Genomic DNA, 230,686 nt, shown 5'->3' on the forward strand with positions numbered 1-230,686 from the left:
ACAAGTAATGAGCAACTGTATACCACAAGAAACAGTAATAGAAAATGTTAGATTAGCTGCTGCGTATGTTCCATACCAAGTCCTTTGTGCTCTTTTTACACCAGTTGAAGCACTAAGAAGCGGAACTACTTTCCCCGAACTCTACAGTCCCTACAAAGGTGAGGACAAAAAAAGTAGACCATGTCAATTGGAAACAATGCAAAAGGAGCGAATCTAATGAGAAATGAATTGAATAAAATGGAAATGTTAAAACAGATTAGTGCTACACGATTCATGATGATAGACTTAGCTTTGTACCTTAATACCCATCCATTGGATAGAGAGGCTGTTGCAGAGTATAATAATTATATTATGCAATGGAGAGGACTCAAAGAAAACTATGATATGAATTACGGCATGTTAACTCAACTTGACTCCTTAAGCCCTTCCCCATGGCAATGGATAAATGAACCATGGCCTTGGGAAAATGAAGCTAATTTTATGTTTGAAAAGGAGGAAGTGTAATTTATGTGGACATACGATAAGTTCTTAGAATATCCAGTAAAAATTAAAACTCCTAACCCAGAAATGGCAAAAATTATTATTACTCAATATGGTGGTCCAGACGGTGAGCTAGGGGCATCATTAAGATACTTAAGTCAGCGATTTTCTATGATAACTGCACAAGCTATAGCAACATGTAATGATATAGGTACTGAAGAATTAGCTCATTTGGAAATGGTTGGAAGTATGGTTCGTCAATTAATGAAATGCGCAACTCTAGAAGAAATTCAAAAGGGCGGCATGAGTGGATACTATGCAGATCATGGTAGAGGAGTATATCCTGTAAGTGCTTCAGGTGTTCCTTTTAATGCCTCATATATTCAATCAAAAGGTGATCCAATTGTAGATCTTACTGAAAATTTAGCCGCAGAGCAGAAGGCAAGGGCTACCTATGAATATTTAATTAATATGGCTGATGATCCAGATGTAATCGAGCCTTTGAAGTTCCTGCGTGAAAGAGAAGTTGTTCATTATCAGAGATTCGGTGAAGCTCTTAGAATTGTTCAGGATCATCTACAACAACCACATTTGTTTATAATGCCTAAAACAGTTTAAAGTGTAAATATATATAGTTGTTGAATTTTATTTAACAGCTATATATATTTTTTATTTTATAATCTGCAATCATAGGCTTAACCATTTTCCACCAGGTTAAATTATCATTATATGAATACATGAAAAGTTAAATTTAGTACTTATTTTCCTTTTTAACTGACTTATATTTAGATTTATTCTTATCTTCAGGGTCAATATATTCATAATCATTTTGCTCATTTTTCTTGATTCCTAATTTAGCCATTTTATTCTTGGTTACATTTAACTTATTGCTCATATTATCTCACCTTTCTTGTTAATATTTATTTTTAGGATACATAAACTAATCTAAAATTAAAAGCTTACCAAAACATATATTTATTTTAATGATCTTTAAATATTATAATGACCAAAAGTTCATTATATATGCCCATTTATTTAATAGATTCTATTTTAGAAAATAATAAAACTAAAATACATAAAAAGATAACTTTTGTGAAAAAATAGTATCGAAGGAGTGATTAAAATGGAAATGAACACCAGAGACACTATTATGAAAAAATTATTAGACGCACAAGAAAATGTTAGGGACTATCAATCATTTGCAAGAGAAGTATCAGAAGAAGCAGTGAGTAATACATTCAGGGAATTTGCAGAACAATCTGCAATGCAAGCTAAGAAATTACAAGAATTATTAAACACACATGACGGAGGTCAATATTAGCTAGGTATCCTTGTTCAATTATTATAAGGTATATATTTATTAAGATAATACCCACTTGTCACATAATCTGCATCCTTTATGGACAATTTGAAAAAACTCTAAGTTGATTAAAAAGATGATTTCTGTTCATTGAACAAGAGTCATCTTTTTTAATATAAAAAAATACAAATTAAAATGCAGCTTATAGCTTATCAAGAATATTATATTTTAAATAAATGAATTATATCTATGTATATTAGTTAAACTATCTTAGAAATTAATTTATTTTTAAAAGGAGGTTTCCATGTGACTGTTATCTCTAAAGTGAAACAAACATTAGCATCTCTAAAGGGCTCTGAAGCTACTTTAAGATTATATTCATTGCAGGAACGGGATGAAGAAGCTAGGGCTATTTATACTGAGGCTTTCCAAGAAATAAATAAAATCAAAATAGATTTAGAAAAAAGAGTAGGTTCTATGGAGTTTCAAGAGCCCCAATATAAAGGTGACTAAGAGGTGAAATGATGAATACTTGGTTAATAATATTATTAAACTCAATAATTTTATTTTTTTTAACATTAATTTTAACAAGATTTATGAAGAAAAGAAACTTATCTAGATTTACCCCCTTTGATTTTATTTCTTATGTAGTCATTGCGCTTATAGTTACTTTAATTTCATTAGGTATCATTACTAACATTTACTTTGGATTAATTACACTAGCCATTTGGGCACTTATGCCTATTATTTTAGATTATGCGGGCATGAAAAGTAAATGGATTTATAACATACTAAATGGTAAGGAAAGAGTCTTAATTAAAAATGGTAAAGTTATGGAAGATAATTTAGCAAAAGAAAGAATGACTGGGCAAAAGTTTCTACAAGAATTACGCTTCCAAAAGGCATTTAATTTAGCGGATGTTGAATTTGCTGTTATGGAAACAAGTGGCGATATCAATGTTAGTTTAAAGGCTGATAAAAAACCTGTTACCCCCTATGATTTAGGAAAAAAAGTTGCATCTAAGACAGAATCACAGACAGTTATTTTAGATGGAAATATGTTAAATGAAGGTCTTACCAATATTGGATTAAATCAAGGTTGGCTTAAAACAGAGCTGAAAAACAAAGGAGTATCACTTGAAAATGTTTTTATAGGTCAAGTAGATTCTTCTGGAGATTTATATTTGGATCTTTTTGATGATTTGATACAAGTCCCAAAAACACAGATTAAAGAAATGTTATATGCCAGTATTCAAAAATGCCAAGCAGACCTTATGTCCTTTTCTTTAGAAACAAAAAATGAAGCAGCAAAATCCATGTACTTAAAAAATACTGATAATTTAAAAAAAGTCCTGGAAAAATTGGAACCCTATTTATTACGTTAGAAGGTGTAAAAAATGTCCAATATAAAAAAGAAAAAACTAACCCCAACTCAGCTGAAATATGATAAATTGGTAAAAAAAATAGAACCTAAAAGACCTATTTTTAAAAATTGTATTAAAGCTTTCCTTGTAGGTGGTATCATATGCACCATTGGTCAATGCCTACAAGTGTTTTTTATCACCTACTTTAACTTTAATGAAAAAACAGCAGTTAGTCCAACTTTAACAGTATTAATCTTTGTTTCAGCTTTGCTTACGGGACTTGGAGTTTACGATCACATTGGTCAATGGGGTGGATCTGGATCTGGTGTTCCAATTACCGGTTTTGCTAATTCCATAGCTTCTGCTGCAATTGAGCATAGAAGCGAAGGATATGTACTTGGGGTAGCTGGAAATATGTTTAGGCTTGCTGGAGCAATCATTGTTTATGGGGTTTTTTCTGCCTTTGTGGTTGCTACCATAAAAATCACAATAAAATGGTTGGGAGGGATGTAGATGCTTAAAGGACATCAATCATGGATTTTCAATTCTAAACCTACAATACTAGCTTCTGCAGCAGTTGGTGGTCCTTTTGAAGCTAATGGTGCGTTAGCTGAAGACTTTGATATACTTCACGAGGATTTATGGCTTGGACAGGATAGCTATGAAAAGGCGGAAAAGGTTCTTCTCGAGCATGCTTGCGCGCGAGCAATAAAAAAATCAAGTATAAAAAAAGAAGATATCAATTTTTTTATAAGTGGAGACTTGATGGATCAGATTATTTCTAGTAGTTTTACTGCGCGAACTTTGGGGATACCTTTTTTAGGAATCTTTGGTGCTTGTTCGAGCTCCATGGAAAGTTTAGCCCTAGCAGCTCAATTAATAGAAAGTAAGTCAGCCAAATATGTTATAGCATCTGCAAGTAGCCATAATGCTGCTGCAGAAAAACAATTTAGATATCCTACAGAGTACGGTGGACAAAAACCTCCTACTGCTCAATGGACAGTAACGGGAGCTGGAGCAGTGGTACTTGGCGAAGAAGGAGTCGGTCCTAAAATCACTTCTGCAACCATAGGAAGAGTAATAGATATGGGAATTTCAGATCCATTTAATATGGGTGCTGCTATGGCCCCAGCGGCTGTAGATACCATTGAAGCACATTTTAGAGATTTAAATATTGATGCCTCATATTATGACCTTATTGCTACTGGCGACTTAGGCAAGGTAGGGCATGAACTTGCTATTAGTTTATTAAAAACCCATGGTATAGAAATGCCACCAGATATATTTACAGACTGTGGACTTTTAATATATAAAAAGGATCAACCAGTTTTTTCTGGCGGTAGTGGCTGTGGCTGTTCTGCTACTGTAACTTATGGACATTTTCTTAACCGTATGCGGAAAGGAGAATTAAAGAGAATATTAATTGTTGCAACAGGCGCTTTAATGTCCCCAATATCTTATCAACAAAAGGAAAGCATACCTTGTATTGCTCATGCAGTTTCAATAGAAATGTAAAAAAGAGGTGTGAGTCTAATGGAAAAGTTTATTTATGCATTTATAATAGGTGGTCTAATTTGTGTTGTTGGGCAACTTATAATGGATATTTTAAAGATTACCCCTGCACATACTACCTGCACATTAGTTGTAATTGGAGTAATTTTAGGAGGATTAGGTTTATATGACCCTTTGGTAAAATTTGCAGGTGCAGGTGCATTTGTGCCTATAAGTAGCTTTGGTAATACTCTTGTAACAGGTGCCTTAATTGATGCTGAAAAAACAGGATTTATAGGCATATTTACTGGTATGTTTAAAACCGTAAGTTCTGGGATTTCTGCAGCAATAGTATTTGGGTTTATTGCAGCTATAATATTTAAACCTAAAGGCTAAATATATTTGAAGGGAGGTGAAAAAAATGACTGTAGGAACTCAAATGCAACAAGCAATTGCTGGAATGCAAAGTGCTTCTGCTACAATGAAGACATTTTCTCTAGAAACAGATGATCAACAAGCGAAAAATGATTTTAAACAAATCGGAGAGCAACTTGATTCTGCACTGGAGGTTTTAAAAGGAAGACAGGAATATATTAAGAAACAAGAACCTCAATATAATTAGATTTAAATGACTAATGAAATATGTAGATAAAATTATATTATTAAAAGGCATGGGTACTCCCTGCCTTTTATTTATTATGAAGATAATAGTTTTTTAATTCTGAACTACACCATTCATAAATATTTAATAAAAGATGAGGATAGCAAAATGAAAAAAGTAGCAAACTGTATATATAACACATCATTGTGATAGTTTATTTTAGAAGAAATAATTACAGTATATGAAGCTGTAATTTAATAAAAGGAGGCGTGAAATGTCCAGTAAAATAATATTTGAAAATATAATAATGTTTCTTTTACCATTTCTGGAGGTAATATTTTTAGCGTCTGTGATAATAGGAATAAGAATGGATAAGAAGGTATTAAAGATTATTTCTTTTGTAGTTATTACATTTATGTACCTTAGTATATGCATTTTGTTCTGGGTAAATAAAACTGTTTAGCAGTCTCAAACGTACTTTATTGAACGGATTTAATATTTACATTAAGGTCAAGGTTTCACCTGAAACTAAAAGTATAATATGATAGAATATATTTATGAGGAGTGATTTGTGGTGAAACTTACCAGAGAATTTTATGCTAAAGAAACTTTACAGGTTGCTAAGGAACTTTTAGGGAAAGTAATTGTACATGAAGTTAATGGAGTAAAGTTAAGAGGAAAGATAGTTGAAACAGAAGCATATATTGGTTCAATAGATAAGGCTTCTCATGCTTACGGGGGAAAAAAAACACCTAGATTAGAAGCGTTATATGGTAAACCAGGAATTGCATATGTATATTTTATTTATGGCATGTATCATTGCTTCAATGTAATAACAAAAGAAGAAGGCTCTCCAGAAGGAGTCTTAATTAGAGCAATTGAACCAATAGAAGGATTAGAAGAAATGTCAAAGTTTAGATTTAATAAAGCCTATAATGAATTAACAAAAGCACAATTTAAAAACTTGTCCTCAGGTCCATCTAAACTGTGCATTGCAATGAATATAAATAAAGAAAATAACAAACAAGATTTATGTGAAAGTAACCTATATATAGAAGAATCAACGGATAAAGAAAAAATTAAGATTATAGAAGCTAAAAGAATTGGAATTGATTATGCAGAAGAAGCAAAGGACTTTAAATGGCGATTTTATATTAAAAGTAATATTTGGGTATCTGTAAAATAAACAATATTAATAGGCGGTAATAGACAAATAGACGTAATGGAGGATATATTAAGTATTAACCAATCAAACCAGAAATGGACACGGCACAATAAACTAATAATAACCCCATGACTATATTAAATTGTTTATTATATTTGGTTAAAAAATTCTGAAATAGTGCACCAAATAATGCCCAACAAAGAGTAGATACAAATCCTATAAATGCCAGTAAGAGTGAAAAAAGTATTAATGTAAAGCCTGATTTGTAATATGGAGTTATAAATGTGGATATGACAGTAATACCGTATAAGATTACTTTTGGATTAACGAACTGCATAGTTAGTCCTGCTATGTAAGTATTTGTTTCTTTATTAGTTAGTTCTGTTGTTTTCTTTGTACCAAATGTAACTTTATAAGCAAGATATAGCATATAAGCTGCACCAAATATACCTACATAGTGTTCGATTTTAGGCATCAGATCAAAAAGAAATAAATTAAAATAACTACAAGCAATCATGAGTATAATAAATCCAGTTAAAATACCCAAATTAAAACGAAAAGAATTCTTAAAACCATACCTTTTTGCATTCACCATTGATAATATATTGTTGGGACCAGGTGTAAAGGTGGCAACAAACACATAAGATAAAAAAGGAATTAGATTATTCATAATGGCTTACCTCCTTTAAAAATTTCTTTTACTGACCGCATGGATTCTCATCAATCTGATATAATTATTATTGTTAATAAACAATATGTTATAATTTCTACCAAGCATATAGAAATTATAGCATATAATGGATATCCACAGCACTAATACTTAATAAAGTTAATTCTTAGTCCAAAGAAAATCAGTTGTAATATAAAACAAGGAGATATAATAATGAAGTTAAAAAGAACTGGCTAATAAAAACGTAGTTACTGAGCATATTAGAATTGATGAGATTACGGGGAAAAAATTTATTTTTTTAGTGATCCAAACGATTTACCTATAGAGTTATATAAAAAATAGAATTGAACGTTAAAATTATAACAAGTAATAGAGCATGTGGTGGAAATAAGAATTTAAGGTGCAGGTTATATCTCCAATACAGATTTAATTTGATTAAGTACCAAAATAATTTTTGAGCATTTCCGGATTATTATAAAAGGCTAAATAAAATGGAAAAAGAGGCAGAAGAATATTGGGGTGATTAAATTTATAACCTTTTATGGAATAAAAATTAATAATAGAGTTTTAAGTTAAAAGAGGTTCATTGATTAATAAAAATAAAGGAGGCAAACACAATGTCAGAATGTATATTTTGTGACTACAACCAATCAGAAGTAATAGTAGAGAATAAATTGACATTTGCAATATTAGATCATTTCCCAGTAAATAATGGTCATTGTTTAATTATACCTAAGAGGCATTTTGCTGATTTTTTTGAGGCAACTGAAGAAGAGGTTAAAGCTATATATAGCTTAATGCACGAGGTAAAAGAAATGTTTGATATTCAATATGAACCCGCGGGATATAATATAGGAATAAATGTAGGAACTTATGCTGGACAAACTATAAACCATTTGCATGTGCACCTGATTCCTAGATATATAGGTGATGTGGAAGACGCAAGGGGTGGAGTGAGGAATTTAAAAGAGGCAATGGTTGAGTATGATGGATAGGTATATGATTTATTTTTTAGAGGCTGCTATATATGCAACATTGTAGAATATCTTAATTACTAAAGATTATGAGCATAATTAAAATGTAAATATATTATTAATCGTAGAAACTGAAGAAGGAAACATAATAGGGTTTGTTTACTGGTTGAGGTGGTGTAGAGTCACTTTGACTAGTTTTTTTTGCTTTAATTAAGATATTATATTTACTTTGTCGAAAAAAAAGTTATTTTGTAAATGAGTTTGTTAATAAAAATACAAATAAATATTGAAATATACCATAAATACAGTTAAAATTATAAATTGGTACAATATTGTAAACAATCCAAATTTCTATACTGGATTCGAAGAATATATTATGAAAAAAGAAGGGAAGCGGTAAAATGAATTTTTTTGTAAATTTAAGTGTAAAGAAAAAACTTATATCAGTTTTTTCAGTAGTGTGTATTTTTATACTCTTAATAGGAGCAGAGGGTATGTTAAGTTCAGCGAAGATAAATGAGGGTTCTAAAGAGATATATAGTAATTATTTAACATCTATTAAGGATTTAGAAGAAATGAAAGGAAATCTAAATGGAACTAACGCAGAGATGCTTAAAATTATTTTTGAAAAAGATAGATCAAAATTAGATGCGCAAATAAAGAATATAATTGATTTAGCTAATAAAGATATAAAATATGAAAAGGAATATGGCAGTCTAGATACTACATCCAAAGAAGAGGATAAAATTTATGCTGATTTCAATATTGACTTTGTAAAATATAAAGAAGGAAGCACTAAAATCATTAAGCTTGTGAAATCTAATAACTATGAGGACGCAGTTGTGATTTTTAATTCGGAACTTGATCCAGTAAGAATCTCTATGTTAGAAAAATTAGAAAAATGTATTGTTATAGATAATCAATCAGCACAGCAGGCGAATTCAAATAACATAGCTCAATTTAACAAAACTAGAAATGCAATTTTAATTTATACAGCCATAGCATTTTTCATTATAATTTTTATGGCTTACATACTAACTAAAAATATAATGTATCCATTAAATAAAATAAAAGACTTAGCAGGGCGATTTTCTCGTTATGATTTTTCTGGGACAATGACTATCAAAACAAAAGATGAATTTGGACAAACAGGCATTGCACTAAATATTGCGCAGGGAAATATTAAAGAACTAATAAGAGAAATCATGGACAATTCTTCTGATATGAGTGCATCTTCTGAAGAACTTTCAGCTACAGTTGAGGAAATAACATCTAAAATAGAAATTATAGACCGTTCAACAGTGGAAATAAATAAAGCTGTTCAAGAAGCCAGTGCTACATCAGAGGAAATAACTGCATCCGTTGAAGAGGTTAACTCAAGTATGGAAGAACTATCTTCAAAGGCTATGGAAGGTAGCGGTAATGCTGCACAAATTAAAGAAAAAGCTAAACAAGTTAGGATAGAAGCTGAAAAGGCATTGGAAGAAAGTAATAGTATTTATGAAGAAAAAGAAAAAAGAATATTAAATGCTATAGAAGAGGGAAAAGTTGTAGATGAAATAAAGGTTATGGCGGATGGAATTGCAGCCATTGCAGCACAAACTAATTTACTTGCACTAAATGCGGCTATTGAAGCAGCAAGAGCAGGAGAGCAAGGAAGAGGATTTGCAGTGGTTGCAGATGAAGTAAGAAAGCTTGCAGAACAGTCCTCAGAAACAGTAAATACTATTCAAAGTACAATAGCAAAGGTTCAAGATGCATTTAAGAATTTATCTGGAAATAGCAATGATATACTTAAATTCATTATAGAAAATATTAAACCTGTTTTAGAACAATACGCTGCATCAGGAAAACAATATGGTGAGGATGGGGAATTTGTAAGCTCCATGTCAGAAGAAATTGCATCAATGTCTGAGGAGGTGGAAGCAACAGTAAATGAAGTTAGCTCTGCAGCTCAAATTTTGGCACAAAATTCACAACTTTCTGCAGAACATACAGGAGATATTCAAATTAGTATTGATGAAACTTCAAAAGCTATGGAGCAAGTAGCACAAACCTCACAAATTCAAGCAGAGCTTGCACAAAAGCTTAATGAATTAGTACAGAAGTTTATAATTTAAGGGGCGAAGGCCTCTTTTTTTTTACTGCTTATCCGTTATACTTTTATTGCTAACTGGGTGTAACACAAAAGAATAATTTTGATAAACATACAAATTTATACTATAATCAATATAAAAGATAAAAAGATAAATGGAAAGGAAAGAGTTATGAGAAAACAACATCCACTAATTCATACTTTAATGCATTTAAAGGGAAACCCTAGAGCTTGCGTTTACACTGAACCACTATGGGGCATTCCTTTTAATTTATTTGCTCCCTATGTTTCTATATATATGTACACTTTGGGACTTACAGATAGCCAAATTGGTTTTACAGCCAGTATAGGAATGTTTTTTCAAATTATTTTTTCACTTCTTGGAGGAGTAATTACAGACAAGCTAGGAAGGAAGAGAACTACTTTTATTTTTGATATTTTATCCTGGAGCATTCCCTGTTTGATATGGGCTTTTTCTAGGAACTTCTCTCATTTTGTGCTTGCGGCTATAATAAATAGCATTTCCCGTGTCACAATGAATTCATGGAATTGTCTATTAGTTGAGGATTGTGATAAAGAGCAAATTGTAAATATATACACCTGGGTTTATATTTTAGGATTGGGTGCTGCATTCTTTGCACCAATATCAGGAATTTTTATAGGTAAATTTGAATTGGTACCAACGGTTAGAGTCCTTTATATAATTTCTTTTGTTATAATGACCTCTAAATTCTTAATACTTAATAAGTATTCTACAGAAACAGCCCAAGGGAAGATTAGAATGGAAGAAACCAAACACACAAATATTACTACTTTACTTAGGGGATATTCTACAGTTTTTATTCAAATAATTAAAACCCCAGAAACCTTACTTACTTTAGGAATTATGCTTATTATGAGTATAATAGGGGTAGTTAATAATACCTTCTGGGCGATTATAGTAACTGAAAGAATTCATATACCAGCTAGTCTTATAGGGATATTTCCTTTTATACGTGCCTCAGTTATGATTGTATTCTTCTTTACCTTAGTACATAAAATTGGAGCCTTAAGATTTAAGAAGCCTTTGATTATTGGGTTCTCCTTGTTCATAATTAGTCAAATCCTCTTAATTATAACTCCAGATAGTGGATATTTCATACTAATAATAAGCATAATTTTAGAGGCCTGCAGTATATCCCTTATAAGCCCACTTCTTGATTCTATGCAAGTACTTCTAGTAGATCCACAGGAAAGAGCTAGAATAATGGCTATATTGTATGTAATCGTCGTTGCGTTTACATCTCCCTTTGGATGGATTGCGGGAATTTTATCTGGCATAGATCGTAGGCTTCCCTTCCTTTTAAACATTTTTCTTTTGCTCATTGGAATTTTACTTACCTATTTCCAATCTGTTATGTCAAGCCACAAATCCTCTATAAAGAATTTATAAGAAAGGTTATGAAGTAAAAGAGGCTGGTGTATAGAAATGAACTTTCTATACACCAGCCTACTCATCTATGAATCAATCTTTTACCTATTACAAATTTATCTTTGTAATACCCGGTTAATTCAGATATCTTTATAACATCCCTTGCGTTAGGAGAATGTATGAATTTGTGATTCCCAATATATATTCCAACATGGGATACTTCATAGGGACGGGCTGGGTTTGTCATAAAAAAGACTAAATCACCTTTTTCAAGATTATTTATTTTAACAGATACACCCTTATTTACCTGATCCATAGTTGTTCTAGGCAAATCTATACCAAAGTTTTTATAAATGTACTGCACAAACCCTGAACAATCGAATCCACCACTTATATATTTTCCAGTAGTGTCAAGTATCGCTGGTGTTGTCCCACCCCATAAGTACAACATCCCTAAAAACGTATTTGAATAGGATACTAAATCATTTCCACTTATTAATGCATCGTATTGTTGACCATTTGCAATATATTGGGGCTTGTTTAAGGTGGTTTCAAAATTCGAGAAAACAGCAAAAATCATATATATAAGTGCTGCAATTACAAGAATAAAGGGTATCAACCAAAGCGCTATTGGATTTCTTTTCTTAAACGATGTCCTCGTAATTTCCACCCCCTTTGGTGATTTAAAATACCTTATATTAAACTACTGTAAATACTCAAATAATATTCTAAAATATAGAAAAAATCATTAATAAAAGCAATAACTAAGGCTAGATAAAAAGGTGGCTTTTAATTTATTGAGGTTTTAAAATTTAAATTAGCTGGATTTGTATAAACAAACCTAGCTATATTTTTTTGTATACATAACATCTACCAGCTTTTTCATCCATTCTATTTATAGTTATGACAACAATAATATTAATAATGACAATTATTATTATAAAAATGACAAATATAATTCTCCTTCCATATTGCTGGCTTTAAAAATATCGAAAGTATTGAAAGTTAGTGTTGAAGAAATATTTTATTTAGAGGGGGTAAATGAAATTGAAGATGGTAATAAAAAAGTATAGAAATTTTATAATAGTAATGATAATATCCATGATAGTTGGTGGAATATTAGGCGGGCTTTCCAATAAAATATCAAGAGTAGACATATCTTTTGGTGGAAATATAAACAATTTCCTTTTTAAAGCGTTGTTTGTGTTGAGTTTAATTATTATAATTTATCTTTTGGCAACTTTAATTCATATAAGATCAAATTATATAAAAGTTGATTTAGACAATATACCTAATGCTCTTAATAGAAAGGTTTCGAATACTATACTAATATGTACAATACAACTAATAATAGCGTTAACATGGGCTGCAGTAGTTATAAATAATAGCTTTGATAAGGGGAAATTATATTTGATTTTTGTTCCTACACTTTTTATATTTATTGTAGGATTTCTACTATCCACCACCATGAAATATTTCAATTATTTAAACCCCAATAGAAAAATGAACCTATATGAAAATGGAGCAGAAAAGAAGTATTTTGATAAATTAGATGATGGAGAGAAATGGGTGACTTATATTTGCAGCTATGCAACCTTTAATAGAATGCAAATTGTATATGCGGCCGCTCTTACAATGAGTATGATAGTATCTATGTTTATAAATGTACCAATGGTAGTCCCTATAGTCATTGGAACAATATGGATAATTCAAAATTTAATATATTCTTTTGAAGCAAGAAAATATCAGGAGGCGTAATTGACATTGATGTTATGGGTAAAAAGGATATTCTTCCATAACATTCAATAAACTCAAATATTAAAAAGGTCCGAGTATTATAAAAAATATAATCTCGGACCTTTTATTCCATTTATTTTATAATCAAGCAAGTAAATATTTATATATTATATCAAATTTAAAATTTAAATAAGCTACTATGATAAAATAAAGTTAAAGAATTTCTAAATACGAGGAGGAGATATACATATGAATATAGGTAATTTGGTTGTAGAAGGAGAAAATATCAGAAGAATAAGTGATGTTTTATATAATCAAAAGGACGAAACAAACATAGGTAAGCCACATATTTATAGCCATGGAGATATAATAATACTAATGAGAGAAAGCTATTATGAAAGAATTTCATCAACCCTTATGTCAGTTATTATTATGAAATTTATTGATGACAATAAGGTAGAAATAGAACTGGTTGTTAGTGGTGGGAAGGATGGACTACTTATGCTCAGCTGGGGGGCTGAAAAGAGTGAAAATAGAGATGTAGTAAATGAAATTATGAGAGCATGTAAAATTAATTCATGGAAGATAACAAGTATGGAACCTAAAGATATCGCGGAGACACTAACTGAATCTACTATTAATAAAATCAAAGAAAAAATAGGGAACTATTTTAAAAAATAATTCTACTTTAGTTATTTATTATCTGGAACAATTTTGACTTCAAAGTAGCTTATATAAATCTAATTAGAATCTTGTTAAATTTAATTAAAATTTATTTAACACTTAACTGCAGTATCTAGCAATATGAGGATACGATTGCCTTTGCAGAGTTAAGCATGGTAAATAACGTTGTCAAATTTAATTAGATTTAAAATTGGACCTATAAAATAGGCAGTACCTATAAATATTAAATATAATTCAAAAATATGGTGAATAGGCATTTAGTGTCTATCCATTATTTTTTTTCCCACTTTCCACTTGCCACTTGCCACTTGCCACGTGGGTGGCACCAAATTTATGAATAAGAGCGTAGTTACAAAATTTGTGCGGAAAGCCCACTGCTTCAGGTGTGGGATGGATAGCACTTGAAGATATTCAAGACAATGATTATAAATAGCAATAAGTGTATAAAAACATTTATAACATATGAAAATAACTTTATTATTTTGTATATTGTCCAAGGTATATGAGAAAAATATTATTAATACCTAGTGTATTAGTGAAAGCATTAAAAAATATGTAAGAACAAAAACAAGATGTTAATAGAATGCGAGGTGGATATTAGTGGCAAAAAAAGAAGCTAAGCAACGATTCATATTAAATCTAAATCTTAAAACAGAAAAATTTGAAGAAAAGATATTGGATAAAAGGTTTGAAATTGGCAGGAAGATTTATAATTCAATTTTAGGTAAAGCCTTAAATAGGTATAATGAGATGAGTAAAACTATAAAATGGAGAAATAATCAATCTGAATTATCAAATATTTATAAAAGTAAATGCGATAAGAAAGAGCTTAATAAGCTTTGCGCTCCATGTTTTTATATTAAAAATGAAATGCTTAAAGAATTTAGGCTAACTGAATATTCACTTCATGAAGATGTAAAATCAATGCAACATACATTTAAAGACAATATGGATAGTTTCACTGCTCAGAAGGTTGCATCAAGAGTATGGAAAGCTTTAGAAACAAATCTATTTAGTAAAGGTGAACAAGTTCATTTCAAAGGCCAGAATAACCCGGTAAATTCATTAGAAGGCAAATCTAATGGTACTGGGATAAGATATGATATGGTCACAAATACTTTTAAATGGATTGGGTTAGAGATTGAAACAATGCTTAATATAAATAACCAATATGAGATAGATGCTTTGAAAAATAGAATATGTTTCTGTAGGGTTAAAAGAAAATTTGTACGTGGGAAATATAAATATATACTTCAAATAGTTTTAGATGGAGTAGTTCCTGTTAAGCTTAACAAAGAGACGGGAGAAATTAAAAATTATATAGGAAGTGGAAATTGCGGAATTGACATAGGCACACAAACAGTAGCGTATGTTTCTAATTATCATGTTAAGTTATACGAATTGGCTCCACGTGTACAGAATATTGAAAATAAAAAACGAAGAATACAAAGATTCTTGGATAGAAGTAAACGAAGCACTAATCCTAATAATTTTAATGAAGATGGTATGATTAAAAAAGGCGCTAAATTAGAATGGAAATATTCAAAGAAATACGTTAAAGCTAAGTATAGGCTTAAGGACATATATAGGAAACAAAAGGACATAAGAGAGCAAGATCATAATGTAATGACCAATGAAATAGTAAAAAAATGCAATGTAGTCTATGTTGAACAAATGAATTTTAAAGGACTACAAAAACGTGTTAAAAATACAACTATTAATGAGAAAACAGGAAAAATCAACAAGAAAAAGAGATATGGCAAATCATTAGCAAATAAATCACCTAGTAAATTCTTAGAAATATTATATAATAAGTTAAAAGTTAAAGGTGGAAAATACATTGAAATTAATACAAGGCAAGTGAAAGCTTCACAGTACAATCACTTAGACCAAGAATATAAGAAAAAGAAGTTATCTCAAAGGTGGAATTATTTTGAGTATAATGGCAAACAAATCAAAGTCCAAAGAGATATATATTCAGCATACTTAATTAAAAATGTAAGTGAAGATTTATGTAGCATACATCTTGATAATTGTAGCAAAGGTTTTGATAAGTTTTTAGAACTACATAATAGAGAAATTGTAAGATTGCAAGGATTAGAAAATTTAAGTAGTGTAGGAGTTTAGGATATAATAAAACGTCTTGAAACGGGCGGCATACTACCGCTAATGTGGTCAATGGATTGCTTGATAGTAAAATTCTTAGGGAAAATAATTAGTGGTAATGTCACTCGTGATATTAAAGAAAGTTATTTAGTACCTAAGAACCCCATGCCTTTAGGCGTGAGAGTTTCAGATGCTCAAACTATATTGTATTTACTAAAAATTAGGAAGTGGTAGCTATGTTTAAAGATAACATACTAAAAAAGTTATTAATTATTAATCTATTTTTTTTGAGCATAATTCTTTTCAGTAAGATGTTTTTTGTTCATAGGATTATAAGAATACTTTTCAAATCCTTTTTAATCCCTTTTATATTTTCTGTGTTTTTGTTTTATATTATAAAACCAATAAATACAATTTTCATGAAAAATGGATTAAAGCCAAGCGTCTCAGCTCTATTAACCTTAATACTGGGGCTATTCATTGCTACAGGCTGTATAACTTTTTTTAGTAATTATATTGCAACACAGTTTGATGGAACAATAGAAGAACTAATCAGTATTGTTAAAAATCAAACCTCTTATAATCAATTAATGAATAACATATATAAATATATACCTGCCAGAGAAGTTAATAAAGCATTTGCTAATATAGCTAATATTTATACCAAGGATTTGGTTTATAATCTTATGTTTGTAATAAAGTATGTACTACATACTTTTTCAACACTATTACTTATGTTGATAATAGTATTTTATTTGCTTAAAGATGGCTCTAAATTTAAAGATAGAATTATGTGCATAATTCCTGAAAATATAAAAAAATCGTATCAAAAAGTCTATCTGATAGCGATGAGGTCTTGGGTGCTTATGTTACAGGTCAATCGAAAGTGGCTCTCGCTTTATCCATTATGATATTTGTTGGCTATAAAATCATAGGTATTCCTAATGCTCTACTTTTCTCCTCGATAACTTTTATTTTGGCGTTTATTCCTTTTATAGGTTTTTTTATTTCAATGATTATTCCTTTTATTATAGCTTTGAGTATGGGATTTGTTATGATAGGAAAACTTGTAATTGTGTTCATGATTGTGCAGACCTTAAAAGGGAGAGTTGTTGTTCCTGCAATTATGTCTCACGCAATGGAAATTCACCCTTTAACGGACATTTCCTTAGTAATAGGTGCAGTTGCAGTAGGAGGCCCTTTAGCAGCCTTTGCTGTTGTCCCTATTTACGCCATTATTAAAGTATTATTATCTAACTTGCATGAATGCCACATAATTAAAAAATAATCTGATATTTGGATAGGTATTTAATCCTATCCATTATTTTCTGTCGCTTATTAATGTTCTAAATTGTATACTGAAACTCCCGCACCTAAAGGAATGGGGTTCTTGCGTACTAAATAACTTCTATATTAACTCGAAAGTTAATATCACTGATTATTTTCCCCAAGAATTTCACTATCAAGCATCACAATTGACACATTAACGATAGTATATGGCTCATTTCAAAACCTAAGTATATTATATCGTACTAAAATAACCATGTCTAATGGTATATTTTAGTAGTGCTATCCATCCCACACCTAAAGAGAGTGGGCTTTCCGCACAAATTCTGTAATAATTGCATTCGATTTGTACAAATTGTAAAAATTACATTAGGTGTCGACTTCACTACGTATTTTGTGATTAAGATCATATTTATTATATGTAAAGTGTGATAGACTATATTAAACACTGAGAATCATTTTCAATTGAATTTATAAATTAACTACTTGAAAATTCAATATTGAAAGGAGTATTTTGTATGAAAAAAAATATTATATATATTACTATTGATGGAAGAGGAGAACATGAGACATTTAGGGATTGTATCACAAAAGCTATTGAAAATTTAAAGCCCGATGAAGGCATACATGTTATTAAAGATTTTGAACCATTTCCTATGTATAAAATGATGGAAAGCAAGGGCTTTGACAAATATGTTGAGAAGATTAGTGACGAAGAGTATCATGTTTACTTTTTCCCTTTTACAGAATTAAATAGTATTGAAATGAACAAGCATCTTATTGTTGATAATGCGAGAATCAAAAAGATGATTGATATCAAGTTAGATTTTCTTAATAACAAGATTTCATTAGACGAGGCTAAAAAGAGAATGAGAGATTCTTTTGATAAAATCACTGCGCAGGAGTTTGCAATCGCTGAACAACAACTACAATTTCACGGTATTGACGACGATATGTTAGCTGAAAGAATAGAAGATATTTTGAAAATCTTTGAAGGTATTCTTGTTTCCAATAAGCTAGATCTTCCCAAAGGACATCCAATAAGAACATATATAGATGAAACCGTAGAGATAGGTAAAATTCTTTCATCTATGGAAACCTTACTAACTAAAAAGTTCATTAAAAATCAATGGCTTGAATTATATGGTAAGTTAAGTCAAATAAGTATCCATCTTAGTAGAAAACAAAATCAACTATTCACTGCACTTGAGAAAAATGGATTTGATAAGCCCTCGAAAATAATGTGGACACTAGACAATAACATAAAAGATATCATAAGAAAATCCAAACTTCTATTAAAAGAGGATAATGATAAGGAATTCTTAGCACTGCAGCCTGAAGTAATTGAGATGACAAGGGATATGATGGTTAAAGAAACTGAAATTCTCTTCCCTACTTCAATTGAATTATTGACTAATGAGGACTTTTCTGAAATGAGAATTGGTGATGATGAAATTGGATATTGCTTAGTTGATAATCCACCATCTTTTAAAACTCATAACATACCAGAGAGCAGTACTTCTTTTAATAATAGTTCAAATATAGACCTTCTTAAAGATCTTACAGCTGTGCTTGAGAGGCATGGAGTTTCTTCTTCCATGAAAGAGGACGAAGTTCTAAATGTGAGTCAAGGACTCCTTACACTAAAGCAAATAAACTTAATATTTAAGCATCTACCTGTTGATTTATCCTATGTAGATGAAAATGAGTTAGTTAAATTCTATAGTGATACAAAACATAGAGTTTTCCCAAGAAGTGCAGGAGTAATTGGAAGGGCAGTTCAGAACTGTCACCCAAGAGAAAGTGTTCATACAGTAGAAGAAATTATTAAAGCATTCAAAAACGGTGAACAAGATGAAGCTGAATTCTGGCTTGAAATTGGAGGAAAGTTTATATATATAATTTATAATGCTGTAAGAGATGAAGAAGGTAATTTTAAAGGTGTCCTCGAAATGATGCAGGACGTTACTCATATTAGAAGTTTAACTGGTAGTCAAAGGGTTGTAACTTGGGAAAATAATGATGAAAAAGATTCAACTAACTTAGAAAATTCTTCTGAAAAGCATGATACTTTAGAAATTGAAAAGAATAAATATAATATTAACAAAGAAACAAAAATTGGAAGTTTAGTTAAGGAATATCCATTTTTAAAGGATTTTTTAATATCGTTAAGTCCAAAATTTGAAAAATTAAAGTCCCCGATACTTTTTAAAACTATGGCTAGTCTTGCTACCATTGAAATGATTAGTGAAAGAGGTGGCTTTAAGATTTCTGACTTTATAGACAAATTAATTGCTGAGATTAATAGAGTAAAATAACTATGCAATCACATAAATTAATGAATTTATTCAGATATGCTTATCAAATTAAAAGTTGGGGAAAATACCATTAGCTAACAAAAGAACAGATGAATATAAAAAAATATAAAAGTAGCCAATCTCTTGAGGAGAATGGCTACTAACTATCGCTTAATTCATTTGTACGCTATACGATGACTGGGCTCATTTCATCATATTATCAGCCGTTAATCCTAATATCCGTGATGGGATTCATGATCGAATCCATGATGGAATTCATGATCGAACATTCTTCTACGTCTTCTTCTTCTTCTTCCAAGTAAATCTCTGATAAACAGTACTCTGGTTAAATCCTCAATTGGACCTCTTCTGCCTATTCCGAGTATTTGTCTCATATCATTATTATCATTGCGATCATCGTCATCTTTATGCTTCTCTTCGTACTTGTCACATACTTCTTTACACATATGATCCATTTCTTCCTTACTAGGGCAATACATTGTGCCATGCATGGACTCCATCATATCACAATGATGCTTTACCATGGGATGTATCCTCATATAAATCTTAGGATACATGCCTTTTAAATCTTTATCATCTTCATCATATTCATCATCTTCATCATACATAGGCATATTCATCATAGGCATACACATCATAGGCATACACATCATAGGCATATTCATCATAGGCATATTCATCATAGGCATATTCATCATAGGCATATTCGTCATAGGCATATTCGCCATAGGCATATTCGTCATAGGCATATCCTTCATGGGCATATCCGTCATGGGAATATTCTGTCCGAGATTTTCATAGTCTTTACTACGGTAGTTGTACATAAGTACCTCCAAAATAATATTCACCCTTTATATTATGCTGGTTTAATTGTATTGTTACAATGGGTTGTCTTATTCCTTGCGCTATCGATAACTATCCTCAGTATTTGCGAAAGGAGTGTCATTTTCAAATAAGCTACATATTATATACTGTCGAAGGACAAGGGGCGATGTCAATGTCAAAGAATGAAAAAAATAAAGATTGGTGTGATTGTGAAAAGAAACAGGATGATATGGATCATTGTAAAAAAGAAAAACAACTTCACGACCACGAATTTGAAGGTAGCACTAGATTAGCTGAATTAGAGGATGATCCTCATAATCATAGATTTGCTGGAGTATCAAGTCCTGCAATACCAGTTAAATGTGGACATGTTCATAAAGTTAAAGGAAGAACAGACTTTTTTGATCACTTTCATGAATTTGAAGCAACTTCTGGCCTACAGATACCTGTTGGTGATGGCAAGCATGTCCATTTTGTAGAAGCTGAAACTTCTGTTAATGATGGCCATTTCCATGAATTAATATTTGCTACACTTATTGATGCTCCAATTTTTGAAGAAGCCTAGTATGAATGAAGGAGTTAAGGTATTGTTGTAAAGGCAGTGCCTTCTTCTTCTTCCGAGTAAATCTCTGATTGCATATTAGAAATTCTTGTGAACTACTCTCCACCTAAATCTATACCAAAGTTTTTAACTATGATTAAGAATGTTATTGAAATTTGTATACTATACTAAATTATATATTTAAAAAGCAGATAATGAGGCACGTGAAATATTTAAGCTAGAATTACTATTTTGATATTGAAGGGAAGGTATAGGGATGAGTTATATATTTAAAAACATAAATAACAATGATAGAGTAGAAAAAATCGAATTTGCGGAAATTATTAATGTGGATAGACTTATTAGAAGAGAAGCAACCTTTAAAATACTAAATACAGCAATTATATATAATGAAGAAGAAGAATACTATTATACATTGGCTACATGTGTTAATGAAAAAAATGTAATAGAAACAATAAGTATAGAAGGATTTGATATACACGAAAACGTTTTAGAGCTTAGAGGTGCATGTATTGACTATGTAGAGTATGAAGAAGACTCAGAAGTAAACTATACTGGAACTATATATTATTTATAAATTTTCATTAAGACCCATACTGAAAGTAATCACTGATTGAAAATGGAACTTAAATTATAATTTTTAAACTATGAATAGATGATTTAGTAATACTACTAAAAGACTGCCAACTAAAGTGCCCTAAAAATGCAGCTTACTTTGAAAATGGACCATTAAAGGATTTAACCTCTGCTTGTAAGGATAAGAGTGGAAAAATATTTGTAGCCTACACAATGGTTGCAAGTGAAGTAGGTATTGGCGGCAGTGGAGTACTTGCAACAGTGAGGTTAAGATCAAAGACAGATGGAATTGTTAATTTAAAATTAGAAAGTTCAACTATAATAGGTACAAACTTAGATGTAGTGAATGCAATATCTTCAGAGCCATCCAATGTAAATGAATTAGCCTTTGAACTTAAAATACCACAATCACAAATGGAAGCCACTGCTACCGCTGAAGAAACTCAATCAGAAGATTGTAGTGCCTCAAACGTACTAGATGGTAATGTGGAAACATATTGGAACATACCATGGGACAAAAGTGGGATATTGCCTCAAAGTTTAGTAATAGACCTAGGTGATACCTTTGAGGTTAGTAAGATAGTTTTCTTATATACTTAATCTATTTTATAAAAATTTACTGACCAAAAGTGCAAATAATAAGACCACCAAGATAAAGATAAAACCCTTCATTAAATGTAAAATAAGATTAAAGTAAAACACAAAAATTAACTTAAGCATTATAATGTATATGCAATTTTTAATACTTAAAGGGCCTTGTTTTTAAACCGAAAATAAAAAATATCTAGGCTAGGAGATGAATTAATGATGAAAAAAATTACAGCAGTACTTATAGGTGCGGGAAATAGAGGGACAGGCTATGGAGAGTATGCACTAGATAATCCAAATGAAATTCAATTTATTGCAGTAGCAGAACCACTAACGGATAGAAGAGATAAATTTAAAAATGAACATGGAATTTTGGAGGAAGCTTGTTTTGTTGGGTGGAAGGAACTATTAGAGCAACCTAAAATGGCGGATGCAGTGCTTATATGTACACAGGACCAGATGCATTTTGAGCCAACAATGAAAGCTTTAGAACTAGGGTATCACGTTTTACTTGAAAAGCCTATGTCCATAGAACCTGGTGAATGTATAAAAATGGGTGAAGCTGCAGAAAAAAATGGAAGAGTCTTTTCAATCTGTCATGTGCTTAGATATACCAACTTCTTTTTTACATTAAAAAAAATATTAGAAGAAGGAAAAATTGGAAGACTTGTTTCTGTTCAACATAATGAAAATGTAGCCCATTGGCATCAAGCACATAGTTTTGTTAGAGGAAACTGGAGAAATTCAAAGGAATCTAGTCCTATGATTTTACAAAAATGTTGTCATGATATGGATATTTTGAGATGGCTCATTGATGCGGAATGTAAATCTGTTTCTTCCTTCGGATCTCTTACTTACTTTAAATCTGAAAATGCACCAGTAGGAGCGCCAAAAAGATGTCTAGATGGTTGCCTCGTGGCAAAGGAATGTCCTTACTATGGACCGAAAACCTATCTTACATCTAATATCGGCTGGCCTTCATCTGTAATTAGTACAGATACAAGCTTAGAAGCCCGAACACAAGCCTTAAAAGAAGGCCCTTATGGAAGATGTGTATATCATTGTGATAATGATGTTGTAGATCATCAAGTGGTAAATATGGAATTTGAAAATGAAGTTACTGTTGCTTTTACAATGTGTGCTTTTACAGCAGAATGCAGCAGAACAATGAAATTCATGGGTACTAAAGGAGAAATTAGAGGTTCAATGGAGAGAAACGAAATTGAAATCATTGATTTTATTACAGGGAACAAAAATGTTATAAAGTTAAGCAATAGTGCAAGTGGTCACGGCGGCGGAGATTATGGAATAATGCAAGATTTTGTTAAACTTGTACAATCAGATGGAAAAGTGGAAGGCCGTACTTCGGCAATTACTTCTGTTCAAAGTCATTTACTTGCTTTTGCAGCAGAAAAAGCCAGAGTTGAGAATAGAGTGATTAATATGAGGGACTTTATTAATGAATTAAAAAAATAAAATGTATAGAGCAAAATAAAAAGATTGATACACATCCTCAATTGATGGGATGTGTATCAATCTTTTTTTATCATTTTTATAAGATGATTTAATTGGTAGACTATTTCGGTCCTTTTTATAAGTAAGGGTTAGCCTTCCTTTATGTTATAATAATTATATGATTTACCACAATATTTAGATTTAGAGGTATGGTCACATTTTTTGTATTTTTGGTAAATAAAAAGGTAACAGAGAGGGTGAAATTGTGGATGCTATATTTTTTAAAACAACAATAGAAACAGTGATTCTTATAGAAAGAATTATTACAATACATTATTTTGAATTTGCTAGTGATTATGTTTTTAAAGGAGAAAAACATGATTTTTGGGAATTGCTGTATGTAGATAAAGGTGAGGTTGAAATAATGGCAGATACAAAAGGATATAAATTGGAACAAGGAGATATTGTATTTCATAAACCTAATGAATTCCATAGTGTGTGGGCAAATGGAACAGTAGCACCTAACATTGTGGTAGTAAGCTTTGAATGTATGTCCCAATCTATGAAATTTTTTGAAAATAAAATTTTAAAACTTTCATATATGAAAAAAAATAGACTGGCAGAGCTTGTTAAAGAAGCAAAAGCAGCATATACCAATAATTTAGGTAGGATTTACACCAAACTGATTAAACGAGAGTCCAGTACTATAAATGAAAACTTTGGAGCCGAACAGCTAATTAAAAATTACCTTGAAATATTTTTAATAGAACTTGTTCGTGAAGATGTTTCCATAATGAATAGAGAGAGACTTTCCTTTGCAACAAAAGAACGAATGGAAGATGATATTGTACACAATATTATAGAATATCTAAAAGAAAATGTAGATAAAAATTTTGGCTTTAATGATATTTGTGATACTTTTGCAATGGGAAGAACTCATTTAAAAACTGCTTTTAAGAAGGGTACAAATCAGGGGGTAATGGCTTATTTTAAGAATCTTAAAATTGAAGAATCAAAAAAGATGATTCGAGAAGGGAAAAACAATTTTACAGAGATTTCTCAAAAACTTGGGTATGATTCTTTACACTATTTTTCAAGATCTTTTAAAAAATCCACCAATATGACGCCGTCAGAGTATGCAGTATCAGTAAAAGCAATTGCGCAAATTTAAGGAAAGTATGAACCTCTATTATGAATTTATGCGTATTAATAGCTACAGCCTACCTATTCTATAAACAACCTGCAAACTAATATAATAAAAACTAGACGTCAATTAAGCTTTATTTCAAAGTGAAACTGACGTCTAATATTTTATATAGGGTGTAATTTAATCTTCTTTAAATAAAGGTATAATTTTTAATGTGAATTCAAATTCCTTTTCATTTAATCTATATTTATCTAGAAGCTGTGGACCACAGGAATTAGAGCCTACTCCACTGATTTTGTAATCGATATTTATCACAGTTTCTTTTCTCTTTTGAAGTTCATGAGGATGCTTTGCAGCTGTTAAATCCTCTGGTGTATAATGGGAAGCATTAAAGGAAAAATTCTCTGAGCTAGTAAATTTTAATCCCATTCCAAGTTCATTAGTAATTGTACACCACTCAGTGTCATATCTCGAGCCGTTTTCCTGAGGAACTAAGTAATTTTCAAACATATTATCAACAGTAGTTAAGTATCTTCCTTTCTTTACACTTTGACATTTATCTACATAGCTTTCATGTGGGCCATTACCAAAATACTCTACTTCTTCATTACTTTTAGGTAGCTGTAGCTGCAAGCCAAACCTTGGAAGGAATAAGAGCTCTTCTCTGACTTTAACTTTAGTACTAAGAGAAATTTCACCTGTTCCGGTTATACTCCAGATTGCGTTTCCATGAAGAATAGGAAGTTTGCTATATCCACCAAGAGAAAAATCAAGGACTATGTCCACAGAAGTTTCTGTTAGGTTATAAATCTTAGAATTATAAACATGCATAACTGCTCTATCATAACCTTCCTCTATCCACTTTGATTTTATATTTCTATCATTGTCTATAGGTGCACGCCAGATATTGAACTTAGGCATAGCGCTTATAAAGTTCATATTATTTTTTGTTATTCTAACGAATCCTCCGGAATATAAGTCAAAAGTATGACAAAAATCAAAGCCTTCAATAGTTACTAAATGTTCTTTCTGAACTACCTTAATATCAGATACATCTTCATTTTTTGTCTCTCTTATTTTCTCTACAGGTAGCTGAAATTGTTCAAAGGTTACTTCGTAGCCTCTTTCTTGCCATAGAGTGTTCTTATTTTGTATAAAGGATACCGTAAGAAAGTAATTACTATCAGAAGTTTGGGGCAATTTATAACCTAAATAGAGTATTTCAGATTTTCCAGCTGGAATTGTAAGGTCACAAATTTCTCCTTGTTCCACTACAATTCCATCCCTCTCTATGTTCCATACAAGAGAAAGATGAGATAAGTCAATAAAATCATATAAATTTGTAATTTTAATTTCGCCTTTTGATAAATCCACTGCCAGAGCCTTAACTGGTGCTATTATCTTTTTTAATTCAAGAAGTCCGGTGTGAGGTTGTCTATTAGGATATACTAAACCATCTAAACAGAAGTTTCCGTCATTAGGGTTATCACCGAAATCCCCACCATAGGCATAAAACTCTTTTCCAACTGTTGTTGTAGTTTTAATCCCATGATCACACCATTCCCATACACAAGCACCCATAAGCTTAGGAGATTTATAAATAATATCCCAATAATCTTTCAAGTCTCCAGGGCCATTACCCATAGCATGACAGTACTCACACAAAAAGAGCGGCTTTTTATTTTCATTCTTATTAGAGTATTCTTCAATAAATTGGACTGAAGGATACATTCTGCTTTCCATATCCAAGCAACCAACCTCTGTACTTCCTTTGTAGATTTCTGCAGCGCCTTCATAGTGTAATAACCTTGAATCATCCCTATGCTTTGTCCATTTAGCCATGGTGATATGGTTGATACCATAACCAGACTCATTTCCCAATGACCATATGATTACTGAGGGGTGGTTTTTATCTCTTTCTACCAGACGTATTGCTCTGTCTAGGAAAGCTTTCTCCCAATGCTGATTTTTAGTAAGCATGTGGAAATCACCTGTATTATCAACTCCATGGCATTCGAGGTCTGCTTCATCTACAATATAAAAACCATACTCATCACACAAATCTAAGAAACGTGGGTCATTTGGATAGTGAGAGGTCCGTATGGTATTAATATTATGACTCTTCATAAGCATTAGGTCCTTTTTCATATGATTTATTGGTATAGTTTGACCAAGCTCAGGATGAGAATCATGACGATTAACACCTTTTAATTTAATAGCTTTTCCATTAACCGTGAAGATACCTGCTTTTATTTCAACCCGTCTAAATCCTGTATTAAAATGTAGGACTTCATTGCCAATGTAGATAAATAAATTATAGAGGTAGGGATTCTCAGCATTCCAAAGAATAGGTTCCTTAACCTGAAGGATTATATTACCCTTGCCACTAATATTTGATTTTTCATTTGCAATAATATTCCCATTTGTATCTTTTAATATTGTTAATATTTCCGTACTTCCAATTGTATCTATTTCACAATTTAAAATGCCTGACTTAAAATCTTCTGAGAGAGTTTGTTTTAAGAAAACATCCTTTATGTGGCTTAAGTCTCTTGCAAGTAGATACACATCTCTAAATATACCTGAAAAACGCCATATGTCTTGGTCTTCTAAGTAGGACCCATCACACCATTTAAGTACCATAACTGCTATTCTATTTTTACCTCTTTGCACAAAGGTAGAAATGTCGAATTCAGAAGGCATTCTGCTTCCTTGACTATAGCCAACAAACTTCCCATTAATCCATAGATAAAAGCAGGAGTTAACTCCCTCAAAAACTATATATTTTGATTTATTATCCCACTTTTCTGACACATTAAATTCAGTGACATAGGTTCCTGCTGGATTTTCATTTGGTACAAAAGGCGGGTCGCAGGGAAAAGGATAATTAGCGTTAGTATAATGATTTTTATCATAGCCATTTACCTGCCAACAGGAAGGAACTGTTAAGTCATCCCAACTGCTAACATCTGTAGCTTCTTCATAAAAACCATCTACTACATTATTTACACTTGAATAATATTGAAATTTCCATGTACCGTTTAAATTTTGATAAAAGGGAGAGTGGCCTCTTTTCTTAGAGAAGGCTGTGCCCTCAGAACTATAAGGTATATAATATGCCCTTGGACCCTCCCTATTAAGCTGCATGACCGTCAAATCTTCATAATATTTAGTTACATTTACCATTTTAATCACCCCAAAATAAAATATTTTTTTTGTAATATAAATTGTCATGTTGAACAGAGTAGTTTTTAAATATATAATTATATTAAGTTTATAAAACAATTATAAATGTTAATTTAAGAGGTGTAAATCATAGAATATTGATAAAAATATGACGATATTGCACAGGGGGAAAAAATGAAAAATCTGATCTTATTCCCAATATTACATAAAAATATTACGGATTTGCCCTTTTTTATAACTGGAATGGGCATAGAATACATAGAGAAAGGTGTGGTAAGAAATAATGGATATCATGATTATCAGTGGAGTTATTGTGTTGAAGGAAGAGGGAAATTTATTATTGATGAAAAAAGCTACGAAATAGGGCCTAATACTGCTTTTTTCTTTAGAAGGGATATACCTCATCAGTACTTTCCTATACAAGAACCTTGGATTACAAAATGGATGACCTTCAATGGAGTAGCAGTTAATGGCTTACTAAACTACATGAACATAAACAATTGGGAGATTATTAACTTAAGTCAAAAAAAAGATATTGACTACATTATAGAAGATATATATAAGATTTTGTCATTATCAGATAAGGAAAAACATGTAAGTGCATCAAGCTTATTATATAAATTCTTGATTAAAATGAGTGAGTTGAAAGAGAATTCCTTTAAGGAAGGTAATTTAAACCTTTATAAAAAATTACAGCCAGTAATAACATTAATGGAAAACAACTATAGTGGAATTATTACTTTAGAGGAAATGGCAGAAAAGGTCAATGTAAATAAGTATTATCTTTGTAGAATATTTAAAGAAGCATACTTAATTACTCCTTTCGAATATTTAAATCAATTGAGAATTCAAAAGTCAAAGGAGGTTATAATTAATAACAAATACCTGAAAATAAATCAGATAGCTTTTAATGTAGGTTTTAATGATACAAGCTATTTTTGCTCTATGTTTAGAAAGATAGAAGGGTGTACACCAATTGAGTTCAAAAAGAGGCATTAAAGCTGAATAAGCTATAGTACCTTATTATTGGGTTGTATAACCATCAGCAACGAATTTAAGAGACTTACAAGGAAATTCTTTAAACTTATTAAAAGCCATACGCATAGTTAAAATACAAGGCCCGGCATCATGGATATAAGACGCTTGGTATCCTAAAGTTGATTTCTTGATGGCCTCCAATATTATCAGCCTTGGCAAATGACCAAACATACTTCAAGTAATATGTTCATAAGCTATGGTATAATGTATAAATTACTATGCATCAAGGAGGACAAAAATATATGATAGGAACATTACTTTTAAATAGATATGAATTATTAGAGAAAATTGGCGAAGGTGGAATGGGAACTGTATATAAAGCAAAGTGCCACTTATTAAATAGATTTGTTACTGTAAAGATATTAAAAGCAGAGTTAAGTAATGATGAAGATTTTGTTGCTAGGTTTAAAAGGGAAGCTACTTCAGTTGCGAGATTGTCACATCCCAATATTGTAAATGTCCATGATGTTGGTGCAGAAAAGCAGATTAATTTTATAGTTATGGAATATATTGATGGGAAAACATTAAAGCAAATAATAAAGGAAAATGGTAGACTTGACTCTCAGAAGACTTTAGACATTGTTTTTCAAGTAGCTAAAGCACTTGAGTGTGCTCATAAAAACAATATAATTCATCGAGATATAAAACCAGATAATATTATGATAATGGAAGACAATATGGTTAAGGTTATGGATTTTGGAATAGCTAAGGTTGCCGATTCAAGAACCGTAACCAACTCCCAAAATGTTATGGGAACCGTACGCTATTTTTCTCCAGAACAAGCTAAAGGAAATTTTGTAGATTGTAGAACAGATATATATTCCTTAGGTATTGTTATGTATGAAATGGTGACAGGGCAAGTACCTTATAATGCAGAAAGCTCTATTTCCATAGCTATGATGCATATCCAAGGGCCTGTTATTCCGCCCAAAGAAATCTTTACAGATATACCTGAAAATATAAACCAAATAATTCTAAAGTCCATGCAAAAAGAACCTATTAAAAGATACCAAACGGCTAGGGAAATGGCAGACATTTTAAAGACAATTAAGGAATATCCTAATTTTAAAATTAACATAAACAAGGGTCCAGACGATGCTACAAGGATTATGAGCAAAGCTGCAGTTTCTGATATAGGAAATGACTTCACAGTAGTTATGAGTCAAGCTTCAGAAGATGAAAAAACAATGATGATGAAATCAGATAAAGCAGTAGTGCCTGCAAAAAAGAAAGTAAGTAAGAATAAAAAGGCAATGATAATTATTGCATCAATTATTTTAATTATGTTTGCTTCCGTTTTAGGGAAACTTCTATCCAGTAAGACGCCTACTAATATGCAAGCTCCCATTGTGAAGGCTACCGCTCCAAAAGCTACCGTGCCAAAAGCACTACCAGTAGTTGAAAAGAAATTTGTACCATCACTTATTGGGAATACTCAAGATATTGCAGGGCAGACCATTGCTAATAATGGATTTTTGCTTGGTAATATAACAAATAATTATAGTGATAGTATTGATAAGGGATTAGTTATTAGTCAAACACCTGGGGTAAATACACCCTATGAAAAGGGTGGTAAAATAGACTTAGTTATCAGCCAAGGTAAAAAGATTGTTCATGTTACTAAACCAGTAAAGGGGAAAGATAGAAAAAAAGGTAAACACTAATATAATGGGGTGTAATGAATAGGAAAAAGAAAAAAGATTTTTCATGCACATGACTGCAGTTTTGAATTATAATGATTAAAGAAATAAAAGCTGTGAATTTTAAATTCACAGCTTTTAATATGGGTTATATTTATCAGCATATTCTTCTTTTGCTTTTTCTGTATATTTCAAAATGAAATCAGATTTAGCATCTGTATATCCATCTCGGTCATGCTCATATTTCTCTATTAGTCTTAATTTAAGTTTACCATATTCGTTAGCAACTTCTTCATGGTCCATAAGGTAGTCTCTAAAATATAATTCATTCCAGTTATCATAGTAGTGAACATGCAAGTGATATACTTTTTCTGCAAAGCCTTCTTTTGTATATCCTTTATTAAATGCCATGTGCATACATGGATTTTTTTGCGATGACATCAATATCCAACCATCATCTAGTAGGGTATTTGTTAATTGTTCAAGATTGCTTTCATTATTTATTTCCAATAAAATATCGACTGTTGGCTTAGAAATCAAGCCTTCAATGGCACTACTTCCTATATGATTAATGCGTAGGATATCTTTTTTATCAATACAATTTAAAAGTCTTTGTTTTTCAATTTCATACCAATTTGTATAATCTGTATTATGTTCTTTTAAGATGATAGGGAATAGCTCCCACAATTCTTCTAGCGTCATTTCTGATAATTCTTTTCCCATATATATATACCTCCACTTAATAACATATAAATAATCTTTACTTCGCCATAATTTACAAGCGTTTACTAATTTATAGTTTATTTATATACTAATTATAACATAAATTCCAAGTATAAGGGATTTGATTATAAAAAATGTATAGCATGGAATGAGTCAAAAACTTGTTTGAATATAATTATATTGGTTAGAACATAATAAATTAAGTGTTAAAATATAAAATTTGTAAAGTGGTGTAATAAAATATGAATGAACATCTTACTAATAGACAAATTGCTTTTATGGTTTTTGGGGGAATAATAGGATACGGTATTATGAGTCTTCCTAAGGATATTGCAGAAGTAAGTGGAACTGGTGGATGGATCCCTCTACTTATTACAACCGTTATAGTAGTTATTGCTGGATATATGTTTACATACCTTGGATACGTCCACAAGGAAAAAACAATTTATGATTATAGTGTCCTTCTAACTGGAAAATTCATAGGAAATATATTGATACTTATCTATATAATATACTTTTTTTCTTTATTTACCATGGTAAGCAGAGCTTCAAGTGAAGTAATTAACTTAAGCGTCTTAATAAAAACCCCAACAAGTGTTTTAGCATTAATAATATTATTAATTTCTTATTATGCAATTACTAAAAAATTAAAGGGCATTGGAAGGATTTGCGAGCTATATGGAATGATAATTATTTTTTTAGCTTTAATTATACATACTCTTATTTCTACACAAGGTAACCTTAATAATCTAAGACCCTTTGTACCACCTGTAGGAATAGTAGCCTATCTAAAAGCAATTCCTACATCAATATTCGCTTTATTAGTAGGCGTAGAGGCAATTGCTCTTATTCCATTTAATAAAAATATAAATGATAAAAAGGTATTTAAGTATGTGACTTTTATGATAATTTTTATAGGGCTTTTTTACATATTTATTGTTGAATCCTGTATTTCAGTTTTAGGAGTAGATAGTATTATATATTATAACGATGCACTTTTGGCAACAATACGAAGAATTAACATCGAATTTCTAGAATTTTTAAGCAGACTTGATGGGTTTTTTATAGCTGCATGGATAATGGCTATTTTCAATTCAATACTAATCAATGCATATGCCACTGTTTTTCTCCTTAGTAAATGGTTTAAAAAAATCTCATTTAACAAATTAGCCTTTATCGTTATAGTAATAGGATTTTTTACATCACTGCTTCCAAAAACTCTGGAGGATGTACAAAAAATAATAAAATTTACTGGGTATCTTAGTATTTTTACTGTATTAGTTATCCCATTGATACTCGTAATAATAACGAAGGTGAAGAAATATGATAAAAAAGTTTAGTATATTATTGATAATATTAATGACTATTATTACACTTGCAGGTTGTTGGGACTTTGAGGATGCTAACAAGAAAAGCTTTATACTTTCAGTTGGGGTTGATAAAATTGATGAAAATGTTGAAATTACAGGGGAAGCTACAGCGTTTGTAGCTCTTAGAGGGGGGGGAGAAGCACAAGCACAGCGATCACCGCAAAGTTTTTTTCAATACTCAGGTATTGGTAATGATATTGAAAGCGCGAGAGCAAACATAGAACAAGAAGTTACGCAAACCTTTTTTCTAGGGGAAACAAGAGTGGTAGTCTTTGGAAAGTCATATGCTGAAAATGGAATAGCTAGCTATTTAAGCAGAATTGATAGTACTTATGATTACAGAAAAAACCTTATAGTTGTTATAAGTAGGGAGCCCGCAAAAAAAATACTAAGCTACCCAGGAAATAGAAAGCTGGGAACAGGTTTTTATATTGAGGATAATATCAAAATTTTAACTAAAAACAGTGCTGCCATATATACAAAAATTATGGATATGATTTCTTATAAAAATATTGAAGGAGTAGGTTTTTTTATACCATATATAGGAATAGAGAAGGAAGGTATAAGATACCTAGGCCTTGGAGTTATGAAAAATTTTAAATTGGTTGATTTTATAAAAGTTAAAGATACCACTGGAATATTATATTTACTGAACGAAAAACCAATATTAACAGAGAGTATATCTTTAAATGATAATAAAAATAAGTCCATTTTTAAAGTATTTGCTAAAAAAAGAAATATAAAAACAGATTACAAAAATGATAAGGTTATTATTAATATTGATTTAAATTTAGATGCGTCACTACAATACCAATATGATATGAAGCCTATTAGTGATGAAAATAAAAAGGAACTGCAGAATAAAATATCTGAAAATGTCAAAAAGGATATTCTTGAAAATATAGATAGGTCTCAAAATGATTATGCCTGTGATACCTTTGGATTTATGAATTATTTTAGAGCTCAGAATCCTAAAATTTATAAAACAATAAATTGGAAACATAAATATACCAGTGCAGAAGTAAATGTAAATATTAACACAAAAATTATAAATACAAATTTGAAAGATACCAAAGCTAAAAGTAAATGATAAAGGTCGGATAGCATGAAATGTAACAATGGATTTTTTGATAAATTAGATGAACTAAAGAAAAATGACATAGGTATATCAATTAGGAAGCTGTGTGTTTCAAAAACAGAGGTATACACATTATATTTAAAAGATATTACAGATAGAGAAGGTGTCTCGAGTAGCATTATTAAACCAATTTTACAAAATAAAGTTGATGGGGAGCTAACTATTGATTTAATATTTGATTCAATTATTTTTATTGATGAAATTACTTTGGATTATGATGAAAATAAAATAGTTGATTATATTTTAAAAGGTAATACAGTTATTCTTATACCTAATGATGAAAAATATATAATAGCAAATACAAAGAAAATTGAAAAAAGAAATATATCCTCACCTGAACTCGAAAGTCCACTTAAGGCGCCCAAGGATTCCTTTAATGAAAACTTTGATTCTAATTTATCATTAATACGTTATAGAATAAAAGATGAGTCACTGAAGGTTGATAAGCTTTCAATAGGAGAAAGAACTAAAACTGCTGTAGCAGTTGTTTATATCAATGATATTGCAAATCCTAAATATGTTAATGAGGTAAAAAATAAATTAAAGGAAATCCATATAGATGGAATAATTGAATCAGGGTCTATTCAAAAATTTTTACGAAATAAGCCCTCTGAGTTATTTCCTCAAATTGGAATTACCGAGAGGTCTGATAAGGCATGTGCTTGTCTCTTGGAGGGGAAGATCTGTATTATTGTTGAGGGAAGTAATTTAGTATTAATTATTCCAAGAGGTTTTCTAGAATTTTTAGATTCAGGGGATGATCATTATGACAATACCTATTTGGGTATATTTTCAAAAATAATAAGACTAACAGCACTGTTTATGTTTTTAACCTTATCTGCGTTATATGTTACCGCGGTTAGTTTTCATTCAGATATTCTTCCAGCTGAATACATTTTAATTTTAGCCCAATCAAGAACTTCGGTTCCTTTTAATTCAATGGTGGAAGCCTTATTAATGGAATTCGTAGCTGAAATACTTAGAGAATCAAGTATACGACTTCCAAAACAAATAGGTCCCGCCATTGGCATTGTTGGAACAATTGTTATTGGGCAAGCAGCAGTTTCAGCAGGCCTCGTTAGTTCCCTTTTAGTTATTTTAGTATCTTTAACTACAATGTGCTCTTTCATCTCTCCAGACTATACCATAATAGCTCCACTAAGAATATTTAAATTTGTACTTATTATCCTCTCGGGAATTTTGGGGTTATTTGGATTTATAATGGGATTTACTATTATCTTCATTACCATGCTTTCAACTGAAAGCTATGGAGTACCATATCTTTCACCTATTTCTCCTTTTAACTTTAGTGATTTAAAAAATTATATTTTAAGTGATGCTCCTCTTGCAAAAAAAAGATCTAAATATTCCGATAAGAACGATAAGGCTAGGCAGTAAGGAAGGGGAAACTTGACATAAATTCAACTTCACTATAGTATATGTATATACATATATTGTACTGGAGTTGAATTTATGTGCTACTTAATTTCGTCTACTAATAAAAATACACAGAGTTGTGCTTGTGGTAACTTAAGAAAAACCACCCGTGCAATTACTCAATTTTATGACAAAATGCTTAAACCAACTGGACTTAAGAGTACTCAATGTTTGTTATTGCTGGATATTTCTAGGAATGAGAATATTTCTGTTTCGAGTCTTGGCAACATATTACTCATGGATCAAAGTACTGTAACAAGAAATGTTAAGTTACTTATAAAGAGTGGTTATATTGATATTAAGAAAGAAGAACAGGACTCTAGGAAAAAGTGCATAACTATAACTAATAAGGGATTAAAGACTCTTGAAGTGGCTATACCTTTATTAAAGAAAGCACAAAGTAAGATTGAGGATGGTATTGGCAAAGAAAGAATTGAGGAATTATTAAAAACATTAAAGGATATTGAAAAATTAGTAGAGTAAATTTTTTAGCATAATGTATGTATATACATATGAAATATGAGGAACTGGATAACTAATAATTATGATAGTCTATTTTAGGTTATACAGCTAAAACTTAATTTTAATAAGGGGATGAACGGAATGGATCTTATAACTGTAAATGAAGAAAAATGTATTAAATGCGAACAATGCATTAAGGAATGTCCAGCATATGTTCTAAAGATGGGAGAAAAGGGACCAGAAGAAATAGCAAATACCACTTGTATTGCCTGTGGACATTGTGTTGCTATATGCCCCAGTGAGGCTATAGATAATAAAAAAACACCATTAGAGAAGCAAGTTGATGCGAAAAATTTTCCTAAACTAAATGCAGAGCAGGCGGAGCATTTTCTAAGGGCACGTCGTTCTATAAGAAATTATAAGGATAAATCTGTATCACGAGAAAAATTAACAAAATTAGTTGATATTGCAAGGCTAGCGCCTACTGGAAGCAATAGTCAAGGTATATCATTTGTGGTAGTTGAGGACAAGGAATTAGTTAAAAAAGCTGCTGAACTTACTATTAGGATGATAGAAAAATCTCCACTAAAGGATGCATTAAAGGGATTAATCAGTATCTACAGGGAAGATGGAGTTGATTCAATTTTACGTGGTGCTCCAAACTTAATTATAACTACTGCGGACAAAGGCTTTTCAAACGGTAGGGCTAACTCTATTTCTTGTTTGACTTATCTAGAATTATTTGCTCCATCAATAGGACTTGGAACTTGTTGGGCTGGATTTTTTGAGTATTGTGCATCCATTAAGGGTTCTCCACTGCTTAAATTATTTAATATTCCAGAAGGAAAAACCATAACAGCTGCTGTTATGGTTGGATATCCTAAGTATAGCTACAAGCAGTTAGTTGATAGAAATGCATTAGAGGTTACTTATATATAATAGAAAAATAGTAAGACGAAAGTCACTAATGAATGGTTATTTCATTAGTGACTTTTTTTTCTTATAAAACGTTGTGTAATATTTTTAATCTGAATTTCATGATGAGGGAAAGATTTTAGGCATATTACTATTAATAATATTCTAAAATATTTAGAAAAATTAGAAAGCAGGTTAATTTATTTTGTTAAAACAAGGGTTAATGGGGAAGCATAAATTTATTGTAGAAAATGGTGCTTGTGATTATATAAAATAAGCAGAGCTGTTTGCTTAAGGGATATTATAAAAAGGGAGGTACTTAAGATGAAAACTAAAATATATTACGTTATGGATACTATGTGTGGATGGTGTTATGGTTCTAGCGATGTGATAACAATGCTACAAGAAAAGTATAAGGATGTTTATGATTTCAACCTTTTGCCAGGAGGAATGTGGGCTGGTGATAATGTTAAAAAAATGAGCACAGGCTTACGTGATTATATAAAAGATCACAATGTAGAAGTGGAGAAATTAACTGGTAAGAGTTTTGGAGAAGGTTATAATAAAAATGTATTAGAAGATAATTCTATAGTTCTAGATAGTTTTCCTGGCGCAAAAGCAGTGGTTATAATCCAAAAATTAAAAAAGGAAGTTGCTTTCAGTTATCTTAAGAGAATTCAAGAAGCCTTTTTCGTTTTTGGAAAAGATATGAATAGTGTAGAAATATACAGTAAAATAGCTGAAAGTTTTAGTATATCTAGAGAGGAATTCGAAAAGGAATTTTACTCTGAAGACATAAGACAAGAGACTTTTAAGTGTTTTGATATGGCGAATGTAATGGGAGCAGAAGTTTTCCCAACTGTTATTGCACAAGAGGGCAGCAAAGTAACCATAATGGCACATGGATATAATAGCTATGATGATTTAGATAGAATTTTTTCTTCTTCAAATTTTGCTGATAAATCTGTTGTTAAATAGGAATAATTAACAAAATTATCTCCAACAGAATAGTATATTAATGTAAGATTATTATTTATGGAGGTATTTGAGTGGGATATTATATTAAAGTAGATGGAAATGTAAAGATTTATGTAGAGGATGTGAACCCCAAGGGTGACAAAACAATATTGTTTCTTCATGGTTGGCCTGGAAATCATAAATTGTTTGAATATCAGTTTAATCAACTTCCCAAGATGGGATACAGGTGTATTGGTATAGATCAGAGGGGATTCGGTGAATCAGATAAGCCCTTTGAAGGCTATGATTACGATAGATTATCAGACGATGTCCGAGGTGTTGTAGATGCACTTAAATTACAGAATTTTACATTGGCAGGACACTCCACAGGAGGAGCCATTGCTATTAGATACATGGCAAGGCACAATGAATACGGAGTATCTAAACTAGCTCTTTTTGCAGCGGCAGCACCTAGTCTTATCCAGCGACCATATTTCCCTTATGGCTTGCCAGAGCAAGCTGTCAAAGATATTATAAAGGAAACATACAATGATCGTCCTAAAATGCTTAGAGGGTTTGGTGACATGTTCTTCTTTCAGCATATAACTGAGGCGTTCTCAGATTGGATCTTTCAATTAGGGCTACAAGCAGCAGGTTGGGCCACTGCGGCAACTTCCACCTCCTGGTTAGATGAAGAGGCCTTATTTTCTGATCTTGGTAAAATAAGCGTTCCAACATTAATTATTCACGGTATTCATGACAAAGTCTGTCTCTTCCAATTAGGTCAGGCGCAAAATCAAGGCATTAAAAATTCTAAACTTGTACCTTTTGAATTCAGCGGGCACGCATCATTCTATGATGAGAAAGACAGATTTAACAAAGAACTCGCTTTATTTATTGAAGGGTAAATGATGGGTTGGGTAATTTATGTTTTATAATATGAAAGTCATTTAAATATTTCTATATTTAATTTTATTCATAGATCATTGATACACTTATTAAGTGAGCGGATTGCGGGACTGTTCAATTTGCTTATGATATTAGAAATAATTGTGTTTAGATGCAATAGGAAGCTGGTTAGAGCTACTTATTGCTTTCTTTTTTGTCAATACTTAATGTGGTTTCAGCGGAAAGCTCATTATTTTTTATAGTTGTTTTTGATTGGAACAAAGCTTTCATTATCTCTTGTTTGTAGCAGAAACCAAGCAGCATAGCAACAATTCCCACCATTGTAAGACATAGTATAGTAATAATAAAATCTAGATTCACAAGACCACACTCCTTTTAATTTTATTTTAGGTGCAATCCGCTCACTTTTTGAATAGAGTTTGAAAAGATATAAGGTTGTACTAAGTATATCATATATATTTCAGATTATATTGAATATTGCATAAAACCCCTAATTCTTGTCACTAATTTTTAAGGATTATTTAATATGATTAACTAAAATATTTAAATTACTAGGAGGTATTTTCAAACTAATATAGAATATGTAATTAAAGATAAATCAATACAAAGGGGGATCATAACGATATGTACAATATATTAGTTTTAGAAGACGATTGTATTCAGTTGAAAACCCTGTCAGATATTATAAAACAATTAGGGGACATGTATCAAGTATATGAAACCACCAATACTGCAGAGGCTCTTAAAATAGCCCAGCAGGAGATGATTGATCTTTTCTATATAGATATTAATTTAAAAGATGAATCAGGTCTTAAGTTTGCTCTGGAAATAAGAAAAATAGAAAGATATAGATTAAACTGGATAATATTTGTGACAATTTACAAGGAGTATATGCTTTCAGCCTTTAAGAAAATTCACTGTTATGATTATATATTAAAGCCTTATAATAAGGAAAACATCCAAATGATAACAAAACTTTTGCTATCAGAAAGCAGTGCACAGGTTGCTGTTACAGAAATTAGGGAAAAATTCATAATCGTTCCCGTAAAGAACATTCAGGTAAAAATATTTATTAATGAAATAATATTCGTGGAAGTTTTCATTAGGACTTCAATAATTCATACTATAAACGGTTCCTTCACCATAGATTATTTATCCCTTAAGAAACTAAATTCAGTTATGGAGCATAAGAATATCCTTCAGAGCCATAGATCCTATTTAGTTAATGTAAAATATATCAATAAAATTGAAAAAACTAATGATAAAACTTCTTACAAGATTTATTTTTATAATACTGACAAAACTGCATTACTCGGAAACAACTATAAGAAATCTATAATGGACAGGTTTAATAATGTTGTGGGTGGGGAGACAAATGAATGATTATAAGATATTTATTTTGATATTCCTGGAAGTAGGAAGCTTTATGCTATTGTGGACTATGTTTAATAAAAAATATGAAAGGAGATTTTATAAAAGTGCTGTCATTGTACTTTTTACTTCATTAGTAGTTCTAATTACAAATTATATTTATCCGCCCTTGCAGTTTTTTGTTAATTATCTGTTTTTACTCCTAGCTATTAAGCTGGTATTTAAGAAAAATATAAAGTATTTATTATTAGAGTTCTGTTTGGTTCTGGCCATTTTTGGTATAATGCAGCTGGTTATAATAATTATGCTTAGATTGGCTACTCCAGCTTTTATGGCAAAGGAGGATTTTTTATATTTACTTAGTGCAAACCTGATCTGCATGGTTTTTTGTTTTTGTTTGTATAGATATGTATCTGATGGAAAGCTAATAATTTTTTTCAAGCAAAAGAGTTCTAAAATATACTTTTTTTCTGTGAACCTTCTAATATATATAGTTACTGCAAAGTGGGTATGGAATTTTAAAAGACATGAGTTTATGGATGAGATAGCGCTGTATCTTGCCATTCCTATAGTATACATCCTGGCAAATTTGTTTTTTCTTGAGTATCAAATGAAAAATAATGAAATAAAAAAGTCACTGGAGGAATATCAGAAATACGCTCCTGTAATATCCAAGTTATTAGAGGACGTAAGAAGGAGACAGCATGATTTTAAAAATCATTTGAATACAGTTTACAGTCTTCTTCTAGTATCTGACGAAAAGAACTTAAAGGAAACTATAACACAATATATAGAGTCTCTTAATATTTCCTTAGAAAATATGGAGAAGGTACTTCAAATAGACAATACAGTGGTAACGGCCATTATCTACAATAAAATTAATGAGGCTGCAAAAAATAATATTGAGTTTAAGTTTATTATTCAAGGGGGCTCTAAGTTTCCTTTTAAGGATTATGAACTTTCAGAGGTTTTAAATAATCTTGTAGATAATGCTTTTGACGCTGTTATAAATTCACAAAGTGATTTGAAAAAAGTATTCTTAAATATAGGTTACCTTGAAGATAACTGTATTATAGAAATCGGAAATACAGGTGAAAGAATAGACTATAATGAAATTGGAAAGATCTTTAATGCAGGTTATACTACAAAAGAAGGAGAAAATCGCGGATACGGTTTGTATAATGTAAAAAAAATAGTTGAATCCTATGGAGCTAGAATTCAACTATCCTTTGAAAACAATTATACAATTTTCAGCATTAAATTGTCATAGCTATGTGCCTATTCTTCTTTTAAGCATTCTGGAATTTCTGGCTCTCCAAGAAATAGGAAGGAGCCATACCATGGAAATACAAATGAAGTTACAGTGAGGCAAAGTGCGCATAACATGGATTTTCCTTTGAAACTGTTAATTAATTTTCTCATAATGTCCTCCTTTTTTCATAGATTTTACAAATGGGTTATAACGTCGGCTTTTTAACCAGCACAAGCTGTATATTTTGTATTAATATAGTGCTAAAGCCGCAGTTTATATAGGGAGTGCTTTGCAAAAATAATAAAATAATGGTCCATAAAGCTACAGACAGAGCTGCCGTATACTTATATTGCAGCTTTTTTTTATTATCTTTTATTGGTCTACGAGCGCTACATATTGGAGCACGGGTTAAAACTATCACAAAACTAGCTATGCCCACAAACAGATAATATACTGCTGGAAGTCTAATCATTAAGGGCGCCAGCACACTGGTGAAGATAAAGAGCAGAGTTGTTAGAATTAAACAATTCAAGGCTCCTTTAACGTGTACGCCTCCAGAAAATACCCTTGTTGATAATAGTATCAGTATGGAAAAATAGAAATACTTCTGAGCATGTATTATATTAAAGAATAATACTAGAAAAACAATTTTGAATCCTTCACTTAAAAGTATGCTTAAGCCATACTGTATCCTTGCTCTATCTTTATCATTGTTGTAGGCTTGAGTACAAATGAAGGAGGTAAGCTGCAGGGCCAATTTATCTATGATTCTTAATGCACCTCCTATAAAGTGGAAAACAATATAATTTTAAAATACATTAATTTAAAGTGGCTTGTCCTTGTTTATAAATAATATGATTTAAAATACGAGTTTAGAACAATATGGAGTTAAATTTATTTATAAGGTAATTTATAACGAATAAAGGAATTTTAAGTTAATTGTGAATAATGTAAATAAGCTTGTAGGAGATTTTATCAGAAAATTAGAAGACGTTCATATAACCTTTAAATATGAAGGAACCTTTAAATTGAAAATATTAGGTATATTTGTAAAGTATTAGAGGTAATAGAATTATTATGAAATTGACTATAAAATACATGATATATTTTACCAATTGATAATATAATCAAAATAAAAAAAGTATTGACAATATTGGACTTGATGCATACTATAGAATTATAAGAATAATATTAATTGAGAATTATAATTTAATATTCTTGTTAGGTGAGGTTACTGTATAAGACACACGCTACTGCCCAGAAATGTCGAGAGACGCCAACGGGTCAGCAGGTATTACCGGATTAAGGTTTTACTTAATGTAGCTGAGTATTAAAACTCTAAGCTGTACAGTGCTAAAACTCAACGAGTGGAGATGGGCTAATTTTTTTACGCTTAATTTTTTACGCATTTTAATCTCTTCACTTCGTTGTGGGGAGATTTTTTTATTTTAATTTTAAGGAGTGTGATTATTTAATGGACAGTGGTCCCGAGCAGAAAAACAATTTAATATATTGGAAGGGAGTCACACCATTAGACTAATTTATAGGTGGTACTGCATCCCTTCCTAAAAGGAGGAATGTAATATGAAAAATAATTTTTATTTAAGCAGAATTTTAGGAAATAAAGTGTATACACAAGATATGAAAGTTATTGGAAGGCTAAGTGATCTTGGTGTCATAAATGAATTAAAAAGCCCTCATGTCACTACTGCAAAAGTTAAAACTAATAGTGGAATTAAAGATTATGACTTTAAAAATTTTTCCATCACAAAACAAAAGGGACAATATGTTTTAGTATGTAACAAAATAGAGGAAAGTACCTCAACCAATACATTGTTTTTAAAAAAGCATATTTTGGATCAACAGATTATAGATGTTAATGGGAGAAAAGTAGTTCGCGTAAATGATGTTTCGCTATCATATTTAGAAAAAGGAGCTTATGTAGTTGCTGTAGACATCGGCATGGGTGGACTTCTAAGAAGAATTGGAATTGCTAAACCACTTAAGGTGCTAGGTCTTAAGGTTTCTACTAAGCTAATGCTATGGAATGATGTAGAGGCTATTATAACTTCTAATGAAAATATTGTTCTTTCAAAAACCTATGATTCACTCTCCATTCTTCACCCATCTGATCTCGCTGATATTATTGAAGATTTTGATGCTAAAACAGGACTTACCATTTTTTCCTCACTTGATAACGCAAAAGCTGCGGATGTTTTAGAAGAAATGGAAGAAGATGCACAAGTTAGTTTTATTGAAAGTTTGTCTTCAGATAAGGCTGCAGATGTTTTAGAAGAAATGCCTGCGGATGAAGCTGCAGATATTCTTGATGGTATGAATGCAGAAAAAGTAGAAGAGCTATTAAATAACATGGAAAAAGAGGCTTCTGACGAAATTAGAGAATTGTTAGGATATAATTCTAAAGAAGTTGGAAGTCTTATGAGCACGGATTTTGTATCTTTTAAAAACAACGAAAGTATAAATGAAGCAATTGAAAGGCTAAGGATATTAAAACCTGAGGAAGATGAATTGTTCAGCCTTTACGTAGTTGATGAAAATGATAAATTAATAGGAACTCTTTCCCTTCGAGACCTAATCATTTCTGATCCAACCAGTAAAATAGGTGATATTATGAACAAAAAATTCAAATCAATGTTTGATACAGATAATATTAAGGATTTGATAAAAAATGTTTCAAAATACAATCTTCTAGCTATTCCTGTTACGGATCATAAAATGAAGTTAATGGGCAATGTTATAATAAATGATATTATTTATGAATTGCTTAAAAATAAAAGAAAGGTTAGTTAAGGTGGTAAACCATGAGTGAAAAAACAAATTCAAATAAAAAACCTTGGCTTGTAGGCTTCATGGTATTTCTATCTGTGCTGGGTCCCGGCTTAATAACTGGAAGCGTAGATAATGATGCCGGTGGTATTTCAGCCTACTCTGTGGCCGGGGCTCACTATGGATATCTTCTACTTTGGACATTGATTCCATGCTTCATCGCCTTGCTTGTAGTACAGGAAATGAATGCAAGAATGGGTATCGTAACTCAAAAGGGTTTGGCTGATCTAATTCGGGAAAACTTTGGTGTAAAGATTACCTTCTTTATATTTCTAGGTCTATTGGTTGCAGATATAGGTAATACTGCCACAGAATTTGCTGGTATTGCAGGCAGTTTGCAGGTATTTAATCTTTCAAAATATATAACAGTTCCAATTGCAGCAATTTTAGTATGGCTACTGGTTGTAAAAGGAACCTATAAATCCGTTGAAAAAATATTTTTAGTGTTTAGTCTATTTTTACTTTCTTATGTTTTTTCAGCGCTTCTTGCACACCCAGATTGGCACCAAATTGGAAATTCCTTAATTAATCCTATACCTTCCTTTAAAGGTGCTAATGGAGAAGGTATAGATGCTGCTTGGATTGGTACTGTAATTGGTTTAATTGGTACTACTATTGCTCCTTGGATGCAATTTTATATGCAGTCTTCTGTAATAGAAAAAGGTATTAAAATCTCTGAGTATAAATATGAACTTATGGATGTTATCCTTGGATGTACCGTAACGGTGGTAGTAGCTTTCTTTATTATTGTAGCTTGTGCTGCAACTTTACATAAAGATGGTATTACTATATATGAAGCTAAGGATGCAGCAATGGCATTAAAGCCCTTGGCTGGAGATTTAGCATCAAGTATCTTTGCCTTCGGTCTCTTAGTTGCTTCTGTATTCTCAGCAACAATTCTTCCACTGGCAACTGCATTTTACATCTGCGAAGCCTTTGGTTTTGAAGCTGGTATTAGTAAAACAATGAAGGAAGCTCCTGAATTTTACGGACTATTTACAGCAATAATAATTATTGGTGCCGCAATTATTCTTATTCCAGGAGCACCATTACTTCAAATTTCTCTTGGATCTCAAGTAATTAATGGCATGCTTCTACCAGTGGTTTTAATTTGTATGATGCTAATGGTAAATAAAAAGGACCTTATGGGTGAATATATAAATAGTAAATTTAAAAACTGGGTTGGTTGGATTACTATTGTTATTTTAATAGCATTAACTATGGTGTTGTTATTCCAGGCTATAATTCAAATTTTAGGGTTTTAAGTAAATGGACAGCACTATTAATAGGAATCTATCAATTAGTTAGAATTCCTTAGAAAATGTCCAGAATAGGGAGAGCAATCCTTATTCTCGTTATAAAAATATGCGAGGTTATAAAAGATGAAGAAAATAAATTAGGGGAGGAATATAAACTATGGGAAAAGAAACTTTGAATAAATGCTGTTGTGAGAATACAACAAAATCTTCTTGCGAGGTAGAAAAAGACAATTTGTGTCCTATATGTGAAAAGCAGGGGACCCTTGTAAAAAATATTACAGTAAAGCATATGGTGATTAACGAGCTATTGGAACTGGTTGGTGATGACGATTGTTTTTTATGTATGAGTGAGGATTGCGATATTACATACTACAATCCAAAATCGAGTGTCAAATTTAATAGGCAACAGGTAAAAGTACCAATATGGTTTAAAAAAGAAGCAAATCCTAAATTTGCCTGCTATTGTAGTGAAGTAACAGAGGAACAAGTTATAAATGCGGTATTAAAACATGGTGCTACTAATATGAAAGAGGTTTTAAAAATTACTGGAGCAATGAGTAACTCACAATGTCAAAAGAAAAATCCATTAGGAAAGTGTTGTCATCAAATAATTCAAGCTTCAATAGACAAAGCATTATCCATGAAGTAACCAGAATTTTATTATGTCACAATGTTCTTTAAATGCCGATTAAGTGAAACTCTATATTTGGGATTTAACTTAAAAGTTTGAAGTTATAAAAGATAAGCAGAAGGTTGTGTTAAACCTTCTGCTTTTTCTATTGTTAAAATACATGCTATTTGATGTATTAATTACTATATAAGCACCTCAAAAACGAACCCGTTGGTTATTATATCGGGACTCTTTATATATATTTATCATTTAAAGTAACTTGTATAATTTAGTTTTTCACAATTTTGTAAAACCATTTTTTTGCAACCTCAGCTGTAAAAATATAAGAGGCTATAATGATTGCAATTATTAGCAATACCCAAATGGAAATAGGGGCCAATCCAAGTAACCCTGCTATAGGAGTAAATGGTATAATTAATGCTACAAATGCAACGGATATTGTGGCAATTGAAAGATATTTTCCAGGAACACTTTTGAAGAAGGGCTGTCTACTTCTTATAACTAAAACGATTAAGGAAGCAGAAATAACTGACTCAATAAACCAACCTGTTCTAAATTGAACATCTGTTGCATGAACAATAAATATTAATACTGCAAAAGTAATATAATCAAAAATTGAACTAATTAAACCAAAGGTTAACATGAATTTACGAATGAAGCTGATATTCCATTTTCTCGGCTTCATAATCATTTCAGCATCCACAGAATCAGTAGCTATAGTCATCTCAGGGAAATCCGTTAATAAATTTGTTAGTAGTATTTGCTTTGGAAGTAGTGGTAAAAATGGTAAGAATAGTGATGCTCCAGCCATACTAAACATATTCCCAAAGTTTGCACTGGTTGCCATGAATACATATTTAAGTGTGTTAGCAAAGGTTATTCGCCCAGCTTTAACTCCATTTATAAGTACATCTAGATTTTTTTCTAGCAGTACGATATCTGCCGCCTCTTTTGCAACATCAACTGCACTATCAACAGAAATACTGACATCAGCAGCATGAAGCGCCGAAGCATCATTTATTCCATCACCCATGTATCCAACAACATAGCCAGCTTTCTTAAGTGCAATTATTATACGTTCCTTTTGGTTTGGTTCAACTTCAGCAAAAACTGATACTTCGCCAACCTTTTTTAAAAGAGCACCATCGCTTATCTTATAGATTTCTGGACCAGTTAGTATTTTTACATCTTTTAAACCCATCTGTGAAACTATATTACCTGCAATGAGTTTATTATCACCTGTAATTATTTTTAAAGAAATACCTAATGTTCTAAGCTCTTCAACGGTGCTAACAATATTTTCTTTTAGTGGATCAAATAGTGTAATAAATCCTAAAAATATCATGTCAGTTTCAAGTTCATTTTCTGTTGTTGGTTTAGATTCAATATTCTTATAAGCCACTCCAAGAGTTCTGTAGCCCTTTCCGCTATATTCCTCGTATTGTTTTTCTATAGATTCAGAGACCTCTTTTATGTCTACTACTTTTCCATCTGCTATTTCAGCCTTGGTGCATAATTCTAAAATATTTGTAAGTGCACCCTTTGTAATCATAATATGTGTTTGCTTTTCTCCAGGATTTTTAACAGGCTCAGTTAAAATTATACTTAGCCTTTTCCTTATAAAATCATATGGATGCTCACCTAGTTTCACATAATCTTTTACATCAATAGATTTATAGGTCCTTATTGCTTCATCAATTGGGTTAATAAAGCCTGATTCAAAGGATGCATTAAGATAAGCATATAGAAATACTTTATCACTCTGTTTCCCATTTACATCTATAGTTGATTGGAGTTTAACAGTACCGTCAGTTAAAGTACCTGTCTTATCAGAACAAAGTACATCCATACTTCCAAAATTTTCAATAGAAGCAAGACGTTTTACTATGACTTTTACCTTGGCCATCATCTTTGCACCACTGGCAAGATTAATACTAATAATTGCAGGTAGTAGCTGAGGGGTTAAACCAACAGCAAGTGCCAGTGAAAAAAGAAATGAATCAAGAGCTGGGCGCTTTAAAAGTACATTAATTGAAAATATTGCCAAAACTAATATTAAGGTTATTTCCATTAGGAAGTAGCCAAACTGCCTTACACCTCTTTCAAACTCTGTTTCCATGGGCCTTAATTTAAGTCTTTCGGAAATCTTTCCAAACTCGGTATCCTTTCCAGTACTGATTATAAGCGCTTTGCCTGTTCCGCTTATAACATGTGTCCCCATCCATAGTGAATTTTTCCTCTCTTTTAAAGGAGTTTCAAGCGGCAAAACACCTACTTGCTTTTCCACGGGATATGTTTCACCGGTTAAAGTAGCCTCATCTATATTTAATGAATCTGATTCAAGTATTAGACTATCTGCTGGTATAACTGCACCAGCTTTTAAGATGACTACATCACCAGGAACAATATCTTCTACGCTAATATTTATGGGTTTACCATCCCTTAGAGCATTTGTTTTTATTTTAACTACTTCTAGTAGCTTAGCAACTGCATCATTGGCACCATGCTCTTGCCAAAATCCTAAAAGCCCACTAATAAGAACAATTGCTAAAATTATAATAGCATCCACTGTATCGTGAAGAAAAAAGGAGAGACCAATAGCAAAAAACAAAATTATTATTATTGGACTTTTAAATTGAGATAATAGAAGATTAAGTGTGCTATTATTTTTGGGGGGCTTGATTGAATTGGGACCATAGGTGGATAGCTTTTCCTTTGCCTGATTACTTGTTAAACCATCTTTTGAAGCTTTATAACTTTTTAAAATATCTTCTGATGATATTGACCAGAAACTTTTTTTAAAATCTTCCATATTAAATACCAACTCCTTTGTAATTACTAATTTACCCAATCATTTATACCAGTATACATCTTTTGCTATTACAAAATATACTTTAATATAAATAGTTTATAACAAAATATATAATATAAAAGTGTAAAAAACATTTTGATTATTTTGATTTATGTTTATTGGATGAAATTAATTGGTATAATGTTTTTATAAGGTTTCTATTAAAGCCTACGAGAAGCTTGTGAAATTATGATTTAGAAAGGAGATAAATATGCAAAAAATAGTTCCACATTTATGGTATGACAAAGAAGCTAAAGAAGCGGCTACGTTTTATATCAGTTTATTTGAGAACTCTAAGATTTTAAACGAGGCAGTTATCGGAGATACCCCTTCAGGAAATACGGAAATTATAAGTTTTGAATTATCTGGGCAACAATTCACTGCAATAAGTGCAGGTCCTTATTTTAAATTTAACCCATCGATTTCCCTTATGGTAGCTTGTAACTCTTTTGAGGAAGTGAATACTAAATGGAAAGCATTATCAGAAGGTGGGACGGAATTGATGCCACTCGGTGAATATCCATTTAGCAAGTGGTATGGCTGGATTCAAGATCGCTATGGGCTGTCCTGGCAATTGATGCTTGTTGATAGTGGGCAAGTGGCTCAAAAGATTACACCAAATTTTCTATTCTCAAATTCTGCATGTGGAAAAACCGAAGAAGCAGTAAAGTACTATGCGGAAGTTTTTGAAAACTCAGAAATAGGCATAATTAGCAGATATGGAAAGGATGAAGCAAAGTCATCAAAAGCTCAGGTGAATTACGCTGCTTTTAAGCTTTGTGGTATTGATTTTTCAGCCATGGATAATGCATTTGATGTAGATTTCAATTTCAATGAGGCATTTTCACTCATTGTAAATTGCGAGGACCAAAAGGAAATTGATTACTATTGGGATAAACTTTCCGCTGTTCCTGGGGCAGAGCAATGTGGATGGGTAAAGGATCAATTTGGTGTATCGTGGCAGATTGTGCCATCAAATATGGACGAAGTCTTATTAAATGGCACAAAAGATGAAATTAAAAGAGTAACAGAGGCTTTTCTAAAAATGAAAAAGTTTGATTTAAATGCCTTGGACAAAGCACGGTTAGGACGTTAATTGATATGTGACTATTTCCCTTGTTTAGCAATGAAGATGGATAGAGTGGTGTCAATAGAATTTTTAAATATTCGTTTTTCTGTTAATTGGCTATTGACAGTTACCTTAGAGGATAGCTTAAACTCAATTTTAGGAGGCGATGATAATGAAACTTAATGAAGTGATGAAAGAAACAGGACTAACAAAAAAAGCAATTTATTATTATGAAGAGGTAAATTTGATTAAACCAGAAAAAGATGAAGGTAGTAACTACAGAAGTTACACTTTGGATGATGTAAATAGGTTAATTACCACTCATGCTCTAAGAAAACTAGATTTTTCTATTAAGGATATTAAACTTATTTTGTTAGAGGAACATGACATTACACAAGTTATAAATAAACAATTAGACGTTATTAAAGACAAAATTAAGCTGCTGAACAAAAGTAAAGGAGTACTAGAGAATTTAATTGAGCAAGGAATAGATTCAAATATTAATAATCTAAGGTTCTCAATTCAATTTTTAGATGAAGAATCTAAAAATATTGCTGGATATATGCAAAAAGAACTTAATAGGATACTACCAGGTAATATGGGTAAGATGTTTGCTATTCACTATGGACAATTTTTAAATGAACCGCTTGATACTAAAGAAAAACAGAAGGCTTGGTTGGACCTTATAAATTTATTGGATTCTCAGGAAGAGGTTCAATATGGAGAAAATATAAAAGAGCTTATTAATGAATTGTATGGGAAGTATAGTGAAAAAGATTTGATTGAATTAAATGAAAAATCAAAAGACATAACATATAAAATATTAGAACGAAAAGTAGAAGTTAGTAAGGTAGAAAAAAACGAAATGAAAGCAAAAATTGAAGAATATGAAAAAACGCCTCAATATCAAAAAGATTTAAAAATTCAGCGCTTTATGATTGATAATATAGCTCCGATTTTGAATGAAATTGAGGTATTTATGTGTATTTTAAGCACTAGATTCGAAAGGTTCAACAAGATATTACGTACCGCATACTAGAGCTTGAATTTATTAAGAAGATAGTTGAAAAAGCTGTGAATTTTAAATTCACAGCTTTTAGTATTGAAGTAAAGGGGGAGACTTCGCTTTAATGGTTATTCATATCATTTATTAATATGTTCTATTTAAAGTGGATAACAGGACTGTTGATTGATAAGGTCTTAAACACATATCCTTGTTCTTTTAAGTTTTTAATTATTATAGGCAAAGCCTCGGCGGTAGTTGTCTTTGGTTTTGAATCGTGAAGTAAGATTACAATAAACTTCATACCCTTAACCCCTCTCATAACATTATCTATAATAACATCTTTACTTTCTGTTGTTTTGTCTGAATCTCCCGAACAAACATTCCAATCAATATATTGGTAGCCTTTTCGTATTGCTTCCTTTATTAATTGGTTCATTATATCTTTGCCACCATAGTTATTACTTATTGTATTGTTTGATCCACCAGGAAATCTCATAAGAGTAGGCTTTGGGATCCCAATACCTTCTAAATAAGAATTTAATTTATCTACGTCTTGATTATAGCTAAGGATAGATGAATATTCTGTTTTGTAATCATGTGAATAAGTATGATTTCCTATAACATTTCCTTGACTTATAATTTGTTTGTATACATCTTCATATCCAGGGTGTCCATTAACGAAAAATGTTGCATTAATATCAATATCTTTTAAAATTTTTAACACTTTAGAAGTATTCTGGGAAGGACCATCATCGAATGTAAGATATACTTCCTTTTCGCCTGGCTTGATTAGGTTATTAGTTATAGTCTTAGTACTCACTACCAATATATCAATAGAATTATTCAAAGCATTTACTTTTGAGTCTGACTTAATTATTGATGACTTAGGACCTTTGATGGCAACCTCTAATTGTTTATTTATATTAATCTCATAATTATGAGAAGTTTTAAGAGTTTTTATTTCTACTTTTGAACTATATAATATTAAGATTAATATGATTAGAGAAGGAATTAATATAATTATAAGTCTTTTTATAATGACCGCCTCCGTAAGTAATAATATACTATATCCTATGCACTTTTAAAGATTGATAAAGTCAATATATTCACTAATACCTAGTTATGTTCCTAATGCTTTTGTAAAAAAAGCTAATGTGATAAAATGAGTTTAAGAAGAATTTAAATAGTAAAATGAAAATTTATCAAGCAAAATAAATATGATTGTGAATAACAACATGCCACTTGCCACGTGGGTGGCACCATTAGGGGGAATCAACTTTGGGGTATTTTAAAGTATATGCTCGTAAGTATAGTATGGGATTTTTTACTGCAGTGTTCTTTGTAACACTAGAAGCATTTTGTGATTTGTTGCAACCAACAATAATGTCTAAAATTGTGGATGTGGGAGTTGCAAATAATGACTTAAATTATGTAATTAAAATGGGCATTATTATGCTCATTATTGCTGGATTTGGAGCAATAGCTGCATCTATTCGTAATGTTGTGGCCAGCAATGTTTCACAAAAATTTGGCACAGAAATGAGATCTGATTTGTTTAAGAAAATTCAAGGGTTTTCTTTTGAAAATGTTGATAAATTTGAAGGGGCTACTCTAGTAACAAGGCTTACAAATGATGTAACACAGGTCCAAAATTTTGTAAATGGACTTATGAGGATATTAGTTAAAGCACCTATTGTAGGGATTGGAAGTATTATAATGGCTGTGAGACTTAACTTACGGCTATCTATAATTTTGTTTGCTATTGTACCAGTTGTAGCTATTCTTATATTTGGCAATATGAAGCTTGGATATCCTTATTTTATTAAGGTACAGAAATCACTGGATAGTGTAAATAGAGTTATGCGAGAGTATTTATCAGGAGTAACAGTAGTTAAAGCTTTTAATCGATTTGATTATGAAATAGATAGGTTCCAAAAGAAGAATATACAACTTACTCAGTCTTCAACAGCAGCTATGAAAGTAACAGCTGCTTTTACCCCAATTATTGGACTAGTAGTAAATATTGGAATAGTACTCGTGATTTGGATAGGCGGCATAAATGTAAACAAAGGTAATATGCATGTGGGACAAATAATTGCATTTACAAATTATATGACACAAATATTATTTTCACTTATGATGGTAACTAATGTTTTTACAATGTTTGTACGCGCTAAAGCATCTTCTCAACGTATTAGTGAAGTGTTTTCAGAAGAGGATAGCATGATTAATGGAAAGGAAATTATGGAAAATTCTAAGTGCAAAGGAAGAGTTGACTTTGAACATGTGTTTTTTTCATATAATAAAGATAAGGAGCCCATATTAAAGGATATATCATTTACCTGCCTTCAGGGAGAAACTGTTGGAATAATAGGATCAACAGGTTCAGGTAAAAGTACTCTTGTGAATTTAATTCCAAGATTCTATGATACTTTAAGTGGAGAAATAAAAGTTAATGGTGTTAATATTAAAGAGTTAGATATAAAGTCATTAAGGGAGAAGATTGCAGTAGTACCACAAAAGGCAATGCTGTTTTCAGGCACAATACTAGGGAATATAAAATGGGGGAGTGAAAAGGCAAGTTTTGAAGAAATTAAAGCGGCGTCTATAGTGGCTGATGCACATGAATTTATTGATAGACATCCAGAAGGTTATAATGCCAAAATTGGACAGGGCGGTGTTAATTTTTCCGGGGGGCAAAAGCAGCGTATAGCTATAGCAAGAGCATTAGTGAAAAAGGCTGAAATTCTAATACTTGACGATGCAACCAGCGCTGTGGATACAGATACAGAGGTGAAAATAAGGAAGAGCTTAAAAAAATATGCTAAGGATTTAACTTGCATTATAATAGCACATAGAATAACTTCTGTAATGGGAGCTGACAAAATAATAGTATTAGATAACGGGGAAATTAAAGGTATTGGAAGCCACGCGCAGCTTTTAAAGAGTTGTGCTATTTACAATGATATCTTCCTTTCTCAAATTGGAAAGGAGATGCTGTAGATGACTGATAATAAATATAAGGATAAAAATAATAGTGTTAATATGCCAACTACAGGTGGTGGCTTTGGAAGAAGAAATATGGCACCTGTAGTAAAACCTAAAACTTTCGTAAAAACTGTTAGAAGACTGTGGAGCTATTTTGGAGCTGAAAGAAAAACATTAATAATAATATTTATTTTTATAATAATAGATTCTGCAATAGTACTTATGGGACCATATCTAATAGGGCGCGCAGTGAATACCATGACAATTAAAAGTGGAAAAGTAGATTTTAATCTTTTGAGCATAATTGTAATTGCACTATTAATATCCTATTTAGCGGATGCAGCTATAAATCTATTCCAAGGATTTGCCATGGCAAGTTCCAGTCAAAGAATAGTTAAGACTATGAGAAATAATTTGTTTTTAAAGCTCCAAAAGCTCCCAATGGCATTTTTTGATACAAACAGTCATGGAGATATTATGAGTAGATTGTCAAATGATATTGATAATGTTAGTTCTACTATTTCTCAATCTGTTATTGCGCTTATGTCAGGAGTTATAACTATAGTAGGGTCATTTATTATGATGATAATTTTAAGTCCTATATTAACTGTGGCAAGTTTAATTACAGTACCACTGGTATTTTTGTTAACTGGCTCCATTGCAAAAAAGACAGGTAGGCTTTTTAAAGCTCAGCAAATGGAACTTGGAAAGCTTAATGGACTGATTGAAGAAACTATCTCTGGAAATTATATAATAAAAGCTTTTAACCATGAAGCTAAAACAGTAAGTGAATTTGATGAAATAAATGAAAGATTATGCGCGGTGGGACTCAAAGCTCAAATATATTCTGGATTTCTAATGCCGATTATGAATGTCATAAATAACATTGGGTTTGCAGCAGTAGCTGGAGTAGGTGGAATTCTAGCAGTAGAAAGTATGATTACAGTAGGTGTAATTGCCAGCTTTTTAAGTTATTCAAGGCAATTCGTAAGACCACTTAATAACTTGGCAAATATATTTAATACACTGCAATCCGCTGTGGCAGGAGCTGAAAGAGTATTTGAAATACTGGACGCGGAGGAAGAAACAGAAGATGTAAAAGAGCCAAAAGAAATTGTTGAATCCGAAGGGCATGTTCAATTTAATAATGTGTATTTTGGATATAGAAAAGATGTAAACATTCTTAAAGATATTAATTTTGAAGTCCAGATTGGCGAAAGTGTAGCACTTGTAGGACCAACAGGAGCAGGGAAGACTACAATTGTAAATTTACTTACAAGATTTTATGATGTTTCAAGTGGAATAATATATATTGATGGGGTAGACATAAGGGAATATACAAGAGACAGCCTTAGAAGGTGTTTTGGTATAGTTCTTCAAGATACATATCTTTTTACAGGAACTATAAAAGAAAATATAAAATATGGAAACCTAGATGCAACAGATATAGAAGTACAAAATGCAGCTAAAATGGCAAATGCACATGAATTTATAAAAAGGCTTCCTAAGGGTTACGAAACACTACTTTCTGAGAGTGGAAGTAATCTCAGTCAAGGACAAAGACAACTTTTGGCCATTGCCAGGGCAATTTTAACAAATCCATCTATATTGATATTGGATGAGGCTACCAGTAGTGTTGATACTAGAACCGAACTTAGAATACAAGAAGCTATGCTTAAATTAATGCATGGAAGAACTAGTTTTATTATAGCTCACAGACTAAGTACTATAAGAGATGCAAATAAAATAATGGTTATAGATGATGGACAAATTATAGAGATGGGAAACCACGCGGAGCTTATAAATAAAAAAGGGAAATACTATAATATGTATTTTAACCAATATAATAATAGTGACGATGAATAAGGTTAACTTGTCAGCTTTTTTATCAAGTTTATTATTTATTTCATCAAACCTTGAATTTATTTCACCAAACTTTGTATTCATTTCGGTATACATTCGTATAGCATTATAAACATTATTTCTACAGCTATGATATAATACAATTAGAAATAAAGTAAAAACTTCCAATAAAAGTCTATTTCCTATAGGAGATAGTTCGAATTAACTATACTTTAGTAAACACTTATAAGATTTTACAAAATAAATTTTAAGGAGATGTTACTATGTCATGGTGTCCGAAATGTAAATGTGAGTATCGTGAGGGATTTACAAGTTGTAGCGACTGTGGATGTGAATTAGTGGAAGTGCTTGAACCTGAAAAAGATGAAGAAATAATAGAAGATGATACTCCGGTTTTCCTTATATCAGTTAGTGATGATTTTGAAGCAAGAATAATTGAATCAAAACTAAATGCTTTTGGTATACCCTCATTTAAAAAAACCGATGGCCTTAACGGTATTTATGGTTTTACAGGTACTTCAGGTATAGATATATACGTACCTTCTATGTTATTGGAGGATGCAAGAGACTTAATTGATATTCAAATCAAATAAAACTATGTACAGTAAAAACCATCTGAATTCCAGATGGTTTTTTTAAAATCCGTTGCCCTTTTCAAGTAAATGTAATATTCTGTTATTATATAATTATACAATTGTCTAATTATCTAATAACTAAATAAAGGAGAGATTGTATGTCTGCTTTGAATTTACCTTTTAAAGCTTTAGCCGATCGAGTATTAGTCCTTATTGACCTTCATAGTTATGTGGTATTCACAACAATCATCACCTTGCATGAATGTTTTATTATGATTACATGAAATATTTGGGTTAATACCTTTCACTAAATAAGGATCTCCATAACAGTGAAGGTAGTACATAATGTTTTCAACACCCAGTTCTCTTGCGACCTTTGATACTAAACACCCTTCACGCCTTAGAATTGCTTCAGATTCACTTTTACAAACAAGATTTCCTTTTCCAAAGATTTCTAAAAAATCATCTAAAGTATCGCCTCTATTTGCAGAAATATCCTGACCACGCTTTAATGCATCATTTGCGGTATATTCTTTAATAATTTCTATTACTTTATCCCCATACACTTCTTTGAGTTTTTCAATAATCGCAACTGTATTTTTCATATACATTTTAAGCGGTTCTTGCCAATTCACATTGATTTCCTGAATTGATTTAACAACATCTTCGCCAAAAGCAGTTATCAAGTGTTCAACTATTTTTGTTGCTCATTCCACCTGGAAATTGTACAGTTCATGGCAAAAAAGTTGTTTGACTTCATTCTCAATAATATGATTATCCATAACTAAACCTCCTATAAGCGGTATTTATTAGAGTGTAACATAATAAAAAATTAAATCACAGACTGGTAATACTTGGATTTTTATGGTATAATGTATATATAGAAAAGAAGCTATGAAAATGTAAAAATACATTTTCATAGCTTTTTTTTTGAAAGTTTTACTATAGAGATTTTCATATTTTCAGAAAGATAAGAAAAATTATTATCATAACACATAATATTTTTAATGTAAAACATTAAAAATATATTGCAATTCACAAATTTATATGTTATTGTTAAATTATTCAATTAATTACATGAAAAGGGGGCTATTACCATGAACACACAAAAAGATATTTTGTCTAAAGTAAATACTTACAAAAAAGTTATAAGAACCATATGGTATTTTACTTTTGTAATGGGTGTACTTATAATAATTTGTGTTTTTACTTTTATTTGTTTAAATTTATTAGGCACACTTCCATTGGGGAACTTAGTACTTGAATTTACAGCACCAGCACTAAAAATGAATATAGAAAGTAAAATGATTGAGCAAGCTGTAACACCCGCACTTATATCTATAGGAATTAATGGAATTACAATTTGGGCTCTTTTGATTTATTCGCTACACCAGTTTTTTAAAATTTTCGAATCATTTGCAGAAAATAATACTCCTTTTATCATTGATAATGTTTATAGAATAAAGCGGATTTCTTATGGCTTCTTCATTTATTCCATAATAATATTTGCTACAGGCATGGTTTTAAAACTTTTGTTTCTTCAAAACTTTTCAATTTCCGGTTTAAATGGTATTAAGATAAATATTAATGCATCAATACCTTTCTGGCCAGTAGTATGTGGTATTTTTGTTTTAGGAATTTCAGAAATATTTAGTTATGGATTAAAATTGCGACAGGATAATAATTCAATAGTATAAGGTGAGGCAAAGGCAAATTATTGTCAGAGGGGATATAGTCATGATTGAAATAAAAATGTCTTGAATATAAAAATTAATACAGGAGGTAACTATTGTGAACGGAAATGAACAAATATTTTTTGTTATTTGTATGATATTGTTTTTTTTAGTTAGCGTTCTTTTGATGCTAATACCAAATAGGATTTTCGAAATTTATATAAAGTTGATCAAGTTATTTGGTTTCAAAATTACCTATTCAACAAAAGCCCTTATATTTGGAAGAATCCTTGGTGTTTTGCTGTTCCTTTGGGGTATATTTCTTATCTATATTTCCCAAAAGTGATGTTATTAAGCAAGGTCATGTGTAGCAGTTTAGGAAACTGCTACACAAAAGATATGGAAATTAATATATTTAAAATTAAAACTGAAACAGGATAACAAATCAAAAGTATGAGGTGATTGAAATGGCGATTATTATAAGATTGGATAGGGTCATGGTTGATAGAAAAATATCTTTAAATGAACTTGCAGATAAAGTTGGAATATCAACAGTTAATTTATCTTTGCTTAAAACCGGAAAAGTAAAAGGAGTCCGTTTTAATACTCTTGAAGCCATATGCAAAGTGCTAAATTGTCAGCCCGGAGATATATTAGAATATAAAGAAGAGTAAAAACATATTTTATATTTAAAGGAGAAAAACATGGATTATAATATTATTGCTAAAGAAATTCTTTCAGTATATCCTATTTCAGAGCCGGAAATTCAATTTATTAGGCATAATGAAAATATAACTTTCAAAGTAATTGATAGGATATACAATAAACATTATTTATTACGCATACATAAACCTAGCATTGAAGGTTTATTTGGGCTACAGCATACACTAGAAGGCATAAAATCTGAAATTAAGTTATGCCACGGTTTTAGAATGGATAGACGGGTCGACTCTTACTCTTGAAGAGGATAATATTGAGAAAATAACCTTTGCATTAGGACAAAATCTTGCACTATTTCATAAATGTTTAAAGGAGTAGATTCTTAGTGAAATATAAAGATGGGAGGACTAAGGGCATGTGGATGATGTGGGTTAACGCAGAATCAAAATCTAAAATTCCTTAGATAATTCGCTAAATTGTATCAAAATCTAGGTCTATAGACATACATATACACAACCGCCTGTAAGAGGACTTGCAGGCGGTTGTGTTTTTTGATTAATGGGTATCGCTTCTACAGTTATGTCAGTTAATAAAATATCTAATTTGGGCGTAACTACATTGAGGTTATTAATTTTTAAGTATATTTATTTATCATAATCCTTTAACATAATTGAAGGATACCCATACTATAAATTGATGAAACTTTAATTGGAGGATAGTTATGAAAAATTATGAAATGGAAGACTTAGACTTTATACCTTTTCAGTATCCTATAATGTACCCAATGATGACATATAAAACGGGATATAGGATGGAGGATCCAGAGATAGAAAGAAATATACCGAAACAACAACAGCCAATTCCACAGCCTATTCCACAACCTATACAAGAACTAAAAATACAACCTAAAATTCAACCGCAAAATATGGAATTAAATATACAACCTAATATAGCACCGCAAAATATGGAATTAAATATACAACCTAATATAGCACCACAAAATATGGAATTAAATATACAACCTAAAATGGCACCGCAAAATATGGAATTAAATATACAGCCTAAAATGGCACCGCAAAATATAGAATTAAGTATACAACCAAAGATGGAATCAGGCAATATGGAACTTAATATTGATCCTAAAATGGGATTATTAAAAATTGAACCGATAAAAGTGCAATTAATAATAGAACCAAAAATGGAACCAGTAAAATTACAATTTAATGTAGAACCAATTCAGCAACCTGTAATGACGCAGCAGCCAATGATGAAGCAGCCAATGATGAAGCATATGGTACAATGTCCAATGCCATATAACATGATGATGAATCCGATGGCAATGAAGTATCAATACCATATGATGATGATGATGATGATTATGATGAATTCGATGTCAATGAAACATCCATACTATATGATGATGAATCCGATGAAGCCTCCATGTCATATGATGAAGAATCCAAAGAGAATGGAGTAGATACCTACTTATAATTAATTCTATCTTAGGGAAGTTTTTTGATTTTATAAATATATATAAATAAATCATAAATAATGATATTTTATGTGAATACATTAATTAGAGTACAGCCACGCCAGCATTGTTTGCAAGGCGTGGCTATTTTCTATGTTAAAGTATCGAACAAACAATAGGGGTATTAAAGCAGTAATGTATTACTATTTAAGTTAAGAATTTAAAATAGTGCTTCGTAATACAGTAAGTGCTAATCTTACTGGCTTTTTATTTATAAGGAATTTACAAGAAATAAAAGGGATTATAAGTTAATTGTTGAATAATGTAAATAAGCTTAATGAAAGGGGAGAGAAAATGGAAAACCTTATATTAAATAGTATAATGGGAGCATGTGTTGCGGACGCTTTAGGTGTGCCAGTTGAATTTGTAAACAGAGAAACCCTTAGAGAAAACCCGGTAATTGATATGCGCTCCTATGGTACTTATAACCAGAAAGCGGGGACATGGTCTGATGATACAAGCATGACATTATGCCTTATAGATAGCCTTTCTAAGGGGCTTGATTACAATGAAATAATGACAAATTTTATGAATTGGATTAACATTGGAGACTACACTCCTTATGGAGAGGTTTTTGATATAGGAAATGCAACAAGAAAAGCATTGATGCGGTTTGAAAGAGGGGTAGCCCCTTTAGATTGTGGTGGCTTGGAGGATAATGATAACGGCAATGGATCACTTATGAGAATTCTGCCTATTTTATTTTATCTTAGGTCTATTTATGGAACAGAAATCACTGATAATGATGAAGCCATGAACATAATTCACAATGTTTCAGCGCTCACGCATGCACATAAACGAAGCTTAATTGCCTGTGGCATTTATATATCTGTTGCCAATATGCTAATAGCAGATATGGATATTTCTATAGCGGTGGAAATGGGTATTGATAGTGCACTAGAATATTACAAGAAACATGATGAGTTTGCAGATGAAGTACGATATTATAAAAGGCTCAATAATAAGACCTTTGCCCAAACTCCTGTTAAAAATATCAAAAGCAGCGGATATGTGGTTGATACACTTGAAGCGGCTATTTGGTGCTTGTTGAATACAAAAGATTACAAGGACTGCGTTCTTTTGGCTGTAAATCTTGGTGAGGATACGGATACTGTTGCAGCAGTTGCGGGAGGGCTAGCTGGGATATATTACGGTTATGATAATATTCCTAAAGAATGGCTTTCTGTTATAGCCAAGAGTGATTACATAGGAAGTCTTTCAAATCAGCTCTATGTAGCTCTGCGTGATGGTTTTAATATAAGGTAGATTTACATGGAAATGGGGAATTCTAATGGAGGTTGTAATAATAAAATCCCTGACTAATAAAAAATTTATAAGCAAAAGGAATGAAAATTAATATGCGCTATCATGGCGAGGATGGACAATGTGACCCATATTTTTATAAAAAAGATTATAAACAAAAAGTTAAAAATTAATAAGTTGATGGGAGAGTAATAAAAATGAGTTTTTTATTTAAAAACAAAAATAATAATAATAATGGAGTAGAAAAAATTGGATTTGAGGAAGTTTCAAATGATGATAAATTGGTTAGAAGGGCAACGAGATTTAGAATATTAAATACAATAATTATATATAATTCAGAAGATGATTTTTACGAGACATTGGCTACCTGCGTTAATGAATATAACGCAATAGAAACAATAAGTATAGAAGCATTCGATATAAGCGAAAATGTTATAGAGCTTAAAGGTGCATACATTGACTATCAAGAGTATGAAGAAGATTCAGAGGTAAACTGTACTGGGAGAATATATTATATATAAATTAGTGCTTAATGGGTCGTTGTAGTCCGAGGTGTTGTAGATGCACTTAAATTAAAGAATTTTACACTAGCAGGACACTCCACAGGAGGATACCTTTTGAATTCAGTGGGCACGCGTCATTCTATGATGAGAAAGAAAGATTTAACAGATAACTTGCTTTATTTATTAAAGGGTAAATGATGGTAATTAAGTAAGAAAAAAAAGGGTAAACACTAGTTATTATAACTAGAGGAGACCACAACTAGATAAGAATGTAAAATAAAAGCTGCGAATTTTAAATTCACAGCTTTTAGTATTAACCTTTTCATATCAATGCTACATATACTGCCATTGCTCACTATTGGGCTTTAAAGCAAAATATAAATGTTCAAAGGCTCTTACTCCCGCACAAAGGCTTGGAATAACAAACAAGAAATTTAAAATTGAGGATATAATTTATTTTGTTTAATCCGAATGGTATCTTTAAGATTAGTAAAGCAATATATATATAATTATACTAAATATTGTAAATTGTATTAATATTGTATATAATTTAATAAGGACACAGTAGTATTTTATTATGAGTTAATTGTTAAGTTGTTTATTATTAAAAATTAGGGGGAAACAACATATGAATGATAATATTATATGGATAATTATAGGAGCATTGTTACTTTCGAGTATATTAACTGGCATTAATCAATTGCGAAATGATATCAAACGCACAAATAAGGTTTTAGAAAAAATTGCTAAACAAATTGGAGTCCCTGAAACATCTGTTGATGATGAAATTAAAAGTCTTGTTATAGATGGTAAAAAAATTAAAGCAATTAAAATGTACAGACAAACTACAGGATTAGGATTAAAAGAAGCTAAGGAACAGATTGATTTATTGAGTGAAAAATTAAAGAATTAGGAAATAAACAATTTTCATTAAGTTTGTAATAAACATGGATTTATGATTATTTCAACCTTGTTAAAAATAACTTATAAATAGAAATGAATTCTTATATGGAACGTATATTTTATTTTCAGCAGATTTTGCTTTGTAACATTCAAAGTTCGTCATAAACAACTGTAAGGCTCCCTACCTACTCGACTAACAATAATTTATAGATATAACGATAAATTAACAAATAAAAAGTGAGGTGTAATATGAAAAACACAAAAACATGTTCTAAATGTAATTCAAAGAATATTATAAGGATACCAGGTAACTTTGGACCATTTGGCTCTGGTAACAATATTACGTGGGGAATTTTAGGCTTTAATGGAGTAAAGGTAACAAGATATCTGTGCTGTGAATGTGGATATTCTGAAGAATGGATTGATAATAAAGAAGATATAGAGAACCTTCAGAAAAAATTTAAATAGAATAAATTATTTCACCATTTTCTTATAGTTTGAATTAATCTGTAAGCAAGGATGTATCTTACAAGAAAAAAATTCTTATTAATCAAATAAAAAATATCCTACATCATAGGAATAGATGTAGGATATTTTTTGCTTTAATTTTCGCTCAAATTAAGTTGATAATATTTGTGTGATTTACTATGGGAAAATTGATTTTGCACCTCAAAAGTGAACCCATTGAGAAAAATGGTTAATTTTTTATTTATTTTTGCTATGTGACAATATTAGCCTAATTTAGCAAAGTTAACATGATAGAATAGGTCAAATGAGGCTTTAAATAATAAAATGCATGATTTTATAGTGAGGTAAATATGGGTAAAAATAAGAACTTGCCATTTGCCACGTGGATGGCACTGGATTTGGATTTGGATTTGGTTTTGGTTTTCCAAGAAAATCCCAAGTATCTGATGTTAAAAATTCTATAAGATTATCAATGACATCTTTAAATGCATGCATAAATGCTCAAATATTAGGTATTTTTACTGAACAATAATTAATTAGAATCTTCTGAAACTCCCACACCTAAAGGAATGGGGTTCTTGCGTACTAAATAACTTCTATATTAACTCGAAAGTTAATATCACTGATTATTTTCCCCAAGAATTTCACTATCAAGCATCACAATTGACGCATTAACGATAGTATATGGCTCATTTCAAAACCTAAGTATATTATATCGTACTAAAATAACCATGTCTAATGGTATATTTTAGTAGGGCTATACATCCCACACCTAAAGAGAGTGGGCTTTCCGCACAAATTCTGTAAAAGTTAATTAGAATTTAATTAACACTTTACTGAAGTATCTAATAATAGGCTGAACTCAGTGTCTTTGCGGAGTTGAGCCTTAGCTAATAACCTTGTTAAATTTAACTAGAATTAGCAAAATCTAAAGCTGATTTACTGATTTATCATAAGCTACTATTTCGCTAACATTTTGAGGTTTGGAACAAGTTAAAAATTATATACGAAGTTTACAAGCACAAATAAAAATACGAAATGAAAGAAAAAAGATAGGATTATTAGTTGATGCTTCTCAAAGTCTACATATGATTTTCAAAGGAAATCCTGGAACAGGAAAACTACTATGGCAAGAATTGTTGCTGATGTATTATATAATTTAGAAATTTTAAGAAGCAGAAAATTAGTAGAAACTGATAGAAGTGGACTTGTAGCGGGTTATGTTGGACAAACAGCCCTAATAACTAAAACTAAGATTGACGAGGCATTAGGTCTATTTATTGATGAAGCATATGCATTAGCTTCTAGAGGAATATATCAAAAAATATATAATACCATAGCCAATGGAAGTATAGTATATGGTAAATTAGAAAGGCTAACAAAACAAGGTGATATAAATGGTTAAATATGACCGTAAACAGCATTTGGAACGGCTTCATGCTGAAAGAAAAGCTAATACTCATAAGAAGTTCGATGAAGCTATACAAAAGCTAATAAAAATCAATAAGACTATAAATTTTAACAGTGTATCACTGGAAGCAGGATTAACAAAAGCAACCTTGTACAATAATGCCGATATTAGAGAAAGAGTTGAAACATTAAGACATCAACAAGCACAAGTACAAGTACATACTCCCGCACAGATTAAAAGAGCAATGGATGAAAATAATAAAGACGCTATAATTGCAAGTCTAAAAAGGAAGATGAAAAAAATGGAAGAAGAAAATAAACAATTAAAAAAACAGGTTAAAATCAGTTATGGAGATATTTATAAAAGTATAGGCTATGTTTAATAAAGATGTTGAAAATGGTTGTATTTTGTAATAAGATACAACTCACTCGGATACAAAATTAAAGGATTTTAAAATTAGGGAAGCAATTTATATATAATTATGTTAAATATTTGAATAATTATATTAATAGGCTCTATAATTGGATAAGGACACTAATAACAAGAGATTAAAATATAAGGAAGTTATAAATTTTATATGGGGGTGTTAATAACGAAAAAGTTATTTTTAATATTAGGAGTTACCTTAGTGTTGATAATGATGTTTGTTGCATGTAAAAAAATTAATGACACAGTTACAATATCTACCGACAAAAATTCATATACTCCTATGATGTCTTATGGAAGTGGAGGAATTAAAATGACACCCAATTTTAATTCTAAGAAAAAATACACTAAGTTGGAGTATCATTGGATTACTGATGAAGGGGAATTCATTAGCGAATTTGCTCATTTGGGTAAAGAGGTGAAAAATCAAGGTGAAACAGTATTATGGAGTGCTATTGTAAATGATAAAGTTGTAGATATAAAAAGTTCTTTTGATATACGATTAGAAGTCATAGATAGTGCGAGTAAAGAAATATTAGCAAATACAAAACTAACTATTACCCCTAATAAAGGCTTTTATGAAGTAAAAAAATAGAATTAGTTAATCTAAATCAATGATAATATTAATTCACATCTTTCTTAAAATATGGATTAAAGGAAGCCATTTTTGGGCTTCCCTTAAAAATTGTCATTTTATCAATATCATTCTTAAACATAGCCAAAGTATATAGTTTCATGTAAAATAATGGTACAATATTTATAATAGTTGCTTCACAATTGTAAGAAAAATTTAACTAAGTAGAAACAACACATTTCATAATGGGGGGGATAACTGCTTATGAAAATAAAAATGTCATCAAATATTTTAATTGTTGCTTTCATATGGATAATAGTTGCAGTAATGTGTATTGTTCAAATTATGATATTGTCTAAAAATCCATCTTTTTTAATAATTGTTGCACCAATAATTATACTAACATTTGCTGGTGCAATAGTTAACAGTATTAACTTCTACATGTTATATAAGGATTTTTTAACCCTTAAAAAGGATAGTATAATTGAAAACTGTGGTTTAATATTTAAGAAAAAAGCATTAAATTTATCTGATATTAAAAATGTAAAATACAATAAAAATAGTATGATTTTTTATATGATGAACGGACGCAAAAAACGTATATCATTATTATTTATAAGTAAAAGTGACGAAATAGTCTTTTATAATTTTCTTACCACCAATTCAATAAACATCGTTACATAAACTCCATATATTTCTACTTAAAAGTTAAAAATAATTTAATTATAAGTTACCGTCAGTAAATAATGAAAGAAAGAATATACTATACATATATAATATATTCTTTCTTTTATTTTTTTTTGGCTATCCATTATCGTTTTTAACTATTAATAATTCACCAATCCATAAAACACTATTTTCGACAGAGGGTTTAGATATATTAACGCTTATAATAGATATACTGATAGTTTATCTTGTACTCCTTTTTTTTAATGTGTATTTGAGTAAGGTGAAGTTGAACAAATACAAGAATAAAACTAAAGACTTTAAATAATATTTGTTTTTATAAAATATAGGAAAATTATAAAAACGTAAATTAAGGGAAGAAATTTGTCTCCCCTTAATTTACGTAATTTTTTCAACACCACTTTTAAACATAGCATAAAAGTAAAGGAAATATGACAGGTAAAATATAGATATAATGATAAAATTTATAGTATAATGAATTGTGAAATAGAGCTAGTTTTATGGTTTTCAAATAAAAATTAACTCATAATTTAAAAAAGATCAAACAAGGAAGAGGATAATATGATAAAAATATTGTTTTTGGAGGATGAGCCCACAATATCTGAGGTAACAACAGAATATATGAAGATGCAGAATTACGAAGTAGTTTGTGCAAGTGATGGAGAAGAGGCATTAAAATTTTTAAAGTGCAATTATTTTGATTTAGCAATACTCGACATAATGGTGCCCAAGATAAGTGGACTAGTTGTTCTTGAGCATATAAAGAAAACAAATCCCAAAATGGCTACAATAATGTTAACAGCTCTTGGAGACGAACAAACGCAGCTAAAAGCATTTAATCTTTATGCTGATGATTATGTACTAAAGCCATTTTCACCCTTGTTACTACTTAAACGTATAGAAACAATATTGCGTAGGACCATGGGTAGCAGCACAAAAATTACCGAAGTAAAAGGCTTATATATAAATGATGAAGCCTATCAAGGCTACTACGACAATGAATCTTTGGAGTTAACATTAAGTGAATTTTTACTTTTACAAACGCTGCACAAAGAACCAAACCGAGTATTTACTCGTGAACAATTAATAATGAAAATTTTTAATGAGGAGTATTTCGGAAGCGATAGAATCATAGATGCACATGTGAAAAATCTGAGAAAAAAGTTACCTAAAAAATATATAAAAACAGTAACCGGTGTAGGTTATAAGTTTGATAAGGAGGGAGATTTTTGAACTTATCAAAGAAGACCTTCGTGTATAGTGCAATTATATCAGGGACTATAGTAACCTTAATGATAGCATATTTTCTATTAATGTTGCCTTCATTATATGTGGATCATATGAAAAAGAGTAATTTTAAAACAATAAAATCCATACAAGAAAACTATATAAATGACGGGAATTATAAAAATATATCCTCAAGTAACCCTGCAGGAACAGCAACCATTAAAATACCGGCTACTGGTAATGCGGTTTTTATCTCAAATAAGTTAATCTCTGTAAAAATAAATATTAATGATAAGGAAATACTAAAGGTTATTGAAAAAGTAAGATACTACGCAGCGCACAGGGAGGAAATAAAAAATATAGATAAAAAGGATTTTGATTTTACAAGTAATACAGTGATTGTTTTTAAAGATAAGTTATTTAAGGATAATTTCCCCCTAACCTTTGAGTTTTTAGAAAATGATTATAAGAATATTTACACGGAAACATCATCGAAGTTTAATGTAGTAAATGATGATACGGTTATTTTTGAATCCAATGTATCTGATGGAAGTAACTATTACACGAACTATATTGCTATAAGTATCCACAAGGACGATACTATCCTATCGGTATTTACAGCAATGACTCCTAAAATAGGCGAGATAAGACCAATAATCATTCAAAGTCTACCGATGATTATTGCCACTGCTCTTTTATTAATATTGGTATCAACTATTTTATTTTCAAGAAAAATAGTGCTTCCAATAGAAAAGCTGGTAAATCATGCTGTGTTTATGAAAGAAAATAGCAATATGGAAATTGAATTAATGAAAATAGAAGGTCAGGATGAAATTGCGGTTTTAGGTGATACCCTAAATGAACTATACCTAAAATTAAATGATAATTTTAAGGAGCTTGAAAAAAAGAATAACTATCTGGCAGAGCAAAATAAAAGGCAAGAGGTATTTCTAAGAGCTTCTTCCCACCAACTAAAAACCCCAGTTGCAGCAGCACTACTTCTGGTGGAGGGTATGATAGATGAAATAGGGAAATACAAAGACGTCAAGGCGCATTTGCCAAAGGTTAAGCTTCAATTAAAGTCTATGAGAAAAATAATAGATGATATTTTGAATCTTAACAATAGCATTGAAGCCATCTATAAGGAAACTATAAATATTAATGAAATAATTGATGAAAGTCTCACCTACCATGAGGTGCAAGTGAAATTAAAGGGGCTAACGGTTAATGTAGAAAAGGAAATTAACTTCACAAATATAAATACAGATAGGAAGCTTATTTTTAAAATAATAGATAACCTAATAAATAACGCTATAACCTATACACCAAAAGAAGGGAATATAAAAATTACATTAACGCAGGGTGCATTAACTATTATTAATTATGGGGCATTTATAGATAGTGAACTATTACCACACATATTTGATCCCTTTGTTTCAAGTAATAATGAAAATAGGGGACATGGATTGGGGCTTTATATTGTAGCTTATTATGCAAGCCTATTAAACTATCAAGTAGAGGTTAAAAATATTGATGCTGGGGTAGAAGTTAGCGTGTTTTTTACAAATACTAAGATTTTAAGAGGATAAATAAGAGGCAGTATTCTTCATATTAATTTATATAATTACCACACCATTCACATACAATCTTCACATGAAATTCATGAGGAGTTGGTATAATTTAACCATAATAAATCTTTAGATGGGGAGAGTAATTATGGTAACTATACAAAATTTAGAAGTGAAATATGGCAAGCAAATTGCATTATCAATAAAATCACCAATAACATTTGAGGCTGGGGATCGCATAGGGATAATTGGCTCCAATGGAGCAGGAAAGTCTACACTAGTTAAATCAATATTAGGACTTACAAATTATAACGGCACCATTCACACGAGTTTAAAGCCAGAAGAAATGTCTGCACACATGCAGGAAAATAATTATGTGGATACCATGGCGGTTAAATATATAATTGAGGCTATTTTGAATACAAAGATAAAAAGCAATAAAGTTTTGCAGGAGCTAATTAGCTTCTTGAATTTTGAGGAATGTCTTAATAAAAAATTTAGTGCATTATCAGGGGGGCAAAAGCAACGTTTAACAATAATATTAGTTTTAATTCAAGATGCACCTTTGGTATTCTTTGATGAAGTTACATCTGGACTAGACTTTGAAACTCGCCAACAATTAATGAATAAAATAACTCAGTGGTATGAGAATAAAGGAGCCACCATTTGCATTGTTTCTCATTATTATGAAGAGCTAGAGAACCTGGCGAGTAAAATACTGATTTTAGACAATGGGAAAGTAGTTGACTTTGGCAGTAAAGAGCAACTCTTTAAGAAATACTGTGGTAAATCAACAATAACCATTGAAAATACTAAAAGAAACGAAGAATTAACGTGGAGCTTCCCTAAAATAATAGCACCTGACCATTTAATAGCTATCTCTTGTACAAGTGATAATAAGGAATTAGAAATAATAAAGGTATTAATAGATGAGGATATAAACTTTAAAAGAAGCAATAGTGATATTGAAATAATGTCTATTAATGCTAAAGCAAGGTACAAGGTCGAACTTGCGGGAGGGGCTAGTGATGAATACAAAGCTATTTAATTTGGGACTCGTAAAATATGAATTTAGAAATTTAATGGGGAATATATTTACAATGATTTTTGGAGTGTTTTTTCCAATAGGGATTACAATATTCTTTGGAAAAGCAATGGTAGGTAAAGTGCCAGGAGATATGAAAGATATTTTTATAACAGGTATATATATCACTAATAGCGTAATTATTCCATTAGCATCTATTCTTATAGGGTATTCTGCTGTATTTTCACAGGAGCTGGAAAAAAATATACCATTACGTTTACGTTTGTTTGGCTATAGTCAGAAAACTGTATTGATTTCTAAAATATGTGCTAATTTGATTTTTATAACCCTATCATTGGTTGTTTACACTGTAGTAGTTTGTTCTGTGTTAAAAGTGCAGGTGCCATCTTTAAGCTCAGCACTTATTTTAATAGTTTCTTTATATTTATTAGCTACCTTTTTGTTTATATTAGCGCATGGAATATCACTATTTTTCAAAAAGTTTGGGCCAACCTTTGCCATAACTATGATGTTATATTTTGCAATAATGGTTTTAAGTGGAATGTTTGGTGTGCAGACAAAAGATCTTCCTGAATCAATAAAGGCTGTGGCATATGCATTTCCAACCACCTATATTAGTGGAGAATTCATAGATTTTTGGCAAGGTGGTAGCTATAACTTTGTGCCATATATTCAGTCCTTTATATTCTTTGCAGCAGTTTCATGTATTATATTATTTATGGCAATACACCATGATAGCAGAAGAATAAATTAGCACAGGCATTTAGTGTTTATCCATTATATTTTTTGCCTCGTGCCACGTGGTTGAACCCTAAAGGATCATTATAAAAGCTATTAAAATGTAAAAACATTTTGATAGCTTTTTTCATTTAAAAAATTTTACAAGGCGAGGTTTATTCTTGAAAGCTTTGAGAAGGAGGGCTTCTGTTTTGATATGAGACTTATGGGCATACCTTCGAAAATATCTTAAGAACGACAATGAAGTTTATTTCAAAAATATAATAATTTAATTGTCTCTTGCAATGAAAAGAATAGTTGTGGCAGCGTAAAACAAAATAAATATTCTGAGGAATTTATTAATCCAGTAATTGAAAATCCAAAAGATTTTCTTACCTATAACCTAGCCAGTGGAGAAATTATTCCAATACATAAAGATATAGAGGATATAAGAAACAAGAGAGCATCATGCACTATTGAACTTCTAAATCTTAATAATTATGTTCTAAAAGATGCAAGGAAGAACTTGATACAGATTTTAGAGGTGTACAGAGAGAATTTTGAAGAAATTACAACTTATCTACAATACTTTTTAGATGATGGTCATAACTTTCCAAGTTTAATAAGGTTCTACATGGAAGGATAAGGTTAAAGAGGAATTTATAAAAAAATTAGAAGATGTTCATAAAAGCTATTAAAATGTAAAAACATTTTGATGGCTTTTTATTTAAAAATTTTTACAAGGCAAATTTTTATCTTTGGCGCCCTATTCATTATTTTTATTGCTACTTTTATTTCTTTGATGGTTGTAAATTATTGAGGTATAATAATATTAATTATGATGAACTCGTAAATAAAATTAACGGAGGAACAAATTGTGAGAATAGCGGAAACGCAGATAAGAGAATGGGCAGATGATATTACTTTTAAAAGAGCAATGCAATATTATGAGGGCGGTTATGTTGAACCGCTAGAAATAAAAGAAAGTACAATGCAAGGCAAAAAAGATATTAAACAATTGAGTATTTCCACCAATGTAATTTCCTTCAACGGGTTTAATAGCAACTCCGTTCATATTAACTGGGATAATAAGTCCAATCAGGTACAGATAAGGTGCAATTGCGAGGAATATCAAGAAGCAGTAGATAATGGAGGTCAGGTTCTTTGTAAACATATAGCAGCGGTGCTTTTAAAATATAGTAAAGATTATCAAGATGATTTAAGTGCAGCTTCAAAAAAATCTGATATTGACTTATTACTTGAAGAGCTTAAAGAAGTTGCGCAGATTAGTGATGATTATAAAAGAGAACTTAATTTAGAGATTAAGTTTTTTGATGATTCATTATCTCCAAAGCCTTATGTCGAACTTAAACTAGGACTTGAAAAGAATTATGTTATAAAAAATATGAGAAATTTTCTAAGTTCATTAATGGAAGAGGAAGTTGTTGAGTTTGGAAAGGGTTTTACATATGATCCAAATTTACATAAATTTAATGCAGTTGACGCGCAAATAATGGAAATGTTCATGGAAATAAGAGATATAGAGGGAGACCGTACTAGTTCCTATGACTATTATAACTCATATAATAATTCAATGTTTACAGGGAAAAAGCTTTTCTTAACAGATAAGGTATTATATAAATTCTTTAGATTAGCAAAAGAAAGAACAATTGATGCGGTGGTTAATAATAAGGAATACAGGGCTACCGATATAATAGAAGGTACCATGCCTCTAAAGTTTAAAATGGGTATGAAAAATGAAGCTATAGAACTAGAGCAATTAGGTGATCTACCAAAACCCTTAGATAAGTCTTATAAAGTATTTTGGTATAAGGACAACGTATACCTTCCTCCAAGGGATCAGTGCTCTAAGTATGTTCCTATCTACAAATTAATTTTAAGCAAAAAAGGCCAAAAGGTAGTTTTCAGTAAGAAGGAAGGGGAAAAGATAGCCTCTTATCTTTTACCTAAGCTTAAAAGCGTGGCAGAGGAGGTTGCTTTTGACAAAAATATTAATGAGAATTTTTACGAAGCACCACTTGTTATTAAGGTTTACCTAGATAAAAAAGATGAGATTATAACGGCTTCAATAAAGTTTAACTATGGCGAAATAGATATAAGTCCACTAGAAAAAAAGGAGAGTCAAAAGACTGAAAAAATACTGATTCGAGATATCAAAAAAGAAGAAAACTGCCAGCGCATACTGAAAAGTTTTGGGTTTGAAGAAGAGCAGAGCTTTTATGTGATGAAAAATGAAAAGAATATGGTGAGCTTTCTTACGGATGGAATGAATAAGCTGCAGGAATTTTCCGAAGTATATTATTCAGAAAGCTTTAAAAATATTAAGGTTTATGGAAAGTCAAACTTAAAAGGTGGAATAAAGCTCAATGAGGATAATTTATTAGAATTTTCTTTTGAACTTGAAGGGGTGAGTAGAGAGGAACTTAAAGATATCTTCAGTGCTTTGAGAGAGAAGAAAAAATATCACAGACTTAAAGAAGGGGGCTTTGTATCTCTTGAAGATAAGGCTATAGAAGACCTTGGTGAGATGATTGACTTCTTAGGCATAAAAGATAAGGATTTAAGCAAAGAAAAGATACTAATTTCCAAATATAATGCCCTATATCTTGATCAAAAGATAAGGGATAAAGAAATGGATTATTTAAAGAGGAGTAAGAATTTTAGAGAACTTACCAATAATGTACGTGATGTAAAAGATATGGATTATGTAGTTCCAGAATCACTGGATAGCATTATGCGTAACTATCAGAAAATAGGTTTTAAATGGTTTAAAACCTTAGCTGAGTACGGATTTGGCGGTATACTTGCAGACGAAATGGGACTTGGTAAAACACTAGAGGCTATAGCCTTTCTACTTTCAGAAAAAGGGGGTAAGCCCTCAGTAGTTATAGCCCCTACTTCACTGGTATATAATTGGCAGAGTGAGATAGAAAAATTTGCCCCGGAACTTAATGCAGTGGTAATATCCGGTTCTAAGAAACAACGAGAAGAACTGATGAATGAGATAAAAAATTGTGATGTGGTGATTACTTCCTATCCCCTTATAAGGCGAGATATAGAAGAATATAAGGAGATCAGTTTTAATTACTGCATTTTAGATGAAGCACAACAAATAAAAAATCCCCTTTCTATAAATGCTACTTCTGTAAAAGAGATTAAGGCAAAGGGGTATTTTGCACTTACGGGTACACCAATTGAAAACTCTTTAACGGAACTTTGGTCCATTTTTGATTTTATTATGCCAGGTTATTTGCTTACCCATGCTAAATTTACAAAATTATATGAATCGCCAATTATAAAAAATAACGATAAAACTGCATTAATGGAATTAAACAGGCACATAAAGCCCTTTATTTTAAGAAGATTTAAAAAAGATGTTATTAAAGAATTGCCTCCTAAAATAGAACATAAGCTGGTGGTGGATATGACAGAGCAGCAAAAAAAGCTTTATGCTTCATATCTTGATAAAGCTAAGAATGACATTGATGAAGAAATAAGAGAGAATGGTTTTAGTAAGAGTAAGATAAAAATACTCTCTATTTTAACAAGACTCAGACAAATATGCTGTGATCCATCTGTATTCATAGAAGATTATGTAGGTGATAATGGCAAAATGGAAGCCTTAGATGAGATTTTAGAAGATAGCGTAGGGCAAGGGCATAGGATACTATTATTTTCACAATTTACTTCTGTGCTTAAAAATATAAGAACTAGATTTGATAAAAAGAATATAAAATATATGTATTTGGATGGAAACACTAAAAGTGAACATAGAATGGAACTGGTTAAGGAATTTAATGAGGGGGATGCAGATGTATTCTTAATCTCTTTAAAAGCTGGAGGAACGGGACTTAATTTAACCGGAGCAGACATTGTAATACACTTTGACCCATGGTGGAACCCAGCTGTGCAAGATCAAGCCACGGATAGAGCACACAGAATTGGGCAGCACAAAACCGTAGAAGTGATAAAGCTTCTTGCAAAAGGTACCATTGAAGAAAAAATATATAATCTACAGCAAAAGAAGAGAGAAATGATTAAAAATGTAATGGACGAGAATACCAATGAGGAAAACATCATAACACAAATGACACAAGAGGATTTGGAGAGTTTGTTTGTATAGTGCTGAGGAGTATTTTGATAGCTTTTTATTTAAAATCTTCCACTAGCAAAAGGCAGCACCAATGAGAACTTTTTAGGTTTACTAATATGAATTTGAAAGGATGATAATTATGATATTTTATTTTTCAGGAACGGGAAACTCTCTTTATGTAGCTAAAAGTATAGCTCAGAATAATAGTGAAAAATTAGTTTCAATATCCGCTACCTTAAACAGAGGTAATGAGTATTATGAATACCTCTTGAAAGCAGATGAAATAATCGGCTTTGTATTTCCGGTATATGCATGGGGGCCTCCCAAAATGGTGGTTGAATTTATTGAAAAACTTAAGATTAGTAATTACCACAGTAACTACATCTTCTCTGTTGTAACTTGTGGAGATAATATCGGGAATACCATGAAAGTTATGGGTGATTGCTTGAAGAAAAAGGGTATAAGTTTTAACAGTGGATTTTCTATAAAAATGCCAAATAACTATATAATAATGGGTAATGTAGACACCAAAGAGATAGAAAAAGAAAAACTATCCAGGGCAGATGAAACCCTAAAAGATATCAATATTACTATTAAGCAAAGAACAACAAATATATTTAAGTTGGAAAAAGGCATTCTTCCCTGGTTATTAACCGGGGTTATAAACCCTTTGTTTAATAAAAATGCCGTTAATACTACAAAGTTTTATGCTAATGATAATTGTACTGGCTGTGGTATTTGTGAAAAAGTTTGTAACTGTAATAATATTAAAGTGAGTGAGAAGGTACAGTGGGGTAAAAAATGTACCCAGTGCTTGGCGTGTATCCATTATTGTCCCGTAAAAGCAATTCAATATGGAAGTGGCACTGAAAAAAAGGGGAGATACACCAATCCAAATATAAGTATTGATGAGATTTCTAAAGAAAGATAAAGATCGCAGTGACAATAAGCTTTGTTTTAGACTATGCGAATCTTAGAAATGGGGAGAAAATATGGAAAGTGAAAACAATAGAATATATGATATTTTTTTAAATTGTTCTTATAGTCAATTAAAGACTTTATTTAAGAAGGCAAAGAGCAAAGAAGAGCAGGATTTTTATATTATGTTATCTAATATGGTTCTACAAAGAGAACAAGAAAAGGTATTAGGTAGATAATTATGCCAACGTACACTATATTTGCAAGCGTTATGGATTATTTTGATGGGTGTAAGTAATTGAGGTATAATGATATAAGGTAAAACGAGTTATGTTCTTGCGGTAGTGGTAAAATATACAAAAAATGCTGTAGGAAGTGAAAAAAGCAAATGAAAATCACAAATATAGAGATTTTATTAAATATAAAGGATTGAAATGACAATAATAAAGAATAGTTTTGAAAAAAGTCTTTTAAGTAGAATTACTAAAGAAATATATATAAAAATTATAAAAAGGTAGTGAATATGGTGAATGGATTAATTATACAAATAAGTGTTGTTTTTGTAGCATTAATTGTATATAAAACAGCTAAGACTAAGAAAACAAAATATCTCTTGACTGCCTCAATTAGTATTTTATATGGAGTAATGCTATTTTTTATTGGTATAAGTATATCAACTGTTTTATTTTATGTGCTTGCTACAATACCGATTATTGTTTTTGTAGTTAACGTAGCAAAGCAGAAATATAGATAGAAGGGTATAATTTAAGTAAACAATTGTAGATTACTGGTCTGATACTCTCACGCCTTAAGGCATGGGAGTATCAGAAGTATGAAAATTCTCTAAATCTTAAATTTTATAACTTAGTTTATAATGATTTCGGATTTATATGACTAATGCGTAAAACCTCTATCCATTTAGGAGGGGGGCACCAAATATTACTAGTGACTTTTTTGATGGTACAATCTTTCGGTAATTTATCGTCCCTTAAGCCTTTAATTCAGCAAAACTAAAGTTCTAGAATTAAATTGCATTTTAAATAATGAAATATAAAAATTTTCCTAAGCGAAGATGCATATAATTATAGTTTTGTTATTTTTTATATCAAAAGGCAAATTTTCACCTTTCGTGAATGATACCATATAAATATAATCACAAAAAATAAAAACTTGCCACTTGCCACGTGGGTGGCACCAGTATATCTTGAAAGTTATTTTTAAAAATAAAATAACCAAGGATTCACCCTGGTTATTTAACGGATTTCAATTTTGCTATGTCATTCCAATTACTACTTGTTATAATTTCAACGTTGCTTATATCTTTCCTAATTGCCTCAACATTGCCCTTGATATGAGAAATATCATTGGTCATATTGTCGTGTTCTGCCTTATTTATCTCTGCTGAGTGCTCAAGAGCTTTAACTATTTGATATGTTTCATTTTGCCTAATTTCTAACCTCTTTAATATTTCTAATATTTCTTTATCCATTTATTTCACCGCCTGTTATTAGTATAATATTATATATCAGAAGTATAACTCATTATATTTATATATATATATTTTATTTTTTCAATTATTTTATCACTCCTCAAGTATATCAAATTTTTGACTGAAATCATATGATATAATAATATTATTTCCAATATAAGAACATATATTCGCATATCCAATAGATATTGTGAATTGGGATTTAATTTTCCTAAGTTTAAATGATTGTAGATACATTTGTGGAAATTATAAATATTAGTGCTGTATTAATATCTTAAAGGTATTTTGGCCAATATGTCTAATATAGAAATTCAATGGTATTTTGAAAAAATATAAAAAAATATCGATTTGAAATTTTGTGTTATGAACCCAAATCATGCGGATTTGATAAAATGGGTAAATCACATTACATTTCTTATAAGAATCGGGAGCCCGCAATTGATGATGGAAATCTAGATGGGATTTATACTGAAGGTAGAGAGGAAGATGATTAAGAATAAGAACTTGCCACTTGCCACGTGGGTGGCACCAAAATAATACATGGAGTTGAAATTATGAACTATACGCAGGCCTACAATGAATTGGAAGAAAATAAATTCGCTCAGAAATGTATCTTAGTTAAAGGAAATTCTGCAAGTGGTAAAACAACCCTTGCAACCACTAAATACAGGGAGCTGATAGAAAATAAAAACATTAAAAGTTCAAATATATTGTGTTTATTTATGAATAGGTATCAAAATATTACATGGTCAAAAGATATGATTTTTAATACTGCTTCTGAAATTAGAAAAAGTTCCTATTATGGATTTATAAGGAGGGAGCTATCTCTCTATTGGCCTTATGTAGTAGAAAATTGCACGGAAATAAAAATTAATATATTAAAGCCTGAGTTCGCATCTTTTGATGCTACAAATTATGCTATGAAAGCTCTAGTTACACATTTCAAAAATTCTAAGGGATACTTTCAAGATATAACGTCAACGTCTTCAAAAATAGCATCAGATTTAATTTCTAATATTAATAATGCTGCACTATCATTAGTGCCTTTTGAGGAAATAGGAACTAGGCTTTATAATTCATTAGAGGTGAATGATTTTTTAGTTAAAGAAACATATAATCAATTGGACGAGGTAACTGGGTATTATATCTCAAAATTATTACGTAATGGTGTTGTAGATTATGGTCTATCTTTTTATTTATATAATAATTATTTACTTCATGATTCAAGATATACTAGTCTAAATAATATAAAATATCTTATAGTAGATGATATAGATGAGGCTTCACCTGCAGAGCAAGAATTAGTATTTAAGATTATTAATAAGGTGGATATGTCATACTTGTTTTATAATCCGAGTGGTGGTCTGTGTAGTTATTATGGAGCTAATACTGATTACTTTAAGAGCAAATTAAACACTGAATATCACGAGATTACCTTAGATAATCATTTTTGCTGCAATGATGATTTTATTAAACTTGCTAGTGTAATAGATAACAGGGCGCACACTTCTTATAGGGAAGATAAAATAAATGAAGATGTCCCTGCCTTTATTGATATGTCATCACAACTAAGACCTCAGATGGTCCAGAAAATAATACTAAAAATTGAAGAATTATTAAATCAGGGATTTATGCCAAAGGACATAGCAATAATATGTCCATTTAATGATTTCATTCTTTCATATGAACTTCACAAAAAAGCAGTGGAATTAAATATATCGGTAATGGAGAACTCAAGTAAGAACAGATTTATAGACAATGAATATTTACACCCTTTAATAGTGCTCGCAGTATTATGCAATGATTATAAAAGCATAAGGTTAACAAAGGAAGATTATAAAAACTTTTTTTCTTTTATGTTAAGGCTAGATGCTACGCGGAGTTCTCTGCTTTATCCTTTTGCGCGAGAAGGTGGGTTGCAAGATCTTAGTCTCGATATTGAAGATAGAGTAGGAAGCGTAGCAGTTGGTAAATATAATGAGTTAAAAGAGTGGATAGAAAATTATAAAGTTGATTTAAAGGACCACAAGAGATCTCTTGGCGAATTTTTCAGAAATGCATTTTCAGAGGTACTTATAATTCTTCCAAAAGTTGAAGAACATATAGAGGACTATATAGGGTTATATGAAAGCTGCGAAGGTTTCATAAATACTTTAGATAAATTAGAATTTAAAGGGCAATGTTCAGAGGAGAGATTTATAGAATTTATTCGAGGTGAGGGAAGTGGATTTTATTCTATGAATGAGTTGCAGGAAATGTTATTACAAGATAATTGTATAGTTTTAACATCTCCTTATACATATTTGACCTCTAATTTAAGCAGTAAGGTTCAGATATGGACAGATATCAGCAGTAATATGTGGTCTCCAAGAAATGTGGGCGAATTATCAAATGCTCATGTATTAAAGAGTAATTGGAATATTGATGATATGTATACCGAAAAGGAAGAAAATAAAAATGCTTATGGAATTCTAATGTCTGTTATTAATTGCTTATTAAGAAAATGCAGAGGTGAATTATACATATATGGTAGTGAATATTCTTTAAGTGGATTTGAGCAGGAAAGTAAATTTGCAGATATGCTTATAGAAATATTAAGTGAAAGAGGTGAAACTATTGACTAAGGAGATGAATGATGAAGATATTAGTAATGAAGTTAAAGAAATAATTTATAGAGAGGACCAATTGCCTATAATGAAGTATCGAGGAGGAACTATGGCGGTCCCAGCAGTTCCAGGAGCGGGAAAGACCTTTATAATATGTAATCTAGTATGTGAGATTATAGTGGATAAGGTCCATAAACCTGGCAAAATACTTATAGTTACACTTATGAATAGTGCAGTTAACAATTTTAAACATAGAATCTCAATGGTGTTACAAAATAAAGGAATAAACGCAAGCAACGATTATGAAGTTATGACTATCCATAGTTTAGCACTAAAAATATTAAAAGATAGACCAGATGTAATGGGGGTCAATGCGGAATTTGAAATATTGGATGATGTTAATAAAAGTTTATATTTAAATAAATGTATATCAATGTGGCGAAGGAAGGGCGGAGAAGCTTCATTTAAGAGTATGATATCGGATAAAGCCTTAAATAATTACGCAGGCAAACAAGATAATTGGTGGAATGATTTTTTTATAACAGCGGATACGATTATTGGTGAATTAAAGATAAATGACATTTCTCCTGAAAAATTAAAAGAGGATATAAAGTCATTAGATCAAAATAATATCTTAGTACATATATCTGAAATTTATGATGCTTACACCAAAATCTTAAAAAGTGAGGGTTATATAGATTACAATGATTTGTTAATTCTTGCGTATAAACTTTTAAAAACTGATGTTGCTGTTAGAGAAAAGCTGCAAAAGAAATATACCTTTGTGTTTGAAGATGAATGTCAAGACTCTAACTTAATTCAAGGAAAAATACTAAGCTTAATTTCAGGCAAAAGTGGCAATTTAGTAAGAGTTGGTGATGTTAATCAAAGCATAACAGGAACATTTACAGCCTCTGATCCTAAATTTTTCAGGGAATTTTGTGGTAAGGCAAACAATGCCTTCGAAATGTTCATGGCAGGGCGTAGTACAAATAATATCATTAATTTAGCGAATGAACTAGTTAAGTATACAAACAATCAACATGAAGAAGAAAAGTGTAGAAGTGCATTAGTAAATCAAAACATTAAAAGTCTGAATGAGAAAGCAAAAGTAAGCCAAGATAACTATGGCATAAGCACTATGATATGTAATTCAAGAGAAGAAGAAACTAAAAAAGCAGTTGGCGTGGCTATGAAATTTAAAGAAAAATTCCCCAGTAAAACCTGCGCAATATTAGTTCCTTTTAATAAGCAAGTTAGAGAAATAGCAGATAATCTTAGATCTTATAATGTTGAATGTGATGAATTATCAAATAAATCAGATAAAAGAATTAAAGTTGTAAGCACACTAGGATATATACTTCAATTTATTTCAAGTCCACAAGATAGTGTTATATTTAAAGATTTAATTAAAAATGTGTTTTGCCAGGAGAATAATGAAGAAAGTGAAAAGTTGCTTAGTTTTATTTGCAGTTATGATGTTGAAAAGCTTATATACCCCAGTGGTGGTAAGATAAATGAACAGGATATTCCAGGGGGAATATTAGACTCCAAGGTGTATAAACAATTTATAAGTTCATTGGATTTAATTAGAACAATATTTGAATATCCTCAGACACATTTTGATAGCCTAATTTTATATATTAGTGATGTTCTAAATTTTAGTCTTGAAAGCAGAGCAATGGCAGAGGCTGTTTCCTCTTATATTAGATTTGGTTCTAAAGATAATAGTGAATTTTCATTAGGTTATGTTGCAGAGCAATTATTAGATGGAAAGAATAGTATACTAGATCATATTTCAGGCATAATATACGACCTAGAAGGATATGAACCATCTCCTGATAGAATAACGGTATCTACCTGCCATAAAGCCAAAGGGCTGGAATGGGATTGTGTATTAATATTAAATAATACATCCTATCAATACCCTTATATGACAACGGATAAATTTAAAGACTATTACTATCTAAAAGATGAATTTAAAAATCCAGTAGTTCTTTGCAGGTCTGAAATAGCTAAAATTTTAGGAAACAATATTTGCGAAGATCCATTAAAAGAAGCTAAGATACAAATAATAAATGAAAAAATAAGGCTTTTATATGTTGGGATAACCAGGGCAAAAGAATATTTGATTTTAATGGCAACCCAGTGTAATGAAGGTAAATGGAATGAAGATAAACCATCAAAGTATTTTTATGTTCTTCAAGATTACATAAATGCTCAAAGGGGTGCTTTAAATGATAGACATTAGAAAATTAAATCATGTCTACTATAGTCAAAATCTTTTAAATACTTTTGATAAATGTCCTTATAAATTTAAACTGAAATATTTGGATAATATCAGATGGAAAAAAGATTCAATAAGTGATGAGGATTATTATGAGAATATGGACATGGGACTGGATTTTCATCTTATAGCTCAAAGATATTTTTCAAATATTCCTGTGGTTATAAATGATAGCAATACTAAATTGCTGGACTTTACAAAGTCACTTCGAGAAAAATTTACTATTTTAGATGAAAACATATATTTGCCGGAATATGAAATTAGAATGAGAAAAGATAATATTAGGCTCCAAGCAAAGTATGATTTAATAATTATTAAGCCAAATAACAAAATAGAAATATGGGACTGGAAAACGGAGAATAGGAAATTAAATTATAATGAAGTAATTAAGAGAATGCAGGCTATTGTTTATATGTATATATTAGGTGAAAGGTCTTTAGAAATATTTAATAAAGATATACCCTTTGAAAATATAAGTATGAAATTTTGGCAACCACAGTATAAAGAGGATATCATCACCATTAATTATTCAGAGAGTATTCATAGAATTCATGAGAAGAAAATTGTGGAGTTAATACTTAGGTTGGATAATTATGATTTTAGTTTAGATTTTAATATTGAACTATATAGGAAGCAATGCAAGTATTGTGAATTCGCTTGCGATAGCCATGTATGTGATGCATTTGTGTTAGCTAACATAAAATAGAATCTAGGAGGCAACACAATGAATAAATTATTAAACAGCTATGAATTTTCTCATAGCTGTTTAATTTGTTTTCCTATAAGTATTTTTCTATATCAGCAACTGGATTTTATGGAGTTAAGTTCTAGTTAAGAATGTTGTCATTGGGCTTCTCAAATTCTTTTGTTTTATTTTTATTAATCATATTTATAATCTGTTTAATATCTAAATTTGTAACCATCAACCCAATTATTATAACTAAATTTTCATAATTTAGTTTTGAATTCAATGGTATAATTAGGTAAAGATAATGAGGGATTAAAAAAGTATTGTATTACATTTGTAAAAAATTCCGAAGGAAAGTAGTAACTAAACTTGTTCTTTTTATGATTATTAGAGGGGGATATCAATTATGTTGGATAAAATTAATTCAGAGATTATTAAAACAGAAAATGACATACTTATTATGTTAGACAATCTTTTAGAAAAACGAGATAGTGAGTGGTGGAATAATTTCTATTCTGATAAGGAGAAGCCAATTCCATTCTTTAAAAACATTGCTGATGAAAACCTTATTTCATACTTTGATAGAGAGTTAATAAAGCATGGAAAGGCACTTGATATTGGATGTGGAAATGGAAGAAACTCTTTTTATCTTGCACAGAGAGGTATGGAAGCTAATGGAATAGATTTTTCAAAAACTTCTATTGAATGGGGAAAACAAATAGAAAAAGAGCAATCTACAAAAGTGAATTTTTTATGCCAATCAATATTTGAGTTTCAAGATAAGCCAGAGAGTTTTGATTTTATTTATGATAGTGGGTGCCTTCATCATATTAAGCCACATAGAAGAAATCAATACCTAAAAACCATCTTGAAATACTTAAAACCTGATGGATATTTTGCAATGATATGCTTCAATTTAAAAGGTGGTGCAAATATATCTGATTATGATGTTTATAGAGATAATTCAATGCTTGGAGGGCTTGGATTTTCTGAATATAAATTAAAAACAATTTTAGAGCCTTATTTTGAGATAATTGAATTTAGAGAAATGAAAGAATCCACTGATGAAAACATATTTGGTAAATCTTTTATGTGGACAGTCCTAATGAAGAAAAAACCTTTGTGACCAGCTATTTTAGACACATTTCAGAATGAAATTGGTTGGTAGCCATGTATGTGATGCATTCGTGGAGAGAATATAACAATATAAATTTGTAAGAAAATAGGGAGTTAACTATGGAAGATAATCAAATAAAATCTCAGGAGTATACATTACCCTTTGCTGTACATTCAGGCTATAGTTTTGGAGGTTCTGCGCCGCAGCATCTTTATGGATATACAACTACCTTAATTTTAAATAAAGATAGCCAGGTTGAATTAATTCAATTAGAAACTGATTAATGCTTTAGGTGTCAATTCAGAGATTATGTTGGTTTACTCTAAAATATAATTTAAACATATCCCATAATTATTTAACTTTCTATTTTGAGAATTATATTAGTTAATTATGTTAGATTAAAAGATATGGCTATTAGTGAATCTTAGCATATTAAACTATAGTAGGATATGACAAAAGGATGTTTAAACTAAAAAGAATATGAAAATAAGGTTTATCTTAGTCTCGTATTGCATAGTCATAAATTTTATGATACTATAATATTATTAATTAAATAACAATTATGAATGTTAAAAGGGAGTAACTACCTATTTATAGGTGATAAAGTCAACATACCCGACCTTAAGGTCTGGCTTTATCGTGGCTAATTCCAGTCAAGTGAGACTTTTAGCGCAATGATCTATAAATGGATCGTTGTGTTAAAAGTCTTTTATTTTTTTATACTTTTTTTCAAGCTAAGAGGGAGTAACTACCCGTAAGGGCGATAAAGTCAACATAACCGGTTTTAAAAACCTGGCTTTATCATAGCATTTGCTACAGTGAGACTTTTAGCACAATGAAACCGTTGGTGTTTAAGTGTGTTAAGGGTCTTTGGTTTATATATAACTTTGTGTAAAGGAGAAATAATTATATTAAAATTTTAATCAAGTTGTAAAGTTAAAAAAATAAAGGGGTGGACAACATTAAATATTTTAATGAAAAAAGCTTAGAAGTTCTAAACAATTTTGAGGTTGACAGTAGCAAAGGATTATCGAGTTCTCAGATTAAACAAAGACTAGAGAAATATGGTCCTAATGAATTTACTAAACAAGAAAGAGGATCTATATGGGATAGCGTTAAGGAAGCAATAATGGAGCCTATGATGATAATACTTTTAGTGGCAGCTGTTATTAGTGCGTTAGTAGGGGAAGGCCAGGATGCTATTGGTATAGTATGCGCCGTAGCAATAGGAATTGGAATAGGAATTTTTACAGAAGGAAAATCACAAAAGGCTGCAGATGCACTTTCAAAAATGACAGAAAACATAGAGGTAAAAGTAACACGAGATGGGAAAATTATTCAAGTTAATAAAAATGATTTGGTACCTGGTGATATAGTATTAATTGAGACTGGGGATATGGTACCAGCAGATGGAAGACTTGTAAGCAGCATAGATTTAATGGTTAGAGAAGACATGCTTACTGGAGAATCAGAGGATGTAAGTAAAGATGACCAAGTTATAATAGAAATGGAAAATATAAAATCTAAAGATAAAAATATTGTACAAGACCCTATTCCAGCAAAACAATTGAATATGGTTTTTGGAGGCACACTAGTTGCTTATGGTAGAGCTAGTTTTGTAGTTACTGCAACAGGAGACAGCTCTCAAATGGGTGAAATAGCTAAAAATCTTGAAGATAGTGATCTTCAAACACCTCTTCAAGCAAAACTTGGGGATCTGGGTGGTAAAATTTCAAAAGTTTCAAGTGCTATAGCTGCTGTTTTATTTATAGTTATGATTATAAAATTGGTCTTAGCAAAGACTATATCACCAGACACTTCCGGAATATTTGCGTTTTTACAATCTGTTGAACCCATAAAAACTGCCTTTGTTGTATGTGTGACATTAATTGTTGCAGCTGTACCAGAAGGACTTCCAACAATGATAAATATGACACTTGCAATTACTATGCAGAAAATGGCTAAGATAAATGCGCTTGTTACTAAAAAGGAAGCCTGCGAGACAATAGGCTCTGTAAGTGTAATATGCTCAGATAAAACAGGTACACTTACTCAAAATAGAATGACTGTAGAAAAAGTTTATTTAAACGGTAAATTTAGAGGACGAGATGAACTAAGCGATAGCAATAACTACTTTATAGATAACTGCCTTGTAAACTCAACAGCAGATATTGAAAAGGATGATTCAGAAGTTAAATATTTAGGTAGTGCAACAGAATGCGCGCTTCTTTTATACAATGAAGATTATGATTATGTACAAGAAAGACAAAATGCAAACATAGCTCATCAGATTCCATTTAGTTCAAAGAGCAAGAGAATGAGTACTGTTATAGAAGAAGAGGAAGGGGCTACAGTATTAACAAAGGGAGCACCAGAAATTATTCTAGAGTTATGTAAATATGAACATATTAGTTGCAATGAAGTAGAACTAAATGCAGCTAGAAGGAAAGAAATATTAGATGAAATCGAAATACTCCAGAAAAAATCAATGCGAGTACTTGGTTTTGCATATGGGAATATAAATGGTGAGGTAGCTATGGCAACCGAGCAAGGAACTTTAGAAGATGACTTAGTGTTTACAGGTTTTGTAGGAATAAGAGATCCACTAAGACTTGACGTTAAAGAAGCTATAGAAACTGCTAGACATGCAGGAGTTGCTACAAAAATGCTTACAGGTGATAATATTAATACAGCTATTGCTATAGGTGAAGAATTAGGCTTGCTAGACGGCGATAATAGGGCAGTAGAGGCTACTTATATAGATACATTGTCTGACGAAGAACTTAAAGATGAGATAACTACTATTTCAATAGTAGCACGTTCAAAACCTGATACAAAAATGAGAATAGTTATTGCACTTCAAAGTAATGGAGAAGTAGTTGCAGTAACTGGAGATGGAATAAATGATGCTCCAGCCCTTACTAAAGCAGATGTAGGTATAGCTATGGGTATAGCTGGAACAGAGGTTAGTAAAAATGCAGCGGATATAATTTTAACAGATGATAGTTTTGGAACTATTGTTAAGGGAATTAAGTGGGGAAGAGGTATTTATGAAAACTTCCAAAGATTTATACAATTCCAGATAACTGTAAATATAATTGCATTCTTAACTGCTATTTTATCAGTGGTATTCGACTTTCAAATGCCATTCACTACAATACAACTCTTATGGGTAAATATTATAATGGATGGACCACCAGCACTATCACTTGGACTAGAACCAGTAAGAGACGCTGTTTTAAATAGAAAACCTACAAATAGAAATGCCAGTATTATAACTAAACAAATGATGAAAAGTATGATTACCAATGCGGTATGTATAACTTTAGTTATTATGATTCAGATGAAATTTGACATATTAGGAGCAGGATTCCCAAAAGAGGGAGTTACGGGACCAAACCAAATGCAGACAGTATTATTTGCATTATTTGCTTTTAGTGCATTATTTAATGCCTTTAACTGTAGAGAATTTGGCACAGATAGTATTATCCCTAGCATTACAAAAAATACCACATTTTTAAAGATAATTACGGTCACGGCAGTAGCGCAAATATTTGTAACTGAAGTGTTCGCAAAATTCTTTAATGCAGTATCTTTAAGTGCTGGTATGTGGTTAAAGATAATTATTTTATCTTCACTTATAATAGTAGTAAATGAATTAGTGAAATTAGGTATGAGATTATTTATAAAAAAGAACAAACAAATCGTGTCAGAATCAGAAGAAAAGATAGCAGCTTAGACACGAAAAGGATTAAGGCGCAAAATAAAGTGGAGCCTGTGTCAAGGACGTTTTTAAAAAATAGACTTAAATAAAATACCCTCCTGTCATAAATATGATGTGAGGGTATTTATCTATAAGTGCTTTTCAGAGCCCTTGGATGTAATTAAAATAAATTGTTTTATAAACTTAACTAAAAATGCAATGTTATACTAAAAAGTTGTAAATAAAGTAAAGAATTGTTAAACTTATTAAATGGGTTGTTGCTATTTATTGAACAATCCACAAATATTAAAATCTAATTTAGGAGGTAATCACTTTGGAGAATAACAAGGCATGTAGCAAATGTGGCTCAATAGAAAGAAAAAAGGGTAAAATATCTGGAATAGCAAGTTTACAGTCCTTAGATTCAAGAACTGGATTAGGGGGTTCCGAACTTATCGTTGAATTTTGTAAAGATTGTGGTGAAGTAACAAGCATAAAAGTAAAAAATCCATCTGCAATTAAATAATTTAATAGGTTGTTGATATATGTAAAAAGGTTCTATTTTGAACCTTTTTTATTTTTACTTGTACCATTTAAAATATAAAATATCATAAATGGTATAAATCTTGGGCTTAATGAATGCAATATTAGACATAAAACAGTCTTTAATAAAAAAAATATAAATATTAACAATGCAAATAACAACTTCATTGGTTTACAAAATAATATTTTGACAGCTTGTTTATTTTAAATTTTTACGAGAGAAATTTTTACCTTTGGCGAATGATATCATATAAATATAATCATAGAAAAAAATAAAAAGAAAATATGGACGGGGGATTTATATAAGGATAAAAATTTAATGGAATTTCTATGATTTGATGAGGGAGAGGTAATAAAACGAATAGAGCTGCTTATAACCGTGTATATAATCGTACTAGTTTTAGTATTTTTGATGTATTAAAGAAGCTATTTAAATAACAACTGCGGGTTACGGGGATATTGCAATACGTTTAGAATATGCCACTTGCCATGTGGGTGGCACCAAATGATACTAACAACCATACTAGCATATATAGAAATAAGATGAATTTTATTAAATCTTTCTTTTAATAAGAAAATTGACTATAATAATAGTAGGTAAACTAATACGTGGAGAGTGATTAAGATGTTAAGAGAAAGAGATTTAAATATAGTTAAATATCTGGTGGTATGTGTTAATGAATTTGCAGACAGATTAAATATAAATGGAAAAGAAGCTTTTAATTATCTTAATGAGCATAAAGCTATTAATTTCTTGCTGGATAATTATGAAATAGAGCATACTTTGAGCATTGATGACGCTGTAGATGATATGATCATGGTGTCTAAGAATAATGGATGTCTTAATCAGAAAGAGATATAAGCTAAGAAAAAAAATAGAAGATATTCATAAAAGCTATTAAAATGTATTAAACATTTTGATAGCTTTTTTATTTTAAAATTTCCGCAAGGCAAATTTTCACTTTTGGCCAATGATACCATATAAATAAGATGGTATAAAAAATGAGAAGGCAAACAGAGAAAGCAGATGCTTTAGCTTTAAGTAATGTATATAGCTTCAAAAACTACAAAGATTGCAAATTACTTATACTGACCTTTTCAGGTGGTTCGAGCTTAGGCCTCTTAGAAATAAATGCTGCAGCACAACTTATAGAAGAGAACTATGGCGAGGACGAAACAATACTATTTACTGTAGTGATTGATGAAAGTATGGGGAGTGAGATGAGGGTTAGTATTGTTGGGGTATATTTAATTTGCGATATGACAATATACCCCTAATTTAGCAAAAATATTATGATAGAATAGGTTAAATGAAGTCGTAATGAAGTGAATATAGTTAAGAATAAGAACTTGCCACTTGCCACGTGGGTGGCACCAAATATTAAGGAGTGGATAATTATGAATCTGGTATTTGCTTATGGAAGTTTGACTAATAGGATGGAAATTGAAAAGACCTTGAAAGAAGATGGAGCGGAGAAAAACTATGTTGTACTTGGAATAGGAAAGCTTGAAAATTACAAGTTAGCTTTTACAAAGTTCTCTAATAAATGGAACGGGGGAGTACTTGATGTAATAGCTTCCAAAAATGATTATGTACTTGGCCTGGTGTTAGAGATGAGTAATAGGGCACTGAGGGAAATTGATAAAAGGGAAGGAGTAGGTATAGGGATTTACACGCCAATAACTGTAAGTGTTGAACTTGGGGGAGAATTGGTGAAGGCAATCGCTTATACCGTAGTAAATAAAGTTGAGGGTGGAGTTAAAGCCTCAGAGGAATATGTTAACAAAGTTGAAGCGGGTATGAGGGAAGAAGGCTTTCCTGAAGAGTATATTAATAAGTATCTGCTCGGTAAGGTTTCTGAAGAAACAATGTTCAATGCCTTGAGATATATAAAAAGACAGCCGCATGCTCCAAGTTTGTTTATGATTGCAAATATTGTAGAAATAAAGCTTTGGGATATTAACCTATTGGTAGATTCATTGACAACTAGGGGACTTATAAGACAAGACGGAAGGGATGTTGTTGGTAAATATGATTCGGATGCAAAATACTATACAGTCCCTGAAAAAAAGGAAGAAATAGACCTGCTGCTTTCGAAAGATCTGAATGAAAGCTTGTTGTCTTTCCAAAGTGTAGATTGTGTTAATTCTGATTTAAATCATAAAACAAAAGCTTGTATGAATTGTTTAACCATTTATAAGGACGGAAAAACTTTCTGTAGAAAGTGCTTAAGGAAGCTTGACGATATAGATACTCCTATGTTGGATATAATTTTTGGCTTAAATAAAAAAGGATATAAAACTCAATTTTGTTGCAGTGGGCATCTTACATCAAAAATTTATTCTGCCTATTTTGTTGTAAGTGGAATTATTAAGGAAATAACAATACCGGATGGATTTAGCCTGGAATGTGAGGGGAATAGAACAACGATAAGTTCTTTATATGTTAAAAAGGGTAAAGTCAATCAAGCGACTGTTGAACTTGAAGAATTGGCGAGAAAGAATTTGAGTAACCTTAGAAAATGGGTTATAGAGTTACCAAAGCAGCTCCATAATTAGGACGGAAAATAGAATTTGGGAGGCAGTATAATGAAATTTGGATTAAGAAAACCAAGCTTAAAGAAAATGATTAGCAGTAGAACTAGCCCCAAGAGAATAATAAAAAATAGCTTAGGGTTAAAAGCACCACGTGGATTTGGTTGGATTACAAATCCTAAAAAGGCTGCTTATAATCGTGTATATAATCGTACTAGTTTTAGTATTTTTGATGTGCTGAAGAAAGTTTTTAAATAACAACAAAGGGTTAGGGGGTTATTGCAATGAGTTTAGAACTTGCCACTTGCCACGTGGGTGGCACCAAAAATGTAATAAAGAGGGGGAGTGAGCATAGTGGAAAAAGCAGAGGCTTATATTAATAATGAATGGATAGAGATTTATCCAGAGTATTGGTTAATGAGTAATAGTACTGGTATATCTAGTTACTTATATCATACACCAGTCAATAAAGTGAAGTTAAGGTGTTGTGGATGTAAAGAAGAAGTCTTTATATGTGCTTTGGGAGACGGAATGAAGAAAAATCCATACTTTGCACATAAACAATGTAAAGAAGAGGATGATGATACTCATGATTGTAACTTAAGAACTTCAAATGAAGTTTATAAAGAAATCTTTAAGTTTGAAAAGCCTAGAGCAAACACTTATGAAAGCGCTGTCCATAGAGAAATGAAAAGGTTTGCAGTTTCGAAATTTTGGAGTAAAGAAAACAAATACGTAGTTTTAAGAGATGAGGATATATATACCTACAATAGAGATGAAAATACAAAATTGAGGGCTGATTTATTAGCGGCTCCCTTGCATAGTGGTAATGCAAACCCGATTCAAAGAACTGAACAATATATTTTTGAAGGGCAAACTACGAAAAACCTACTATCAGTTAATCATATTAAAAAAGCTATAGAATATAAAAAAGTAGGTTTTCTAGAAGAAAATATTATAAATGCATATTCAATAGATCACTTAAAGAGAGCAACATATATTTCTAATAACTATACAGACATCTTAAATCTTCAAGGCTTAGATAAAACTGAAATTGATGAAAGAATCGGTACTAATAAAGAGAAGCGTGGCTCTATCATAAATATGCTTGAGCAAACTACAGTAGATGAAATAAGTGGTTATTACGCATTTCATGCCGATGCAGAGTTCTTATTAGCCCTTAAAGATTATAGTAATAATCATTTACTTTTTATGTATATACCAATTACTGAGGAAAAAAATGAGTTAGAAGAGAAAAATAAACATAAAAGAGGACTAATATTGGCTAGTGTACTTGATACTATTACTATAAAAAATGATTATTGCATAATAGCATACTTGTATTTTAAAGATATTACGTATATTACCGATATAACTGAGTATCAGAATGAAGTTTCTATGTACAAAAACAAGACCATAGAATTCTGCCAAAATTCATTGCATGATATTGGGAAAAGGTATGTAGAGGATATTAATAAAAAAGACAAGGAAATTTTAAGTGTTACTACATGTAATAGAGACTTGCAAGATGATATTAATAAAATTCAATTTGAGTCTCAGAAACTAATTACTGAAAAAGAGAATGAAATAAATGGTTTAAAAACAGCAAATAGCGAGTTGAATATATCCTTATCTCAAAGAAAAGAGGAGATTTCAACTGAGATTGAACTTAAGTTAAGAAAAGATTTAAAAAATGAATATATGAATTTAGAAAAATTAAAAAGTGAATATTCTTTATCTTATAGTGAAGTAGCTGCTGTTGTTGAAAGAAATATTAAAGAAGAACTTGGAAAGCAATATAGTCGTAAATATGCTTCATTAACAGATGGACAAACAAATGCAAGTAAAATGGCAAATTGCCGAGGGAATCATATAAAGTATTTAATGGAAGTGGAAAATTATTCTGAAGCAGAAATAAGCAATAATATAAAATGTCCTAATATATCAGGTGTAGCTTTAAAAGGGTATATGGAGGAATATTTAAAAACGAAAATGTCTATATGTGCAAAATGTGAAAAATATAAATAATGTGAAATTAATTATTATCCAGTTGAAAATTATTCGTTTTTATTTTATGATTATGAAAAAGTAAAGGAAGAAAGTTCAATACAAGTATGCCAGTTAGTTTAGAGGAAGATGGGGAAAAAGAAATTATTTAAAGGGCCGCAAGAGATGACATATTCATATACAAAGCTGGTGCTCTTAAAATTGAATAAAAAGGGTATTATCTATTCATAAACTCTCTCAAGGATTATGCCTTTCTCAAAGCCGCCTCTTTCTTCTTTTTTTGTATTTCTCTTGGCAATTAATTCTTCCTCGGAATATCCAAGAGCACCAGCGAGACTAAATAAAACTTCCATAACATCAGCAAGTTCTCCTAAGTTTTTATCTTCTAGATATTCAGATACTTCCTCAGTTAATTTTGCTTCAAGAAGCGGAAGTAATTCTTCCTTTTTAGCATAATGTGCATCAAAGCTCTTGCCAGTGGCTTTAATTATTTCAAGAATTTTGTCGCGGACTAATTTGTTGTAGATTTTCATTGTAGGGGACCTCCTTGTTTAATAGCTTGGTTTAATTATAGCATAGGACAATATTGGAATGAAATAAGGAGATTAATTAAGAATAGGTGAACTTACTATAATGGATAGACATTTATTGTTTATCCATTATACCTTTTTGTCGCATATAGTGGGTTGGTATCATTTTTAATTTTCAATGTGACAATATTCCCCTAATTTAGCAATGTTGATGTGATAGAGTGGAATTAATGTAATTTTCAAAAATAAAATGAAAATTTTGAAGTGAGGTAGATATGGTTAATAATAAGAACATGCCACTTGCCACGTGGATGGCACCAAATGATAGTTTTAAATTAGGGAGCATAGCAGAGGATTTATTTATAGATATATTTGCTGAGGTCTTTGGACCAGAAAATACAAAGTATTTATCAATACAGCATCCTTTCGTTGATATATATGGAAATAGTAGATTTATAGATTTTGCTCTAGAAAGTGAAGGGCAAAAGATTGCCATAGAAATTGATGGGGAGACTTGGCATAATCCTTCAAAGGTATCCCAAGATAAATATTATGATGATTTGCTCAAACAAAATAGTCTTATATATGAAAATTGGAAGATTTATAGATGGGTATATAATCAGCTGCATACAAAACCAGAAATGGTAAAGGATGAACTTCAAACTTTCCTTGGTGAATTACCTATGTTTAAAGAGCTAGAAGAATATCTTCCAAAACAAAAGGGCAAGGCTTTTATACTTAAGGACCATCAGGCGGAGGCTATAGCGAGTCTTGAAAATATGAGAAAGAATAATGAAACTATAGCATTGCTATATCATGCTACAGGTACAGGTAAGACAATAACAGCAGTAACAGATGCTAAGAAGTTTGGAAAGAGAACATTATTTATAGCACATACAAAGGAATTAGTGAATCAAGCTAAAGATGCATTTGAAGCAGCATGGTCAGAGGCTTCTTGTGGAATATACATGGGTGAAGAAAAGGCTAAAGATACATATATAGTTTGTGCTAGCATTCAAAGTTTAAGTGGTAATTTAGAAGAATTTAAACCAGAGGATTTTGGATACATAATTATAGATGAAGCTCATCACGGAACTGCAGATACATATAAAAAGATTTTAGGATACTTTAAACCAAAATTCACATTAGGGCTTTCTGCTACTCCAGAGAGAAATGATGGGGAGAATGTTTTAGAGCTCTTTAAAAATGTAGCTCATAAGCTAGATTTAAAAACTGCCGTGGAAATTGGTGAACTAGTGCCTATTAGATGTATAAGACTTAAAACAAATGTGGATTTATCTTCTGTTAGAATTGGCGGAATAAAATATAATTCTCAAGACTTAGAAAGTAAGTTATTTGTACCAGAGAGAAATAATCTCTTGGTGGATACTTATATACAATATGTGAAAGATAAAAAGACTGTAGTTTTCTGTGCTTCAGTTTTTCATGCAGAAGAAGTAGCCAAGCTGTTTAAGGAAGCGGGAGTTAAAGCAGAGGCGGTATCAGGAACTACGAAGTCAAAGTATAGAGATAAAATATTAAAAAACTACGAGAATGGAGATATACAGGTATTATGTGCTTGTGACTTGTTAAATGAAGGTTGGGACAGTCCTAAAACGCAGGTTTTATTAATGGCAAGACCTACTATGTCAAAAACAATATACATGCAGCAGCTAGGACGTGGAACCAGAAAATCAGAAGGCAAAGACTATTTAATGGTATTTGACTTTATAGATAATGCCAGCTTATTTAATATGCCCTTATCAGCTCATAGAATGTTTGATTTATCAAAATATGTACCAGGGAATTATGTAGTAGCTTCAGGTAAGGATAGAAAAATGGATGAAGACCTATTTAGAAAAGGAGAGAAACCAGTAGCCTTCTTAGATTTTCCAATGGAGGCTACAGACTATGAATTAATAGATTTATTCAATTGGCAAAGTGAAGTGAAAGACTTAATATCTCAAATAGAATTTGTAAGAATGGTAGATGTACAGTCTGAAACTATAGAAAGATACATAAGGGAAGGTAAAATAATACCAGATTTAGAGGTGCCAATGGGAGCTCGCAGCTTTAAATATTTTAAAGAAGAAACTGTTATAAAATATGTAAAAGAATTTGATTGGGAAATTATAAACGCAGCTAACATGAAAGAGAAATTCATGGATATGGTTAAAACAATGGATATGTCATACTCCTATAAACCAGTACTTCTAAAAGCAATGCTAGAGGAAGCTGATGATAAAGGAAAGGTATTAATTGAAGATATTGTGGATTATTTTATAGATTTTTATGAGGATAGGAAAAAGAGAGGGCTTGTGGCTGAGAAGAAAAAGTGCATTTATAATAATGATGTAATTGATAGAAAAGATGTGAAAAGAAATATATTATCTAATCCTTTTAAGAGATTTGAGGATATGAGGTTTATGAGGAAATGTCGGGAGAGTGAGTATGTGGAGTTTAATGGGAATGTGTGGAAGAAGATTCGTGGGGAAGAGAAAGTGTGGATAGGGGAATGGTGCGAGGAGAAGTTGGAGGAGTATTATAATAAATAAAGCTGAAAAGGTAATTCTAATTATGTCTATAATTTGACGTTAAAAAAACTGTGAAATAATTATGAGTGTAGGAAATACAGTAGTTAGCTGAAAAGTATTGTTTTATAAAGATCTCAGTTAGTTATATGAATAGAGGGGATATGTCATCCTCGTATTCAAGTGAGAACTGAAGATAATTAATATTTTGTGTAGGAGGTTATAGAATGGGTTGTAAAGTGTGTGAAAAGCAAAAAAGGATTAAGGATGACCCATATTTTATTATGGAACTTGAAACAGGATATGTAATTTTAGGATGGTTTCAGAGGTTCAAGGGCTATACCGTTTTCAATTGTAAAGAGCATGGTCCTGAATTACACAACTTAGAACATTCTTTTAAAATTAAACATCTTGAAGAAATGTCTATAGTAGCGGAGGCTGTTTCTAATATATTTAAGCCTGATAAGATGAACTATGAACTACTTGGAAATGGATGTCCTCATATTCATTGGCATTTATATCCGAGAGTAAAAGGTGATACTCCTATAATTAGTTCGGTATATCAATTGTCAAATGAGGAATTGTTTGATGAATCTACAAGACCGAATGAGGAGCAGAGAAAAGAATTGAAAGAAAAGATTAAAAATGAAATTGTGCGTCTACGTTCAAAATAAGCATTAAGCGAAGTAATTGTGTGATACGTAATATTCTTAAAGTTAGTCATATCAAATCAAATAAACTGGACAGGTTATGTTAATAATTAGAAGTTTAAAAGGAGGTGAATAATATAGAATACAAGGAAATTGAGCAAGTAATAACTGAGTTAATTATCGAAAAAGGAATAGATGAAATAAATAAAAAGCATCTAGAAGAACAAGGATTTGGAGGGATTTATGCAAAAACAGAAGAAAATATTAGTTATGTATTATGTCACATAATTACTCCTGATTTTAATGAGGATGAAATGAAATATATAATTTCTGCTGCGGAAAGGTTTACTTCTCCACTTTTGAAAACAAGATATTATGCTGTTTTGGTAGAATGTAGTTGTAAGAAAGAGAAGTATGAACGTTCTAAAAAGCTAGTTGAATATGTGCTTGTATACAAGAATGAAATTTTTAATGAAACTAGATGGACTATTTTTGACTTGGATTTACTTAATTTATTGCTCTTTGTAAGTTCTACGATGAGGATATCTAAATTTGAGATTGCAAATCTCTCTTTAGATTATGTTGAAAAAAATGGATGCTTAAGCAATATTGTAATAAAGCTACTTTTAATTATAAAAGGTTTTGACAAGCCTGAAGATCGAGATAAAACATTAATCCGTACTGAATCTATATATATTAACATTATATATAGATTAAGCAAGGTAAACGATGTTATAGCTCTAGGGCAATTACTACAACAAATTCAAGAATCTGGAATTAAATTTATCAATGTATTTCCATTAGAGAGAGCAATTTCAAGATCAAGCTTAAATCTTGCTAAATGTGGGGCTCGTACGTTGAGAGAGATTTCTTTTGCCCAAAAGGCATCTGAGATTGCGAAAAAAATAAAGGACAATGAATTAGAAAAGGAAAGTCTTGCAGTTTTACATGATCTCATCTCAAATAATGAGATAGTGTGGAGTGAGTCCAAGTTTGAGCTACCTGAGAAGGAAAATCAAAAAATCAATAAGGATATTATAGATATAAAAGCGTATTTCTCTAAGGCTGGAGGTTGTATACAAAATAGAATCAAAGCGTTATCGAGTGCATTAAGTATAAATTATTATGATTCTGAAGGAAAAATTATTTCTTCATCTCTATTTTATAGGCCACTAGCTTCATTTAGTGATATTAAAGCATTTGTTCAATCCTTTGAAAATCAATCTAGTCTTGCACGAATTGCCACTATATCCACTTTGGGGGATGGAAAAGTAGTAAATACAGGATTCAATCCTCTTATACAAGCAAAAAGTCAAGTATATACACTTCATGCTTTAACAAATATTTTGCCTGCAATAGATGCGTTAGAATCATCGGATGACTTTACAATGGATGCAGTAAGAGAATATGTTATGAAATCAAAATATATTACTAAAGAGGATATAGATTTTATATATTATGCATTTGATGACTATGCAACAAAGAGATATATTCCATTTATTCACGTTATTGTGCCTTGTATAGAGTCTATTATTCGTAATATATACAAAAACGAAAATGGGACTGATATTCAAGCTAAGGATAATGATAATACTGTTCAGACGACAGTTAACTTGTCAGATGTTTTGAAAAATTCTAGATTTATAGCAAAAATAACGGAAAATGTTCATGAATACTTAATATATTTTTTAAATGAGGAAACCGGTGAGAATATTAGAAATAATGTTGCTCATAGACTTAAAAATGCAGAGTACTATAATGAATATCGTTCAAAATTACTTATGCATATTTTAACATTGCTATCTTCAATAGAATGAGTTGTATATTATAGTGTTTTTTATTATGAATAATAGAGCTACAAAACTTTGCAATACAACCGCTCATTATCCATATACTTGCTATACAATGTGAAGCTTGGTAACTGTGGATTCACGTTCTAGTGATACTTAAACAATAAAACAAAGTGATTAAGAGTAATTATATTTTATCATTGAATTGATAAAAATTAGTTAGTATTGAGCAAATGATATAAATTATTAAGTTGACAACGGTTAAACGCTTTCTAATAATATAATCCTTTGTTATTCTACAAAATGATAAGGAGGTAATGTTCTTGATAACCACTGAATTTAAAAAAGTGTACTGGAAATATTACTTGATCCTCGAAAGAGATGTTGTAGATATTGAACCTTATATGTCATTTCATCCAGACAATTACGATTGTTTTTCAAACGAGCTTATAAAAATATATCAAGCAATTTGTTCTGAAATAGATGTAATATTTAAGGAGTATTGCAAATACATCAAAAATAAAACTTCTATTGCAGGAAGCTATTGCAACATAAGAGATTACGCTAAATATATTCTCACACAACACTCTGAAATAGTAAGGGAAACTGTACATTTATCAGAACTTCGTGACTGTAAATTGATTCCATGGGAAGAGTGGCATTTTGATCCGGATGGTCACAGAAGTGGCAGTAATCTTCAAAACATTACTCCAGGATGGTGGAGAAGGTATAATGACATAAAGCATAATCGTTCTTCTAAAGATGCGAATGGGAAGTATAACTATCAACATGCAAGTTTGTATAATATACTAAGTGCTCTGGCCGCACTTTACGTTTTAGAAAAATATTTTTATTCTGATTTGGCTAAGGACGAAGCTCCCACTGGGAAGACTCCTAACGTCTTAATAGTGCCTATGTCAAAACTATTTGAGATTCTTGATTTTGATAGAAGTCTTATAACATTAGCGAATATTAGGATCTAGTATTTGCTGATAAGATGATCTGTACATATTATAAATTACTTATTTTTGAGTGCACAGAACATTTGTAAAAAAAACAGTTTCCTATTATTCTTATGATGAGAAGTTAATAATTTAGGAAAGAAGGATTATTTTATGATTAATATAGAAGCTTTACTATCAAATTTGACAAATGAAATAAGAGTTCATGGGTCTATTGCTATTCTGGGCGCAGGAATTTCTTTTGAAGCTGGGCTTCCTTTATACAATCAACTTGCTCCATTAATATGGCAAGTTGTAGATGAATTTCCTAACATTAAGGATTTTTATAAATGTGTCCGAACTCTCCCTGCGAAATTAATTATCGGTGATGAGACGGAAAACCTAAAAAACACGTTTAACTTCATTGAAAATAATCCACAAGCAGCATTACGATTTAAAGAGTTATTTAAAATAGTAAATGATAAACACCACAACAAGCCTTCTATAGCACACCAATATCTATGTCAGTTGATTCATGCAGGACACATTAAAATTGTTATATCTTTCAATTGGGATGATTTATTGGAAATGACTTGGGAACGCCTATATGGAACTCATATTAATGATAACAGGTGTAACTTGTTAAAACCTCATGGTGATGTACGCAGCCTTAATACAAGATGGATATTTCCGAATAGTCCTGGTGAACTAAATGCAACAGATAAGGAATTGATCAATTTAGCCTGCGCGAATTCCCCAGCTACTCTTATGATATTAGGTTATTCTGAATCTGACCCAATTATCGTTGACCAACTTATTGAACCAAATGAAGCAAAAAATAAAGTGTTTCGAATATCTCCATCAGCAACTGATTCTATTTCATTAAAAGCAACCGAAGCCCTTAACTCTATTGTAAATGAATTATTACCAAAAGTGACTGATCTTTGGAATCACTTGGATTTCTCAAATCAAGTTGGTTTAGAGCACGCGATATTGGGTTATCGTCTTCAGCCCTCTGATGTATTGGCTTGTCCTAAACTGCCTCAGTTTAGTGAGGCTAAATATAAACTTGAGCAAGCGCATAGTGTCATTATAGAAAGCGATCCTGGTTGTGGGAAATCTATAACAGCATATCAACTTGCATACGATTTTTTAATTTCAGGGTGGGAAGTAGTCAAATATGATAACACGAAACTCATTTCTTGCTCTGACATAAAGCTGGATAATGATGGGTATAAAACAGTTTGCATTATTGATGATGCACAGCAACTAGATAAAAATATAATTAATAAACTTTTAGGTTATGCAAACAATACCCAAAAAGTGATTATCACGCAAACACTTACGTTCGAATTTCCATTTGAAAGTGTAACAATTTCAAAAGAGCAATCAGTCCAAGCAATTTATGATCATTACTTAAAGAATAAAAGCAGAGTGGTTTTCATAGTTGCACAAGGAAATGAAAATAGCGGCCGAAAAATCGGCGATTATTATATGGATACACCTTTTGAATACGTTCTTGATGTAGCCTTACGCGAGAGCACTCCATGGTTGTTTAATTATTCGCTCAGAGGAGGATGGGAAAATACAAAAACTCAATATAGTGTAGCAAAAGAATACAAGTGTTCGGATATTCTCTTGACTTTAATAGCGTTTAAACAAATCATTTCATTAGATAAACCAGTAGAAAGAAATTGGCTGATTGAATCTGCCAAAAGATGGGGGTATAATTCTGAGTGGTGCAATGAATGTTTGACTTTTATGTTCCATAAAAGAATGATTTTATCTTTAGATGAAATCCGTACTATGCATTTGCAAGCAGCTATTCGTACCATAGTCTGTTTTGTCAAAAATCACTCCATTGAAGAATGCAAACTTTTATTTAAGCTTATTAAATCCGAAATGCTAAATAAAAGCACTCCGCTACAGGGAGTTCTTTGGTTTTTTAATTTACTATTTGGGTTTGAAATAGGATACAAAATACGTTGCAATATTCTCAACAATGAATATTGCCATTTAATGTTGGATAGATGTATAGAACAATCTGAATCATCTTCAATTTTATATGCGGCCTATATAATAGATAATGTAATCCATAGGGACGGACAACTAAAATACATAGAAATTTGTGAAAAGCATAATGATACTTTAAAGCTTTGGATGGAACAAGTGAGCGATGATACAGCTTATCCTTTATCACTAATTTTAAATAATATGATAAATGAAGATAAGAACTGGAAAATTAAATGGGTTGAGTTTATAAGCACCATTTCTATTTGTGAAAATTTAAAAAGTATAAATTCTAAACATCTTTATGATTGGGCAAATTTTATTAATCGTTTTTCAGCTTGTCAGAATAGAGGGTGGAAAAACAAATTTTATTCAGAACTGCCAAAACAAGAAATAGAATTATCTCTTTCAAAAACTACTTACATCAATATAGGTGGTATGATAGAAATGATATATACCTTGTTGCAATTTAACAAGGTTTATGGTCATAAAAAATTTATGGATTGCCTGCCAATTATTAGTCAAGCTTTGACTCACAATTTTTCCGAGACTTTAAATGATCTCGGATTGGATTTTTTAATGTTTATTTGTGGCGAAAAACTTTTTGAAATTGGCCATCCAGATAAAATGCAAAAACAATCAGCAACAGCGTTTATTAATTGCATTACCCCTGAAATGATCATGAAGTGCTTAATGACAGGAACTCCTAGAGATTACGAACGATTATATAGATTTATTATAGAAATACATCGGTATGATCCAGAAAAAATGAAAAGTGCTATTCAAGCTATTGACTTCAAAATATTAGATAAACAAACTGCGAAATTGTGGAAAATGCAACCAAGAGAATTTATAATGCTTATTAATATGATTTCGAATTATAGATTAGTGGAAGTGGATAACTGGATTTTTTCTCACTGCAAAGATATGGATTTTTTACGGCCAACTTTAGTAGCAACTTCACCAAAAGCAGTTGAGCGATTTTTAAGTGAAGGAAAGGAAGTCTTTCTTGTCGAGGATGAACAAAATCGATGGGATTCAAGTGCTTTTGCAATTGAAAAATTGAAGAAATACAATAAAGGCATATGTAAGGAAATAATACATAAAAATGGAAACCGTATTAAAAAAAGTATATTGGAGTTGAATCCACTTGATTGGGAAGACTACTTTAAATTCTTTAACCAACTTATCAAGGCCGATTCGACATTTGTAAATTCTATATTTGAGGAAATAAGTTTTGAAGATATTAAAAGAATTTGGACAGATAAATTAAATTCTCCACAATACCCAGATAATCAACAGAAAAAAGCTTTACATGGACTTCAAAGATTACTTTTAAAAATAGAGGATTTTACTAATGATGCAGAGCTAAAAAAAACAATTATATGCTTGAAATCCATGGTTACAGAAAGATTAATAAAAGTTCATTAACTTCACATATGGCTAATAATGAGAAGATAAAAGAGAGGTGAAGGCAAAATAGTGAGTGGGAAAATACGTCATGAAAATCATATGATAGAAGAAGCATCTTTGCGTATTCTTGATAATATTTTACCTGAAGAATGGGTGAAACGAAGGTTTACGCCTGACTATGGTATAGATTTAGATATTGAATTATTCGACTATGAAGAAAAAAGCTGTATATCACTTGGAGAACATCTTTTTGTGCAACTTAAAGGAACGGAACATATCAAATGTGTTACAGCAAGTATCAAAGAGCATCCAGACTTTGTTGAAAAAGGCGATATACAACACGTCAATAAAAGAAAAGTAATCAGTTTTTCAATTGAGACAGCACTTCTTTCTTTGGTTGAACGAATGGGCAGTGCAGTACCGGTACTATTAATAGTTGTTGATGTAGGTAATAGTAAAGGGTATTTCGTTTGCCTTAATGATTATATTGAAAAAGTGATTATTCAAAATGGAATAAATTATAATAATCAAAAGGAATTGACGATACATATTCCTTTGGAAAATGAATTGAACGAAGAAAGTATACAAGTATTGCGTATGTATGCAAAGAGAGCTAAACTGTCTGCGCTTCTTAACACGTTACATGCAAAAGCTCAAAATATGTTATATATTGCAGATGACGACCTTGTGCATCAAACATATAATTTTTTTCAAAGCATTAAGGATTGTGATGCATGGAATGCTCGAAAATATTTGAATACAATAGAGCTAACAAAAAGTAATATTGACTATTTTCTTGTTCATAGGGGATTGTTGAAGTTTTGCATTGACAGTATTGAAAGACATAGAAGACTAGGTGGAGATCCTGAAAAAGATATTGTCTATTTTGGATTAACGGAAATCCCTGTTACATTTGTAAATGCACAAAAAATAATAAGCTGCAAGCACCTGTGGGAAGAAGTGAAAAATCTTGGTTGTATTTTAGAAGATGATACTCGTGCATTGTTTTTACCGACATATTTGCATCTGCTTTATACAGACCAATGGGAAGGATAAAACTTTCAAATTTGAATATATTTTGTATTAATAGTTATTTTAATTTGCCATTATCCATATACCCATTATTCTAATAATGTGAAATTAAGGAGGCACAGGATGAAATTTAATGTTTTTTATTCATGGCAATCTGATTTACCCAATAAAGATAATCGTTCATTTATTGAGGAATGTATTAAAAAAGCAATGAAAATGAACGCTGGTGATATTAATGTAGGAGAGATTTTTGATTATGACCGCGATACTAAAGGAGTTTCTGGATCTCCTGATATAGCAGATATTATTTTCAATAAAATATCAAAAAGCGATTTGTTTATTTGTGATATTTCTATAATCAATTCGGATTATGACGGTAGAAAAATGCCTAATCCAAATGTTTTGGTTGAACTTGGTTATGCAGCAAAAACAATTGGATGGGAAAAAATTATTTGTTTTTTCAATATAAAATATGGCTGTCTTGATGATATACCATTTGATTTAAACCATCGGAGAATTTTTCACTATAATTCTGATACCGATAATGAAAAACAAAGTGTTGCAAAAGGATTGTCTGAATCAATTAAACTAATGTATAGCAGAGGTCTTCTTTTTAATCCATTGAAAGATCATATGAAAGGAAAAATTGATTATAATATATTGGGTATTCTAAAACAAATTAGCTGCATGGTTTATAGGATAATTACAATGTCGGAGGCGTTGGCAAAAACACCTAAACTATTATCATTAAAAGAAGACCAATTGCTTTCAATTCTTAAGAAAAGGGAACCAATTTTAGGCTTTTTTGCAAATAATGATTTAAATTCGATAAAAGAATTACTTACACAAACATTTTTAACTCTTACTACATCAAACTTATATCCATTAGAATGGTCACTTACCGTTTTAAAATTATTAGATTGGATAAGAAAATACCAATATTTGATTTCAAAAAGAGCAAAGCAAAAGTTATATTGCAGTGTACTGTCACCAGAATCTTTATTAAAAGTTATCTCTGCCTATAAAATGAATCCAAGTAATCCACCAAATTCTTATATACTTATGAAGAAAGTTGGAACAGGTGCAGGACAAATATTATATTATGCAACAATGCCTAATATTGATGAAAAGTATTTGTTATCTCCATATACAATGAATGAGTGTGCCGTTGATAATTTTTCTGATTGTATTTTTGAAATAATCTCATTGGTAAATAAATGGCTAGATGAAACTGGAAGTGAGTTTATTCTTGATCCTGACTATTACAAAATTGATAAAACTCCAAACACCATTGAGCAATTGTGAGGACAGTTGATTTTTTATGAGATGTCTTAATAATTGGGAAACTTCTCATTATTCTTAGCGAATTATACGAAGTTAGGCGCGAAAAAAAGCTCAAACCCTAGATAAGAGTCTGAGTGTGAAAAAAATACAGAAGTACGCCTAACTTTGGATAATTAAAATAGAACGAAACCGCGGTATTTTAATTAGAACTTATGGGGATTGAATAATCCCCTCATACCAAATTTAACGAGTTAGTTGAGCAAATAGTTAAGCTCAAAGTGATAAACACATAATAACATCATTAACTATAGAAATGTAGGCATAGTTTCCCCTACCCCATAATGCAATTTTTTTAATATTATGCAGTTTGTATAGTTGTAGGAGGAGATCTGGAAAATAATGTACACCGACTAAGGTTGTCTGAACCACAGTGTGGACACTTGGATAAATCTCTTCCTGTGATATTTTTGATTAACTGGAGCGTTGATATTTTTTCTTTAAGTAAAATAGGTGTATTAGTAAGGTATTTGCAAAGTTTAAGTTTGGTAGTTTTGTTTCGATTTCCTAACAAACCATAGTGCCTAATTTTCATAAATCCACTTGGTAGTATATGAATCAGAAATCTACGGATAAACTCATCAGAAGAAATGGTCATTAGTTTACACTTGCTACTTTCTTTGTAATCACGCCATCTGAATGTAACATTACCATTTTCAATATTGATGATACGATTATTAGATATAGCAACTTTGTGAGTATATCTACCTAAATATTCAACCACACATGCAGCTTTTTTAAAAGGTGGTTTGCAATAAACAACCCACTCTTTTGAATATATAGAGGAAAGTAAATTTTCAAATTCATTATCATTGTAAAGATATTGCTGACTACCATAAAAATTAAGCTTATTTTCATTGTATAGTTGTTTGAGATAATATAGAAATTTGCCTCTGAATTTGCGAGAAAGCACTTTAACTGGGATGAAAAACTTTTTTCTACTACTTACCCATTTTCCTATTGAAGATAACCCTCCACCGGGTACAATACAATGAATATGAGGATGGTGCATAAGATTTTGTCCCCACGTATGTAAAATAGAGGTAAATCCCAGTGTTCCACCTAGATATTTTTTGTCAGATGCTAATTCTGTAAGAGTTTCAGCGACAGCTTTAAATAAAAGAGTATATAGCTCCTTTTGATTTTGATATACTATTAAATTTATGGTATCTGGAATGGTAAATACAACATGAAAGTATCCAACGTTAAGTAAATTACTTTTCTGAGAGTCAACCCAACGTTCTTTAGCAAGATTTTGACATTTAGGACAGTGTCTATTGCGACAAGAGTTGTAAGAAATCTTAGTACTTCCACAGCTTTCACATTTGTCTATATGACCACCTAATTGGGAAGTCCTACATTTTTCAATTGCAGACATAGCTTTTAGTTGAGCAAGTGTAAGCTTATGTTTTTCACGATATTCTGTACCATATTGTTGAAAAATATCTTGAACTTCAATCATTATTCTTATGCGTTTTTTTCGCTGATTTTTTCAACATGTCGAGAGGACTTTTTACATTTAAGGATTCAATATTTATCATATGTAAATAAAAACAGGTTGAACTGATATCCGAATGACCAAGAAGCTGTTTAATATGAAATATGCTTGTTCCAGATTCAAGTAGGTGAGTAGCAAAGCTATGGCGAACACAATGTACAGTAACTGGTTTAGTAATATTTGCTTTCTTTATGTATTTGTGAAACATGTTTTGTACTGATCTGGAGTTAATATGGGTGCCGGTATTATTTCTGCTATAAAAAAGCCATTCTTTAGGGTGGTATTCTTTCCAGTAATCTCTGAGTATTTCTAGATTGTCCTGTGAAAGTAATGCATATCTATCTTTGGAACCTTTACCATTACGGATAAATAGTTGCATTTTTTTACTATCAATATCTGAAACTTTTAGACATGAGACTTCGTTAAGTCTTAATCCTGCACCGTAGAGGGTCATTAAGATGGATTTATCTCTTAAATTATCGCAGGCATTGAAGAGGCTTTGAATTTCATCTTTAGTAAGAATATTTGGGAACTTACGATTTCTGCGGTGGCGAGGTATTTGTTTACAATTTAAATTAGTATCCAAGGTTGCACCATACAAAAAACGAAGTCCACTATTATAGGAATTAACACTTCCAGAGGTAAGTTTTTTTTCTGTTGTGAGATAGTGAAGAAATTCTCTAATATCTTTTTCATAAAGTTCAGTTGCGGGTTTATCAAAGTGGTTTTGAAAGATTTTGCATTTGGTATAGTACTCATCTTGAGTATGTTTGCTTAAACCCCTGAGTTCTACATCAAACTTTAACTTTTCTAAAACTTGTTCTTTTGTCATAAATAAAACAACTCCTTTAAAGTTGAATTTTTTCCAATCTAAAGGAGTTGTATACAATAAACAAAGATATACTTATATTATCAGTTTTATTTGATTTTATTTTGGTTTACCACCGCGCTAGCGGTTTAGTGCTATTCTTATAATAGGAAGCTGATGTAGTCACAAAAAAACACCTAAATATTGAATGAAATTTAGGATAATGAATGGTGAACCGTGCCACAAGTAACGGCGTACTTATTACAATAAGGTATACTAAAAAGCAATACAAATGTAAATTTATATTTATAAGGAGAAAGTAAAATGATTTATGAATTAAGAATTTATCACATTAATCCTGGTAAGATGAAAGATATTCATAATAGATTCTCAACTCTTACCTTAGATTTATTTAAAAAACATGGTATGAATACTCTAGATTTTTGGGAAGATGCAGAGGGAAAGAATGTTATTTACTACGTACTTGAGCACAAAGACATGGAAACAAGAAATCAAAGCTTTATGGATTTTAAAAACGATTATGAGTGGATGGAAGGAAAGAGACTTTCTGAATTGAATGGATCTATAGTAGAAAAGATTGAAATTATTTTTATGAATAGAGTTCCTTATTCACCAGCAACCCAGAGAATTTAATAAATATTTATTACGAAAAAAGAGCATATATAACAGAAGCATGGGTTAGAAGTGGTGTAGAACCAATGTAGAAGATAAAAGTATAAAGTAAAATTATTCAGTTAAGTACTTTGATAGATGATCAACGGAGAACCGTACCATAAATAGGTGCGGTGTTTCTGTTAAGTATTGATATATAAATTAGAAGTGGTTTAGATAGAGAAAATACCGTATGATAAGTAATATAGAATTTAAACCAATAAGTTTAATAAATAAATTTGTTTTGTTATAAAAATTAGAATATGCCTCATTATCTTAAAGAAAATATTTTAGGTTCCCTTGTAAAAGAGAATGTGCAAATAGACAACACTTCTTTACCCAGTAGGCTTCGAAATTTTGAAAGAAAATTAATAGTAGAATGTTTAAACAATAATAATTGGAATTTTAGTAAAACGGCTAAGAAATTAGGAATCATAAGACAAAGTCTTGAGTATAGAATGAAAAAACTAGGAATAGAAAAAAAAGAAGATATATAAACTGTTAGAGAATGACTTAGTTATAAAGTGCATAAAATTTAGTCAAAGTCATAAAAAATTAAACTGTTGATATTACTGAGTTTCATTAAAATATATGCATAAATTTTATGCATATATTTTAATGAATGATATTTTAAATATGGGATGAAACTTGAAAGCCTTGATATGTAAAGGCTTTTTTTTGTTTTGTTTAATAAAAAGACTATGGCACGGAGATTGCTTATAGAATAGCAAAAGGGTTAAAAGATATAAAAGGAGGGTTTATATATGGAAGCAGAGATACTTTATTCTGTAAAAGCACAAAGAGGATCGGAACTTCGTTGTAAGGGATGGAAGCAGGAAACAATTCTCAGAATGCTTGAAAATAATATGGAAAATGCAGAGATGCCAGAAGAACTTGTTATATATGGTGGAAATGGAAAGTGTGCAAGAAATTGGGAATCATATCATGCCATTGTTAAATCGTTGAAGGATTTAGAAGATAATGAAACATTAGTGGTTCAATCTGGAATGCCTGTTGCTATTTTTAAGACTCATAGACTAGCACCAAGAGTTGTTATGGCTACAACGAATATAATGAAAGCGGATTGGCCAACCTTCTATGATTTACAGGATAAAAACCTAACCATGTTTGCTCAATATACTGCAGCGCCATGGGAATACATTGGAACGCAAGGAGTAATTGAAGGAACATTTGAAACTTTATCTGCAATTGCAATGAAGAAATTTAATGGAAGTCTTGAAGGAAGAATATACCTTACAGCAGGAGCAGGTGGAATGGGGGGCAATCAAAGCTGGGCAATGAAGATGCATGGTGGAATTGCAATGGTTGTAGATGTAGATGAAAAAATTATAAAAAGACGGATGGAAAAGGACTATATGGACGTTATCGTTTATTCGCTAGATGAAGCAATAGCTATGGCAACGAAAGCAGCAGAAGAAAAGAAGCCAATGTCAATAGGTCTTGTTGGTAATGCCGCGGATATTTTTGAAGAAGCATATAATAAAGGATTTATGCCAGATATAATGAGTGAAATGTGTCCATGCCATGATCCAATATCCTACATACCATCAGGATATACTCCAGAACAAGCAGATGAATTTAGAGTGGAAAATCGTGAACTTTATCTACAAAGAGCAAGAGAAACAATGATTAGACAATTAAGAGCGATGAATGCTTACTTCCATAAGGGAGTTGCAGCATTTGAATATGGAACTAGCATTCGTAAGGAATGTAGAGATGCGGGAATGCCAGAAGAAGAAGCAATGACTATTCCAGGTTTTGTTGCTGAATATATAAGACCATTGTTCTGCGAAGGACGGGGACCTTTCAGATGGACCTGTATATCAGGAGATGCAAATGATCTTGCAGTAACGGATGAAGTTGCTCTTGAGATGTTTAAGAATGATCCGTTGATTACAAGATGGATTACACTTGCACATAAACATCTTCCAATAGAAGGACTTCCAGCAAGAGTTTGTTATATGGGTTTTGGAGAGAGAAGAGCCTTTGGATTAAAGATCAATGAACTGATTAAACATGGAGTGATAAAAGGGCCAGTTGCTTTCTCAAGAGACAATTTAGACTGTGGTTCCATAGTAAATCCTACTTTTGAATCAGAAAAAATGAAGGATGGCAGTGATTTAATTTCTGATTGGCCATATTTAAATGGATTGTTAAACTGTGCTGCAATGTGTGATTTAATTGCAATACAGGCGAACTACTCAATGGGAGAAGCAGTTCACACGGGGGTTACAATGATTGCAGACGGAACAGAGGAAGCAGCCATAAGATTGGATGTAGCATTAACTGTGGATTCAGGAATTGGCATTGTAAGACTTGCGCAAGCTGGATATGAAACAGCAAGAGAAATAGCAGAAGGCAATGGGAAATATACTACAGATAGTATTAAAGTTCCATTATGGTGGGAACCAAAGGCTACCTTTGGACCAAGTGGAAGACCACCTCGCTAAAGAATTGAAGAGCAAGTTCTTAATAATGAAGAGGGGTGATTTGGAATGATAGATGTTGTAATGATAGATGGAAATACCCTTACTCTTTGCGATGTAATAGTTGTTGCAAGAGAGGGTGCTGAAATACAGCTTTCTCAGCAGGCAAGGGAAAATATAAATAAATCAAGACGAACTGTTGAAAAATTCATTGAGGATGGAAAAGTTATATATGGTATTAATACTGGATTTGGGAAATTTAGTGAAGTTGCTATATCTAAGGAAGAAATAGCAGCTTTGCAAAGGAATCTAATTTTTTCAGATGCAGTAGGGGCTGGTAATAATTTTGATATTGAAGTAGTTAGGGCAATTATGCTGCTTAGAATCAATGCTCTTGCAAAGGGCTATTCTGGTATAAAATTAGAAACCGTTGAAACGCTGATTGCCATGTTAAATAAAAAAGTGCATCCCTTAATAAGAGAACAGGGTTCGGTTGGTGCAAGTGGAGATTTATGCCCACTTGCACATATGGTTCTGGTTATGCTAGGAGAAGGGGAGGCAGAATATAACGGAAAAGTAATGGATGGGAAAAGTGCTATGGAAATGGCACAAATTCCAGTTACTACCTTAGAGGCAAAGGAAGGACTAGCCTTGATTAATGGAACCTGCGCAATGACTGCAGTAGCAACACTCGCTGTATATGATGCCTTCATTTTACTAAAAAGTGCGGATGTGGTTGCGGCACTTACCTTTGAAGCATTGGAAGGAATTATTGATGCTTTTGATGAAAAGGTTCATATGGTCAGACCACATAAAGGGCAGATAATTTCGGCACAAAACATGCGAAATATGTGTGAAGGAAGTAAGCTCGTTACAAAACAGGGTGAAAAAAGAGTGCAGGATGCATACACATTAAGATGCATTCCTCAGATTCATGGTGCAAGCCGTCCAGCCATGCAGTATGCAAAAGAAGTTGTGGAAATAGAAATAAATTCAGCAACGGACAATCCATTAATATTTTCGGATGAAAATGAAGTGATTTCAGGAGGAAATTTCCATGGTCAGCCAATTGCCATTGCAATGGATACATTAGGTATCGCCACTGCTGAACTTGCTGATGTTTCGGAAAGAAGAATTGAAAGATTATTAAACCCAGCATTAAATGATTTACCTGCTTTCTTAACACCTATACCAGGATTAAATTGTGGATTTATGGTGGCACAATATGCCGCAGCATCCCTTGTATCTGAAAATAAAATATTGGCACACCCGGCTTCCGTGGATTCCATACCTACCTGTGCCAATCAAGAAGATCATGTAAGCTTTGGAACCATTGGTGCGAGAAAGGCAAGGCAAATCATTAAACATGTTCAAAGAGTTCTTGGTACAGAGCTTGCATGTGCAGCTCAGGCTGTTGATTTTAAGGATAAAGACAAGCTTGGCATCGGATCTGCTGTGGTGTACTCAACACTTAGAAAAAAGGTAGCTTTTATGAAAAATGATAGAATACTTTATAAAGAAATTGATATCTGTCAGGAAATAATTCAGAGTGGAGAATTATTGAATGAAGTTGAAAAAGTAATTGGTAAAATACAATAATGTAAGATTTTTCTTAAGTTGGTGCATAAAAATTATGCACCAATGTTTTTAACGACATTTCAGCATGGCAGATGATGATTTAATGAATAAAATAGGGAGAGATAAATTTGAAAGGGATTACGAAAAAAATAAGGGCTGATTTATTAATTGAAAATTGCACACAGCTTTTAACATGTAGAAAAGACGCTGGAGATTTAATTGGGCTTATAGAAAATGGCTATCTTGCAATTGCAGGAGAAAAAATTATTTCTGTAGGTACGAAAGAAGAAGTAATGGCTTTAGTTGATATAAATGGAGCTGAAATTATAGATGGGAGAGGCAAGAGTGTTGCTCCAGGTTTTGTAGACGCCCATACACATCTTATATTTGGAGGATCTCGAGTTAAGGAATACGCGGCAAGAATGATAACGGATGATATTGAAACGCTGGAGAGAATGGGAATTAAGACGGGAATAATGGCCACTGTTGAAATGACTAGAAATTCATCTGAAGAGGCATTGTTTTTTGCTGCATCAAATAGAATAAAACGTATGCTTCATAGTGGTACAACAACGGTTGAAAGTAAAAGTGGATATGGATTATCTACCCCATCTGAGATTAAAATATTAGAAATAAATAAAAGATTAGATAAAGACCTTCCAATGGATGTAGTATCCACGTTTTTAGGTGCACATGGTTGGCCGAAAGATATTTCAAAGGAAAGATATATGGATATGCTGGTTATGGATATGATTCCTTATGTTGCAGAGGAAGGACTTGCACGGTTTTGTGATATATGGTGTGATGAGGGTCATTTTACTGCGGCAGAATCTGAAAAAATTTTGAAAGCCGCGAAAAGTTTTGGTCTACAGCCTAAAATTCATACAGATGCTTACTCTTATATTGGAGGTTCTGATTTAGCTGCAGAAATGAAAATGGTTTCGGCAGACCATTTAAATTATACTCCCAAAAACGTAATTCGAAAATTGGCAGAGCAAGGAGTACCAGGAGTTTTATTACCAGCAATAGATTTTGCAGTAAAGCATCCAAAGCCCTTTGAAGTACGTCCTATGTTAGATGAGAATCTAACCATTGCATTGGCAACAAATTGTTGCCCTGGATGTTATGTTGAATCCATGCAATTTGTTATGGCTTTAGCATGTAGAGAACATAGAATGAAGGCACAGGAAGCAATACGGGCAGCAACTCTGGGCGGTGCTACTGCACTTGGACTGGAAGGTGATAGAGGTTCTTTAGAGGTGAATAAGCTCGCAGACATTCAAATCTGGGACGCATCTCAATTTGAAGAGGTTATCTATCATATTGGAGGAAATATAGTTGAAAAGGTAATAAAGAGAGGAAAGGTCGCCTTCGATAATAAAATGGATTTTTAGAATTATTTTTAGAAAGGAAGAAGTAAAATGAATAATTTTGAAGTTTTTAATAAAATAATGGATTCAAAAGATTTTACTATTGGTGGAGGTTCCGCATCTGCATTGGCAGGAGCAATGGCGGCTGGCCTTGCGGGTATGGTAGCAAGACTATCAACCAATAAAGAATGGGGACTTTTAGCAGAGGAATATGAAATAATGGCAGAGGAAGCAGATCGAACTTGCCAGGAATTACTGCTTGGTGCAGAAAAAGATGCACAGGCATATATGTTGATAAAAAAAGCATATTCATTGCCAAAGGAAACTGAAGAGCAAAAGGCAATTAGAAGGGAAGAAATTCAAAATGCAGGAATTCAAGCAGCAACTGTTCCACTGCAAAATGCAATATTGTGTAAAAAAATATATGGATTAACTTTATTATTAAAAGGGAAATCAAATTCTAATGCATCATCAGATTTAGCAGAGGCTGAATTATTGAGCCATGCTGGTCTTATTGGATGTACACTAAATATTGAAGCTAACCTTCCTCTTATTAAGGATGAAAATATAAAAAAGGAGTTTGAAAGACAAGCTTTAGAATTAAAAAGGATTTAGAGCGATAATATGAGAAAATGGAGATGAAATTTATATGAAAATATTGTTATGTGAAGCAAATATTAGTGAAGGCAGAAATGAAGAGATTATTTGTAGCGTTAAAGATGTACTTTTACAGAATGATGATGTTAAAATGATTGATTTTAATTCCGATAAGGACCATAACCGGTCGGTTTTTACTTATATAGGTGAACCTGAGATGGTTTTAGAGGCGACAAAGAGGCTTGTGGATAAAGCTTTAGAATTAATAGATATGACAAAACATCATGGAAGTCATCCAAGAATGGGTGCGGTAGATGTAGTTCCTTTTGTTCCAGTTAAAGGAATAGAAATTCAAGAGGCAGTTGAAATTTCAAAGAGATTTGGGAGATATATCGGAAGTAAGGGTGTTCCAGTTTATTATTATGAGAATGCAGCAACCAGCTCAGATAGAACAAGTCTTGTTAATATAAGAAGAGGGGAATATGAAGGATTAGCAGAAAAGATGAAAAAGCCTGAATGGATACCGGATGAAGGTCCAGTAGAATTTATACCCAAAAGTGGAGCACTTGTTACAGGGGTTAGATTTCCGCTTGTGGCATTTAATGTGAATTTACGAACCAATGATATTGAAATTGCAAATCGTATTGCTAAAGCAGTTAGAAATATAAGTGGAGGCTTTAGATATGTTAGAGCAATTGGTCTTCATATAGCAGAAAAAGATATGGTTCAGGTTTCAATGAATCTTATAAATTATACTAAGACTCCTATTCCAAGAGTCATGGAAACAGTACGCTCCGAAGCGGCACGTTATGGAGTAATGATTGCAAGTGCTGAACTTGTAGGCCCTGTCCCAATTGAAGCCCTTGAAGAAGTTGTAAGGCATTGTTTGCAGGTTCATGATTTTTCAATAAAACAAATCATTGAGACGAATTTGCTTCCGGAATAACATCCAATTTTTTTACAATCACTGTTAACAAATGGTGTATACAATTTGTTTTGCTATAAAAAGTAGTGCCTACGGGGTACTGGTATTTGACAGAGTGTAGCGATGAATTGGTTAAGGAGGCGGTTAAATAAATATCCATTGCCAAAAGCGAAAGTGTATATTTGTATATTTGATTTAGGCGTAGGAAATAGCTATATACTCCTTTCTCTCATAACCACGGAAAGTGGAGCAGGAGTTCTAAGAGGCTATTGTGCAGGCTTTGATGGAAAAGATAGAGTTTCTATTCTTTTAAATAATAGGCTCTGTTTTAAATAAGTGTTGATATGTGATGGTTTTCTGAAAATAGGTTATATGCAATTTGCTATAGATATGGAATTAGAACATAAGAGAATTAAAAGAGGTAGACATAAAGAGGATATTTACCATATTCAACACATTAATAGCCTTCATTCTAATTTAAAAAGATGGATGAGTAGGTTTAATGGTGTTGCAACTAAATATCTAAGCAACTACCTTTTACATAATTACTGGAATTATGATACATAAATTGTGTATAATACGAATATATGGTATTAAACAATCGTATTAAATTGTAAGCCGTAAATTGGAATATATAGGAGGTACAATGGGAAAAGTGAGAGGTAAATGGAGTCAAAAACAAACAGATGAGAAAGTGCTGTCTGTAATTAGCAGTATTTGTTCTATAAGCATAATAATATTTGTATGTACGCAGATTTTAGGTATTTGGAAAACTGAAGCAGATGTAATTGTGCCATTGTTGGGTGTGTCAATGTTAATTCAAGCCATTCAGAATTGGAAGAAGAATAAAGAAGTTGCTAAAGGTAGTTTATGTGCAGTGATACTTGCTTTGGTGTTTTCAATTTTTCAATTTGTAATAAGATAAAATCAAATTTGTAGAATGGATTGGATTAGCAATTTTAAACTATTACGATTTAGAAGTAAAGTGGACACGTTGATTTGTCCACTTTTATACGTTCCATTATCAACATTAGTTTAAAACAGAGCCAAATAATAAGTCTATTAGTAGAATAGCTTCCACAGAATTCAAATGGAAATATGAAAAAGAATATGCCTTAGAGCTTAAGTTGCAGGGAAATGAAATAGCTCTTTCCATAGATAATGTAAGCATACTAAAGGTAAAAGATGAAACTTTAAGCTATGGTATGGTAGGCTATGCAAAATATTCCATGGGAGCAACCCTCTTTGGAAATCTAACCATTGAGGAATTATAAATAAATAAAGATAGGGAGGAGATTTTAATATTGTTAAGTAGAAATGATTTAATAAATAATAGAGACCTTGCCTATGATAAAGCCTTAGGTGCTATGGCTGGTCTTGCCATAGGAGATTCTTTTGGAGATGCATCAAGAAAGCAAGATAATCAATTAAGATATGGTATCACCACAGATTTTAATAAAGAAGCCTCCTGGAGTACTGATGATACTGAATTTGCGTTGCTTACTGCAAAAATATTAATAGAATGTGAAGGAAGTCTATCAAGTGAGGTCGTAGTTAAAGGCTGGATGGAAAATGTAGCCTCGCAAAATGATTTTCCAAGAGGAGGAGCCAGCGAAATAGAAGCAGCGAGAAACCTTAAGAAAGGCATTTTGCCCCCTTATTCTGGGGAATATAATTCATATTATAACAGCGATGGAGCAGCTATGAGAATTGCACCTATAGGAATTATATGTGCTGGTGATTCAGAAAGGGCAGTAATACTTGCCAACATAGACGCCTGCTTAAGTCACTTTAGAGAAGGTATATGGGGAGCACAAGCTGTAGCAGTTGCCGTTTCTGTTGCCATGGTGGATGGAACCATAGATCAAATAATTGAAGCTGCCTTAAAGTCAATTCCAGAGGATTCATGGCTTTATTATTCCATGAAAAAGGCATTAGAAATTGTAGATAATGCCAAGGGTGAATTCATGGATGCTTGGTTGCCTTTACATGATGAACTTTGGACTAGTTACAAGGCGTCAGTTCCAGAAGCAGTAGCAGCGGCTTTTGGAGTGCTTAAGCTTGTAAATAAAAATTTCAGAACTGGGGTGGTAGCTGCTGGTAACTTTGGTAGAGATGCAGATACCATTGGAGCCATTGTAGGAGCTATTTTAGGCGCCAAATACGGAGCTTCACAAATGCCTGAAAAGTGGATTGAAAAAACAAGGTATCCTTCCGGAACCTGCCTTGCTTTTACTAATGGGTTAGACATAAAAGAAGTTGCTCAAAAGCTCAGTGATTTGATAAAATAAAGTTTAAAAAAAAGGAGAAGTCTCCATTAGAGATTTCTCATTTTTGAATCCTATTGTGAACCCTGCCTTGTAGCATAAGAATATTAGCTCTGAGACTTTCCAAAGTTACATTTTTAATATCTTTTCCATCTATTAATATTCTGCCAAAGGTAGGATCATAAAACCTTGGTATGAGCTGGGTTAAAGTAGTTTTCCCAACTCCTGTTGGACCTACTAAAGCAACCATCTGACCGGACTTACAAGTGAATTCAATATTCTTTAGAACCGCAGAATCTTTCTCATATTTAAAGTCTACGGCTTCAAAGGTAATGCTACCTTTTACCTTTGTAAGCTCCTCTGCATCAGGGCTATTCTTAATTTCTGAAGGGGTATCTAAAATCATCATTACACGTTCTGCACCTGCAAATGCCTGCTGCACATCTTCTAAAAGCCTAGCAATACCTGAAATTGGTGTATAAAAAAAGATAAATAGAGCAAAAATGCAACGATATCTGATAGGCTCAGCTGACCATGAAGAGCCATCATTCCTCCTGTTCCAACTACAATTATTGTACCAATGGAGGATAGGAACTCTACAGACGGGTGGAATACTGCACTTAAATTTAGTGCATGAAGCATTGATTTTGTAAAGACGATGGCTTGCCTGGTGATCTGTTTTGCTTCATACTCTTCTTGTACAAAGGCTTGAATTTCTTGGATACCAGAGAAGTTGTCTTGAAGCTTGGAATTTAAATCTCCTAGTGCATTTTGGGATATTTTGAAATTGGGACGTACCTTTGTAGCAAAAAACTATCCTGAAAATAAAATAAAGGGTATTAATAATATAGATTTAGAAATTGAAAATAAAGCAAAAGAAATGTTTAATAAAGTAAAGAGAGGTAAGTTTACACAGGATTTAAGAGAATTATTAGAATGTAATACCAAAACTGAATTATTCAAAATAGCATCTATACTAAATACTACGAAGGTATCTAAGCTTAATAAAGGGCAACTAGTAGAAAGACTTTTAGATGTATATGAAGAGAAAATAACTGAGGCTCTATATTTAATTGATAGTGAAAGGTTTGAATTTTTAAAAAATATAGCTGATAAACAGGGATATATATCCTTTGAAGATCATAATTTCACATCAAATCCAGAATATTATTTAGAATATGGATTTGTATTTGCAGCTATGGGAGAAGATGGTATATATTTAATTATGCCAAATGAAACAATAAATGCTATAAAATCCTTAGATAATGATGAGTATAAAAAAATATTAGCTAAAAATACAGAACTAGTAAAGCTATTCTGGGGAATGACCTATAACTATGGCGTAGTGTTTATAAATGATTTTATAAGAATGCTTAACAATTATGTTGACTATTCTTTGGATGAAACTGATCTTAACGGAATAATTGCAAGTGGTGAAGATTATTATGGGGAGTATATAGTACAAGGAAATATAGCTAGCAGTATAATGGCGCCACTAGAAGATATTGTCCATATTATTAATACAAGAGAGAATATTTCAAGTGGCAGGGATTTCTGTATTATAAAAAAGGATGAGCTACTTGAAGCTGCCAATGTAGAATATTTAATTGTAAATAAAATAAGTATGAGATTAAAAAAGTATTTAAAGAATAATTGGAAAATAGAAGATACAGAGATTGAAATGATTATAATTAATTTATATTCTGATATTCAAGAAAATGAAAAAGAAGAGGTAATAGAAAATATCATAGTTGCATTGGGAGAAGCAAGTGGAAATGATCTTCAAAAATTATTAGTAGAAATAAATAGTTTTATAAATAACACTAGACTTTGGAGATTAAAAGGATATACTTTAAACGAATTAAGTTCAGAATATAAAAATAATAATAATTCTACTCCTAAGATAGGAAGAAATGACACTTGTATATGTGGAAGTGGTAAAAAATATAAAAAGTGTTGTGGATCTAAGGTTATTCAGCTGTTTTAGCAAACTGAAATTCCCCACTACGTTACCAACTTATAGCAAGAGGTAGCAAGATTAGTCGTTACTCCTTCGCCAATACCCTTGGTAAGTTGAGTTAATAATTATTTATTTTTACTAATATTACCCCCCCCCGTGCTTCTGATAAATTAGAGATACGGGGGGCTTTTTTCAAAGCACTAATAACCTTAAATTGTTTAACAAAATTCATTATAGATTTATAAAATTATTTTCATTTTGAGTGTTTTATGGTATATTGTTCATATCAGTAATTTCTCCTAATTATGATAATATTTTGTATTTATCGTTACTTACATTATATCATCTTTAAGAGGAATTTACCATAATAAATTATTGAAAAACCTTGTGTTTTCAATGGGTTAAGCAACATTAGAACTCGGATGTCAGGAAGGGCATGTATCAGTATCTGTTGAAGATATTACACAGTAGGACTGGCAAAAATAAGTGGCAGAACAAATAAAATCAGAAGGTATGATTATTGATCCGAATTTTTAAGGGCATATAAGGAGGAAGAAAAAATGGAAAATAATAGAACATATTGGAATGGACCCAAAGCAGCACATCGTCGTGTTATGTTAAAAGCATCTGGATATACAGACAGCGACATAAAACAAAAACCCCACATTGGAGTACCAAACTCATTCATGGAAGGTTCTCCAGGCAGTGCGCATCTTCGCCAAATTGCAGAAGCAGTAAAACAAGGGATTTGGGCTGCAGGCGGGATCCCTATAGAATTCGGAATCCCTGCAACATGTGGTAACGTAGCAAATGGGTCAGAAGAATTAAAATATGAACAAGTTGGACGTGATATCGTAGCAATGTCCGTTGAATTTGTTACAAAAGTACATCATTTTGACGGCTTGGCAATGATTGCATCTTGCGACAATATTATCGCAGGTACGTATCTAGCAGCAGCTAGACTGGATATTCCATCAATGGTTATTACTGGTGGTTCTATGCAGCCAGGTAATTACTGTGGTAAAAAAGTAGTAGAAGCAGATCTAGATGTTGCGGTACTTGGCGGTGAAAGTGAAGAAAGATTAGCGGATATGGAAGAACATGTATGTCCATCTTATGGTGCTTGTCCATCTATGGGAACAGCTAATACAATGCAAATGCTTGGGGAAGTTTTAAATTTGGTTCTACCAGGAACAAGTACAATTCCTGCATCTGATAACTTAAAGATTCGTAAAGCTAGAGAAGCAGGAGCTTATATGGTGGAATTAGTAAAATCTGGCCGTAAACCCTCTGACTTAATTACAAAAGAAACATTGTTAAATGCAATTATGTTTGATATGGCAGTTGCAGGGTCAACAAATGCAGTATTACATATTTTAAGTATTGCATATGAACTTGGTATCAAAATCACAATGGAAGACTTTGAAAAATATGCGAAAGAAATTCCATGTATTACAGGTGTCATTCCAAGTGGTCCATATACAGTAGTAGATTTCCATTATGCAGGCGGGGTTCCAGCTGTTATGAAGATGATTGAAAGCAAACTTTATGTAGATGTTTCAACTATCACAGGAAAGACATGGAAAGATATTTTAGCAAACGTAAAAGTAGAAAGTACAGATATTATCAGAAGTCTTGACAATCCATTATACAACGAACCAGGACTTAAAGTGTTGCGCGGTAATCTTTCTCCAAATGGTGCTATCGTAAGACCAACAGGTGTGCCAAAAGAAATGAAATACTTCAAAGGAAAAGCAAAAGTATTCAGCAATGACTTTGAATCCTTGGAAGCAATCGAAAAAGGTGAAATTGTACCAGGCGATGTAATCGTTATCCGTTACGAAGGATGTAAAGGTTCTCCAGGTATGAAGGAGGTGATGCTTACGACAGATGCTTTGGTAGGCTACGGATTGCATAAGAGCGTAGGACTTGTAACAGACGCTAGATTCTCAGGATTTAACTACGGAGCAATCGTGGGACACGTATCACCAGAGGCATACGATGGTGGTAACATTGCACTTGTAGAAAATGGTGATGTTATTGTAGTAGATACAATCAAAGGAGAAATAACATTAGAAGTATCGGAGAAAGAATTAGAAAAGAGAAGAGAAGTTTGGGTATGCCCACCTCTTAAAGAACAAAAAGGCTGTCTAGCATTATATGCAAAGAATTGCAGACCAGCAGAAGAAGGCGGAGCTATGCAACCTTGGTAAAAAAGTAGATAACAGATATTAAAATAATGAAAAAATGAATTAGCCCTCCATGATTTTATAACATTTTGTGAGGATGATTTATTTCATGAAGGATAATCATGGATGGCTGTTGAATTATGCTAATACTTAAAAACATTTAACGAAAACATTCCCAATTTCCCTAAATTATAGTATAATAACTTATGATTGTTATATAATTAACAAAGGAAGGGATGATTTATTATGGAAACAGCAAAAATTTTAAACACTGCCAACAATTCACCAAAAACATTAAAGAAAGAAATAGGTTTACTAGAAGCAATAACCATAGTTATAGGTATGGTTATAGGTTCAGGGATTTTCTTTAAACCTTCTATTGTGTTTAATAACGCAGGTTCTCCAATCATGGGAATACTTGCTTGGGTAGCAGGTGGTGTTGTAACTATGGCGTCTGCGCTTACTATAGCTGAAATAGCAGCAGCTATTCCCAAAAGTGGAGGTATATTTATATATCTTAAAGAGCTATATGGAGAAAAATGGGCATTTCTATTCGGTTGGGTACAAACAGTTATTTATGTACCTGGGGCTTCAGCAGCACTCGCAATAGTACTCGCAACTCAAGCTACTAACTTTGTACCAATGACCCCAATTCAGCAAAAACTATTTGCAATAGTAATGATCCTAATTATTACCACTGCAAACGTATTATCAACAAAACTTGGTAGTAAAATTCAATTTGTTGCAACTATTGCAAAATTAATCCCAATTATTATTATAATTGCTTTAGGCCTTATAAAAGGAACAGCACACAGCTTTTCTATGCCAGTGGGTGCTACAGCTGCTGGCGCTGGTTTTGGAGCAGCTATGCTTGGAACACTTTGGGCCTATGATGGCTGGGTTGGTGTAGTTAATATAGCAGGAGAACTTAAAAACCCTAAAAAAGACATACCAAAATCCATAATTTTAGGCTTAACCGTTATTATGATAGTATATGTTTTATTTAATTTAGCACTTATAAACATAGTTCCTATAACAGCTGTTTTAAGCTCTAACAAAGTAGCGTCTGATGCTGCAACAGTTTTATTTGGGAAATCCGGATCATTATTTATAACTGCCGGTATACTAATTTCAATCTTTGGAGCATTAAATGGTTATCTAATGACAGGAGTTAGAATACCTTTCGCTATGGCACAGGATAAACTTTTACCTTTTCATAAGTTTCTCGGAAAAGTTAATGAAAAACATACTACACCATTAAACGCTTTTGTTTTTGAGGCAGTACTTGCTTGCTTATATGTATTTAGTGGTTCTTTTGATACATTAACTGATCTTGTTGTCTTTGTTTTATGGATTTTCTTCACCATGGCAGTAGCTGGTATCTTTATATTAAGAACGAAACATAAAGATTTAGTTCGCCCTTATAAAGTACCATTCTACCCAATAGTTCCACTCATAGGAATTTTTGGAGGTATGTATATTGTAATGAGTACGCTTTTAACTGATACTCGAAAAGCACTTATAGGACTCGGAATAACCTTAATTGGATTGCCTGTATATTGGTATATCACAAAGAAAAAGTAAAATAAGAAACTGTTCTAATGTATTCTAAGCTTAGATTTTAGATTAATGATAAAAATAACACTACTGCACTTGGGGGGAACCCAGTGCAGTAGTGTTTTCAATTATTCACTATTAAAAAGATTGGTATTTAATTATTCAGGTATTGATGTTTTTAAAGATACACAGGTTTCATCTTGAAATATATTAATGGTATGTCCTCTATGAAAACGGAAAAGTGAGGGCCAAAATAAATTAATTCTTGACATCCTTTTTTAAATAGTGTAATGTGAAGTTAAGTTCACGTGAAGCAAACTTCATATTACACTATGTTAGGAGCGATTTGTTTGAAAAATAGATTTATAGAGCTTTATTTATGCTCATTAGCAATTCTTACAATGGGAGTTTTTGAAACAATTTTCAATTACACTAAAGTTAATACTACCAAGGGATTCTATTTTGGTATTATAAAGTTATTTGTAGGAACAATCTTTTTAGTTTTCAATATAACTTATCACATTAAAAGTAAAAAAAACCGCAAACAGTTGGAAAGAGAATTATCAAAAGAATATGATGAGAGAGATGATTTAATAGATGGAAAAGCTTCGCACTTTACCATGAGTACTTTAATGATTATGATTTTCCTTATGATGTTTCTTTCCAGATGGATTTCCATTCCTACAGATATGGCTTTATTTATCATTATAATATTCTGCATGATTACTTACGGATTAGCTAAAAAATATTATAGTCATTTTCTTTAAGGAGAGCTTTATGAAAAATAGAATAAAAGAATTGCGTTTAGAACATGGAATAACACAACAAGAATTAGCTGATAAAGTATGTGTATCTTCAAGAACAATTATCTCTTTAGAAAAACAACAATATAATCCATCTGTTTTACTGGCATATAAAATTTCTTCGGTCTTTAACCTACCAATTGAAGAAACTTTTATATTTGAAGAAGATGACTAATTATAAAAATGCATGCAATAAAATTGTTAAAAAATAAAATATTGAGTGGAGGAAAATATTATGATAATTCAAAAACTATTATTTATACTTTTCGGAGTAGTATTAACATTATGGGGAATATATAGAATGAAAACAGATAAGGCGTTTGTAGGAAAAACCCAAACAAGAAAAAATATTTTTAACTTTTTAATAATTGGACAAGCTTCTGGACTTGGACAATTATTAAGTGGAATTATATGTATAATTTTAGGGGTTTTATCTTTTATAATTAAGTAATTTGTAATGTTAAGGAGTTAAGCTGTATTTAAAAGCTTAGCTCAGAATATTAATTTTTCTATAATCTATATCTATCAAAGCTAAATAGCAAACAAAAGTTAGCAACCACAAATTTTCAATCTATATTTGATATTGTATATTTGATCCATTGTTAGCATCTCCCTGTTCTCCTTTTCAGTTTCGTCACTAAAAAGGATATTGTATTTTGTGGGCGCTGGCAATGGATTTTTTCCATTTTATGCTTGGTTTTTTAAGAGCCGGTCTGTATGGTTTTTATTATACCAAAAACAAGGAGGTAAGTGCCTCTGACTTACTCTACTGGTAGCAGAAACTGTAAGTTGATGTTTTATAATAAAACAGATGAGGTTTTTAAGGGAAGGTGGAGATGCCTGAGAAAAATAGAGTATAATTATATAAAACATAAAAGAAAAGAGGAGTAGTATGGATAAAAAATTTTCAATTGGGCAAGTTAGCAAATTATATGAGGTTAGCATAGATACTTTAAGATATTATGATAAGGTAGGGCTTTTAAAGCCTATAGTTAATGAGAGTAATGGCTATAGGTTTTATGGACTGAGGGATTTAGAACAGCTAGACTTAATTCTTAGTTCAAGAGCTTTGGAGATTCCCATAAAAGATATAACTAAAATCATTAAAAGTAAAGAAATCAATAGTTATATTATGTTAATGGAGAAACAAGAAAAATTAGTTAGTGAAAGAATTAATAGCTTATTTAAGCTTCAAAAGGACATAGCGGAAAATAAAAATATCCTTAATGAAATAGAAGAGCATAATAATATAATGAATTTTGAAATTATAAAGCCTTATAAAGATGAGTATACCCTTATAGAAATGAATGTAAATGAGTTATTAGTAAAGAAAGATTATAAGAAATATTTAAGATTATTGGACGCGGACATATCTATGGGGGAATATTTTTACTCCTATTCTATAGCTGCAGATAATTCTGTAGTTGATTATGCAGCTGGATTATATATAGTAATTAACACCAATAATAAGGTGGTTATAGAAGAGACGATAGAGAGTAATAACTTAATTATAGAAAAGAAAAATATAAATGGTAGCTTTGTAAAAGTAAGATATTATGGTGATTCACATTCCTTTAATAAGTATATTATAGCGTTAAATAGCTATTTTACAGGTAAGGAGAATAAGAACATTTACGCTAAGGACTATTTTTATATGCCAACAGAAGATGATGGCATGTATTATTGTGAAATAATCATGAAATTATAATTTAGGTATTGACTCTAGAGTTACTCCATACTTTAAAATTTATAGTGTGGGTTACGAAGGAGGAATAATAAATGAAGTTAATTAAAAATAGGATATTTATGACGATTTTAGCCACAGATATAATTCAACAACTTGCTATATGGGTTCGTAACATTTCCATAATGTTTTTTGTTATGGAAATATCAAAAAATAATCCATTAGCTGTATCTACATTGAATTTAGTAGAGTATGTACCAATGGTGCTTTTAACTTTTGTTGGAGGGGTTATCGCCGATAAGTACAATCCTAAAAAGCTTATGATACTAGGTGATTCTCTTAGTTCAGTTTCTTTCATAGTACTAGGTTACGTTATGGCTAAAGGACTATTAATTAGTATTTTTGCAGTGGTATTGATATCAGCAACCGTTACACAGTTTTCATATCCAGCTTCACAAAAATATTTTAAAGAATATATTCCTGAGGAACAAGTTGAACAAGCTGTAGGAATTTCACAGTTATTAGGTTCAATGTTCTATGTAATAGGACCATTTTTAGGTTCATATTTCTATTTTAAATTTGGTATAAAAACAACATTAGTGATACTTTCAATGTTGTTTTTAGTTTCAATAGCTTTAATATCGACATTACCAAATAAAAAGTTTCACACTTTAGAAAGTGATGGATTTAAAGAGGATGTTAAACTAACATTTAAATATGTAAAAGAGAATAAAACTATACTAAGGCTTTTTAAAGTATTTGCTTTATTATCATTTACATTAGGAATAGCTAATAATCTTGATATATTTGTTGTTACAGAAAGACTAGGTTTAGATAAAGGATTCTATCAATTCTTTTCAGGAGTAGCAGGTGTAGGGGTAGTTGTAGGAGGATTACTATATGTGGTTTTTGCAAAATATTTATCAAATTTTAAGGTACTGTTTATATTTATAACAGTATTAACCGTTACTATTTTTTTTGAAGGATATTCAACAATGACAGTAGTAACAATAGCATTACAATTTATAGATAATGCTATGTTATCTATTATAAGTATATATGTTGTAGCATCAATTACTAAGGTGACAGACCAAGAGTATTTAGGGAAAGTAAATGGATTATCATCAACAATAATGTATTTAGGTATAAGTATAGGAACTATATTCTCAGGAATAGCGATGAAAAGTATTTCTCTTGTATTTGCCTACGGTGTAGGAAGTTCAGCTTTACTAATTTTAATACTAGTATTATATTTGGATAGCAAAAAAGGAAATAATTGAAAATGACTATTCTTTTTCATGTATCAAGCGATAAATTCCAGTTATATAGAAGTAGTTTCTTGGACCGATGCATTGGGGAATATAAATCCAGTGAGATTTAAAATTACTAATGAAGATGAAAGTAATTCTGTTGTTAAAATAGATAAAGTTATTTGCGTGGATAAAGAAAAGCTGGCGGGAAACAATATGCTAGTGTTTAAATGCCAGAGTGTAATAAACGGAAATGAGAAGCTGTATGAGATAAAATATGAGTTAAGTACTTGTAGGTGGATATTATTTAAGATTTAGATTTTAGATTAATGATAAAAATAACAATGCTACACTTGGGGGGGGGAACCCAGTGCAGCATTGTTTTCATTTAATTAACTATTTAAAAGGATTGGTATTTAAATTATAGACTATTTTGGAGATTCTATTCAATGCGGTATTTATAATTTTAACGTTTGTTTAAAAAGTCCGACAATATCGCCTTTACCTAGAGTTCAAGCTATTTGAGAATAATTATAGTTAATTAATTTCAAGTAAATAAAAAAAGTAATATTTGGATATATGCAGAATAATATGTATTGAGGTGATTAATATGAATAAGAAACAGTTAATCATTATGTGTATTGTGTTGTAGCTACTTTTTTAATCGGCCATTTTGTGGGGTCAGTTCTGCAATAAACAGAGTAAATAAAACTATAAATTTGAAGGGAGGATGTTTTATGTTAGATAATTTTGAAATTTCAGAAGCTATGACCATAAAGTTAGATGACTACCTACCAGAAATGCCTACATTCGTAAAAGGAATAAGAAGGGCTCCGAGTAGAGGATTTCATTTAACAGAAGCTCAGACAGAAATTGCACTTAAGAATGCACTTCGTTATATTCCTGAAAAGTATCATGAACAACTTATACCTGAATTTTTAGAAGAATTGACAAAACTAGGAAGAATATACGGGTACAGATTTCGTCCAGAAGAAAGAATTTATGGTAAACCAATAGATGAGTATAAAGGAAAATGTATAGAAGGTAAGGCTTTTCAGGTAATGATAGAAAATAATCTGGATTTTGAAGTAGCATTATATCCATATGAACTTGTTACATACGGAGAGACGGGAAGCGTATTTCAAAATTGGATGCAGTATCAATTAATAAAAAAATACCTTGAAGTAATGACACAGGATCAGACACTTGTACTGGAATCCGGCCATCCACTTGGACTTTTTAAATCAAAACCAGAATCACCAAGGGTAATAATAACTAATTCACTTATGGTAGGCATGTTTGATAATCAGAAGGATTGGGAAATAGCCGAAGAGATGGGTGTTGCAAATTATGGGCAAATGACAGCAGGGGGGTGGATGTATATAGGACCTCAAGGAATTGTACATGGAACATATAACACTCTTTTGAATGCAGGAAGATTAAAATTAGGCATTCCCAATGATGGAGATTTAAGAGGTCATTTATTTATAAGTTCAGGACTTGGGGGAATGAGTGGTGCTCAAGCAAAAGCAGTTGAAATAGCAAATGGTGTGGGAATAATAGCTGAAGTTGATAAATCAAGAATAGACACAAGAATCGAACAAGGTTGGGTTAAAAAGTATTCAGAAGATTTAGATGAAGTGTTTAAAATTGCAAATGAGTATATAGCAAGGAAAGAGCCTATGTCCATAGGATATTGGGGTAATATAGTAGATTTGCTTGAATATGCAGTTAAAAATAAAATTAAAGTTGATTTGTTAACTGACCAGACTTCATGCCACGCTCCTTATGATGGAGGATATTGCCCACATGGTATAACTTTTGAGGAAAGAACAAGATTACTTGCACAAGACAGAAAAACATTTAATCAATTAGTGGATAAAAGCTTAAGAAGACATTTTGAATTAATAAAAACGCTTGTTGATAGAGGAACGTACTTCTTTGATTATGGAAACTCTTTCATGAAAGCTGTACATGATGCAGGAGTAAAAGAAATATCTAAGAATAAAACAGATGATAAAGATGGATTTATCTTCCCATCTTATGTAGAAGATATAATGGGACCACAGTTATTTGACTATGGTTATGGACCTTTTAGGTGGGTTTGCTTAAGTGGAAAGAATGAAGATTTACTAAAAACTGATTATGCTGCAATGGAATGTATTGATCCAAACAGAAGGTATCAGGACAGGGATAACTATAATTGGATAAAGAATGCAGAAAAAAATAATCTTGTAGTAGGAACTCAGGCAAGAATATTATATCAGGATGCTATGGGAAGAATCAAAATTGCACTGAAATTTAATGATATGGTTAGAAAAGGAGAAATAGGTCCTGTTATGATGGGACGTGATCATCATGATGTGAGTGGTACAGATTCACCATTCAGAGAGACCGCTAATATTAAAGATGGAAGTAATGTTATGGCAGATATGGCTGTTCAATGTTTTGCTGGTAATGCGGCAAGAGGAATGAGTTTTGTTGCACTTCATAATGGTGGTGGAGTGGGAATAGGAAAAGCAGTAAATGGTGGATTTGGATTAGTACTTGATGGAAGCTATAGAGTAGATGAGATAATCAAATCTGCACTATCATGGGATGTCATGAGTGGAATTGCAAGACGTTCATGGGCAAGAAATGAACACTCAATTGAAACTGCTGCGGAATTCAACAAAACACATAATGGAACTGACCATATAACCATTCCATACATTGTAAAAGAAGGGTTAATTAAAGACTCAATAAAAAAATGTTTGAATAGGGCATATTAAAACATAAATACGGAACTGAAAAAATTGTAGTGAAGTTGTTTCACTATCCATGGCTAAAACACTTAATATACCCTACAAATTGGTTGATTAAAAACGATTTGTAGGGTAATAATATTGATGAAAAATATGTTAATTAAAAGTGGTGCCTGAATGCTATGCTTGTATCAGATAAGGCACAAAGTATTTATCCTCAGTCTTGGTTGCTTAAATGACGAAGCTTTTCTAGTGTGGGATTCGATGTCAAGGGAAGAAGCAATTCACTTGCTAAAAATTATAGAACTACTACTCAAATTGCGCAGGCTGCCTATAGTCTTTTAGGAAAAGATCCGCTTAGAGGATAGAACTATGATGGATATTAAATAGCCGGGGTATTTTATTTTATAAAAAAGGGAATTTAGGATAAATATAGAATAAGTATAAAGGAATTTATTGAACAATGTAATTATTATCTGACGTAACTATTGAAATTAAAGTATTCTAAAAGGAGGAAGTAACTATATTATTATCTATACAATCAATTGACCCTTTTCTAATGCAGTTAGTGATTATTCCGGTTATAACCATTGGTTGTGGAGTGTTATCTTCAATATTTTTAAAGAAGGTTTGGGTTGCTCCAATAGTTACATTAATTATTAATGCTTTAGATGAGATATATTATTTTAAACACTATTATTCAGAGATTAGACTTACATCTTGGAACATTATTTTGCCTATAGTTTCATTTATAATTTCTTTAATGATAATTAAAACGATTAAAACAAATAAAGAGCCTCCTATTATGTAAATAGTATGAGGGTGTCTATTTTAAGCGGTTCTAATGCAATAGTGACAATTGAATTTTGCAAGTAGCTTATTCATTAGAAGGCTTTACTAAACAGTGGAGTTGCCAAAAGAATCGGTTTATAGATCCGTTGGAGAATATGGATTTTGTTTTTTTAGAGAAAAGAACATATTAACTTTCATTTTGGCAGCTAATAACTCAAGTATTGCAATATCAACAAACTCAGGAGCGGCATATTCAAAATTCTGTTCGGCTTGCTTTAATTCCTTAATAGCTTGATTAATTCCAGTATCCATAGTGTATATCTCCCTATATTGATTGTTTTCGACTATATATTTACTACTAAATATGTTCAATAGATTTAATATATACTTTCAGAAATTTATGCTCTTTTAATCGGTTTTTAACCATTAATATAATATAACTGTACAAACAGTTATATTTTATAAGATATGCAAGAACTGTAAGCCTTAGACCGATATATGCAAATGAAAAAGAAATTTATTGGGATATTTGTTACTAGAGTCATACACATTTTAATTTACCCCATAAAGATTCCATTGGTGCATTATCCCAACAGTTACCTTTCCGGGACATGCTACATGTAAAACCATACTTTTTAATCAAATTTCAATTAGAAATATTATTGACATACTTTAGTTTTACGCATAGTATAAAAGTATAAGATTTAAACTAATTGAGAATAATAATTTAATATTCTTGTTAGGTGAGGTTACTGTATAGAAATATGCTACTGCCCAGAAACGTCGAGAGACGCCAATGGGTCAGCAGGTACTACCGGATTAAGGTTTTACTTAATGTAGCTGACAACATTCATAGAAAATATGAATGCTTATGTTCTACGCTTTACAGTGCTAAAACTCAACGAGTAAAGAAGGATTATTTGATTCGTATTAAATCTCTTCACTTGTTATGAGGAGATTTTTTTATTTTAAGGAGGTGATTGGCATGGATAGTAAAACTATATTTAAGAACCAGATTAAAAATATTTCAACGTTTAGAGTTATTGAAAATGTGTTAAATAGTAAGAGAAATAAGACTATGAAAGATGAGTTTTTTAAGGAACTATTTATGCAACATTTTTCAACTTATGAAGTAGAGGAGACAATGGGTTCAATAATTGATTGGGGTAGCTTATCAAAGGGATATTGCTTATCGAAAAATAATTTATTATAACGGCAACAAGGGAAAGCTATGTAGATATATATGACAAGTAACTAATAAAAGAAGATGAAGGAGTATCTTAAATGCAAACAATAAAACAATTATTTCAGAGAGAATCAGTAATAAAAATATTATTACTTGTAGCTTTAGTATTATTCGCTTATTTAATAAGGTCTATTTTAAATTTGATTTTATTAACTTTTATGCTTGCTTATTTAGTGAATAGTCTACAAAGTTTAATAATTGAGCAACTTAACAAAGTTATAAAGGTGAACCCAACTATTATTACTATAATTATATATATGTTTATGACAATAACTATAATTCTGCTAGCAGTGAAATATATACCACTTGCTATTTCTCAAAGTTTAAATATTTTAAATAGAATGGAATATACTGATTTTTTCATAGATACAAAAGGAAATATGCAGTATTTAGCACCAATATTTCATCAAATTAACATAGCAAGTTATGCTAAAGCGGGGATTCAAAGTATTATGATTTTTATAACTGATTTTGGAAAATGGAGTTTCGATTTTTTTATGGCACTTCTATTAAGCTTAGTATTTGTATTAGAGAAAGATAGTGTATTAAGATTTGTATATAAGTTTAAACATAGTAAAGTATCCGTAGCATATAACTATTTGAGTTATTTTGGTAACAATTTTTTAAATTCTTTTGGTAAAGTAATACGGGCTCAAATAATGATAGCCATTGCAAATACAATATTATCAGTTATAGGACTTACTATAATGGGCTTTCCTGCATTGTTCGCCCTTGCATCTATGATATTTATTTTAAGTCTTGTACCTGTGGTCGGAGTATTTTTATCTTTAATTCCCTTATGTTTAATTGCTTTTAAAATAGGAGGATTAATTAAAGTAGTTTTTGTGCTTATTATGATTTTTATAATTCATACTGTTGAAAGTTATGTTTTAAACCCAAAGTTTATGTCTGATACAACCCATCTTCCAATATTTTTTACTTTTACAACATTAATAATATCAGAACATTTTATGGGAACTTGGGGTCTTTTACTGGGTATACCAATGGTAATATTCGTATTAGATTTAATTGGAGTGGATTTGGGCGAAAAAAACGACTCCAAAATTAAAGAAACTTAAAGAAAAAATTAAAAGATCTGGTGGAAGGTAGGTGAGTTATGAACAAAAAAGCAATTTTAGCCAAAAGTATTAGCTATTATCAGCAATTAGGTATCAATAAAGAAATCGCAGTCTGGGAAAATGGAATGAGAAGTACTGGTGGTAGAGGTACATACGAATGGTGGTATTTTGATGCTGAATACTCAGATGGTACTAAAGTAGTTGTTATATTTTATACCAAGAATGGATTTGATGTAAGAGGTCTTGCAAATCCAACAGCATCACTTGAGATAACTTTTCCGAATGGAAAAAGAATATCAAAACATATCTCTGAAGGGAGGGGACAAAAAATTCGTGCTTCAAAGGAGCAATGTGATGTAAAAATTGCTCAAAGCAGTATTAAATATTCTGAAGGGAATTATTTAATACATTTCATAGATGGTGATGTTGAATATACTTGCACAATGAAGCCTAAGTTACCAATGTGGCGACCGGGAACAGGACATTGGTATTATGGCGAAAATCAGGAATATTATTTTGCATGGATTGTACCACAACCCTCTGCCGATATTAGTGCTACTTTAAAAGTTGAAGGAGAAACCTTTGAGTTAAATGGCAATGGATATCATGACCACAACTGGGGTAATACCCATATGAGAAAACTCATGAATCATTGGTATTGGTGTCGTGCAAATATTGGCCCTTATACAATCATAGCTTGTGATATTATTACAGAAAAGAAATATGACTATACTAGATTACCAGTTATGATGTTAGCTAAAGATGGAATTATATTAGATGATAATGAAGAAAAAACTGTAATTAAAAGATTAAGTACCGAATATCATCCAATAACTAAAAAATTCATTGATAATAATTTGACGTTTATTCATCAAGTGGATAATGGAACGAACTTTCAAATAGAATTTAAAAGAGAACATGATATTTTAGCCTTCAATATGCTTGATAGAACAGGAATTTCTCCAATGAAAAACAGTATTGTTAAAGCTATGGGGATTAATCCTACTTATATAAGATGCATTGGTGAAGTCAAGTTAACAGTTGAAGAAAATGGAAAGAAAGAGGTTTTTGAAAAAGAAGGATTATGGGAGCAGATGTTTTTTGGTAGCAATAAAGATGCTATTATAGAAAATTAAGAAAGGTAGTTAGCGATCAAAACCATCCACATCATCTCCATCATTAAATCCACAATAAAGGGTGCAAGATTAGTTCGAAAGGTACTTTGGTTACAGAGCAAGCGATGCGGAGCAAATTAAATTATTTAGAAAAGAACGGATTTATTACAATGGGGCGTGGAAAAGTCGGAACCCAATTAACAGAAAAAGGCAAACAACTCATAAGTAAAAAGGAGATATACTATGCATATTCAGCATGTGACCTTAATGGTCAACAACTTGGAAGAATCTATTGAATTTTATGAGACAATTACAGAACTAACTATTTCCCGCCGCTTTAAAGCAGGACCTGGAGAAGTTGCATTTCTTACAAATGGCAGCGGAGAAACTCAGATTGAACTTGTCTGCATGCCACAAGGTCAGAAGTTTGAAGGCAAAGGTATGTTCATTTGCTTTGAGACGGATAAACTGGATGCAATGCATAAGCTTGCGGAGGACAGAGGTCTTAACCCTTCTGCCATCCAGAACCCTGACATTCAAACTCGCTATTTCTATGTTTATGACCCCAATGGGGTATCTGTACAGTTACGGGTTTTTCTGAAGTGATTTTCAAAAGCATCCGGCTTGCTGTAATATACAGTTGAGTTAATTGCTTATCTACTTTTAGGTAGAGAAAAGTTATAAAAAATTTGTTTAATACCACAAAATTATATAGATAATAAATGATTGGCTGCTATATGTTAATTAGACTGCTGAGCAGCTAGACCAGCTTCATAATTAGGATGAAAAGGCTTGTACCCCCCTGCTTCTTATAAATGAGAGGCAAGGGGGTTCTTGCAATCTAGGTCTTATTTTGAATTCCCCAATTCAAATAGTTTACTAAAGCTGTATTCTTTCCCATCATAATGATTTAGTATACCTACATTATTAAATCATCACCTGCGGTGCTGCAATATTAACGACTTCAGAAGGAGATTTAGACTCCCACTGAAGTTCTCTCTTTGTTGCAGCATGTAACTCCCACTTATAGAAGTAGGAGACTTTCCTTCTGAAATGTCGTTAAAAAAATTTCAATAGATGAATGGCATTAATAAAAGTTATGAAATATGGGAAAAATAAGTTATATAAAACTTTTGCCAATTTTGTACTTATCTAAAGAAAGGAGATGAGCTTACTATTGTATTATATATTTAACATATTAACCCAATTTATAGATAGAGCTAGTTTACTCCTTATGTGTATATTTATTATAACTAGGATGCAAAGTTTTAGAGAAATATTTTTGAAGGAGAACTACGAAAAGAAAGATTATGCAATCATTTGCGTAGTATTTTGTATATTTGCTATATTAGCAACTTATACAGGGTTAAATGTAGAAGGATCATTGGTAAACGTTAGAACAATTACTATAGTATCCGGTGGAATAATATTTGGTCCATTTGTAGGGATAGTAACAGGGGCAGTATCGGGATTGCATAGATATTTAATAGATACCAATGGTATAACTTCAATACCATGTCTTATAAGTAGCATAGCTGCAGGAGTGGTATCTGGATATATTAATAAAAAAGTAAAGAGGAATTATAGATGGATTGCGGGTATAGCTGGGGGAATGCTGAGTGAAATGATTACAATGATACTGATACTTATACTGAGCAAACCTCATTCATTAGGATTTGATATTGTATCTAAAATTGCTATTCCCATGATACTTGGGCAAATTACCGTAGGATTTATTGTTTTGTTAGTTCAGAGTGTAGAGGATGATAAAGAAAAGATAGCTGCCCAACAGGCAAAATTAGCACTTGATATTGCAAACAAAACTCTCCCATACTTTAGAGATATAAATAGCGATTCTCTAAATAAAATATGCACTATTATAAAAGAAGACATACAAGCTGATGCAGTAGCCATAACTGACAAAAAGAATGTATTAGCTTATGTAGGAGTTGGAGAAGAGTATTATAATATGGGACATGAGATAATAACTGAAGTAACTAAAGAAGCAATAAAAAGTGGTAAAATAATTATAAGAAATGATAATTTAGAGGATAAAAGTGAAATGCTAAAATCAGCTATTGTAATTCCACTTGAAGAAAAAAATGAAGTTACAGGAGCTTTAAAAATATACTATGCAAAAGCCCATAAAATAACTTACTCACGGCAAACTCTTGCAGTAGGGCTTTCACAGATTATTTCTACTTTAATGGAAGTGTCAAAGATTGAACAAATAAAAGAGATGGCAAATAAGGCAGAGATTAAAGCACTTCAAACTCAAATAAAACCACATTTTTTATTTAATGCATTAAACGCTATAGCTGCGTCTATAAGAATAAATCCAGACAAAGCAAGAGAAATTATAATAAATTTATCTTGCTATTTAAGATATAATTTAGAACTAAATGGTGAATTTATAGATATAAAAAAAGAACTAAAACAAGTTAAAGATTACATAGAAATAGAAAAGGCTAGGTTTGGAAATAAATTAAATATAATTTATGACATAGATGATGTAGATGTTAAAATACCTAGTCTTTCAATACAGCCCCTAGTTGAGAATGCTATAATTCATGGCATTTTAAAAGATAAAGGTGCAGGAACTGTAAATATTAGTGTAAAGGACCAGGATGAAAAGGTTAAAATATCTATAGTTGATAGTGGCGTTGGTATAAGTGAAGATATAATAGAGAGAGTTTATAATGGTACAATACCTGAAAATAAAATTGGTCTTTACAATGTACATTCAAGGCTTAAACTTATTTATGGTGAAGGACTTATGATAAAAAGACTTGAAAAGGGAACTAAAATAGAATTTTACATAAAGAGGTGAGGTTATGAGAGCTATAATTGTTGAAGACGAATTTCTAGCAAGAGAAGAATTTAAATATTTTATAAAAAAATATAGTAGTATAGAGATAGTAGATGAATTTGAAGATGGAATAGAGGTACTTAAATTCATTCAAAAAAATCAAGTTGATGTTATCTTCTTAGATATAAATATACCATCACTTGACGGTGTTCTACTTGCTAAAAATATAAGCAAATTTTCAGAGAAGCCGTATATAGTATTTATAACAGCCTATAAAGAACATGCTGTAGAAGCTTTTGAGATAGAGGCTTTTGATTACATATTAAAGCCCTACTGTGAATCTAGAATTATATCTATGTTAAAAAAGTTAGAAATGAGCTATAATCAGCAAAAAAATATTTCACATAAAAATAATATAACTAACAAGATAAACTTATGGAAGAATGAAAAGATAAGAGTAGTAGATTTAGATGATATATATTATTGTGTTGCTAGAGATAAGGCAACTTATGTTTTTACAAAAGATGAGGAGTATTCAGTAAGTGTAAGTATAACCGAATTTTATAATAACTTACCAAAGGATAGGTTTTTTAGATGCCATAGATCTTATGTTGTTAACATAACTAAAATAAGGGAAATAATACCTTGGTTTAATAGTACATATAATTTGAGATTTCAACATATAGACTATGAAGTACCAGTAAGCAGAAACAATATAAAGGAATTCAAGCAGCTTATGAATATATAAATTGAAGTAAAATCAGATAGGAGTTAAATGTCCATAGGGGGCGTTTATCTCTTATCTGATTTTTTATTGGCTGAAAATCAGAAGGGATATAAGTGTATTTCGGGTAACTTTCTTTGTATCTCAGTCAATAATTAATAATTTTATAGTCTATTGACATATAATTTAAAAGAAATCAATGATACAAAATGTAAGGGTTCACAGCAATACAAAAGGTTTTATCAAGTTATTAAGGTAACAGAACTAAAATTAAAGAGTAAGTGAAAGGGGATTTCCAAAATGAAAAACGCATCAGAACGTCGCTTATTAATAGTGGTAGGTACAATAATTGCTCAATTAGGGCTCGGAACAATCTACACTTGGAGCTTATTCAATCAGCCTCTTGTTAGTAAGTTTGGCTGGCAATTAAGCAAAGTATCTCTTACATTCTCCATTACAAGTTTTGCTCTAGCATTCGGCACATTATTTGCAGGTAAACTTCAAGACAAGCTAGGAATTAAAAAGCTTGTGTCAATGGCTGGTCTAATAATGGGAATTGCTTTAATATTAACGTCTAAGGTAACTTCAATATCTATGCTTTATGTTATGGTTGGTGTAATTGTTGGAGCAGCAGATGGTATTGCATATATTACTACTCTTTCCAATTGTATAAAGTGGTTCCCAGAGAGAAAAGGTCTCATATCAGGTATTTCTGTAGGCGCTTTTGGATCTGGAAGTTTGATATTTAAGTATATTAATGCAAGTTTAATTAGTTCTAAAGGGGTTTCTGGAGCATTCTTATATTGGGGCATTATGGTAACGATTTTAGTATTTACTGGTGCTCAATTATTAAAAGATGCCCCATCTCAAACGGCTAGTGTTAATAACAGTTTAAAAGGAAATGACTTTAGCGTAAGAGAAATGTTGAAAACTAGACAAGCTTATCTTTTATTTATAGTGTTCTTTACAGCATGTATGAGTGGTCTTTACCTAATAGGAATAGTTAAAGACATAGGCGTTCAGTTAGCAGGGCTTACGCCTGCTGTAGCAGCAAATGCTGTAGCTATGGTAGCAATATTCAATACGGCTGGAAGAATTATATTGGGTGCGTTATCAGATAAAGTAGGTAGGCTAAAGGTGGTAATATTTACACTTACAGTTACTGCGGTTTCAGTGGCTATATTGAGCTTTGTGCATTTAAACTTTGGAATTTTCTTTGCATGTGTTGCTGGAATAGCATTTTGTTTTGGTGGAAACATTACAGTTTTCCCGGCTATTGTAGGTGATTTTTTCGGTTTAAAAAATCAATGCGAAAATTATGGAGTTATATATCAAGGTTTCGGATTGGGTGCACTTTCAGGATCATTTATAGCTACACTTGTAGGAGGATTTAAACCTACATTTATGGTTGTAGGAGTGCTTTGTATAGTTTCAGTTATCATAGTAGCTACAATAAAATCTCCAATGGACTTGCTAGAAAACATGGAGGAAGATAATAGCGATTCAGAACTAAATGTGGCTGTGTAAATAATTTTGTGTATTCTCTTTCTTTAAATAAAACTTCAGCTCATATTTCAGAGATGCTAATTCAAGGACTGTCACCTATAGAATAGACACTTTTAAAAAGAGTGTTTGGAATATAGGTGCTTTTGTATATGGTGATTGAACATTTTAATGAAATAATTATTATAGATAGAAACATAGTTTTACACTTTTAATTTGCTTTCTTTGCATCTTTAGCTTTAGTTATTACAGCTTTAATTTTATTTGCTTGATCTTGAGTTAAAGTCCTGTCTGTTACAAGGTTTTTCAAATTCGTTTCTAATCCTTGTTGTCTTTTGCTATTTCTTTGTCTACACTCATTTTTTACAGCTACATTTCCATCAGTGCCTAATGGTTTAGCAGTCGCTGCAAAAGTTGTACTAACCGCTGATAAAACCACGCCTCCTGTTAGTTATCCTGTTAGTATTTTTTCACTTGGAATTGTATTTACACAATTAGTAAATTGATATTTTTAAAGAATGGTCAAGCACAGCCTGCCGGGGTATGTAACGAATTGTGATAAGAACGTATATGAGTACCTTAGCCAGAAATAAATTCATAATGATTAACAATAATAAATACATTATAAAAGTATATGAATATTATTTAAAGGAGTAGTCTATGCATAATTTAAATGTTATAGGTAAAAGTGTGCCTAGGAAAGAGTCTTTAGATAAAGTAACTGGTATAGCAAAATATACCGATGATTATCAAATTCCAGGACTTTTACATGCGAGAATGATAACAAGTCCTTATGCCCATGCAAAAATAAAGTCTATTGAGTATGCAAATTCACTAAGCGCTTCAGGAGTTAGGGCCGTGTTTACAGGGCAGTACTTTCCGCAGCTTATAGGATCTACTATTGTTGATAGACCACCCATTGCTATAGATAAAGTAAGATACAATGGTGAACCTGTGGCGGTGGTAGTAGCTGATAGCGAAGTTGAAGCTGAAAAAGCGGCACAACTTATAAAAGTACAATATGAACCTTTACCAGTGGTAAATTCGCCTAGTGAGGCGCTTAAAAAAGATGCCCCATTGGTTCATGAAAAACTTGGTCAGTATAGTATTATAGATGAAACTTTTCCAGAAACTAATACAAATATCGCTAACCGAACTAAAATAAGAAAAGGTGATATTAAAAAAGGTTGGGAAAAAAGTGAGGTAACTGTGGAAGCTAGCTTTTCTTTTCCACCTTCTGATCATGCCGCTATGGAAACAAGGAGTGCACGGGCTGAAATATTGGCAGATGGGAAGGTTATCATATATTCTGCTTCTCAGGCACCCTTTACTATAAAAAAGCTTATAAGTTATTTCTTTAAAATTGACCCTGGCAAGGTTATTGTTAATGTACCTTTAGTAGGTGGGGCTTATGGAGGTAAAACAGCTGTACAGCTAGAATTCATTGCTTATTTGTGTTCAAAGGCGGTTGGAGGAAGACAAGTTAAACTTACAAATACAAGAGAAGAAGATCTGATTACATCCCCAGCTCATATAGGTCTTGATGCAAAAATCAAGCTAGGATGCACAAAAGACGGGAGACTCACTGCTGCAGAGATAACCTATTTATTTGATGGAGGTGCATACTCGGATAGGGCAGTTATTATAAGCAAAGCAGCTGCTGTAGACTGTACAGGACCATACAATATTGAAAATGTATGGTGTGATTCATTGTGTTTATATACAAATCATACTTATGCTGCAGCTTTCAGAGGCTTCGGTCATGCTGAGCTTACCTTTCCTATAGAAAGAACAATGGATATACTAGCGGATAAGCTTGGGATGGATCCTTTAGAATTAAGATTAAGAAATGCAATATTACCAGGGGATACTAGCCCTACTCAAACTTTACTCACTAGAAATAATTTAGGTGATTTACCAAAGTGTATACAAAGGATGGCTGAATTAATACATTGGGAAGAAGGAAGAATAACTGAAACCAAGGATGGTAAAGTTAAGGCTAAAGGTATAAGCATCTTCTGGAAGAATTCAAATACAGCTTTAAATGCAGGAGGAGGAGCAATTCTTACATTTAATCCGGATGGAAGCATTAATCTTATTTGTGCTGCAGTTGAAATGGGTCAGGGAACTAAAACAGCTTTGGCACAGATATTAGCAGAAAAAATGAAAATGGATGTAGATCAAATCCATGTAGTTATGGAAGTTAATACTCAGACAGCTCCAGATCACTGGAAAACAGCTGCAAGTAGAACTACTTTCCTGATTGGTAGGGCAATTCTGAGAGCAGCTGAGGATGCCATTAATCAACTATGCACAGCAGCTGCTATTGCTTTAAGGTGTTCCTCAGATGAACTAGAAGTTGGTGGAGGAAAAGTATTTTTAAGAGACAATCCCCAAATTGGAATAGAAATAAGTAAAATCGCATTTGGATATACCTATCCCAATGGAAATTCAGTTGGAGGACAGGTTATTGGAAGGGGAAGTTTTGTTTTAGAACATCTAACAAGTTTAGATCCTGAGACTGGCAAAGGTAATCCAGGTCCAGAGTGGACTGTTGGTGCAGCAGCTGTAGAAGTAGAATTTGATAAAAAAGAATATACTTACAAAATTATAAAGGCAGCTTGTGTTATAGATGCAGGTAAGGTTATTAATCCTGGGGTGGCAAAAGGTCAAATTTCTGGTGGTATGAACCTAGGATTGAGTTTTGCTAGTAGAGAATCATTTTTGTTTACGGATAAAGGCGTTATTCAAAATAAACAGTTAAGAACATATAAAATTATGAGATTTGGAGAAAACCCAGAGTATCTTGTAGATTTTATAGAAACGGTGCAAACAGACGCCCCATATGGTGCAAGAGGAATTGGAGAATATGGTGTAATTGGAATGCCGGCAGCACTTGCAAACAGTTTATCCTATGCAGCGCAGGTACCACTTAACCAATTGCCGTTAATTCCTGAGTTCATATGGAAAGCAAAAGAGGGGGGTAAGTAATGATTGCATTGGATTTTGAGTATTATAAACCTGATTCATTAGATGAAGCCGTAAAACTGCATAGGAAGCTTAGCGAGAGCGGTAAGGACCCTTTATATTACTCAGGTGGTACAGAAATAATCACTATGGCAAGGAGAAATGATATATTTACAAAGGCAGTAATAGACATTAAAGGAATTCCTGAGTGTAATGTATTTGAAACAAGCGGTAACCAGCTAATAATAGGAGCTACAGTTACACTTACTCATATTGCTGGGAATAAATTAGTTCCATTCTTAAGTAAGACAGCAAACTTTCCTGCAGATCATACAGCCCGTAATATGATAACTGTAGGCGGAAATATTTGTGGAAAAATTATATATAAGGAAGCGATTTTAGGCCATTTAATTGCAGATAGCAATGCAATTATATACGGAGAAAAAGGTAAAAGGATAGTTCCAATAAATCGGGCTTTTAATCAAAGGCTTCAACTGGAAAAAGGGGAATTGCTTTTTCAATTGACAACAGATATGAGCTACTCCAATTTACCTCATGTATGTATAAAGAAGACTAAACAGGAAAAAATAGATTATCCTTTAATTAGTATGGCTGCGCTTAAGAAAAATAATAATATTCAAATGGCATTTAGCGGGGTTTGTGCTTATCCATTTAGGTCTATAGAAATGGAGGAGTATATAAATAATAAAACCGTTTCAAAGGAGAAAAGAATAGAACAGGCGATAAGTCATTTGCCTGCTCCTATATTTGGCAATATTCAGGGTTCTTCTGAATATAAGAAGTTCGTATTAAAAAATTTACTTGATTATACTTTGGAAACACTGGATGGTGAAGGAAGATGATATCTTATATTGAAACATCAAAAATAGAACTCAATATCAATGGGGAAAAGAGAAACTTGATTATTAGGCCTGCGGATACTCTACTTAGAGTGCTCAGAGAACAATTGGGGCTAACTGGAGCAAAAGCTGGGTGTGAAAATGGAGATTGTGGTACATGTACTGTACTCTTAGATGGATTGCCTGTTAAATCATGTATTATGCTAGCTGTTGAAGCTATTGGACACAAAGTAACCACCATTGAAGGCTTAAATGAAGAAACTATTCAAAAAGCTTTTATAGATAAATGGGGTTTTCAATGTGGATATTGTACTCCAGGTTTCATAATGAACTGTTATGGACTTATAACCAGTCATCCGGACGCAGATGATGAAACTATTGAGGAATGGCTTCAATCCAATATTTGCAGATGTACATCATATGAAGAGATTAGAGAAGCTGTAAAATCAGTACTACTATTAAATAAAAAATAGGGGTTCAATTCCCCTAAGAATCAAGACAAGACTTGGCTGGTTGAAAGATGATCAAGGCATTTATCACCAAAAGCATTTGTTTATAAGAAACTTACAGTTTGGAATGAATAATAAAGCCTATATCTAACATTACTATGTAATTTAAGATTTAGGCTTTATTATTAGAGGTTATATCCCCCTTATATACGTTTAATACACAGACCTGTTCCTTTGATATACCTTTTTTTCTCTTTTCGTCCTTACTGCTCCTACTGCCTTTAACCCCACGTTTATGAGGTTCTCGTGGATTTTCATTACTCTCTCTCCTGACTTTTTACTTTCATATAAGATATCATTGTTTAATAATATAATGAGTCCTCAGTTGGCTGAGCCATAAAAAATGCCTTATAATGAAGTGCTCTTGATTTATGAAAATACTCCAGTTCTGCGTATTTATAATATGCTTGAGAATTACTTGCATTCATAATTTTTTGTCGAGCGTAATGTTCTGATAGTGCTGCATGTTCTTGAAATTTCTTTTTAAAGTATTCTTCATTATAAGCGTTTTGGGATAAGTAATTATTATAAGGTATCAATTTTTGCATCTCCTTGATAATTCGTTTTTATTATAATATACAAATATATTATTTATGTGAATATATACAATTCTTTTACAATTATGACCTCATTTTATAGGTGCCATTAGTAAATTTCTAATGGCAAAAAGGTAATTAGATCAACTTTAGTTAGGGTTGCCCGATTTCTAGTTCCAGGACTGTTAAGCATATGCCACGCCGTGTATTGTTCGGCATAAGGATTAGCAGCAGACATACAGTCAACGGGAATAATAACATTGTAACCGCGGAAAGCAGCGCTAGTGGCTGTGTGAAGGACTGCACCATTGGCAGAATAGCCAGTAATAACAACAGTTTTAATACCGTTTTCCTGTAATATTTTTTCTAAATTAGTTTTATAGAACTTATCAACGTATGATTTTACAATTGGATCTCCTGAAGAGGGGGCTATCTGCCTGGCGATATCCGAAGGATTTCCTGTATGTGTAAGGCTATATATAACTGGCATGCCATTTTTGCGGCCTTTAGTCAATAAAGTATTAATATTGGAGATGGATGCTATACAGCGAGGGCTTTTACATATAGTGGTCTCCATATCTAATATTAGTAGTGCACTGTTTTTGGGGTTAATCGCTACTGATTTGAGTTTAGGCGGGGGAGGGGTTGGGATTGTATTCCATATATCGATGATCGTTTGATCTGTTACACCAGTCCGTATGTCCCCCTGAGGCCAATAACCAATGTGAAGAAGATTACTATCACTGAAGTATTCAAACCATTCACCATGTATAGGACAAAAATATATCACATTATTACTCCTAAAATATTTTTATATCGTTATATGTTATGTATCGGATATGAGAAGGTGACTGTATAAATCACTTTTATATTCATATATTTCTAATTGAGATACCTGCTCTTTTAACATAAATTGATCATTTTTTATTTCTTTACCAATGTTTATTTTAGAGTAAAATATTGATTATATGAAGTAATAAAGTCAGCAGATTTCACAAAAGAGTTTAATACCATAAGAACATAGTTTATCAAAAATAAGAAGCTTCTTCTTTTCCTTCAAAATAACGGTAGATGCATTAAACGCAATTGAAGGTAATTTGACTGGACCAAATACTGAATATACTGCAAACATGATATTTCCTCAGACTAATGTTTGAGGAAATTTTTAGTAACTATAAAATGGATTCCTGACGTTAACTATTTTATAGAATGACCTCAGAAGTACTTATTTTTATTAAAATTTTATACTACCGTTGTGGGAATGGTAAATCATGCTTTATTAAATTTTTATTTATATATTAAACGTATGGGTACACTATGCAAATTGATAAATATATAATATACTTTGATTTATAAATATTTTTTTAGGGGGGCTTTTATGGAAAGATATGAAATAGTTTGAGCAACTACATAGTTCAATGACCCTATAGTTATAACTTTAAGAAAACCTTGGACAAGCTATGATTAGCCTAAAATTAAGTGAAATTAAAGAGAGATATGCAGAAAGAGGATTGTAAGATTCAAAATTGGAGCTTTATCACTTCAGGGTGCTGTAATAGAGCATACAACTTGAACATGTAAAAATATATAAAGCGAATCATGCGATAATACAAATGAAGGAGAATCTTTATGAGTACAAATGTAGAATTGAAACAGAGTGAAGGCGATTTAAAACGAACCCTAAAACCACGCCACATGAACATGATTGCAATCGGTGGTGCAATCGGAACCGGTTTATTCTTTGCCAGCGGAAATGCGATTAGTTCATCAGGACCGGGAGGTGCAATTGTATCATTTGGTATTATGGGTATTCTTGTTTACTTCTTAATGACTTCACTAGGAGAAATGGCAACAAAGCTACCAATTTCCGGTTCCTTTGAAACCTATGCGTCAAGATTCGTTGACCCAGCTTTAGGTTTTGCGTTAGGTTGGAATTATTGGTTTAGTTGGGCTGTAACTGTTGCAGCGGAATTAGTTGCTGCTGGGCTTATTCTTAAGTTTTGGTTCCCAAACACTGGAACGACGGTTTGGAGCATATGCTTCCTTGTTGTTTTATTTGGATTAAACATTATATCTGCAAAAGCATTTGGAGAAAGTGAATTTTGGTTTGCAAGTATTAAAGTTGGTGCAATCATAATATTCCTTATCGTTGGTGTACTTATGATAGTAGGTATTATGGGAGGAAAATCACCTGGCTTGGATAATTGGATTTTAAATGATGGTATAGGTCATAGAGGACCATTCATAGGTGGAATGTCTGCTATCATGATCGGATTCTTTGCAGCAGGATTTTCTTTTCAAGGTACAGAATTAGTTGGTCTTGCAGCTGGTGAGTCTGAAAACCCTGAAAAAGACGTACCAAAAGCAATCAACACAGTATTCTGGAGAATACTTATATTCTATATCGGTGCAATTACCGTTATTGGATTCCTTATTCCTTTTAATGATCCAAACCTATTAAAGGGCGGTGCAGAAAATGTTGCATTTAGTCCATTTACAATAATATTCCAAAGATCTGGTATTGCAATTGCAGCATCTTTGATGAATGCAGTTATATTAACCTCGGTTCTTTCTTGTGGTAACTCTGGGCTATATGCAGCTTCGCGTATGCTCTATGCTATGGCTAAGGAAGGAAAAGCACCTGCATGTTTCGGAAAAGTAAATAAACGTGGAGTTCCAATTAACGCTGTATACATTACAACACTGGTTGCGTCCTCTGCTTTCTTTGCATCCATGATTGGAGATGGTAAGATCTACTACATTCTTTACAATGCATCTGGTCTCACAGCATTCTTTGCATGGCTTGGTATAGCTGTTTGTCATTATAGATTTAGAAAAGCCTATATTGCGCAAGGTAGAAAATTAGAAGATTTAAAATACAAAGCATTATGGTTTCCTTTTGGTCCTATACTTGCAATGATTTTATGTACAGCGGTTATATTCGGTGCAAATATATGGGTGTTCCAGGCTGAAACCTTCAGTTGGTTTGACTTCATAACAAACTATGCGCTTATTCCTATATTTATTATTCTTTACTTTGTATACAAAATAAAACATAAAACAAAAATCGTTCCTCTTATGGAATGTAATTTTGAACATACAGAGTATGAGAAGGAAGAAAAGGAAGAAGAGGTCGCATAAAATAGCAAGGAGTTGACCTTCTACCCCTAGCTTACTATAATAAAATATAAATTGACTTCAGTAGAATGAAAAAGGAAATTAAATTCTACTGGAGTTTTTTATTTTTATGCATTATTATATCACAACATTAATATATTACGATATAATGATGTTAAGCAAGGTAAATTATTATTTCAGAGAACACAAATATAACAGTTAACGTAAGTTTTGCGAGGCAGGCCAAACCAGCGGTCAAACTACTTCTCTTAAGGTAAGGCTTTAAGTCATTAATGTAAAGTTTAAATTTGAAGGGAGGAATAAAATGAAAAAGAAAATATTTATAGAAGGCGTAAGTTGCGTACATTGTGTAAATTATGTAACAGAGGCGCTAATGCAGATTGGAGCAAAAGATGTGTTAGTAAATCTTCATAAAAAGCTTGCTACTGCCGAAATAAATGATAATATTACTGATGAAGTTATTAAAGCAGCTATTGAAGAGGCAGGATATGATGTTATACAAATAGAGAAAGGTTAAATAGAAAAAATATAATAAAAGTAAAGGCGTAAAAAAGAGTACCATTTACATTGAAAGTTTAAATGGTGCTCTTATATAGATATTAATTAATCTAGACCTGATTTTTGAATTTCTTCTGCAGTTTTAGGAGTTGGTACTGTAGTTTGGGGTGTTGGTACCATTCCATAACAAATTTCCAAGATATACTTAATGACATGATTTATAAATATAATGAAGCACTAGTTACATCAGTAGCTGGTGTTTTTGTTTTGTCTTAAAAACAATTGGATTAGAATGAGATTTACAATTTAATTTGGAATTAGGGTTAGATAAACATTAAAGGAAAAACAAAGATATAATAACAAAGTTTATAGTATAATATAAAAGTATGAAGTTGATTAAAAAACCAATATAGATGTTAAGTATTAAGCATAGGAGAGATATTATGATATTAAGTGTAAGTAGGAACAACTGCTAGTAATAAAGCTTTTGAGGGGAAATACCAATATGGAATTTTAGAAATATCTGTAGAAGGTGGAACTGGATACTATGGAGAGTGTGGGGACGAATTTGATTTTATATTAGACACAGAAACTAGAAAATGGCTTCCTGACGTTAACCATTTTCAGGAAGCGAACTTAGGAGTACATATTTTTATAAAAATATAGGACGTTGTGGGAAAGGGGATAGTTTTAATGAGGGAAACCATGGAAGGTAATATAGAGAATTTATCGATAGCAGGGTATGAGTGTACATTATACCTACCACCAAAATACTACAAAAATGATGAGAATTATCCTGTTGTATATATAAATGGTGAAGATAATATACGGGAGATAATGGAGGATTTGGAATCCCATTTTGGAGTAGATTGCAGTGCATTTATTGCCATAAGTGTTATGTCGGAAGAATGGAATGAGGATTTTACGCCATGGCCTGCTCCTGCTTTAACAAAAAAGAGTGAGTCTTTTAAAGGAGGTGCAGCAAGCTATCTTAATTTTCTTGCAGATACAATCAAACCATTTATAGATGAGCATTATAAAACAAGACCGGAGCCGTCAAATACTGCACTTATCGGGTATTCATTAGGGGGACTTACTGCATTGTATGCCCTTTATACAATTAATGCCTTTGGTAAGATTGGAAGCATGTCTGGTTCTTTGTGGTATGATGGATGGATAGAATTTATGGATTCTCACATGCCAGCAAATGCCTCTAGCCGGGTGTACATGTCTCTTGGAAGAGGTGAGGAACATAGCAGAAATCAGCGCATGGCTAAAGTAGGTAATTGTACACGTAAAGCTGCTCTAATACTAGAGAAGCAGCTTGAATTCAAAGAAAATCTTATATTGGAATGGAATGAGGGTGGACATTTTTCAGAAGTACCCAATAGGTTTAAGAGGGCATTGCTGTGGCTCATGCCATAGTAGTATATGATTTTCACGAATAGTGTCTCAAGATCTCTAGCATATAAAGCTTGGGAGTGGTCTCAATATAATTAAGTCTGAAGTCGATTGTGTGAATTATTGAAAACAATGGTTGCATTAGAATATGCAGGATTAAACTTTAATAAAGAAATGAGGAGTGAAAGAATGTATCATAGTTTAGAAGAATGTATTCTTGATTTAGAAAAAGCTGGTCAATTAGTTAGGGTACATGAAGAAGTGGATCCGAACCTTGAAATGGCAGCTATACATATGAGAGTTAACGCAGCTGGTGGCCCTGCACTCTTATTTGAAAATGTTAAAGGCTCGAAATTTCCAGCGGTATCAAATTTATTCGGTACCCTGGAGAGAAGTAAGTTTATCTTTAGGAATACCTTAGAGTCAACTAAGGAAGTGATTGCAGTACGAAATAATCCAATGAGTATACTTAAGAATCCAATTAAGCACATAAGTACAGGATGGGCAGCTTCAAAGGCACTCCCTTTGAAAAAATCCAGTACTAAATTAGCTGGATTCAAAGAAATACAAATTTGTGACATTCCGCTTATTCACCATTGGCCAGATGATGGAGGTGCGTTTATTACTTTGCCTCAAGTTTATACAGAAGATCCAGAAAAACCTGGTATTATGAATAGTAATTTAGGAATGTACCGTGTTCAGCTTAGTGGCAACGATTATAAAATGAATAAAGAGGTTGGTTTGCACTATCAAATTCAACGAGGAATCGGCATTCATCAAGAGAAAGCCAACAAGCTTGGTGTTCCGCTTAAAGTAAGCATTTTTATTGGAGGGCCTCCTGCTCATACGCTAGCTGCCATCATGCCATTGCCTGAGGGACTAAGTGAAATGACCTTTGCAGGACTTCTTTCTGGACGTAATTTTCGTTACTCGTATGTTGATGGTTATTGTATTAGTCTTGATGCTGATTTTGTCATTACGGGTGAAATTCATCCAGGTGAAACGAAACCTGAGGGACCTTTTGGTGATCACATTGGCTATTATAGTCTTGTTCATGATTTCCCATTAATGAGGGTGCATAAAGTATACGCAAAGTCCAATGGAATCTGGCCATTTACAGTTGTTGGTCGTCCTCCTCAAGAGGATACCTCTTTTGGTGATCTTGTCCATGAGTTAACAGGTAATGCGGTAAAATATGAAATTCCTGGTGTGAAAGAAGTTCATGCAATTGACGCAGCGGGAGTTCATCCATTGCTATTTGCCATCGGAAGTGAACGATATACACCATACCAAAAAATTAAACAACCTGCTGAACTTCTCACCATTGCCAACAGGATTTTAGGAACAGGACATGTTAGTTTAGCTAAATATTTATTTATTACGGCAGAAGAGAGTGAGCCGTTAGATACCCATAAAGAGATAGAATTTTTAACATATATACTTGAACGAATCGATCTTCATCGTGACATTCATTTTCAAACAAATACAACAATTGATACTCTTGATTATTCGGGCACGGGTCTAAATACAGGTAGCAAAGTGGTAATCGCTGCGTGTGGTGATCAGAAAAGAGAATTGTGTAGTGACGTGCCACAGCAGTTAGTGGATTTACAAAATTTTAAAAATCCAAGGTTAGTAATGCCAGGCATCGTCGCCATAGAAGGACCTGAATTTTTAAGTTATAAACAAGCGCAAAAGCAACTAGATGAGTTATGCTCGGCAATTCAAGTAAGAGGTGATATGCCAACTTGCCCAATGATTATCCTATGCGATGACAGTGCATTTATGAGCTGCTCTCTACAAAATTTCATATGGGCAACATTTACGAGAAGTAACCCTTCACATGATATTTATGGAGTTAATAGCTATTATGAAAACAAGCACTGGGCCTGTGATAATATGATTATTGATGCCCGAACTAAACCACACCATGCGCCGCCATTAATTACTGACCCGTCAGTTGAAAAGAATATCCAGCGTTTCTTTGAAGAGGGAGCGAGTTTAAGTAAAGTTAAAAATGAAATAATCTAAGGTCGGATTATAATGGAAAAACCGCGATTTAGGATGATTTAAGGCAACCACAGCGGTGAACTGCTAAAATACTACGAGAGCACATCTCGTAGTATTTTACTTTTTTTGCAAATATTGAAGGAGAATTTTATATGTTTGTTGAATTATGTGAATAGAAAGTTTTAGAGGTATTAATAGACTTATAGTACATAATGTATAAAATGGTTTAATTGTATGTTACTAAATTATAAATGCTTAACTTGTATAATCACTTATAAATTTTTTATAAGTTAAAAATGTTTAAAAAATAAAAAATTGCATTGTTGGTAATGTAGTGGGGTTTTGCTTTATGACTAGTAGTGTTCCAAATGAGAGTGCATTATTTTATAATCAACAGAAGGTTTAGCCTAGAGGGGGTTTGGACAGTTTGAATATTGCATATTTGATTAATTTTATTAGAAAAAAACAAAAAAATAAGGCAATAGATTATAATGTAAATACAGAACCATTAAGTGACTTAAATGTATTGAAAGAATTAAACTTGCGTGCAAGTGAAGAGGCAACATGTATATTAGAATGCATACATTTATTTGTAACCAATGGAACAAGCTCTTTTAAGGATGCCTGTTGTAAGGATAATAAAGTTTCTTTGAATAAAGGGGTAAGTAATAGAGCATTAAAAGTAGCAAACTATCTAATAGAACAAAATCTAGACAATTTTGTGATATTTTGTGTAGGTACACCGAAATTAGTGGGGGATAGCTTAGGTCCTAGGATAGGTACAAAGTTAAATAATTTAGAAAACTTTGGTGTGCCTATTTATGGGACACTAGATTCACCTATACACGCACTTAACTTAAAAACAAAATTAGCAGAAATTCAAAAAATACATAGTGGTAAAAAAATTATAGCTATAGATGCATCTGTAGGAACACCACTTTTAGTAGGTGGTGTTTATATAGAAAACAAGCCTCTAATGACTGGAAAGGGAGTAAATAAAACATTACCACTTGTAGGTGATTATGTTATTAAGGGTTGTATTGGTATATATGAATATGATGTTGCAGTAACTATAAGTAATTTGAATATAAGTGCTTCTTTTGTTGACGAAATGGCTGATACTATAACAAAAGGTATAGCGTGCTATCTGAGTTTTTTAAAATATGGTTATATCAAAGAAAGTTACTGGGAATAAATTTTAAAAACAAGGTTGTGCGAGTTTCAATCACTTACAACCTTGTTTTGTTTTACTTTATAGCATTTAGATATAGGTAAATAGACTATTATCCATTTATTATCACTCAGCTTATTGCTTATATTTTCGTATGTTTCTTTTGTATCGGTTAATTTATAATCATCAAAGCATTTCCAATGCGATCCTTTAAAAATGTTATTTTAAAGGAGTGTAGACTTATTTTATTTTTGTATTTTATTTTTCCCACCCCAGCATTTATCGCAACTTAAACAACAATTAGTAGCATAATTATTACAGTGGCCATTATGTGTAAGATTAGATAAGTCATCACTATTTTTTAATTTTTTTATCCAGTTGAACATACTTTTTATTTCATCTTTTCCTTGTTTATCTAAACGCATTTTCGATTCCATGATATACCACCCTTTTAATCCATCAATTTAATTGCTATGGTAAACATTATAATACTTTACTTTATAACATTCAGTAACAATTGATACCAATACTAATCAAACGCATACATTTATAGGAAAGTAGGTTTCAAATTTAAATCGTGCTTTATTTGAAACGCTGAATAATTCTAAAAATGTATAGAACATAAATTGTATAATTATTGGAACTATTGCAAATTACTAAATAGATAAATTCCCTTATTCGCAAAATTAAGAAAAATCGTTTTATGTCGAAAGCATGTTATAATAATATTTATAAAATATAAAAGGAGGTATGACTTATGGATAATAAGTTATCAAAAAATGCATATGGTGGGGTAGACGGTAAAGACTACGTTCCCTACATTTCCAGTGGTTCTAAATCTGGTGGAAACGTTGCCGTATTAATAATCGGTATTATTTTAGCTGTAATATTTGCAGCATCAACTGCCTATTCAGGTATGAAATCAGGGCTTACAGTTGCCGCTGGTATACCAGGTTCTATAATAGGTTCCGCATTTATAGCTGCATTTGCTAAACAAAAAGGTATCCTTGGCAAAAACTTAGTTCAAGGTATGGCAAGCGGCGGAGAATCTGTTGCTAGTGGTATAATATTCGTTTTACCAGCAGTTCTTTTAATAGGTGCTAAAGTTACTTTCTTAGAAGGTTTTGCTGTTGGTATAGGTGGAGTTTTATTCGGTATCGGAATAGCTTCTCTTGTTTACAATTACTTAATCGTTGAAGAACACGGTAAATTAATGTACCCTGAGTCAATGGCTATATCTGAAACACTTGTTGCTTCAGAAGGTGCTGGAGAGTCAATGAAGTTCATGGGAATAGGGTTCGGAATAGGTGGTATTATAACTGTTATAACTAGTTCATTTTTGAATGTAGCTAATAACGTTATAAGTTATGTAAATGAAACTTTTTACAAGTGGAAATTTGAAGTTGAAGTTAACCCTCTATTATTAGGTATAGGATTCATAGTTGGTATAGATGTTTCTTTAACTATGTTTGCTGGTTCTTTATTATCTAACTTCGCTATTATGCCTTTAATAGGTTACTTCATAAACCTTGGAAGAGATGGTGTAACTGTATGGAATAATCCTAGTGTTGCTATAAACGCTATGCAAGTTAAACATATCGCTGGTAGTTATGTAAAATATATCGGTGCTGGTATGATGCTTTCTGGTGGTTTAATAGGTGCTATAAAACTTATACCTACTATAATATCTTCCATAAAAGAAACTATGAATGCTAAGGATTCAAATAGTGGTAGTGGCTCATCTGTTGGAAACCTACTATTACTTAGTGGAGTAGTAGTATGTTTCATAGGTGGTTTCGTGGTATCTGGTGGTAATATATTAATGGCTATAGCTGCTTCTATTTTATCATTATTCTTATCATTACTATTTGTTATAGTTTCTGGTCGTTTAACTGGTACTATAGGAACTTCAAACCTTCCTGTATCCGGTATGACTATAGCTTCTATAGTTGTTGTAACATTATTATTCGTTGCAATGGGATGGAAAAATCCTGAAAGCAACAAATCATTACTTTTATTTGGTACATTTATAGTTACCGCTATATCTGTGGCTGGAGGTTACGCTCAATCACAAAAGGTTACTTTCATAGTAGGTGGTAACAAAAATGAAATGGATAAGTACTTTGCTATATCTGGCGTAATTGGTGTTGTAGTAGTTATTGGTACTATATTATTACTTTCAAGCAAACTTGCAATGACTGGTGATAATGTTCCATTTGCACTACCTCAAGCTAACTTAATGTCAACATTAACTGCTGGTATAATGTCAGGTAAATTACCTTGGGTTATGATCATTGTTGGTGCTGTTATGGGAGTTGTTTTATTCTTATTAAAACTTCCTGTAATGACAGTTGCTATAGGATTCTATTTACCAATAGCTACAACTTCTATAATATTAATAGGTGCATTAGTTCGTTTATTTGTAGAAAAAACTTCTAAATCTGAAAAAGAAAAAGAAGTTAAAGTTTCTAATGGTATAAGTTTATCTTCTGGACTTGTTGCCGGTGGTTCTATAATAGGACTTGTAGGTATAATACTTCAAGTAACAGGTGTTATAAAAGGAACTGGGCCAAGTGGATTTACTGCTTCTAATGGAATGGCAGTTATACTATTATTAGTTCTAATAATAGCTACAATAATACCTATAGTAAGCAGTAAGATAAAAAATGCCGAGAAATAACGAAGACGTTTTAAATATAATATATAAAACCTCTGAAAATTTCCAATATGAAGTAGATAAAGGAAATATTGTGACTATACTTGAAAAACAAGATCATAAGTTCCAGAAGCTCTTTAGAAAACTTAAATTCAGAATTCCAGAGTATAAAAAAACATCTTTAGATGAATATGGAAGTTGTGTGTTTTTACAGATAGATGGCAAGAAAACTGTAAAAGATATTGGAGAAAGTCTAGAAGCAAAGTATGGTGATAAAGTTCAACCACTTTATGAAAGATTATTGTTGTTCTTAAACCATATCGACGTTAATTGTCACTATATAAAAAAATAAATTTCTAATACAAAGGGTCTGCTGCACTAAGAAATTAGTGTAGCAGTCTTTTTTTTGCAAAAAATACGATTCCCGCAGGAAGGACTTAGTTTTTACTACATCATTATTCTCCCTAAGTTTTGCTAAACTAGAAGCGCTTGTTAGGATAGAAGGGATAAAAATCACAATTGGTAAGAAATACATATAAACTTAAAAGGAATTTGTGAAAATATGTCGAAATCTTGAATGCTAGCATTTCCCTAAAATTATTAGCAAAGGCTACTTGTGAATCCAAACCTATTCATAAGATGCCTTAGTTTAATTAGGTTTAAAAAAAATAAGTATAGAAAGGAAGGCAAAATGAATGATAAAGTAGAATTCATCATAAAACAATTTGTAAAAAACTACTCGGAAACAAGAGATGTTCAAACTAAATGGAAAGAACCTTTGGTAGCGTATTCAGATGCCATGGATAATATGTTTTATGATCTTAAGGATGTGGTAAGTCCCTCTCATGCATTACCTAAAGATTTTTTACCAGATGCTAAAACGGTAGTAGCATATTTTATACCTTTTGATGAAGAGGTAGTTAAAAGTAATATAGAAGGAAAAAAAAGCTCGCAAATTTGGGCAAAAGCATATATAGAAACTAATCAACTAATCTTAGATCTAAATACTTTTATTAAAAATGAATTACAAAAGTCAGGATATGAATCAACCATTATACCAGCAACACATAATTTTGATGAGAAGAAATTAATTAGTGATTGGTCTCATAGACATGTTGCTTTTATTGCTGGACTTGGAAAATTCGGATTAAATAATATGTTGATTACTGAAAAAGGATGCTGTGGAAGGGTTGGTAGTTTTATAACTAATTTAAAGATAGAGCCTACTAAAAGGAAAAATGGAGAGAACTGTTTGTACAAGCATATGAGTATATGCAAAAAATGTGTAGATAGATGTGTAAATAATGCTTTAAAAGTTGATTGTTTTGATAGACATAAGTGTTATGAGATGTGTTTATACAATGCTGAGTTTCATTCAGATATTGGCTTGGCAGATGTGTGTGGTAAATGTTTAGTTAATATTCCATGTTCTGCTATAAACCCAGTAAAAATTGAGTAGTGAAGCGTTGAAAAACACAATGCTTATAAAGAAAATTAAATTAAAAGTGAAAGCTAATTCACGTAATATGAATCCCAAAAGCAGAGAGTATCAAGTCTGTGCTTTTGTGATTTTTGATTAGGATAAAAAATATTGTGAGTTAAATATAATAATAATTAAGATTTACTTGATATCAATTTTATAAGCCTTAAGGGTCTTAGATGATATGGAATAAAAATAATAGAGACTCAAAGACTTATGTTGAGACAGTAAAAATATTTATGGTATATTATTAGTATTAGGAGTTGATGATATGTTATCTATTAGTACTTCCATAATTTTAATAAGTGTGATTGTAATTGCGCTTATTTTTGCTTTATCAAATGGACTTCATGATGCAAGCTCTGTGGTGGCAACTTTTATTATTTGCGGAGCAGCAACACCAAAGCAAGCTATTGGTGTTGCCTCAGTCTTTGGCTTGTTAGGTGCTATTCTGGGTGGAAGTGCAGTAGCAGATACTATTTCTAAGGTAATAGATCTACCAGTGAATCCCTTCTTGCTTAAAGTATTGCTGGCGGCCATGCTTGGAGCGGTAATATGGAATATAATTACTTGGAGGTTAGGGCTGCCTTCAAGCTCGACTCATGCCTTAATTGGTGGCATTATAGGAGCGGTTTGGGTTTCCTCAGGAAGTACTCATATACTATGGGGTTTTAAGCAAGTTATTGGATTAAATCATCAAATCACAGGAATTGTAAAGGTAGTTGCGGCGTTAATCATTTCACCACTTTTGGGTTTTATTGTTGCTTTTATTCTCCAAAAGATCAGCAGAGTTCTCCTTAGAAATGCTAAATTTACTATAAATAAACCACTTAAGAGAATACAATGGGTGATTGCAGCAATTCTTGCATACAGCCACGGGGCTAATGATACTCAAAAAATATTTGGAATAATAACCTTAGCTTTAGTTGCAGGAGGAAATGTAACAATGAATGCTACTCCACTTTGGGTACGGCTTTCAGGTGGAATGGTGATGTTTATTGGTACAATGCTTGGAGGATGGAGTATAATTAAAACAATCGGGAGAGGAATATATTCTATAGGACCAATTCATAGTACTAATTCTCAATTAGCCTCAGTAGGCTCAATTTTGATAGCTACCATAATTGGTGCTCCAGTATCTACAACTCATGTGGTAGTTGGTAGTGTAATTGGGGTGGGGGCGTCAGATGAATACAAAATGGTCCATTGGGGTATAGCAAAAGAAATTATTATGGCGTGGTTTATCACTATACCACTAACTGCAATTGTTTCCGCTTTAGTATATCTAGTATTAAATTTAATTTTCAAAGTAATATAATGGAGGTAAATTATGGTGAAAATAAGTATTATTGATAGGCTTTTCCCTGCTAATTGTGATTTTTATGAAATGTTAAACAAACAAGCAGAAATAAATGCCTTTGGAGTAGATATGCTACACAAATGGCTGAGTAGTGGTTCTGATGAAGATAAGCAAAAGCTGCTTGTGTATGTTAAAGAGGCTGATGAAGCTAGAATGAGTATGGAAAGCAAATTAATAGAAGCATTTACTACTCCTTTTGATAGGGTAGATATCTATTCTATTTCTATTGCTATGGATAAGATAATTAAATATAGTAAATCAACTCTATTGTCAATGGAAGCTTTTGAAGTGGCGCCAGATGATACTATAACCTCTATGGTTGGGAAACTTAAAGAAGGTACGGATTTTCTTTTAGAATCAATAAATATCCTGAAAAATAATCCAATTAAGTCACAAGAAAATATTATTAAGATAAGAGCTACACATACAGAAGTAGAACAACTTTATCGAGATGGAATGTCTATTGTATTTAAAAGTAGTGATCCAATGAATGCAATTAAACATAGAGAAGTATACCATCACATAAAAGATGCCTCACTTAATTTAGAAGATACTGTGGATATATTCCATAGGATAGTTGTAAGGCTTATATAGCAAAGATAATAATATTAAAAGATGAAAAGGAGATGTTTTTTATACTATGGGAAAAGTAGTTGAAAAATTAACGTCAACTGGAGAATATAAAATAGAGTTAATGGATTTGTCAGATGAGGCTAAAGAGGAAATTGATGAAATTATGCGGAGTGCCTGTAATATAATTTAACTAATTAAGGATAAAGAGGATTTAGGGATAAGGCTTGGTATAGAAATATACCGAGTCTTATCTTTACTATTCGTAATAGTTAAAGTTTATAAAACTCATGATAATGCATAAGATTTTATCATGAGTTTTTCATATTAAGTGATTCATATTGTTCTAATGCATTAATCATACTTCCTCGCACTGTTATTGATAAGGCTTCTATGATTTTTGCAGGTTCTTCTTTCATATCGTTTTGTAACCACTGAACAACAAGACCTAAAAAAGCAAGTGTGTAAAAATTGGCAAGAAAATTTTTGTGGCTGGCATCTATCTGCATATCTCCTGTCTGAGTATCCACTACATGTTGTATTAATTGATAGGTAACAGAATAAAGGAATTTCTCCAAATGCTCGCGGCCCAACGAGTGATAGGCACAAAGACAGATTTCTCTATTATTTTGTATATAGAGAAATAAATTGAGAAAACCCTCTTGCCAGGTATTATAGGTTGCATGTTTTTGAAGCTCTGCAATAGCTTCCTTTTTATACATCCATTCCAATAAATCATATATATCCCGAAAGTGATAATAAAATGTGCGCCGGTTCAACTTGCAGCCGTCTACAAGTTCCTGCACAGTAATTTTGTTCAATGGTTTTGTAAGCATCAGAAGCTTCAACGAGTCAGCCATAAGATCCTTTGTCATTTCGGTCATAATTGAATGAGCCATTCCACTACCCCCTGTTTGATTTATCCATAAATTTATTACACAATTGGACTGTTTTGTTACAACATTACACAAATTCACTATGTTGATAATATCACTTATTTTCATTATAGGCTATGATAATGATATAAAGCAAATCAACATATAAATTGGGAAAGGAATGGTGTACTATGGGTAACTATCAAAGAATAAATCCGTTAAAAAAGGATGGAATTGAAAATAAAAGGGCATATTTAATCGGTGGTGGTATTGCTTCTCTTTCGGCAGCAGCATATATGATCCGCGATGGACATATGGATGGTAAAAACATTACTATTATGGAAGAAACCCACGTTTTAGGAGGCGGTATGGATGGCGCCGGAGATGCACAGGAAGGATATATTATCCGCGGTGGCAGAGAACTAGAGGAACATTATGAATGCTCTTGGGATCTGTTTAGTTTTATCCCTTCATTGAAAAATCCTAGCAGAACCGTTTTGGATGAATTTCGTGAGCTAAACCTTGTAGAACCTAATGAATCTAATTGTCGCTTAATTCATAGCTGTGGAGAAAAAGCGGATTTTTCAACCTTAGGTTTGTCTGACCTTCATATCAAACAAATCACAAAACTTTTTCTTGCGACAGAAGAGCAACTTGGTGCAACCACAGTTGAACAATTTTTTGATCCCACTTATTTAGAAACAAACATGTGGTATTTCTGGAGATCTATGTTTGCTTTTGAAAACTGGCACAGTGTTGTTGAGATGAAACGATACATGCAACGCTTTATGCATCTACTTCCTGGTATGAATCAGCTCAAAGGAATTTTGCATACTGAGTATAATCAGTACGATTCCATGATTTTGCCTCTTATTACTTGGCTGAGGAGTGAAAATGTAAACTTTGACCTCCACACACAGATAAATGACTTGGATATCAGCATTGACTCCAAGGAGAAAACCGTAATCGGTATTCATCTAGTTCGTAATGGCAGTCCAGAAAAAATTGTAGTGTCTCCAGAGGATCTTGTCTTTGTTACCAATGGTTCAATGACCGAGAATTCCACTTTGGGCAGTATGCATACACCTGCTGTTTTGAACAGAGATAAAGTAAATCGAGGTTGCTGGAATCTTTGGAAAAACATTGCATCAAAAGACCCTTCATTTGGTCACCCAGAAGTATTCTGTAATAACATTGATAAAACAAAGTGGGAATCCTTTACCATGACCTTTAAGGGGCCATTTATGGGTGATTTTCTTAAAAAATTAACTGGCAGAGATCCTGGTATGGGCGGCGTTGTTACCATAAAAGATTCTAACTGGTTGATGAGCTGGACTTGCTCTAAGCAACCTCACTTTATAAACCAACCAGACGATGTATTAGTTTTGTGGGCATATGGCTTATTTCCAGACAATGTGGGTGATTACATCAAGAAAAAAATGTGTGATTGCACTGGTGAGGAACTTGTTTCAGAATTACTGTATCACATGGGACTTAAGAATGAAATTCCTTCCATATTGAAAAATGTAAAAGTTATTCCTTGCATGATGCCTTATATCACCAGTCAGTTTATGCCTCGTGTTAAGGGGGATCGTCCAGATGTTATCCCGAGTGGCAGTACAAACCTTGCATTTCTTGGACAATTTGCTGAAGTTGCAGACGACTGTGTATTTACTATAGAATATTCCATTCGTACGGCTATGATGGCTGTTTATAAATTACTAAACCTTGAAAAACAAGTGATTCCAGTTTATGCATCAAAATATGATATACGTGTGTTAATGGCTGCTACTAAAACGCTATATAGCGGACGATTGATTCCAGGAGAGACCATTATCAAAAAACTTATTAAAGATACTACGTTAGAAAATTTATTGTAAAAGAGTAGAGTTTCTTATAAAAGAGTAAAGTTTCTTATAAAAGAAAAAAAGGAGGGCAGACTTTTTAGCAACGGGTTCCATTTTGATGTGCAAGTTTAATAAATAGCATATAAAATCACTTGTGAATTAACATAAAAATCACAAGTGTTTTTTTGTTGGTCTTATTATGGCATTGCATAATTTAATTTATTCTAAAGGAAGAATTTACACCTTTTATTTATCTCGATATGGTATATAATATATACGAACATATGTTTTGGAGGTGGTAACATGAAAGTTGTAGCAAAGTACATAGAAGTAGTTTCTTGGACCGATACAAAGGGGAATATAAATCCTGTAAGATTTAAAATTACTAATGAAGATGAAAGTAATTCTGTTGTAAGAATAGATAAAGTTATTTGCGTAGATAAAGAAAAGCTAGCAGGTAACAATATGCTAGCGTATAGGTGTCAGAGTGTAATAGACGGAGTTGAGAAACTATATGAGATTAAATATGAGTTAGGTACTTGCAGGTGGATATTATTTAAGATTTGAGACTAGAGTAAGGTCATGTTACTCTAGGAATATCCACAGCAGATTTTCGGGTACAATGAAAAGGTATATTATTACAATATAAATACTGTGACAAACTCTATAGTTTTGGGCGAATTGATAAATACTGATATACCACCAATAGTAATTCAACCAACTAATCAAGAAGCTGCAAAAGCTGATTTATTAGCAATGGGACTAGACGAGAATGGTAATCCAATAGTAGTAGAATAATTTAAAAGGCAATAGATGGGCTTAGGCTCTTTTTTTATTGTCCTTTTACTAAGCAATAAGATATCCCTAATCTTTATATTTATTCTATATTATGGTATTATTAAGATGAAATCGTAACTTATTGTGTAATTATTTCCAAGTCGACAAAAACTTTGGAGGGGAGAAATATGATTGAATACTTATTAGGTGGAGTGGTTGCTGGTGTAATCGGATTTTTTTTGGCAAGCATATATGGTGTTGCATTTGTTATACTGTTATATTACATTGCTTTATGCTTAATTAAATTAAGCAATATAGAAAAGAAAATAGACAAAATTATTAACACAAGAGATGTAAGGAATAATGATTAAAAGAAACCTTTGTTAGTTCGCATGTTTCCTTTTAGACGTCACAAACAATAAAAGTTTGTGGCGTTTTTACTTGTGACGACTTAGGAAAATATGGTGCAGTAAAGTTTGGACTATTCCAATATCTACTATTATGTTATATAATGGTAACAATGATTCGGAAGCATAGTATATAACGTAAGAAAAGCAAATAAACACAATGGAAAAAATAATTATAAACATTTTTTCCATGTGTTTATTTAAATCTTATTGGTATAATATGGTGAATTAAAAAATTATAAATTTAATAGGGGGAAATACTATATATGGAAATTGAATTATTAGAATCAAAACATATACATGAGTGTTCGGTATTGTTAATGCAAGCTTACAACTGTGCTCCATGGGATACCCATTGGTCGAAGGAGACATCCGAAAGATATCTGAAGGAATTTATGATTAATCCAAGGTTTGTTGGCTTTGTTATTTGTGAGGACAATAAAATTGTAGGTGCTACATTTTGCCATGAAAAAACTTGGTGGACAAATGATGAACTATTTATTGATGAATTTTATATAGCACCAAGTTTTCAGCGTAAAGGTTACGGTAAAATTCTTTTACAGCATATAGGAGAATACATAAGAGAAAAAAAACTTGCCGGGTTTACACTTCTGACGAATAGATTTATGCCTGCTGTTAATTTTTATGAAAAGAATACTTTTGTCAAAGCAGAGCATGTAGTTTTTATGTACAAAGAAGTATAGTATTATCAATTAAACAGAAGTGCGTTCAGTAGAGTTAGTTCGCATGTTTCCTTTTAGACGTCACAAACAATAAAAGTTTGTGGCGTTTTTATTTGTGACGTCTTAGGCGGATATGAAGAAACAAACTGATATAAAAGGCACTATACAATATCCGACAATTACGACTGGCAAAGTAACACAAATACTCCATAAAACAGGTTCTACTGTAATACGAACAGACATTTTTGTTTATACCACAAACCTAGTAACTGAAACAAGAACAATGGCTTCTGATGGTAGCACATTAGTATACAAATATCACACAGACACATTACAAACGGAGGTGATTTAGTATGTTAACCTCTAATATATAATTTAATTATTGCAATGCAAACTGCAATAGCAACGATAGGGACTAATGTAACTGCTCTATTAACAAATGTAGGATTAGTTAAAACTGAAACCGCCTTAATAAAAACAGATACAACTGCCCTACTAGCAAAACCTAATTGGAATAACGCAACTTTAAATAAGGTAGCACAATTTTATCCTTCTTTACCTGTTAATGCTTTTCAATCCATATTAAATATTAGCGGTAAAGGCTATGTAAATAAAGTTTTAATGGATGCTGGTGGAACAGGGGCTGTAATGCATATAAGAATAACGGTGGACGGCGTAGTAATGGTTTTAATCCAATCACCGTCAGACGATAGTATAAATGCATTTGGTGTTTTGTTAGAGGATTTAATAAAACCATCTAATAGTGGTTCACCTTCTATAATAATGGCGTATTTCAGAAATAAATATTGCAATTTATATCCAAATCCCGACTCATATCCACATACATTGAATTATGCTCGAACTATTGTATTGGCCCAACCCATTTATTTCAATACAAGTTTGTTGATAGAATTGTCATGTACAGATAGTGGAGGAAAATATATAGAAGTATCATACGTTGTACTTTAAGAGGGGGGTTAATAGTGGAAAATAAATATAAAACAACTACTTAATGATTGAATTGTTTTATAACAGAATTATAAATAAAGAAAGGACATTTTCAGAGGTTAATGTTAAATACCAATTAGCAACACATAATATGTTATTAGCTAATGGGTATGATGATAATGGAGATAAAATACCAGTAGTTATTGAGCAATAGGAATAAAATGAAATGTAACTAGATTTTAAATTAATATAAAATGACTGAATATAAATAAGGACAAATATAGTAAGACGATAGAAAAACTTTTATGGTCAATTTTTATTTGTGCCTATTATATTATGTCTAATCTTTACTTTTATAGTGTATAATGCTAATATGTACTGGTAGTATAATAGTATTTATGATAAATATTTATATAGTTGGAAAATAACGTATTTGACAACTTTATAAGCACAATAAAATTAAAAGTATAAATTTATGAAATAATTGTAGGAGGTAAAGAAATGCATTAGTACAAATTAAGAATATTGAAATATTTAATATCGATAGGGGGAATAAAAATGATTAAAATTAAAAAAGTAGTAGCATTAAGTGTTGGTTTGATTATGTCAGCCTCACTGTTCACTGGATGTTCAACTGATGGACTAGCGCTTATGAATGTTTTTAGTAAATCACAAACGATAAATTCTATGCAGAGTCAAACTGATATTTCGGTAAAAGTTTCAGGTTCTAATATGTCAGCGCACGAACAAGAAATGATGAGTACAATATTACCTATGATAAATGGAACGAAGATTTCTATGCTAACTAAAACTAATCAAAATAAAGAAAAAACAATTGCTAAAATGCAAAGTGATATGGTTTTACAATTAGGCCAAATGCCTAATCCTATAAACATGAGCGTCTGGGTTGATGTGGATACAACTGGAAAAAAACCTGTACTTAATGAAGTAATTAAAATGCCTCAATTGCTGAGTTCTCAACTTCCAAAGGAGTTACAGGGCAAAGACTATATGGTAATGAATTTAGCCGATATGACAAATGCACCGGGTATGCCTCAAGCTGATTATAATAAACTAATGTCTTTTAGTAAAGAATTTCAACCTAAATTTCTTGATTTTATGGTTAAGTATGCAAAACAATTTAATCCAACTACAAATTATATTAAGCATGTAGGAAGCCAAAGCTTTTTAGAAAATAGTAAAAAGCAGTCTATAGATATTTATGAAATAAAATTATCTGACAAGTCCTTTAAGGATTTAATGCACTATACTTTGAATAATCTTACTGAAAATACTGATGCTATGAACTTTGTTAAGGAGTATATGACATCTATGATGTCAGTTTATGACCTAACTGATGCGCAAGTTAAAAGTAGTCAGGATGAAATGAACAAGGCGTTTGATAATTTAACAATTCAATGGCCACAACAACTTGCAAGTTTAAACAAAGCATTAGGTTCTCTTGATAATCTAAAAATACTTGGCGATAATGGAATTACAATTAGGTATACTGTTAATGCTGATGGCTATATTATAAATGAAAAGGGAAACGCTGAATTTGTTGTTGATATACCTGGCATAATTAAATTAGTTGGAAATTCTGAAAAAGCTAGCACTCCTAACAATCCAACTGGTAGATATACTATAGGTATAGCCTTTAATACTGATATGACTAATATCAATGGAGATGTTGATATTGTATTCCCAAAGGTGAATTCAACTAATTCATTTAACTATACTGATATAATGAAGATGATTTCTACAGAATTACCGACTAAATAGAAAAAAACGTCACAAACAATAAAAGTTTGTGGCGTTTTTAGTTGTGACATATTGGGAAAATATTTCGACACAACTAAGGTACTCGAAAGGGTGATTTTTTTATATAAAAAAATTGGAGATGAGAAGCGGAGAAAACTCTAGAACAAAAATATAAAGAGTTAGAAAAGAAGCAGGTGTACTTGAAAGATCTCCAAGTGCAGCAAAGAATTTTTATGAAGATAGTAATAGGGATGCTTATAGTGATAGATTTGCAAAGACCTCTTGGGTAGAACAAATTTTTATTTAAAATTTAGATTTTAGATTAATGATAAAAAAACACTACTGTACATGGGGGAACCCAGTGCAGTAGTGTTTTTTTACATTTTGGACAGGGCGGTAAAGTATCAGTATTATCATCTAATACTACTTTTTGTCCACAAACTTTACAAATATATGTACCATTTCCGGGTTTTTCACCAGTTGAGTATGCCACAAATAATTCACCTCTTTCTTTTTATTAAATTATTGTTAATGTGATTTTAGCCTTGTGGTAAGCAGAATTTTTATAAAGTATCTTTTATTACTCTGATTGCATTTTTATAAAGTATTTTCTCTATTTCTGCTTCTGAGAAATGATTTCGCTGAAGCCCTAAAATTAGTTTGTTAATTTGTCCAATATTTTCTATTTGAAGTCCATCGCTTATACCATCAAAATCTGTTCCTATTGCTATAACGTCTATTCCACCTACATTTTTAATGTGACTTATATGCGTTACCATTTCTTCTACTCTACTTAAAGGCTCTGTTCCTAAAAATGATTTTTCAAAATTAATTCCCATTATACCGCCTTTATCTGCAAGAATTTTTATCATTTCATCACTAAGATTTCTGCAATGAGACGTAATGCTACGTGCATTAGAATGAGAAGCTACGAAAGGTTTAGAAGAAAGTTTAGCAACATCATAAAAACCTTTATCTGAGAGATGAGAAACGTCTATAATCATACCTAGACTATTCATCTCTTTGACTACTTCTTTTCCAAAGGAAGTTAAACCCTGCAGGTTATACTGTGCCTTACTGCTTGGAAACCCAATTTCATTGGGATAATTCCATGTGAGTGTAATAAGCCTTATTCCCAATTGATAAAATCTTTTAAGGTTATCAATCTCTCCTTTTAGAACTCCGCCTTCTTCAATGGCAAGAAAAGCAGACAGTTTTCCCTGTTCGTTGTTATCTATCATAGCTTTATAGTTTTTTGCTATTGCTATTTGCTCTTTATTTTTTTCTAATTCCCTAAAGAATTTATTTGCCATTTTCATGCAATATGCAAAAGGATCTTCAAATTCTTTTAAATCTACAAAAAGTGCAAAAAACTGTGCCAGTGAATTTGCTTGTTTTAACTTATTTATATCTACACTAAATTCATTTACTGCTATTCCAAATCGTTCTTCATCCTCCATACACTTTAAAATGGTATCACAATGCAAATCAATTAACATCATAAAAACACTCTCCTTATCTATATAAAATATTAATAAGTAGTTAATTCAGTCCTAGTAACAAATAACCGGAGTACCAGTCTCAATATTATCAAATATAGTTTGTGCTAAAATAGGTGGTGAATTTATACAGCCATGAGAACCATTTGTCAAATATATATTTCCACCGAAGGCATCCCTCCAAATTGCATCATGTATACCAATTCCACCATTAAAGGGCAAAAAAACGTTGACAGTCACACTGTAGCCTTCTCCCTTTAATATATAATTTTTTTCTTTATATTGTACTCTATAAACACCAGTAGGTGTTGGATGTTTTTTGCTTACATCACCAGAAACGAAATCACCTTGTATAATAAGAGAACCGTTCTTATAAAACCATAAATGCTGTTTTGCTATATTAATTTCCACGTAGGTATTCCCGATATCATTGATATTATGAGATATAGCTGTTTGGATATAACGCGGTTCTTTTGCTATAGTTTGTCCACTTTTTATAGCCACAATTAAATCTTTAACTTCCCCTTTACGGTCAACTAGCCATCCATAATTACCACCACTGACGTTTATAGTTGTACCGAGTGATGTAACAAATTCTCTTTGCTTTCCAAATGTTTCATAATTACTGTCTAGTTTATTTAGATAATCTTTCATTTCCTTTTCATCAAATGAAATTTCAAGATTTTCGTTAACTCCAAGCCATTTATGTATTATAGAACCATCTAAAACTTCATTACCACCATTGAAGGTATAAGTAATTTTTGAAGCTAAATATTTATTTAGCAAAGATTTAGTAGCTATAACTTCTTTGGAACTTGAAGTATATTTGGGATTTACATAGTTATTTGACCTATCCAAATTTAAGGTTGTTTCTCCTTTGAGAATTGCATTAACTATATTTGCATATAAAGTCTTGCTATTTACTTTATTCCCAATAACTTCATTTACAATTACATAGCCGTTATCTAAATATTTAAAGCTAGCATTTTGAGGTTCAATTTCTTTCTTGATATCAAAACAAGAGAGATCATCAAAACGTTCTTTTAAGAGTTTTTTATCATAGGTCACCATACCGTTTATTTCAGAAGGTTTTTGATTGATAATCCCATGAATCCACATAAAAGAACTCTGGTTGTCTTTTAAAACTTGAATTTTACCATTTGCATTATATTTAAGTCCAATGTCATCAGACTTGATTTGTTCTTTCACACCGTTTCGTTCTTGAAGTTCAAGTGTATAAGTTTCGCTTTTTAATAATATTTCTTTATTTAATTCCGCTACTGTTTTACCAGAAGCATTAATGCCATTAATTACAGAACCAAAGTAAAAATGAGTGCTAAAATATGCTGATGTACCCAAATATAAGACAAGTAAAATAAAAGCAGAAATTATACTAATCTTCATAAGTTTGTTGAGTTTTATTGTTTGTATTTCCGTTGTAAATTTATTGTGGTTTATAGGTTGTATTTGCATGAGGCACCTCTTTTAATTAATTTTCATATATAAGTTTATCATTTTAATTTTTCCTTGTATCTCATTTATGAGTTGAACTTTTTTCAAGTTATATAATTACAATGTTTTTTTCTTTTCTTGTGTAATTTTAGCATCAGCGTCCTTTTTAGCTTATTGAGTTAACTATTCTTTTGGTTCACTCAAAATAAATTATGAATTTTATATTAAGTCTATATTAATATAGCATATATTTTAATAATAAATCAATCTAAAAAGACAATAAAGTACATATATAAAATATAAATAAAACTCCTCGGAAATGTTGGCGGGTAACAATGTGCATATAGGAAATTCGCGACCTTCATAAAATCCTCGAGGGTTATGAATGAATTGTAAAGTGAGGGTTTTAAAAAAGCATGCTAAGTCGACATTTGTTAGAAACTTAATTTGGTTTGCTAGTTTTATGTTATAATTTGTTAATATTAAAAAAATAAATTCATTATTTATGAAGGGTGGACTAAATTATGAGATTAATTGCATTAGTTAGTGGAGGTGGGATTACTTCAGAGAGTAGACATACTACAAGTTATCTGATTGATACAGGAGAAAAAACTGTTTGCAGTTTTTTTATCTTGGGACGCAAGAGTAAAATGTGGTGCAATAAAATTTATTTATATAATAGGATGTCTGAATAGACATGGATAAAGATGGAGATGATTGAAATGATTAAGATTAATTTAATAAAAAATCGAAATTTTGTAGCAGTTTATGAAATATTGATGGCTCTATTGGCTTTAGTTGTTGTTGCCATTCTAATAATTGAGTTATCATATAATTTACCACAAAATATTATTATTATATTTTCAATTATTGATAATATAGTAGTAGGTATTTTCGCTATAGACTATTTTACAAGACTATTTTTAGCTAAAGATAAAGCCAAGTTTTTTAAGAGTAATATTATTGATTTAATTTCGATTATCCCATTCAATACAGTATTTCAGTCAGTTAGAATATTAAGGTTATCAAAACTACTAAAGTTTACTAAGGTATTTAGGTCGGGTGCATTGATTTTAAAGTTTAGAAAATATATGGATAAATTTTTAAAAACAAATAACTTTAATTATATTATTTGGATAACTTTATCTACATTAATTATAGGTGCTATTGGAATACATTTTACAGAAGGTATAACATTTGGAAATGCGCTATGGTGGAGTTTTGTTACCATAACCACTGTAGGATACGGTGACATTTCTCCACAAACTCCGATAGGAAGAATTATTGCGGGAATAATAATGCTAACAGGTATTGGATTTCTGGGTATGCTAACTGCAACTATAGCTACATTTTTTCTAAAAGGAAATGATAGTACAAGCTATAAAAATCAAACAATTGAAGATATTAAAGCAAGATTAGATAATTTTGATCAATTAAATATTGAAGACATAAATAATATCCATAACGTACTTATAGCATTAAAAAAATAGATAATGTATCTATTTATAGTATTAATTAGCAAATATGAACTTCCAGTTAGCTAAATTATTCTATTATTTTCGATTATAGGCTAATACAATTAGATTGTAAAGTTTTTAGAGAAAAAGATTAGGATATTTATAATAAGGAAATCGGCCGATGCCGAAATATAATAAGATATTTATTGTAGTATTTTTAAATATATGGTAAGGTCTTAATTGGAATTATAAGAAACTTATTAGGGGGATTTATTAATGGAAAAATTTATAAAACATATCGTGGGATTTAGAACCAATACTAAGTCAAAAATAATAGTGGCTTTAGTATATTACAGTTACTGCATATATTCAATTCCAAGTAGAAGCATTGTATCATCAGTTATAGGGTTTGCACTTCCTTTTATATTCTTTGCTTTAAAAGATAAAGGTGATGCACAAAAAAAAGAAAAAGAGATTAAGTCGGGAAAATTTGTTGAATCAATTAAGCCTATTGAAATCAATAAACCAATTGTATTGACTAAATTACTTAAGAGAACAGTTATTGCAGGTATAGTAGTGTTACTTGGACTTGGTATGTACTCAAATTCAGTTCAAAATAAAAAAGATTTAGTATACGCAGTTGAACAAAAGGCTATAGCGACTAAACAAGCTAAAATTGATGTAGAAGCTAAGAGGGTTGCGGATGCTAAAGCCTTAGAAGCTAAGAAGATCGCAGACGTCCAAGCTATAAGGGATAAAGAGATAGCTAGGTTACAAGTTATTGAAGACACAAAGATAGCCGATGAACAACATGCTAAAGCTGAATCAGAAGCAAAAATACAAGCAGAAGCGCAGCTTAAGGCTCAACAAGAAGTCGATAAAACAGCAATAGCAGTAGCTAATAATAGTAATAGTGTAGCTGCATCAAAACCAGTTTCAAAACAAACCAATAGTGGAGTAATGGTTTGGTTATCAGCAACAGGAAGCAAATATCATTCAATAAATAATTGTGGTAAAATGAATCCAGATAATGCTACGCAAGTTACTTTAGAGGAAGCTAAAATTAGTTATAGTCCATGTTCTAAATGTAGTCCACCTCAATAATATGTAAGGATTTAGATATAAGGCTTAGTATATAAATATACTGAGTTTTATTTTTTTATTTATGAGATTAATAATAAAGACATTACAATAGCAAACATAAACTTACAGTTCAAGATTTCTTTATATCCAATTTAAGACAATAATGGTATGATTAAATAAATGATGTTTACATTGTGCAATATAATAAGTTCTTTAAATGAAGTAAGCAACTAAATAAAACAGTTTTCAATTTTATGGAGGTAAACCTATGAGAAAAATTATTTTATTAACAGAGAGCGGAGCTGATATGCCATTAGACTTAGTTAAATTACATAATATTAAGGTAGTTCCTATGCATGTAATAATGGGGGATAAATCTTATGCAGATGGTTCAATAGCGGTATCACAGGTGTATGATTATTATCAAAGAACTAAAAAAGTACCATCAACATCAGCAACAAATCCAGATGAATATCAGCATGTATTTAAAAGAATAACAGAAGAAAATTCTGGTTGTATTATTATTCATGTTGGATATTCATCGAAACCATCTTGCTCATACCAAAATTCAATCATTGCTTCAGAGGGAATGGAAAATATTTATCATGCTGATGCATTGAATGTTACTGGTGGTTTGGCAGCAATTGTTTTGAAAGCAGCTGAACTTATAGAAAAACATCCAGATATGCTGCCTAATGATTTAGTTAAAAATATTGAGAGTTATGCAGCTAAAGCAAGAGTATCTTTTATCCCTGGTGATCTTGTATATTTGAAGGCAGGAGGACGTGTATCCAATGCGGCCTACTTGGGGGGGACATTGCTACAACTAAAACCACTGATTGAAATTGTGAATGGAGAACTAGTTTCAACCCAAAAGTATCGTGGTAAAATTGGTAATATTGTAGAGAAATATATGAAAGAATATATTGGCAAATACCATATGGATAAAGAACAGATTTATCTTATATATTCTTTGGGCATTGAAGAACACATAAAACAACATATGGAACAAATTGCAAAAGTGGAAGGCTTTAAAAAAATTATATGGATTCAAGCGGGATGTATGATTTCAGCTCATAGTGGTCCTGGAGCTATTGGAATAGCAGCATTTGAAAACATGAGTTCTAAATGAAAATATTTTAGGACAGAAATTAGTGTAATTAAAGTACGGCAAGGATTTGAGGCTAATAATAATATAAGAAAAAATATAAAAGTAGCCAATCTCTTGAGGAGAATGGCTACTAACTATCGCTTAATTCATTAGTACGCTATACGATGACTGGGCTCATTTCATAATGTTATTAGCCGCTAATCCTAATATCCATGATGGGATCCATGATCGGATCCATGATGGAATCCATGATGGAATCCATGATCGAATTCATGATCGAATCCATGATCGAATCCATGATCGAATCCATGATCGAATCCATGATCGAACATTCTTCTCCGTCTTCTTCTTCCAAGTAAATCTCTGATAAACAATATTCTAGTTAAATCCTCAATTGGACCTCTTCTGCCTATCCCGAGTATTTGTCTCATATCATTATTATCATTTCGATCATCGTCATCCTTATGGTGCTCTTCGTACTTGTCACATATTTCTTTACACATATGATCCATTTCTTCCTTACTAGGGCAATACATTGTACCATGCATGGACTCCATCATATCACAATGATGCTTTACCATGGGATGTATCCTCATATAAATCTTAGGATACATGTTTTTTAAATCTTTATCATCTTCATCATGCATTGGCATACACATCATAGGCATACACATCATAGACATACACATCATAGGCATACTCATCATAGGCATATCATTCATGGGCATATCCGTCATAGGCATATCTGTCATAGGCATATCCTTCATGGGAATATTTTGTCCAAGATTTTCATAATCTTTACTACGATAGTTGTACATAAGTACCTCCAAAATAATATTCACCATTTATATTATTCTGTTATCATTGTTTTGTTACAATAGCTGTCTTATTACCTTGCACTATCCATAACGTATACCAATAGGGTAGGTAGCACTAGATTTAATTGGTAGATGATGAAATAAATTTAAAATATATATCAGATAAATTTTTAAAATCCAGGCGTGCAGCTGAATCTAGTAAATAAGCGGATATTTTTGCCTCCTCTATTCTAAATTTATTTAATTCAATAATTATATCTTCAGCATTTCCTATTCCTATACCATGACCAAAATAAATTCCATTACCGAGGTCTATAACATTTTCTCCTTGCCATTCAGGCTTTACTGGGTTTACATCAGGGTTATCAAAGTATCTTCTATCTCCTGGTAAATAATCACTTCGTTTTTTTAAATAACCTGCATCCTCAAGCAAATCATCTATATAATGCCAATTCATTAATTGTATTTTAGGAAATAACTCATTAAAAAGTTTTTCTGCAAATACATTAAGCAATGCTTGATAATAAATAATAATCATTGCGGTAGCGCATTCAGTACCATATTTAGAACTATTTATAGAAATGTCCTCAATAGCCACACTGGGAATTATTCCTTTTTTCAATACAAAGCCACCTTCATCAGTACGATCCCAATAATCAAGATTACACATTGATTTACGAAAGGTTGTAAAGGACACATCGCCTTCATTGAGTTTTTTAGCAGCAATAACAATATTATTTCGTAATTTTAACTCAAACTGCAATTGATTTAATGAATTATACTCATACAGCTCTTTGCTCAAATCCATCTTAGTAATGATATCTATCTCAATATCATTTGGTTTATATTTATTTATAAAAGTATCAACTTTAACAATATTGTTAGAAATTATGATCATTTACTAGCCTCCTTATATTTCTTTAATTAGTTATAACAATTATCAAATGTTAGGTTCCGAGCCTAGCTTCAGCAATGCTTATTTGCTTAATTATTGAATAGTTAATCCATGATTTCCATAAATATATATTTTCATAATGGATTCTGAGTGAGAAGCTTGATAGAAGTAGCTTGTTACTTTCATCTAAGTCGTTAAAATAATATAATAAGCTGTTTTCTTTTGCAGTGTATGGTATGAAGGGTTTTGCAGTATAAAGTGATACCTGTTTGCATAGATATTTGGCATCTAAAGCTACAATATATGGTATAGGCTTACTGGTTCTCTGAAAACTTTCCCCCGTAAAATATAAAAAGGGATAATTCTCTTTAAGCCAATAAAAAAAAGATATATATTGTTTTTCACTACTTTTTTCCATGGTCATATCTATGGAAGGAACAAAATCTAGAAGTTTGCATGCTAACTTAACATCATTTACGTCCTCTGAAATTAAATAGTTAGCGATTAACATTAAGCTATATGGATCTCTCGCTTGAAAAAAAGCCCAGATTAGATCATGAGTAAAAAGACCTTTTCTGTTTCTAAAAAAAATCATGTCTACTATAATAGGTAAAATTGTTTTATCCTTATGAATCTTAATTAAAAGTATGGCAGCGACATCTAAAAATTCATCCTGTTCATTGCTTAACCCATGTTGAGCTATACCTCTTTCAAACATACCTTTCAGAACAGGATATCCTAGTTCCATATGTTTAGAATATAAATATTGAATCTTTGAAAAACTTGAGGTATCTATATTATCTAAATACATATAATCCCTCCTTAATATTTTATTCTAGATTTTAATATAAATAAAAAACCATATTATATAATATTATCAATGTAGCCATCATGTTAAAGATATTGTATTGAAAGAACCAAAAGGTAAAAGCAGATGGTTCTTTATCTGTTTTATTTTAACTTTCTATTCTCTTATTTTTAGCTAAGAAAGGGGTTACGGGTTTTCTTGAGACTAAACGGCAATGTAATTTATGAAGTATAATATTTATTATAATAATATGGTATATAAGTTAAATTTAGGAATAAAATATAGTATTAATAGAAAGTGGTACGAACCACATAAGCAGTGTAACTGTTTACTTTAAAATAAAATGGATAAAGGGGAATACATGAAATCTATAGATAAAGATAGCAGAATACCTTTATATGTACAACTGATGGATATTATTATTAAAGATATTGAAGAATGCATGAAAGAAGGAGACAGGTTACCATCAGAAAGAGATTTTTGTGAAAAATATGATCTGAGCAGATCTACAGTAAGGCAGGCATTGTTGGAGCTAGAAAGCGAAGGGTATATATATAAGGTTCATGGTAAAGGCACATTTGTGCTGCCAAAGGGGATGAAGCAGGATCTTTTAAAGTTTTATAGTTTCACTGAAGAAATGAAAAAGAATTCTAGAAATCCAACTTCAAAGGTTTTGAACTTTGCGATAATAGAATGTAATGAGAAAATTAGTGGGAGAATGAATTTGAAAATTGGAGATACGATTTATAAGTTTACGAGATTAAGGCTTGCAGATGATGTTCCAATGATTATAGAAACAAGCTATATACCATATAACAGATTTCCAGGTATAACAAAGGTTGACCTAGAGAAAGAAGCAATGTATGACATATTTTCTAAAAGATTTAATGCAAAATTTACTATGGCTGAAGAATACTTCGAGCCTGTAATGACTAATGAATATGAGGCCAGTCATTTAAAAATATCTAAAAGGATTCCAAGTCTAAAAATTGAACGTTATACTTACGAACGAGGCGAAGTTATTGAATATACTGTAAGCATCGCCAGAGGAGATAAATTTAAATATCATGTCACTCTTAAAAAATAGGAGTGACATATAAAATATCCTATGCGGTACGTACATAATTACCGGGGCTTTTGTGTTATGCAGGTTATGAGGAGGAAGAATAATATTTAGGAGGTCTTATTATGCCGAATATTTTACTAACAAGAATTGATAATCGTTTAATTCATGGACAGGTGGCCGTAACCTGGTCAAGTCATCTGGGTGCAAACCTAATACTTGTTGCCAATGATGAAGTTGCAGGTAATGAAGTTCAACAGAGTCTTATGGACATGGCAGTTTCAGATGTGGTTGAGACTCGTTACTTTACATTACAAGAAACTATAGATAAAATAGGCTTTGCATCAGATAATCAATATATTTTCCTAGTAGTTAGAAATCCACAGGATGCTTTGAGGCTTGTAAAAGGCGGAGTTCCAATTGTGGAAATAAACATTGGAAATATGCATTATAGTGAAGGCAAGGAGCAGATTACAAGTACTGTATCCATTGACGATTCGGATAAAGAAGCATTTAGAGAATTAAACAAGCGAGGCATAAAAATGGAGATCAGAAGAGTACCTGATGAGAGAGCAAAAAAGATAATGGACTTTGTAAAATGATCTGATAACCTTATCATTATGAAAATGATGGTATTGATTATATAGTTATTAATTAGGGGGGAATAAATGTTTTTACAAGCGTTATTAGTAGCACTTTGGGCAGGTATTGCCGGGATTGACTTGTTTGACGGTCTTTTCCATGTTCACAGACCTTTGGTAACCGGTATGGTTATAGGACTTATCTTAGGTGATGTTAAAACAGGACTTATTACAGGAGCAACATTAGAACTTGTTTGGATGGGAATGGTACCACTCGCAGGAGCACAACCTCCAAATGTTGTTATCGGTGCTATTATCGGAACATCTTTTGCAATACTTACAAAGCAGGATCCAAAGGTAGCAGTAGGCATAGCAGTGCCATTTGCAGTTGCAGTACAAGGCGCAATTACATTAATATTTACAATATTTTCACCTGTGATGCATAAAGCTGATGAATATGCAGCTAATGCAAATACAAAAGGAATCGAAAAAATCAATTATCTTGGGTTATTATTCTTATTCTTCTTCTATGCAGTAATTGCATTCCTACCAATTTACTTTGGAGCAGATGCTGCAAAGAGTGCAGTTGAAGTACTTCCAACATGGCTTATTGGCGGATTACAGGTTGCAGGCGGAATGATGCCAGCGATAGGTTTTGCAATGCTTCTTAAGATAATGCTTAAAAAAGAGTACGTTCCATTCTTGCTTATTGGGTTTGTATTTGTTGCATACTTTAAGCTTGAAATACTAGGAGTAGCAATACTTGGAACATCAATAGCACTATATGATTTTTATTCAATAAAAAGAAAAGGAGATAATCAACCAAAGAAGGAGGCACGAACAAATGGAATCTAATGTAGTAAAATATAAAAACCAAAGGGTTGAACATGTTATTACTAAAAAAGATTTAATTAAAATAGTTTGGCGTTCATTACTTCTTCAAGCATCCTTCAACTATGAAAGAATGCAGTCTTGTGGTTGGCTATTCGGACTGCTACCAGGACTAAAAAAGATACACAAACAAAAAGAAGATTTAGCTGCATCAATGTCAATGCATATGGAATTCTTTAATACACATCCTTTCCTAGTTACTTTTATAATGGGCATAGTACTAGCTATGGAAGAGAATAAAGAAGATCCAGAGACAATAAGAGGTATAAAGGTTGCTACAATGGGACCTCTTGGCGGAATCGGAGATGCTCTTATATGGCTTACACTATTGCCAATAACGGCTGGTATTGGAGTATCCATGGCAATGGAAGGCAATATTGCTGGACCATTTGTATTCCTTATACTGTTTAATGCAATACATTTTGGATTAAGATTTGGTCTTATGAACTACGGATATAAGACTGGTGTAAAAGCTATAAAATCCTTGAAGGAAAGCACAAAGTATGTATCTCATGCTGCTTCAATAATTGGGTTAACAGTTGTTGGTGGTTTAATAGCTTCTTACATTGCATTAAATATTAAAGCGGTAATACAGGCAGGGCAGGCAAAAGTAGGTATTCAAGCAGACGTATTTGACAAAATCATGCCGAAGATGCTACCACTGGCATATACATTTTTAATGTACTATCTATTAAAGAAAAAGGTTTCACCTGTTATGCTTGTAGGGATAACAGTAGTTGTAGGAATTCTTGGTAGGGTTTTAGGCATATTATAATTTAATTAACTGCTGGACCAAAATAAGTGAATATTTAATTTGGTCCAGTAATATTTTCATACAATTTTTGGAGGTTAAATTATGAAAAAAATTATATCAACAAAGGGAATGTTAGTCAAAGCTCAGAGAGAACATTATGCAGTTCCTGCATTTAACATACATAACTTAGAAACCATACAAGTAGTATTAGAAGCTGCGTCAGAGCTTAAGTCTCCAGTAATTTTAGCTGGAACACCAAGTACTATTAGCTATGCAGGTGGAGAATATTTAGTTGCTATAGTAAATGCAGCTGCTCAAATGTACGATATTCCAATAGCGTTACATTTGGATCATTTTGAAAATTTAGATGAAATTAAACATTATATAGATATGGGATTTACTTCTGCCATGATTGATGCTTCAAAAGATGATTTTGAAGAAAATGTAGCAAAGGTGAGAGAAATAGTTGAGTATGCCCACCTAAATGGAGTTACCGTGGAAGCAGAACTCGGTAGGCTTTGCGGTGAGGAAGATGATTTAATTGTAAATTGTAAGGATAATTTATATACAGACCCAGAGGCTGCTATGGAATTCGCTGAAAGAACAGGCATAGATTCCTTAGCTGTCGCCATAGGTACAGCTCATGGACTTTACCATGGAGACCCAAAGCTTGATTTTGATAGATTAGTAGAAATAAGAAAAAGAGTAAAAGTACCACTAGTGCTACATGGAGCATCTGATGTTCCAGGAGACAAGGTGATTAAGACTATAGGGCTTGGTATATGCAAAGTAAATATAGCTACAGATTTAAAGATTCCTTTTTCCAATGCAGTAAAGAAATACTTCATTGAAAATCCAGATGCGAGCGATCCTAGAAAATATATGACACCAGGAAAGAAAGCAATGAAACAAATAATAATTGAAAAAATAAAAATGTGTGGAAGTGAAAATAAGGCATGATAACCACAATAACTCTAAATGCAGCAATTGATAAGCAATATCTTATAGATAATTTAAAAACTGGTACTGTTATGAGGGCATTAAAAGTAAACAACACTCCGGGAGGAAAAGGAATTAATGTGAGTAAGGTCGCAAGGCTTTTAGGAGAAGAAGTTACAGCGGCGGGATTTATTGGTGGTGCCAACGGAAGATATATTGAGTCCTCTATTGAAAAGCTTAGCATTACAAGTAAAATGACAAGAATAAGTGGCGAAAGTAGATGCTGCCTTGCCATTATAGATAAAGACTTTACCCAGACTGAAATATTAGAACCTGGTCCAGTGGTGAAAAAAGAAGAATTGGAAATCTTTATAAAAACCTATAGTGAGGTTATAAAAAACAGTGAAATTGTATGTGCATCGGGAAGTGTTCCTAAAGGTGTGCCTAATGATATTTATAATACTCTCATTACTATTGCAAAAAAAGAAAATAAGAGATTTATTTTAGATTCAAGCGGGTGTTATTTAGGCCTTGGAATAGAAGCATTGCCATATTTGGTAAAGCCAAATAAAGACGAACTTGCAATGCTTACTGGTGAAGCTTGCGAATATGAAATAGACATAATAAGGCAAGTAAAAAAGCTTAATAAAAAAGGTATAAAATTTGTAGTAGTATCTCTAGGGAGTAAGGGCTTAATTGCAGGAGCTTTCAATAATATATACAAAGTTAGTTTACCTAAAGTAATTGCCATAAACCCTGTAGGCTCTGGGGATTCAATGGTAGCCGGATTTGCAGCTGGACTTATGAGAAATTACTCCATTGAAAAGCTTCTTGCATTTGCATCTGCTTGCGGCAGCGCAAATGCAATGGAACAAGCCACAGGCTTTGTAAAGATACAGAATGTAAATAAGATTATGAAAGAGATTGTGATTGAAAAAATATAATCATATATATAATCAAAGAAGGAGGAGTAAAATGGAAAAAATATTTGGTTTTACACAAGAGGATATTAAAGAAAAAGGCATGACTTATACAGCAAATGAAATAAATAGGCAACCAAAAGTGTGGACGTCTATTTATGACAAAATTTCATATAATCGAGAAAAAATCAAAGATTTTATGAACTCCTTTGATAGTGACACGAGAATTATATTTATGGGAGCAGGAAGCTCTGCTTTTATTGGTGATTCTTTGGCACCATTAGTTAGAAAAGAATTCAAATTTAGTGATGTGGAATCTATTCACACCACAGATATTGTTGCGAGTCCATCGCAATATTTTGTTAGGAATGTTAAAACAGTTTTAGTTTCATTTGGGAGATCCGGCGACAGTCCGGAAAGCATTGCAGCAATCGAAATAGCTGAGAAGCATATAAACAATTTGTATCATATCATAATAACCTGTAATCCACTGGGGAAATTAGCGGAATATACAAATGAGAGAACTTTAAATTTAGTATTTGAGGAGATTAACGATGAGGGATTTGCAATGACCAGCAGTGTAACTGGTATGATGCTAGCGGCTTATAGCATATTTGCCATTGAAAAGAATTTAAAAGAAGAAGTAAGCATAATAGCGGGTTATGCTAAAGAGATTATAATGAACAAATATTCCATTATTTCTAAGGTACTGGCAAAAACTGTGAATAGGCTAATTGTTTTAGGCTCAGCTAACCTCTTTGGAGTAGCAAGAGAATCAGCACTTAAGAGTATAGAACTCACAAGAGGAGAAGTAATGTCTTGGTATGACACACCAATGGGTTTTAGACATGGACCTAAATCTTTACTTACTGATAATGCAGTTATATTATTCTTTGTATCAAATAATGAATATACAAGAAAGTATGATATGGATATGCTACATGAACTATCAAAATCTAAAAAGCATAAGTTATTAGTAGTTTCAGATAAATATTATTTAGAGGTCGAGGACTATGCTGATGTTTACATATATAATTCAATGGAAAAGGTAGTAGGCGAGTCATTTACACCATATAGTGCACTTTTAGTAGCCCAAATATTTGCATTATTTGCATCGTTAAAAATAGGGTGTACACCTGATAATCCATTCCCTAATGGAGAAGTAAATAGGGTTGTAAAAGGTGTTTTAATTCATTAATAATTGGGAAAATGTGCCCATATAAATTTGTGACAGCCATTTAAAGAGTGTCACATCTCCAAAAAAGAGGAGGATATATTAATGGGAGTACCAAACATTTTATTAGCACGTATTGATAATAGATTAGTACACGGACAAGTAGGTGTAACTTGGACCACTTCACTTGGCGTAAATTTAATTGTTGTTGTTGACAATCAGGTAGCTAATGACCCTCTTCAACAGCAACTTATGAGTGTTACTGCTGAATTATCCGGTGTAGGTATTAGATTCTTTACAGTGCAGCGAACGGTAGATATTATTGCTAAAGCAACACCCGCTCAAAAGATTTTTATAGTTTGTAAAACACCTTTAGAAATAAGAGAATTACTTGATGGCGGTGTTCCTTTAAAAGATGTAAACGTTGGCAACATGCATTTTTCAAAGGGTAAACACCAGATAAGTAAAAAGGTTTATGTTGATGAAAAAGACTTAGAAAACTTGCACTACATTGAATCAAAAGGAGTTAATGTATTTATACAAGATATTCCGAATGATATAAAAGAAAAAATCAAATACGGGGGGAAATAGTATGCACAGTATTACTCTAATACAAGGTATTTTATTATCAGTCATGGCAATCATAGTTGGCATAGACTTTTGGTTAGAGGCACTTTTTTTATTCAGGCCAATTATAGTTTGTACATTAACAGGCATTATACTAGGAGATGTCAAATTGGGGTTAATGGCAGGAGGGTTAACGGAACTTGCATTCGCAGGGCTAACTCCAGCAGGAGGAACACAGCCTCCTAATCCTGTTCTGGCGGGTATTATGACTACGGTTATAGCATTTACATCAGGATCAGATCCTAAAACAGCAATTGGTCTTGCATTACCATTTAGCTTTTTAATGCAATATATTATTTTATTCTACTATTCAAGTTTTTCAATTTTCATGGGAAGAGCAGATAAATATGCAGCAGAGGCGGATACGAAATCACTTGTAAAATTAAATATTATTACTACTGCAATAGTTGCTATTACGTACGGTATAGTAGTATTTACATGTGCTTATCTAGCACAAGGTGCAATGCAAGCATTAGTTCAATCAATGCCAGCGTGGTTAACTCATGGGTTTGAGATAGCAGGAGGAGTATTGCCAGCAGTTGGGTTTGGTATGCTTCTAAAGGTAATGCTTAAAGGCGAATATGTGCCATTTTTGATAATAGGATTTTTAGTAGCTTCATTCTTAAATTTTTCCAATTTATTACCAGTTGCGCTTGTAGGAACAGCATTAGCTATTATGGAATATAATAGTTCAAAAAATAAGCTGGTAGCAACAACTACAAATAATGTTGAAGGAGATGATTTTAGTGACGGAATCTAAAAAAGTTTTAACTAAAAAGGATATCACAAAACTAGGGTTTTTCTCCTCATTTTTGCAAGCTAGCTTTAACTACGAAAGGATGCAGGCTGGAGGGTTTCTAGTAGCTCAGCTTCCATTTTTAAAGAAGATATATAAAGATGATAAAGAAGGTTTGTCAGAAGCAATGAAAGACAACCTTGAATTTATTAACACTCATCCAAATTTAGTAGGATTTCTTATGGGATTACTTTTATCATTAGAAGAAAATCATGATGATAGAAATATAATAAAAGGCTTAAAAGTAGCTTTATTTGGACCTTTAGCTGGTATCGGAGACGCAATATTTTGGTTCACGATATTGCCAATAGTTGCAGGAATAAGTGCTTCTTTTGCACTACAAGGTAGTATTTTAGGTCCAATTATATTCTTTGCGGTTTATTTAACTATTTTCATATTACGTATAGCTTGGACACACCTTGGGTATAATACTGGAATCAAAGCTATAGGATTAATTAAGGAAAAATCACAAATAATATCCAAGGCTGCAACAATACTTGGCATAACAGTAATTGGAGGACTTATAGCATCTTATATAAAAATTAGTGTATTAACACAGATTCCTATTAATGCTGAACACTCGGTATCTATACAGAAAGATTTCTTTGATAGAATATTCCCCAATATGCTACCAATGGCATACGCATTATTAATGTTTTACTTATTAAAAAAGAAAAAAATAAGTCCAATAGCTTTAATATTTATAACATTCGTTTTAGCGATATTATTGTCATTCCTTGGAGTGTTATAATATGCAGACAATTATTATAATAAGCGGACATGGTGAGTATGCAACTGGTATGAAAAGTGCTTTTGAACTTTTAGCCGGAGGAAATGAGAATTTATATTTTATCGATTTCACAGTGGAGGATACAGATGAAACATTAAGAGAAAAATTTAACAACATAATAAACATAAACTCAAATACATCTATATTATTCTTTTGCGATATAATGGGTGGAACTCCTTTTAAAACGGCTGCTTTAATTGCTAATGATAAAGACAACATAGAAGTTATAGCAGGGTGTAACTTAGTTTCATTAATTGAAGCTAAATTCCAAAATGATACTACATCTATAAAAGAATTAGCTAAGATCGTAGTAAATTCAAGTATAAACTCAACGTGCATATTTAAAAAGGTTAAAACAACGCAGGTAAAGAATATTAAGACTGAGGATGGGATTTAATTAATAAAAGCGGAGTTATTAAATTAACTTCGCTTTTCAACTTACTTGGTGAATTTCTACATATTTATCCATTCATTCCAGCTTATTTCTCTTCCCGGATATGCAACATTATTAAATTGCCACTGTTCTTTCACCCATTTTTTTACTGTCTCATATAATAATTCATCAAGGCCACTTTTTAATTCACTGGATCTTGCCCATAAATATATTTCTGCATCAAAAGAACCTTTTTTACTTGGATAAATATATATACACCCCAAACATTTACTTTCATCTAAGCTCACTACTGTATATGTAAATGCCTGTCTTTTAATAAACTCCTCTTGATGCTCACGTAAATCTGCTAAATCTTCTTCTAGGGTCATGTTGTCCTTAGGCCAACCACTTTTGTCTAATGGATTTCTTAATTCTTCCTTACTTGACATTACAGCTTCATAATCTTTCTCCACATCATCAATTGATAACATTCTTAATTTGAATTTTTCAGTTTCTAATATTTGTGGAATTACAAAATCACTAGGAACAAATTCCTTTGACATTTTTATCTATCCCCTTCATTAATATTTTGTTTTTCTTAGACATATAAAAAAATAATAATTATTATTTGTCAGGGCTCAAAGTATCTTATTGTAATTATATAACATTTTAACATATTAATCATAAATTAGCAAAAACTTTGGAGCAGTTCCTTATGCTACTGATGAAACTCGTGAAGAATATTTAAATGAAGTAACAAATATAGTTAAAGAAACTTTGTAAAGCAGTATGGCGTAAAAAAGAGTACCATTTACATTGAAAGTGTAAATGGTACTCTTATATAGATATTAATTAATCTAGACCTGATTTTTGAATTTCTTCTGCAGTTTTAGGAGTTGTTACTGTAGTTTGGGGTGTTGGTACCATTCCATCAGGCGGAGTGATATCTTTTATAGGAAGGTTAGCATTTGCTTGCTCCATTAATTTCCCCCAAATTAAAGCGGAATCATTACTAGTTAAATTGTAAAACCTTTTATTGTCATCATTGCCTATCCAAACAGCACCTGAGTAATAGGGGGTTAGACCGCAAAACCATAAATCCTTTAAATCAGTAGCAGTTCCTGTTTTACCTGCAACTGGCATATCTCCATATTTTGCACTGGGACCTGTACCACCTGGACCTACAGGTCCTTTTAATAAATCATACATTGTATAAGCACTTTCAGGCTCGAGGGTTTTTTTAGTAGTGTAGTTAGTTTCTAATAATATTTTTCCTGTTTTGTCTACAACTTTCGTATATAATCTTGGTGAAGCATACATGCCAGAATTTCCGAAAACTCCATAGGCGGCTGCCATGAGTAATGGAGTTTGCCCACCAGAAAATTGACCAAGTGCCATTGTAGCAATATTTTTATCAGCGCTGGTAACACTTAAACCAAATCTCTTAGCATAATCATAACCTGTATCTACACCTATTTGATCTTCAAGTTTAACAGCAACTAAATTTTGGGAGGTTTCTATAGCGGAGCGTATTGTAATTGGGCCCTTAGGTTGGTTATCATCGCTTGGATTATATGGAACTCCATTATTATCTTTATATTTGCTCGCAATCTCAGGAGAAAGGGGTGAGTCATCTATTATAGTATCTGCTGTAGCTTGGCCCGAGTCAATAGCAGCACCATATACTGTTAAGGGCTTAATACTTGAACCTGTTGATCTAGGGAAACGGATATCATCAACGGCTCTATTATAAGTCCTTGGTGGTTGCACGCCTCTTCCACCTATAATGGCTTTAACTTGCCCATTATGGTAATCAAGAATTACTGCTGAGGACTGAATAGCATTCTTACTTGTATTAGAAACTTTATTAAAGACGGGGTCTTCATCGATTATTTTTTGAGACTTATCCTGAAGAGCCGTATCCATAGTTGAATATATTTTTATTCCACCGTTAATTAATAAAGTCATAACCTGTGAGTTACTATAATTATATTTAGCCATTAAATCAGTTTTAATTTGTTCAACAACAGGTCTTGAAAAGGATTCATAAGCATATTTATCTAAATTTTGATTAAGCCTTGTGAAGACAATTTTGTTAGTTTTTATACTATTATTTGCGTCATCATATTCACTTTTAGAAATTGAATTAGTTTCATACATTTTAGATAATACTAATTTAGTTTTATTTAGATATATATCTGGATTTTTTTTTGCAGGGTTTGCAAATGGATAAAATCCAGAAGGGCTTTGAGCCATACCTGCAATAAAGGCACTTTCTACTAAGGTTAAATCCTTTGAAGTCTTGCTAAAATATTGGTGTGCTGCCGCTTCAACACCATGAGCAGTACCACCTAGGAAAATAGTATTCATGTAAGCTTCTAGGATATCGTCCTTTGACATAGATTTCTCCAGCTCAATAGCAAGGTATGCTTCTTGTATTTTTCGTTTGTAATCAATTCTGTTATTTAACGAATCATTTAAGAAAACCCTGTTTTTTATAAGTTGTTGGGTTAGAGTGGAGCCTCCTTGAGTACTTTTATTTCCATGGAAAAGTTTGTTTTGAACATCCAAAAGCACAGCTCTAGTAATACCTCTAAAATCTACTCCTCCATGTTGGTTAAATCGTTGATCCTCGATTGCTATGAAAGCTTGCCCTAAATAGGGAGAGGTATCCTTTAATGATACATTGGTTCTTTTTACAACTTGACCATTTTCATTTGTGGTAATGACATCGTCCATTGGATTTCCTTTATCATCATAAATTACAGATGTTTGGTTTAAATCTAAAATTTGATTAACATTTAAAGGCGGTGCCGTCTTAATAATTGCAAGAACCACACCAGCACCAGCTACAATTCCAATAATTAAAATTGATAATATAGTTATTGGAATAATTTTTAAAATTTTATGTGGTTTTTTAACTTTCTTTTTATTTTTTGTTTTGGTCATATTCAGTTCTCCTTTTTGATAACACACATTAAGTATTATAACGCATATTTTTGTGATTATGGAAAGGAGAATTCTGGTTCCCCATAACTTTAACTATAAAACAGTAAAAAATATCATAATTTAATCCAAATAAAGTATAATTTAAATAAATGCTGAGAAGAGGGAAATTACATTTAAAGCAATATATTATAAGATTAAATTGCCCTGTAATGTGGAAAACAGTACTATGTAACTGCTTTCCATTCTTTGTATGGCTAATACATCAAATGTATTATTGTATTTGTAGTATTTAATCTTCCATTTTTTTAATTAACTCTTCGTCCATATGTAAAATCATTATTAAGTGTTTGAATTCTAATTACAGCACCTGTGTGAGGTGCATTTATCATGTTACCATTCCCAACATATATCCCTACATGATGAGCGGGCGTTCCGAAAAATACCAAATCTCCCGGTTGAAGATTATCCCTAGATACAAGTGTTCCTACGTTTTGTTGGTCTTCTGAAACCCTTGGTAGGTTTACTCCAAAATGTGCAAATACATATTGTGTAAAGCCTGAGCAGTCAAAGCCTGATGGGCTTGTCCCACCCCACACATACGGAACGCCAAGAAAAGTTGAAGCATATGCTAAAACAGAGTTAGAAGAAAATGCAGTACTACCTTGTTCAACTTGGTTTGTTGGAGGAGCTTGGTTTGCTGCAGCTACCTGGCTTGCTGCTATAGTAGCTTGGTTTGCTGCTGTAGCTTGTCTTACTGCAGTAGCGTGTTCTGCTGCTATAACAGCTTGTCTTGCCTCGGCAACTTGTCTTGCTGCAATGGCTTCGTCGGTTACCAGTTGTGCACCATATTGCTTTTCCTCCGCATTTAATTGTGCTACCAACACAGTTTGGTCTGATTTTTGTTTGGTTAAAGTAGCTAACTTCTTTTTATTGTCATCTCTTAAAGAAAGCAAGGTTGTATTTTCTGTAGCTAGCTCTACCTTCTTTAAATTAATTGCTGTCTGTTTTGTTTTCAAATCATTAATAACATTTTGATCAAATTTTATTATCGTTTTGATATCTTCAAATCTGGATATAAGATCGGCTATATCTGTGGAGCCTAGTATAACGTCTATATAGCCTGATGAGCCATTCATATACATTACTCTCATTCTTTTATCAAAAAGAATCTGTTCTTCTTTAATATTATCCTCTGCTTTTGCAATATTTATTTGATTTTCTTTAATATCCTTTTGTGTTTTAGTTATAGTGTTTTCATTAATACTGATTTTAGACATAATTGTTTCAATCTGATGGTCCATCATCCCAATTTTATTTTCAAGGTCATTTCTTTGAGTCTGAACCTGCTGAATTTTTGCTCTATCTGATGCTGGATCTGCATATACGTTAGTAAAACCAGCGCTCATAGTTACAACAAGTGCTATTATGGTTAACCCGAATTTCTTGTTCAATTCATCATCCCCTTAAATATAATTTTATCTTTCGACATATTATCGTAAATGTTTTAATTACATTAACATAAACACTATAATACACAATTACAGAAAATAAGTAAAGGAACTATGTACAAATGAAGGATATGTTTGGTAGCCATAGTATATAAAATAAAAGGCATATTAAACCTAAGATGTTGATTTTGAACTTTGATGGATGTAAAATTAGCATTTTTTTAATACTATTTTAATGTTATTTTAATGTTACAATGCAATACTGATGTATCAGATTAAAATTGTCCAAGTCAAAGCAAAATTATAAATTATTAAAGATATCATAATTTAAGGAGATTCCTTGACTTTAAATATAAAATATTATTATAATCATAGTAAATGGAGACTAAAAAATGCGTGGAATCTGTGGATTTTCTGGAAATAGTATAAAATTAATTTTGGGAAACATAGGAGGAAAAAAATGGGCTCAAATAATATGTCAAGACGAAAAAAGAATCATAAGTTAAAAAGCTTTATATTTTATCTGATTTTCGGATTAATATTTACTGGGATTACTGGTCCATTAATTATATTTCATGGACCATTTACTAATGTAAAAAAAACTATTGTAGATGCTTCAATGACTACACTTAGACATCAATGGATTGCAAAATTGTTTTTATCCGATGCGGAAATTCAAAAAATTCAAAGCGAAGACACAGTTCAAATTGTGAAGCAAGGCAATAATAACCTTATTAAGTTTAGTAATACCCATGACAATAGTATTGAAAGATATAATATTTCAAATGGAATAAAGTTCACAGGCTTCGTACTTATTATTAAGGACCCAACAAGAGTTAAAGTTGGCTACAGTAATAAACTGGGAACACAGGGAGAACTAACAAGTCAGATAGCACAGGATAATAATGCTATAGCAGCTATTAATGCAGGGGGCTTTTCAGACTCATCCTCAACTAATACGAGGTTCACTGGTACGGGAGGAAAACCAACGGGTATTATTATGAGTAATGGAATTATCAAATTTAATGATATAAAAAATCCTGATAAAAAATTTGATGTTACAGCAATTACAAAAAAGGCACAACTTTTGGTAGGTCCATACAGTTTGAATGAATTAAAGAAGCTTTCCGTAACCGATGCAGTATCTTTTGGCCCTGCTCTTGTGGTTAATGGTAAAGGAACAATCGAATCTGGGGATGGAGGCTGGGGAATTGCACCGAGGACAGCAATTGGACAGCGCACGGATGGCGCTATAATATTTCTTGCGATTAATGGAAGAACAAGTAGAAGCATTGGGGCCTCACTTAAAGATGTACAGAATATAATGCTTAAATATGGAGCATATAGCGCCTCTAATTTGGATGGTGGTTCATCAACTACAATGTACAATAATGATAGCATTATTAATAACCCTTGTGATGCACTTGGCGAAAGAGCAGTTCCATCCGCTTTTATCGTTAAACATTAACCGATAGGAGAGTAATATATGAAAAAAGTATATAAAAAAATGATGATATGCATTATGATTTCATTAATAATACAAATTGGTGGACTTTTCTATTTGAACAACTATTTTTTAACTTCAGATACTAATGTAAAATCTCAAAGGGTAGGAGACTCAAGCACGAGTAATAAGACTTCTGTTTCTAAAGCTAATGTACCCAGTAATGCTACCACCATAAATGTTTCTTATGATGCGAGTTATATTTCCTATTATTTAAATGATGAGCTATATGTAGTTAATACTATAACAGGTAAGAGTGTTAATGTAGGTTCCTCTAATGGAGTTAAAATATCTTTTTATAAATGGCTCCCAGATAGAAATAGAATGCTTATTGTAGAAACGGAAAATAGAAATCTTTCCTTATCATATTATGATGTTACTGATTCACAAAAAAGTAAAGTAACTGATGTTTTAATGGTTAGTTCAACATCTAAAGTAAAGGATATTGAAGCAGCGCCTCTTACAAATGTAATATACATAAAGGTAAGAAATGGTTATAAAAATAATTCTATATATTGGGTAAACGTAATGAAATCTAGAAAGAAAATCACTACTAAATCTGAATATATAGGTAATATTGGAGTAATACCCCATGAAGATAAAATGTTATACGAAGATTTAACCAATAACATGGTTTATGCGACTACAACTGGAGCAGCAGACCATGCTTTGAGATTAATTGGTTCAACAAAATCATGCCTACTTGGGATAGACGATAATGACACGGGTTATATTGGAAATGTGGATAGTAATAATAACGTTGATAAGATATATTTTGGCAAATTGAACGGTAGCTGGCAGTCACTTCCGTTAAATACCCCAGTAAGCAAAGATCACTTATTTGTTACAGCTAGCGGGAAGGTTTATATAAATGATAAGAATAAAGGTACTGTAACAGAACTTCAGACAAAGAAAGAAACGACTTACAAGGGTAAATTCCTTCAATTATATAGTGATGGAATTGCATCACTAAATGATGGGAATTTAGTGAAAACCCCTTTTAATTAAAGTATTGATATAATCTTAAAATAATATATTTTATAGATGTAAAGTTTGAATCGAAAAGTTGGGAAGTTGGAAAAAAAACAATAAATATTGGCGAAAGAACTGCTGAAGTAAACTTTGGTGGTTCTTTTCACGTTAAGTTAGTTATTTCACGATATTGTTGTAGAATGTTAATTTACTGAATATATTGACAATTGCAATTTAATCTGATAAACTACAATTAATCCAGTGAGTGGATTAATTGTCATATTATTTTCTATAAAATAACAAAAAAACATAAAAATAAGTAATAAATTTATAAATACATAACACCAGTGGAGAAACTGACATAGCGAGATTTATTTTATATTGACAAGAATCGGTATTATTTAAATTTTGAAGTAAGACTATACCAAATGTTTGGATGGTTTTATTTGAAAAATAAAAGCTATGTAAAACTCAATAAAATGAGTTGATTTTAATTAAACATAAATGGGAGGAGGTAGAATTTAGCTGGATACATCAATATAAATAATGAACAGAAGGTCTAAATTAGAGGGGGTATTTTTGTGAAAAAAACCAAGGCAATCTTATCTATGCTGTTAACATGTGTTATGTTAGTGGCGATTACTGGGTGTTCAAGTAATAGTAAGCCAAGCAGTACTACTAAAGAAACCACTACTAAAGAAGTTGCAAACATAACATTCTGGCATTTGTGGAAGGGTGGAGAAGCGGATGAAATGCAAAAAGTTGTGGACGAATTTAATAAAACACATCCTCAAATTCATGTCAATCCACTATCAGGTACTACTTCGACCAAGCAATTAACAGCATTAACAGGTGGAAATCCACCTGATATTGGATATGTAATTGACTATACATTATCTAAGTGGGCAAGTGTAGGAGCTGTTGCGCCATTGGATGATATGATAAGTAAATACAAAATAGATAGCAAAAACTATCCAGATCCTGTTTGGAAATTAGGGAACTATGGTGGCAAACAGTATGCAATTCCTTATACAATGGACTCCTATATGCTATATTACAACAAAGACATGTTAGCAGCGGCGGGAATTAAAGATCCACCAAAAACAATAAGCGAATTGAAGAAAGATGCATTATTGTTGACTAAAAAAGATGCCAAGGGAGCCTATACACAGCTAGGATATGTATCTGATTTTCCATGGCTAGATGTTTTAAACATGTCCTTCGCATATGGTGAAAAGTTCTATGACTACAAAACTGACAAAGTTACATGTAACAGTAAAGAGAACATCGAGGCATTAAGCTTTAAGGTTGCATCTTATCAAAATCCCTATAATGTAGCTGAGGTCAAAAAATTTAAGAGTGGATTTGGAGAATATGAGTCACCAAATAACCCATTCTTTCAGAAACAACTTGCATTTGATATTGAGGGAGAATGGTTCACAACATTCCTTAAAAAGTACGCAAAGGACATAAATTACGGAATGGTTCCTATTCCATATCCAGATGGACATCCAGAGCTTAGTAATGGTGGACAAATTCAAAGTGGTATGCTTTATGTATCAAAAGCATGTAAAAATAAAGATGCAGCCTATGAATTTATCAATTGGTTAACATCTGATTCTCCAAATATTAACTTTTGTACAGCAAAGGGAAGTCTACCAGCATCCTTATCAGCAATTAATAGTCCAGAATTTACTACAAAAGCACCTGAATTAGTTCCATTTATTCAAATAGTGAAGAGTGGGCATGCAAATGCACTTCCAGCTGTGCCTTTTACAAAGGAATACGTTAATGAACTGACATTGCAAGAACAAAAGGCTTATGATGGCGAAATTACACCAACCCAAGCATTAGATAATGTTGCTAAAAAGATTCAACCAATGGCTGATGAATGGGTAAAGAGTAGAGAGAAATAATAATATTACTTGCTAGTCAAGGGGTGAAGAGTGGCAATTGATTGATTTGTCAGAGTTTACATCCGTTGACTAGCAGTTTTTTAATAAACTCCTTGAATTAAAATCGTAAGGTAGGAGGATTGTAGATATGAAAGTAGAAATAAGTACAGTAGAAAAGTTGAATAAGGTACATAATCTACAAAGAAAACAAAAGAAGTATGACTTACAAAAAAACCAAAAAAAACTTGCACTGTTTTTTATGGCCCCCTGGATAATAGGATTTTTAGCTTTTAGTTTATACCCCATAATAGCTACAGGTTTTTATAGTTTTACAGAATATAATTTATTTGATCCACCAAAATGGATTGGAATTGCAAATTTTAAGGACATGTTTCATAGTTCTGAATTTTATACCTCACTGTATAATACTCTTTATTATGTGATTTTTGGAGTAGGTTTACAGTTGTTTGCAGCACTTATTACTGCTTTACTTTTAAATATGAAGGTAAAGGGGAGGGCATTTTATCGTGCAGTATATTTTTTACCTTCTCTAATGCCTCCCGTAGCTGGGGCGCTCCTTTGGGTTTGGCTTTTAAACCCAAAATATGGACTAGTAAATGCAATCTTGGGATTCTTTAATTTAGGTCAACCTCTTTGGCTATCTTCTGCAGAATGGGCGAAACCAGCAGTTATTCTTATGTCCCTATGGGGTATTGGAAGTACTATGATAATTTACCTTGCAGGTCTTGGCGATATTCCATCCTCCTATTATGAAGCAGTTGAAATTGATGGAGGTGGTGTGTGGAGTAAATTTAGGCATGTTACATGGCCACTTCTTACACCAATTACACTATTTCAAATCATAAGTGGAGTTATTGCAGGGTTTAATGTATTTACACAATCCTTTATAATTAGCGCTGCAGGCTCTGGAAATAGTCCTATCGGAGGAATAAAGAACTCTCTTCTCTTCTATGCTGTTAATATCTATCAGCAGGCATTTTCATATTTGAAGTTTGGATATGCTAGTGCTCTTGCTTGGGTTATGTTATTAGTCATACTGCTTGTGACATTACTTATATTGAAAAGCTCTAAAAAATGGGTTTACTACGAGGGGGAATAATAAATGGTTGTTTCAAAAAGAAAAAAGATTTTATCTTATGTAATATTGATAGCAATTGGGATGTTTTTTATTTTCCCATTCATATGGCTTGTAGATACATCATTAAAAAGTGATACACAAATTTTTATATTTCCTCCCCAATGGATTCCAAAGCCCTTGATGCTTAGTAATTATTCAAAGGCCCTTACAACAATTCCATTTATGCATTACGTTTGGAACACTGTAAAAATTGTTATCTTTGCAGTAATGGGGAATGTGATTTCTGCGCCAATCATTGGATATGCCTTTTCAAAATTGCATTGGAAAGGGCGTGACAAAGTATTCATTCTGGTTTTAGCAACTATGATGTTGCCCTTCCAAATTACAATGATCCCACTTTACAGTTTGTATGTTAAAATTGGTTGGATAAATACTATATTACCTTTAGTTGTTCCCGATTTTTTTGGAAAAGCATTTTTTATTTTTCTCATGAGGCAATTTTTTATGACAATCCCTGAGGACTTATCAGAGGCTGCAAGAATTGATGGAGCTTCAGAGCTTCGAATTTTTTCTCAAGTTATTTTACCCCTTGCTAAACCAGCTGTTGTTACCGTTGGACTTTTTGCATTCATCTGGTCGTGGACAGATTTTATGGGACCACTTATTTATTTGACAGACAGTAGTAATTGGACTATTTCCCTCGGACTTAGCCAGTTTACGTCCAGTCATGGATTAGATTGGGCTCTACTAATGGCGGGTTCTGCAATGTTTATGCTGCCAATGATTATTTTGTTCTTCCTAATGCAGAAGGTATTTATTGAAGGAATTACAATGTCTGGATTGAAGCAATAATAGATAACTTAGTAGAAAAGTTACTAAAGACAATTTTTATAAACATAAGATAGCAATGTATTTATGAGGAGTGGAGTTATTTGAAAATTTTAGTAAAACATGATCAGGAATATATGAAGAAACTTAATAAAACTATGGTTCTTAAAATAATTAGAAATAAAGGGCCTATATCAAGAGCCAGTATTGCTAGATTAACAAGTATGAGTCCAACCTCAATTAGTCGGATTGTATCTGAGCTGAGCAATATAGGATTAGTGTATGAAACAGAGCCTTATTCAGAGGGTGTAGGGAGAAAAGCTACACTTTTGAGTATATACCCTGATTCAATAGCTACTATTGGAGTATATTTAAATAGAGATATTATAAGACTAGGCATTGTGAATTTTGTTGGAAAAATTATTTTTCAGAAAGAGTTTCAATATGATGCGTCAAAGCATTCTGCTTACGAAGTGGCCGACAAATTAGCATATATAATTATTAATTCAATTGTGGAGCTAAAAATAAATACACCAAAAATTATCGGTGTGGGAATAGGAATGCCGGGAATCGTAGATACAAAAAATGGAAAAATAATTTTGTCCGCGCAATTGGGCTGGAAAAACATAGATTTTGTTGAGCTGATAAATAAAAGAATTAATATGAAAACCTGTATTGATAATACAGTAAAGTTAAAGGCTCTAGCAGAAAGTATTTATGGTGTAGCCAAGAGTTCGCCGAAACTTGCAATGATTAGTATAGGAAGCGGTGTAGGCTCGGCATTGGTAATGGATGGACATGTTTTAAGGGGGGAAAGCAATATTGCAGGTGAAGTGGGGCATACCATTGTTGATCCCGATGGAATGCTGTGTGAATGTGGTAGACGGGGGTGCCTTCAAACTTATATTGCAGAGAGTGCACTACTTACTGAAGCAAATAAAGTCCATAAGATTAATAATATTGGAGAAATTTTCGAATGTGCAACAAATGGCGAAAATTGGGCGATTAGTATATTAGAGCGCGCCGCAATGTATATTGCCATATTAATTAATAATGTAGCTTGCATGTACAGTCCAGATACGATTATACTTAGCGGACGTTTAATTGAACAATATCCTATGATGATTGAACTAGTTGAGAAGAGGCGTTCCTTGATTTGGGAACCTTTTAAAGGCACCTTTAATCTTGTGTATTCGCAGTTAAAAAAAGAATCAGTAATTATTGGGGCCGCTACACTAGCTTTAAATGAATTTTTAAATTTAGAATAATGTTTTAAAAATCAAAAGTTACGTTTCACATTTAATATAAAATTTATAGGAGGAATTTTGTGATAGGTGTAAATAATAAACAAAACTGTGATTTTAAGATTGTGTATGTTTATGAGAAACCTGCAGATAGTAAAAACAATAATAATGAGCATATTCCAGCTGGTATTGAAAAAATATTTGATTGTAGTTATAAGAGTTGCTTTCCTTATGTTAATGGAATAAAAGATAATGCTATATTATATGTAGGCCTGGGGGAATGTTCTAGCTTTAAGCTTACAAAGATTAAAGATATAGTAGCTTATAGTATAAAGCAGCTTAAAAAATATAAGGCTAAAAATGTTGCTATTGATTTATCACTATTTTTAAAGGAATTTGGAATATACTGCATAGGGGAAGTGGTTTTGGGCATAAGGCTCGGACTCTATAACTTTAAGGGCTATACTACTTCAAAGGAAAAAACGGATTATGATGTATTTCTTAAAGGATATTCGCAGGAAGAGGAATATATAATAAATGTGGAGAAAAACCTTGCACTGAATCTTTCCGAAGGGGTTATTTTAGCTAGGAACCTAGTGAATACTCCTGCAAATAGACTTACACCTATTATTATGGCTGAAAATATAAGAAAATTAGGGGAAGATGCAGGTTTTCAGGTAGAGATTTTTGATGAAAAATATATAGTAGAGAATGGAATGGATGCTTTTTATACTGTGGGAGGAAGTAGCGGAAACCCTCCAAGGCTCATAATAGCTAGATATTTTGGAGATGATGAAAGTGAGGATATTACTGCTTTAGTAGGCAAAGGAGTTACTTGCGATACTGGTGGCTATTGCCTAAAACCCGGAAGTTCCATGGCTGGGATTAAGGGTGATATGGCAGGAGCTGCTGCTGTTATAGGGACGATTTATGCCTTAGCCAAAAATAAAGTGAAGGCAAATGTGGTGGTGGTTATACCTGCATGTGAAAATAGAGTATCCAGAGAAAGCTTTATTCCTGGAGATGTAATTAATTCTATGTCGGGAAAAACTATTGAGATTTTAAACACCGATGCTGAAGGAAGATTAATACTGGCGGATGCGATAACCTATGCACTGCAAAAGGAAAAGGCAGGAAAGGTTATTGATATAGCTACCTTAACGGGTGCTGTGGTTAATGCTTTAGGTTTTAACACTGCTGGAGTTTTAACTAATAATAAAGAGTTCTATCAGGAATTTAAAAAGGGCTACAAAAAGTCTGGAGAGCAATACTTTCAGTTCCCAATTTATGATGAATATAGGGACATGATTAAAAGTGATATAGCAGATGTAAAAAATGTGGGTAAAAATTATTGTGGTACCATAACAGCAGGTTTATTTATAGAAAAATTTGTTGAGGATACACCTTGGATACATTTAGATATTGCAGGTACTGCTTGGCTAGAGACACCTCTTTATGAATATCAAGCAACAGGTGCTACAGGAGCAGGTGTAACATCTATGTATCACTTATTTTCAGAAAGGAAGTAACTATTATGTCATTTGTTTTAGAAGTTTGTGTGGATTCTGTAGAATCGGCAATGGAAGCAGTAGAAGGTGGAGCAAATCGCCTAGAGCTTTGCTGTGACCTAATTATTGGAGGTACTACACCTAATATAAACTTATTCAAATTAATAAAAGAAAAAACCAATATAAAAATGAATGTTTTAATTAGACCTAGATATGGTAATTTTCGTTATACAGAAAATGAATTTGAAATAATGAAAAGAGATATAAAAATGTTTAAAAAAGCTGGTGCCCACGGAGTAGTCATAGGAATGTTAAAACCAGATGGAACATTGGATATAGATAGAATGAAAGAGCTTATAGCAGAGGCAGAAGGAATGTATATAACCCTTCATCGGGCCTTTGATGTGTGCAGAGATCCTTTTGCTACATTAGAACAAGCTAAGAAGTTAGGAATTAATTCTATTTTAACCTCGGGTCAGAAAAACGATTGTACGCAAGGTAGAGAGCTTTTAAAAGAACTGGTGGAAAAATCAGAACACAAGATAGAAATTCTCATAGGAAGTGGCTTAAATTCAAGTAATGTAGAAGATGTAATAAGCTACACTAAATCCTGTGCGGTTCATACTTCTGGAAAGATGGAGGTTGAAAGTGATATGAAATATAGAAGGGAAGATATAAGCATGGGATTTCCCATACTTAGTGAATATGTGATTCTAAGAACTCAAAGTGAAGAAATAGCAAAGATTAGAGAAATTTTGGAGAAGTTTCAGCTAAAATTGACAAGTAAATAATTGTTGGGATAGGTATAGAATATGTTAAAGCAGGTGAAACGTGGTATATACAGATGAAGTAAAACAATATGTAAATTCTGGATTTATAGAGGTGCTAGACTTATTTGGCTATAAAAAAGATGATATACTTTATAAGCTTTCTTTATGCACAGAAGAGGAAAGGTTTTTAATGGAATACTTATATTCTACAATGCCTTTAAGTGATATCACAAATTATGATTTTGAACTTTTTTATGAATATGTTAAACATGCTATCTTTTTAAGGGGAAATACAGCTTGGGGGGCTACAATTCCTGAGGATATTTTCTTGAATTATGTGCTTCACTATCGTATTAATAATGAGGCTATAGAAAATTGCAGAAAAATATTTTATGATTTACTATATCATAGATTAGAAAATAAAAGCATATATCAGGCGGTTTTAGAAGTTAACTATTGGTGTGCTGAGAATGTAACATATAATTCAACGGATGAAAGGACAGCGTCGCCTCTCGCTGTATTAAAATGTGCATATGGACGATGTGGAGAAGAAGCTACGTTTACAGTTACGGCTCTTCGAAGTGTGGGAATACCAGCTAGGCAGATATACACTCCAAGATGGGCTCATTGTGATGATAATCATGCGTGGGTAGAGGTATGGTGTGATGGGAAGTGGAATTATCTCGGGGCATGCGAGCCAGAACCAGTGCTAGGCAAAGGGTGGTTTACCTCAGCAGCGTCTAGAGCCATGGTTATCCACAGTAGAGTATTTTCCAGTTATTTTAAAAATGAGGATGTAATCTCAAAGAATAAGGCAGTAATCACTATTAGCAATATCAGCAGATATGCTGATTCAAAAGCTTTTTATGTGAAGGTTATAAATTCGAAAAGTGAACCTGTAGAAGGTGTAGGAGTGAGATTTGAAATACTTAATTATTCTGAATTTACACCTATAGCAAGATTATGTACAGATGAAAAAGGACAAGCCCACATAAATATTGGACTTGGTGTAATAGCTATTCATGTGGTAAAGGATGATAGATTTATATGCAGAATAGTTGATACAAAAGTTTCAGCGGAAATTATATTCAATATTGATGATGCAGTAGATTATGAAGAGGAAATGCAAGGACTAGACATTGATATAGTACCTCCATCTGACAAAATGGTTTTGGCGCGTTACATAACTGAAGAAGAAAAAATTACACATAAAAAGAGATTTGAATATTGCAATACAGTTAGAGAAGAAAAGATCAATAAAATTGTAGCCATAATAGAAAAAGCCCCGTATTTAGGTAAATATGATTCTGAAATTAGAAATATACTATTAAGTTCTATGGGAAACTATAAGTCAATATTAGAATTTTTAAATTACCACCATAATGATGAGGAACTAAAAAAGAGAATAAATTTATTAATGTGTTTATCAGTGAAGGATTATGTAGACAGCGAATGTAGCGTACTAAATTCCCACATTAATAATACTACCGGTTTTGAGGCGAATTATCCTGAAGAAATATATTTTAAATATGTACTTTGTCCAAGAATTTATATGGAAAAAATCACTGATTTCAGGAAGTTTATTATTAACTATTTTGCTAGTGAGTTAAAAGATAAATTTATAAAAAGTCCTAGGAAGGTATGGAATTATATTAAAGAGTGTATTACAGAACTTCCAGAGCGTGAATATGAGGAGTTATATGCTACCCCTGCAGAGGTAATTAAAATAGGGAGGGGAAGCCTTATGTCTAAAAAGATTTTGTTTGTTGCTGTATGCAGAAGTTTAGGTATACCTGCTAGGATTAATAGTAGTGATTTATCTATAGAATATTATAAATATTGTAATGAAAGTAACGGGAGCTTTATAAAGGTAGAGGATAAATATAACTCAGTAAATTCACATATTTTAATTGTTAATTCCAGTAAGGCAAAGCTTACGTACTATCAGAATTGGACTATTGCATTGCTAGAAAATGGAGTTTATAGAACCCTTGTTTTAGATGTGGATATATTAGAGGGTAATAAGGCGAGTATTAGTGTTGCTTCTGGGCATTATAGAATTTTAACCTCCAACAGATTACCTAATGGGAGTATATTTGCAGTGAAGTATACTTTTGAAGTTAAGCTTAAGGAGACAAAAGCTATAAATATAAAATTGAGAAATGCAAAAATTTCAGATATGCTAGAGAATTATGAGCTTCAAGATTTTAATCTTAGGGATATTAATAGAAATGTAGTACATGCCTCTGATTTAATTAAAGATGAAAAAAATATCATTATATGGATAGAGGAAGGTAAAGAACCTACTGAACATATCTTAAATGAAATGATAGAAATGCATCAAGATTATATAGATATAAAGGGAGAAATTATATTTGTTTTAAGAGATACTTTTGCAAAGCAGAATAAAACATTGCAAAGAGTATATGATCTAATCCCAAGTATAAAAACTTATTTTGATGACTTTTCCGAAAATATAGCTACCATAGCTAGAAGAATGTATTTGGATCCAGATAAACTTCCACTAGTGCTTATTTCTAATAATTGTAATAACTCCTGTGATATTACTAATAATTGCATAAACATAATCTATGCTTGCAGTGGATATAGTGTGGGCATAGGAGATATGCTAATTAAAATTATTAAGAGTAATTAATTACAATCATGGGATAAATTCACATGGAGAGTAACTGTTATATTAAACTACAAAGAAAGCAGGAGTTTTAACGCTAACTCCTGCTTTTGATTTTTAACTATTTATGACTAATATAATAAATATGTCTTTTTCAGTTAATGGTTAAGTTAAAATGCATACGTATTTTAATTAATAGAAAAATAGTAATATCTATTAATTCTTCATATAAATAATTCATATATGCCAAGCAAAATAATTACACAAGCAGAGATAATTTCTGAATACTTAGCCAGCTTACCTGATGTCACTATGCTACCAAAATAATATCCTAATTTAATAAATAAAATACTAAAAATTAATGAAGATAATGATGTTATATAAATGTTTAGTCCTGATATACTTGCACCTATGCCTAGCCCAATATTATTTATGCAGAGAATAATTCCAAGAACGATAGCTTCCTTGAATTCAATTGTATTTGAATTATTTTTATCAATTGCTTCAGGATGGTTAATAATTTCATTATAATGATGTACTTTCGAAGAGTTATCATAGGTTAATTCTTTATTATCATTCGATTTTTTTTTGAAAGTATTAAGTAACATAAATAATCCAAAGAGCATTAGAATTGAACTACCAAGCATATTTGTATATCCAGGTGCTATAAGCCTAATAAATAACTTACCAAATAACATAGCTGCGATGGTACCTATACAGGATATTAATGCTATAAGTAAATTGTTTATAAAACGTATTTTTATTTTTTTAGCTCCGTAACTTAATCCAATAACAAAGTTGTCACTACTTGAAGATAAAGCAAAGAATAAAATTGATAATGTGTGCATGCAATTCCTCCATTTTGTCTATTGCTGGATTATAATATGTAAATAGATATGGAATTGCTTCACATTTTTAAATAAATAATGACTAAATTTTTATCATTAAATATAATATAACCACCTTAATATTTTGCTGCTGCCTGCGCAAGATCTTCTCCTTCATCAGATACAAAATCCACTAAATCATGCACATGAAGCACATTACTATGCTCGCTATAAATAAAAGATGTGTGAATTATCCAGATTTTCTTAGTAGTAACTCATTTCAATGCAATCACTTATCAAATATTCTACACCTTATCCGTAAAGCTAATAAAGAAATCGCATAATACATTTTTAAGAACATCTGTGAAAAAATACAAAATATTTTTTTTATTTAAAACTTTTAAATAAAACTTTACGTTATTATATGTATAAGGGTGGTGGTGGAATGTTAACTGATGAAGAATTAATTAAGGAAATACAGAGTGGGAATCAATATGCAATGGAAATTTTGGTTAAAAAACATTATAAATTATTATTTTCCTTTATATATAGAAATATTGGAGACTATCATGCATCCTTTGATATTACACAAGAAGTTTTAATAAAGCTTGTTAAATCAATTAAGTGTTATAAAGATGAAGGAAAATTTAAGAATTGGTTGCTACGGATTGCGGCAAATAGTTGCAATGATTATTTTAGAAGTAGCGGCTTTATAAAAAATAAAAGTAGCATAGAGTTTGATACAAATATAATTGATGAAAATAGTAATGTTTATGAAATAATGAGTAGGAAAATTGAGAGGCAGAAGATTAAAAATGCAATTAGCACACTTCCGGAATTTCAAAGGAATGCTATAATTTTGAAATATTATCATGATCTCAAGATTAAGGATATTGCATATATAACACAAAGTAATGAATCAACGGTAAAGTCGAGACTAAAGCAAGGCATAGAAAAACTTAAGCAAGTATTTGTAAGGAGTGATGAAAATGAAAAAATTGCCAAAGGACTTTAACGCTAAATCTCAGGTAATACCAGATAATGATGACAAGGCAGTAGAGGATTTGCTCAGGTATATGCAGCATTATACAATAGAACTCCCAAGTGAAGAGGAAATAGATGTAACTATAGAAGTTCTGAGACAATATGTACCAATAAAAAATGAAAGACTTACGAAGTTCTGTCAGCTTATAGGGATGGCAGCGGGAGAAATAGCTTTTATAAGTAAGATTTACTGGACTTTCTGCACCGTATTATTCCTTGTAGGGTATTTTGTATCTATTAATCAGATTAATCCATACATAACAATTATGGCGTTAGCACCTTTGCCTTCTATTTTAGGTATAGTTGAGGTATTCAAAGGTAGGGACAGTGGTGTTCTTGAAATTGAGCTAAGCTGTAAAATATCAGCTATTGAGATAATGCTTTCAAGAATATTAGTTATAGGAATTTACAGTATATTTATGAATACAGCACTTTCCGCCCTTCTATACATGTTTAGGAGCAATATAGATCTATGGAAGCTATCAGTACTGTGGCTAACACCGTTTACATTGGTTTCCGGAGTATCCCTTTGGATAGCAATGAAAATTAAAGGAGATTATGCGGTAGGTGCGATTGTATCAGTTTGGTCAATGGTAATTTTATATACTTACATGAATAAGGAACTTGTAAATAGCATTATGCAACTTAATACTGCTATTTACATGATTATATTATCAATCAGTATATTAATGTTAGCACTACAGCTAAAAGCTTTAATTAATAGATATAATAATATTTTTGAGAGGGGAAATCAAATTGAAATTAATGCTTGAAAACATATCAAAGAAATACAAAGAAAAATATGCTGTTAAAAACCTTAAGTTGGAACTAACCCCAGGAGTGTATGGACTTCTTGGTCCTAATGGTTCGGGTAAGACAACACTTATGAGAATAATGACGGATATTTTAAATCCAACAGGTGGAAGAGTTATTCTAAATGGTGAGGATATTCAGGTAATGGGAGACAGGTATCGGGACATTCTGGGGTATCTGCCACAAAACTTTGGTGTATATAAAGATTTTACTGCTCATAGATTTCTTATGTATATTTCAGCGTTGAAGGGACTTGATACGCGTTCTGCTGAAAGAAAGGTTGACGAACTGCTTGATCTTGTTAATTTGAAAGCAGTTAGTAAAAAAAGACTAGGAACCTTTTCAGGGGGAATGAAACAAAGAATAGGAATAGCACAGGCATTACTAAATGATCCTAAAATTCTTATATTGGATGAACCTACCACAGGACTTGATCCAAAGGAGCGGATAAGATTCAGAAATTTGATATCAGATATGTCAAAGGATAAAATTATAATTTTTTCTACTCACATTGTTTCTGATATAGAATATATTTCAAAGGAAGTGCTGCTGCTTAAAGCTGGAGAGCTTATTGAAAAGGATTCTATCGATAATATCCTAAGGAATATGGAAAACAAAGTATGGAGCGCTATAGTTGAGGAAAATAAGCTTGATGAGCTTAACAGAAATTTTAAAGTAGGCAATATCATGAGAAGTGAAAAAGGTATTGAAGTAAGAATAATAAGTGATGCAAAACCTTTATACCAAGCAAAAGTTGAAGTGCCAAGACTAGAGGATTTATACATGTATTACTTTGAGGAGGAACAAACTGATGAGCAAGCTATTTAATTTACTAAAGCATGAGCTTTATAAAATTTATTATAAGAAAAGCCTTTTAATTTCGCTTACAGTGTTTGTTGCAATTGTAATATTAGGTACAATAATTCCTGCTCATGGTAATAAAGCAATAGAGGGTAAAAACCTAGTGAAAGAATATTATAAAACTGGTGGTAATGTAACAAAACTTAGTCAAATTACACAAGAAGAAAAAGATGAGTTGGGGCTCTATACAAATATCTTTAGTTTAGCGGAAAATAAAACAAACTACATAGAAAGTATTTTAGGATTGCAAAAGAATTTAAATGAAATGAAGCATAATGATATCACTGGATATGCGTATAATTCAAGAATTATGGAACTTAATATGCTTAAAAAAGTAAATGTGAATGCAAAGCCTTATTACTTAGGTCTTTGGGGGGCCATTAATGTTATGAGTTCAAGTTTCTTGTTTGTTGGGTTATTATTACTTTTATGTTTGGGGCTTTCAGGAGTATTCACAGAAGAATACTCAAAGGGTATGGATGCACTTATTTTAAGCAGCAAGTATGGTAAAAAAACTATAATTATTGCAAAAGTCCTTGCCTCATGTATCTATTCTTCTTCGGTTGTTTTAATATTTGGAATTACAACGATTCTATCATCTATTTTATCCTATGGAGATATAGACGGTTTTGATAGCCCAATGCAAACTTTGTCATTTTATTCTACTAGTCCATATTATCTAAATTTATCCCAAGTATATTTATTGAAGTTCTTGATGCTATTTATAGGGATATTAGCCTCTGGATTATTGGTTTTAATGTTTTCTTCACGGATAAGAAACCTACTGGCAACATTCTTCGTTAGTTTTGCAGCAATTCTAATACCTACATATCTTGCTGAAAAAATGGGGCTTGAGCACTCTATACTTGGGCTTATAAATTCATATGGTTATTTTATAAGTCCTGATAATTTATTAAACAGGTTTAATACTTTTAATATATTTGGAACACCTGTGCTTAATATATTAGCTTGTGGTATTGCCTTAATAATATTTTCTATTATTTCTATATATATTACGCAACGATCTTTTAGAGAACATCAGGTTATTAATTAATCGATAATTTTATATCATTAATTTTTTTAAGAGAAGGAAATATTGATTAAATTAAAGTCTTTGATTTATAGATGGAGGCAGTTATGAATTTAGTAAGACATGAATTATACAAAATTTTTTCGAAGAAGGTAGTAATTATTGGAATAGTGATGCTTGTAGGTTTCACTTTATTAAAAGCTTTGCAACTTTCTGATATCAATAATGTATTTAAAACATATAATAATGCAGTTAAGAGTGGCCAAAATCCGATAATGATTAGTAAAGAGAAGTATGAGATATTATATAACACAATTTCTTATCCTAACATATGGTGGTTAAATCACGAGAAGCAACTTACTGAACTAAAAAATGAAATAACAAAACTTGAAAAAGTAAACGGAACAAATAGTTATACTTATAGGGAAAAGAACCTAGAATATACTTACTTAAAAAAGATAGCATCACCAGATACCAATAGTTACAGTAGTATATGGCAGTGTATTTTTAATAATGATGATATATATTGCTTTATTGCGTTTCTTATTATACTTGGAATATCTCCAATATTTTCTGAGGAATATTCAACTAGTGTTGATGCTCTAATACTAAGTAGTAAAAAAGGAAGAAATCCTATAGTAAGAGCAAAATTATTAGCAGCGGTGGCATATATATTTGTTATTGCAGGTTTTGCATGTACACTTCAGACAATTTTAGACATAAGTATGCTAGGTAATGGAAACTGGAGTAATCCTATACAAATTTATTATAGCACCGTTGCATTCCCTTTAAGCATGTTTGGATATTTTGTTCTTCAATTTCTAACTAATCTTGCTGCTGATATAGCTCTTGGGTTATTCATTTTAGTAGTTTCTGCAAAAGCTAAAAACTTGCTTATTCCAGCATTCACAGGAATTGTTGCTGTGGTAGCAATAAATGTAATTGGAAGCATTCAAAGTATTCTTCCACAAGGGCTAAAGAATTTAACGGATTTTTACTATATAAGATATATTTATTCAGATTATCTATATAAAAATTTTAAAGAGTTTAATATACTGGGACATCCTGTATTATATCCTTATCTAGCATTCTTTGTAATGTTAGTAGCATCAATAAGTTGTATATTAATGACTAAGCGTTTATTTATTAAACATAGTGTTTCAAATTAAGAAATTTGGAGGATACATATGAGAAAAATATATTTTTTATTAGCATTATCTATGGTTTTAATGCTTTCTGGTTGCAGTGCAAAAAGTAATGTTGTAACTGTATCATTGCAAAGTTCTAATGGTAAAAATACTCCAACTTCTAACAGTGAGACTTATATTGTGAGGCATCCCCCTGTAGCAGGTAAACCTATTGGTGATATTAATGTAATAATAAGTAAAAGATTAAATTACTTAGAGGATGCACTAAAATTTGACGATTATCTTGATCTACGAGATAGTGACTTAAGTAATGTCAATCTAAGTCAAAATAGTGCGGAACTTAATAATTCTTCTTTTAGTACTCATACTAAATGGCCTAAAAAAATGCCTGAAAGCTTTAAACCTGATACTATTTTAGAACTTGGTAAAAATCAGGGATTAGGAATAAGAAAGCTTAATAATGAGGGTATAGATGGTAGAGGAATTAATATTGCTATAGTAGACCAGCCCTTATTAGTTGATCATGAACAATATAAAGATCAGATAAAGTTCTATGATGAGAGCGATTGTGAGGGAGAAGCATCAATGCATGGACCTGCAATGACTTCAATTGCTGTAGGGAAGACAATAGGAGTTGCACCAAAAGCTAAGCTTTATTATGTTGGTTGCTATAATTTTAATACTAAAGAAAATAATTCGAAAATAGATTTCATAGGGGTTGCTAAGGCAGTTGATAGAATTTTGGAGATTAATAAAACCCTAATTGAAAAGGACAAAATAAGAGTATTATCAATTTCAGTTGGATGGTGTCCTAATAATAAAGGATATAAGGAAATGAATCAAGCTGTGGAAAGAGCAAAAGAAGCTGGGATTTTCGTTATTTCTGCCAATATATTTGAAACTTATAATAATAAGTTTTGGTATTATGGAGTTGATAGAGAACCTATGGCTGATCCAGAGAAACAATCCTCCTACAAACCTCATAAATGGAGTAATTGGATTTCTTTCATAGCAGCTATTCCCGGGTTTGCTAAATATTATGAAGAAAAATATAATAAATTAGAAGCAAAAGAAATTTTATTAGTGCCAATGTGTTCAAAAACATACGCAAGTTTTGAAGGCGTTAAAGATTATAGCTTTAATAGAATAGGTGGGTGGAGCTCAGTGGAACCTTATCTGGCTGGACTATATGCCCTGTCTTGCCAAGTAAAACCAAATATTACTCCTGAACTATTTTGGAGCACAGCACTGAAAACAGGTGATACTATGGAGATAAGGAATGAAGGTAAAGAAACCAAAACAGGCAAACTGATAAATCCAATAAAACTAATAGAAGCATTAAAGAATGATAAGTAAAGTCATTTACATAAAAAACAGTATCTAAAAAAGCTCTAGCAAAATTGCTAGAGCTTTTAAAGCTTCTAAAATCATTTGCTCGATATCTATTTTGCAATTCTTTTCTCTACTATTTGGTCCATAGAAAAATTTTCTATTTGTAAATAGTACTCAACAAAATTTATTAATTTAAGCACATAGTTCTAATAAAAAAATAAATAAGATATTAAAATACTGAAAATTATGCTAATATACCAATTGAAGGGCATTGCCCTAAACTAATGGGCCTTGAAAGCTACTATAGTGATTAATTTATATTTCATCTACTAAGCTAAATACTCTAGTTACACAATATTGGAGGTGACAAATGAAGTTTGATATTTATAAAATTGCTGATAACTATAAATTGACGGAAACTGAGAGACAAGTGCTTGAATATATATTGAAAAATAGTGATTCAGTTTTAAATAAAGGAGTAAGAGAAGTTGCTAATACTAATTATACTTCAGCGGCAACAGTAATTAAATTATCAAAAAAAATGGGATATACTGGTTATACAGATATGGTATATCGTTTAAATTTTATAATAGAAAATAATAAAAAGAATCAAGAGCATACGTCTGAAATTACAAGTTTTATAGCTGATATAGATAAAGAAAGTATAGAGAAGTTTGTTTCTACATTGATTAAACATAAAAATGATATAATTTTTATAACAGCAACTGGGTTTTCCGCCCCAATTGCAGAATTTTTTTGGAGAAAGATGTTGGTATTGGGATTTAAATGTATTAAAACAAATTCCTATGGTGTATATGATAATAACCAGATAGGTGGTGCACTAGTAATTGGAATATCTAAGAGTGGAGAGACAGAAAGTATAACTAAAGTTATAGATTATGCAGCTGCAAATAAATTAGATATTATAACGTTTACTGGAAAGCCTTTAAATCAAATGGAAAAGCAATCTACTCTACACTTCTCTATATTGGATGATAAAGAGTTAGATGACAGAAATATTACTGCTAATTATTTTTATGCTAGAGTAATGATTGTTATGGAATACTTATTAGATAAAGTAATAAATAAGATATAATCTGTTAAAAAGGCGGCCTCAGGACTAGTTCTTGAGGTAGTCTTTTTTGTATGTAAAGGTAAACATGTTTACTTTTTGGTTAACAAGTTACTGAAATGGCTAAATCTATTAACAAGATATATTAAATATGCTACTCTTTATTCAGGTAATTACCGAGAGAAAAAAGAATATGAAATAATAAAGGGGGAGCTTTAAATGAAAGATAAGATTTTCGATGGTATGCAAAAATTTTCGAAAGCTATGATTGGACCAGTCTTATACCTGCCTATTGTAGGTATGTTGATTGCGTTAACTGCTATTCTTACTAATACAGCATTTGTTACTGAGGGTGGAGCAATCTGGGAAATAGGAAAATTCTTTAATGGTATGTTGTCACCAATTATGAATAATTTAAGTATTCTGTTTTGTGTTGGAATTGCGATGGGTATGTCAAAAAAGAAAAAGGCAGACGCAGCATTTGTATCTATTATATCCTATATTTTGTTTTTAGGCGCTAATAGCAAATGGTTGGAATTGTCAGGCAAATTAATTAAGGGCAATACAGCAGGTGTTTTATATGGTACAGGTCAAACAATTCAGCTGGGATTCCATGTAACCGACATGGGGGTTTTTCTAGGAATGATTTTAGGAATTTTAATAGCTTTAGTACATAATAAATTTGTAAACACAGAATTTAAAAGTGCTATGGCTCCATTTGGTAACAGTAAATTTGTATTTATTATAATGATTCCAGTGATTGCAATACTAAGCATTGGAGTAACATATATTTGGCCAACTATAGCAAATGGAATTACTTCCCTTACAGGATTTATGAGTACAGCAGGGGCACTGGGAGTATTTGTTTATGGATTTTTAAATCGATTCTTAGTTCCAACTGGACTACACCATTTGATTTGGTCACCATTCTTATATTCTGCAGTAGGTGATCAGATGATTATTAATGGACAAAATGTAATTGGGGCTAAACCTGTATTTTTAGCATTACTCAATGATCCAACAATTACGACTATGCGAGATTCAGCAAGATTTTTGAATTATGGTTTGGTAAAAACTTTTGGAGTGATTGGTGTTTCTTTATCATTTTATTTCACTGCTAAGAAAGCAAAACGTACTAATTTAAAAGCACAGCTAATACCATCAACTTTAACTGCTGTAATTGCTGGTATTACAGAACCGCTAGAATTCACCTTTATTTTTGCAGCTCCAGTATTATGGTTTGTTTACTCAGTTATTGATGGATTATTCCAAATGTTAGTTTACTTATTTAATGTAAGAGTTTGTGCAACAAATGGTATTTTAGATTTTCTTGTTTTAAACCTTCCAGCAGGTATTAGTAGAACTCATTGGCCTATATATGTATTAATAGGATTGATTGAAATAGCTGTTATTTTTATAGTATTCAAATTTATGATTGAAAAAATGAATTTGAAAACACCTGGAAGGGAAGATGACGATACAGATACTGTAATTGATTTAAATGAAAATACTGTAAAAATTAAACAAGTTATGAAAACAGGTAACAAGAATGATCAAAAAATTGAGAATGCCAATGTTGATAGAGAAAAAGCGTTAGCAATTATTAAGGGATTAGGTGGTAAAAATAATATAGTAGATGTGGAAAATTGTTTTTCAAGACTTAGAGTAGATGTGGTTGATGATAGTTTAATTGATGAAAAAATATTGAAAACTACAGGAGCTGCTGGTGTTGTAAAGAAAGGAAATAATATTCAGGTTGTTTATGGACTTTCAATTAATAAGATTAGAACAATTGTAGATGAAGCTTTAGAAACAAAAGAATAGAATTAGGGAGGAATTATTTAAATGAAAACCTTTAAATTAGTAATCGTAGGTGGTGGAAGTACTTATACACCAGGAATTGTTAAAAGCTTACTTTCAAAAAAAGAAGAATTCAAATTATCAGAGTTGAGATTATATGATACAAATGAAGAACGTCAGAATAAGGTTGGAGTAATAGTAAAAAAAGTTGTTGAAATGTTTGATCCGGATTTAAAGCTTATATTGACGACAGATCCAGAAGAAGGCTTTAAAGATGCTGATTTTGTTTTTGCTCAAATGCGTGTTGGACTTTACAAAATGAGAGAATTAGATGAGAAAATCCCATTGAAATATAATGTAGTGGGACAGGAAACATGTGGTCCAGGTGGGTTAGCATATGGACTAAGAACTATATTTCCTATGGTTGAAATAATTGATTTTTGTGAAAAATATGCTAGTCCAAATTATTGGATTGTCAATTATTCGAATCCGGCAGCTATTGTGGCAAAAGCTATGTATAAGATAAGGCCAAATGCAAGAATTCTGAATATCTGTGATATGCCGGTTGCCATTATGAGAAATATGGCTAATATTTTAGACTGTGATAGACATGAAATTGAAGTGGATTATTTTGGCTTAAATCATTTCGGATGGTTTACGAAAGTTCGAGTAAATGGGGAAGATAAAACAGAGGAATTAATGGAATACGTAGCAAAGCATGGTTATATTCCTCCAGATTCAAGAAGTGATATAAGACATAATGATGCATCATGGCTACATACATTTGATAATGCCAGAATTATAATGAATATGTTCCCTAAATATCTCCCAAACACTTATATGCAGTATTATCTCTTAGGAGATAAGATAGTTAAAGAATCAGACAAAAACCATACTAGAGCCAATGAGGTTATGGAAGGAAGAGAGAAAAAAATCTTCGCAGCAGTGGATCAGTATAATTCTACTGGTGAAATTGATTTGCCACAATTCTTTACAGGAGTACATGGGGAATTTATTGTAGAAGTAGCTATGAGTTTAGCATTTGATTTAAGAAAGAGACATTTAGTTATGGTTGAAAATAATGGGGCGATTAAAAACCTACCAGATGATGCCATGGTAGAAATACCTGCTTATATTACTAAAGATGGTCCAGAACCAATACGTGTAGGAGAAATATCAACTTTCTATAAAGGGTTAACTGAACAGCAGGAAGCTTGTGAAAGATTAGTTGTTGAAGCGGCAATTGAAGGTTCCTATGAAAAAGCACTTATGGCATTTACTATGAATAAAACAATTCCATCCGCTTTTGTAGCCAAACAAATTTTAGATGAAATGATTGAAGCTAATAAAGAATACTGGCCAGAATTAAGATAAGGTTTCGTCCTCATCAATAACAAAGATAGCAAACAAAAGTTCTTCCAAAATTATAGTACAAACTAGTAATTCATGTTCCATAATAAAAAACAAGGTTGTGTGAATTTCAATCACCTACAACCTTGTTTTTGGTTTTACTTTATATCATTTAGATATAGGTCAATTATGGTCTAAATTTTTCTAAAAAAATCATTGAAATCTTAATATAAAAGTAGTATTCTTTAAAAGAGACCGGTGGTCGTTTATATCTGAGGAGGTTATTAATGCCAAAGATAAGTGAAGAAAAATGGGAAGGAAAAAAGGATGAAATTATAAAGGTAGCCTTTGAGTTGTTTTTTTCAAAGGGTTATTCCTGTGTTTCTGTTAATGACATTATTAAAGAAGCTAAAATTAGTAAAGGAGGTTTTTATACTTATTTTAGAAGCAAACAAGAGGTGTTTGCAGCTATAGTAAAAAGATCAGATGACAAAAAAACTGATATAATAAAACAAATACCCAAGGAAATGACAGCTACTGAAAAAATAAGTGCCTATATCCATGCAAGATTGAATAGTTTTTTAGAGGAAGAAAATAGAAAATGGGCAAAGTTTGCTATTGAATTTTGGTCATCAGTTAATGGAGATGTAGAATTGGAGCTAATGGCTAATGAAAGGTTTAACATATTCTTTAGTGATATTGAGTCAATCCTTAGAGAAGGTATAGAAACTGGTGAGTTTTCTGACTTGATAGATATTAATTCATTTATTTATTTAATGATGTCAACAATTGATGGAATTGCTCTTATGGCCTCTGTAATGAAACAACCACTTACAGAAGAAAAAATATTAGTTTCTATAGATGTGCTATTAAATTATTTAATTACATTTCAAAAGAAAAGTTGTGAAATGTAAAATGTGAAGGCAAAATATGTAGTTTGATTTTAAAGGGGGAAAAAAATGATAACGTATAAATGTTGTATTGATGTTGATAGAAGAGTAATTTTTCAAACATTTCTTGATGGTTTTTCTGACTATATAATTAAATTTGAAACAACAGAAAGTCTTTTCTTTGAAAGGTTTTTCGGTGCAGAAGGAAATAACTTAGAATACTCTTTTATTGCAATGGAAGAAGGTAGAGGGATTGGTATAATTTTAGGCGGAATAAGAGAATTTGATGGATTAAGAACTATGCGTTGTGGGACGATGTGTGTATCTCCACTTTTTAGAAATAAAGGTATCGCATCCCAATTGTTAAAACTTCATAAGAAGAAAGCAATAGAAGAAAATTGCAAACAATTATTTTTAGAGGTTATTGCCTCAAATAATAATGCTATTAATTTTTATGAGTCCAATGGGTATTTTAAAGTATATGATTTAATTTACTATTCTACTGAAAAATTTGACTGGCTTGAAAATGTAACAACAGATTCTATTGAAGACATAAGTATTGAAGAATTAAGAGCTTTTAGAAATTCTTTTTCAGAGCTTCATATTAATTGGCAAAACGAAATAGACTAATTACAGAAACTAAGTCAAAGATCTTTGGATATATTTATAATAATAAGCTAGTTGGTGCAATTAGTATAAATAATGGTGCAATTCAATTTTTGAGTATACAAAAAAAATACAGAAATAAAGGTATCGCTAAATCACTTATTAAAAGGTGTGTAGATCTGGATAATACTAAGATAAGGATGTCTTTCTCTAATAACAGTAGTTTGGAATTATATTTGAAAAAAAATAATTTTAAAAAAGAACCAATAACACAATATGAAATGTATTCAAATTTTTTATAATTTAGCAACCTCAGTCGCAAGCTTCTTCGGAAAATTCAAATATAATCTTAACTATTGAAACTACAAAATCGGAATTAATGCAAAAACTCCCCATGCGTTAAAATAGTATGTTTGCAGTTACTTATATTAACATGAAGAATTTTTGAAAATGCATCTTCTCCAAATCGGTCAATAGAGTTACAATGATATTAACCGATACGGTCAATAAAAAATCTCCAATGTCGGAAATAGCCAAAGAAGCAGGTATTTCCAAATCTCTGTTATTTCATTATTTTAAGAATAAAAAGGAGTTTTATTTATACTTATATAGTAATGTATTTACTCTCATGAGAGAAATAGCAGCAGATGAAACTGCTGTTACAGAAACAGATTTTTTTGAAATATTCTTACAGTCCTCAAAATTTAAATGCAAGTTATTGAAACTGCACGTATATTCTTTCCGTTTTATGATGAACACCTTTTATGAAGATGATGAGGAAGTGGCAAGAGACCTAATTGGAAAAAATAGCGATGCGACCAATAATAGTATTATTGCTCTACTTGGAATAATAGATAAAAACAAATTTAAGGACGAATTAGACATAGCACAACTAATTAATATAATAGGCTGGTGTGTGGAAGGGTTTTGGAAGGAAAAGTTCCGCAGCCCTCACTTAAATATGGATGAAATTGATTCGGGGTATGAAAAAATTATAGATTTTTTTAGAAAAAGTACTTATAAGGAGGAATATTTGAAGTGAATGTTATTGAAATCAAACAATTAACCAAAGATTACGGTAATAAAAAAGGAGTATTTGGTTTAGAGCTTTCAGTAAAAAAGGGGGAGGTATTTGGATTCTTAGGACCAAATGGAGCAGGAAAAACCACCACCATAAGACACCTAATGGGTTTTATTCGTCCAAGCACAGGTGAATGTTTTATTAATGGCATGAACTGCAGCACGCAAAGCGATATAATTCAGAAAAGCCTTGGATATCTTCCTGGGGAAATTGCTTTTATGGATGACATGAGTGGGATTCAGTTTATTAAATTTATTGCAGAAATGAAAGGTATCAAAGATTTTAGCCGTGCCGAGGAGCTAATTAATATGTTTAATTTAGAGCCAAATGGCCGAATTAAAAAAATGTCTAAGGGTATGAAGCAAAAGGTTGGAATTGTATGTGCCTTTATGCATAATCCGGATATTTTAATTCTTGATGAACCTACCAGTGGACTTGACCCCTTAATGCAAAATAAATTCCTTGAGCTTATATTATCAGAAAAAGCAAAAGGTAACACAATCTTTATGTCCTCACATAATTTTGATGAGATTGAACGAACCTGTGACCGCACAGCCATTATCAAGGAGGGTTATTTGGTTGCCGTTGAGGATATGAAAATACTGTCACAAGCAAAACGAAAATCCTATATTATTACATTTTTAACAGAGGAAATGGCTTCAAGCTTTGCGGATGAGGGCTTTAAGGTAAGAGAAAGCAAAGGAAATCAGGTAACTGTGTCTGTTATGGGGAATATAATGCCGCTAATACGTGCTTTAAATAAGTATGAAGTTATCCAACTTGATGTTAAGACACAGTCCCTTGAAGAGCTATTCATGCACTATTATGGAGGTGAAAACAATGATTAGTTTGACTTTATTTAAGCGGGAAATGAAAGCTAATAATAAGCTGCTTATAATTTTTATTTATATATTAACTATATATATTTTGAGTATTGTGTACATGTTTAACCCTAATAGTAGCAATGCCTTTGATGATATAATTAAATCAATGCCAGGTATAATGAAAGCTTTTGGTTTTGTTGCTAGTGGCAATACTCTTATCGGGTTTATAGCTACGGATTTATATGGTATGATACTTTTAATGTTTCCAGTAATATTTTCTATAATTCTTGGAAATAAGCTGATAGCAGGTTATGTGGATCGTGGCTCTATGGCATACCTTTTAGCTACTCCAAATAAAAGAGTAAAGCTTGCATTGACACAGGCATTATGTCTGTGGGTGAGTATTGGTCTATTGATTACTTATGCAACAGTTGCAATTATAATTTCTTCATCAATAATGCATCCAGGATTGCTTGAAATTGGAAAGTTAGTCCTGATGAACGTAGTTATATATTTTCTTCACATAGCTATAAGTGGAATATGCTTTTTTGCTTCCTGTATCAGTAATGATACTAAGCGTTCCTTTACCATCGGCGCAGGAATACCAATTGCTTTCTTTCTAATACAGATGCTAGCAAATATGGGCGGAAAGCTAGAGAATCTGAAATATTTCACACTATTTACTCTATTTAATGCAAATGATATTATTGCTGGCAAAAATGTAGTTTTCCCGGTAATCATATTAGCAATAGTGGGAATTGCATTATATGGTATAGGTATATATATTTTTTCGAAAAGAGATTTACCAGTTTAAAAAATGTGCTGTTGAGCCAGTTTCTAGATTTGATTTTCGTATAGAATATGCAATATTATAAGTAGCTTATATGACTACGAATGATAATTTGTAAAAGTATTGAGGGTGATATTATGTATAAAATATTGGTAATTGAAGATGAAGAGAAAATTAGAGATATAATAAAAGAATCCCTCCGTAAATGGGGTTTCGAAGCCTATGCAGTTAATAACTTCAATAATGTATTTGAAGAATTTGTGCAGATAAATCCACAGCTTGTACTAATGGATGTAAATCTGCCTGCTTTTGATGGTTTTTATTGGTGCAATAAGATTAGAAGTGTTTCTAAGGTACCCGTCATCTTTTTATCTTCTAGAAGTACAAATATGGATGTTATTATGGCAGTGAATATGGGCGCGGATGATTACATTACAAAACCTTTTTCCATGGATATACTTATGGCAAAAATAAATGCGATTTTACGTAGAACTTATTCTTATGGAGATACAAGTATGGATACCATTGATTATAAAGGAGCTGTGCTATCATTAAGGGATAATACCATTTATTTCGACGAAAAATCAATTGAACTAACTAAAAATGAATTTAAAATATTATATATATTAATGAAAAAACATGAAACCATAGTAAGCCGCGAGGATATAATGCAAGAGCTTTGGCAGGATGAAAACTTCATCGATGACAATACACTAACAGTTAATATAAACAGGCTGAGAAAAAAGCTAAAGGAAATTGGCCTTATAGATTTTATTAAGACTATTATAAATCAAGGGTATGTTATTAAATGAGTTTTATTAAATATTTAAAGGAAAATCTTAAACTCTTAGTATTTTATATTCTGCTCATGGCTTTTATTTTATTAACTATATGTTTTGACAGAAAAAACCGCGTACTTACTTCTAATGTTCTTTATATTATATTTGTTTCTTTTTTCATGTTAATAATTTATATTAGTATAGATTATTATGCAAAGTCTCAGCATATTAAAAAGCTTTTACTGGTTAAAGCTTCAGAAGATAAAACTCCGATTCTGCCTAGGCCAATAGATTACAAAGATGAAATATATGCTGAAATAATTCAGATGCTTTATGAAGATTTCCTGAAGGTCACAAAGGCTATGGAAAGGGATTTCAAAGAAAATTCAGAGTTTATGACAACTTGGGTTCATGAAATTAAAACTCCAATTACCACATCAAAGCTATTGCTTGAGAGCGGCGACTCTGTCTCTTCCTCCTTAAAAGAAGAACTTGAAAAGATTGAAGATTATGTTGAAAAGGTACTTTATTATTCAAGAAGTAATAATTTTTCTGAGGATTATATTCTTTCAGAAGTAAATATCAACAAATTAATTAAAGATAGTATTAAAAAACATTCAATTATATTTATAAAAAAACATATTAAATTGATAAATAAAGTCCCTGAAACCCTTATTATAGATACGGATAAAAAGTGGTTGCTTTTCATAATTGATCAGCTCCTATCAAACTCATTAAAATATACTAGTAATGGTGGAAGCATAATATTTAAACATATTGAAGTTGAAAAAGAAGTTTTATTAATAGTAGAAGATACTGGAGTAGGCATTAAAAGTGAAGATATAAATAGATTGTTTAAAAAGTCTTTTACAGGTTTTAATGGAAGAAACGAAAACACAAAAGCCAGTGGAATGGGACTATACCTTTCACAAAAGATTGCTAAAAAACTTGGTCACTATATTACCCTAGAGTCAGAATATGGTAAAGGCACTAAAGTAATTATTCATTTTTTAAAATGGAATAATTATTATGAGGTTACAAAAATGTAAGGTGAAAGAGCAAAATGTAAGCCGAGGCAATGGCGGTATATTTTGCTTTTTTGTATACTAAGAGTGTAAAACATATTCAAAATAATTAATATTAACGGGGGTATTTATAATGACAGAAGTATTAAAGATAGAAAATCTAAGAAAAGTTTACGTATCAAAATTTGGTGGTGTAAAATATACAGCACTTGATGATATAAATTTGAAAGTAGAAAATGGTGAATTTGTAGCAATAATGGGACCATCTGGTTCAGGAAAAACAACCTTTTTAAATGTAATATCAACTATTGATAAACCAACCTCAGGAAGTGTTTTAATCCATGGTGATGACATAACCAAGCTAAAGGATCCAAATTTGTCTAAATTTAGAAGAGAAAAACTTGGATTTATATTCCAAGACTTTAATTTGCTTGATACTATGACTCTAAAGGAAAATATTGTACTACCTTTAGCTCTTGCAAAAACTCCTTATAAAATTATAAAGACAAAGTTACAAGACATAAGCATTAAGCTTGGCATTAGTGACATATTAAGCAAATATCCTTATGAGGTATCAGGAGGACAAAAGCAAAGAGCAGCTGCTGCAAGAGCAATGATTACTGAGCCTTCTATGGTGCTAGCAGATGAACCTACAGGCGCTTTAGATTCCAAATCCTCCAAAGAATTGCTCGGCTTACTTGAGAATTTAAATGATAAAAATAAAGCTACAATTCTTATGGTTACTCATGATGCTTTTGCAGCATCTTATTGTAAGAGAATTATATTTATTAAAGATGGTAAACTGTTTAATGAAATTTATAAAGGGGATAAATCAAGGAAGGATTTCTATCAAAATATATTAAAGATTCTTTCAGTCATAGGAGGTGGTGCAGATGACCTTAATTAGTATGGCTGTAAACAATATAAGGAAAAACTTTAAAAATTACTGGGCATTTTTTCTAAGTTCCACTTTCAGTGTTTTTGCATTATATCTTTTTATGTCTATTGTAGATAATAGTGATGTAAAAGTCCAACTAGGGAATATGAAAAGTTTTATGACTTTATTTGTCATAGCTTCCTATATGATTGCAACTTTCTCAGCATTTTTTATATGGTATTCTAATACTTTCATTATAAAGTCAAGGAAGAAAGAATTTGCAACATATATGTTACTAGGTATGTCTAAAAAACAGACCGCAACATTGAACTTTATAGAAAATTTGATAACTATAGTTGGTGCATTTTGCAGCGGAATTGCTTTAGGTCTGATTTTCAATAAATTTTTTATAATGCTATTATATGTAATGATAAGAGCTACAGGTGATGTGTCTTTTCAGATTAGTTTAGAAGCTTTAAAAGTTTGTTCTATAGTATTTGGAGCTATGTTTATAATAATTAGTATTCACAGTTCTAAGCTTATATACAGGGACAATCTAATAGATCTTTTTAATTCATCAAAAAAAGCTGAAAAAGGGTTGAAAGTATCCTTTTTAACCCTAATAATTAGCATCATTTCTATAGTTTTGTTAAGCTACGGATATTATATGGCTATTAGAAAGATTGCTGCTAATATTCTTATAGCTCCCATAGTAGTATTGTTAGTTGTTATAGGTACTATATTATTTTTTACAAGCTTTACTTCTTTAATTATATATGTTAGTAAAAAGAATGAAAAAAGTCTCTTTAAAGGAACAAAGCTTATATACATTTCACAACTTTACTATAGATATAAAGGTAATGTAGGTACCTTAAGTGTAATAGCGGTTACAACTACCGTAGCTCTTTGTGCCATGATGGTCTGCTTTGGACTTTTTAATAAAACGGAAGAAAACTCAAGAAATATGAGACCATTTTCTATAGAATACATAAATGGTACTAATAATACAGATAAAACCTTTGAGAATACTATTAAAAATCATAAAGAGATTTCAGTTGTATATAAGGACACTATGGAGTTTATTAAGGTGAAAACTAAAGATCCCCTGTTTGGTACTTATGGTACATTTTTAGTTTTAAATGAAAGTAAATTTAATGAAATTAATAGTCATGAAAAAGCAGGTGTAAAAATAAATTTAAAAAATGAAAGGGATTGCTATTTCTTTCAAATAACCAGCTTTGATACAGATAAAAGTGTAATTGGTAAAGATGTTAAATTAGCGGTGGGCAATAAAGACTATAATCTAAAAATAACTGATACTGATATGAAATATGTTATAGCATTGGAGCACGCTAAACAAACTTTTATTGTGAAGGATAGTGTATACTCTAAAATTAAAAGTACGATTTCTAAAGAGAATACCTGTAAAGTAACGGGATATACACTTAATAATGATTTTCTTTCACAAAATTTTATTGTGGATTTGAAAAATAAAATGCCTTCTGAAAATAAACTTTTAACATTCTATGAACATTTTGCGGATGGCCTGAAGTTAATGGGTATGATGGCCTTTATCGGGTTATTCATTGGATTACTATTTCTTACAGCTACAGGAAGCATTATATATTTTAAAATGTCAATGGAAGCTGCGGAGGATAAAAGCAAATTTATAATTCTTAGAAAAATAGGGGTTAGTAAAGCTGAAATAAGAAAGGCTGTTTCAAAGGAACTCATGATTTTATTTGGAGCACCATTCGTTGTGGCATCGATAAATACTTTTGTCGCCTTAATTCCACTTGAGAAAATGCTGGGATTTAATATTACTAAAGAATTCATTATTATAATTTTGGTTTATGCAGTGCTTTATAGTATATATTATTTAATAACCTTAAAATCCTATATTAAAATTGTAAGCAGCTCGTAATAATATAGAATTTAAGGTTTAGTCCTATCAATATCAAAATTAGTAGTAGTTAACTTGGCGAAGGTTGAGCAATATAGTAATGCGTTGGCAGAGAAGATTTTAATTCTTAAGCCAACGCATTTTATTTATTGTTGCCAAAATCAATTCTTCTAAAAGACCCTTTTAAAAAATATCCTTACAGAGTACAATAAATGTAGTACTATTTATAGATATAGCTGTGTATTTTTTTATGGATCCATGGCAAAAGAAGAAAGGAGAGGTACGTACTATGAACCTTATCGTAATTGGTCCCAAAGGTAAAATGGGTAAGCTCATCGTAAAGGTAGCAAGTTCAAGGCGAGATATGAGACTTCTTTATGGTATTGGTCCAAAGGGAAGAGAATATATCAATGGTGATTTAGGGATTGTGTGTAACCTTGGAGAAGCTATTTCTGCAAAAGTTGTGGACAATCTTGAAAATGTAATTGATGAATGTGATGTAATTATTGACTATAGTAATCCATCCACCTCTATGGCGGTATTTGAAAGTTCAGTGAAAGCAAAAAAAGCTGTGGTATGTGGCACTACTGGATTTTCTGTAGAGCAGTTAGATAGAATAAAAGAGATTTCAACAAAAATACCCATAGTGTATGCTGCTAATACGTCAAGAGTGGTAAATCTTATGTATTCTTTATTAGAAATTGCAGCAGGTGCTATTGGTAGTACTGCCGATATTGAAATTATTGAAATGCATGATAAAAACAAAAAAGATGCTCCTAGTGGAACCTCAAAGGAAATGGGTGAAGTTATTGCAAAAGCTCTCGATAAATCACTAAAGGAAATTGCAGTATATGGCAGGCAAGGCGAAGGTGCCCGAGTACCTGGAACCATAGGCTACCATTCCCTTCGTGCAGGAGATATCGCTAGCAGTCATACCGTGCTCTTTGGCCTTGAAGGTGAACGGCTGGAAATTACGCACCATGCTCACAATTGGGAATGCTTTGCCCGAGGAGCATGCGAAGCGGCTTCTTTTATTTATGGGAAAGAGCCTGGTTTATATACAGTAAAAGATGTATTGAATTTATAATCTTTCAGATACACTCCAGCTTTTAATAATTATCAGAAGGAGTCAATTAATTTTAGAGATTTACCCTTTGAATTATATTGTGTCATATTTATTAATTTTTGCATATGGTTAAGAAGAATGTAGAAATATCATGATATAATAGTTAAAACAAAAGAAATTTATAGGAAAAGGTGTGTACATAAAGATGAAAGCTTATAGCGGTGAGGAAATGGAAAGAAGAAAGAAGTTTAATAGGTTTAATGTTCTAAATGTAATTATGGTAGCAATATTTTCACTGATAATTGTAAAGTTGTATTATATACAAGTCTTACATGGACAATATTACAAGGATACAGTAAAAGCTAACGCTCATAATATTATAACAGTAGAGGCACCAAGAGGTCTTATAACAGACAAAAATGGAATAGGTCTTGCAACGGAAGTACAAGGTTATAACCTTACATATACAGATACAGCTAAGGCTAGTACACAGTTATTTACAACAATACAAAAGGTATTTAAAATTTTGGATGAAAATGGGGAAGTTCAGACAGATAATTTTCCTTTAAAGATTGCGCCATACAGATTTGAATTTAGTTCAAGTGATCCTAAGGGAATACAAATTTTGAAATTAAGATTTTTGAAAGATAGGGGTCTTCAAGGTGATATATTGAAAGAAAAATTTAAAAATAAAAAAGAAGATGATTTAACCTCAGATGAAACTACTGAGCTTAATAATGATCTTTTGAAATTAACTCCTGAACAAATATATAATGAACTTCTTAAGAAATATGGTGTAATAGAGGGAGTTTCAAGTTTGCATATACAGGAAACACCAGATGTTATAAGAAGATATTTAATTGTAAAAGACGATATAAAAATGAGCTTTTTTAATGCATTCAAATCAATTAACATAGCAACTAATATAAAAAAAAATACATCGCTTATATTCGAGCAAAGTCTCTCAGAATTTCCTGGAATTAAAGTTGAAACTCAGCCTATGAGGCAATATCCCTATGGCCAACTTGCTTCATCAGTTTTAGGATATATAAGTAAAATAAGCCCTGTAGATCAGGCTAAATATTCAGCAAAGGGTTACGACACAAGTAAAGATTATGTGGGGGTTTCTGGGATTGAAGCTGCCTTGGAAAGCAATTTCAAGGGTGATAACGGCGGAGCAGAGGTGAAGAGTGGGATTTCTAGTAAGAAGGCGATTCCTGGGAAAAATGTCCAGCTTACTATAGATGCAAATTTGCAATATACCACAGAAAATGCTTTAAATAGTGAAATGAAGGTATTACAAAGTAAAGGAACTGTGAATGGTTTAAATGTAACAAACGCCACAAGAGGGGCAGCTGTTGCCATTGATATTCATACTGGTGGGATACTAGCACTTGCTAGCTTGCCAGGTTATAATCCAAATGATTTTTCTATGTCAAAGGGATTAACGGAAGCTCAATCAAAAAAATATTTTAATCCTGACTATGAAAAGATGGCAAAAGCTCAGGGGAAATCACAAAGCTTAATTGATTATATGTTTCCAATAGACACAAGCATAAAGGGAAATACTACAATAAGAAAGGATAAGTTTGATTACTATCCAAAGTACTTGTATAATTATGCGACTATGTCACTTATTCCTTCTGGGTCTACTTTTAAGCCAATGACAGCAATTGCAGGTCTTCAAACTGGAGTTATAGATGCTAATTCCACTTACCTTGATCAAGGCCAGTTTGATATAGGGGGAGGGGTTATAGATCGTTTCATAACAGATGGTGCACTTGGAAGGGTAAACGTAGTTAGCGCAATAGAAAAATCCAGTAATCCATTTTTTATGAATGTGGGTGGTTTATTAAGGGCAAAATATGGTGATGATATTTTAGCTAAATATGCATGGGGGTTTGGACTAGGATCTGATCCTAAGTCTATCAATCCCGGTACAGGAGTAGAAATAAACGAAAATTTTGGACAGGTATACAATACAGTATCCCAGAAAAACCTGTCAGCTTCTCAGTATCTTTGGAATATTGAGCAAGATTTAACTCTTGGAACTTCTGGTACAGGAGCGAAATTTCCGTCTATTGATTTATACGATAGAGCTGGGGATGATCGTATTGTTTATAATGGAATAAAACTTTCGGAAATAAAAACTAAAATTAAAAATACTATAATTGTCTCTGTAAAAGATGGAACTTTTTCAAAGAGTATCTATGAGAATTTATTTAAGCAACTAATTGCTGCCGATCCTAAGTTTAAAGGACAAAATTTCACTTCAAGTGATTTACAAGCAGTTATAAATGATGTAAACTTCCAAGCTGTACAGGAAGGACATGGTTCTTTGAATTTACCATACAATATGTATATTGCATCTATTGGTCAGGGTATGGACAATTTCACACCTCTTCAGTTAGCAAATTATATAGCAACCATTGCCAATGGTGGATCAAGATATAAACTTCATTTGGTTGATAACGTAAAAGACTCTAATGGAAAGTTAGTATCTCAAACAAAACCAGAGGTTTTAAACAAAGCAGATATGAGTGCAGAAACTAGAAATCTAGTTATGCAGGGTATGAACAATGTTACAGGTGCAGGTGGTAATACAGATGGTACTGCATCCCAAGCACTTGGAGATTTTCCTATACCTACAGGTGGTAAAACAGGTACAGCACAATTTAATTCATCTGATATACAAAGTAAAGTGGGTAGAGGAGATTATGCGTGGTATGTAGGCTATGCACCGGCTACCAATCCTGAAATTGCAATATCTGTAGTTATATTTGACGGGGGTTATGGTAGTGATGCTGCAAATGTGGCTAAAGGTATGTACGAGAGCTATTTCAAAAATGATCCTCGGATGGCAAAGTATAAGAATAATTATGACATAAAATTAAAACGTATTAATTAGTAAAAATTTATTAAACAGCTATTGTCTATAGTTTAAAGGCAATGGCTGTTTTTATTTTAATACTTATAACATTTTTGTTCCATTCATTGTTAGTTTAAATTTAGTATTTAAAAAATCTGCTGCTTTTCTACAAAGGATCATACGAGTAATGAATATTTCGAAATATTCCATTAACGGACATATAGAAGTATCTATTGTTAACTCTAACTCTATGTTTTTATTTACTCCATCTACCTTTACATTTGCTTTTTCTACAGCGTAATTCACTCTATCATGTATGTCAAAAGTTGCAAAATCGGTGTTTCTTACCCTTGATCTTCTTACATCAGTTTTATCACCTAATATTAATGCTGCTGAAACTGGATTTATAGGACTACCTACATCTTCATCATGATTTCCAACAGCGGATACTAGAGTAGCTATTTCTTCTGGCTCCATACCAAGTCTATTTAATATATTAAAACAAAGGCAAGCACCAGTCTGTGCATGCTCTTCTCTATTTACCATATTACCAATGTCATGAATAAATCCAGCAATTTTAGCAAGCTCGATATCCCTTTTACTAAAACCTAAGGTCTTCAATATATAACCTGCTGTTTCCGACACCTTTGTTACATGACCCAAATCATGTTTAGTATATCCTTTTAGAGCTAGATGTTTATCACCAATTTCTATATAAGTCTTAAGCTCTTTATTATTTTTGATGTCCTCAAATGTTACTAATGACATAACCTCACTTCCTTCTAATATCTAGTATATTAAAATTTAAAATAATAAATGAATTATAAAAATTTACTAACTATAAATTTGTTTTTTATGATTATATTTTACTATCTTTACAAATTATATACACATGTTTTTAAATTTATAAATAAAACGCAATGAAGGTAATCTTAGTAGACTCAATACTAGACCAAATAAATAAAGTTACTATTACTTACAACACAACTATTATTTACCTAGTTTAAAAATGTACCTATTCCACATAATAACAAAAAGGAGGTAATTAGTACCTACGGGCAATCTTACGATGAGGTCAAAAATCATGAAAATACCTATCATCATGATGCTACTGCAATTACGAATAAGTAACTAAAACACTAGAAACATTTTAAGCAGTTGTTTAAGCTAAAGAGAAAAGGAAATAAGCAAGAAATTCTAAGGACTACTAAATTAAAATCAAATAATGGTGTTGAAAGGAATGAGTCACATATGCCTACTATTACAAATGTAGCAATAAAAGATGCAGATAGTTTAGTTGTCAAAAAAATAAAAAGAAAACTCAATGACGCAGGAGGGCAAGCAATTGTTACACTTTATAGTGGAGATAGCTGTGATATTTGTTTTGATGAAGGAGATAAAGGGCTTGTCTCTTCAAAGGTACCTTCAGCAGAACAACTTGTATGGGAAGCTTTTGATGCTGCAGTTGAGGTTGTAATAAATAACGGTGGTAAGGCAAAAAAAGGAAATGCTCAATCCGGTGCCAAGTTAGGCAGTGCAAAATTGATGATTAATTCAGTTGAGGGATACATTGCACATAAAGTACATGGAGTTGAAGAGGGTGGAACAGCAGTTGGTGCTGGTTTTGTTATTTGTGCTGTTCTTGATTGGGTTGAAATTTGCAGAAATGAAAAATGGTATCTTTCAATTGAACCATTGTATTTAGAAGAATATAAAACGCAATACGAATAGAAGAATGGTAAGCATGATTGATAATTTTGCATTTAGTTCTATTTTTAAGGGTAGAGCTTGTTTTTTAACAAGATCTACCCTTGAAAATAATTATTTCTACTCTGTGTAATTTGAAAGTGTATCAGAAGCAATCTGCAATGCAGATTGTACAGCGTTAAGAGTATTCTGAATTTGTTGCCTATTTTCTTCTTTTTCTACTATGTTTACTGCTTCAGTTAGATTAACCCTTGAAGTTTGAAGTTTGTGATATACATCTTCTACGTGTTGTTTTGCATTTTTTCCCATATCGATTTCCTGGTTTCTTAAATCTAAACATATATGAACATTTAAGTTTAAAAACCAGTATTCACCTCACTTTCTATTTTTTCAAATTTATGAAAAACGTATACTATTCGGTCTTGAAATAAGGTTAAGACTTTTTAACCCATATCTTTTTAGTATAATATTATCTTTAGTTGTCATATTAAACTGTTTTCTATCTGGATATAATGCTGTTATATATCCAATATAACATACGCCATTTCGTTTGGTATATTTAACGTAATCTCTTAATTTAAACCCATCAACAATGGTTTCTGCATCACCTTTTGATTTTTTGCGTAAAGGTTTTATATGCCAGTCTTTAATGTTGATGTCAGTAGATTTAATTTCAGTGCCACAAATAACTAAAGCGTCATTAGAATGACTTTTTTCTATATTCCAGTCTATTCTATGATTTGCAGTATCGGCTCCCGTAGTCAAAGATAGTGGTGCTATTTTTTCAAGTTCCACTTGCAGATATTTTTTACCCTGCATAACGTGCATTGGATGTCTAAGACACAAATTTTTACCCTTGATTTTGGTTAAATATTCATCCATCATCTGCAATTCTTTGCCAAAAGTTTTTATATGGCATTTTTCGCATAGAGTTACACCATTATAAATACTATCTGCTCCACCACTGTTTTTGGGCTTAGCGTGGTGCATTTGAAGTTTAACGTTAGAGTTACAGTCTACGCATTTAAAGTTATCTCTCATAAATACAGCTAATCTAATATTATTATCAAGTCTATTTGACTTTTGATACTGCCATTTGTATAGGGCTTTACCCTCAACCATTGCCCTTATGTCTATAAGAACATCTTCAAGATATATTGCATCTATCTTAGTCCATTTTAACAGTTTATTTACAACCCTTAATATAGACTGTTTCTTTTGTAGTATAGTTGGCGCAAGTCTATTCTCGCGTTTAGATGTGCGTCTGTTATCAAATCTCTTTTTACGATATCTTTTATGGTACCTATGATACATTCTATAGCCCTTTCTTATCGTCATTTTTTTAGAAACATCTTGCCTTAATTCTATGGTACCCTTAAAAATCGTTTTAACTTTTGTGTTACATTGCTGAATTATTCCCAGGCCAACATTTTTACTTCCATCATCAATTCCTAGATAATTTTTAACATCATCATTATTGTCGTCATTAACTATTTTTTGTAACTGTATTACCATTGGAAATTTATTAAGCATTTTAGCTTTGTTTTTCCTAATTAGATAATATGATTTATTTTTGTTGCAGGGACTTAATCTGTTGCCAGCTAAGTCCACTACAAAAGAATATTCGACCATCTCTAGTCATCCTCCTAATGGGCATTTTTCTTCTTGCCAATGTCAAATGGTGGTGTATTAAGTTTTGATGTGTCTAACCATAGCAATGCCTTAGGTTAGTTTCTTTCTAACTATCGTAGGGCTTCAGACTGAAGTACATCTAAAGGTACGTCTTTAACCAGTCATCTAACGTAGTTCATCGTGCTATTTCTTTTTCAAGAAACTACACTCACTGAGGCTTGAAAGCAACCTTCACTTCTTACAGTTTGTATAGTTTTGTTCAATATTGTTCAATGTTTTGTAAGCAGTTTGATAGCTCCTTTATTTCTTAATAGTACAGTTATAGTATCTGAATTTCACTGAAAAAAATACTTATATAATAGCAAAGATAAAATTCCAGTTTGTGGTACGACCTCTGGGGATGTGATATTCTTGTAAATGAGGGAAGTATCTATTGGATCTATTTTTATACGTACGACATAGCTATAAAAATAGATTAATTTGATTGTAATGTGATATATTGTTTATATATATAATATAAAATGTAATTTAATATCTTTTATATAAATTATATTTTATATATTTTTAGCGAAGAATTAAAAAGAAATATTTACAATAATTGGAGGGGAAAACATGGAAGAATCCATATTAAACCAATTTCGACTAACCGTACAGGAAAAGGGGTTTGGGCTTTATGGAATAAACGTTTATCAAAAGGGTAAAGGTGAGGTTTCTCATTTTTGGAGGGCTAATGATAAAGTTTGTCTATATTCTGGTTCTAAAACTTTTACATCAATAGCTATTGGAATCTGCCAAGATCGTGGATTGCTTAAGATAACTGACACAGTATTAAGCTTTTTCTTAGAATATAAGGACATTGCAACTTCTAATTCCGAAAATATTAAAATAAGAGATTTGTTGCATATGTCTTCGGGGAAAAAAGAGTTCTACTTTGCTGGTGATGAAGAAAGAATGAGGAAAAATGATTGGGCCGAGTTATTTTTCTCTGATCCAATGATGGGCGAAGAAGGAGCAGAATTTTTTTACTCAAATGCCTGTACATATATGCTTTCACGCATAGTTGAAAAAGTATCAGGAGTTACCTTAAGGGATTTTCTTATGCCTTATCTTTTTAATCCTCTGGAAATTTTCAATCCACAATGGCACAGCTGCCCAGGGGGTCATACACTAGGAGCCACTGAACTTTTTTTGAGCAATGAAGACTTTTCGAAACTAGGGTTAGTTTTATTAAATGGTGGCAAATATAAGGATAAACAAATAGTGAGTGAGGAATACATTAAGGCTTCTATAACTGACACTATAGCAACTTCAAACTGGAACTTTGAGGACAGCGAAAGTAACAAGGGATATGGATACCAACTGTGGTTATGTTCCTATCCAGGAGCTTATCGTGCTGACGGCAAGTATGGTCAATTCTGTATTGTATTTCCGGACAAGGAAGCAGTTATAACTGTAACCGCGCACCATGAAAATAATGCCAATGATATTTTACGTGCAATATACAAGGATATACTTCCTTATCTTGATTAGCAATAGAAGAATAAAACGAGCAACTAAAAACTTCCAGTTTATATTATTTTCAATGCATTTTAATGAAGGATTTGCTGCTGTGAGAGAATTTAGAAATTAATTAAAGACAAGCTATGTATATTATCATAAATCTGTTATAATATATAGAAATATCTGAATATTTTGAATGATTTAGACGAAATTTGGCGTAGCGCTTGCGCACTCTTATCCAATGAAAAGTAAATCCCAGACTATTAACAGAATCTAAAGCAACTATTAATGATGAAGAGGAGGATTATTATGAAAATTCAATTCTATGGAGCAGCAAAAACTGTTACAGGTTCATGTCACATTTTACACATAAACGGAAAGACTGTTTTGCTTGATTGCGGTTTATATCAGGGCAGAGGTGAAAAGGAATTTGAAAATGAGGAATTTAATTTTAATCCTAAAGAGGTAGACTATGTTATTTTATCACATGCCCACATAGATCATAGTGGAAGAATACCGCTACTGTATAAGATGGGATTTAAGGGAGAGATTTTATCCACTGAAGCAACAAAGGATTTATGCAGTATTATGCTTCCAGATAGTGGACATATTCATGAATCTGAGGTTGAGTGGAAAAATAGAAAAAGAAAACGTCAGGGATTAAAAACTATAGAACCACTATATACAGTTAAATTGGCTGAGCTGTCTCTTTTACTTTTTAAAGCATTCCCATATGATGAGATGATAGATGTTTTTGATGGGTTAAAAATAAGATTTAGAGATGCAGGGCATCTTTTGGGTTCTGCTATTGTTGAATTATATATGACGGAAAAAAATCAAGAAGAAGTAAAACTTGTATATAGTGGTGATTTGGGAAATTTAAATAAGTCAATTATAAAAGATCCAACCATCATTAATCATACTGATTACTTGATAATAGAGACCACATACGGCGATAGGGTTCATCCTGAGATTCGCGAAGATTTAAAGCAGTTATTAAAAATAATTAAGGAAACCTTTGCAAGAGGGGGAAATGTTATTATACCTTCATTTGCAGTGGGGAGGACTCAGGAGATTTTATATGAATTAAATAAATATGTGGAAAACGAAGATTTGAAGGATATTAGTGTATATATCGATAGTCCTTTAGCTATTCAAGCAACAAAGATTTTTGAAAGCCATAATGAGGATTATGACAAAGAAGCGAAGGAACTTATAATGAGGGGAGAGTATCCATTTAGATTCGATGGTTTGAAATTCTCAGTTTCGTCGTATGATTCAATGGAACTAAATAAAATCCAAAGTAAGGCAATAATTATTTCTGCAAGTGGTATGTGTGATGCAGGTAGAATAAAACATCATCTTAAGCACAATTTGTGGAGAAAAGAATCATCAATTGTTTTTGTAGGATATCAAGCAGAAGGAACCTTGGGAAGAAATATAGTAGAGGGCGCAAAAATAGTTAAGATATTTGGAGAACCAATTGCTGTTAATGCTCACATTTATAACCTAGAGGGATTATCAGGACACGCTGATAGAAATGGATTACTCAATTGGGTAGAAGGCTTTATGGAAAAACCAAAGGAAATTATGCTTGTTCATGGAGATAAAGAAGCGCAGGAGAGCTTTCAACTGTTATTAGATTCAAAGGGCTACAGCTCCAGAATTGTTGAAAGTGGAGAGGA

Annotated in this window: 222 protein-coding genes, 4 pseudogenes and 2 riboswitches (2 of these 228 only partly in view); of the genes and pseudogenes, 188 read left to right on the forward strand and 38 right to left on the reverse strand. The window is 31.7% G+C overall.

Going from position 1 to position 230,686, the window contains the following annotated elements:
* The 3 genes in view from G9F72_RS10315 to G9F72_RS10325 are tightly spaced (at most 3 nt apart) and all read left to right on the forward strand, a layout consistent with a single transcriptional unit that may run on beyond the window.
* Positions 1-217, forward strand: partial view of a spore coat associated protein CotJA gene (locus tag G9F72_RS10315; protein WP_224676064.1) — the 3' portion only. 38 nt of this gene lie to the left of the window's left edge; 217 of the gene's 255 nt are visible here — the last part of the coding sequence; its start codon lies beyond the left edge, outside the window; it ends in the stop codon at positions 215-217.
* On the forward strand, positions 217-504 hold the full coding sequence (locus G9F72_RS10320) for a spore coat protein CotJB (RefSeq protein WP_164956338.1): 288 nt from the start codon (positions 217-219) through the stop codon (positions 502-504). The genes G9F72_RS10315 and G9F72_RS10320 overlap by 1 nt, the downstream gene beginning before the upstream one ends.
* A 3-nt stretch (positions 505-507) precedes the next feature.
* A complete protein-coding gene (locus tag G9F72_RS10325) occupies positions 508-1,098 on the forward strand; it encodes a manganese catalase family protein (protein WP_164956339.1) in 591 nt (196 codons plus the stop codon).
* Positions 1,099-1,231: 133 nt separating this feature from the next.
* On the opposite strand, the gene G9F72_RS10330 is transcribed toward G9F72_RS10325, so the two are convergent.
* Positions 1,232-1,375 carry a hypothetical protein gene (locus G9F72_RS10330; protein WP_164956340.1) on the reverse strand — a complete coding sequence of 48 codons (144 nt, stop codon included), beginning with the start codon at positions 1,373-1,375 and terminating at the stop codon, positions 1,232-1,234.
* 228 nt (positions 1,376-1,603) lie between these two features.
* On the opposite strand from G9F72_RS10330, the gene G9F72_RS10335 reads away from it, so the two are divergent.
* The 9 genes from G9F72_RS10335 to G9F72_RS10375 all read left to right on the forward strand — a co-directional run bounded on the left by G9F72_RS10335 (position 1,604) and on the right by G9F72_RS10375 (position 6,422).
* Positions 1,604-1,801 carry a hypothetical protein gene (locus G9F72_RS10335; RefSeq protein ID WP_164956341.1) on the forward strand — a complete coding sequence of 66 codons (198 nt, stop codon included), beginning with the start codon at positions 1,604-1,606 and terminating at the stop codon, positions 1,799-1,801.
* A gap of 285 nt (positions 1,802-2,086) precedes the next feature.
* Positions 2,087-2,293, forward strand: a complete 207-nt coding sequence (locus G9F72_RS10340; protein ID WP_164956342.1) for a DUF1657 domain-containing protein — start codon at positions 2,087-2,089, stop codon at positions 2,291-2,293.
* Positions 2,294-2,304: 11 nt separating this feature from the next.
* Positions 2,305-3,165 (forward strand): DUF421 domain-containing protein, encoded by an 861-nt coding sequence (locus tag G9F72_RS10345; RefSeq protein ID WP_164956343.1) that lies wholly within the window; start codon positions 2,305-2,307, stop codon positions 3,163-3,165.
* A gap of 12 nt (positions 3,166-3,177) precedes the next feature.
* Complete coding sequence (spoVAC, locus tag G9F72_RS10350) at positions 3,178-3,657, forward strand: stage V sporulation protein AC (RefSeq protein WP_164956344.1); 480 nt, start codon at positions 3,178-3,180, stop codon at positions 3,655-3,657.
* Entirely contained in the window at positions 3,658-4,659 is a 1,002-nt protein-coding gene (gene spoVAD, locus G9F72_RS10355) for a stage V sporulation protein AD (protein ID WP_164956345.1), read from the forward strand.
* An 18-nt stretch (positions 4,660-4,677) separates the two neighbouring features.
* Positions 4,678-5,031, forward strand: a complete 354-nt coding sequence (spoVAE, locus tag G9F72_RS10360) for a stage V sporulation protein AE (RefSeq protein ID WP_164956346.1) — start codon at positions 4,678-4,680, stop codon at positions 5,029-5,031.
* Positions 5,032-5,056: 25 nt separating this feature from the next.
* Positions 5,057-5,257 (forward strand): DUF1657 domain-containing protein, encoded by a 201-nt coding sequence (locus G9F72_RS10365; RefSeq protein WP_164956347.1) that lies wholly within the window; start codon positions 5,057-5,059, stop codon positions 5,255-5,257.
* 253 nt (positions 5,258-5,510) lie between these two features.
* Positions 5,511-5,699 carry a hypothetical protein gene (locus tag G9F72_RS10370; protein WP_164956348.1) on the forward strand — a complete coding sequence of 63 codons (189 nt, stop codon included), beginning with the start codon at positions 5,511-5,513 and terminating at the stop codon, positions 5,697-5,699.
* Positions 5,700-5,810: 111 nt separating this feature from the next.
* The gene (locus G9F72_RS10375) at positions 5,811-6,422 is read left to right on the forward strand and encodes a DNA-3-methyladenine glycosylase (protein ID WP_164956440.1); all 612 of its coding nucleotides are present in this window, start codon (positions 5,811-5,813) and stop codon (positions 6,420-6,422) included.
* A gap of 55 nt (positions 6,423-6,477) precedes the next feature.
* On the opposite strand, the gene G9F72_RS10380 is transcribed toward G9F72_RS10375, so the two are convergent.
* Positions 6,478-7,071, reverse strand: coding sequence for a LysE family transporter (locus G9F72_RS10380; RefSeq protein ID WP_164956349.1), 594 nt, complete (start codon positions 7,069-7,071; stop codon positions 6,478-6,480).
* A 599-nt stretch (positions 7,072-7,670) separates the two neighbouring features.
* Between G9F72_RS10380 and G9F72_RS10385 the strand changes: the two genes are divergently transcribed.
* The 3 genes from G9F72_RS10385 (at position 7,671) to G9F72_RS10395 (ending at position 11,572) form a co-directional block, all read left to right on the forward strand.
* Positions 7,671-8,066 (forward strand): HIT family protein, encoded by a 396-nt coding sequence (locus G9F72_RS10385; protein ID WP_318010978.1) that lies wholly within the window; start codon positions 7,671-7,673, stop codon positions 8,064-8,066.
* Positions 8,067-8,446: 380 nt separating this feature from the next.
* Positions 8,447-10,165 (forward strand): methyl-accepting chemotaxis protein, encoded by a 1,719-nt coding sequence (locus G9F72_RS10390; RefSeq protein ID WP_164956351.1) that lies wholly within the window; start codon positions 8,447-8,449, stop codon positions 10,163-10,165.
* A gap of 78 nt (positions 10,166-10,243) precedes the next feature.
* Positions 10,244-11,572, forward strand: a complete 1,329-nt coding sequence (locus G9F72_RS10395; protein ID WP_224676065.1) for an MFS transporter — start codon at positions 10,244-10,246, stop codon at positions 11,570-11,572.
* 61 nt (positions 11,573-11,633) lie between these two features.
* On the opposite strand, the gene G9F72_RS27385 is transcribed toward G9F72_RS10395, so the two are convergent.
* On the reverse strand, positions 11,634-12,221 hold the full coding sequence (locus G9F72_RS27385; protein ID WP_224676066.1) for a C40 family peptidase: 588 nt from the start codon (positions 12,219-12,221) through the stop codon (positions 11,634-11,636).
* 383 nt (positions 12,222-12,604) lie between these two features.
* On the opposite strand from G9F72_RS27385, the gene G9F72_RS10405 reads away from it, so the two are divergent.
* The 5 genes and pseudogenes from G9F72_RS10405 to G9F72_RS10425 all read left to right on the forward strand — a co-directional run bounded on the left by G9F72_RS10405 (position 12,605) and on the right by G9F72_RS10425 (position 19,683).
* A complete protein-coding gene (locus G9F72_RS10405; protein ID WP_224676281.1) occupies positions 12,605-13,309 on the forward strand; it encodes a DUF3169 family protein in 705 nt (234 codons plus the stop codon).
* Between the two features lie 228 nt (positions 13,310-13,537).
* Complete coding sequence (locus G9F72_RS10410) at positions 13,538-13,969, forward strand: hypothetical protein (RefSeq protein ID WP_164956355.1); 432 nt, start codon at positions 13,538-13,540, stop codon at positions 13,967-13,969.
* 603 nt (positions 13,970-14,572) lie between these two features.
* The gene (locus G9F72_RS10415) at positions 14,573-16,099 is read left to right on the forward strand and encodes a transposase (protein ID WP_164956356.1); all 1,527 of its coding nucleotides are present in this window, start codon (positions 14,573-14,575) and stop codon (positions 16,097-16,099) included.
* A 290-nt stretch (positions 16,100-16,389) separates the two neighbouring features.
* A pseudogene (locus tag G9F72_RS10420) lies at positions 16,390-17,366 on the forward strand (AI-2E family transporter).
* 517 nt (positions 17,367-17,883) lie between these two features.
* Positions 17,884-19,683 carry a PAS domain-containing protein gene (locus G9F72_RS10425; RefSeq protein WP_164956357.1) on the forward strand — a complete coding sequence of 600 codons (1,800 nt, stop codon included), beginning with the start codon at positions 17,884-17,886 and terminating at the stop codon, positions 19,681-19,683.
* Positions 19,684-19,895: 212 nt separating this feature from the next.
* Here the strand turns inward: G9F72_RS10425 and G9F72_RS10430 are convergent, their stop codons facing one another.
* Positions 19,896-20,507: a hypothetical protein gene (locus G9F72_RS10430; protein ID WP_164956358.1), complete on the reverse strand. Its 612-nt coding sequence runs from the start codon at positions 20,505-20,507 to the stop codon at positions 19,896-19,898.
* 230 nt (positions 20,508-20,737) lie between these two features.
* Between G9F72_RS10430 and G9F72_RS10435 the strand changes: the two genes are divergently transcribed.
* From G9F72_RS10435 to G9F72_RS27390, 5 genes are all read left to right on the forward strand, one after another.
* A complete protein-coding gene (locus tag G9F72_RS10435; RefSeq protein ID WP_187356042.1) occupies positions 20,738-21,073 on the forward strand; it encodes a YmaF family protein in 336 nt (111 codons plus the stop codon).
* A gap of 253 nt (positions 21,074-21,326) precedes the next feature.
* Positions 21,327-21,647, forward strand: a complete 321-nt coding sequence (locus tag G9F72_RS10440; protein ID WP_164956360.1) for a hypothetical protein — start codon at positions 21,327-21,329, stop codon at positions 21,645-21,647.
* A 212-nt stretch (positions 21,648-21,859) separates the two neighbouring features.
* Positions 21,860-22,246: a discoidin domain-containing protein gene (locus G9F72_RS10445; RefSeq protein ID WP_164956361.1), complete on the forward strand. Its 387-nt coding sequence runs from the start codon at positions 21,860-21,862 to the stop codon at positions 22,244-22,246.
* Positions 22,247-22,450: 204 nt separating this feature from the next.
* Entirely contained in the window at positions 22,451-23,710 is a 1,260-nt protein-coding gene (locus G9F72_RS10450; protein WP_318010947.1) for a Gfo/Idh/MocA family oxidoreductase, read from the forward strand.
* A 244-nt stretch (positions 23,711-23,954) separates the two neighbouring features.
* On the forward strand, positions 23,955-24,860 hold the full coding sequence (locus G9F72_RS27390; RefSeq protein WP_224676067.1) for a helix-turn-helix domain-containing protein: 906 nt from the start codon (positions 23,955-23,957) through the stop codon (positions 24,858-24,860).
* Positions 24,861-25,016: 156 nt separating this feature from the next.
* On the opposite strand, the gene G9F72_RS10460 is transcribed toward G9F72_RS27390, so the two are convergent.
* Positions 25,017-28,022 (reverse strand): glycoside hydrolase family 2 TIM barrel-domain containing protein, encoded by a 3,006-nt coding sequence (locus G9F72_RS10460; protein WP_164956362.1) that lies wholly within the window; start codon positions 28,020-28,022, stop codon positions 25,017-25,019.
* Between the two features lie 174 nt (positions 28,023-28,196).
* Between G9F72_RS10460 and G9F72_RS10465 the strand changes: the two genes are divergently transcribed.
* Positions 28,197-29,021: an AraC family transcriptional regulator gene (locus G9F72_RS10465; RefSeq protein WP_164956363.1), complete on the forward strand. Its 825-nt coding sequence runs from the start codon at positions 28,197-28,199 to the stop codon at positions 29,019-29,021.
* 281 nt (positions 29,022-29,302) lie between these two features.
* Positions 29,303-30,724 (forward strand): Stk1 family PASTA domain-containing Ser/Thr kinase, encoded by a 1,422-nt coding sequence (gene pknB / locus G9F72_RS10470; RefSeq protein WP_164956364.1) that lies wholly within the window; start codon positions 29,303-29,305, stop codon positions 30,722-30,724.
* Positions 30,725-30,838: 114 nt separating this feature from the next.
* Here pknB and G9F72_RS10475 read toward each other — a convergent pair whose 3' ends face one another.
* On the reverse strand, positions 30,839-31,423 hold the full coding sequence (locus G9F72_RS10475) for a GrpB family protein (RefSeq protein WP_164956365.1): 585 nt from the start codon (positions 31,421-31,423) through the stop codon (positions 30,839-30,841).
* Positions 31,424-31,665: 242 nt separating this feature from the next.
* Here G9F72_RS10475 and G9F72_RS10480 point away from each other — a divergent pair, with 242 nt between their 5' ends.
* From G9F72_RS10480 to G9F72_RS10510, 7 genes are all read left to right on the forward strand, one after another.
* The gene (locus G9F72_RS10480; RefSeq protein ID WP_164956366.1) at positions 31,666-32,763 is read left to right on the forward strand and encodes an endospore germination permease; all 1,098 of its coding nucleotides are present in this window, start codon (positions 31,666-31,668) and stop codon (positions 32,761-32,763) included.
* Entirely contained in the window at positions 32,747-33,883 is a 1,137-nt protein-coding gene (locus G9F72_RS10485; RefSeq protein ID WP_164956367.1) for a Ger(x)C family spore germination protein, read from the forward strand. Before G9F72_RS10480 ends, G9F72_RS10485 begins: the two co-directional genes overlap by 17 nt.
* Positions 33,884-33,898: 15 nt before the next feature.
* The gene (locus tag G9F72_RS10490) at positions 33,899-35,329 is read left to right on the forward strand and encodes a spore germination protein (protein WP_164956368.1); all 1,431 of its coding nucleotides are present in this window, start codon (positions 33,899-33,901) and stop codon (positions 35,327-35,329) included.
* A 75-nt stretch (positions 35,330-35,404) separates the two neighbouring features.
* Complete coding sequence (locus G9F72_RS10495) at positions 35,405-35,851, forward strand: MarR family winged helix-turn-helix transcriptional regulator (protein ID WP_164956369.1); 447 nt, start codon at positions 35,405-35,407, stop codon at positions 35,849-35,851.
* Positions 35,852-35,971: 120 nt separating this feature from the next.
* A complete protein-coding gene (locus G9F72_RS10500; RefSeq protein WP_164956370.1) occupies positions 35,972-36,769 on the forward strand; it encodes a nitroreductase family protein in 798 nt (265 codons plus the stop codon).
* A gap of 300 nt (positions 36,770-37,069) precedes the next feature.
* A complete protein-coding gene (locus G9F72_RS10505; protein ID WP_164956371.1) occupies positions 37,070-37,723 on the forward strand; it encodes a DsbA family protein in 654 nt (217 codons plus the stop codon).
* A gap of 71 nt (positions 37,724-37,794) precedes the next feature.
* A complete protein-coding gene (locus tag G9F72_RS10510) occupies positions 37,795-38,610 on the forward strand; it encodes an alpha/beta fold hydrolase (RefSeq protein ID WP_164956372.1) in 816 nt (271 codons plus the stop codon).
* Between the two features lie 175 nt (positions 38,611-38,785).
* On the opposite strand, the gene G9F72_RS10515 is transcribed toward G9F72_RS10510, so the two are convergent.
* Positions 38,786-38,971: a hypothetical protein gene (locus G9F72_RS10515; RefSeq protein WP_164956373.1), complete on the reverse strand. Its 186-nt coding sequence runs from the start codon at positions 38,969-38,971 to the stop codon at positions 38,786-38,788.
* 264 nt (positions 38,972-39,235) lie between these two features.
* On the opposite strand from G9F72_RS10515, the gene G9F72_RS10520 reads away from it, so the two are divergent.
* Complete coding sequence (locus G9F72_RS10520; RefSeq protein WP_164956374.1) at positions 39,236-39,994, forward strand: LytR/AlgR family response regulator transcription factor; 759 nt, start codon at positions 39,236-39,238, stop codon at positions 39,992-39,994.
* Positions 39,987-41,252, forward strand: a complete 1,266-nt coding sequence (locus G9F72_RS10525; protein WP_164956375.1) for an ATP-binding protein — start codon at positions 39,987-39,989, stop codon at positions 41,250-41,252. The genes G9F72_RS10520 and G9F72_RS10525 overlap by 8 nt, the downstream gene beginning before the upstream one ends.
* An 8-nt stretch (positions 41,253-41,260) precedes the next feature.
* Here the strand turns inward: G9F72_RS10525 and G9F72_RS10530 are convergent, their stop codons facing one another.
* Entirely contained in the window at positions 41,261-41,404 is a 144-nt protein-coding gene (locus G9F72_RS10530) for a cyclic lactone autoinducer peptide (RefSeq protein WP_164956376.1), read from the reverse strand.
* A gap of 35 nt (positions 41,405-41,439) precedes the next feature.
* Entirely contained in the window at positions 41,440-41,991 is a 552-nt protein-coding gene (locus G9F72_RS10535) for an accessory gene regulator B family protein (protein ID WP_224676068.1), read from the reverse strand.
* A 453-nt stretch (positions 41,992-42,444) separates the two neighbouring features.
* Positions 42,445-42,613, forward strand: a riboswitch (M-box (ykoK) riboswitch).
* A 205-nt stretch (positions 42,614-42,818) separates the two neighbouring features.
* Here G9F72_RS10535 and G9F72_RS10540 point away from each other — a divergent pair.
* From G9F72_RS10540 to G9F72_RS10550, 3 genes are all read left to right on the forward strand, one after another.
* A complete protein-coding gene (locus G9F72_RS10540; RefSeq protein ID WP_164956377.1) occupies positions 42,819-44,045 on the forward strand; it encodes a magnesium transporter MgtE N-terminal domain-containing protein in 1,227 nt (408 codons plus the stop codon).
* Positions 44,046-44,056: 11 nt separating this feature from the next.
* The gene (locus G9F72_RS10545; protein ID WP_187356038.1) at positions 44,057-45,346 is read left to right on the forward strand and encodes an NRAMP family divalent metal transporter; all 1,290 of its coding nucleotides are present in this window, start codon (positions 44,057-44,059) and stop codon (positions 45,344-45,346) included.
* A 151-nt stretch (positions 45,347-45,497) separates the two neighbouring features.
* The gene (locus tag G9F72_RS10550; RefSeq protein WP_164956378.1) at positions 45,498-45,989 is read left to right on the forward strand and encodes a Csac_0668 family 2Fe-2S cluster-binding (seleno)protein; all 492 of its coding nucleotides are present in this window, start codon (positions 45,498-45,500) and stop codon (positions 45,987-45,989) included.
* Between the two features lie 250 nt (positions 45,990-46,239).
* Here G9F72_RS10550 and mgtA read toward each other — a convergent pair whose 3' ends face one another.
* A complete protein-coding gene (gene mgtA, locus G9F72_RS10555) occupies positions 46,240-48,783 on the reverse strand; it encodes a magnesium-translocating P-type ATPase (RefSeq protein WP_164956379.1) in 2,544 nt (847 codons plus the stop codon).
* A gap of 250 nt (positions 48,784-49,033) precedes the next feature.
* Here mgtA and G9F72_RS10560 point away from each other — a divergent pair, with 250 nt between their 5' ends.
* The 3 genes from G9F72_RS10560 to G9F72_RS10565 are packed head-to-tail and all read left to right on the forward strand — an operon-like array spanning position 49,034 to position 50,930.
* Positions 49,034-49,918: a VOC family protein gene (locus tag G9F72_RS10560; protein ID WP_164956380.1), complete on the forward strand. Its 885-nt coding sequence runs from the start codon at positions 49,034-49,036 to the stop codon at positions 49,916-49,918.
* Between the two features lie 30 nt (positions 49,919-49,948).
* Positions 49,949-50,074 (forward strand): hypothetical protein, encoded by a 126-nt coding sequence (locus G9F72_RS27040; RefSeq protein ID WP_263486870.1) that lies wholly within the window; start codon positions 49,949-49,951, stop codon positions 50,072-50,074.
* On the forward strand, positions 50,064-50,930 hold the full coding sequence (locus G9F72_RS10565; protein WP_164956381.1) for a MerR family transcriptional regulator: 867 nt from the start codon (positions 50,064-50,066) through the stop codon (positions 50,928-50,930). Before G9F72_RS27040 ends, G9F72_RS10565 begins: the two co-directional genes overlap by 11 nt.
* A 121-nt stretch (positions 50,931-51,051) precedes the next feature.
* On the opposite strand, the gene G9F72_RS10570 is transcribed toward G9F72_RS10565, so the two are convergent.
* Positions 51,052-51,744, reverse strand: a complete 693-nt coding sequence (locus G9F72_RS10570; RefSeq protein ID WP_164956382.1) for a polysaccharide deacetylase family protein — start codon at positions 51,742-51,744, stop codon at positions 51,052-51,054.
* Positions 51,745-52,211: 467 nt separating this feature from the next.
* Between G9F72_RS10570 and G9F72_RS10575 the strand changes: the two genes are divergently transcribed.
* The 3 genes from G9F72_RS10575 (at position 52,212) to G9F72_RS10585 (ending at position 56,341) form a co-directional block, all read left to right on the forward strand.
* Positions 52,212-53,900: an ABC transporter ATP-binding protein gene (locus G9F72_RS10575; RefSeq protein ID WP_164956445.1), complete on the forward strand. Its 1,689-nt coding sequence runs from the start codon at positions 52,212-52,214 to the stop codon at positions 53,898-53,900.
* On the forward strand, positions 53,901-55,751 hold the full coding sequence (locus tag G9F72_RS10580) for an ABC transporter ATP-binding protein (RefSeq protein WP_164956383.1): 1,851 nt from the start codon (positions 53,901-53,903) through the stop codon (positions 55,749-55,751).
* A gap of 260 nt (positions 55,752-56,011) precedes the next feature.
* A complete protein-coding gene (locus G9F72_RS10585) occupies positions 56,012-56,341 on the forward strand; it encodes a hypothetical protein (RefSeq protein WP_164956384.1) in 330 nt (109 codons plus the stop codon).
* A gap of 185 nt (positions 56,342-56,526) precedes the next feature.
* Here the strand turns inward: G9F72_RS10585 and G9F72_RS10590 are convergent, their stop codons facing one another.
* Complete coding sequence (locus G9F72_RS10590) at positions 56,527-57,009, reverse strand: L-2-amino-thiazoline-4-carboxylic acid hydrolase (protein ID WP_164956385.1); 483 nt, start codon at positions 57,007-57,009, stop codon at positions 56,527-56,529.
* A 411-nt stretch (positions 57,010-57,420) separates the two neighbouring features.
* On the opposite strand from G9F72_RS10590, the gene G9F72_RS10595 reads away from it, so the two are divergent.
* The 9 genes and pseudogenes from G9F72_RS10595 to G9F72_RS10630 all read left to right on the forward strand — a co-directional run bounded on the left by G9F72_RS10595 (position 57,421) and on the right by G9F72_RS10630 (position 63,324).
* On the forward strand, positions 57,421-58,020 hold the full coding sequence (locus G9F72_RS10595; RefSeq protein ID WP_164956386.1) for a DUF2975 domain-containing protein: 600 nt from the start codon (positions 57,421-57,423) through the stop codon (positions 58,018-58,020).
* A 443-nt stretch (positions 58,021-58,463) separates the two neighbouring features.
* Entirely contained in the window at positions 58,464-58,670 is a 207-nt protein-coding gene (locus tag G9F72_RS10600; RefSeq protein WP_164956387.1) for a helix-turn-helix domain-containing protein, read from the forward strand.
* A gap of 30 nt (positions 58,671-58,700) precedes the next feature.
* Positions 58,701-58,958 carry a hypothetical protein gene (locus G9F72_RS10605; protein WP_164956388.1) on the forward strand — a complete coding sequence of 86 codons (258 nt, stop codon included), beginning with the start codon at positions 58,701-58,703 and terminating at the stop codon, positions 58,956-58,958.
* A 419-nt stretch (positions 58,959-59,377) separates the two neighbouring features.
* Positions 59,378-60,133 carry a hypothetical protein gene (locus G9F72_RS10610; RefSeq protein WP_164956389.1) on the forward strand — a complete coding sequence of 252 codons (756 nt, stop codon included), beginning with the start codon at positions 59,378-59,380 and terminating at the stop codon, positions 60,131-60,133.
* A gap of 348 nt (positions 60,134-60,481) precedes the next feature.
* On the forward strand, positions 60,482-61,453 hold the full coding sequence (locus G9F72_RS10615) for an ADP-ribosylglycohydrolase family protein (RefSeq protein WP_164956390.1): 972 nt from the start codon (positions 60,482-60,484) through the stop codon (positions 61,451-61,453).
* A gap of 194 nt (positions 61,454-61,647) precedes the next feature.
* Entirely contained in the window at positions 61,648-61,971 is a 324-nt protein-coding gene (locus G9F72_RS10620; protein WP_164956391.1) for a hypothetical protein, read from the forward strand.
* 24 nt (positions 61,972-61,995) lie between these two features.
* Positions 61,996-62,091, forward strand: a pseudogene (locus tag G9F72_RS27585) (alpha/beta hydrolase); the annotation flags it as partial.
* 490 nt (positions 62,092-62,581) lie between these two features.
* A complete protein-coding gene (locus G9F72_RS10625) occupies positions 62,582-62,866 on the forward strand; it encodes a ribosomal protein L7/L12 (protein WP_164956392.1) in 285 nt (94 codons plus the stop codon).
* A 239-nt stretch (positions 62,867-63,105) separates the two neighbouring features.
* The gene (locus G9F72_RS10630; protein ID WP_164956393.1) at positions 63,106-63,324 is read left to right on the forward strand and encodes a hypothetical protein; all 219 of its coding nucleotides are present in this window, start codon (positions 63,106-63,108) and stop codon (positions 63,322-63,324) included.
* A 312-nt stretch (positions 63,325-63,636) separates the two neighbouring features.
* Here the strand turns inward: G9F72_RS10630 and G9F72_RS10635 are convergent, their stop codons facing one another.
* Positions 63,637-63,819 carry a hypothetical protein gene (locus G9F72_RS10635; protein ID WP_164956394.1) on the reverse strand — a complete coding sequence of 61 codons (183 nt, stop codon included), beginning with the start codon at positions 63,817-63,819 and terminating at the stop codon, positions 63,637-63,639.
* Between the two features lie 631 nt (positions 63,820-64,450).
* Between G9F72_RS10635 and G9F72_RS10640 the strand changes: the two genes are divergently transcribed.
* From G9F72_RS10640 to G9F72_RS10700, 13 genes and pseudogenes are all read left to right on the forward strand, one after another.
* Positions 64,451-64,729 (forward strand): hypothetical protein, encoded by a 279-nt coding sequence (locus tag G9F72_RS10640; protein ID WP_164956395.1) that lies wholly within the window; start codon positions 64,451-64,453, stop codon positions 64,727-64,729.
* A complete protein-coding gene (locus G9F72_RS10645; RefSeq protein ID WP_164956396.1) occupies positions 64,722-65,117 on the forward strand; it encodes a DUF6262 family protein in 396 nt (131 codons plus the stop codon). Before G9F72_RS10640 ends, G9F72_RS10645 begins: the two co-directional genes overlap by 8 nt.
* 246 nt (positions 65,118-65,363) lie before the next feature.
* Positions 65,364-65,756 (forward strand): hypothetical protein, encoded by a 393-nt coding sequence (locus tag G9F72_RS10650; RefSeq protein WP_164956397.1) that lies wholly within the window; start codon positions 65,364-65,366, stop codon positions 65,754-65,756.
* A gap of 243 nt (positions 65,757-65,999) precedes the next feature.
* The gene (locus G9F72_RS10655; RefSeq protein ID WP_164956398.1) at positions 66,000-66,419 is read left to right on the forward strand and encodes a hypothetical protein; all 420 of its coding nucleotides are present in this window, start codon (positions 66,000-66,002) and stop codon (positions 66,417-66,419) included.
* A 564-nt stretch (positions 66,420-66,983) separates the two neighbouring features.
* Positions 66,984-67,655, forward strand: a complete 672-nt coding sequence (locus G9F72_RS10660; RefSeq protein ID WP_164956399.1) for a response regulator transcription factor — start codon at positions 66,984-66,986, stop codon at positions 67,653-67,655.
* On the forward strand, positions 67,652-69,238 hold the full coding sequence (locus G9F72_RS10665; RefSeq protein WP_164956400.1) for a sensor histidine kinase: 1,587 nt from the start codon (positions 67,652-67,654) through the stop codon (positions 69,236-69,238). The genes G9F72_RS10660 and G9F72_RS10665 overlap by 4 nt, the downstream gene beginning before the upstream one ends.
* Before the next feature lie 127 nt (positions 69,239-69,365).
* A complete protein-coding gene (locus G9F72_RS10670) occupies positions 69,366-70,265 on the forward strand; it encodes an ATP-binding cassette domain-containing protein (protein WP_164956401.1) in 900 nt (299 codons plus the stop codon).
* Positions 70,246-71,016 (forward strand): ABC transporter permease, encoded by a 771-nt coding sequence (locus G9F72_RS10675; protein ID WP_164956402.1) that lies wholly within the window; start codon positions 70,246-70,248, stop codon positions 71,014-71,016. The genes G9F72_RS10670 and G9F72_RS10675 overlap by 20 nt, the downstream gene beginning before the upstream one ends.
* Positions 71,017-71,856: 840 nt before the next feature.
* Positions 71,857-75,123 (forward strand): SNF2 helicase associated domain-containing protein, encoded by a 3,267-nt coding sequence (locus G9F72_RS10680; protein ID WP_224676069.1) that lies wholly within the window; start codon positions 71,857-71,859, stop codon positions 75,121-75,123.
* 109 nt (positions 75,124-75,232) lie between these two features.
* On the forward strand, positions 75,233-76,024 hold the full coding sequence (locus G9F72_RS10685; RefSeq protein WP_164956403.1) for an EFR1 family ferrodoxin: 792 nt from the start codon (positions 75,233-75,235) through the stop codon (positions 76,022-76,024).
* A 61-nt stretch (positions 76,025-76,085) separates the two neighbouring features.
* Positions 76,086-76,250 carry a hypothetical protein gene (locus G9F72_RS10690; protein WP_164956404.1) on the forward strand — a complete coding sequence of 55 codons (165 nt, stop codon included), beginning with the start codon at positions 76,086-76,088 and terminating at the stop codon, positions 76,248-76,250.
* 83 nt (positions 76,251-76,333) lie between these two features.
* Positions 76,334-76,390 (forward strand): annotated as a pseudogene (locus G9F72_RS27590) (SEC-C metal-binding domain-containing protein); the annotation flags it as partial.
* A gap of 144 nt (positions 76,391-76,534) precedes the next feature.
* Positions 76,535-76,765, forward strand: coding sequence for a hypothetical protein (locus G9F72_RS10700; protein WP_164956405.1), 231 nt, complete (start codon positions 76,535-76,537; stop codon positions 76,763-76,765).
* A 495-nt stretch (positions 76,766-77,260) separates the two neighbouring features.
* Here the strand turns inward: G9F72_RS10700 and G9F72_RS10705 are convergent, their stop codons facing one another.
* A complete protein-coding gene (locus G9F72_RS10705; protein ID WP_164956406.1) occupies positions 77,261-77,500 on the reverse strand; it encodes a hypothetical protein in 240 nt (79 codons plus the stop codon).
* A 554-nt stretch (positions 77,501-78,054) separates the two neighbouring features.
* Here G9F72_RS10705 and G9F72_RS10710 point away from each other — a divergent pair.
* From G9F72_RS10710 to G9F72_RS10765, 12 genes are all read left to right on the forward strand, one after another.
* On the forward strand, positions 78,055-80,124 hold the full coding sequence (locus G9F72_RS10710) for a hypothetical protein (RefSeq protein WP_164956407.1): 2,070 nt from the start codon (positions 78,055-78,057) through the stop codon (positions 80,122-80,124).
* Positions 80,117-82,357, forward strand: a complete 2,241-nt coding sequence (locus G9F72_RS10715; RefSeq protein WP_164956408.1) for an ATP-dependent helicase — start codon at positions 80,117-80,119, stop codon at positions 82,355-82,357. The genes G9F72_RS10710 and G9F72_RS10715 overlap by 8 nt, the downstream gene beginning before the upstream one ends.
* A complete protein-coding gene (locus tag G9F72_RS10720; RefSeq protein ID WP_164956409.1) occupies positions 82,344-83,099 on the forward strand; it encodes a PD-(D/E)XK nuclease family protein in 756 nt (251 codons plus the stop codon). The genes G9F72_RS10715 and G9F72_RS10720 overlap by 14 nt, the downstream gene beginning before the upstream one ends.
* Positions 83,100-83,487: 388 nt before the next feature.
* Positions 83,488-84,207: a class I SAM-dependent methyltransferase gene (locus G9F72_RS10725; RefSeq protein ID WP_164956410.1), complete on the forward strand. Its 720-nt coding sequence runs from the start codon at positions 83,488-83,490 to the stop codon at positions 84,205-84,207.
* A 110-nt stretch (positions 84,208-84,317) separates the two neighbouring features.
* Positions 84,318-84,482: a hypothetical protein gene (locus G9F72_RS10730; protein ID WP_164956411.1), complete on the forward strand. Its 165-nt coding sequence runs from the start codon at positions 84,318-84,320 to the stop codon at positions 84,480-84,482.
* A gap of 677 nt (positions 84,483-85,159) precedes the next feature.
* Positions 85,160-87,937 (forward strand): calcium-translocating P-type ATPase, PMCA-type, encoded by a 2,778-nt coding sequence (locus G9F72_RS10735; protein ID WP_164956448.1) that lies wholly within the window; start codon positions 85,160-85,162, stop codon positions 87,935-87,937.
* A 298-nt stretch (positions 87,938-88,235) separates the two neighbouring features.
* On the forward strand, positions 88,236-88,427 hold the full coding sequence (locus G9F72_RS10740) for a hypothetical protein (RefSeq protein ID WP_164956412.1): 192 nt from the start codon (positions 88,236-88,238) through the stop codon (positions 88,425-88,427).
* A gap of 642 nt (positions 88,428-89,069) precedes the next feature.
* Positions 89,070-89,306: a DUF3791 domain-containing protein gene (locus G9F72_RS10745; RefSeq protein WP_187356039.1), complete on the forward strand. Its 237-nt coding sequence runs from the start codon at positions 89,070-89,072 to the stop codon at positions 89,304-89,306.
* Positions 89,307-89,446: 140 nt separating this feature from the next.
* Positions 89,447-89,722 (forward strand): hypothetical protein, encoded by a 276-nt coding sequence (locus G9F72_RS10750; protein WP_164956413.1) that lies wholly within the window; start codon positions 89,447-89,449, stop codon positions 89,720-89,722.
* Between the two features lie 120 nt (positions 89,723-89,842).
* A complete protein-coding gene (locus G9F72_RS10755) occupies positions 89,843-91,003 on the forward strand; it encodes a gamma-glutamylcyclotransferase family protein (RefSeq protein WP_164956414.1) in 1,161 nt (386 codons plus the stop codon).
* 30 nt (positions 91,004-91,033) lie between these two features.
* On the forward strand, positions 91,034-91,237 hold the full coding sequence (locus G9F72_RS10760) for a hypothetical protein (RefSeq protein ID WP_164956415.1): 204 nt from the start codon (positions 91,034-91,036) through the stop codon (positions 91,235-91,237).
* Positions 91,238-91,333: 96 nt separating this feature from the next.
* Positions 91,334-93,007 (forward strand): hypothetical protein, encoded by a 1,674-nt coding sequence (locus tag G9F72_RS10765; RefSeq protein WP_164956416.1) that lies wholly within the window; start codon positions 91,334-91,336, stop codon positions 93,005-93,007.
* Positions 93,008-93,207: 200 nt separating this feature from the next.
* Here the strand turns inward: G9F72_RS10765 and G9F72_RS10770 are convergent, their stop codons facing one another.
* Positions 93,208-93,519: a nucleoside triphosphate pyrophosphohydrolase gene (locus G9F72_RS10770; RefSeq protein ID WP_164956417.1), complete on the reverse strand. Its 312-nt coding sequence runs from the start codon at positions 93,517-93,519 to the stop codon at positions 93,208-93,210.
* Positions 93,520-93,791: 272 nt separating this feature from the next.
* Here G9F72_RS10770 and G9F72_RS10775 point away from each other — a divergent pair, with 272 nt between their 5' ends.
* The 7 genes from G9F72_RS10775 to G9F72_RS10805 all read left to right on the forward strand — a co-directional run bounded on the left by G9F72_RS10775 (position 93,792) and on the right by G9F72_RS10805 (position 105,188).
* Positions 93,792-96,071 carry a DEAD/DEAH box helicase gene (locus G9F72_RS10775; protein ID WP_224676070.1) on the forward strand — a complete coding sequence of 760 codons (2,280 nt, stop codon included), beginning with the start codon at positions 93,792-93,794 and terminating at the stop codon, positions 96,069-96,071.
* 203 nt (positions 96,072-96,274) lie between these two features.
* On the forward strand, positions 96,275-96,721 hold the full coding sequence (locus tag G9F72_RS10780; RefSeq protein WP_164956418.1) for an HIT family protein: 447 nt from the start codon (positions 96,275-96,277) through the stop codon (positions 96,719-96,721).
* 104 nt (positions 96,722-96,825) lie between these two features.
* Positions 96,826-98,514, forward strand: a complete 1,689-nt coding sequence (locus G9F72_RS27395) for a DUF4209 domain-containing protein (RefSeq protein ID WP_164956419.1) — start codon at positions 96,826-96,828, stop codon at positions 98,512-98,514.
* A 296-nt stretch (positions 98,515-98,810) separates the two neighbouring features.
* Positions 98,811-99,470, forward strand: a complete 660-nt coding sequence (locus G9F72_RS10790; RefSeq protein ID WP_164956420.1) for a hypothetical protein — start codon at positions 98,811-98,813, stop codon at positions 99,468-99,470.
* A 132-nt stretch (positions 99,471-99,602) separates the two neighbouring features.
* Positions 99,603-102,869, forward strand: a complete 3,267-nt coding sequence (locus G9F72_RS10795) for a hypothetical protein (RefSeq protein ID WP_164956421.1) — start codon at positions 99,603-99,605, stop codon at positions 102,867-102,869.
* Between the two features lie 81 nt (positions 102,870-102,950).
* Entirely contained in the window at positions 102,951-103,907 is a 957-nt protein-coding gene (locus tag G9F72_RS10800; RefSeq protein ID WP_224676071.1) for a DUF4365 domain-containing protein, read from the forward strand.
* A 99-nt stretch (positions 103,908-104,006) separates the two neighbouring features.
* On the forward strand, positions 104,007-105,188 hold the full coding sequence (locus G9F72_RS10805; RefSeq protein WP_164956423.1) for a hypothetical protein: 1,182 nt from the start codon (positions 104,007-104,009) through the stop codon (positions 105,186-105,188).
* Between the two features lie 337 nt (positions 105,189-105,525).
* Here G9F72_RS10805 and G9F72_RS10810 read toward each other — a convergent pair whose 3' ends face one another.
* Positions 105,526-106,686, reverse strand: a complete 1,161-nt coding sequence (locus G9F72_RS10810) for an IS91 family transposase (RefSeq protein WP_224676072.1) — start codon at positions 106,684-106,686, stop codon at positions 105,526-105,528.
* The gene (locus G9F72_RS10815; protein WP_224676073.1) at positions 106,679-107,554 is read right to left on the reverse strand and encodes a tyrosine-type recombinase/integrase; all 876 of its coding nucleotides are present in this window, start codon (positions 107,552-107,554) and stop codon (positions 106,679-106,681) included. The genes G9F72_RS10810 and G9F72_RS10815 overlap by 8 nt, the downstream gene beginning before the upstream one ends.
* Positions 107,555-107,854: 300 nt before the next feature.
* Here G9F72_RS10815 and G9F72_RS10820 point away from each other — a divergent pair, with 300 nt between their 5' ends.
* From G9F72_RS10820 to G9F72_RS10875, 12 genes and pseudogenes are all read left to right on the forward strand, one after another.
* A complete protein-coding gene (locus G9F72_RS10820) occupies positions 107,855-108,184 on the forward strand; it encodes an NIPSNAP family protein (protein WP_164958885.1) in 330 nt (109 codons plus the stop codon).
* Between the two features lie 281 nt (positions 108,185-108,465).
* Positions 108,466-108,699 (forward strand): helix-turn-helix domain-containing protein, encoded by a 234-nt coding sequence (locus tag G9F72_RS10825; protein ID WP_164958886.1) that lies wholly within the window; start codon positions 108,466-108,468, stop codon positions 108,697-108,699.
* Between the two features lie 267 nt (positions 108,700-108,966).
* Complete coding sequence (locus tag G9F72_RS10830; protein ID WP_164958887.1) at positions 108,967-110,673, forward strand: urocanate hydratase; 1,707 nt, start codon at positions 108,967-108,969, stop codon at positions 110,671-110,673.
* A 45-nt stretch (positions 110,674-110,718) separates the two neighbouring features.
* Positions 110,719-112,248, forward strand: coding sequence for a histidine ammonia-lyase (gene hutH, locus G9F72_RS10835; protein WP_164958888.1), 1,530 nt, complete (start codon positions 110,719-110,721; stop codon positions 112,246-112,248).
* 107 nt (positions 112,249-112,355) lie between these two features.
* Positions 112,356-113,621 carry an imidazolonepropionase gene (gene hutI, locus G9F72_RS10840; protein ID WP_224676074.1) on the forward strand — a complete coding sequence of 422 codons (1,266 nt, stop codon included), beginning with the start codon at positions 112,356-112,358 and terminating at the stop codon, positions 113,619-113,621.
* Positions 113,622-113,648: 27 nt separating this feature from the next.
* Complete coding sequence (locus G9F72_RS10845; protein ID WP_164958889.1) at positions 113,649-114,212, forward strand: cyclodeaminase/cyclohydrolase family protein; 564 nt, start codon at positions 113,649-113,651, stop codon at positions 114,210-114,212.
* 34 nt (positions 114,213-114,246) lie between these two features.
* Entirely contained in the window at positions 114,247-115,140 is an 894-nt protein-coding gene (gene ftcD / locus G9F72_RS10850) for a glutamate formimidoyltransferase (protein WP_164958890.1), read from the forward strand.
* Between the two features lie 138 nt (positions 115,141-115,278).
* Positions 115,279-115,455: a hypothetical protein gene (locus G9F72_RS10855; protein WP_224676075.1), complete on the forward strand. Its 177-nt coding sequence runs from the start codon at positions 115,279-115,281 to the stop codon at positions 115,453-115,455.
* A 33-nt stretch (positions 115,456-115,488) separates the two neighbouring features.
* Positions 115,489-115,671: pseudogene (locus G9F72_RS10860) on the forward strand (IS1595 family transposase); the annotation flags it as partial.
* A 94-nt stretch (positions 115,672-115,765) separates the two neighbouring features.
* Complete coding sequence (locus G9F72_RS10865) at positions 115,766-116,044, forward strand: hypothetical protein (protein ID WP_224676076.1); 279 nt, start codon at positions 115,766-115,768, stop codon at positions 116,042-116,044.
* A 202-nt stretch (positions 116,045-116,246) separates the two neighbouring features.
* The gene (locus tag G9F72_RS10870; RefSeq protein WP_164958892.1) at positions 116,247-116,393 is read left to right on the forward strand and encodes a hypothetical protein; all 147 of its coding nucleotides are present in this window, start codon (positions 116,247-116,249) and stop codon (positions 116,391-116,393) included.
* Positions 116,394-116,423: 30 nt separating this feature from the next.
* A complete protein-coding gene (locus G9F72_RS10875) occupies positions 116,424-117,410 on the forward strand; it encodes an ADP-ribosylglycohydrolase family protein (protein ID WP_164958893.1) in 987 nt (328 codons plus the stop codon).
* 37 nt (positions 117,411-117,447) lie between these two features.
* On the opposite strand, the gene G9F72_RS27400 is transcribed toward G9F72_RS10875, so the two are convergent.
* Positions 117,448-117,828: an ATP-binding cassette domain-containing protein gene (locus G9F72_RS27400; protein ID WP_224676077.1), complete on the reverse strand. Its 381-nt coding sequence runs from the start codon at positions 117,826-117,828 to the stop codon at positions 117,448-117,450.
* Positions 117,829-117,833: 5 nt separating this feature from the next.
* Entirely contained in the window at positions 117,834-118,166 is a 333-nt protein-coding gene (locus tag G9F72_RS10885; protein WP_224676282.1) for an ABC transporter transmembrane domain-containing protein, read from the reverse strand.
* On the opposite strand from G9F72_RS10885, the gene G9F72_RS27405 reads away from it, so the two are divergent.
* The 11 genes from G9F72_RS27405 to G9F72_RS10940 all read left to right on the forward strand — a co-directional run bounded on the left by G9F72_RS27405 (position 118,132) and on the right by G9F72_RS10940 (position 130,384).
* Positions 118,132-119,373: an SEC-C metal-binding domain-containing protein gene (locus G9F72_RS27405; RefSeq protein WP_224676078.1), complete on the forward strand. Its 1,242-nt coding sequence runs from the start codon at positions 118,132-118,134 to the stop codon at positions 119,371-119,373. The genes G9F72_RS10885 and G9F72_RS27405 overlap by 35 nt on opposite strands.
* A 587-nt stretch (positions 119,374-119,960) precedes the next feature.
* Positions 119,961-121,559, forward strand: a complete 1,599-nt coding sequence (gene ilvD, locus G9F72_RS10895; protein WP_224676079.1) for a dihydroxy-acid dehydratase — start codon at positions 119,961-119,963, stop codon at positions 121,557-121,559.
* Positions 121,560-121,781: 222 nt separating this feature from the next.
* Positions 121,782-123,119: an APC family permease gene (locus G9F72_RS10900; protein WP_164958895.1), complete on the forward strand. Its 1,338-nt coding sequence runs from the start codon at positions 121,782-121,784 to the stop codon at positions 123,117-123,119.
* Between the two features lie 323 nt (positions 123,120-123,442).
* On the forward strand, positions 123,443-123,859 hold the full coding sequence (locus tag G9F72_RS10905; RefSeq protein WP_164958896.1) for a hypothetical protein: 417 nt from the start codon (positions 123,443-123,445) through the stop codon (positions 123,857-123,859).
* Between the two features lie 10 nt (positions 123,860-123,869).
* Positions 123,870-124,070, forward strand: coding sequence for a helix-turn-helix transcriptional regulator (locus G9F72_RS10910; RefSeq protein WP_164958897.1), 201 nt, complete (start codon positions 123,870-123,872; stop codon positions 124,068-124,070).
* A gap of 60 nt (positions 124,071-124,130) precedes the next feature.
* The gene (locus G9F72_RS10915) at positions 124,131-124,346 is read left to right on the forward strand and encodes a hypothetical protein (RefSeq protein WP_202054885.1); all 216 of its coding nucleotides are present in this window, start codon (positions 124,131-124,133) and stop codon (positions 124,344-124,346) included.
* A gap of 441 nt (positions 124,347-124,787) precedes the next feature.
* Positions 124,788-125,603 (forward strand): MerR family transcriptional regulator, encoded by an 816-nt coding sequence (locus G9F72_RS10920; RefSeq protein ID WP_164958898.1) that lies wholly within the window; start codon positions 124,788-124,790, stop codon positions 125,601-125,603.
* A 71-nt stretch (positions 125,604-125,674) separates the two neighbouring features.
* On the forward strand, positions 125,675-126,859 hold the full coding sequence (locus tag G9F72_RS10925; RefSeq protein WP_164958899.1) for an MFS transporter: 1,185 nt from the start codon (positions 125,675-125,677) through the stop codon (positions 126,857-126,859).
* A gap of 18 nt (positions 126,860-126,877) precedes the next feature.
* Positions 126,878-127,147, forward strand: a complete 270-nt coding sequence (locus G9F72_RS10930) for a hypothetical protein (protein WP_164958900.1) — start codon at positions 126,878-126,880, stop codon at positions 127,145-127,147.
* Between the two features lie 419 nt (positions 127,148-127,566).
* Positions 127,567-129,600, forward strand: a complete 2,034-nt coding sequence (locus tag G9F72_RS10935) for a urocanate hydratase (protein ID WP_164958901.1) — start codon at positions 127,567-127,569, stop codon at positions 129,598-129,600.
* A gap of 532 nt (positions 129,601-130,132) precedes the next feature.
* On the forward strand, positions 130,133-130,384 hold the full coding sequence (locus G9F72_RS10940) for a hypothetical protein (protein WP_224676080.1): 252 nt from the start codon (positions 130,133-130,135) through the stop codon (positions 130,382-130,384).
* 116 nt (positions 130,385-130,500) lie between these two features.
* On the opposite strand, the gene G9F72_RS10945 is transcribed toward G9F72_RS10940, so the two are convergent.
* Entirely contained in the window at positions 130,501-130,677 is a 177-nt protein-coding gene (locus G9F72_RS10945) for a hypothetical protein (protein ID WP_164958902.1), read from the reverse strand.
* 416 nt (positions 130,678-131,093) lie between these two features.
* A riboswitch (M-box (ykoK) riboswitch) is annotated at positions 131,094-131,283 on the forward strand.
* A gap of 67 nt (positions 131,284-131,350) precedes the next feature.
* On the opposite strand from G9F72_RS10945, the gene G9F72_RS10950 reads away from it, so the two are divergent.
* From G9F72_RS10950 to G9F72_RS10985, 8 genes are all read left to right on the forward strand, one after another.
* A complete protein-coding gene (locus G9F72_RS10950; protein WP_224676081.1) occupies positions 131,351-131,578 on the forward strand; it encodes an AAA-associated domain-containing protein in 228 nt (75 codons plus the stop codon).
* A gap of 71 nt (positions 131,579-131,649) precedes the next feature.
* Positions 131,650-132,690, forward strand: a complete 1,041-nt coding sequence (locus G9F72_RS10955; RefSeq protein WP_164958904.1) for an AI-2E family transporter — start codon at positions 131,650-131,652, stop codon at positions 132,688-132,690.
* A gap of 38 nt (positions 132,691-132,728) precedes the next feature.
* Positions 132,729-133,826, forward strand: a complete 1,098-nt coding sequence (locus tag G9F72_RS10960; RefSeq protein ID WP_164958905.1) for a lipocalin-like domain-containing protein — start codon at positions 132,729-132,731, stop codon at positions 133,824-133,826.
* A 68-nt stretch (positions 133,827-133,894) separates the two neighbouring features.
* Entirely contained in the window at positions 133,895-134,101 is a 207-nt protein-coding gene (locus G9F72_RS27595) for a winged-helix domain-containing protein (protein ID WP_411955954.1), read from the forward strand.
* Positions 134,049-134,411: a VOC family protein gene (locus G9F72_RS10970; protein WP_164958907.1), complete on the forward strand. Its 363-nt coding sequence runs from the start codon at positions 134,049-134,051 to the stop codon at positions 134,409-134,411. Before G9F72_RS27595 ends, G9F72_RS10970 begins: the two co-directional genes overlap by 53 nt.
* Before the next feature lie 559 nt (positions 134,412-134,970).
* A complete protein-coding gene (locus G9F72_RS10975; protein WP_164958908.1) occupies positions 134,971-136,635 on the forward strand; it encodes a sensor histidine kinase in 1,665 nt (554 codons plus the stop codon).
* A gap of 4 nt (positions 136,636-136,639) precedes the next feature.
* On the forward strand, positions 136,640-137,362 hold the full coding sequence (locus G9F72_RS10980) for a LytR/AlgR family response regulator transcription factor (protein WP_164958909.1): 723 nt from the start codon (positions 136,640-136,642) through the stop codon (positions 137,360-137,362).
* Positions 137,363-137,638: 276 nt separating this feature from the next.
* On the forward strand, positions 137,639-138,865 hold the full coding sequence (locus G9F72_RS10985; protein WP_164958910.1) for an OFA family MFS transporter: 1,227 nt from the start codon (positions 137,639-137,641) through the stop codon (positions 138,863-138,865).
* A gap of 187 nt (positions 138,866-139,052) precedes the next feature.
* Here the strand turns inward: G9F72_RS10985 and G9F72_RS10990 are convergent, their stop codons facing one another.
* Complete coding sequence (locus G9F72_RS10990; RefSeq protein ID WP_164958911.1) at positions 139,053-139,280, reverse strand: hypothetical protein; 228 nt, start codon at positions 139,278-139,280, stop codon at positions 139,053-139,055.
* 221 nt (positions 139,281-139,501) lie between these two features.
* On the opposite strand from G9F72_RS10990, the gene G9F72_RS10995 reads away from it, so the two are divergent.
* Genes G9F72_RS10995 through G9F72_RS11005 form a run of 3 tightly spaced genes read left to right on the forward strand, consistent with a single transcriptional unit; the run spans position 139,502 to position 143,141 of the window.
* Positions 139,502-141,832, forward strand: a complete 2,331-nt coding sequence (locus tag G9F72_RS10995; RefSeq protein ID WP_164958912.1) for a xanthine dehydrogenase family protein molybdopterin-binding subunit — start codon at positions 139,502-139,504, stop codon at positions 141,830-141,832.
* On the forward strand, positions 141,832-142,671 hold the full coding sequence (locus G9F72_RS11000) for an FAD binding domain-containing protein (protein WP_164958913.1): 840 nt from the start codon (positions 141,832-141,834) through the stop codon (positions 142,669-142,671). The genes G9F72_RS10995 and G9F72_RS11000 overlap by 1 nt, the downstream gene beginning before the upstream one ends.
* On the forward strand, positions 142,668-143,141 hold the full coding sequence (locus tag G9F72_RS11005; protein WP_164958914.1) for a (2Fe-2S)-binding protein: 474 nt from the start codon (positions 142,668-142,670) through the stop codon (positions 143,139-143,141). The genes G9F72_RS11000 and G9F72_RS11005 overlap by 4 nt, the downstream gene beginning before the upstream one ends.
* 338 nt (positions 143,142-143,479) lie before the next feature.
* Here G9F72_RS11005 and G9F72_RS11010 read toward each other — a convergent pair whose 3' ends face one another.
* Positions 143,480-143,716 (reverse strand): hypothetical protein, encoded by a 237-nt coding sequence (locus G9F72_RS11010; protein WP_164958915.1) that lies wholly within the window; start codon positions 143,714-143,716, stop codon positions 143,480-143,482.
* A gap of 106 nt (positions 143,717-143,822) precedes the next feature.
* The gene (locus tag G9F72_RS11015; protein WP_164958916.1) at positions 143,823-144,503 is read right to left on the reverse strand and encodes a cysteine hydrolase; all 681 of its coding nucleotides are present in this window, start codon (positions 144,501-144,503) and stop codon (positions 143,823-143,825) included.
* Positions 144,504-145,342: 839 nt separating this feature from the next.
* Between G9F72_RS11015 and G9F72_RS11020 the strand changes: the two genes are divergently transcribed.
* The 5 genes from G9F72_RS11020 (at position 145,343) to yyaC (ending at position 151,955) form a co-directional block, all read left to right on the forward strand.
* Positions 145,343-146,854, forward strand: coding sequence for an amino acid permease (locus G9F72_RS11020; RefSeq protein WP_164958917.1), 1,512 nt, complete (start codon positions 145,343-145,345; stop codon positions 146,852-146,854).
* A 301-nt stretch (positions 146,855-147,155) separates the two neighbouring features.
* Positions 147,156-147,368 (forward strand): heavy-metal-associated domain-containing protein, encoded by a 213-nt coding sequence (locus G9F72_RS11025; protein ID WP_164958918.1) that lies wholly within the window; start codon positions 147,156-147,158, stop codon positions 147,366-147,368.
* A gap of 674 nt (positions 147,369-148,042) precedes the next feature.
* Positions 148,043-148,774, forward strand: a complete 732-nt coding sequence (locus G9F72_RS11030; RefSeq protein WP_224676083.1) for an alpha/beta hydrolase — start codon at positions 148,043-148,045, stop codon at positions 148,772-148,774.
* A 108-nt stretch (positions 148,775-148,882) separates the two neighbouring features.
* The gene (locus G9F72_RS11035; protein ID WP_224676084.1) at positions 148,883-150,781 is read left to right on the forward strand and encodes a UbiD family decarboxylase; all 1,899 of its coding nucleotides are present in this window, start codon (positions 148,883-148,885) and stop codon (positions 150,779-150,781) included.
* A gap of 406 nt (positions 150,782-151,187) precedes the next feature.
* Positions 151,188-151,955: a spore protease YyaC gene (gene yyaC, locus G9F72_RS11040; RefSeq protein WP_164958919.1), complete on the forward strand. Its 768-nt coding sequence runs from the start codon at positions 151,188-151,190 to the stop codon at positions 151,953-151,955.
* A 221-nt stretch (positions 151,956-152,176) separates the two neighbouring features.
* Here the strand turns inward: yyaC and G9F72_RS11045 are convergent, their stop codons facing one another.
* On the reverse strand, positions 152,177-152,368 hold the full coding sequence (locus tag G9F72_RS11045) for a hypothetical protein (protein WP_164958920.1): 192 nt from the start codon (positions 152,366-152,368) through the stop codon (positions 152,177-152,179).
* A gap of 320 nt (positions 152,369-152,688) precedes the next feature.
* Between G9F72_RS11045 and G9F72_RS11050 the strand changes: the two genes are divergently transcribed.
* The 6 genes from G9F72_RS11050 to G9F72_RS27060 all read left to right on the forward strand — a co-directional run bounded on the left by G9F72_RS11050 (position 152,689) and on the right by G9F72_RS27060 (position 158,190).
* Positions 152,689-154,611, forward strand: a complete 1,923-nt coding sequence (locus tag G9F72_RS11050) for an OPT family oligopeptide transporter (RefSeq protein WP_164958921.1) — start codon at positions 152,689-152,691, stop codon at positions 154,609-154,611.
* On the forward strand, positions 154,598-154,939 hold the full coding sequence (locus G9F72_RS11055) for a PqqD family protein (protein WP_164958922.1): 342 nt from the start codon (positions 154,598-154,600) through the stop codon (positions 154,937-154,939). Before G9F72_RS11050 ends, G9F72_RS11055 begins: the two co-directional genes overlap by 14 nt.
* A 339-nt stretch (positions 154,940-155,278) precedes the next feature.
* A complete protein-coding gene (locus tag G9F72_RS11060; protein WP_164958923.1) occupies positions 155,279-156,046 on the forward strand; it encodes an epoxyqueuosine reductase in 768 nt (255 codons plus the stop codon).
* A gap of 292 nt (positions 156,047-156,338) precedes the next feature.
* A complete protein-coding gene (locus G9F72_RS11065; RefSeq protein ID WP_164958924.1) occupies positions 156,339-157,385 on the forward strand; it encodes an inorganic phosphate transporter in 1,047 nt (348 codons plus the stop codon).
* 12 nt (positions 157,386-157,397) lie between these two features.
* Complete coding sequence (locus tag G9F72_RS11070; RefSeq protein ID WP_164958925.1) at positions 157,398-158,021, forward strand: DUF47 domain-containing protein; 624 nt, start codon at positions 157,398-157,400, stop codon at positions 158,019-158,021.
* 46 nt (positions 158,022-158,067) lie between these two features.
* The gene (locus G9F72_RS27060; RefSeq protein WP_263486871.1) at positions 158,068-158,190 is read left to right on the forward strand and encodes a hypothetical protein; all 123 of its coding nucleotides are present in this window, start codon (positions 158,068-158,070) and stop codon (positions 158,188-158,190) included.
* Between the two features lie 118 nt (positions 158,191-158,308).
* Here G9F72_RS27060 and G9F72_RS11075 read toward each other — a convergent pair whose 3' ends face one another.
* Complete coding sequence (locus tag G9F72_RS11075; RefSeq protein ID WP_164958926.1) at positions 158,309-158,896, reverse strand: TetR/AcrR family transcriptional regulator; 588 nt, start codon at positions 158,894-158,896, stop codon at positions 158,309-158,311.
* Positions 158,897-159,063: 167 nt separating this feature from the next.
* Between G9F72_RS11075 and G9F72_RS11080 the strand changes: the two genes are divergently transcribed.
* The 9 genes from G9F72_RS11080 (at position 159,064) to G9F72_RS11120 (ending at position 165,316) form a co-directional block, all read left to right on the forward strand.
* On the forward strand, positions 159,064-160,752 hold the full coding sequence (locus tag G9F72_RS11080; protein ID WP_164958927.1) for an oleate hydratase: 1,689 nt from the start codon (positions 159,064-159,066) through the stop codon (positions 160,750-160,752).
* Positions 160,753-161,022: 270 nt separating this feature from the next.
* Positions 161,023-161,286: a hypothetical protein gene (locus tag G9F72_RS11085; protein ID WP_164958928.1), complete on the forward strand. Its 264-nt coding sequence runs from the start codon at positions 161,023-161,025 to the stop codon at positions 161,284-161,286.
* 87 nt (positions 161,287-161,373) lie between these two features.
* The gene (locus G9F72_RS11090; RefSeq protein WP_224676085.1) at positions 161,374-161,517 is read left to right on the forward strand and encodes a hypothetical protein; all 144 of its coding nucleotides are present in this window, start codon (positions 161,374-161,376) and stop codon (positions 161,515-161,517) included.
* A 167-nt stretch (positions 161,518-161,684) separates the two neighbouring features.
* The gene (locus G9F72_RS11095) at positions 161,685-161,867 is read left to right on the forward strand and encodes a hypothetical protein (RefSeq protein ID WP_164958929.1); all 183 of its coding nucleotides are present in this window, start codon (positions 161,685-161,687) and stop codon (positions 161,865-161,867) included.
* Positions 161,868-162,169: 302 nt separating this feature from the next.
* On the forward strand, positions 162,170-162,607 hold the full coding sequence (locus tag G9F72_RS11100; protein WP_164958930.1) for a GNAT family N-acetyltransferase: 438 nt from the start codon (positions 162,170-162,172) through the stop codon (positions 162,605-162,607).
* A 112-nt stretch (positions 162,608-162,719) separates the two neighbouring features.
* Positions 162,720-162,938 (forward strand): hypothetical protein, encoded by a 219-nt coding sequence (locus tag G9F72_RS11105; protein WP_164958931.1) that lies wholly within the window; start codon positions 162,720-162,722, stop codon positions 162,936-162,938.
* Between the two features lie 35 nt (positions 162,939-162,973).
* A complete protein-coding gene (locus G9F72_RS11110; RefSeq protein ID WP_164958932.1) occupies positions 162,974-163,555 on the forward strand; it encodes a hypothetical protein in 582 nt (193 codons plus the stop codon).
* 43 nt (positions 163,556-163,598) lie between these two features.
* Positions 163,599-163,748: a hypothetical protein gene (locus G9F72_RS11115; protein WP_224676086.1), complete on the forward strand. Its 150-nt coding sequence runs from the start codon at positions 163,599-163,601 to the stop codon at positions 163,746-163,748.
* A gap of 344 nt (positions 163,749-164,092) precedes the next feature.
* Complete coding sequence (locus tag G9F72_RS11120; RefSeq protein WP_164958933.1) at positions 164,093-165,316, forward strand: hypothetical protein; 1,224 nt, start codon at positions 164,093-164,095, stop codon at positions 165,314-165,316.
* A gap of 301 nt (positions 165,317-165,617) precedes the next feature.
* Here the strand turns inward: G9F72_RS11120 and G9F72_RS27410 are convergent, their stop codons facing one another.
* The 3 genes from G9F72_RS27410 to G9F72_RS11135 all read right to left on the reverse strand — a co-directional run bounded on the left by G9F72_RS27410 (position 165,618) and on the right by G9F72_RS11135 (position 168,198).
* Complete coding sequence (locus G9F72_RS27410) at positions 165,618-165,788, reverse strand: zinc ribbon-containing protein (protein WP_164958934.1); 171 nt, start codon at positions 165,786-165,788, stop codon at positions 165,618-165,620.
* A gap of 70 nt (positions 165,789-165,858) precedes the next feature.
* Positions 165,859-166,797 carry a dipeptidase gene (locus G9F72_RS11130; RefSeq protein ID WP_164958935.1) on the reverse strand — a complete coding sequence of 313 codons (939 nt, stop codon included), beginning with the start codon at positions 166,795-166,797 and terminating at the stop codon, positions 165,859-165,861.
* 51 nt (positions 166,798-166,848) lie between these two features.
* The gene (locus G9F72_RS11135; RefSeq protein ID WP_224676087.1) at positions 166,849-168,198 is read right to left on the reverse strand and encodes a L,D-transpeptidase/peptidoglycan binding protein; all 1,350 of its coding nucleotides are present in this window, start codon (positions 168,196-168,198) and stop codon (positions 166,849-166,851) included.
* Between the two features lie 572 nt (positions 168,199-168,770).
* Here G9F72_RS11135 and G9F72_RS11140 point away from each other — a divergent pair.
* The 4 genes from G9F72_RS11140 (at position 168,771) to G9F72_RS11155 (ending at position 171,918) form a co-directional block, all read left to right on the forward strand.
* Entirely contained in the window at positions 168,771-168,941 is a 171-nt protein-coding gene (locus G9F72_RS11140; RefSeq protein WP_164958937.1) for a hypothetical protein, read from the forward strand.
* Between the two features lie 27 nt (positions 168,942-168,968).
* Positions 168,969-169,736 carry a potassium channel family protein gene (locus G9F72_RS11145; protein ID WP_164958938.1) on the forward strand — a complete coding sequence of 256 codons (768 nt, stop codon included), beginning with the start codon at positions 168,969-168,971 and terminating at the stop codon, positions 169,734-169,736.
* Positions 169,737-169,979: 243 nt separating this feature from the next.
* Complete coding sequence (locus G9F72_RS27415) at positions 169,980-170,807, forward strand: hypothetical protein (RefSeq protein ID WP_164958939.1); 828 nt, start codon at positions 169,980-169,982, stop codon at positions 170,805-170,807.
* Positions 170,808-171,054: 247 nt separating this feature from the next.
* Positions 171,055-171,918: a DegV family protein gene (locus tag G9F72_RS11155; protein ID WP_164958940.1), complete on the forward strand. Its 864-nt coding sequence runs from the start codon at positions 171,055-171,057 to the stop codon at positions 171,916-171,918.
* A 182-nt stretch (positions 171,919-172,100) separates the two neighbouring features.
* On the opposite strand, the gene G9F72_RS11160 is transcribed toward G9F72_RS11155, so the two are convergent.
* The 3 genes from G9F72_RS11160 to G9F72_RS11170 form a co-directional block, all read right to left on the reverse strand.
* Positions 172,101-172,715 (reverse strand): hypothetical protein, encoded by a 615-nt coding sequence (locus G9F72_RS11160; protein ID WP_164958941.1) that lies wholly within the window; start codon positions 172,713-172,715, stop codon positions 172,101-172,103.
* Between the two features lie 121 nt (positions 172,716-172,836).
* Complete coding sequence (locus G9F72_RS11165; RefSeq protein WP_164958942.1) at positions 172,837-173,613, reverse strand: protein-glutamine gamma-glutamyltransferase; 777 nt, start codon at positions 173,611-173,613, stop codon at positions 172,837-172,839.
* Positions 173,614-173,662: 49 nt separating this feature from the next.
* On the reverse strand, positions 173,663-174,421 hold the full coding sequence (locus tag G9F72_RS11170) for a hypothetical protein (protein ID WP_164958943.1): 759 nt from the start codon (positions 174,419-174,421) through the stop codon (positions 173,663-173,665).
* 358 nt (positions 174,422-174,779) lie between these two features.
* Between G9F72_RS11170 and G9F72_RS11175 the strand changes: the two genes are divergently transcribed.
* The 11 genes from G9F72_RS11175 to G9F72_RS11225 all read left to right on the forward strand — a co-directional run bounded on the left by G9F72_RS11175 (position 174,780) and on the right by G9F72_RS11225 (position 183,350).
* Positions 174,780-175,505 (forward strand): GntR family transcriptional regulator, encoded by a 726-nt coding sequence (locus G9F72_RS11175; RefSeq protein WP_164958944.1) that lies wholly within the window; start codon positions 174,780-174,782, stop codon positions 175,503-175,505.
* A 101-nt stretch (positions 175,506-175,606) separates the two neighbouring features.
* Complete coding sequence (gene agaV / locus G9F72_RS11180; RefSeq protein ID WP_164958945.1) at positions 175,607-176,083, forward strand: PTS N-acetylgalactosamine transporter subunit IIB; 477 nt, start codon at positions 175,607-175,609, stop codon at positions 176,081-176,083.
* 66 nt (positions 176,084-176,149) lie between these two features.
* Positions 176,150-176,917: a PTS N-acetylgalactosamine transporter subunit IIC gene (gene agaW / locus G9F72_RS11185; protein WP_164958946.1), complete on the forward strand. Its 768-nt coding sequence runs from the start codon at positions 176,150-176,152 to the stop codon at positions 176,915-176,917.
* On the forward strand, positions 176,907-177,728 hold the full coding sequence (locus G9F72_RS11190) for a PTS system mannose/fructose/sorbose family transporter subunit IID (RefSeq protein WP_164958947.1): 822 nt from the start codon (positions 176,907-176,909) through the stop codon (positions 177,726-177,728). The genes agaW and G9F72_RS11190 overlap by 11 nt, the downstream gene beginning before the upstream one ends.
* A gap of 81 nt (positions 177,729-177,809) precedes the next feature.
* A complete protein-coding gene (locus G9F72_RS11195; protein WP_164958948.1) occupies positions 177,810-178,667 on the forward strand; it encodes a tagatose bisphosphate family class II aldolase in 858 nt (285 codons plus the stop codon).
* The gene (pfkB, locus tag G9F72_RS11200) at positions 178,664-179,590 is read left to right on the forward strand and encodes a 1-phosphofructokinase (protein ID WP_164958949.1); all 927 of its coding nucleotides are present in this window, start codon (positions 178,664-178,666) and stop codon (positions 179,588-179,590) included. Before G9F72_RS11195 ends, pfkB begins: the two co-directional genes overlap by 4 nt.
* Positions 179,591-179,621: 31 nt before the next feature.
* Positions 179,622-180,764: an SIS domain-containing protein gene (locus G9F72_RS11205; RefSeq protein ID WP_164958950.1), complete on the forward strand. Its 1,143-nt coding sequence runs from the start codon at positions 179,622-179,624 to the stop codon at positions 180,762-180,764.
* Between the two features lie 81 nt (positions 180,765-180,845).
* Complete coding sequence (gene agaB / locus G9F72_RS11210; RefSeq protein WP_164958951.1) at positions 180,846-181,331, forward strand: PTS galactosamine transporter subunit IIB; 486 nt, start codon at positions 180,846-180,848, stop codon at positions 181,329-181,331.
* 1 nt (position 181,332) lies between these two features.
* Positions 181,333-182,127 carry a PTS galactosamine transporter subunit IIC gene (gene agaC, locus G9F72_RS11215; RefSeq protein WP_164958952.1) on the forward strand — a complete coding sequence of 265 codons (795 nt, stop codon included), beginning with the start codon at positions 181,333-181,335 and terminating at the stop codon, positions 182,125-182,127.
* Positions 182,105-182,914, forward strand: a complete 810-nt coding sequence (gene agaD, locus G9F72_RS11220) for a PTS galactosamine transporter subunit IID (protein ID WP_164958953.1) — start codon at positions 182,105-182,107, stop codon at positions 182,912-182,914. Before agaC ends, agaD begins: the two co-directional genes overlap by 23 nt.
* Before the next feature lies 1 nt (position 182,915).
* Positions 182,916-183,350, forward strand: coding sequence for a PTS sugar transporter subunit IIA (locus G9F72_RS11225; RefSeq protein ID WP_164958954.1), 435 nt, complete (start codon positions 182,916-182,918; stop codon positions 183,348-183,350).
* A 56-nt stretch (positions 183,351-183,406) separates the two neighbouring features.
* On the opposite strand, the gene G9F72_RS11230 is transcribed toward G9F72_RS11225, so the two are convergent.
* From G9F72_RS11230 to G9F72_RS11240, 3 genes are all read right to left on the reverse strand, one after another.
* Positions 183,407-183,889, reverse strand: coding sequence for a GNAT family N-acetyltransferase (locus G9F72_RS11230; RefSeq protein ID WP_164958955.1), 483 nt, complete (start codon positions 183,887-183,889; stop codon positions 183,407-183,409).
* A 289-nt stretch (positions 183,890-184,178) separates the two neighbouring features.
* Positions 184,179-186,275 (reverse strand): transglycosylase domain-containing protein, encoded by a 2,097-nt coding sequence (locus tag G9F72_RS11235; RefSeq protein WP_164958956.1) that lies wholly within the window; start codon positions 186,273-186,275, stop codon positions 184,179-184,181.
* Positions 186,276-186,580: 305 nt separating this feature from the next.
* On the reverse strand, positions 186,581-187,726 hold the full coding sequence (locus G9F72_RS11240) for an NlpC/P60 family protein (RefSeq protein WP_224676088.1): 1,146 nt from the start codon (positions 187,724-187,726) through the stop codon (positions 186,581-186,583).
* A gap of 457 nt (positions 187,727-188,183) precedes the next feature.
* On the opposite strand from G9F72_RS11240, the gene G9F72_RS11245 reads away from it, so the two are divergent.
* The 9 genes from G9F72_RS11245 (at position 188,184) to G9F72_RS11285 (ending at position 200,199) form a co-directional block, all read left to right on the forward strand.
* Positions 188,184-189,191 carry a phosphodiester glycosidase family protein gene (locus G9F72_RS11245; protein ID WP_164958957.1) on the forward strand — a complete coding sequence of 336 codons (1,008 nt, stop codon included), beginning with the start codon at positions 188,184-188,186 and terminating at the stop codon, positions 189,189-189,191.
* Between the two features lie 18 nt (positions 189,192-189,209).
* Entirely contained in the window at positions 189,210-190,235 is a 1,026-nt protein-coding gene (locus G9F72_RS11250; RefSeq protein WP_164958958.1) for a hypothetical protein, read from the forward strand.
* A gap of 545 nt (positions 190,236-190,780) precedes the next feature.
* Positions 190,781-192,115, forward strand: coding sequence for an ABC transporter substrate-binding protein (locus G9F72_RS11255; RefSeq protein ID WP_164958959.1), 1,335 nt, complete (start codon positions 190,781-190,783; stop codon positions 192,113-192,115).
* Positions 192,116-192,242: 127 nt separating this feature from the next.
* Positions 192,243-193,214, forward strand: a complete 972-nt coding sequence (locus tag G9F72_RS11260) for a carbohydrate ABC transporter permease (RefSeq protein WP_164958960.1) — start codon at positions 192,243-192,245, stop codon at positions 193,212-193,214.
* 3 nt (positions 193,215-193,217) lie between these two features.
* Entirely contained in the window at positions 193,218-194,045 is an 828-nt protein-coding gene (locus tag G9F72_RS11265) for a carbohydrate ABC transporter permease (RefSeq protein WP_164958961.1), read from the forward strand.
* An 80-nt stretch (positions 194,046-194,125) separates the two neighbouring features.
* Positions 194,126-195,289 (forward strand): ROK family transcriptional regulator, encoded by a 1,164-nt coding sequence (locus G9F72_RS11270; RefSeq protein WP_164958962.1) that lies wholly within the window; start codon positions 194,126-194,128, stop codon positions 195,287-195,289.
* A 59-nt stretch (positions 195,290-195,348) separates the two neighbouring features.
* Positions 195,349-196,794, forward strand: a complete 1,446-nt coding sequence (locus G9F72_RS11275) for a leucyl aminopeptidase (protein ID WP_164958963.1) — start codon at positions 195,349-195,351, stop codon at positions 196,792-196,794.
* A gap of 5 nt (positions 196,795-196,799) precedes the next feature.
* Positions 196,800-197,564 carry a copper homeostasis protein CutC gene (locus tag G9F72_RS11280; RefSeq protein WP_164958964.1) on the forward strand — a complete coding sequence of 255 codons (765 nt, stop codon included), beginning with the start codon at positions 196,800-196,802 and terminating at the stop codon, positions 197,562-197,564.
* A 40-nt stretch (positions 197,565-197,604) separates the two neighbouring features.
* Positions 197,605-200,199, forward strand: a complete 2,595-nt coding sequence (locus G9F72_RS11285; protein WP_164958965.1) for a transglutaminase domain-containing protein — start codon at positions 197,605-197,607, stop codon at positions 200,197-200,199.
* A gap of 200 nt (positions 200,200-200,399) precedes the next feature.
* Here the strand turns inward: G9F72_RS11285 and ytaF are convergent, their stop codons facing one another.
* Positions 200,400-201,023 (reverse strand): sporulation membrane protein YtaF, encoded by a 624-nt coding sequence (ytaF, locus tag G9F72_RS11290; RefSeq protein WP_164958966.1) that lies wholly within the window; start codon positions 201,021-201,023, stop codon positions 200,400-200,402.
* 424 nt (positions 201,024-201,447) lie between these two features.
* On the opposite strand from ytaF, the gene G9F72_RS11295 reads away from it, so the two are divergent.
* The 21 genes from G9F72_RS11295 (at position 201,448) to G9F72_RS11395 (ending at position 224,201) form a co-directional block, all read left to right on the forward strand.
* A complete protein-coding gene (locus tag G9F72_RS11295) occupies positions 201,448-202,017 on the forward strand; it encodes an RNA polymerase sigma factor (RefSeq protein ID WP_164958967.1) in 570 nt (189 codons plus the stop codon).
* The gene (locus G9F72_RS11300) at positions 201,992-202,819 is read left to right on the forward strand and encodes a hypothetical protein (protein WP_164958968.1); all 828 of its coding nucleotides are present in this window, start codon (positions 201,992-201,994) and stop codon (positions 202,817-202,819) included. The genes G9F72_RS11295 and G9F72_RS11300 overlap by 26 nt, the downstream gene beginning before the upstream one ends.
* Positions 202,803-203,687 (forward strand): ABC transporter ATP-binding protein, encoded by an 885-nt coding sequence (locus G9F72_RS11305; protein ID WP_164958969.1) that lies wholly within the window; start codon positions 202,803-202,805, stop codon positions 203,685-203,687. Before G9F72_RS11300 ends, G9F72_RS11305 begins: the two co-directional genes overlap by 17 nt.
* Positions 203,671-204,774 (forward strand): hypothetical protein, encoded by a 1,104-nt coding sequence (locus G9F72_RS11310; protein WP_164958970.1) that lies wholly within the window; start codon positions 203,671-203,673, stop codon positions 204,772-204,774. Before G9F72_RS11305 ends, G9F72_RS11310 begins: the two co-directional genes overlap by 17 nt.
* Before the next feature lie 83 nt (positions 204,775-204,857).
* Complete coding sequence (locus G9F72_RS11315; RefSeq protein WP_164958971.1) at positions 204,858-205,919, forward strand: hypothetical protein; 1,062 nt, start codon at positions 204,858-204,860, stop codon at positions 205,917-205,919.
* Positions 205,920-205,937: 18 nt separating this feature from the next.
* Positions 205,938-207,254 carry a S8 family serine peptidase gene (locus tag G9F72_RS11320; protein WP_164958972.1) on the forward strand — a complete coding sequence of 439 codons (1,317 nt, stop codon included), beginning with the start codon at positions 205,938-205,940 and terminating at the stop codon, positions 207,252-207,254.
* Between the two features lie 346 nt (positions 207,255-207,600).
* Positions 207,601-208,326, forward strand: a complete 726-nt coding sequence (locus G9F72_RS11325) for a MurR/RpiR family transcriptional regulator (RefSeq protein WP_164958973.1) — start codon at positions 207,601-207,603, stop codon at positions 208,324-208,326.
* Between the two features lie 195 nt (positions 208,327-208,521).
* Positions 208,522-210,126, forward strand: coding sequence for a PTS transporter subunit EIIC (locus G9F72_RS11330; protein WP_164958974.1), 1,605 nt, complete (start codon positions 208,522-208,524; stop codon positions 210,124-210,126).
* A gap of 21 nt (positions 210,127-210,147) precedes the next feature.
* Positions 210,148-211,476, forward strand: a complete 1,329-nt coding sequence (locus G9F72_RS11335; RefSeq protein ID WP_164958975.1) for a 6-phospho-alpha-glucosidase — start codon at positions 210,148-210,150, stop codon at positions 211,474-211,476.
* A 263-nt stretch (positions 211,477-211,739) separates the two neighbouring features.
* Positions 211,740-212,366, forward strand: a complete 627-nt coding sequence (locus G9F72_RS11340; RefSeq protein WP_164958976.1) for a TetR/AcrR family transcriptional regulator — start codon at positions 211,740-211,742, stop codon at positions 212,364-212,366.
* Between the two features lie 45 nt (positions 212,367-212,411).
* Positions 212,412-212,972 carry a GNAT family N-acetyltransferase gene (locus G9F72_RS11345; protein ID WP_164958977.1) on the forward strand — a complete coding sequence of 187 codons (561 nt, stop codon included), beginning with the start codon at positions 212,412-212,414 and terminating at the stop codon, positions 212,970-212,972.
* Positions 212,951-213,250 carry a GNAT family N-acetyltransferase gene (locus G9F72_RS27600; protein WP_164958978.1) on the forward strand — a complete coding sequence of 100 codons (300 nt, stop codon included), beginning with the start codon at positions 212,951-212,953 and terminating at the stop codon, positions 213,248-213,250. Before G9F72_RS11345 ends, G9F72_RS27600 begins: the two co-directional genes overlap by 22 nt.
* A 182-nt stretch (positions 213,251-213,432) precedes the next feature.
* Positions 213,433-213,990, forward strand: coding sequence for a TetR/AcrR family transcriptional regulator (locus G9F72_RS11355; RefSeq protein ID WP_164958979.1), 558 nt, complete (start codon positions 213,433-213,435; stop codon positions 213,988-213,990).
* On the forward strand, positions 213,987-214,877 hold the full coding sequence (locus tag G9F72_RS11360; protein WP_164958980.1) for an ABC transporter ATP-binding protein: 891 nt from the start codon (positions 213,987-213,989) through the stop codon (positions 214,875-214,877). Before G9F72_RS11355 ends, G9F72_RS11360 begins: the two co-directional genes overlap by 4 nt.
* Positions 214,870-215,667 (forward strand): ABC transporter permease subunit, encoded by a 798-nt coding sequence (locus tag G9F72_RS11365; RefSeq protein WP_164958981.1) that lies wholly within the window; start codon positions 214,870-214,872, stop codon positions 215,665-215,667. Before G9F72_RS11360 ends, G9F72_RS11365 begins: the two co-directional genes overlap by 8 nt.
* A 113-nt stretch (positions 215,668-215,780) precedes the next feature.
* Entirely contained in the window at positions 215,781-216,455 is a 675-nt protein-coding gene (locus G9F72_RS11370; protein WP_164958982.1) for a response regulator transcription factor, read from the forward strand.
* On the forward strand, positions 216,452-217,471 hold the full coding sequence (locus tag G9F72_RS11375) for a sensor histidine kinase (RefSeq protein ID WP_164958983.1): 1,020 nt from the start codon (positions 216,452-216,454) through the stop codon (positions 217,469-217,471). The genes G9F72_RS11370 and G9F72_RS11375 overlap by 4 nt, the downstream gene beginning before the upstream one ends.
* A 109-nt stretch (positions 217,472-217,580) precedes the next feature.
* Complete coding sequence (locus G9F72_RS11380) at positions 217,581-218,354, forward strand: ABC transporter ATP-binding protein (protein WP_164958984.1); 774 nt, start codon at positions 217,581-217,583, stop codon at positions 218,352-218,354.
* Positions 218,341-220,248: an FtsX-like permease family protein gene (locus G9F72_RS11385; RefSeq protein ID WP_164958985.1), complete on the forward strand. Its 1,908-nt coding sequence runs from the start codon at positions 218,341-218,343 to the stop codon at positions 220,246-220,248. The genes G9F72_RS11380 and G9F72_RS11385 overlap by 14 nt, the downstream gene beginning before the upstream one ends.
* Positions 220,249-220,516: 268 nt before the next feature.
* A complete protein-coding gene (gene dapB / locus G9F72_RS11390; RefSeq protein WP_164958986.1) occupies positions 220,517-221,314 on the forward strand; it encodes a 4-hydroxy-tetrahydrodipicolinate reductase in 798 nt (265 codons plus the stop codon).
* Positions 221,315-221,498: 184 nt separating this feature from the next.
* Positions 221,499-224,201 (forward strand): peptidoglycan D,D-transpeptidase FtsI family protein, encoded by a 2,703-nt coding sequence (locus tag G9F72_RS11395; RefSeq protein WP_164958987.1) that lies wholly within the window; start codon positions 221,499-221,501, stop codon positions 224,199-224,201.
* Between the two features lie 63 nt (positions 224,202-224,264).
* Here the strand turns inward: G9F72_RS11395 and G9F72_RS11400 are convergent, their stop codons facing one another.
* A complete protein-coding gene (locus tag G9F72_RS11400) occupies positions 224,265-224,930 on the reverse strand; it encodes an HD domain-containing protein (RefSeq protein ID WP_164958988.1) in 666 nt (221 codons plus the stop codon).
* A gap of 390 nt (positions 224,931-225,320) precedes the next feature.
* On the opposite strand from G9F72_RS11400, the gene G9F72_RS11405 reads away from it, so the two are divergent.
* Complete coding sequence (locus G9F72_RS11405; protein ID WP_224676089.1) at positions 225,321-225,893, forward strand: hypothetical protein; 573 nt, start codon at positions 225,321-225,323, stop codon at positions 225,891-225,893.
* A 96-nt stretch (positions 225,894-225,989) separates the two neighbouring features.
* On the opposite strand, the gene G9F72_RS11410 is transcribed toward G9F72_RS11405, so the two are convergent.
* Positions 225,990-226,178: an EscE/YscE/SsaE family type III secretion system needle protein co-chaperone gene (locus tag G9F72_RS11410; RefSeq protein WP_164958990.1), complete on the reverse strand. Its 189-nt coding sequence runs from the start codon at positions 226,176-226,178 to the stop codon at positions 225,990-225,992.
* Between the two features lie 87 nt (positions 226,179-226,265).
* Entirely contained in the window at positions 226,266-227,501 is a 1,236-nt protein-coding gene (iscB, locus tag G9F72_RS11415) for an RNA-guided endonuclease IscB (protein WP_224676090.1), read from the reverse strand.
* A gap of 612 nt (positions 227,502-228,113) precedes the next feature.
* Between iscB and G9F72_RS11420 the strand changes: the two genes are divergently transcribed.
* Both G9F72_RS11420 and G9F72_RS11425 read left to right on the forward strand, forming a co-directional pair.
* On the forward strand, positions 228,114-229,031 hold the full coding sequence (locus tag G9F72_RS11420; RefSeq protein ID WP_164957569.1) for a serine hydrolase domain-containing protein: 918 nt from the start codon (positions 228,114-228,116) through the stop codon (positions 229,029-229,031).
* A 279-nt stretch (positions 229,032-229,310) separates the two neighbouring features.
* Positions 229,311-230,686, forward strand: partial view of an MBL fold metallo-hydrolase RNA specificity domain-containing protein gene (locus G9F72_RS11425; protein WP_164957568.1) — the 5' portion only. It continues 226 nt past the right edge of the window; the window shows 1,376 of its 1,602 coding nt (coding positions 1-1,376); its start codon is at positions 229,311-229,313; its stop codon lies beyond the right edge, outside the window.

The organism is Clostridium estertheticum (assembly GCF_011065935.2).
GTDB classification, from domain to species: Bacteria; Bacillota; Clostridia; order Clostridiales; family Clostridiaceae; genus Clostridium_AD; species Clostridium_AD estertheticum_A.

Coding starts and splice junctions, on each gene's coding strand:
- G9F72_RS10320 (WP_164956338.1), top strand. CDS start 217: ATGAGAAATGAATTGAATAAAATGGAAATGTTAAAACAGATTAGTGCT.
- G9F72_RS10325 (WP_164956339.1), top strand. CDS start 508: ATGTGGACATACGATAAGTTCTTAGAATATCCAGTAAAAATTAAAACT.
- G9F72_RS10330 (WP_164956340.1), bottom strand. CDS start 1,375: ATGAGCAATAAGTTAAATGTAACCAAGAATAAAATGGCTAAATTAGGA.
- G9F72_RS10335 (WP_164956341.1), top strand. CDS start 1,604: ATGGAAATGAACACCAGAGACACTATTATGAAAAAATTATTAGACGCA.
- G9F72_RS10345 (WP_164956343.1), top strand. CDS start 2,305: ATGAATACTTGGTTAATAATATTATTAAACTCAATAATTTTATTTTTT.
- spoVAC (WP_164956344.1), top strand. CDS start 3,178: ATGTCCAATATAAAAAAGAAAAAACTAACCCCAACTCAGCTGAAATAT.
- spoVAD (WP_164956345.1), top strand. CDS start 3,658: ATGCTTAAAGGACATCAATCATGGATTTTCAATTCTAAACCTACAATA.
- spoVAE (WP_164956346.1), top strand. CDS start 4,678: ATGGAAAAGTTTATTTATGCATTTATAATAGGTGGTCTAATTTGTGTT.
- G9F72_RS10365 (WP_164956347.1), top strand. CDS start 5,057: ATGACTGTAGGAACTCAAATGCAACAAGCAATTGCTGGAATGCAAAGT.
- G9F72_RS10370 (WP_164956348.1), top strand. CDS start 5,511: ATGTCCAGTAAAATAATATTTGAAAATATAATAATGTTTCTTTTACCA.
- G9F72_RS10380 (WP_164956349.1), bottom strand. CDS start 7,071: ATGAATAATCTAATTCCTTTTTTATCTTATGTGTTTGTTGCCACCTTT.
- G9F72_RS10390 (WP_164956351.1), top strand. CDS start 8,447: ATGAATTTTTTTGTAAATTTAAGTGTAAAGAAAAAACTTATATCAGTT.
- G9F72_RS10405 (WP_224676281.1), top strand. CDS start 12,605: ATGGTAATAAAAAAGTATAGAAATTTTATAATAGTAATGATAATATCC.
- G9F72_RS10410 (WP_164956355.1), top strand. CDS start 13,538: ATGAATATAGGTAATTTGGTTGTAGAAGGAGAAAATATCAGAAGAATA.
- G9F72_RS10425 (WP_164956357.1), top strand. CDS start 17,884: ATGAAAAAAAATATTATATATATTACTATTGATGGAAGAGGAGAACAT.
- G9F72_RS10430 (WP_164956358.1), bottom strand. CDS start 20,507: ATGTACAACTACCGTAGTAAAGACTATGAAAATCTCGGACAGAATATT.
- G9F72_RS10435 (WP_187356042.1), top strand. CDS start 20,738: ATGGATCATTGTAAAAAAGAAAAACAACTTCACGACCACGAATTTGAA.
- G9F72_RS10440 (WP_164956360.1), top strand. CDS start 21,327: ATGAGTTATATATTTAAAAACATAAATAACAATGATAGAGTAGAAAAA.
- G9F72_RS10445 (WP_164956361.1), top strand. CDS start 21,860: ATGGTTGCAAGTGAAGTAGGTATTGGCGGCAGTGGAGTACTTGCAACA.
- G9F72_RS10450 (WP_318010947.1), top strand. CDS start 22,451: ATGATGAAAAAAATTACAGCAGTACTTATAGGTGCGGGAAATAGAGGG.
- G9F72_RS10460 (WP_164956362.1), bottom strand. CDS start 28,022: ATGGTAAATGTAACTAAATATTATGAAGATTTGACGGTCATGCAGCTT.
- G9F72_RS10465 (WP_164956363.1), top strand. CDS start 28,197: ATGAAAAATCTGATCTTATTCCCAATATTACATAAAAATATTACGGAT.
- pknB (WP_164956364.1), top strand. CDS start 29,303: ATGATAGGAACATTACTTTTAAATAGATATGAATTATTAGAGAAAATT.
- G9F72_RS10475 (WP_164956365.1), bottom strand. CDS start 31,423: ATGGGAAAAGAATTATCAGAAATGACGCTAGAAGAATTGTGGGAGCTA.
- G9F72_RS10480 (WP_164956366.1), top strand. CDS start 31,666: ATGAATGAACATCTTACTAATAGACAAATTGCTTTTATGGTTTTTGGG.
- G9F72_RS10485 (WP_164956367.1), top strand. CDS start 32,747: ATGATAAAAAAGTTTAGTATATTATTGATAATATTAATGACTATTATT.
- G9F72_RS10490 (WP_164956368.1), top strand. CDS start 33,899: ATGAAATGTAACAATGGATTTTTTGATAAATTAGATGAACTAAAGAAA.
- G9F72_RS10495 (WP_164956369.1), top strand. CDS start 35,405: ATGTGCTACTTAATTTCGTCTACTAATAAAAATACACAGAGTTGTGCT.
- G9F72_RS10500 (WP_164956370.1), top strand. CDS start 35,972: ATGGATCTTATAACTGTAAATGAAGAAAAATGTATTAAATGCGAACAA.
- G9F72_RS10505 (WP_164956371.1), top strand. CDS start 37,070: ATGAAAACTAAAATATATTACGTTATGGATACTATGTGTGGATGGTGT.
- G9F72_RS10520 (WP_164956374.1), top strand. CDS start 39,236: ATGTACAATATATTAGTTTTAGAAGACGATTGTATTCAGTTGAAAACC.
- G9F72_RS10525 (WP_164956375.1), top strand. CDS start 39,987: ATGAATGATTATAAGATATTTATTTTGATATTCCTGGAAGTAGGAAGC.
- G9F72_RS10530 (WP_164956376.1), bottom strand. CDS start 41,404: ATGAGAAAATTAATTAACAGTTTCAAAGGAAAATCCATGTTATGCGCA.
- G9F72_RS10540 (WP_164956377.1), top strand. CDS start 42,819: ATGAAAAATAATTTTTATTTAAGCAGAATTTTAGGAAATAAAGTGTAT.
- G9F72_RS10545 (WP_187356038.1), top strand. CDS start 44,057: ATGAGTGAAAAAACAAATTCAAATAAAAAACCTTGGCTTGTAGGCTTC.
- G9F72_RS10550 (WP_164956378.1), top strand. CDS start 45,498: ATGGGAAAAGAAACTTTGAATAAATGCTGTTGTGAGAATACAACAAAA.
- mgtA (WP_164956379.1), bottom strand. CDS start 48,783: ATGGAAGATTTTAAAAAAAGTTTCTGGTCAATATCATCAGAAGATATT.
- G9F72_RS10560 (WP_164956380.1), top strand. CDS start 49,034: ATGCAAAAAATAGTTCCACATTTATGGTATGACAAAGAAGCTAAAGAA.
- G9F72_RS27040 (WP_263486870.1), top strand. CDS start 49,949: ATGAAGATGGATAGAGTGGTGTCAATAGAATTTTTAAATATTCGTTTT.
- G9F72_RS10565 (WP_164956381.1), top strand. CDS start 50,064: ATGAAACTTAATGAAGTGATGAAAGAAACAGGACTAACAAAAAAAGCA.
- G9F72_RS10575 (WP_164956445.1), top strand. CDS start 52,212: ATGGGATTTTTTACTGCAGTGTTCTTTGTAACACTAGAAGCATTTTGT.
- G9F72_RS10580 (WP_164956383.1), top strand. CDS start 53,901: ATGACTGATAATAAATATAAGGATAAAAATAATAGTGTTAATATGCCA.
- G9F72_RS10585 (WP_164956384.1), top strand. CDS start 56,012: ATGTCATGGTGTCCGAAATGTAAATGTGAGTATCGTGAGGGATTTACA.
- G9F72_RS10595 (WP_164956386.1), top strand. CDS start 57,421: ATGAACACACAAAAAGATATTTTGTCTAAAGTAAATACTTACAAAAAA.
- G9F72_RS10600 (WP_164956387.1), top strand. CDS start 58,464: ATGGCGATTATTATAAGATTGGATAGGGTCATGGTTGATAGAAAAATA.
- G9F72_RS10605 (WP_164956388.1), top strand. CDS start 58,701: ATGGATTATAATATTATTGCTAAAGAAATTCTTTCAGTATATCCTATT.
- G9F72_RS10610 (WP_164956389.1), top strand. CDS start 59,378: ATGAAAAATTATGAAATGGAAGACTTAGACTTTATACCTTTTCAGTAT.
- G9F72_RS10615 (WP_164956390.1), top strand. CDS start 60,482: ATGGAAAACCTTATATTAAATAGTATAATGGGAGCATGTGTTGCGGAC.
- G9F72_RS10620 (WP_164956391.1), top strand. CDS start 61,648: ATGAGTTTTTTATTTAAAAACAAAAATAATAATAATAATGGAGTAGAA.
- G9F72_RS10625 (WP_164956392.1), top strand. CDS start 62,582: ATGAATGATAATATTATATGGATAATTATAGGAGCATTGTTACTTTCG.
- G9F72_RS10630 (WP_164956393.1), top strand. CDS start 63,106: ATGAAAAACACAAAAACATGTTCTAAATGTAATTCAAAGAATATTATA.
- G9F72_RS10635 (WP_164956394.1), bottom strand. CDS start 63,819: ATGCATGCATTTAAAGATGTCATTGATAATCTTATAGAATTTTTAACA.
- G9F72_RS10640 (WP_164956395.1), top strand. CDS start 64,451: ATGGCAAGAATTGTTGCTGATGTATTATATAATTTAGAAATTTTAAGA.
- G9F72_RS10645 (WP_164956396.1), top strand. CDS start 64,722: ATGGTTAAATATGACCGTAAACAGCATTTGGAACGGCTTCATGCTGAA.
- G9F72_RS10655 (WP_164956398.1), top strand. CDS start 66,000: ATGAAAATAAAAATGTCATCAAATATTTTAATTGTTGCTTTCATATGG.
- G9F72_RS10660 (WP_164956399.1), top strand. CDS start 66,984: ATGATAAAAATATTGTTTTTGGAGGATGAGCCCACAATATCTGAGGTA.
- G9F72_RS10670 (WP_164956401.1), top strand. CDS start 69,366: ATGGTAACTATACAAAATTTAGAAGTGAAATATGGCAAGCAAATTGCA.
- G9F72_RS10675 (WP_164956402.1), top strand. CDS start 70,246: ATGAATACAAAGCTATTTAATTTGGGACTCGTAAAATATGAATTTAGA.
- G9F72_RS10685 (WP_164956403.1), top strand. CDS start 75,233: ATGATATTTTATTTTTCAGGAACGGGAAACTCTCTTTATGTAGCTAAA.
- G9F72_RS10690 (WP_164956404.1), top strand. CDS start 76,086: ATGGAAAGTGAAAACAATAGAATATATGATATTTTTTTAAATTGTTCT.
- G9F72_RS10700 (WP_164956405.1), top strand. CDS start 76,535: ATGGTGAATGGATTAATTATACAAATAAGTGTTGTTTTTGTAGCATTA.
- G9F72_RS10705 (WP_164956406.1), bottom strand. CDS start 77,500: ATGGATAAAGAAATATTAGAAATATTAAAGAGGTTAGAAATTAGGCAA.
- G9F72_RS10710 (WP_164956407.1), top strand. CDS start 78,055: ATGAACTATACGCAGGCCTACAATGAATTGGAAGAAAATAAATTCGCT.
- G9F72_RS10720 (WP_164956409.1), top strand. CDS start 82,344: ATGATAGACATTAGAAAATTAAATCATGTCTACTATAGTCAAAATCTT.
- G9F72_RS10725 (WP_164956410.1), top strand. CDS start 83,488: ATGTTGGATAAAATTAATTCAGAGATTATTAAAACAGAAAATGACATA.
- G9F72_RS10730 (WP_164956411.1), top strand. CDS start 84,318: ATGGAAGATAATCAAATAAAATCTCAGGAGTATACATTACCCTTTGCT.
- G9F72_RS10745 (WP_187356039.1), top strand. CDS start 89,070: ATGTTAAGAGAAAGAGATTTAAATATAGTTAAATATCTGGTGGTATGT.
- G9F72_RS10750 (WP_164956413.1), top strand. CDS start 89,447: ATGAGAAGGCAAACAGAGAAAGCAGATGCTTTAGCTTTAAGTAATGTA.
- G9F72_RS10755 (WP_164956414.1), top strand. CDS start 89,843: ATGAATCTGGTATTTGCTTATGGAAGTTTGACTAATAGGATGGAAATT.
- G9F72_RS10760 (WP_164956415.1), top strand. CDS start 91,034: ATGAAATTTGGATTAAGAAAACCAAGCTTAAAGAAAATGATTAGCAGT.
- G9F72_RS10770 (WP_164956417.1), bottom strand. CDS start 93,519: ATGAAAATCTACAACAAATTAGTCCGCGACAAAATTCTTGAAATAATT.
- G9F72_RS10775 (WP_224676070.1), top strand. CDS start 93,792: ATGGTTAATAATAAGAACATGCCACTTGCCACGTGGATGGCACCAAAT.
- G9F72_RS10780 (WP_164956418.1), top strand. CDS start 96,275: ATGGGTTGTAAAGTGTGTGAAAAGCAAAAAAGGATTAAGGATGACCCA.
- G9F72_RS10795 (WP_164956421.1), top strand. CDS start 99,603: ATGATTAATATAGAAGCTTTACTATCAAATTTGACAAATGAAATAAGA.
- G9F72_RS10800 (WP_224676071.1), top strand. CDS start 102,951: ATGATAGAAGAAGCATCTTTGCGTATTCTTGATAATATTTTACCTGAA.
- G9F72_RS10805 (WP_164956423.1), top strand. CDS start 104,007: ATGAAATTTAATGTTTTTTATTCATGGCAATCTGATTTACCCAATAAA.
- G9F72_RS10810 (WP_224676072.1), bottom strand. CDS start 106,686: ATGATTGAAGTTCAAGATATTTTTCAACAATATGGTACAGAATATCGT.
- G9F72_RS10815 (WP_224676073.1), bottom strand. CDS start 107,554: ATGACAAAAGAACAAGTTTTAGAAAAGTTAAAGTTTGATGTAGAACTC.
- G9F72_RS10820 (WP_164958885.1), top strand. CDS start 107,855: ATGATTTATGAATTAAGAATTTATCACATTAATCCTGGTAAGATGAAA.
- G9F72_RS10825 (WP_164958886.1), top strand. CDS start 108,466: ATGCCTCATTATCTTAAAGAAAATATTTTAGGTTCCCTTGTAAAAGAG.
- G9F72_RS10830 (WP_164958887.1), top strand. CDS start 108,967: ATGGAAGCAGAGATACTTTATTCTGTAAAAGCACAAAGAGGATCGGAA.
- hutH (WP_164958888.1), top strand. CDS start 110,719: ATGATAGATGTTGTAATGATAGATGGAAATACCCTTACTCTTTGCGAT.
- G9F72_RS10845 (WP_164958889.1), top strand. CDS start 113,649: ATGAATAATTTTGAAGTTTTTAATAAAATAATGGATTCAAAAGATTTT.
- ftcD (WP_164958890.1), top strand. CDS start 114,247: ATGAAAATATTGTTATGTGAAGCAAATATTAGTGAAGGCAGAAATGAA.
- G9F72_RS10865 (WP_224676076.1), top strand. CDS start 115,766: ATGGGAAAAGTGAGAGGTAAATGGAGTCAAAAACAAACAGATGAGAAA.
- ilvD (WP_224676079.1), top strand. CDS start 119,961: ATGTTAAAAGCATCTGGATATACAGACAGCGACATAAAACAAAAACCC.
- G9F72_RS10900 (WP_164958895.1), top strand. CDS start 121,782: ATGGAAACAGCAAAAATTTTAAACACTGCCAACAATTCACCAAAAACA.
- G9F72_RS10910 (WP_164958897.1), top strand. CDS start 123,870: ATGAAAAATAGAATAAAAGAATTGCGTTTAGAACATGGAATAACACAA.
- G9F72_RS10915 (WP_202054885.1), top strand. CDS start 124,131: ATGATAATTCAAAAACTATTATTTATACTTTTCGGAGTAGTATTAACA.
- G9F72_RS10920 (WP_164958898.1), top strand. CDS start 124,788: ATGGATAAAAAATTTTCAATTGGGCAAGTTAGCAAATTATATGAGGTT.
- G9F72_RS10925 (WP_164958899.1), top strand. CDS start 125,675: ATGAAGTTAATTAAAAATAGGATATTTATGACGATTTTAGCCACAGAT.
- G9F72_RS10930 (WP_164958900.1), top strand. CDS start 126,878: ATGTATCAAGCGATAAATTCCAGTTATATAGAAGTAGTTTCTTGGACC.
- G9F72_RS10935 (WP_164958901.1), top strand. CDS start 127,567: ATGTTAGATAATTTTGAAATTTCAGAAGCTATGACCATAAAGTTAGAT.
- G9F72_RS10940 (WP_224676080.1), top strand. CDS start 130,133: ATGCAGTTAGTGATTATTCCGGTTATAACCATTGGTTGTGGAGTGTTA.
- G9F72_RS10945 (WP_164958902.1), bottom strand. CDS start 130,677: ATGGATACTGGAATTAATCAAGCTATTAAGGAATTAAAGCAAGCCGAA.
- G9F72_RS10950 (WP_224676081.1), top strand. CDS start 131,351: ATGGATAGTAAAACTATATTTAAGAACCAGATTAAAAATATTTCAACG.
- G9F72_RS10955 (WP_164958904.1), top strand. CDS start 131,650: ATGCAAACAATAAAACAATTATTTCAGAGAGAATCAGTAATAAAAATA.
- G9F72_RS10960 (WP_164958905.1), top strand. CDS start 132,729: ATGAACAAAAAAGCAATTTTAGCCAAAAGTATTAGCTATTATCAGCAA.
- G9F72_RS10970 (WP_164958907.1), top strand. CDS start 134,049: ATGCATATTCAGCATGTGACCTTAATGGTCAACAACTTGGAAGAATCT.
- G9F72_RS10975 (WP_164958908.1), top strand. CDS start 134,971: ATGAGCTTACTATTGTATTATATATTTAACATATTAACCCAATTTATA.
- G9F72_RS10980 (WP_164958909.1), top strand. CDS start 136,640: ATGAGAGCTATAATTGTTGAAGACGAATTTCTAGCAAGAGAAGAATTT.
- G9F72_RS10985 (WP_164958910.1), top strand. CDS start 137,639: ATGAAAAACGCATCAGAACGTCGCTTATTAATAGTGGTAGGTACAATA.
- G9F72_RS10995 (WP_164958912.1), top strand. CDS start 139,502: ATGCATAATTTAAATGTTATAGGTAAAAGTGTGCCTAGGAAAGAGTCT.
- G9F72_RS11000 (WP_164958913.1), top strand. CDS start 141,832: ATGATTGCATTGGATTTTGAGTATTATAAACCTGATTCATTAGATGAA.
- G9F72_RS11005 (WP_164958914.1), top strand. CDS start 142,668: ATGATATCTTATATTGAAACATCAAAAATAGAACTCAATATCAATGGG.
- G9F72_RS11020 (WP_164958917.1), top strand. CDS start 145,343: ATGAGTACAAATGTAGAATTGAAACAGAGTGAAGGCGATTTAAAACGA.
- G9F72_RS11025 (WP_164958918.1), top strand. CDS start 147,156: ATGAAAAAGAAAATATTTATAGAAGGCGTAAGTTGCGTACATTGTGTA.
- G9F72_RS11030 (WP_224676083.1), top strand. CDS start 148,043: ATGAGGGAAACCATGGAAGGTAATATAGAGAATTTATCGATAGCAGGG.
- G9F72_RS11035 (WP_224676084.1), top strand. CDS start 148,883: ATGGTTGCATTAGAATATGCAGGATTAAACTTTAATAAAGAAATGAGG.
- G9F72_RS11045 (WP_164958920.1), bottom strand. CDS start 152,368: ATGGAATCGAAAATGCGTTTAGATAAACAAGGAAAAGATGAAATAAAA.
- G9F72_RS11050 (WP_164958921.1), top strand. CDS start 152,689: ATGGATAATAAGTTATCAAAAAATGCATATGGTGGGGTAGACGGTAAA.
- G9F72_RS11055 (WP_164958922.1), top strand. CDS start 154,598: ATGCCGAGAAATAACGAAGACGTTTTAAATATAATATATAAAACCTCT.
- G9F72_RS11060 (WP_164958923.1), top strand. CDS start 155,279: ATGAATGATAAAGTAGAATTCATCATAAAACAATTTGTAAAAAACTAC.
- G9F72_RS11065 (WP_164958924.1), top strand. CDS start 156,339: ATGTTATCTATTAGTACTTCCATAATTTTAATAAGTGTGATTGTAATT.
- G9F72_RS11070 (WP_164958925.1), top strand. CDS start 157,398: ATGGTGAAAATAAGTATTATTGATAGGCTTTTCCCTGCTAATTGTGAT.
- G9F72_RS27060 (WP_263486871.1), top strand. CDS start 158,068: ATGGGAAAAGTAGTTGAAAAATTAACGTCAACTGGAGAATATAAAATA.
- G9F72_RS11075 (WP_164958926.1), bottom strand. CDS start 158,896: ATGGCTCATTCAATTATGACCGAAATGACAAAGGATCTTATGGCTGAC.
- G9F72_RS11080 (WP_164958927.1), top strand. CDS start 159,064: ATGGGTAACTATCAAAGAATAAATCCGTTAAAAAAGGATGGAATTGAA.
- G9F72_RS11085 (WP_164958928.1), top strand. CDS start 161,023: ATGAAAGTTGTAGCAAAGTACATAGAAGTAGTTTCTTGGACCGATACA.
- G9F72_RS11095 (WP_164958929.1), top strand. CDS start 161,685: ATGATTGAATACTTATTAGGTGGAGTGGTTGCTGGTGTAATCGGATTT.
- G9F72_RS11100 (WP_164958930.1), top strand. CDS start 162,170: ATGGAAATTGAATTATTAGAATCAAAACATATACATGAGTGTTCGGTA.
- G9F72_RS11105 (WP_164958931.1), top strand. CDS start 162,720: ATGAAGAAACAAACTGATATAAAAGGCACTATACAATATCCGACAATT.
- G9F72_RS11110 (WP_164958932.1), top strand. CDS start 162,974: ATGCAAACTGCAATAGCAACGATAGGGACTAATGTAACTGCTCTATTA.
- G9F72_RS11115 (WP_224676086.1), top strand. CDS start 163,599: ATGATTGAATTGTTTTATAACAGAATTATAAATAAAGAAAGGACATTT.
- G9F72_RS11120 (WP_164958933.1), top strand. CDS start 164,093: ATGATTAAAATTAAAAAAGTAGTAGCATTAAGTGTTGGTTTGATTATG.
- G9F72_RS11130 (WP_164958935.1), bottom strand. CDS start 166,797: ATGATGTTAATTGATTTGCATTGTGATACCATTTTAAAGTGTATGGAG.
- G9F72_RS11135 (WP_224676087.1), bottom strand. CDS start 168,198: ATGAAGATTAGTATAATTTCTGCTTTTATTTTACTTGTCTTATATTTG.
- G9F72_RS11140 (WP_164958937.1), top strand. CDS start 168,771: ATGAGATTAATTGCATTAGTTAGTGGAGGTGGGATTACTTCAGAGAGT.
- G9F72_RS11145 (WP_164958938.1), top strand. CDS start 168,969: ATGATTAAGATTAATTTAATAAAAAATCGAAATTTTGTAGCAGTTTAT.
- G9F72_RS27415 (WP_164958939.1), top strand. CDS start 169,980: ATGGAAAAATTTATAAAACATATCGTGGGATTTAGAACCAATACTAAG.
- G9F72_RS11155 (WP_164958940.1), top strand. CDS start 171,055: ATGAGAAAAATTATTTTATTAACAGAGAGCGGAGCTGATATGCCATTA.
- G9F72_RS11160 (WP_164958941.1), bottom strand. CDS start 172,715: ATGTACAACTATCGTAGTAAAGATTATGAAAATCTTGGACAAAATATT.
- G9F72_RS11165 (WP_164958942.1), bottom strand. CDS start 173,613: ATGATCATAATTTCTAACAATATTGTTAAAGTTGATACTTTTATAAAT.
- G9F72_RS11170 (WP_164958943.1), bottom strand. CDS start 174,421: ATGTATTTAGATAATATAGATACCTCAAGTTTTTCAAAGATTCAATAT.
- G9F72_RS11175 (WP_164958944.1), top strand. CDS start 174,780: ATGAAATCTATAGATAAAGATAGCAGAATACCTTTATATGTACAACTG.
- agaV (WP_164958945.1), top strand. CDS start 175,607: ATGCCGAATATTTTACTAACAAGAATTGATAATCGTTTAATTCATGGA.
- agaW (WP_164958946.1), top strand. CDS start 176,150: ATGTTTTTACAAGCGTTATTAGTAGCACTTTGGGCAGGTATTGCCGGG.
- G9F72_RS11190 (WP_164958947.1), top strand. CDS start 176,907: ATGGAATCTAATGTAGTAAAATATAAAAACCAAAGGGTTGAACATGTT.
- G9F72_RS11195 (WP_164958948.1), top strand. CDS start 177,810: ATGAAAAAAATTATATCAACAAAGGGAATGTTAGTCAAAGCTCAGAGA.
- pfkB (WP_164958949.1), top strand. CDS start 178,664: ATGATAACCACAATAACTCTAAATGCAGCAATTGATAAGCAATATCTT.
- G9F72_RS11205 (WP_164958950.1), top strand. CDS start 179,622: ATGGAAAAAATATTTGGTTTTACACAAGAGGATATTAAAGAAAAAGGC.
- agaB (WP_164958951.1), top strand. CDS start 180,846: ATGGGAGTACCAAACATTTTATTAGCACGTATTGATAATAGATTAGTA.
- agaC (WP_164958952.1), top strand. CDS start 181,333: ATGCACAGTATTACTCTAATACAAGGTATTTTATTATCAGTCATGGCA.
- agaD (WP_164958953.1), top strand. CDS start 182,105: ATGATTTTAGTGACGGAATCTAAAAAAGTTTTAACTAAAAAGGATATC.
- G9F72_RS11225 (WP_164958954.1), top strand. CDS start 182,916: ATGCAGACAATTATTATAATAAGCGGACATGGTGAGTATGCAACTGGT.
- G9F72_RS11230 (WP_164958955.1), bottom strand. CDS start 183,889: ATGTCAAAGGAATTTGTTCCTAGTGATTTTGTAATTCCACAAATATTA.
- G9F72_RS11235 (WP_164958956.1), bottom strand. CDS start 186,275: ATGACCAAAACAAAAAATAAAAAGAAAGTTAAAAAACCACATAAAATT.
- G9F72_RS11245 (WP_164958957.1), top strand. CDS start 188,184: ATGGGCTCAAATAATATGTCAAGACGAAAAAAGAATCATAAGTTAAAA.
- G9F72_RS11250 (WP_164958958.1), top strand. CDS start 189,210: ATGAAAAAAGTATATAAAAAAATGATGATATGCATTATGATTTCATTA.
- G9F72_RS11260 (WP_164958960.1), top strand. CDS start 192,243: ATGAAAGTAGAAATAAGTACAGTAGAAAAGTTGAATAAGGTACATAAT.
- G9F72_RS11265 (WP_164958961.1), top strand. CDS start 193,218: ATGGTTGTTTCAAAAAGAAAAAAGATTTTATCTTATGTAATATTGATA.
- G9F72_RS11280 (WP_164958964.1), top strand. CDS start 196,800: ATGTCATTTGTTTTAGAAGTTTGTGTGGATTCTGTAGAATCGGCAATG.
- ytaF (WP_164958966.1), bottom strand. CDS start 201,023: ATGCACACATTATCAATTTTATTCTTTGCTTTATCTTCAAGTAGTGAC.
- G9F72_RS11295 (WP_164958967.1), top strand. CDS start 201,448: ATGTTAACTGATGAAGAATTAATTAAGGAAATACAGAGTGGGAATCAA.
- G9F72_RS11300 (WP_164958968.1), top strand. CDS start 201,992: ATGAAAAAATTGCCAAAGGACTTTAACGCTAAATCTCAGGTAATACCA.
- G9F72_RS11310 (WP_164958970.1), top strand. CDS start 203,671: ATGAGCAAGCTATTTAATTTACTAAAGCATGAGCTTTATAAAATTTAT.
- G9F72_RS11315 (WP_164958971.1), top strand. CDS start 204,858: ATGAATTTAGTAAGACATGAATTATACAAAATTTTTTCGAAGAAGGTA.
- G9F72_RS11320 (WP_164958972.1), top strand. CDS start 205,938: ATGAGAAAAATATATTTTTTATTAGCATTATCTATGGTTTTAATGCTT.
- G9F72_RS11325 (WP_164958973.1), top strand. CDS start 207,601: ATGAAGTTTGATATTTATAAAATTGCTGATAACTATAAATTGACGGAA.
- G9F72_RS11330 (WP_164958974.1), top strand. CDS start 208,522: ATGAAAGATAAGATTTTCGATGGTATGCAAAAATTTTCGAAAGCTATG.
- G9F72_RS11335 (WP_164958975.1), top strand. CDS start 210,148: ATGAAAACCTTTAAATTAGTAATCGTAGGTGGTGGAAGTACTTATACA.
- G9F72_RS11340 (WP_164958976.1), top strand. CDS start 211,740: ATGCCAAAGATAAGTGAAGAAAAATGGGAAGGAAAAAAGGATGAAATT.
- G9F72_RS11345 (WP_164958977.1), top strand. CDS start 212,412: ATGATAACGTATAAATGTTGTATTGATGTTGATAGAAGAGTAATTTTT.
- G9F72_RS11355 (WP_164958979.1), top strand. CDS start 213,433: ATGATATTAACCGATACGGTCAATAAAAAATCTCCAATGTCGGAAATA.
- G9F72_RS11365 (WP_164958981.1), top strand. CDS start 214,870: ATGATTAGTTTGACTTTATTTAAGCGGGAAATGAAAGCTAATAATAAG.
- G9F72_RS11370 (WP_164958982.1), top strand. CDS start 215,781: ATGTATAAAATATTGGTAATTGAAGATGAAGAGAAAATTAGAGATATA.
- G9F72_RS11375 (WP_164958983.1), top strand. CDS start 216,452: ATGAGTTTTATTAAATATTTAAAGGAAAATCTTAAACTCTTAGTATTT.
- G9F72_RS11380 (WP_164958984.1), top strand. CDS start 217,581: ATGACAGAAGTATTAAAGATAGAAAATCTAAGAAAAGTTTACGTATCA.
- G9F72_RS11385 (WP_164958985.1), top strand. CDS start 218,341: ATGACCTTAATTAGTATGGCTGTAAACAATATAAGGAAAAACTTTAAA.
- dapB (WP_164958986.1), top strand. CDS start 220,517: ATGAACCTTATCGTAATTGGTCCCAAAGGTAAAATGGGTAAGCTCATC.
- G9F72_RS11395 (WP_164958987.1), top strand. CDS start 221,499: ATGAAAGCTTATAGCGGTGAGGAAATGGAAAGAAGAAAGAAGTTTAAT.
- G9F72_RS11400 (WP_164958988.1), bottom strand. CDS start 224,930: ATGTCATTAGTAACATTTGAGGACATCAAAAATAATAAAGAGCTTAAG.
- G9F72_RS11410 (WP_164958990.1), bottom strand. CDS start 226,178: ATGGGAAAAAATGCAAAACAACACGTAGAAGATGTATATCACAAACTT.
- iscB (WP_224676090.1), bottom strand. CDS start 227,501: ATGGTCGAATATTCTTTTGTAGTGGACTTAGCTGGCAACAGATTAAGT.
- G9F72_RS11420 (WP_164957569.1), top strand. CDS start 228,114: ATGGAAGAATCCATATTAAACCAATTTCGACTAACCGTACAGGAAAAG.